212 protein-coding genes, 2 tRNA genes and 5 pseudogenes (2 of these 219 only partly in view) are annotated in these 230,686 nt (G+C 64.5%); 97 read left to right on the top strand and 122 right to left on the bottom strand.

Annotated features, from left to right (window positions below):
* The 5 genes in view from R2770_01385 to R2770_01365 are tightly spaced (at most 57 nt apart) and all read left to right on the top strand, a layout consistent with a single transcriptional unit that may run on beyond the window.
* Nucleotides 1–51, top strand: partial view of a response regulator transcription factor gene (locus tag R2770_01385; GenBank protein ID MEZ5279098.1) — the final stretch only. It extends 654 nt beyond the left edge of the window; only the last 51 of its 705 coding nucleotides appear in the window; its start codon lies beyond the left edge, outside the window; it ends in the stop codon at nt 49–51.
* 5 nt (nt 52–56) lie between these two features.
* On the top strand, nt 57–1,478 hold the full coding sequence (locus R2770_01380; protein ID MEZ5279097.1) for a HAMP domain-containing sensor histidine kinase: 1,422 nt from the start codon (nt 57–59) through the stop codon (nt 1,476–1,478).
* Nucleotides 1,479–1,535: 57 nt separating this feature from the next.
* Nucleotides 1,536–2,561 (top strand): YHYH protein, encoded by a 1,026-nt coding sequence (locus R2770_01375; GenBank protein ID MEZ5279096.1) that lies wholly within the window; start codon nt 1,536–1,538, stop codon nt 2,559–2,561.
* A 1-nt stretch (nt 2,562) separates the two neighbouring features.
* The gene (locus R2770_01370) at nt 2,563–3,846 is read left to right on the top strand and encodes a HupE/UreJ family protein (GenBank protein ID MEZ5279095.1); all 1,284 of its coding nucleotides are present in this window, start codon (nt 2,563–2,565) and stop codon (nt 3,844–3,846) included.
* Nucleotides 3,836–4,477, top strand: a complete 642-nt coding sequence (locus R2770_01365; GenBank protein MEZ5279094.1) for a TOPRIM nucleotidyl transferase/hydrolase domain-containing protein — start codon at nt 3,836–3,838, stop codon at nt 4,475–4,477. The genes R2770_01370 and R2770_01365 overlap by 11 nt, the downstream gene beginning before the upstream one ends.
* An 84-nt stretch (nt 4,478–4,561) precedes the next feature.
* On the opposite strand, the gene R2770_01360 is transcribed toward R2770_01365, so the two are convergent.
* Nucleotides 4,562–5,257: an alpha/beta hydrolase gene (locus tag R2770_01360; GenBank protein MEZ5279093.1), complete on the bottom strand. Its 696-nt coding sequence runs from the start codon at nt 5,255–5,257 to the stop codon at nt 4,562–4,564.
* A gap of 115 nt (nt 5,258–5,372) precedes the next feature.
* On the opposite strand from R2770_01360, the gene R2770_01355 reads away from it, so the two are divergent.
* The 3 genes from R2770_01355 to R2770_01345 are packed head-to-tail and all read left to right on the top strand — an operon-like array spanning nt 5,373 to nt 7,046.
* The gene (locus R2770_01355) at nt 5,373–6,158 is read left to right on the top strand and encodes an SDR family oxidoreductase (protein MEZ5279092.1); all 786 of its coding nucleotides are present in this window, start codon (nt 5,373–5,375) and stop codon (nt 6,156–6,158) included.
* A 4-nt stretch (nt 6,159–6,162) separates the two neighbouring features.
* Entirely contained in the window at nt 6,163–6,642 is a 480-nt protein-coding gene (locus tag R2770_01350; protein MEZ5279091.1) for an SAM-dependent methyltransferase, read from the top strand.
* Nucleotides 6,639–7,046, top strand: a complete 408-nt coding sequence (locus R2770_01345; GenBank protein ID MEZ5279090.1) for a DUF3052 domain-containing protein — start codon at nt 6,639–6,641, stop codon at nt 7,044–7,046. The genes R2770_01350 and R2770_01345 overlap by 4 nt, the downstream gene beginning before the upstream one ends.
* Nucleotides 7,047–7,078: 32 nt before the next feature.
* Here R2770_01345 and R2770_01340 read toward each other — a convergent pair whose 3' ends face one another.
* From R2770_01340 to R2770_01320, 5 genes are all read right to left on the bottom strand, one after another.
* Entirely contained in the window at nt 7,079–7,795 is a 717-nt protein-coding gene (locus R2770_01340) for a hypothetical protein (protein ID MEZ5279089.1), read from the bottom strand.
* 48 nt (nt 7,796–7,843) lie between these two features.
* A complete protein-coding gene (locus R2770_01335) occupies nt 7,844–8,158 on the bottom strand; it encodes a hypothetical protein (GenBank protein MEZ5279088.1) in 315 nt (104 codons plus the stop codon).
* Nucleotides 8,155–8,703: a hypothetical protein gene (locus tag R2770_01330; GenBank protein MEZ5279087.1), complete on the bottom strand. Its 549-nt coding sequence runs from the start codon at nt 8,701–8,703 to the stop codon at nt 8,155–8,157. The genes R2770_01335 and R2770_01330 overlap by 4 nt, the downstream gene beginning before the upstream one ends.
* A 1-nt stretch (nt 8,704) precedes the next feature.
* Nucleotides 8,705–10,042: a DUF222 domain-containing protein gene (locus R2770_01325; GenBank protein ID MEZ5279086.1), complete on the bottom strand. Its 1,338-nt coding sequence runs from the start codon at nt 10,040–10,042 to the stop codon at nt 8,705–8,707.
* A gap of 202 nt (nt 10,043–10,244) precedes the next feature.
* Nucleotides 10,245–11,135, bottom strand: coding sequence for an alpha/beta fold hydrolase (locus R2770_01320; protein ID MEZ5279085.1), 891 nt, complete (start codon nt 11,133–11,135; stop codon nt 10,245–10,247).
* Between the two features lie 108 nt (nt 11,136–11,243).
* Between R2770_01320 and R2770_01315 the strand changes: the two genes are divergently transcribed.
* The 12 genes from R2770_01315 (at nt 11,244) to R2770_01260 (ending at nt 23,519) form a co-directional block, all read left to right on the top strand.
* A complete protein-coding gene (locus R2770_01315) occupies nt 11,244–12,140 on the top strand; it encodes a sigma-70 family RNA polymerase sigma factor (protein MEZ5279084.1) in 897 nt (298 codons plus the stop codon).
* A gap of 191 nt (nt 12,141–12,331) precedes the next feature.
* The gene (locus R2770_01310) at nt 12,332–13,228 is read left to right on the top strand and encodes a universal stress protein (GenBank protein ID MEZ5279083.1); all 897 of its coding nucleotides are present in this window, start codon (nt 12,332–12,334) and stop codon (nt 13,226–13,228) included.
* On the top strand, nt 13,228–13,806 hold the full coding sequence (locus R2770_01305) for a cytochrome c oxidase subunit 3 (protein ID MEZ5279082.1): 579 nt from the start codon (nt 13,228–13,230) through the stop codon (nt 13,804–13,806). Before R2770_01310 ends, R2770_01305 begins: the two co-directional genes overlap by 1 nt.
* The gene (locus tag R2770_01300; GenBank protein ID MEZ5279081.1) at nt 13,803–14,585 is read left to right on the top strand and encodes a c-type cytochrome; all 783 of its coding nucleotides are present in this window, start codon (nt 13,803–13,805) and stop codon (nt 14,583–14,585) included. The genes R2770_01305 and R2770_01300 overlap by 4 nt, the downstream gene beginning before the upstream one ends.
* Nucleotides 14,586–14,911: 326 nt before the next feature.
* Entirely contained in the window at nt 14,912–15,448 is a 537-nt protein-coding gene (locus R2770_01295) for a ubiquinol-cytochrome c reductase iron-sulfur subunit (protein ID MEZ5279080.1), read from the top strand.
* The gene (locus tag R2770_01290) at nt 15,445–16,767 is read left to right on the top strand and encodes a ubiquinol-cytochrome c reductase cytochrome b subunit (GenBank protein MEZ5279079.1); all 1,323 of its coding nucleotides are present in this window, start codon (nt 15,445–15,447) and stop codon (nt 16,765–16,767) included. The genes R2770_01295 and R2770_01290 overlap by 4 nt, the downstream gene beginning before the upstream one ends.
* Nucleotides 16,764–17,435: a cytochrome c oxidase subunit II gene (coxB, locus tag R2770_01285; protein MEZ5279078.1), complete on the top strand. Its 672-nt coding sequence runs from the start codon at nt 16,764–16,766 to the stop codon at nt 17,433–17,435. The genes R2770_01290 and coxB overlap by 4 nt, the downstream gene beginning before the upstream one ends.
* On the top strand, nt 17,432–19,309 hold the full coding sequence (gene ctaD, locus R2770_01280) for a cytochrome c oxidase subunit I (GenBank protein MEZ5279077.1): 1,878 nt from the start codon (nt 17,432–17,434) through the stop codon (nt 19,307–19,309). The genes coxB and ctaD overlap by 4 nt, the downstream gene beginning before the upstream one ends.
* On the top strand, nt 19,306–20,109 hold the full coding sequence (locus R2770_01275; protein ID MEZ5279076.1) for a cytochrome c oxidase assembly protein: 804 nt from the start codon (nt 19,306–19,308) through the stop codon (nt 20,107–20,109). Before ctaD ends, R2770_01275 begins: the two co-directional genes overlap by 4 nt.
* The gene (locus R2770_01270) at nt 20,106–20,945 is read left to right on the top strand and encodes a universal stress protein (protein MEZ5279075.1); all 840 of its coding nucleotides are present in this window, start codon (nt 20,106–20,108) and stop codon (nt 20,943–20,945) included. Before R2770_01275 ends, R2770_01270 begins: the two co-directional genes overlap by 4 nt.
* 166 nt (nt 20,946–21,111) lie before the next feature.
* Complete coding sequence (locus R2770_01265; GenBank protein ID MEZ5279074.1) at nt 21,112–21,258, top strand: hypothetical protein; 147 nt, start codon at nt 21,112–21,114, stop codon at nt 21,256–21,258.
* A complete protein-coding gene (locus R2770_01260) occupies nt 21,255–23,519 on the top strand; it encodes a glycoside hydrolase family 15 protein (protein MEZ5279073.1) in 2,265 nt (754 codons plus the stop codon). The genes R2770_01265 and R2770_01260 overlap by 4 nt, the downstream gene beginning before the upstream one ends.
* Before the next feature lie 12 nt (nt 23,520–23,531).
* Here the strand turns inward: R2770_01260 and zwf are convergent, their stop codons facing one another.
* Nucleotides 23,532–24,938, bottom strand: coding sequence for a glucose-6-phosphate dehydrogenase (gene zwf, locus R2770_01255; GenBank protein ID MEZ5279072.1), 1,407 nt, complete (start codon nt 24,936–24,938; stop codon nt 23,532–23,534).
* A gap of 277 nt (nt 24,939–25,215) precedes the next feature.
* Here zwf and R2770_01250 point away from each other — a divergent pair, with 277 nt between their 5' ends.
* The 3 genes from R2770_01250 to R2770_01240 are packed head-to-tail and all read left to right on the top strand — an operon-like array spanning nt 25,216 to nt 27,484.
* A complete protein-coding gene (locus R2770_01250; protein ID MEZ5279071.1) occupies nt 25,216–25,887 on the top strand; it encodes a response regulator transcription factor in 672 nt (223 codons plus the stop codon).
* A 5-nt stretch (nt 25,888–25,892) separates the two neighbouring features.
* Complete coding sequence (locus tag R2770_01245; protein ID MEZ5279070.1) at nt 25,893–26,279, top strand: response regulator transcription factor; 387 nt, start codon at nt 25,893–25,895, stop codon at nt 26,277–26,279.
* 8 nt (nt 26,280–26,287) lie between these two features.
* Nucleotides 26,288–27,484 (top strand): sensor histidine kinase, encoded by a 1,197-nt coding sequence (locus R2770_01240; GenBank protein MEZ5279069.1) that lies wholly within the window; start codon nt 26,288–26,290, stop codon nt 27,482–27,484.
* A gap of 91 nt (nt 27,485–27,575) precedes the next feature.
* On the opposite strand, the gene R2770_01235 is transcribed toward R2770_01240, so the two are convergent.
* A complete protein-coding gene (locus R2770_01235) occupies nt 27,576–29,690 on the bottom strand; it encodes a hypothetical protein (GenBank protein ID MEZ5279068.1) in 2,115 nt (704 codons plus the stop codon).
* Between the two features lie 157 nt (nt 29,691–29,847).
* Nucleotides 29,848–30,960 carry a heparan-alpha-glucosaminide N-acetyltransferase domain-containing protein gene (locus tag R2770_01230; protein MEZ5279067.1) on the bottom strand — a complete coding sequence of 371 codons (1,113 nt, stop codon included), beginning with the start codon at nt 30,958–30,960 and terminating at the stop codon, nt 29,848–29,850.
* 64 nt (nt 30,961–31,024) lie between these two features.
* On the opposite strand from R2770_01230, the gene R2770_01225 reads away from it, so the two are divergent.
* Nucleotides 31,025–31,612 carry a TetR family transcriptional regulator gene (locus R2770_01225; protein MEZ5279066.1) on the top strand — a complete coding sequence of 196 codons (588 nt, stop codon included), beginning with the start codon at nt 31,025–31,027 and terminating at the stop codon, nt 31,610–31,612.
* Between the two features lie 30 nt (nt 31,613–31,642).
* The gene (locus R2770_01220) at nt 31,643–32,437 is read left to right on the top strand and encodes a DUF1330 domain-containing protein (protein ID MEZ5279065.1); all 795 of its coding nucleotides are present in this window, start codon (nt 31,643–31,645) and stop codon (nt 32,435–32,437) included.
* Between the two features lie 23 nt (nt 32,438–32,460).
* On the opposite strand, the gene R2770_01215 is transcribed toward R2770_01220, so the two are convergent.
* The 5 genes and pseudogenes from R2770_01215 to R2770_01195 form a co-directional block, all read right to left on the bottom strand.
* Nucleotides 32,461–33,468 (bottom strand): NADP-dependent oxidoreductase, encoded by a 1,008-nt coding sequence (locus R2770_01215; protein ID MEZ5279064.1) that lies wholly within the window; start codon nt 33,466–33,468, stop codon nt 32,461–32,463.
* 49 nt (nt 33,469–33,517) lie between these two features.
* Nucleotides 33,518–33,922 carry a nitroreductase/quinone reductase family protein gene (locus R2770_01210; GenBank protein MEZ5279063.1) on the bottom strand — a complete coding sequence of 135 codons (405 nt, stop codon included), beginning with the start codon at nt 33,920–33,922 and terminating at the stop codon, nt 33,518–33,520.
* Nucleotides 33,923–34,021: 99 nt separating this feature from the next.
* Complete coding sequence (locus tag R2770_01205; protein ID MEZ5279062.1) at nt 34,022–34,375, bottom strand: DUF1801 domain-containing protein; 354 nt, start codon at nt 34,373–34,375, stop codon at nt 34,022–34,024.
* 17 nt (nt 34,376–34,392) lie between these two features.
* Nucleotides 34,393–34,929: pseudogene (locus R2770_01200) on the bottom strand (TetR/AcrR family transcriptional regulator).
* A 93-nt stretch (nt 34,930–35,022) separates the two neighbouring features.
* Nucleotides 35,023–35,484 (bottom strand): VOC family protein, encoded by a 462-nt coding sequence (locus R2770_01195; GenBank protein MEZ5279061.1) that lies wholly within the window; start codon nt 35,482–35,484, stop codon nt 35,023–35,025.
* A 106-nt stretch (nt 35,485–35,590) separates the two neighbouring features.
* On the opposite strand from R2770_01195, the gene R2770_01190 reads away from it, so the two are divergent.
* The 3 genes from R2770_01190 (at nt 35,591) to R2770_01180 (ending at nt 38,510) form a co-directional block, all read left to right on the top strand.
* The gene (locus tag R2770_01190) at nt 35,591–36,559 is read left to right on the top strand and encodes a serine hydrolase domain-containing protein (protein MEZ5279060.1); all 969 of its coding nucleotides are present in this window, start codon (nt 35,591–35,593) and stop codon (nt 36,557–36,559) included.
* 112 nt (nt 36,560–36,671) lie between these two features.
* Entirely contained in the window at nt 36,672–37,541 is an 870-nt protein-coding gene (locus R2770_01185; protein MEZ5279059.1) for an alpha/beta hydrolase, read from the top strand.
* Nucleotides 37,542–37,613: 72 nt separating this feature from the next.
* A complete protein-coding gene (locus R2770_01180; GenBank protein MEZ5279058.1) occupies nt 37,614–38,510 on the top strand; it encodes an alpha/beta hydrolase in 897 nt (298 codons plus the stop codon).
* A 68-nt stretch (nt 38,511–38,578) separates the two neighbouring features.
* On the opposite strand, the gene R2770_01175 is transcribed toward R2770_01180, so the two are convergent.
* The 4 genes from R2770_01175 to R2770_01160 all read right to left on the bottom strand — a co-directional run bounded on the left by R2770_01175 (nt 38,579) and on the right by R2770_01160 (nt 41,818).
* On the bottom strand, nt 38,579–39,217 hold the full coding sequence (locus R2770_01175; protein MEZ5279057.1) for a hypothetical protein: 639 nt from the start codon (nt 39,215–39,217) through the stop codon (nt 38,579–38,581).
* A 234-nt stretch (nt 39,218–39,451) separates the two neighbouring features.
* Nucleotides 39,452–40,459, bottom strand: coding sequence for an AraC family transcriptional regulator ligand-binding domain-containing protein (locus R2770_01170; GenBank protein ID MEZ5279056.1), 1,008 nt, complete (start codon nt 40,457–40,459; stop codon nt 39,452–39,454).
* Nucleotides 40,441–40,908 (bottom strand): hypothetical protein, encoded by a 468-nt coding sequence (locus tag R2770_01165; protein MEZ5279055.1) that lies wholly within the window; start codon nt 40,906–40,908, stop codon nt 40,441–40,443. The genes R2770_01170 and R2770_01165 overlap by 19 nt, the downstream gene beginning before the upstream one ends.
* Nucleotides 40,909–41,137: 229 nt before the next feature.
* Entirely contained in the window at nt 41,138–41,818 is a 681-nt protein-coding gene (locus tag R2770_01160; GenBank protein ID MEZ5279054.1) for a class I SAM-dependent methyltransferase, read from the bottom strand.
* A gap of 144 nt (nt 41,819–41,962) precedes the next feature.
* On the opposite strand from R2770_01160, the gene R2770_01155 reads away from it, so the two are divergent.
* Nucleotides 41,963–42,322: a VOC family protein gene (locus R2770_01155; protein MEZ5279053.1), complete on the top strand. Its 360-nt coding sequence runs from the start codon at nt 41,963–41,965 to the stop codon at nt 42,320–42,322.
* A gap of 81 nt (nt 42,323–42,403) precedes the next feature.
* Here the strand turns inward: R2770_01155 and R2770_01150 are convergent, their stop codons facing one another.
* The gene (locus R2770_01150; protein ID MEZ5279052.1) at nt 42,404–45,517 is read right to left on the bottom strand and encodes an AAA family ATPase; all 3,114 of its coding nucleotides are present in this window, start codon (nt 45,515–45,517) and stop codon (nt 42,404–42,406) included.
* 323 nt (nt 45,518–45,840) lie between these two features.
* Nucleotides 45,841–49,053 carry a BTAD domain-containing putative transcriptional regulator gene (locus R2770_01145; protein ID MEZ5279051.1) on the bottom strand — a complete coding sequence of 1,071 codons (3,213 nt, stop codon included), beginning with the start codon at nt 49,051–49,053 and terminating at the stop codon, nt 45,841–45,843.
* Between the two features lie 359 nt (nt 49,054–49,412).
* Here R2770_01145 and R2770_01140 point away from each other — a divergent pair, with 359 nt between their 5' ends.
* Nucleotides 49,413–49,928 (top strand): GNAT family N-acetyltransferase, encoded by a 516-nt coding sequence (locus tag R2770_01140; protein ID MEZ5279050.1) that lies wholly within the window; start codon nt 49,413–49,415, stop codon nt 49,926–49,928.
* Nucleotides 49,929–49,969: 41 nt separating this feature from the next.
* Here R2770_01140 and R2770_01135 read toward each other — a convergent pair whose 3' ends face one another.
* From R2770_01135 to R2770_01115, 5 genes are all read right to left on the bottom strand, one after another.
* The gene (locus tag R2770_01135; protein ID MEZ5279049.1) at nt 49,970–50,332 is read right to left on the bottom strand and encodes an SRPBCC domain-containing protein; all 363 of its coding nucleotides are present in this window, start codon (nt 50,330–50,332) and stop codon (nt 49,970–49,972) included.
* A 199-nt stretch (nt 50,333–50,531) separates the two neighbouring features.
* On the bottom strand, nt 50,532–50,948 hold the full coding sequence (locus tag R2770_01130; protein MEZ5279048.1) for an SRPBCC domain-containing protein: 417 nt from the start codon (nt 50,946–50,948) through the stop codon (nt 50,532–50,534).
* 61 nt (nt 50,949–51,009) lie between these two features.
* Nucleotides 51,010–51,396, bottom strand: coding sequence for a metalloregulator ArsR/SmtB family transcription factor (locus R2770_01125; protein MEZ5279047.1), 387 nt, complete (start codon nt 51,394–51,396; stop codon nt 51,010–51,012).
* A 32-nt stretch (nt 51,397–51,428) separates the two neighbouring features.
* Entirely contained in the window at nt 51,429–52,283 is an 855-nt protein-coding gene (locus tag R2770_01120; protein MEZ5279046.1) for an SDR family oxidoreductase, read from the bottom strand.
* Entirely contained in the window at nt 52,280–54,154 is a 1,875-nt protein-coding gene (locus R2770_01115; protein MEZ5279045.1) for an NAD(P)/FAD-dependent oxidoreductase, read from the bottom strand. The genes R2770_01120 and R2770_01115 overlap by 4 nt, the downstream gene beginning before the upstream one ends.
* A 26-nt stretch (nt 54,155–54,180) precedes the next feature.
* Between R2770_01115 and R2770_01110 the strand changes: the two genes are divergently transcribed.
* Nucleotides 54,181–54,588, top strand: a complete 408-nt coding sequence (locus R2770_01110; protein MEZ5279044.1) for a nuclear transport factor 2 family protein — start codon at nt 54,181–54,183, stop codon at nt 54,586–54,588.
* On the opposite strand, the gene R2770_01105 is transcribed toward R2770_01110, so the two are convergent.
* A complete protein-coding gene (locus R2770_01105) occupies nt 54,563–55,066 on the bottom strand; it encodes a nuclear transport factor 2 family protein (GenBank protein ID MEZ5279043.1) in 504 nt (167 codons plus the stop codon). The two genes, R2770_01110 and R2770_01105, sit on opposite strands and share 26 nt — an antisense overlap.
* On the bottom strand, nt 55,063–56,271 hold the full coding sequence (locus tag R2770_01100) for a CaiB/BaiF CoA-transferase family protein (protein ID MEZ5279042.1): 1,209 nt from the start codon (nt 56,269–56,271) through the stop codon (nt 55,063–55,065). Before R2770_01100 ends, R2770_01105 begins: the two co-directional genes overlap by 4 nt.
* Before the next feature lie 158 nt (nt 56,272–56,429).
* On the opposite strand from R2770_01100, the gene R2770_01095 reads away from it, so the two are divergent.
* The 8 genes from R2770_01095 (at nt 56,430) to R2770_01060 (ending at nt 62,495) form a co-directional block, all read left to right on the top strand.
* Nucleotides 56,430–58,250, top strand: coding sequence for an NAD(P)/FAD-dependent oxidoreductase (locus tag R2770_01095; protein MEZ5279041.1), 1,821 nt, complete (start codon nt 56,430–56,432; stop codon nt 58,248–58,250).
* Nucleotides 58,251–58,316: 66 nt separating this feature from the next.
* The gene (locus R2770_01090; protein MEZ5279040.1) at nt 58,317–58,484 is read left to right on the top strand and encodes a hypothetical protein; all 168 of its coding nucleotides are present in this window, start codon (nt 58,317–58,319) and stop codon (nt 58,482–58,484) included.
* Nucleotides 58,481–59,443 (top strand): 2-dehydropantoate 2-reductase, encoded by a 963-nt coding sequence (locus R2770_01085; GenBank protein ID MEZ5279039.1) that lies wholly within the window; start codon nt 58,481–58,483, stop codon nt 59,441–59,443. Before R2770_01090 ends, R2770_01085 begins: the two co-directional genes overlap by 4 nt.
* 41 nt (nt 59,444–59,484) lie before the next feature.
* On the top strand, nt 59,485–60,534 hold the full coding sequence (locus R2770_01080; GenBank protein MEZ5279038.1) for a hypothetical protein: 1,050 nt from the start codon (nt 59,485–59,487) through the stop codon (nt 60,532–60,534).
* Between the two features lie 38 nt (nt 60,535–60,572).
* Nucleotides 60,573–60,854, top strand: coding sequence for a hypothetical protein (locus tag R2770_01075; GenBank protein MEZ5279037.1), 282 nt, complete (start codon nt 60,573–60,575; stop codon nt 60,852–60,854).
* Between the two features lie 33 nt (nt 60,855–60,887).
* Nucleotides 60,888–61,136, top strand: a complete 249-nt coding sequence (locus R2770_01070) for a hypothetical protein (GenBank protein MEZ5279036.1) — start codon at nt 60,888–60,890, stop codon at nt 61,134–61,136.
* Nucleotides 61,137–61,144: 8 nt separating this feature from the next.
* Nucleotides 61,145–61,585: a hypothetical protein gene (locus tag R2770_01065; protein ID MEZ5279035.1), complete on the top strand. Its 441-nt coding sequence runs from the start codon at nt 61,145–61,147 to the stop codon at nt 61,583–61,585.
* Nucleotides 61,578–62,495 (top strand): hypothetical protein, encoded by a 918-nt coding sequence (locus tag R2770_01060; GenBank protein ID MEZ5279034.1) that lies wholly within the window; start codon nt 61,578–61,580, stop codon nt 62,493–62,495. The genes R2770_01065 and R2770_01060 overlap by 8 nt, the downstream gene beginning before the upstream one ends.
* Nucleotides 62,496–62,670: 175 nt before the next feature.
* Here R2770_01060 and R2770_01055 read toward each other — a convergent pair whose 3' ends face one another.
* Nucleotides 62,671–63,441, bottom strand: a complete 771-nt coding sequence (locus R2770_01055; protein ID MEZ5279033.1) for a hypothetical protein — start codon at nt 63,439–63,441, stop codon at nt 62,671–62,673.
* A 78-nt stretch (nt 63,442–63,519) separates the two neighbouring features.
* A complete protein-coding gene (locus R2770_01050; GenBank protein MEZ5279032.1) occupies nt 63,520–64,185 on the bottom strand; it encodes a helix-turn-helix domain-containing protein in 666 nt (221 codons plus the stop codon).
* Nucleotides 64,186–64,271: 86 nt separating this feature from the next.
* Between R2770_01050 and R2770_01045 the strand changes: the two genes are divergently transcribed.
* Complete coding sequence (locus tag R2770_01045; GenBank protein MEZ5279031.1) at nt 64,272–65,102, top strand: methyltransferase domain-containing protein; 831 nt, start codon at nt 64,272–64,274, stop codon at nt 65,100–65,102.
* Nucleotides 65,103–65,142: 40 nt separating this feature from the next.
* On the top strand, nt 65,143–65,511 hold the full coding sequence (locus R2770_01040) for a glyoxalase superfamily protein (GenBank protein ID MEZ5279030.1): 369 nt from the start codon (nt 65,143–65,145) through the stop codon (nt 65,509–65,511).
* Between the two features lie 40 nt (nt 65,512–65,551).
* Here R2770_01040 and R2770_01035 read toward each other — a convergent pair whose 3' ends face one another.
* Nucleotides 65,552–66,388, bottom strand: coding sequence for a hypothetical protein (locus R2770_01035; GenBank protein MEZ5279029.1), 837 nt, complete (start codon nt 66,386–66,388; stop codon nt 65,552–65,554).
* A 212-nt stretch (nt 66,389–66,600) separates the two neighbouring features.
* On the opposite strand from R2770_01035, the gene R2770_01030 reads away from it, so the two are divergent.
* The 4 genes from R2770_01030 to R2770_01015 are packed head-to-tail and all read left to right on the top strand — an operon-like array spanning nt 66,601 to nt 69,777.
* On the top strand, nt 66,601–67,551 hold the full coding sequence (locus tag R2770_01030) for an ATP-binding cassette domain-containing protein (GenBank protein ID MEZ5279028.1): 951 nt from the start codon (nt 66,601–66,603) through the stop codon (nt 67,549–67,551).
* Nucleotides 67,548–68,351, top strand: a complete 804-nt coding sequence (locus R2770_01025; protein ID MEZ5279027.1) for an ABC transporter permease — start codon at nt 67,548–67,550, stop codon at nt 68,349–68,351. Before R2770_01030 ends, R2770_01025 begins: the two co-directional genes overlap by 4 nt.
* Nucleotides 68,348–68,917, top strand: a complete 570-nt coding sequence (locus R2770_01020; GenBank protein MEZ5279026.1) for a TetR/AcrR family transcriptional regulator — start codon at nt 68,348–68,350, stop codon at nt 68,915–68,917. Before R2770_01025 ends, R2770_01020 begins: the two co-directional genes overlap by 4 nt.
* Entirely contained in the window at nt 68,914–69,777 is an 864-nt protein-coding gene (locus R2770_01015) for an SDR family oxidoreductase (GenBank protein MEZ5279025.1), read from the top strand. The genes R2770_01020 and R2770_01015 overlap by 4 nt, the downstream gene beginning before the upstream one ends.
* Before the next feature lie 225 nt (nt 69,778–70,002).
* Here the strand turns inward: R2770_01015 and R2770_01010 are convergent, their stop codons facing one another.
* Together R2770_01010 and R2770_01005 are read right to left on the bottom strand one after the other, a co-directional pair.
* Nucleotides 70,003–70,542: a hypothetical protein gene (locus R2770_01010; protein ID MEZ5279024.1), complete on the bottom strand. Its 540-nt coding sequence runs from the start codon at nt 70,540–70,542 to the stop codon at nt 70,003–70,005.
* A gap of 664 nt (nt 70,543–71,206) precedes the next feature.
* On the bottom strand, nt 71,207–72,157 hold the full coding sequence (locus R2770_01005) for an NAD(P)/FAD-dependent oxidoreductase (protein MEZ5279023.1): 951 nt from the start codon (nt 72,155–72,157) through the stop codon (nt 71,207–71,209).
* A gap of 87 nt (nt 72,158–72,244) precedes the next feature.
* Here R2770_01005 and R2770_01000 point away from each other — a divergent pair, with 87 nt between their 5' ends.
* On the top strand, nt 72,245–72,829 hold the full coding sequence (locus R2770_01000) for a helix-turn-helix transcriptional regulator (GenBank protein MEZ5279022.1): 585 nt from the start codon (nt 72,245–72,247) through the stop codon (nt 72,827–72,829).
* Between the two features lie 51 nt (nt 72,830–72,880).
* On the opposite strand, the gene R2770_00995 is transcribed toward R2770_01000, so the two are convergent.
* Nucleotides 72,881–74,140 carry a hypothetical protein gene (locus R2770_00995; protein MEZ5279021.1) on the bottom strand — a complete coding sequence of 420 codons (1,260 nt, stop codon included), beginning with the start codon at nt 74,138–74,140 and terminating at the stop codon, nt 72,881–72,883.
* A complete protein-coding gene (locus tag R2770_00990; GenBank protein ID MEZ5279020.1) occupies nt 74,137–74,625 on the bottom strand; it encodes a sigma-70 family RNA polymerase sigma factor in 489 nt (162 codons plus the stop codon). The genes R2770_00995 and R2770_00990 overlap by 4 nt, the downstream gene beginning before the upstream one ends.
* Before the next feature lie 329 nt (nt 74,626–74,954).
* On the opposite strand from R2770_00990, the gene R2770_00985 reads away from it, so the two are divergent.
* Both R2770_00985 and R2770_00980 read left to right on the top strand, forming a co-directional pair.
* Entirely contained in the window at nt 74,955–75,209 is a 255-nt protein-coding gene (locus tag R2770_00985; protein ID MEZ5279019.1) for a hypothetical protein, read from the top strand.
* Nucleotides 75,206–75,523: a type II toxin-antitoxin system PemK/MazF family toxin gene (locus R2770_00980; GenBank protein ID MEZ5279018.1), complete on the top strand. Its 318-nt coding sequence runs from the start codon at nt 75,206–75,208 to the stop codon at nt 75,521–75,523. The genes R2770_00985 and R2770_00980 overlap by 4 nt, the downstream gene beginning before the upstream one ends.
* Nucleotides 75,524–75,756: 233 nt before the next feature.
* On the opposite strand, the gene R2770_00975 is transcribed toward R2770_00980, so the two are convergent.
* Together R2770_00975 and R2770_00970 are read right to left on the bottom strand one after the other, a co-directional pair.
* Nucleotides 75,757–76,632 carry an LLM class flavin-dependent oxidoreductase gene (locus tag R2770_00975; GenBank protein MEZ5279017.1) on the bottom strand — a complete coding sequence of 292 codons (876 nt, stop codon included), beginning with the start codon at nt 76,630–76,632 and terminating at the stop codon, nt 75,757–75,759.
* 518 nt (nt 76,633–77,150) lie between these two features.
* Nucleotides 77,151–78,092 carry a GNAT family N-acetyltransferase gene (locus R2770_00970; protein ID MEZ5279016.1) on the bottom strand — a complete coding sequence of 314 codons (942 nt, stop codon included), beginning with the start codon at nt 78,090–78,092 and terminating at the stop codon, nt 77,151–77,153.
* Between the two features lie 387 nt (nt 78,093–78,479).
* On the opposite strand from R2770_00970, the gene R2770_00965 reads away from it, so the two are divergent.
* A complete protein-coding gene (locus tag R2770_00965) occupies nt 78,480–78,848 on the top strand; it encodes a hypothetical protein (protein MEZ5279015.1) in 369 nt (122 codons plus the stop codon).
* A 120-nt stretch (nt 78,849–78,968) separates the two neighbouring features.
* On the opposite strand, the gene R2770_00960 is transcribed toward R2770_00965, so the two are convergent.
* The 3 genes from R2770_00960 to R2770_00950 form a co-directional block, all read right to left on the bottom strand.
* Nucleotides 78,969–79,244 (bottom strand): hypothetical protein, encoded by a 276-nt coding sequence (locus tag R2770_00960; protein ID MEZ5279014.1) that lies wholly within the window; start codon nt 79,242–79,244, stop codon nt 78,969–78,971.
* Nucleotides 79,245–79,937: 693 nt separating this feature from the next.
* Entirely contained in the window at nt 79,938–80,342 is a 405-nt protein-coding gene (locus R2770_00955; protein MEZ5279013.1) for a hypothetical protein, read from the bottom strand.
* A gap of 74 nt (nt 80,343–80,416) precedes the next feature.
* Nucleotides 80,417–80,815, bottom strand: a complete 399-nt coding sequence (locus R2770_00950) for a hypothetical protein (protein MEZ5279012.1) — start codon at nt 80,813–80,815, stop codon at nt 80,417–80,419.
* Between the two features lie 1,287 nt (nt 80,816–82,102).
* Between R2770_00950 and R2770_00945 the strand changes: the two genes are divergently transcribed.
* The 5 genes from R2770_00945 (at nt 82,103) to R2770_00925 (ending at nt 85,456) form a co-directional block, all read left to right on the top strand.
* Nucleotides 82,103–82,279, top strand: a complete 177-nt coding sequence (locus R2770_00945) for a hypothetical protein (protein MEZ5279011.1) — start codon at nt 82,103–82,105, stop codon at nt 82,277–82,279.
* Between the two features lie 4 nt (nt 82,280–82,283).
* Nucleotides 82,284–83,171 (top strand): hypothetical protein, encoded by an 888-nt coding sequence (locus R2770_00940; GenBank protein ID MEZ5279010.1) that lies wholly within the window; start codon nt 82,284–82,286, stop codon nt 83,169–83,171.
* Nucleotides 83,172–83,371: 200 nt separating this feature from the next.
* Complete coding sequence (locus R2770_00935; GenBank protein ID MEZ5279009.1) at nt 83,372–83,692, top strand: hypothetical protein; 321 nt, start codon at nt 83,372–83,374, stop codon at nt 83,690–83,692.
* 8 nt (nt 83,693–83,700) lie between these two features.
* Nucleotides 83,701–84,432 (top strand): integrase core domain-containing protein, encoded by a 732-nt coding sequence (locus tag R2770_00930; protein ID MEZ5279008.1) that lies wholly within the window; start codon nt 83,701–83,703, stop codon nt 84,430–84,432.
* 454 nt (nt 84,433–84,886) lie between these two features.
* Entirely contained in the window at nt 84,887–85,456 is a 570-nt protein-coding gene (locus tag R2770_00925; protein MEZ5279007.1) for a hypothetical protein, read from the top strand.
* A 1,322-nt stretch (nt 85,457–86,778) separates the two neighbouring features.
* On the opposite strand, the gene R2770_00920 is transcribed toward R2770_00925, so the two are convergent.
* The 3 genes from R2770_00920 to R2770_00910 are packed head-to-tail and all read right to left on the bottom strand — an operon-like array spanning nt 86,779 to nt 88,603.
* Entirely contained in the window at nt 86,779–87,438 is a 660-nt protein-coding gene (locus R2770_00920; GenBank protein MEZ5279006.1) for a hypothetical protein, read from the bottom strand.
* The gene (locus tag R2770_00915) at nt 87,435–88,265 is read right to left on the bottom strand and encodes an ABC transporter ATP-binding protein (GenBank protein ID MEZ5279005.1); all 831 of its coding nucleotides are present in this window, start codon (nt 88,263–88,265) and stop codon (nt 87,435–87,437) included. Before R2770_00915 ends, R2770_00920 begins: the two co-directional genes overlap by 4 nt.
* Nucleotides 88,262–88,603, bottom strand: coding sequence for a PadR family transcriptional regulator (locus R2770_00910; protein ID MEZ5279004.1), 342 nt, complete (start codon nt 88,601–88,603; stop codon nt 88,262–88,264). The genes R2770_00915 and R2770_00910 overlap by 4 nt, the downstream gene beginning before the upstream one ends.
* A gap of 133 nt (nt 88,604–88,736) precedes the next feature.
* On the opposite strand from R2770_00910, the gene R2770_00905 reads away from it, so the two are divergent.
* The gene (locus R2770_00905; GenBank protein ID MEZ5279003.1) at nt 88,737–89,792 is read left to right on the top strand and encodes an integrase core domain-containing protein; all 1,056 of its coding nucleotides are present in this window, start codon (nt 88,737–88,739) and stop codon (nt 89,790–89,792) included.
* Nucleotides 89,793–90,041: 249 nt separating this feature from the next.
* Here R2770_00905 and R2770_00900 read toward each other — a convergent pair whose 3' ends face one another.
* Together R2770_00900 and R2770_00895 are read right to left on the bottom strand one after the other, a co-directional pair.
* Nucleotides 90,042–90,536 carry a hypothetical protein gene (locus R2770_00900; GenBank protein ID MEZ5279002.1) on the bottom strand — a complete coding sequence of 165 codons (495 nt, stop codon included), beginning with the start codon at nt 90,534–90,536 and terminating at the stop codon, nt 90,042–90,044.
* Between the two features lie 25 nt (nt 90,537–90,561).
* Nucleotides 90,562–91,266, bottom strand: coding sequence for a hypothetical protein (locus R2770_00895; GenBank protein ID MEZ5279001.1), 705 nt, complete (start codon nt 91,264–91,266; stop codon nt 90,562–90,564).
* A gap of 130 nt (nt 91,267–91,396) precedes the next feature.
* Here R2770_00895 and R2770_00890 point away from each other — a divergent pair, with 130 nt between their 5' ends.
* The 3 genes from R2770_00890 (at nt 91,397) to R2770_00880 (ending at nt 94,980) form a co-directional block, all read left to right on the top strand.
* Nucleotides 91,397–92,701, top strand: a complete 1,305-nt coding sequence (locus R2770_00890) for an IS256 family transposase (GenBank protein MEZ5279000.1) — start codon at nt 91,397–91,399, stop codon at nt 92,699–92,701.
* A gap of 392 nt (nt 92,702–93,093) precedes the next feature.
* Nucleotides 93,094–94,173 (top strand): integrase core domain-containing protein, encoded by a 1,080-nt coding sequence (locus tag R2770_00885; GenBank protein ID MEZ5278999.1) that lies wholly within the window; start codon nt 93,094–93,096, stop codon nt 94,171–94,173.
* Nucleotides 94,174–94,323: 150 nt separating this feature from the next.
* On the top strand, nt 94,324–94,980 hold the full coding sequence (locus R2770_00880) for a zinc ribbon domain-containing protein (GenBank protein ID MEZ5278998.1): 657 nt from the start codon (nt 94,324–94,326) through the stop codon (nt 94,978–94,980).
* A 253-nt stretch (nt 94,981–95,233) separates the two neighbouring features.
* Here the strand turns inward: R2770_00880 and R2770_00875 are convergent, their stop codons facing one another.
* Nucleotides 95,234–95,608, bottom strand: a complete 375-nt coding sequence (locus R2770_00875; GenBank protein ID MEZ5278997.1) for a type II toxin-antitoxin system RelE/ParE family toxin — start codon at nt 95,606–95,608, stop codon at nt 95,234–95,236.
* 295 nt (nt 95,609–95,903) lie between these two features.
* Here R2770_00875 and R2770_00870 point away from each other — a divergent pair, with 295 nt between their 5' ends.
* Complete coding sequence (locus R2770_00870; protein MEZ5278996.1) at nt 95,904–96,446, top strand: integrase core domain-containing protein; 543 nt, start codon at nt 95,904–95,906, stop codon at nt 96,444–96,446.
* A gap of 784 nt (nt 96,447–97,230) precedes the next feature.
* Here R2770_00870 and R2770_00865 read toward each other — a convergent pair.
* Together R2770_00865 and R2770_00860 are read right to left on the bottom strand one after the other, a co-directional pair.
* On the bottom strand, nt 97,231–97,575 hold the full coding sequence (locus R2770_00865; protein ID MEZ5278995.1) for a hypothetical protein: 345 nt from the start codon (nt 97,573–97,575) through the stop codon (nt 97,231–97,233).
* A 154-nt stretch (nt 97,576–97,729) separates the two neighbouring features.
* Complete coding sequence (locus R2770_00860) at nt 97,730–99,502, bottom strand: hypothetical protein (protein MEZ5278994.1); 1,773 nt, start codon at nt 99,500–99,502, stop codon at nt 97,730–97,732.
* Between the two features lie 168 nt (nt 99,503–99,670).
* Between R2770_00860 and R2770_00855 the strand changes: the two genes are divergently transcribed.
* Nucleotides 99,671–99,958, top strand: a complete 288-nt coding sequence (locus R2770_00855) for a transposase (protein ID MEZ5278993.1) — start codon at nt 99,671–99,673, stop codon at nt 99,956–99,958.
* 17 nt (nt 99,959–99,975) lie between these two features.
* On the opposite strand, the pseudogene R2770_00850 reads toward R2770_00855, so the two are convergent.
* A pseudogene (locus R2770_00850) lies at nt 99,976–101,013 on the bottom strand (transposase).
* A 362-nt stretch (nt 101,014–101,375) separates the two neighbouring features.
* On the opposite strand from R2770_00850, the pseudogene R2770_00845 reads away from it, so the two are divergent.
* Nucleotides 101,376–102,025 (top strand): annotated as a pseudogene (locus R2770_00845) (IS6 family transposase).
* Between the two features lie 303 nt (nt 102,026–102,328).
* Here R2770_00845 and R2770_00840 read toward each other — a convergent pair.
* Entirely contained in the window at nt 102,329–102,607 is a 279-nt protein-coding gene (locus R2770_00840) for a hypothetical protein (protein ID MEZ5278992.1), read from the bottom strand.
* A 312-nt stretch (nt 102,608–102,919) separates the two neighbouring features.
* Here R2770_00840 and R2770_00835 point away from each other — a divergent pair, with 312 nt between their 5' ends.
* The 7 genes from R2770_00835 (at nt 102,920) to mobF (ending at nt 110,279) form a co-directional block, all read left to right on the top strand.
* Entirely contained in the window at nt 102,920–103,384 is a 465-nt protein-coding gene (locus tag R2770_00835) for a hypothetical protein (protein ID MEZ5278991.1), read from the top strand.
* Nucleotides 103,384–104,280 carry a zincin-like metallopeptidase domain-containing protein gene (locus R2770_00830; protein MEZ5278990.1) on the top strand — a complete coding sequence of 299 codons (897 nt, stop codon included), beginning with the start codon at nt 103,384–103,386 and terminating at the stop codon, nt 104,278–104,280. Before R2770_00835 ends, R2770_00830 begins: the two co-directional genes overlap by 1 nt.
* Nucleotides 104,277–104,486, top strand: coding sequence for a helix-turn-helix domain-containing protein (locus R2770_00825; protein MEZ5278989.1), 210 nt, complete (start codon nt 104,277–104,279; stop codon nt 104,484–104,486). Before R2770_00830 ends, R2770_00825 begins: the two co-directional genes overlap by 4 nt.
* A 309-nt stretch (nt 104,487–104,795) precedes the next feature.
* Complete coding sequence (locus tag R2770_00820) at nt 104,796–105,137, top strand: single-stranded DNA-binding protein (protein MEZ5278988.1); 342 nt, start codon at nt 104,796–104,798, stop codon at nt 105,135–105,137.
* A 105-nt stretch (nt 105,138–105,242) separates the two neighbouring features.
* Entirely contained in the window at nt 105,243–105,536 is a 294-nt protein-coding gene (locus tag R2770_00815) for a hypothetical protein (protein MEZ5278987.1), read from the top strand.
* Nucleotides 105,537–105,722: 186 nt separating this feature from the next.
* On the top strand, nt 105,723–105,962 hold the full coding sequence (locus R2770_00810; GenBank protein MEZ5278986.1) for a helix-turn-helix domain-containing protein: 240 nt from the start codon (nt 105,723–105,725) through the stop codon (nt 105,960–105,962).
* Nucleotides 105,963–106,304: 342 nt separating this feature from the next.
* Nucleotides 106,305–110,279 carry a MobF family relaxase gene (gene mobF / locus R2770_00805; protein ID MEZ5278985.1) on the top strand — a complete coding sequence of 1,325 codons (3,975 nt, stop codon included), beginning with the start codon at nt 106,305–106,307 and terminating at the stop codon, nt 110,277–110,279.
* 109 nt (nt 110,280–110,388) lie between these two features.
* Here the strand turns inward: mobF and R2770_00800 are convergent, their stop codons facing one another.
* From R2770_00800 to R2770_00790, 3 genes are all read right to left on the bottom strand, one after another.
* Nucleotides 110,389–111,633: a hypothetical protein gene (locus tag R2770_00800; protein ID MEZ5278984.1), complete on the bottom strand. Its 1,245-nt coding sequence runs from the start codon at nt 111,631–111,633 to the stop codon at nt 110,389–110,391.
* 325 nt (nt 111,634–111,958) lie between these two features.
* A complete protein-coding gene (locus R2770_00795) occupies nt 111,959–113,938 on the bottom strand; it encodes a type IV secretory system conjugative DNA transfer family protein (GenBank protein ID MEZ5278983.1) in 1,980 nt (659 codons plus the stop codon).
* Nucleotides 113,935–114,537: a hypothetical protein gene (locus R2770_00790; protein ID MEZ5278982.1), complete on the bottom strand. Its 603-nt coding sequence runs from the start codon at nt 114,535–114,537 to the stop codon at nt 113,935–113,937. The genes R2770_00795 and R2770_00790 overlap by 4 nt, the downstream gene beginning before the upstream one ends.
* A 362-nt stretch (nt 114,538–114,899) precedes the next feature.
* On the opposite strand from R2770_00790, the gene R2770_00785 reads away from it, so the two are divergent.
* Nucleotides 114,900–116,009, top strand: coding sequence for a hypothetical protein (locus tag R2770_00785; GenBank protein ID MEZ5278981.1), 1,110 nt, complete (start codon nt 114,900–114,902; stop codon nt 116,007–116,009).
* A 501-nt stretch (nt 116,010–116,510) separates the two neighbouring features.
* Nucleotides 116,511–116,624, top strand: a complete 114-nt coding sequence (locus R2770_00780) for a DUF2510 domain-containing protein (protein ID MEZ5278980.1) — start codon at nt 116,511–116,513, stop codon at nt 116,622–116,624.
* A gap of 67 nt (nt 116,625–116,691) precedes the next feature.
* Here R2770_00780 and R2770_00775 read toward each other — a convergent pair whose 3' ends face one another.
* The 5 genes and pseudogenes from R2770_00775 to R2770_00755 all read right to left on the bottom strand — a co-directional run bounded on the left by R2770_00775 (nt 116,692) and on the right by R2770_00755 (nt 121,693).
* Nucleotides 116,692–118,008 carry a DUF87 domain-containing protein gene (locus R2770_00775; protein ID MEZ5278979.1) on the bottom strand — a complete coding sequence of 439 codons (1,317 nt, stop codon included), beginning with the start codon at nt 118,006–118,008 and terminating at the stop codon, nt 116,692–116,694.
* Nucleotides 118,005–119,446 (bottom strand): annotated as a pseudogene (locus R2770_00770) (SCO6880 family protein). The gene R2770_00775 and the pseudogene R2770_00770 overlap by 4 nt, the downstream one beginning before the upstream one ends.
* A gap of 62 nt (nt 119,447–119,508) precedes the next feature.
* Nucleotides 119,509–120,816, bottom strand: a complete 1,308-nt coding sequence (locus R2770_00765; protein ID MEZ5278978.1) for a hypothetical protein — start codon at nt 120,814–120,816, stop codon at nt 119,509–119,511.
* Nucleotides 120,813–121,505, bottom strand: coding sequence for a hypothetical protein (locus R2770_00760; protein ID MEZ5278977.1), 693 nt, complete (start codon nt 121,503–121,505; stop codon nt 120,813–120,815). The genes R2770_00765 and R2770_00760 overlap by 4 nt, the downstream gene beginning before the upstream one ends.
* 2 nt (nt 121,506–121,507) lie before the next feature.
* Nucleotides 121,508–121,693: a hypothetical protein gene (locus tag R2770_00755; GenBank protein ID MEZ5278976.1), complete on the bottom strand. Its 186-nt coding sequence runs from the start codon at nt 121,691–121,693 to the stop codon at nt 121,508–121,510.
* A 226-nt stretch (nt 121,694–121,919) separates the two neighbouring features.
* On the opposite strand from R2770_00755, the gene R2770_00750 reads away from it, so the two are divergent.
* Entirely contained in the window at nt 121,920–122,297 is a 378-nt protein-coding gene (locus R2770_00750; protein MEZ5278975.1) for a hypothetical protein, read from the top strand.
* A complete protein-coding gene (gene ssb, locus R2770_00745) occupies nt 122,294–122,623 on the top strand; it encodes a single-stranded DNA-binding protein (GenBank protein MEZ5278974.1) in 330 nt (109 codons plus the stop codon). Before R2770_00750 ends, ssb begins: the two co-directional genes overlap by 4 nt.
* Before the next feature lie 168 nt (nt 122,624–122,791).
* On the opposite strand, the gene R2770_00740 is transcribed toward ssb, so the two are convergent.
* The 20 genes from R2770_00740 to R2770_00645 all read right to left on the bottom strand — a co-directional run bounded on the left by R2770_00740 (nt 122,792) and on the right by R2770_00645 (nt 153,122).
* The gene (locus R2770_00740) at nt 122,792–123,076 is read right to left on the bottom strand and encodes a hypothetical protein (GenBank protein ID MEZ5278973.1); all 285 of its coding nucleotides are present in this window, start codon (nt 123,074–123,076) and stop codon (nt 122,792–122,794) included.
* 969 nt (nt 123,077–124,045) lie between these two features.
* Complete coding sequence (locus tag R2770_00735) at nt 124,046–125,263, bottom strand: hypothetical protein (GenBank protein ID MEZ5278972.1); 1,218 nt, start codon at nt 125,261–125,263, stop codon at nt 124,046–124,048.
* The gene (locus tag R2770_00730; protein MEZ5278971.1) at nt 125,260–127,875 is read right to left on the bottom strand and encodes an AAA family ATPase; all 2,616 of its coding nucleotides are present in this window, start codon (nt 127,873–127,875) and stop codon (nt 125,260–125,262) included. Before R2770_00730 ends, R2770_00735 begins: the two co-directional genes overlap by 4 nt.
* Nucleotides 127,876–128,458: 583 nt before the next feature.
* A complete protein-coding gene (locus R2770_00725) occupies nt 128,459–128,983 on the bottom strand; it encodes a hypothetical protein (GenBank protein ID MEZ5278970.1) in 525 nt (174 codons plus the stop codon).
* A 236-nt stretch (nt 128,984–129,219) separates the two neighbouring features.
* Entirely contained in the window at nt 129,220–132,195 is a 2,976-nt protein-coding gene (locus R2770_00720) for an N-6 DNA methylase (GenBank protein MEZ5278969.1), read from the bottom strand.
* 249 nt (nt 132,196–132,444) lie between these two features.
* Nucleotides 132,445–135,270 carry a helicase-related protein gene (locus R2770_00715; protein MEZ5278968.1) on the bottom strand — a complete coding sequence of 942 codons (2,826 nt, stop codon included), beginning with the start codon at nt 135,268–135,270 and terminating at the stop codon, nt 132,445–132,447.
* Entirely contained in the window at nt 135,267–140,390 is a 5,124-nt protein-coding gene (locus tag R2770_00710; GenBank protein ID MEZ5278967.1) for a DEAD/DEAH box helicase, read from the bottom strand. Before R2770_00710 ends, R2770_00715 begins: the two co-directional genes overlap by 4 nt.
* Before the next feature lie 68 nt (nt 140,391–140,458).
* On the bottom strand, nt 140,459–142,666 hold the full coding sequence (locus tag R2770_00705) for a 3'-5' exonuclease (protein MEZ5278966.1): 2,208 nt from the start codon (nt 142,664–142,666) through the stop codon (nt 140,459–140,461).
* A 133-nt stretch (nt 142,667–142,799) separates the two neighbouring features.
* Nucleotides 142,800–145,838 (bottom strand): LysM peptidoglycan-binding domain-containing protein, encoded by a 3,039-nt coding sequence (locus tag R2770_00700; GenBank protein ID MEZ5278965.1) that lies wholly within the window; start codon nt 145,836–145,838, stop codon nt 142,800–142,802.
* On the bottom strand, nt 145,835–146,248 hold the full coding sequence (locus tag R2770_00695) for a pilus assembly protein TadG-related protein (protein ID MEZ5278964.1): 414 nt from the start codon (nt 146,246–146,248) through the stop codon (nt 145,835–145,837). Before R2770_00695 ends, R2770_00700 begins: the two co-directional genes overlap by 4 nt.
* Nucleotides 146,245–146,664, bottom strand: a complete 420-nt coding sequence (locus tag R2770_00690; protein ID MEZ5278963.1) for a TadE/TadG family type IV pilus assembly protein — start codon at nt 146,662–146,664, stop codon at nt 146,245–146,247. The genes R2770_00695 and R2770_00690 overlap by 4 nt, the downstream gene beginning before the upstream one ends.
* The gene (locus R2770_00685) at nt 146,661–147,068 is read right to left on the bottom strand and encodes a TadE/TadG family type IV pilus assembly protein (GenBank protein ID MEZ5278962.1); all 408 of its coding nucleotides are present in this window, start codon (nt 147,066–147,068) and stop codon (nt 146,661–146,663) included. The genes R2770_00690 and R2770_00685 overlap by 4 nt, the downstream gene beginning before the upstream one ends.
* A gap of 1 nt (nt 147,069) precedes the next feature.
* Nucleotides 147,070–147,294: a hypothetical protein gene (locus tag R2770_00680; GenBank protein ID MEZ5278961.1), complete on the bottom strand. Its 225-nt coding sequence runs from the start codon at nt 147,292–147,294 to the stop codon at nt 147,070–147,072.
* Between the two features lie 72 nt (nt 147,295–147,366).
* Nucleotides 147,367–148,332: a type II secretion system F family protein gene (locus R2770_00675; GenBank protein ID MEZ5278960.1), complete on the bottom strand. Its 966-nt coding sequence runs from the start codon at nt 148,330–148,332 to the stop codon at nt 147,367–147,369.
* On the bottom strand, nt 148,329–149,186 hold the full coding sequence (locus tag R2770_00670) for a hypothetical protein (protein ID MEZ5278959.1): 858 nt from the start codon (nt 149,184–149,186) through the stop codon (nt 148,329–148,331). The genes R2770_00675 and R2770_00670 overlap by 4 nt, the downstream gene beginning before the upstream one ends.
* On the bottom strand, nt 149,183–150,496 hold the full coding sequence (locus R2770_00665; GenBank protein MEZ5278958.1) for an ATPase, T2SS/T4P/T4SS family: 1,314 nt from the start codon (nt 150,494–150,496) through the stop codon (nt 149,183–149,185). Before R2770_00665 ends, R2770_00670 begins: the two co-directional genes overlap by 4 nt.
* A complete protein-coding gene (locus R2770_00660; GenBank protein MEZ5278957.1) occupies nt 150,493–151,275 on the bottom strand; it encodes a hypothetical protein in 783 nt (260 codons plus the stop codon). Before R2770_00660 ends, R2770_00665 begins: the two co-directional genes overlap by 4 nt.
* Before the next feature lies 1 nt (nt 151,276).
* On the bottom strand, nt 151,277–151,975 hold the full coding sequence (locus R2770_00655) for an SAF domain-containing protein (protein ID MEZ5278956.1): 699 nt from the start codon (nt 151,973–151,975) through the stop codon (nt 151,277–151,279).
* Nucleotides 151,972–152,865, bottom strand: coding sequence for a hypothetical protein (locus R2770_00650; GenBank protein ID MEZ5278955.1), 894 nt, complete (start codon nt 152,863–152,865; stop codon nt 151,972–151,974). The genes R2770_00655 and R2770_00650 overlap by 4 nt, the downstream gene beginning before the upstream one ends.
* Entirely contained in the window at nt 152,781–153,122 is a 342-nt protein-coding gene (locus R2770_00645; protein MEZ5278954.1) for a hypothetical protein, read from the bottom strand. Before R2770_00645 ends, R2770_00650 begins: the two co-directional genes overlap by 85 nt.
* An 88-nt stretch (nt 153,123–153,210) precedes the next feature.
* On the opposite strand from R2770_00645, the gene R2770_00640 reads away from it, so the two are divergent.
* The 3 genes from R2770_00640 to R2770_00630 all read left to right on the top strand — a co-directional run bounded on the left by R2770_00640 (nt 153,211) and on the right by R2770_00630 (nt 156,695).
* The gene (locus R2770_00640; protein MEZ5278953.1) at nt 153,211–153,465 is read left to right on the top strand and encodes a hypothetical protein; all 255 of its coding nucleotides are present in this window, start codon (nt 153,211–153,213) and stop codon (nt 153,463–153,465) included.
* Nucleotides 153,466–153,723: 258 nt separating this feature from the next.
* Nucleotides 153,724–154,893 carry a peptidoglycan DD-metalloendopeptidase family protein gene (locus R2770_00635; protein MEZ5278952.1) on the top strand — a complete coding sequence of 390 codons (1,170 nt, stop codon included), beginning with the start codon at nt 153,724–153,726 and terminating at the stop codon, nt 154,891–154,893.
* Nucleotides 154,894–155,066: 173 nt separating this feature from the next.
* Entirely contained in the window at nt 155,067–156,695 is a 1,629-nt protein-coding gene (locus R2770_00630) for a recombinase family protein (protein MEZ5278951.1), read from the top strand.
* On the opposite strand, the gene R2770_00625 is transcribed toward R2770_00630, so the two are convergent.
* The 5 genes from R2770_00625 to R2770_00605 form a co-directional block, all read right to left on the bottom strand.
* Nucleotides 156,696–156,782, bottom strand: a tRNA-Leu gene (locus R2770_00625).
* 108 nt (nt 156,783–156,890) lie between these two features.
* Nucleotides 156,891–157,787 (bottom strand): hypothetical protein, encoded by an 897-nt coding sequence (locus tag R2770_00620; protein ID MEZ5278950.1) that lies wholly within the window; start codon nt 157,785–157,787, stop codon nt 156,891–156,893.
* Nucleotides 157,788–157,797: 10 nt separating this feature from the next.
* Nucleotides 157,798–159,531 (bottom strand): PEP-utilizing enzyme, encoded by a 1,734-nt coding sequence (locus R2770_00615; GenBank protein MEZ5278949.1) that lies wholly within the window; start codon nt 159,529–159,531, stop codon nt 157,798–157,800.
* A 42-nt stretch (nt 159,532–159,573) separates the two neighbouring features.
* On the bottom strand, nt 159,574–160,764 hold the full coding sequence (locus R2770_00610; protein ID MEZ5278948.1) for an O-succinylhomoserine sulfhydrylase: 1,191 nt from the start codon (nt 160,762–160,764) through the stop codon (nt 159,574–159,576).
* Nucleotides 160,749–161,153 carry a rhodanese-like domain-containing protein gene (locus tag R2770_00605; protein MEZ5278947.1) on the bottom strand — a complete coding sequence of 135 codons (405 nt, stop codon included), beginning with the start codon at nt 161,151–161,153 and terminating at the stop codon, nt 160,749–160,751. The genes R2770_00610 and R2770_00605 overlap by 16 nt, the downstream gene beginning before the upstream one ends.
* A 113-nt stretch (nt 161,154–161,266) precedes the next feature.
* Here R2770_00605 and R2770_00600 point away from each other — a divergent pair, with 113 nt between their 5' ends.
* The 3 genes from R2770_00600 to R2770_00590 are packed head-to-tail and all read left to right on the top strand — an operon-like array spanning nt 161,267 to nt 166,058.
* Complete coding sequence (locus R2770_00600) at nt 161,267–164,008, top strand: PQQ-dependent sugar dehydrogenase (protein MEZ5278946.1); 2,742 nt, start codon at nt 161,267–161,269, stop codon at nt 164,006–164,008.
* 29 nt (nt 164,009–164,037) lie between these two features.
* A complete protein-coding gene (locus R2770_00595; GenBank protein ID MEZ5278945.1) occupies nt 164,038–165,705 on the top strand; it encodes a carboxylesterase family protein in 1,668 nt (555 codons plus the stop codon).
* Nucleotides 165,705–166,058, top strand: coding sequence for a VOC family protein (locus tag R2770_00590; protein MEZ5278944.1), 354 nt, complete (start codon nt 165,705–165,707; stop codon nt 166,056–166,058). Before R2770_00595 ends, R2770_00590 begins: the two co-directional genes overlap by 1 nt.
* Before the next feature lie 85 nt (nt 166,059–166,143).
* Here R2770_00590 and R2770_00585 read toward each other — a convergent pair whose 3' ends face one another.
* The 4 genes from R2770_00585 to R2770_00570 form a co-directional block, all read right to left on the bottom strand.
* Complete coding sequence (locus tag R2770_00585; protein MEZ5278943.1) at nt 166,144–167,220, bottom strand: acyl-CoA dehydrogenase family protein; 1,077 nt, start codon at nt 167,218–167,220, stop codon at nt 166,144–166,146.
* Nucleotides 167,221–167,307: 87 nt separating this feature from the next.
* Nucleotides 167,308–169,206: a biotin carboxylase N-terminal domain-containing protein gene (locus R2770_00580; GenBank protein MEZ5278942.1), complete on the bottom strand. Its 1,899-nt coding sequence runs from the start codon at nt 169,204–169,206 to the stop codon at nt 167,308–167,310.
* A gap of 6 nt (nt 169,207–169,212) precedes the next feature.
* A complete protein-coding gene (locus R2770_00575; protein MEZ5278941.1) occupies nt 169,213–170,832 on the bottom strand; it encodes a carboxyl transferase domain-containing protein in 1,620 nt (539 codons plus the stop codon).
* The gene (locus R2770_00570) at nt 170,829–171,434 is read right to left on the bottom strand and encodes a TetR/AcrR family transcriptional regulator (protein ID MEZ5278940.1); all 606 of its coding nucleotides are present in this window, start codon (nt 171,432–171,434) and stop codon (nt 170,829–170,831) included. Before R2770_00570 ends, R2770_00575 begins: the two co-directional genes overlap by 4 nt.
* A gap of 168 nt (nt 171,435–171,602) precedes the next feature.
* Between R2770_00570 and R2770_00565 the strand changes: the two genes are divergently transcribed.
* The 5 genes from R2770_00565 (at nt 171,603) to R2770_00545 (ending at nt 175,635) form a co-directional block, all read left to right on the top strand.
* Nucleotides 171,603–172,526, top strand: coding sequence for a DMT family transporter (locus tag R2770_00565; protein ID MEZ5278939.1), 924 nt, complete (start codon nt 171,603–171,605; stop codon nt 172,524–172,526).
* Between the two features lie 42 nt (nt 172,527–172,568).
* Nucleotides 172,569–172,760, top strand: a complete 192-nt coding sequence (locus R2770_00560) for a ferredoxin (GenBank protein ID MEZ5278938.1) — start codon at nt 172,569–172,571, stop codon at nt 172,758–172,760.
* 9 nt (nt 172,761–172,769) lie between these two features.
* On the top strand, nt 172,770–173,975 hold the full coding sequence (locus R2770_00555; GenBank protein ID MEZ5278937.1) for an FAD-dependent oxidoreductase: 1,206 nt from the start codon (nt 172,770–172,772) through the stop codon (nt 173,973–173,975).
* A 15-nt stretch (nt 173,976–173,990) separates the two neighbouring features.
* On the top strand, nt 173,991–174,080 hold the full coding sequence (locus R2770_00550; GenBank protein ID MEZ5278936.1) for a twin-arginine translocation signal domain-containing protein: 90 nt from the start codon (nt 173,991–173,993) through the stop codon (nt 174,078–174,080).
* Between the two features lie 202 nt (nt 174,081–174,282).
* Nucleotides 174,283–175,635: a matrixin family metalloprotease gene (locus R2770_00545; protein ID MEZ5278935.1), complete on the top strand. Its 1,353-nt coding sequence runs from the start codon at nt 174,283–174,285 to the stop codon at nt 175,633–175,635.
* A 3-nt stretch (nt 175,636–175,638) separates the two neighbouring features.
* Here R2770_00545 and R2770_00540 read toward each other — a convergent pair whose 3' ends face one another.
* Complete coding sequence (locus R2770_00540) at nt 175,639–177,054, bottom strand: ABC transporter substrate-binding protein (GenBank protein MEZ5278934.1); 1,416 nt, start codon at nt 177,052–177,054, stop codon at nt 175,639–175,641.
* A gap of 87 nt (nt 177,055–177,141) precedes the next feature.
* Between R2770_00540 and R2770_00535 the strand changes: the two genes are divergently transcribed.
* Entirely contained in the window at nt 177,142–178,413 is a 1,272-nt protein-coding gene (locus tag R2770_00535) for an aminotransferase class III-fold pyridoxal phosphate-dependent enzyme (GenBank protein MEZ5278933.1), read from the top strand.
* An 18-nt stretch (nt 178,414–178,431) separates the two neighbouring features.
* Here R2770_00535 and ppc read toward each other — a convergent pair whose 3' ends face one another.
* The 14 genes from ppc to tpiA all read right to left on the bottom strand — a co-directional run bounded on the left by ppc (nt 178,432) and on the right by tpiA (nt 195,664).
* Nucleotides 178,432–181,080, bottom strand: coding sequence for a phosphoenolpyruvate carboxylase (ppc, locus tag R2770_00530; GenBank protein MEZ5278932.1), 2,649 nt, complete (start codon nt 181,078–181,080; stop codon nt 178,432–178,434).
* Between the two features lie 72 nt (nt 181,081–181,152).
* Nucleotides 181,153–181,383 carry a preprotein translocase subunit SecG gene (secG, locus tag R2770_00525; GenBank protein ID MEZ5278931.1) on the bottom strand — a complete coding sequence of 77 codons (231 nt, stop codon included), beginning with the start codon at nt 181,381–181,383 and terminating at the stop codon, nt 181,153–181,155.
* Between the two features lie 66 nt (nt 181,384–181,449).
* On the bottom strand, nt 181,450–181,998 hold the full coding sequence (locus R2770_00520) for a hypothetical protein (protein ID MEZ5278930.1): 549 nt from the start codon (nt 181,996–181,998) through the stop codon (nt 181,450–181,452).
* Nucleotides 181,998–183,038 carry an ATP-binding cassette domain-containing protein gene (locus R2770_00515; GenBank protein MEZ5278929.1) on the bottom strand — a complete coding sequence of 347 codons (1,041 nt, stop codon included), beginning with the start codon at nt 183,036–183,038 and terminating at the stop codon, nt 181,998–182,000. Before R2770_00515 ends, R2770_00520 begins: the two co-directional genes overlap by 1 nt.
* A complete protein-coding gene (locus tag R2770_00510; GenBank protein MEZ5278928.1) occupies nt 183,035–184,102 on the bottom strand; it encodes an ABC transporter ATP-binding protein in 1,068 nt (355 codons plus the stop codon). Before R2770_00510 ends, R2770_00515 begins: the two co-directional genes overlap by 4 nt.
* Nucleotides 184,099–185,103, bottom strand: a complete 1,005-nt coding sequence (locus R2770_00505) for an ABC transporter permease (GenBank protein ID MEZ5278927.1) — start codon at nt 185,101–185,103, stop codon at nt 184,099–184,101. Before R2770_00505 ends, R2770_00510 begins: the two co-directional genes overlap by 4 nt.
* Complete coding sequence (locus R2770_00500; protein MEZ5278926.1) at nt 185,100–186,590, bottom strand: ABC transporter permease; 1,491 nt, start codon at nt 186,588–186,590, stop codon at nt 185,100–185,102. The genes R2770_00505 and R2770_00500 overlap by 4 nt, the downstream gene beginning before the upstream one ends.
* A gap of 71 nt (nt 186,591–186,661) precedes the next feature.
* Complete coding sequence (locus R2770_00495) at nt 186,662–188,500, bottom strand: ABC transporter family substrate-binding protein (GenBank protein MEZ5278925.1); 1,839 nt, start codon at nt 188,498–188,500, stop codon at nt 186,662–186,664.
* 102 nt (nt 188,501–188,602) lie between these two features.
* The gene (locus R2770_00490) at nt 188,603–189,589 is read right to left on the bottom strand and encodes an ABC transporter permease (GenBank protein ID MEZ5278924.1); all 987 of its coding nucleotides are present in this window, start codon (nt 189,587–189,589) and stop codon (nt 188,603–188,605) included.
* Nucleotides 189,582–190,601 carry an ABC transporter permease gene (locus R2770_00485; GenBank protein MEZ5278923.1) on the bottom strand — a complete coding sequence of 340 codons (1,020 nt, stop codon included), beginning with the start codon at nt 190,599–190,601 and terminating at the stop codon, nt 189,582–189,584. The genes R2770_00490 and R2770_00485 overlap by 8 nt, the downstream gene beginning before the upstream one ends.
* A 97-nt stretch (nt 190,602–190,698) precedes the next feature.
* Nucleotides 190,699–192,576: a peptide ABC transporter substrate-binding protein gene (locus tag R2770_00480; protein ID MEZ5278922.1), complete on the bottom strand. Its 1,878-nt coding sequence runs from the start codon at nt 192,574–192,576 to the stop codon at nt 190,699–190,701.
* 106 nt (nt 192,577–192,682) lie between these two features.
* Nucleotides 192,683–193,708, bottom strand: coding sequence for a dipeptide ABC transporter ATP-binding protein (locus R2770_00475; GenBank protein ID MEZ5278921.1), 1,026 nt, complete (start codon nt 193,706–193,708; stop codon nt 192,683–192,685).
* A gap of 4 nt (nt 193,709–193,712) precedes the next feature.
* Entirely contained in the window at nt 193,713–194,750 is a 1,038-nt protein-coding gene (locus R2770_00470) for an ABC transporter ATP-binding protein (protein MEZ5278920.1), read from the bottom strand.
* A gap of 140 nt (nt 194,751–194,890) precedes the next feature.
* A complete protein-coding gene (tpiA, locus tag R2770_00465) occupies nt 194,891–195,664 on the bottom strand; it encodes a triose-phosphate isomerase (protein ID MEZ5278919.1) in 774 nt (257 codons plus the stop codon).
* 49 nt (nt 195,665–195,713) lie between these two features.
* On the opposite strand from tpiA, the gene R2770_00460 reads away from it, so the two are divergent.
* Complete coding sequence (locus tag R2770_00460) at nt 195,714–196,454, top strand: GNAT family N-acetyltransferase (GenBank protein MEZ5278918.1); 741 nt, start codon at nt 195,714–195,716, stop codon at nt 196,452–196,454.
* A 27-nt stretch (nt 196,455–196,481) separates the two neighbouring features.
* On the opposite strand, the gene R2770_00455 is transcribed toward R2770_00460, so the two are convergent.
* The 4 genes from R2770_00455 to R2770_00440 are packed head-to-tail and all read right to left on the bottom strand — an operon-like array spanning nt 196,482 to nt 200,285.
* Nucleotides 196,482–197,612 carry a phosphoglycerate kinase gene (locus R2770_00455; GenBank protein MEZ5278917.1) on the bottom strand — a complete coding sequence of 377 codons (1,131 nt, stop codon included), beginning with the start codon at nt 197,610–197,612 and terminating at the stop codon, nt 196,482–196,484.
* 12 nt (nt 197,613–197,624) lie between these two features.
* Nucleotides 197,625–198,626 (bottom strand): type I glyceraldehyde-3-phosphate dehydrogenase, encoded by a 1,002-nt coding sequence (gene gap / locus R2770_00450; GenBank protein ID MEZ5278916.1) that lies wholly within the window; start codon nt 198,624–198,626, stop codon nt 197,625–197,627.
* 1 nt (nt 198,627) lies between these two features.
* Entirely contained in the window at nt 198,628–199,551 is a 924-nt protein-coding gene (rapZ, locus tag R2770_00445) for an RNase adapter RapZ (protein ID MEZ5278915.1), read from the bottom strand.
* Nucleotides 199,548–200,285 carry a class I SAM-dependent methyltransferase gene (locus R2770_00440; GenBank protein MEZ5278914.1) on the bottom strand — a complete coding sequence of 246 codons (738 nt, stop codon included), beginning with the start codon at nt 200,283–200,285 and terminating at the stop codon, nt 199,548–199,550. Before R2770_00440 ends, rapZ begins: the two co-directional genes overlap by 4 nt.
* A 113-nt stretch (nt 200,286–200,398) precedes the next feature.
* On the opposite strand from R2770_00440, the gene R2770_00435 reads away from it, so the two are divergent.
* The gene (locus R2770_00435; protein ID MEZ5278913.1) at nt 200,399–202,036 is read left to right on the top strand and encodes a S1C family serine protease; all 1,638 of its coding nucleotides are present in this window, start codon (nt 200,399–200,401) and stop codon (nt 202,034–202,036) included.
* 27 nt (nt 202,037–202,063) lie between these two features.
* Here the strand turns inward: R2770_00435 and uvrC are convergent, their stop codons facing one another.
* Nucleotides 202,064–203,923, bottom strand: coding sequence for an excinuclease ABC subunit UvrC (gene uvrC / locus R2770_00430; GenBank protein MEZ5278912.1), 1,860 nt, complete (start codon nt 203,921–203,923; stop codon nt 202,064–202,066).
* A gap of 50 nt (nt 203,924–203,973) precedes the next feature.
* Here uvrC and R2770_00425 point away from each other — a divergent pair, with 50 nt between their 5' ends.
* A complete protein-coding gene (locus tag R2770_00425) occupies nt 203,974–204,663 on the top strand; it encodes a DNA alkylation repair protein (GenBank protein ID MEZ5278911.1) in 690 nt (229 codons plus the stop codon).
* A 25-nt stretch (nt 204,664–204,688) separates the two neighbouring features.
* Here the strand turns inward: R2770_00425 and R2770_00420 are convergent, their stop codons facing one another.
* The 6 genes from R2770_00420 to uvrB form a co-directional block, all read right to left on the bottom strand.
* The gene (locus tag R2770_00420; GenBank protein MEZ5278910.1) at nt 204,689–205,177 is read right to left on the bottom strand and encodes a prepilin-type N-terminal cleavage/methylation domain-containing protein; all 489 of its coding nucleotides are present in this window, start codon (nt 205,175–205,177) and stop codon (nt 204,689–204,691) included.
* A gap of 67 nt (nt 205,178–205,244) precedes the next feature.
* Nucleotides 205,245–208,094: an excinuclease ABC subunit UvrA gene (gene uvrA, locus R2770_00415; protein MEZ5278909.1), complete on the bottom strand. Its 2,850-nt coding sequence runs from the start codon at nt 208,092–208,094 to the stop codon at nt 205,245–205,247.
* Between the two features lie 62 nt (nt 208,095–208,156).
* On the bottom strand, nt 208,157–208,681 hold the full coding sequence (locus R2770_00410) for an RDD family protein (protein MEZ5278908.1): 525 nt from the start codon (nt 208,679–208,681) through the stop codon (nt 208,157–208,159).
* A gap of 12 nt (nt 208,682–208,693) precedes the next feature.
* A complete protein-coding gene (locus tag R2770_00405) occupies nt 208,694–209,155 on the bottom strand; it encodes an RDD family protein (protein ID MEZ5278907.1) in 462 nt (153 codons plus the stop codon).
* Nucleotides 209,152–209,640 (bottom strand): RDD family protein, encoded by a 489-nt coding sequence (locus R2770_00400; GenBank protein MEZ5278906.1) that lies wholly within the window; start codon nt 209,638–209,640, stop codon nt 209,152–209,154. The genes R2770_00405 and R2770_00400 overlap by 4 nt, the downstream gene beginning before the upstream one ends.
* A gap of 67 nt (nt 209,641–209,707) precedes the next feature.
* On the bottom strand, nt 209,708–211,798 hold the full coding sequence (gene uvrB, locus R2770_00395; protein ID MEZ5278905.1) for an excinuclease ABC subunit UvrB: 2,091 nt from the start codon (nt 211,796–211,798) through the stop codon (nt 209,708–209,710).
* A 280-nt stretch (nt 211,799–212,078) separates the two neighbouring features.
* On the opposite strand from uvrB, the gene R2770_00390 reads away from it, so the two are divergent.
* On the top strand, nt 212,079–212,600 hold the full coding sequence (locus tag R2770_00390; protein ID MEZ5278904.1) for a hypothetical protein: 522 nt from the start codon (nt 212,079–212,081) through the stop codon (nt 212,598–212,600).
* A gap of 21 nt (nt 212,601–212,621) precedes the next feature.
* Here the strand turns inward: R2770_00390 and coaE are convergent, their stop codons facing one another.
* The 3 genes and pseudogenes from coaE to R2770_00375 form a co-directional block, all read right to left on the bottom strand.
* Nucleotides 212,622–215,018: a dephospho-CoA kinase gene (gene coaE / locus R2770_00385; protein MEZ5278903.1), complete on the bottom strand. Its 2,397-nt coding sequence runs from the start codon at nt 215,016–215,018 to the stop codon at nt 212,622–212,624.
* A 6-nt stretch (nt 215,019–215,024) separates the two neighbouring features.
* A pseudogene (locus R2770_00380) lies at nt 215,025–215,498 on the bottom strand (S1 RNA-binding domain-containing protein).
* Nucleotides 215,499–215,549: 51 nt separating this feature from the next.
* Nucleotides 215,550–216,434 carry a S1 RNA-binding domain-containing protein gene (locus R2770_00375; GenBank protein MEZ5278902.1) on the bottom strand — a complete coding sequence of 295 codons (885 nt, stop codon included), beginning with the start codon at nt 216,432–216,434 and terminating at the stop codon, nt 215,550–215,552.
* A 114-nt stretch (nt 216,435–216,548) separates the two neighbouring features.
* Between R2770_00375 and R2770_00370 the strand changes: the two genes are divergently transcribed.
* A complete protein-coding gene (locus R2770_00370; protein MEZ5278901.1) occupies nt 216,549–218,264 on the top strand; it encodes a DUF3048 domain-containing protein in 1,716 nt (571 codons plus the stop codon).
* The gene (locus R2770_00365; protein MEZ5278900.1) at nt 218,261–219,022 is read left to right on the top strand and encodes a methyltransferase domain-containing protein; all 762 of its coding nucleotides are present in this window, start codon (nt 218,261–218,263) and stop codon (nt 219,020–219,022) included. Before R2770_00370 ends, R2770_00365 begins: the two co-directional genes overlap by 4 nt.
* A gap of 5 nt (nt 219,023–219,027) precedes the next feature.
* Here R2770_00365 and polA read toward each other — a convergent pair whose 3' ends face one another.
* From polA to R2770_00335, 6 genes are all read right to left on the bottom strand, one after another.
* A complete protein-coding gene (polA, locus tag R2770_00360; protein MEZ5278899.1) occupies nt 219,028–221,697 on the bottom strand; it encodes a DNA polymerase I in 2,670 nt (889 codons plus the stop codon).
* 67 nt (nt 221,698–221,764) lie between these two features.
* A complete protein-coding gene (locus R2770_00355) occupies nt 221,765–222,700 on the bottom strand; it encodes a hypothetical protein (protein MEZ5278898.1) in 936 nt (311 codons plus the stop codon).
* A 4-nt stretch (nt 222,701–222,704) separates the two neighbouring features.
* Complete coding sequence (locus R2770_00350; protein MEZ5278897.1) at nt 222,705–223,499, bottom strand: thioesterase family protein; 795 nt, start codon at nt 223,497–223,499, stop codon at nt 222,705–222,707.
* Between the two features lies 1 nt (nt 223,500).
* Nucleotides 223,501–224,079: a response regulator gene (locus R2770_00345; protein ID MEZ5278896.1), complete on the bottom strand. Its 579-nt coding sequence runs from the start codon at nt 224,077–224,079 to the stop codon at nt 223,501–223,503.
* Between the two features lie 66 nt (nt 224,080–224,145).
* Nucleotides 224,146–224,376: a hypothetical protein gene (locus tag R2770_00340; GenBank protein MEZ5278895.1), complete on the bottom strand. Its 231-nt coding sequence runs from the start codon at nt 224,374–224,376 to the stop codon at nt 224,146–224,148.
* Between the two features lie 50 nt (nt 224,377–224,426).
* Nucleotides 224,427–225,149: a sulfite exporter TauE/SafE family protein gene (locus R2770_00335; GenBank protein MEZ5278894.1), complete on the bottom strand. Its 723-nt coding sequence runs from the start codon at nt 225,147–225,149 to the stop codon at nt 224,427–224,429.
* 181 nt (nt 225,150–225,330) lie between these two features.
* Between R2770_00335 and R2770_00330 the strand changes: the two genes are divergently transcribed.
* Together R2770_00330 and R2770_00325 are read left to right on the top strand one after the other, a co-directional pair.
* Nucleotides 225,331–226,308 carry a CoA transferase gene (locus R2770_00330; protein ID MEZ5278893.1) on the top strand — a complete coding sequence of 326 codons (978 nt, stop codon included), beginning with the start codon at nt 225,331–225,333 and terminating at the stop codon, nt 226,306–226,308.
* A complete protein-coding gene (locus R2770_00325; GenBank protein ID MEZ5278892.1) occupies nt 226,290–226,559 on the top strand; it encodes a CoA transferase in 270 nt (89 codons plus the stop codon). The genes R2770_00330 and R2770_00325 overlap by 19 nt, the downstream gene beginning before the upstream one ends.
* 34 nt (nt 226,560–226,593) lie before the next feature.
* Here the strand turns inward: R2770_00325 and R2770_00320 are convergent.
* Nucleotides 226,594–226,676, bottom strand: a tRNA-Leu gene (locus R2770_00320).
* Between the two features lie 138 nt (nt 226,677–226,814).
* Between R2770_00320 and fabD the strand changes: the two genes are divergently transcribed.
* The 5 genes from fabD to R2770_00295 form a co-directional block, all read left to right on the top strand.
* Nucleotides 226,815–227,984, top strand: coding sequence for an ACP S-malonyltransferase (gene fabD, locus R2770_00315; GenBank protein ID MEZ5278891.1), 1,170 nt, complete (start codon nt 226,815–226,817; stop codon nt 227,982–227,984).
* A 35-nt stretch (nt 227,985–228,019) separates the two neighbouring features.
* Nucleotides 228,020–228,952: a beta-ketoacyl-ACP synthase III gene (locus R2770_00310; GenBank protein MEZ5278890.1), complete on the top strand. Its 933-nt coding sequence runs from the start codon at nt 228,020–228,022 to the stop codon at nt 228,950–228,952.
* Nucleotides 228,949–229,677: a 3-oxoacyl-ACP reductase FabG gene (gene fabG, locus R2770_00305; GenBank protein ID MEZ5278889.1), complete on the top strand. Its 729-nt coding sequence runs from the start codon at nt 228,949–228,951 to the stop codon at nt 229,675–229,677. Before R2770_00310 ends, fabG begins: the two co-directional genes overlap by 4 nt.
* A 133-nt stretch (nt 229,678–229,810) precedes the next feature.
* Nucleotides 229,811–230,044 (top strand): acyl carrier protein, encoded by a 234-nt coding sequence (acpP, locus tag R2770_00300; GenBank protein MEZ5278888.1) that lies wholly within the window; start codon nt 229,811–229,813, stop codon nt 230,042–230,044.
* Nucleotides 230,044–230,686: the 5' portion of a beta-ketoacyl-[acyl-carrier-protein] synthase family protein gene (locus R2770_00295; protein ID MEZ5278887.1), read on the top strand. Its footprint extends 536 nt past the window's final position; only the first 643 of its 1,179 coding nucleotides appear in the window; it begins with the start codon at nt 230,044–230,046; its stop codon lies beyond the right edge, outside the window. The genes acpP and R2770_00295 overlap by 1 nt, the downstream gene beginning before the upstream one ends.

The raw sequence follows: 230,686 nt of genomic DNA, 5'->3' as shown, positions 1-230,686 counted from the left end.
CTCATCCACACCAGGCGAGGTGTTGGCTACGTGTTGCGAACCACATCGTGAGACCGGTGTCCACCCGCCGCAGCCTGCGCGCCACGATGCTGATTCCACTAATTGGCGCACTGGTGGCCGGGTCTGGCGGACTCGGACTGTTCGTTTACCGAGCGGTCGAGCGCGACCTGATCGCGTCAATCGACGACGAACTCAACCGGGTTCTGACCGGCTCGATTGGTCAGGCGGTAGGTCGCGGCGATCCTTTGCGGGGCGATCCAGGCGGCGGAGCCGACCGTCAGCCTGGCGATTTGTTGGACGGAACCGACGCACCGATCGAGTTCGTGGTGGGCCCCGGTGGCCAGATCGCAAATGGCGCCGAGGACGCAGCGACCTTCGACGACGCCCAGCTCGACGCGTTGGCCGCAGCGCGCGGCTTCGTGGAGGTCGACGGGGAGCCTCGATACCGCGCGCGGGTCGAGCGCTTGGCCGACGGCAGCAAGGCTGTGGCTGCGTTGTCGTTGGCGCCTGTGGACGAGTCGCTGTCGAGCCTGCTGCGCAACCTGATCCTCGGCGGCACCGCTCTGGTGATACTGCAGACGCTGGTTGTGCTCGTCGTGGCGGGGGCCGTGGCCAGACCGATAGGCCGGATCAGCGCAGTCGCCCACGACATTCGAGAGGGCGATCTGGGCGCGACGGTTCCCGAGCCGAGTGGGCCTCGCGAAACGGCGATGCTCACCGAAGATCTGGCGGCCATGTTGGACCGTCTCCGCTCGACCATCGACGAACGCGAGGGCGCTGCCGACGAAGCCGAGCGGGCCAGGGACGACATGGAACGCTTCATGGCCGACGCATCGCATGAGCTGCGTACACCGCTCACGGCCCTTCGCGGCTACAGCGACCTCTACACAGCAGGCATGCTCGAAGGCGACGGACTCGAGCGCGCCATGCGACGCATCGGAGCCGAAAGCCAACGGCTCGAGGCATTGGTGACCGATCTGCTTCAACTGGTGAGGCCCGAGGACGGTTCCCGGTTCGAACTGGTCGACGTCGGCGCAGTGGTTTCGGCGGTCGCCCACGACCTTCGAGCCGCGCACCCAGAGCGGACAATCGAGCTCGAACTCTCGGCCGCGGCACCCACGGTAAAAGCCGACCCAGCCCGCCTCCACCAGGCGGTGCTGAACCTCGGCGCCAACGCCTGTCATCACACGCCGCCCGAGACGAACCTGACGCTGCGGGTCGGATCTGACATGCAGTGGGCGCAGATCGAGGTCGTCGACCATGGTCCCGGAGTCGACCTGGCTACTGCCGAGCGTCTGTTCCGACCCTTCGTCCGCAACGACGCGTCGCGAAGCCGGCGCGACCACGGCGGTGCGGGCCTCGGTCTGGCGCTCGTCGATCGGATCGTCCGTCAGCACGGCGGATCGGTGGCCGTCACCGAAACTCGGGGCGGCGGTTCGACCTTCACGCTCCGGTTGCCCGTGGCATCGAACCTGTGAAGAACCTGTCAGCACGTTCACAGCTCGACCACAGGTCCAGGCTCCACAGTCATCGGCATGAACAGGAACCTCAGACTCAGAACTCTTGCCGGGCTGGTCGCCGCCGTAGCTGTGCTGGGCGCATGCAGCTCGTCTTCAGACAGCGACGGCGCCGAGTCGACACCACAATCGCCATCGACGGCGGTAGACCAGCCATCTGACTCGACGTCTGACGGCGACCGGACCGCCGTCGCTGGACTGACCTCCAACTACCTCGGCTCGTACAGCCTCGAGGACCCCGAGTTCGGCACCATTGTCACGGTCGTCGTCGACGGCGGAACAAGAACCATCGAGACGAACGCCCTGCCGGATCACGAGACCGGTGAGTTCCCGAATTCCGGAAACCCGAACACCATCACCGCACAGGACCTGACCTGGGAGTTCCCTGCAACTGCGGTGTACACCGGCCAGGCAACAGAGGTTCGTGTTCCCGGTGTCGCGGTGAACGGGGTGAAGTTCGAGCCGGGTACGGCCGAAACCGTCACCTGCTCGTCGGGTGAGGTTTACCGGATCGAGGCATTGCAGGACATCTACGACTTGGGCCTCGACTTCAACAACGCCCACGTCCAACCGACCGGCGAGTACCACTACCACGGAATCTCGTCGATGCTCGTCGATGCGTACGACACCGACCAGGACCTCGTGCACGTCGGCTTCGCCGCCGACGGCCACCTCATGTACTACTCGAAGTCCGGGGCTTACGAGTCTGGTTACGCTCTGAGTTCGACCGCTCGTAGCGGCACTGGTTGCCAGGCATCGGGTCCGGCTGGGGGCACCACGATCGAGCTCGAAGGCAGCACGCCAGACGGTACCTACACCACCGACTGGCAGTGGTCTGACCAGACGGGCGATCTCGACGAGTGCAATGGCATCACCATCGATGGCCAGTACGTGTACATCGTCACCAACGACTACCCGTACATAAGCCGGTGCACGATGGGTGAGGCCAGCGGAGACGGCGTCGGCGGTCCGCCAGGGCCGGGCGCTGGTGGATCACCGAGTGGCCAGGGCGCCGGCGGGTCTGCCTCGACCGGCGACGCGTGACATGAATCCGATCCGAGCGGTCGTCTGTGGCCTGATCATCCTTGTCCTTGTCGGCCTGGCGGTATCGCCGGTCTCAGCACACGAGCCAGGTACCTCGGCGCTGTCGGTTGTCATCGACGGTGCCGAGGTCGAGGTCAGCATCGACGTCCCGCTCGACCTGCTAGGCCTTGCCGTCGGAACCGAACTGACCTCCGACGCTTTCGAGTTGTCGCTGAAGCGCTCGGCCATCGTCGACTACCTCGATGAGCACCTGACACTGGCCGGCGGCGGAACGGTTGCCGAGCCGGTATTCGGGCCGCTGACGGTGGTTTCGGTCGACGGCATCGAATGGGCCAGGCTGGTTCTGACCCACGACATCGAAGCCGACGATGCGCCACTCGTGATGACCTACGACGCCATCTTCGAAGTCGATCCAGATCACAGGGTCATGGTCACCGAGAGGCTGGCCGGCTCATCCGAGGCCGTTCTGGCGGTGATCGACCGTGACCAGCCTTCGGTGACGATCTCGTCCACCGGCGAAACCGGTCATGCCTCGTCAACTTGGACGGTGATGGTCGCAGAGGGCTATGACCACGTCCTCGCCGGCGCCGACCACATTCTGTTCCTGCTCGTACTGCTGGTGCCTGCACCCCTCGCCGTCAGCAGGCGGCGCTGGGTCGAGGGCCCCAGCTTCCGCCGGGCGATCGTCCGAGTGGTTCGGGTATCGGGGGCGTTCACCGTCGGCCACTCGCTGACGCTCGCGCTGTCTGCCTTCGGCGTGGTCGACTTTGCGTCACGGCCCGTTGAGGTACTGGTAGCGGGCTCGGTGGCCATCGCCGCCATTCACGCGTGGCGTCCGCTGACCTCTCACGGCGAGGTCGTGATCGCGGGAAGTTTTGGGCTGATTCACGGACTGGCGTTCGCCGGGATCCTCGACGATTTGGGTATCGCCAGGGTGCAGTCTGCGACTGCTCTGCTGGGCTTCAATGTCGGTGTCGAGCTGGCGCAACTGGTGGTCATCGCCGGCACGTTCCCGTCGCTGTGGGTCTTGTCCAGAACCGGCGCCTACACGAGGTTCCGCAAGGCTGCGGCGACGTTGGCGTTGGTCGCGTCGACCGCGTGGGCGGTCGAAAGGGTCGGCGGTGGTGGCAATCCGCTGTCTGCGGTCGAGGCGACGGTGGTAGACCATCAACTCCTCACTGTGCTCGCGCTAGCCATCGCCGCGCTTGCCGCCCTTGTGCACACTGCCCTGAATCGCGACGACACCGGGGTTGCGGTTGTGGAAGCCTCTCCTGGTGGACATTGAGGACAAGATTCGGCTCGATCGCCAGGCTCTCGAGGGGTTCCACAGCGGTCCCGATTCCCAGCTGGCAGCCACGGCCGAGGCCATGTCTGCGGTCGGATCGGCAAGATGCGTCGTCGTGGTCGAAGGGGTGAGCGACCAGATCGCCGTCGAGACACTGGCCGCACGACGTGGTCGCGATCTGTCCGCCGCGGGCGCCGTCGTGGTGCCGGTCGGTGGAGCACATGCGATGGAGCGCTACCTGCGCCGATTCGGACCTCAGGGAGCGCGACTGACCGTTGTCGTCATGTGCGATGAGGCCGAGGAGGCGATGGTCAACCGGGCACTCCGTCGTGCCGGAATCGTTTCCCGTGACAGCCTCTTCGTCTGTGTGAAAGACCTAGAGGATGAACTCATCCGGTCCGTCGATCCTGCCGCAGTCGAGGCACTTCTCGAATCGCAAGGCGACCTTCAGGCTTTTCGGACGCTGCAACGCCAGGGACAATGGCGGGAGCGGCCATTCGAGGCGCAGATGCATCGCTGGTTGAGGGCTGGTGCCCGAAGAAACCTCAGATATGCACGCTTGCTTGTGGAGGTGATCGATTCGGACCGGGTTCCACATCCTCTCGAGGCTGTCGTGGCCGCCGCGGGCTGACCGAAGCTGCCTACTATCGCTCTTATCGGACCTATCGGTGCCAGGCACCCACGCGCGGTGAACGCCCGACCACCCACAGGCGGGCTAGGCCAAGCGCGAGAGGCGTTTTGCGATGTTGGCGAGGATGGTCGCCAGGTCGACCGGGCGGGTGAACATCGGCCAGTGTCCTGAATCGATGTCGACGAACGACACGTCGGCAGCACGAGCCAGCTCGGGGATGTCACCCCCGTCGATCCAGGCCTTGGCGTCTTCTGGGGTGTACTCGGGACAGACCATGACCGTCGGCACATCGAAGCGGGCATCATCGCCCAACTCGACAACCGCTTGAGCGACGCCGACCGGAACGGGCACTGCCAAAGCCTCGATCGCAGCCCTTGCCGCCACATCGAGGTCCGCACTGTCTGGTCCCTCGAACGGCTCCCACCCGGGGAATGGCATGACCCCGTCGACGATCTCGAAGAAGTCGGCATAGCGACTGCGGCCAGACGTTGGGAACCCGCCGATCATGACGGTCCCTGCGATCGAGGACGGTCGCCGGTCTGCCACGAGCCATGCCAAAGCGCTGGCGGCTGAGTGGCCGACGACCAGCGGGCGATCCGAGCTATCGACGATGGCCAGAGCAGCCCGCAATTGATCCTCGAGGGTTGCCTCGATCGCGCCGTCGTCCACGCCGGGCAGATCGACCACGCGGCCCCGATGGCCGAGCGCCTCCAACTCTGCCGCGACATCGGCCCACACCGACGACGGCAGCCACAACCCAGCCATGAGCACGATGTCCATCTTCGAACCATAGATCGGGAGTCGCTGCCGTCCCATCGCACACCAGCCAAGACTCGGTCGCCCGGGCTCTTACCCGGCTAGGTTCGTTGTGTCGGCGGTCATGAAAGGGGGCGACATGCTTGTCGCAGATCGGGTTTGTGTGGTCACGGGCGGCGCCAGCGGCATAGGCAAGGCGCTATGCGAGCGGTTCGCCGCCGACGGCGCCCGCGCCGTTGTCGTGATCGACCGGTCGGCCGAACAGGCCGCCGACGTTGCCAACGCAATCGGTGGGTTTGCTGAAGCTGTGGACGTGGGCGACGGAGAAGCCCTGACCGCCGCGCTGCACGGCATCGAGGACCGCCATGGCCCGATCGACCTCTTGTGCAACAACGCGGGAATCGCATCGGGCGCCGACCCACTGAGCACTCCCATCGACGAGTGGCAGCGACAGTGGGACGTCAATGTGATGAGCCATGTTCACGCGATACGTGCCGTGCTGCCCTCGATGCTGGCCAGGGGTGAGGGCCACATCCTGCACACTGCATCGATGGCCGGCATCCTCACCAGCCATGGCAACGCTCCCTACGCAACCTCGAAACACGCCGTGGTCGGGCTGGCCGAGTGGATGTCCATCACCTACCACGACCGCGGCATCCGGTCGTACCTGCTCGCTCCCCTGGGTGTTCGCACGCCAATGCTCGGCGACGCGGCCGACACCGAATGGGGACGTTCGGCGGCCGGTCCCATCCGCGAACCCGAAGAGGTAGCCCAGCAGGTGACCGAGGCGCTCGAGGCCGAAAGGTTCTTGATCCTGACCGACCCGATCGCGCAGGAGTGGATGCAGTTCAAGACCAACGAGCCCGAGAAGTGGTTGCGCGGAATGCGCCGGCTTCAATCGCGAATAGATGCAGCCCAGGGGTGATGCCGTGACCCTCGATCCAATAGAGCTGATCCCGATCGGCGTGGTGGTGGGTGGCCGGACAGCCCCCATCGACGACGACTGGGGCGACGAGCAGGCCGAGATCGTCCTCGACCAGCGCTTTCCTGCTGATGCCACCGCCGGTCTGGACTCATTCAGCCACATCGACGTGATCTTCCAGTTCAACGCCGTCGACCCGTCGGCCGTGCACGTGGGCGCCAGGCACCCTCGCAACCGCTCCGATTGGCCCGCGGTCGGAATCTTCGCCCAGCGGGCGAAGGCTCGCCCGAATCGCATCGGCCTGACCACTTGCGAACTGCTCGAGGTCGACGGTCGGCGGCTTGTCGTACGAGGTCTCGACGCCATCGACGGCTCGCCGGTGCTGGACATCAAACCGACCATGAACGAGTTCCTCCCTCGGTCGGCTGTACGCCAACCCGACTGGAGCCGCGAACTCATGCGCGGCTACTGGCAGACCAGTCCATGACCGCCGGCTACTCGGGCACACCATTGGCTAAGAAGCTCGGCATCAAGAGCGGCTTTCGAGTGGCCACCGTGAACGAACCCTCCGAGTTGCGCGATCTGCTGGTCGACCTCCCAGAGGACGTGAGCCTCGACACCGATCTCGCCGACTTGCCCGACGCGGTCTTGGCCTTCTTCACCGGCGGCACCGAGCTGGAGGATCAGATAGCCGAGCTGGGCAAAGCGGTCTTCCCCGACCGGTTTGCCTGGATCGCGTGGCCCAAGAAGACGAGCGGCGTCGAAACCGACCTGACCGGTGACGTCGTCAGATCTGTTGTTCTGAGCACCCACCTCGTCGATGTCAAGGTTTGCGCCATCTCCGAGATCTGGTCTGGGCTCAAGGTTGTATGGCGCAAGGAGCACCGCTGAACCGGAGGCCGGCATGACATGCCGACCGACCGCTACAACGTCTCGGGCGGAGCCGGCGGTTGTGGCAGTTCCTGAACCGCGCCAATCGCTTCGGCCGCGTGCGCCCCGGTAGGTCTGGTCACCTCGAGCTCGTACCTGTTGGCGTCGCCGGTGCACTTGAAGCCGATCCGCCGCAGGTAGGACGCATGGTCGTCGTTCGACGCCTCGGCCCACACGACGGTGGGTGCAATCCCGTCGAGCAGCGCCGAGTCGGGCGAGAAGACGTATTGCCCAATCCGGAAGTCTCGGTACTGGGGGATCACGAAGTCGAGGTCGACTCGAAATGTGCCGTCGGCCTCGACCGAACCGATCAACAGGCCAGCGGGCACCATGTCTCGCAGCACGAAGGCGGTGATCAACCCGGCCCGCGGTTCGTAGGTGAACTCGGGCTGATAGCGCCCCTGAATCTCGTTGCGGTAGAAGCTCAGGAACTCGGCCAGGTACAGCGAATCGGGCCGGACGTGGAGGATCCGGAACACCTCCTCCTTGCGGCTGATCAGCTTTCGCAAGTACCAGATGTGGATGGCGCTAGCTGCGAGGTTCACCGCAGCGATCGGATATGCCCCGATGATCAGCGCGTACACGAGAAAGGTCAATCCTCCGGCCAGGCCGATCAGGCGAAGGCGCAGGATCGAACGCTGGGTGATCGAGATGATGATCAGGGCCGACGCCGCATACCCGACCAACTCGACGATGAGGTCCGAGGTCATGTTGCGTTCTCCTAGCCACGTGAATTCAGCCGAGTTTGGTGGGCCGCCTCACCGAAGGTCTCGATGAGTCGCGGCGGGCGTTGGCGTTTCGGGATCGAGTGGCTGGGCGACGACGCCACCGAACCGGGCCTCGCAGATGACGACAGGCATCGAACCGACCAGCGCCACGAGCCTGATGTCGCTGGTGATCCAGTCGTCGTCGCCCAGGTATCGCCACGCGAGGCCTCCCCATGCAGACGCATTGGCCAGCTCGACTCGACGCCCATTGCCGTCGCTCGCTAGCGCACAACAGTCGTCACACAGCCTGTTCGGGTATCGGTCGACCAGCTCCAAGCCGACGCCACAAACAGGGCACGCGGTCATCGCAGCAGGCCGATCGCAAGGACTATGAGAGCAGCCGCCATCGCAGTGGTGAGCGCAACAACCCCCAGCCTCGCGCGCTGACTTTTACTTATCCCCTGGCCGGGAGCTACAGCCCATAGGAAGACCGAGGCAAAGCAGACGAATGCCAGCCCGATCGGAAGGCCCACCGGAAAGCCCCGTCGCCAGTCGACTGGCCCTGCATCGACAGAGCGCACCGAGCCGGTCCAGGCGGCGACTTCGACGGTGCCGGTAGCTCCGACCGGGTCGGCGTCGGGCCTGTCGCCTATTTCGACGCGGTGCTCGTCGCCGTCCGAATCGACGAGAACAACGAAGAAACCCACGTCGACCCGACCCGGCGACCGGTACTCGACAGCGGCGCCGTTCGAGTAGCCCGCCCCGATGACCGTCGCGGAAAGCGAGCTTGTGGGCGACACGAACGATGCCAAACCCAACAACAGCACCCCAAGGAGGATTCCGGCCAGGACGTACGCGCCAGCAACAAGACCGCTGATTTGGCCGGGGGTCAGGCGCGAGGCGGGTTTCACCTCAAGCAAGCTTCTGGTCGCCCGGCCAACTCACGGCTGCCGACACTAGCTCACGCTCGAGCGGCTGACGGCGGGGCGAGTCGGCGCGGTGCCTTGCCCGGTGGCACGGCGCACACCGGGGCTCCAGCTCGTCGGTGATCGTTCGGCCCGTCTGCTCATAGGGCGGCTCGTGGTGCAGTACCAGCAGATCGGTGCTGTGGCATTCGACGCACTGGTGACCGTGCGCTTCCATGACCACGCGCCTCTGGCGGGTAGTGGGCAGTCGCCTCGCACTGGACGCATTGACGGGGCGACGATCGGCATCGTGAATTAGCAGACGAACAAATGCCTGGTCGAGCTGACGAAAGATGGCGCTATCGGTGGTTGGTGTGCCGTCGTCAAAGGTCGCTCCGTCGCCGCGAACGTGAAACACGACCTCGGTGGAAACCTGAACCCCAGCGCCGAGCAGCAGGACGACCAGCGCGTCGGCGCGCTGCTGGGCCAGGCTGGGGAAGGTCCACTCGTCGTGTCCGGACGGATGCCACCTGAGCCCGATTTTGTGGAGCGTGTCGTCCAACGAATCCGTAGGCCCCGACATCGACCCGGATGCTTTCGGTGGCGGCGCGCTCACACTCTGTCGACCAGTCGCGCCCGCGGGCGCATTTTGACCGCTCTCGGTCACCTCGTCGACCACTTTCTGTTCACAAACCGCTCCCGCGGGCGCGCCGTCCGGAACGGTCGGCGCGTCGACCGGACCTTCCGGGGGTAGCGCAGCGATGCGACGCACCAGCTCATCGATTGCCGCCACAATCGGCTTGCCTACCGATGGCGGCACGACGACACGAACGACAGTCATGCCATCGCCGTCGGTCCAGGTAGTGACCGACCTCGCCTCGTGCAGCCGGGCATCGCGCTCGTCGTCGGTCTCGCCTCCATCGGCCAGCGCCCGCGCGATGGCCACGCTGAGGCGATCCGCTGTGCGCTCGCGAGCCAGCCCGAGCAATTGCGCCTCGCTGTCGACGTCAGCCCAGCGAGTGAGGATTCGTGCCTTGGCATAAGAGATCTCGCCGGCTGCGAGCGCGGCGTCGATAAGAGGCAGGTGACGCAATGCGTGACCCACACGAATCCACTCGCGGGCCGTGGCCGATCGGATCTGGAGCCGGTCTGCTATCCACTGGGATGCACTCTTGACACCCTGCCGCAACCACTCGAGCTCGTCATCGAACCGGGCTGCCAGGTGCAACAGCCGGTACTGGTTGGCCTGGATCTCCCAACCGAGCGCCAACAACTGCTCGCTCGTCGACAGCGGCTCGACATGGCGGGGCGTAGAGCACGGCGGAGTGGACAAAAACGGAGACATGACGGTTCCTCGGAGACGCGCGAGCACTGGAGGACCGCCACAAACCGGGTGGGCAATCGAACACCCGCCACCCGCAGCACGCCACGACCGGCAAACCGACCCTACTCACCCCCTGGGACAGCATCCCGAGCGACGCGACGGCGGGGTTCCGCCGGTGCCCGCTGACTAGCACCGTGGCGATGAGCGCCTTCTCCATGGCCAACTACGCCCGAGGCTCGGCCACCTGACCAAAACGTGAGCGGATGGCCCGAGCCACCACGGTTGGTGCGTCACACATCGGGAAGTGGTTTCCCTTCGGAATCTCGATCTGTTCGAGGTCGTCGAGTGCCTCGGCCCACCTCGCTTGGAAGCCGAGGTAGTCGTTGCGCTCACCGAACACCGACACAGCCGGCAGCGATCTGAAGGCCTCTCTGGCAGTGTCGACCCGCTCGAAGTCGAACCGCATGACCGACCGCATGTAGTGGTGAAAGCTGCGGCGTCCTCGACGGTCGACACCGCGCACGAACGTCTTTCGCATCGAACGATCCCAGTGCCGGCCGACCCCGAATGTGGTCGACGTCAGCCGCGGGAGCCAGCCGGTGAGTACGTCGAACTCTCGCATGACTCCAGACCCCATGAGGGCGAGCATCGTTCGAAAGCCGACACCGCTCGGCCGCCACCCGAAGGTGTTCACCGCCGCAATTCCCCGAACCCGGTCGGTCCATACTGCTGAGGCATGGAGGGCTGCAACGCCTCCCAGGTCGTGCAAAACCAACACCATGTCGCTCAGATCGAGGTGACCAACGAGAGCGTCGATAGCCCGCGACGACATCGGGAGATCCACACGGCCCGGGCCACACGACAGGCCGGTACCCGGGGCATCGAGCGCTACGCAGCGGAAGTCGCCGGCCAGGTCGGCAATCACATCTCGCCACACGAAGCTCCACATCCCGGTGTGCACGAACAGCAGCGTCGGGCCGTCGCCGACATCGGTATAAGCGATCGTGTCGTCGCCGACTTTCAAAGCGCTAACCGGGTACGGCCAGGCCTCGTCGGACAGCCAATCGGGCCGGGCGGCGAAGCTTGGCGGTGTGGTGGCGGGTGATGTTGTCATGTCACATCTCCAGTAGTTGGATGAACGACTACATGGACGATCCGCACGCCTTCGGTGTGACATCGCAATCGATGTCACACTTCGACCGACTCGATCGTCCTGGATGACATGAATGAAGCTCCGACACCAGCGGCTCGTATCGACGAGATCTGGCATCAGCACCGCCGGCGAGTGCTCGACGTTGCCTACCGCATGCTCGGCAGCGTTCACGACGCCGAGGACGTGCTGCAAGAGGCCTACAGCCGGCTTCTGGTTGCGGACGTCGAATCACTCGACGACGCCCGGGGTTGGCTCGTTGCGGTCACTTCACGGCTGTGCATCGATCGCCTCCGGGCGCACGAGCGGGTGAAGCAGGCGTACGTCGGACCGTGGCTACCCGAGCCGATCGTCGACTTGCCCAGTGGCGAGACCGACCTGGCAGACCGGGTCACCCTCGACGACACCGTGCGTATGGCGCTGATGGTCGTTCTCGAACAGCTGAGCCCGGCCGAGCGCGCCGCATTCGTGATGCACGACGTCTTCAGCGTCGACTTCGTCGCCATTGCCGAGTTGGTCGGCCGCTCGCCTCAAGCGTGCCGTCAGCTGGCGAGCCGGGCCCGACGGCGCATCGCCTCTCATGAAGCGGCCGCACGGTTCCAGGTCGACCGCTCAGAACACGAGCTCGTGGTGGCCCGGTTCATCGACGCTTGCGAACGAGGCGACCTCGACAGCCTGTTGGCCGTGCTGGACCCGGGGGTGATCGGCGACTTCGACTCTGGCGGGGCCCTGCCCACGGCCCCGTTGCTCGCCCTCGACGGGGCGACGGCCGTCGCACACCAGCTCTTGGCGACCGTCTTGAACCGCGGGCTGACCTTCGAGCCGGCAGGGGTCAATGGGGAACCGGGCATGCTCATCACCACGGGCACCGACCTGGTCGCCGTGCTGTCGCTCGGGGTGCGGGCCAGACGCATCGACGTGATCCACGCCATCGGCAACCCGGCCAAGCTGCGCCACATCACCCGCTGACCGACGACCAGAAGCAGTCGGAGATCGACACTCAGTTGTCTCACCGGCGCCAGAGCCCGCGTTGCCTGGCACCACCTCCAATGACACATACGTGCCATTCGACGAACCGCTAGAGGTCACGACACGCCCGCCCTCCACGACGCACGCTCATGGCGAGAGGCCAATGAGCGCCGAAACGAAGGAGGATCACGATGAGCACACTTTCGAACCTTGTGGTCGGGGTAGACGGGTCGCCAGAGTCGCGGCGAGCGCTCCAATGGACGGTCGCTCATGCCCAAGCGGATTCGCTCACGCTTGTACATGGATTCTCTCCCGGGATCGAACTGCTGGCCGCGGCCGCGCAGATCGGACTCGATTCGTCAAGGGCGGCCGCCGGCAAGCTGCTGGATGGCGAGTGGTCAGAACCGGCAAGACATGCCGGGATGGAAGTCAGCACCGAGCTGATCGATGACGACGCGGCCCGCGCTCTCAGCCTGATCGCCGACAAGGTGCGGGCTGACGGTATCGTCGTGGGCCAGCGAGGCCACACCCGTTGGAGCCAGCGTCAGGTTGGCGACGTTGCCGCCAAGCTACTGCACCGCTCCGATGTGCCCGTGATCGTCGTTGGCGAGGACGCCCCAATCGCCGAACAGGCGGGGCCGGTCGTCGTGGCTGTCAACCGTCCCACCACCCCGATGAACCCCGAGCTCAAATGGGCGATCCGTTTCGCCCGCGAGCGGTCGACGCCCTTGGTGCTCGCGGCCGCTCTGGAGCCCATCTCGTTCATCGATTCCGAGTTCGAGTGGACGATGGACGACGTCCGCGGGGCGCTGCGAACCCAGATGGACGCTCTGGTCCAGTCGATCAGATCAGCGGCACCCGACCTGGACGTCAAGTCGAAGGTCAGGGACGGGGTTGCGGCCGACACCATCGCTGCCATCACCAAAGGAGTCGACGCTTCGCTGGTCGTCATCGGCTCACACCACCCTGGCCCAGTCGCCGGCTTCTTCGGTGCCTCGGTCGCCCGGCACCTGCCTACCCTGGTGACCTGCCCCACGGTCGCTGTGCCGTGGATCGAGGACGGTGTGAACACGGCCGAGGCCGCCTGATGGTCTCGACCGCCAGAGCAACCGTCGCGGGTTCACCGCGCAAAAGCGTCTCACCGCTCGGCACGACCTTGTTCTTGGCGTCCGACGCGATGATCTTCGCCGCCTTCTTCGGGGCCTACTACCTGCTGAGAGCATCGAATCAGCCATGGCCGCCTGCCAGCGTTCACCTCGATCTGGCGAGGGCGAGCCTGGCAACGACAGCACTGCTCGCCTCGTCGGCGGCTCTGGTGGCCTCCGAACGTGCGGCCGAACGCGACAACCGTCCGGCCGCATTGCGGTGGAACATGGCTGCCGTAGCGCTCGGAGGTGCATTTCTCGTCAACCAATTGCTCGAATACTCGACCCTCTCGTTTCGGATCGCCACACACGTCTACGGCTCGGCCTATTGGGGGCTGACCGGACTGCACACGCTCCACGTCGCCGCCGGCCTCGTCGCCCTTTTGGTGTTGGGCATGCGGTCTAGCCACTTTGCCGAAACCGGCCGACGGGATCCGTGGGCGTGGGGCATCTCCACCTATTGGCACCTGGTCGACGCGGTCTGGTTAGTCGTGTTCACCACCATCTGGATCCTCCGATGACCAGCCGTCACACGGTGCGGGCGGTGGCGCTCGTCGCCGTGGTCGCGACGGCCGTCTTGTACTCGATGCGGCCGGCCGCCGCCGAGGCCGATGCTGATCCCGGCTCGAACAGGCCAACCGTCGACGCAGTTCAGCTCTACGAAACCCGTTGCTCGAGTTGCCATGGCATGAACGGGGAGGGAGTCGCCGACAGAGGCCCATCGATCGTCAACGAGGGCGAGGCGGCTGTCGACTTCGTATTGCGTACCGGCCGGATGCCCCTCGCCTCGCCAGAAAACGAGGCGACACGTGGACCGGTCCGGTTCACCGACAACGAGATCGTCGCGATCGTGTCGCTGATCGGGTCCTGGGGTAGCGGCCCAACCATCCCGATCATCGACACCGCTAGCGCGGATCTCGTCGATGGCGGAGATCTGTATCGATTGAACTGCGCGGCGTGCCATGTCGCGTCGGGCGCAGGAGCGGTGATCGGGGGCGCGAGGCGGGCACCGTCGCTGATGCAAGCAACACCCGAACAGGTCGCCGAGGCCATTCTGGTCGGGCCTGGAGCAATGCCTGTGTTCGGGGAACTCTCGAACGAAGACCTCAACGATCTCGCCGCCTACGTAGAGGAACTCCAGCGCCAGGGAACAACCGACATCGACGCTGTCGGCGGTGTCGGTCCGGTCGCCGAAGGGCTGGCCGGATGGCTGCTCGCACTGGTGCCGTTGGTCGGTATCACCTTCTGGATCTCCCACCGTCCCAGCCCGAAGCCGGTCGATGAGGGCGGGCCATCGTGACCGGCGGCCACGACCGCACGTGCGTCCACGAACGCCTGACGGTGGCAGCGCTGGTCGTCTCGCTAATTTCGGCATTGGCGGCGATCGCCGCTGTACTGGCCGACGCAAGCGCACGAACGTTTGGCATCGCGGTCGCCGCCGCCCTTGGCGCGATTGGTGCTGCGTTGGTCTGGTGGTCAAAGTCGCTCCGGTCTCGATGAAGACGTGGTGCAAGAACGACCCACTGTCGCTGACCGCCGACGACATCGACGATCTGTCTGCGGAGATCGACGCGACCCGGCCACGATCGGCCGCCGGCCACTGCTGGGCATGCTTCGGGTGGTGCTGTGGGCGCCTTGGCGATAGCGGTGCTGCCACCTGTTGGGGCCCTCGGACGGCGTGCGACCGGAAACCGCAAGCACACGTCATGGGCGAAAGGCCGGCGGCTCGTCACATCCGAGGGGGTTGCCATCAAGGCCGACGCCGACCGCTTTGACCAACTCGCGACCGTGTTTCCCGAAGGCCACCCTGCCGCCGACGACTCGCAGGTCGTGCTGCTGCGGGTACCCAGCGATTCGATTAGCCGCCAGACGATCGAGGCCGGGTCGGTAGACGGTTGGATCGCGTATTCGAAGATATGCACCCATCTCGGATGCTCGGTCGGGCTGTTCGGTATCGATACCAGAGAGCCCCAGACGGTGCGCCAGCTGGTGTGTCCATGTCACCAGTCGGTGTTCGACCCGCTCGACGGAGCCCGGCCGGTTGGCGGCCCGGCACCCAGACCCCTACCCCAGCTGCCACTCGAGATCGACGATCAGGGCTACCTGGTCGCTGCCGGGGATTTCGATCGCCCGGTAGGCCCAGCGACTTGGAACGAAGCATGAAGGCACCTTCGCCGCGCGTTGGAATCGAGGCGGTGGCGGGACGCCTCGGCGCCGGCAGAGCGCTGTCCAGCGTCACGCACAAGGTGTTTCCAACGCACAGGTCGTTCCTGTGGGGTGAGCTTGCCCTTTATAGCTTTGTGGTGCTGCTCGTCACCGGCGTGTACCTGACCTTCTTCTTTGAGGCTTCACAGGAAGTCACGACCTACACCGGCTCCTACGAACCGCTGAACGGTCGCGAGGTGTCTCTGGCCTACGACTCTGTCATGCGAACCCAGTTCGACACTCGCGCCGGCGCCCTGATCCGCCAGACGCACCACTGGGCGGCAATAACGTTCGTCGCAGCGATAGTGCTCCACCTGGCCCGCATCTATTTCACCGGGGCCTTCCGCAAGCCGCGCGAGATCAACTGGCTCGTAGGTTCGGGCCTCCTGGTCTTGGCGTTGGGCGCTGGGTTCACCGGCTACTCGTTGCCCGATGATCTCCTCTCGGGCACGGGGCTTCGGATCGCCAACGGCATCATCCTGTCGATCCCGGTTATCGGCGAATGGCTGGCCGACATGATCTTCGGCGGCGAGTGGCCGGGAGCGGGAATAATCGGACGCCTCTACCCGGTGCACATCATGTTGATTCCGGCTCTGATCATCGGCCTGCTGAGTGTGCACCTCGCCATCGTGTGGCGCCAGAAACACACCCAGTTCCCCGGCGAGGGACGAACCGAACACAATGTCGTCGGTCAGCGGGTTTGGCCCGGGTTCGCCATGAAGTCGATCGGACTGTTGTTCCTGACCGCCGCGGTCATCACCGCCATGGGTGCGGTGTTCACCGTCAACGCAGTATGGCTCTACGGGCCATACGAGCCTGCGGCGGCCACGTCGTTCGCTCAGCCCGACTGGTACATCGGATTTCTCGAGGGCACGGTCCGGCTATTCCCGAACTGGGAACCCCACATCGGCGGCCACATGCTGCCGAACCCGTTCTACGCCGCCGTCCTTCTACCGGGCATCATCTTCACCACCCTGTTCATGGTGCCCTTCATCGAACGCCGCGTCACGGGTGACAGGGCCGAGCACCACCTGCTGGACCGCCCCCGAGATGCTCCGGTACGTACCAGCCTTGGTGTCGCCGCCCTGAGTCTCATGGCGCTGTTGTTCGTCGGCGGCGCCCAAGACATCGTCGCCGAGACCTCTGGGATACCGGTCGGAAGGGTCACGACCATCCTCCAGATCTCGCTTCTGGTAGTGCCAGCGATCTCGGGTTGGACCACCTGGCGAATCTGCAAAGCGTTGACGGGCGTGCCCGAATCGAGTCCTCAGCGATGAAGAACATGCCGACACCGATCACCGAGCAGGCCAAGGCGATGGCGGGGCTTTGGACGACGTTTGCGTCGATAGCCATAGGCGTGTTCGCCCTCGTGATTGCGCTGCTGGTTTTCACAGTGATCCGGTTCCGCCGCCGAGAGGAAGGGCTCCCAGACCAGACCTCATACCGCGTCAGGCTCGAATTGACGTACACGATGGTGCCACTCTTCTTGGTCACCGGCCTGTTTGTCGCGACCGTACGAACCGTCGAAGCGGTCGACGCCTCGATCGCCTCACCAGACCTGGTCGTCGACGTCGTCGGTTTCCAATGGCAGTGGCGATTCACCTACCCGGACTCGGGGGTGGTCGTGCAGGGCGAACCTGGCATGGCGCCAGAACTCGTGTTGCCGGAGGGAGCGTCGGTGAGGTTCAACCTCGAATCGAACGACGTGATCCATTCGTTCTGGATCCCGGGATTCCTTTTCAAGAGAGACGTCATTCCGGGCTCGCCCACGAGCTTCGATGTGAATGTCAGCGGAGCCCCGGGCCTGTACCCGGGTGGAGCGTGCGCCGAGTTCTGCGGGCTCTACCACGACCAGATGACGTTCTCAGTGACGATTCTCGACCGTCCCGGTTTCGATCGTTGGCTCGAGTCCTCAGCTCAAGACCAGGGGGCCGTGCGACCATGACCACCATCATCGAGGGCACTCGGCCCGGCGAGACCAGGCTCGTAGAGATCGACGGCATCCTCGGCGGAAGGGGTGCCGCTGGCTCGGGGCTTCCCAATACGTTCCTCGGGTGGATCACCACGACAGACCACAAGGCGATCGGCGTCGCCTACGCAGTCACGTCGTTCGTCTTCATGGGCATCGGCGGGCTGCTCGCTGGGCTCATGCGCGCCGAGTTGGCCCGGCCAGGCATGCAGGTGGTCAACGAGGCGACCTACAACTCGTTGTTCACCATCCACGGCAGCGTGATGATGTATCTGTTCGCCATCCCGTTCGGTTTCGCGCTGGCGAACTACCTGGTTCCGTTGATGATCGGGGCCAACGACATGGCCTTCCCGCGCCTCAACGCACTCTCGTACTGGCTGTTCGTGCTGGGAGGCTTGGTGATGCTGTCGGGGTTCGTCACCACCGGCGGCGCCGCTGCATTCGGCTGGTTCGCCTACGCGCCGCTGTCGGGCGCCGGCCTGTCGCCGAACCTCGGGGCCGATCTCTGGATTGTGGCGGTCATCCTCACCGGAACCTCGGGAACCCTGTCGGCAGTCAACGTGATCACGACCGTGATGAGGATGCGGGCTCCGGGTATGACCATGTTTCGAACGCCGATCATGGTGTGGAACCTTCTGCTCACCAGCGTGATGGTGTTGATCTCGTTCCCCGTGCTGACCGGCGCACTGCTGATGCTGATCGCAGACCGACGCTTCGGGGCGCACTTCTATGATCCCTTTGCTGGAGGGTCGCCGATCCTGTGGCAGCACCTGTTCTGGTTCTTCGGCCACCCCGAGGTCTACATCGCAGCGCTTCCGTTCTTCGGTGTGGTCACCGAGGTGATCGCCGTGTTCAGCCGCCGTCCCGTGTTCGGGTACAAGGGTCTGATCCTGGCGACCCTCAGCATCGCCGCCCTGTCGACCACCGTTTGGGCCCACCACATGTTCGTGACCAACCAGGTCGCGCTGCCGTTCTTCTCGGCGACGTCGCTTCTCATCGGCGTCCCCACAGGGGTCAAGGTCTTCAACTGGATCGGCACCCTCTGGGGTGGGTCGCTCAGCTTCGAGCCGCCGATGTTGTTTGCACTCGGCTTCGTAGCCGTATTCGTCGGGGGAGGTGTAACCGGCGTTCTGCTCGCTTCCCCAGCACTCGACTTCCAGCTGTCGGACTCGTACTTCGTGGTCGCCCACTTCCACTACGTACTCGGTGGGACCGCGATCTTCTCGATGCTTGCCGCCGTCTACTACTGGTGGCCCAAGGTGACGGGGCGTTTCCTCTCCCAGCGGCTGGGGAGGATCCAGTTCTGGCTCCTTCTCATCGGCTTCAACATGACGTTCTTCGTGATGCACTTGCTCGGGCTGGCCGGCATGCCGAGGCGTATCGCCGACTACTCCCCGTTCACCAACTTCGAGCTCTGGAACTCGATCGCCACCGCCGGTTACCTGCTTATCGCAGTGTCGTTCATCCCCTTCTTCGCAGCGGTCGTGTCATCGCTTCGAGGACCGCGCACCTCCGGCGCTGACCCATGGCATGCGAACACCCTCGAGTGGGCCACGACGTCGCCACCCCCAGCTCACAACTTCGACTGGCTGCCTCCGATCAGGTCGGAACGACCACTATTCGACCTTCGTTGGTCCGCACACGGCGAAGTCGGCCGGACAGTGATGGTCGACACCGAACTGGCTCACACCGCTCGTGAACCGATCGATACGAGCATCAGGCCACTCGGTTTCGCCGTGGCCATCACCGGGATCCTGCTCGGTGTAGCGGTGGGCCTGTGGGTAACCGCCGTGAGCGTAGGACTGCTCGCTGTGGAAGTGGCTCGACTCGCTACCGAGGTCAGACGATGATGCTGGCCCACGATTCGACGGCGTCACACTCCATCACGCTGGCGATGACCTTCGGGGCGCTGGCGGCCTTCGTCGCAGCCTGGGCCTCACGCCCTACTCGGTCCTTTGCGCCGGTGGCGTGGTTCTCGGGCGCCACGATCGCGCTTGGCCTCTCGTCGCTTCCATCGTTCGAAGCAGCAGCTGCCAAGTCCTTCGCCGCACACATGGTCCAGCACCTCGTGCTGTGGGTGATCGTTCCGCTGGCTGTTGTGAAGGCCCATCCGGTGCTGGTGCTTCGCCGCGCTGGCCTGCGTCCACCCCTGCAGAGTGGCCGGATCACCCACGGCCACCCGTTGACGATGTACGCATCGATCTGGTTCCTCGTCGTTGGCACGATGTACGGAACCCACCTGACCAGGTTCTACGACCTGGCGCTACATCACCAGTGGGTCCACGATGTCGAACACCTCGTGTACCTGGGCACGGCCCTGCTCTTGTGGTCCGCCCTGCTCAGCGGACCGCGTTCGCTTGCCCCGGCGCGGTTCGGACTCGCCGGGGCCGTGACGGTTCCCTTGGTGTTCCTGGGGATCATTCTCACCACCGCCGACATCCCTGTGTCATCGGTCTACCTGGACCGACTCGGCCTCACCCACGCCATCGCCGATCAGCGGGTCGGAGCATCCCTCATGTGGATCGGGCTGATGGCGGCGATGGTCCCAGTGGTCATCGCCTCGGTGTGGCGCTGGGCAGGACACGAACAGCAGATCGCCAAGGCGCGCGAGCGCCGCGAATCGCTCCACTCTCAGGAGGCAACAACATGAAGAACATCATCGTAGGAACAGACGAATCGACAGAGTCAGCCAACGCCGTTCGCTTCGCCCACCGCCTGGCGAAGTCGGTGTCGGCGCGACTGGTCATGGTCGAGAGCTCGAAACCGACCAGCACCGAGCACTCGCCTGCCGAGCTCGGCGACTACGAATCCTCCGTGAAGGAGCGGCTGGCCGGGTGGCTGGCCGGAAAAGACGCTGGAGGCGCCGAGATCGTCATCGTCGACGTGCCCGCCCGGCCTGCCCTGCTCGGGGCGGCCAACCGGACCGAGGCCGACGCTGTGGTGATCGGCAGTCGCCAGACCGAGGGCTTCACCAAGATGGGCATTGGTTCGTTGGCTCACCAGCTGGCACACGAGCTCGAGTGCCCGCTGATAGTCGTACCCCCGACCGAACTCGCCCCGACGGGCAACGTCGTGGTCGGTATTGACGGTTCCGATGCAAGCAGGGTCGCCTTGCAGCAGGCCGCAGACATGGCCGACGCCCTTGGCGGCACGGCGTACGCCGTCTACGCGATCAAGGACATCTACACCACGTTCAACTCGGCCGGGTACTACGGCAAGGAGGAGCAGCAAGCCCGATCCGAAGCAGATGAACATGCTGACCGGGTGCAGTTCATCGAGCGGCTCGGAGGCCGCACCGAGCACATCTTGGCCGATGTAGCAGACGAGCACGGCGCCGAGGTCATCGTGGTATCGGCACGCGACCGCTGGTCAATCGGTGGATTGTTCTTGGGCGAGGTGCCAGATCACCTGCTCCACGAACCACCCAGGCCGGTGATGGTCATCCCCCATACCGTCACCGAAGCCGCTCTCGCCTCGGAGCCATGAGGTCGTGCAAGCTGACTTCGCCACTCACCGAAGCACTCGATACCGCACGCCAGTTGCGCATTCTCGCAGCGCACTGGTTTGGGTTTGCCCCAGTGGCGGGCAGGCATCTGGGACTCGATCCGGCGAGTGTGGGTGCGGACCCACCAGAGCGGGCCACCTTGTGAAGATGGTGCACAACCGCATCGAGGCCGACGCCGAGACCGCCCCACTGGCCGACCCCGAGTCCTACCGGTACGACCTCGACCTGGCCGAAATCCTGTCCGCCATGTGCGAGGAGTTCGGCGGCCACATAGAGCAAGGATCGCCACGATGACCGATTCGAGTTCATGGGAGCCGGTTGACGAAGCCCCTGGCGCACCAGGTATCGGGCCCACGTGGTGCTCCTCCGACAAGGATTTCGTCACCACAGCTCTGGAGGGCCAGAGCCGCATCTGGCTTACCCTGGGCCATGGAATAGGCAACGAGATCTACTGGCCCTCCACCGGGCAGCCCCAGCTGCGAGATCTGGGCTTCATCGTCGAGACTCAGGGCGATTGGATAGAGGTAAAGCGACACAGCACCTACACGTTGTCTTCACCGTCTCCCTCCGTTCTGGCGCCGACGGTGGTGCATCAAGGCAGCGGCTGGGCACTGCGACTCGAGTGGATCGTCGACCCTGACCGGGACGCAATCATCGTCGACTACGAGCTCTCGGGCGACGCCGATGCCTGCTACGCCCTGATCGCTCCACACCTGGGCGGTGGAGGATTCCAGAACACCGCATGGGTGGACGACGACCTGCATGCAATCGCAGTCGGCGCCGAGGCCGCACTCGCCGTTTCTTGCGAGGGTGGGTTCACACGAGCCTCAGCCGGATTCGTGGGCTCGTCGGACGGATGGCAGGACTTTGCCGCCAACGGCCGAATGAGCTGGACCTATCAGCGCGCAGCAGACGGAAACGTTGCCCTCACAGCCCAGCTGCCCAGGCGGGGTGCGCTGGCGATCGCATTCGCGACCACCAGCGAGGGTGCGACCGTCCTGAGCCGATCGGCGGTCGCTGCTGGGGTGGACAAAGCCCGCTCGCGCTTCGTCGGCGGTTGGAAGCGCTACGCAGACTCACTCGATCTCACCGGAATCGATGAACGTTGGGCCGGCATGGTCGCCCATTCGGCCGCGGTTCTCGCCTGCCACGAAGACCGCACATTCCCCGGGGCGATGGTCGCCAGCTTGTCGATCCCATGGGGGAACAGCCGCAGTGACCTCGGCGGATATCACCTGGTGTGGGCACGCGATTCCGTCGAATCGGCCCTCGCCCGCCTCGCCGTGGGCGACTCGCAAGCAGCTGATCGGACCCTGCGCTGGCTGTGCGCCACCCAACACGCCGATGGCCACTGGGGCCAGAACAGCTATCCCGACGGAAGGCCATTCTGGACAGGCGTCCAACTCGACGAGGCTGCCCTTCCAATCATCTTGGCCGCTGCCCTGCGAGCCCCGACCAACGACGTTGAAGTGGTGCGGATGGTTCGACGGGCAGCACAGTTCCTGGTTACCAACGGTCCGTCCAGCCCTCAGGATCGGTGGGAGGAAAACCAGGGCACGAACGCCTTCACCATCGCCTCGGTGATAGCGGCACTCGTCGCAGCTGAGCGCTGGTTGCCAGCGCAAGACGCTGCGTATTGTCGTCTCGTCGCCGACTACTGGAATGTACGGATCGAGGACTGGCTTTACGCAGCTCGTGGCCAGCTCGGCGACCATCCGATCGGTGGCCACTATGTGAGGCTGGGCCGACTCGGAGCGGTCGCCGACGCTCGCGGCCGGATTGACGTTCGCAACAGGCCGGACACCCAGATCGATGCGGAGGATCTGATCGCTTGCGACTTCCTCGCCCTGGTTCGTTTCGGCCTCCGCTCGGCCGACGACCCGAAGATCGTCGACACTGTTGGTCTGATCGACCGTGTTCTCGCCACAGAGTTGCCCACGGGAATTGCCTACCGGCGCTACAACAACGACGGGTACGGAGAACACGCTGATGGCAGCCCCTTCGACGGGACCGGAATCGGACGGCCGTGGCCGCTGCTGGCGGGCGAGCGGGGCCACTACGCGCACCAGGCGGGTGACGACCCGGCCAAGTACCTCGACTCGATGGTCGCGATGACGGGCACCGGGCAACTACTGCCCGAACAGGTCTGGGACGCAGATGCCATCCCAGAGCGTGGCCTCGAACCAGGCCACCCCTCGGGGTCGGCCATGCCGCTGGCGTGGGCTCACGCGGAGCTGATCAAGCTGGCGACCTTCGCAAGGAGGGGACGCCCGATCGAGATGCTCGACGAGGTTGTCGATCGCTATGCGTCACACCCCGCAGCAGCCACCTGGGTCTGGCGTATCGACGCACCGTTTGCCAAGGTGCCCTCCGGCGTCGATGTTCTGATCGACCACCCGATGCCATTCTCGATTCGCCGGGGCGACGACGCCGTTGAAAGCGCCCTCGAAGCGATGGGCCGCCAAGGCCTGCGGGTAACAGCCATCAGTCTGCCACTGGAGGCCGACATGCTGGTCGACGGGGCTGTCATCGCCCACATCTCAATTGAGGGCTAGCGCCCGACGGGCTCAGCCGATCGGCCTCCAACGGTGCCCGTCGAGCAAGATCGAGTCAGCACTCGTGGGGCCGTCGCTGCCGCTCGGGTACGACTCGGCCCTTCCCGACCGCCACGCTTCCAGCACCGGGTCCAGCAGCCGCCAGGCCGCTGCGACCTCGTCGCAACGCAGGAATGGGGTGTGGTCACCTTCCAAAATATCCAGGAGCAGTTGTTCATACGCGCTAACCGTCTCCTCACCAGAGCCATAGTCGGCGTGAAGGCGGCTCGGTTCGGCCACCATCTCGAGGCCGGGTGCCTTGGTCTGCACCGTCAGGTCAATGCCTTCAGGATCGTTCAATCTCAACACCAACCAATTCGGCTCTGCCGTAGCGAGTGAAGTCTCGGCGAACAGCTGCGTCGGAGGCTCCCTGAATCGGTAGGCGATCTCGGACAGCTTTGACCCGAGCCGCTTTCCCGACCTCAGGTAGAACGGAACACCCTGCCAGCGCCAGTTGTCGACCTGCAGGCGAACAGCCGCAAAGGTCTCGGTGGTCGAGTTGGGTTCGATTCCGGGCTCTTCAAGGTAACTCGGGACGTCCACTCCGTCGATGACACCCGCCGAGTACTGTCCACGGGCGGCCCAGCCCGCCACCTGGGCATCAGGTCTCACCGAGCGCAGAACCTCGACCTTGTGGTCCCGCAAGATCTCGGCGTCCCACGCTGCTGGGGCATCCATGGCCGCTAGGCAAAAAAGCTGCATGAGGTGGTTCTGGATCATGTCGCGCATGGCGCCGATGCCGTCGTAGTAGCGATATCGGTCCTCGACGCCGAGCGTCTCGGCGACGGTGATCTGAACCTGATCGACGTGGGTGGCACACAACAGCGGTTCGATGACCCGGTTGGCAAACCGCAAAACGCTCAGGTTCTGGACCGTCTCCTTTCCGAGGAAGTGGTCGATCCGGAAGATCTGTTCCTCTGCCCAGAACTCGTGGAGTTCGGCTTCGAGCAGGGCCGCGCTCTCGCCGCTTGTGCCGAAGGGCTTCTCGACCACGAGGCGATGCTCTCCCGTTCTCGTGATTCCTGAGTCGGCGATGCCGCGCGCTGCCTTGGGAAATAGCCCAGGCGGCAGAGCCAGGTAGTAGACGTTCGAATCCGCCAACGAGGGTTCGAGCCCAGCCACGGCTTCGGGCGACAGATCCCCCTGGTAATAGGTGAACCGCTCCAGGAATCTCCGCTGCTCGGTAGGACCCAGGCCGAGACCGGCAACCGACTCGGCTACCGAGCCAACGAACCGATCGGAGCTCCATTTCTCCAAACCTGTCGCCGCGATCATCAGGTCGTCGAGGCGCTCCAAACCGTCGAGTCTGGCGAGAGCCGGGTAGAGCAGGCGGTGGGCGAGATCGCCCGTGGCTCCGAACACCACCATGGAGGTATTCACTTTGGCTCTCCTGTCTGTATGTAGTTGACACCCGAGGGTGTGTGCCGGCCCGAACCCACGTCGCTCGTTTGGCGCATCGAAGTCATTCTCGGCCCAGCGAAACGCCCGGTGACTGACGAGCAGGCACCCATTCGATGACGCGATCAGGTCATACCGACCCTGGTTGGTGTGGTGGCAAGAGTCCGCCGGCACCTTCACAGAAAGGCTCAATGACACAGATGGGTCTTGGAGGCTCGGACGAATCAGCCGATCATTGGACCAGGAAGGTAGGAGCGAGATGACCGCAGCGCCGTCAACCCAGTCCAAGCCGATCCGGGTAGTGATCGTCGACGATCACGACGTAGTGGCCCTCGGACTGCGGGCCCTTCTCGAGGACGAGGACGATATCGAGGTGCTGGATTGTGTCCACAGCGTCGCCGAGGCTGCCACTGCAGCCCGGAACCTGAACCCTGACGTGATACTCATGGACTATCGCCTGCCGGACGGCACAGGTGCCGATGCGACGAGGCAGGTCCGAGCAGCGCCTGCCCCTCCCACCGTGGTCATGGTCACCTCGGCCGCAGACCGTCGCGTGCTGAACGAGGCGCTCGAGGCAGGCTGCGCTGGCTTCGTCTCGAAGAACGCCGACAGGCAAGACCTCGTGTCGGCGGTCAGAGCTGCAGCCCACAACGACTCCTACTTCACGCGCGACATGTTGAACCATCTGGTGCACCTGAGGCGCTTCGACCAGATCGACAACCAAGAGTTGTCGTCACGAGAGTGCGATGTTCTCCAGCTGACCGCGAATGGACTCAACCCCGACGAGATCGCTAGCCGGCTCTACCCAAGCCCCCACACGGTCAAGAATCACCTGCGACATGCCATGTCAAAGCTGGACGCCCACACCAAACTCGACGCTGTGGTCAAGGCGATCCGGGCACGCTTGATATCGATCGACGAGGCGGGGTGACGGCGGTGCAGAGAGCGGTCCCTGCAGCCCACAGGGTGGTTCTGGCCGATGACGACGAGTTCGTCCGCCGGGCGCTATTAGACCTGCTGCTCGACAACCCGAACATCGAAGTCGTCGGCGACGCCGAAGACGGAGAAGCCGCTGCCTCGCTGTGCGCCGAACTTGACCCAGACGTGGCTGTTGTTGACGTCATGATGCCGGGCGGAGGGGTCGCCGCCGTAAGGGCAATCCTCGCAGTCTCGCCCACCACGAAGGTCATCGCGTTCACCGCCCACGCCGACCGACGCACGCGCGAACGACTGTTGGCCAGCGGCGCATCCGATGTCGTAGCCAAGGGCGGTGGACAAGACATCGCAGAGGTGATAGCGCGGGTAGCAACTAGCGGAATTTGAGCGGTGGTATGACCAGTCACCAAATTCGTTCCGAACTGCCAGCCCGGGCGGCCAAGTCTGTCGATGTAGATGTAGTGCGGCAGTTCGCGATTACAGCAACTGCATTGCTCGGCCGGCAGTCCCGGCACGTCCATCCCCGCCAGGTCCTCAACACCTTGTGCGAGCGCTACGTGCAGAGCACCGGCGCGCTCGGAGCGGTTCTGATGCTGGTCGCTCCCACCGACAACGTGCTCGAACACGTTGCCGGAGCGGGCCCGATGAACGACGCTCCCTCCATCGCAGACCTCGACATCAACTCATCAAACGACTGGTTCACGCAAACGTTCAGGTCCGGCCAGGCTCTGTTCGTCGACGACACGGCGGGTTGGGAACCCAAGTCGGCCGTCACGGAGAGGGCCCTGGAACGTGGGGTCACAGCCTGCTGGACGACACCGCTGGTCACCGTCGAAGGCGACATCATAGGCACATTCTCCGTGGGCTGGCCCGATGCTGTCGAGCCGGGAGACGACCAGCTATGGCTCTTCCAAGAATTCGCTCTTCTCGCCCAAGCCGTGGTGGACCGTCAGCAGTCGCACTGGCAGCGCATGGCGCTCATCGCCCACGAGCGCGAACGCATAGCTGGTGAACTGCATGACGACTCGGTTCAGGCGATGACTGCCGTTTCACTGCGATTGCAAAGGCTTCAAGCCAGGCTCGCAGAACACGAGCTGAGGCAATCCGTGGTCGAACTTCGCCACCAGGTCGACGAAGCGATCGAGCGGCTGCGCCACATGCTGTTCTCGCTGAGCTCCCCAACTCTCGAACAGGACGGCTTGGTGATCACCCTCGAGATCTACCTGGAGACCTACGTCGAGAAGGCTGGGCTTGCGTGGGAGTTACACGGAGACGAAGCCCTGAGGTTGCCCCACGATGTAGAGGCGCTGGCCTTTCGGCTCGCCCGAGGCGCGCTCATCAACGCCATCAAGCACGCTCGAGCGACCAAGGTGAGCGTGTCGGTCGACAGATCCGATGATGGCGGACTCGCTGTGGTCATCGCCGACGACGGTATTGGGTTCGAGACGGGCGAAATCACTGCCAAGGACAAGCCAGGCCATGTCGGGCTGACCTACGCCCAGTCACTCGCCCGAGCGGTCGGCGGCTCTTACGCCATCGATTCCATGCCGGGCAAAGGCACCACTGTGTCGTTCAGCATCCCAGGCTTCTGACCGGCCCGCGGATCGCCCCTGCCCGCGACCGACCAACACCCGCTGACCGACGACCAGAGCTCGTGTCGACTGCCACGAGACACCATCGAGCTCACCGCCGGGTCGTGGCGACAGCAACGATCTGGGAGTTCAGTTGCTGGTTGCCGAGGCTGCCGAGGAACGGGCCACCGAATGCGAAGACTCCGCCATCGCCTGCCACCAGCAGGTAGCCACGCTCGTACGGGACCATGGCGTTGATCGGCGACCGCGGAGAAACCCCGATGCCCGGTAGCGAACCGAGGAACGGCGCGTTGCCGAACGCGAAGACACCGCCGTCGCAGGCGACCAGCCAGTAGCCGTCGGGCCCCGAAGCGACGAGGCCGACGATCGGGCAATCCAGCCGGACCCTGGGCAGAACTTCGGGGATGCTGCCGAGGAACCGGTCGGCGCCAAAGCTGAAGACGCCGCCGTCGGTGCCGAGCATTCGGTACCCGGTTGCGGTTGGGTTCACATCGCCCGCGATCACAGGGCCGGCAAGCTCGAGATCCGAGACGTCGCCGAGGTGCGGTACGTCGCCGACCGCAACCACCCGTCCGGTGTCTGTGAAGATCCAATAGCCGCGCTGATAGGGGTCGATCCGGATGTCGACAGGAGTGTCGCCCACAGACACGTCCCGGTTGCGAGGCTTCATCGTCGGCACATCGCCGAAGGGATACACCGACCAGTCCGAGCCGACGACCAGGTACCCACCACCGGAGCGAGTGACTGCGATTGCCGTCGCCTGCGCGCCGTGTGGAACATCTGCCGAACCGCGGTCGGTCGCTGCGCCGAACGTGTACACGGTTCCGTCCGCTCCCAATAGGTAGTACCCGGGCTCGGCCCCCTCAGGAGGGCGCGGCCCACCGGGGCCTATCTCGATGAAAGCGTGACGGCCGGTGGTCTGGAAGTTGACCTGATCGCGGTCGAGGCCGAGCAGCAGACCCCTGTCGATGACCTCGATGTCGAACACGCCCGAGAACGCATTCGTCGTCGGGTTCCAGTCCAGAGGCACGCCCGTCTGGGGATGCAGCGCGGCCAATTGATAGCGCGCGCTGTGGCCGTCTCGGTCCTGGTTGCGGAATGCGTCGCACGGCTCGGGCTTGTTGTCGAACGTGTAGGTCGCGGCATCGTCGCTGTGGATTGGGCCCAAGGCTTTGACGTAGCAGAAGTGTCCGCCGACGTAGACGGCGGCGTCTGACACTCCGACCGAAAAAACCGAATCGAACAGCGCCGTGACCCAGAGGTTCTGCTCGAGGCCTGCACCGTCTGCGGTCGGAAAGGCGACGGCCTTGTCGCACTTGTAGCGGCCCTTCTCGACCACCACAAAGAATGAGCCGTCGGGCGAGTACTCGGCGTCGCGTATCGCCACCGCGTCGTCGGGCTCGCATTGACGACGGGCATTTCGGTACCAGTCCGTACGCCAGTCGGTGACCTCATCGGTCCGGAGATCGATCTGGGCTACGCCAACCCTCTGCTTGCCGTCGATGTGCGAATTCGAACTCGCGACCAGCAAGAGGTTGCCGTCGGGGTGAAGGTCGAGCGCCCGGACCGAGCTGCCCCCATCAACGCCTAGGTCTCCGGACAGATCGTTTCGGAACGCATCTACCTCGCCGGTCGTCAGGTCCAAGGCTGCGAGATGCCTCCTCGCCTCACCGTCGATGCTCGCAAACCCGCCCCCGACGTAAACACGCTCGCCGTCGTCGACGATGGCGTTGACCTTCGCATCCACATCGGCTTCGAATCGCCGGTCGACCTCGCCCCACCTATCGAGCTTCGCGACCCTGTTGCGGCTGATGCCATCGATCTTGGTGAACCTGCCGGCCACGAGCAGGCCGCTGCCATCGTCGGCCACGTCGAGAGCGAGCACCTCTCGATTCACGATCGGATCAAACCAGTCGACGAACTCACCGGTGTCGATGTCGTAGGCCATGATGTTCGACCGCCGGACGATCGTCCCGTCCGGCAGCTTCACGTTCTGGAACTGACCCGCCACGACGACCATGTCGCGAAAGACCACGCTGGCGTTTACGACCCCGTCCTGTATCTGCGGGAGGCCCTGCCTGGGAGCCTCGGGCACAACCCCGCCATGGCGAATCTGATCGTCGGCGCCCGACACACCGATCAGGGATGCGAGCACGGCGACGAAGACGACGAGCGGTAGTGCGATGCGTAACGAATGTGGGGCCATCGGAGCCGGCCGACTCATCAACTCCTATCGGCTCGACCCGGCGCTCCATCAAGGGCGATTCCCGCATGTGGCCGACGTCGGCGTGAGCACGACCTCAGCCGGAGTGAATCGGGTCAGGTCGAAAGGTCAGGCAGCCCGGGCGGGTGGAGACGGATACTCATCCGGCGATTCGTCGCATCACGGCCTCGAGCGGTCCGCGCGCAAACCGACGTCGCCACGCCCACGCCGCGACGACAGCGGCCCCGCTGAAAGCGAGACCGGTGAGCACCGCCCAGCCGAGTGTCTGGTCTTCCAGTCGACCCATCGCTTCCAGAGTTCCCATTCCGATCAGGACGTGGGCGACATAGATGGTGAGCGCCAGCTGACCGGTCGACACGAGCGGCTCGGTGAGTCGATCAGAGACATGGTCGCCTATCCAGATCGACCCGACGATGACCAGCACTGCGGTTCCCGCTCCGGCCGCGAGGTAAAGCGGAAGCGGCGGGATCGGCTCGACCGAGAACAGCCACCGCCAGCTCTGGTCGTCCAATTCGCTCAGGTCGGAGCCTTTCGGCCCGAGCACGATCCATGCAGCTGCCTCTGTCGCGACCACGATGATGGCGGCACGGATGACGAGCAGGCGCCGCCAAGCCGAGTCGCGCAAGTCGGTCCGGCCGAGCCACATGCCGAACAAGTAGAACGCGACCCATGGAAGCACGGGGTGGAAGCCGTCTAGGAACAGGTTGCGGATGAATCCCTCGACTGTGTCGATGCCTCGGTACGAGTAGTCGTCGAGATCCCAGTTGGCGAAGGGATCAAAGGCGATGACGAAAACGAAGGAAGCCACGATCACTGCAACAGCAAGCGCGAGCAGTCGCTCGCTGGAAGCGAACAAGACGACGGCGCCGATTGCGAGGTAAATGCCGTAGTAGTGGAGGATGTCGGCAGGCCAGATCGGATAGAACGCCCAGCCGATGACGAACAGGAACAGGGCACGTTTGGCGAGGGTCCATTGGGCAGCCCTCCTCGCTGCCGGCGAACCCGAGTCGCGTTGACGTCTAGACCCGAGGCTGGCGCCGATGCCGGCAAGAACCACAAAGGTCGCGGCCGCACGACCATCGAACACGGCGGCGAACGACCGCAGCCATTGAGGGCCGTCGGTCTCGGCGCTCATGGTGACCTTGAAGTTGACGATGACCATTCCGACGATGGCAAACGCGCGGGCGATGTCGAGCCCGATGATCCGTTTGCCAGCGGTCGGGCGGCGAGGTGTCGGGGTGACGGCGGCCATCACTCGACTCTACCGTAGAGTCCATCAAATTGATGGCTACTATCAGTTTGATAGGATGGTCAGCATGAAGAAGGCGATGGGGCTCCGACAGCGCCAACGGCTAACCGCCATGCGCCTCGTCCAAGGCACCGCGATCGACCTGTTCGAACGCAACGGGTACGACGACACCACCATCGACGCCATCTCTGCGGCGAGCGGTGTATCGACCGCCACGATCTACCGCCACTTCGGCAACAAGGAGACCATCGTCTTGTGGGACGAGTTCGATGGCACCATCGACGCCGAGCTAGCGCATCGCCTCGTCGAACAGCCACCCCTCGAGGCGTTTCGCGACGCAGCGGTGGCCGCCTACGGTCAGCGCGACGACACCGACCTGCTCTTGCGACGCCTCAAACTGGTCTACGGCCACCCGTCCATCCTCGGTGTCGCAGCCCAGAACGAAGCGACCAACCGCTCCGAACTCGCGACCGCCCTCGCCCTGATCGACGGCCGCGACGCACCCGGCATCGCCGACGACGTCACCGCCGCGATTGCGCTCGCCACTCTCGATGTCGCGTTCACCCGCTGGCAAGACGCCCATGGTGATCAGCCCATCGCCAAGGTGATCAACGAGAGCTTCGCTGCCGCCTCTAAACCGCCGGCTCATCAGTAGCTGCCCTAGCGGATCGCTTAGTCTGCCGACATGCATGTAGATCGCACCGAAGACCAGTGGAGGCTGCTCAGCGAAGCAGATCCAGACGTTCCGATCGTGATGCTGAACCTGATCCGCTATCGCGACACCGCAGTCGAAGGCTTGGGCTGCGACGGCATGACCGGCGAAGAGGCCTACGCCGAATACGGACGGCGGCTGAGGGCCCTGGCCGCTGACTTCCCAGGCAACCCGTTCTGGGTTGGTGATGCCGGTCGCACCTACATCGGACCCGATGAGGAGAAATGGGACATGGTGCTCCTGGTCGGCTACGAGTCGGTCACGATCTTCCGCGAAATGCTCGACTCCGACCTCTACCAGCAGGCGGCCAAGGCCCGAACGGCAGCTGTGGCCGACTCGCGGCTCGTGTTGATGGGCCAAACGGTCAATGTCGGCGATGGCATGAGGCGGTGGGCCGGCTCCCAAGCCGGGACCGCCGAGGATCCGATCGTGATGCTGAACCTGATCCGATACCGCGACACCGCCATCGAAGGCTTGGGCTGCGACGGTATGACCGGCGAAGAGGCCTACGCCGAATACGGACGACGGATGACGACCATGAACAGCGACGACTTCCCCGGCAACATCATCTGGGACGGTGAGGGCAAGGCCACCATCATCGGGCCCGCCGACGAGAGCTGGGATCGCATACTGCTCGTCGCCTATCCCTCGATCGACGACTTCCGCCGTATGGCCAATTCCGAGATCTACGAAACCGCAGCCTCGGCGCGCACTGCAGCCGTGCTCGATTCACGCCTGATCCTCACCCACCAGAGGTTCCCGCGCTAGGCGGGTCGCCCGCTAGGCACCTGTCAGAGTTCGACGACCATCTTGCCGGTGTTGGCTCCGGCGAGCATCCCGATGAACGCCTCGCCGGCGCCGTCGATGCCCACCACGATCGTCTCTTTCGACTTGATGGTGCCGTCGGCGAGCCATCCTCCGACTTCGCTTATGAAGTCTTCGCGCATGTTTGCGTGGTCACTCACGATGAAGCCGCGCAGATTCAGGCGTTTGCCGATGGCCAAGCTGAGGTTGTTCGGACCTGGTGCGGGCTGGGTGTTGTTGTACATCGAGATAGCGCCACACAGGGCCACCCGGCCGTGGGGTTTGAGGGCATGGATCGCAGCCTGCAGGTGATCGCCGCCAACATTGTCGAAATAGACGTCGATGCCGTTGGGGGCAGCTGCGGTCAGCTGGTTCAGAACCGGGCCTGACTTGTAGTTGAAAGCGGTGTCGAAGCCGAGTTCGTCTGTGAGCCAAGCAACCTTGTCGTCGGAACCGGCCGACCCGACCACCAGCGACGCACCCTTGAGCTTCGCCAACTGACCGACCAGGGAACCCACTGCGCCAGCAGCACCAGAAACGAACACAGCGTCGCCCTCCTCGAAGGCGGCAACGTCGAACAGACCGGCGTACGCGGTCATGCCGGGCATACCAAGCACTCCGAGGTTGGCAGAGAGCGAAACGCCTTCGACGATGGCTGCCGGCTGAGTGTGGGCGGCGGGCACAACCGCGATTTCACGCCAACCGAGGCCGTGAACTACGTGGTCTCCGACGGCCACATCCGAAGAATTCGACTCGATCACCTCGCCGACCGCACCACCTTCGAGGGGCTGGCCGATCTGGAACGGCGGCACGTATGACTTCACATCGTTCATCCGGCCCCTCATGTAGGGGTCCACCGACATGAACAGATTTCTGACGACGACCTCCCCATCTCCGGCGGCCCGAACGGGCACCTCGACCACCTCGAAGTTCGAAGGGACTGGCATGCCTTCGGGGCGCGACGCGAGGTTGACTTGGCGTGAGGTGTGGGTCATACCCAAACCCTAGGGGCATAGCGACGCTGGCGGCGGTGTCCGTTGCAGGTCACCTCGCTCTGGGTCGGCACCACACCAAGACCGCTCGCTCGACCCGGTGCCCGTCGTCGGGCCCGAGCACTCGGGCAGCCCGCGGAAACTTGGCAAGGTAGGCATCCAACAGAGGCTCAGCGACCTCTGGATCGACGCTGCCCACGACGGCGCGACCGACCATCTCCAACCATCGGCGTTTGATCAGGACCTCGATGTCGCGGTCTTCGCTGAAGTTTCTCCACCATGACTTCGAGTCGGGACGTCCGACCAAGATGATCACGTCTTCGCCACGTGCCGCGTACTGGGTAGGCAGGGTGATGGTCTTCCCGGAACGGCGCCCTGCGTAGCGGATCACATCGGTCGACCCCGACATCAACCTGTGCAACGGCGAATCGAGTAGGCGAACCACGATCGTGTTCATGACTCCCATGCCTCAAGCATCCACCCGGGCCGGCGGTGGGAACAGAGCCGTTGGGCTCGGGTCCTCAATCCGCCGTCAGAGGCAAGGCCACCGTGCTGGTCAGCGGTTGATTTCGGCGAAGCGCTCAGCGATCAGCCTGGCGACCAGCGCCTCGGGCGGCGGCGCGTCGACGGGAAACCTGAGTGCACCCTTCGACGCCTCGAGCCCTTGCAACTCTGCCGCGTCGAGCTTGGAGAGGACGTCGCCGCTGTGGGGCAGATAGCTGAGGTGGTTTTTCGCCGCTGAGAATCCGGCGATCAGCTTGCCATCGACCCGGAAGGCCGGCACAGCGTACGAAAGCCCTTGTTCGGCTTCGGGTATCAGTCCCAGAATCGTCTCGCGGAGCGAGTTCAGAGTGCTTCGTTTCGGTTCGTCGAGCGTGGCGAGGTACTGGTCGATCTCTTCTGCAGACAAGTCAGCGTCCTTTCGGATCAGGTCGGTTGAGTTGATGGGTGTCCGAGGACACATTCGAGGTAGCGACGCAGATGGTCGATCGCTTCGAGCACCAGCGCCGGATCATTGGCGGCTTTGGACAAAACGAAAGCGCCCTGGAGCACCGCCTGGGTGTGACGAGCCAAGCTGGCCGCGCTGACCTCGACCTCGCCATCGCTGGCCGCCAGCGCGGCTGCCAGGTCGGCTTCGAGGGTCGCTGCGTGCCCGAAGATGCTCGCTGCGCACGCATCGCGAACCGCCGGACTGCTTTCGAATGCCTCCTGGGTCATGGTCCCCACCAGACAGGTGAACTCCGCAGGATGCCCGGCGACCAGCGAAGCCCTGAAGTCGAGGTATCCGAATACCCGATCGGCCGGATTCTGGGGCTCGTGGTAGGGCGCGGCCGCGAACAGGGCACCGGTGGTCTCGGACCAGTAGTCAGCAGCAGCGACAGCGAGGTCTTCCTTCGTGGCGAAATGGTGGAAGAAGGCTCCCTTTGTCACCCCCGCCGCCTCGCACAGATCATCGACGGTGGTCGCGTGTAACCCTGGGCTCTGATCAACCGCAGCGCTGCATCGAGCAACGCCACTCGAGCGCCACCCCGCGGCGGCGCCGAACCCGCCGACGGTTCAGGCATCGGCGCCGTCTGCGGCAGCACGCAGCGCAGCCACGTCGAGCTTTTGCATCTGGAGCATGGCCCTGGTGGCTCGCCCCGCCCGCTGAGGGTCGGGATCGCCGAGAATCTCGCCGAGTTGGGTCGGCACGATCTGCCACGACAACCCAAAGCGATCTTTGAGCCACCCACACATGCTCTCTTCCCCACCATCGGTCAAGGCAGCCCAGTAGTGATCGACCTCGGCCTGGGTCTCACATGGCACCACCAGCGAAACCGCTTCGTTGAACTGGAACTGCGGCCCACCGTTGAGGGCCTGGAACGGTCGACCCATCATGGTGAAACCAACCATGATCGGCGAGCCATCTGGCCCGGGGCTGACATAGTCGACCTTCGACTCGGGGAACAACGAAACGTAGAACTCGGCGGCCTCCAGGCCGTTCCCGTCGAACCACAAGCATGGACTGATCGTTGACATATCGAGAACATACCAACCGGTTGGTATGGGCACAAGCTCGCACAGAGCCGCGGCGACACTTCCGTGTGGTGACAGGATCTTGCGATGAGCATTGTCTTCGCCGAGCTTGAACAGCGCGCCGGGAGCACGACTTCTCTGGCGCGGTGCGCGCCGAGCGGCGGGGGAACTACTCATCGAGTTCGCCTGTGGTCACAGCGACCGAGCGAACGAACGCGTCAACAATCTGCAGACCCACTTTGCTGTCGCCAGCGGCACCAAGGCGCTCACGGCTCTCACCGTCATGTCGCTGGTCGAATCCGGAGCCCTCTCACTGGCCACGACGCTGCGGTCGGTGGTCCACGACGACCTGCCGCTTGTCGACGAGGCCGTCACCATCGACCACCTTCTGAGCCACCGCTCGGGGGTGGGCGACTATCTGGACGAGTCTGCAGGCGGCGACATCGACGACCACATACTGGGTTCGCTGTCGGCCCACACCCTCGAGAGGGCTAGCGACTACCTGCCGCTGCTGAACGCGCACGAGCAACAGTCGGCACCTGGAGAGCGCTTTGCCTACAACAACAGTGCGTTCGTGATGCTGTCGCTCGTGATCGAGAAGTTGACCGGTTCCTATCATCGAGCGGTTCGCGACCATGTGTTCACCCCTGCTGCCATGTCCTGCGCACAGTTCGCACGCACCGACGACCTGCCTGCCAACACCGCCCTCGGATACCTGGCCAACGGGCGCAGCAATGTGTTTCACCTGCCGGTTGTCGGGATGGGCGACGGCGGCGCCTTCTTCACGCTCGACGACACCTCTGCGTTCTGGGAGGCGCTCTTTGGCGGCCGCATCGTTTCTCCACAGAGCGTGGAGATGATGACGGCCGAAGTCAGCGTCTGCGACGACACACGGTCGTACGGACGTGGTTTCTGGCTCAGCCCCGGCGCCGACCACGTCTGGATCGAGGGCATGGACGCTGGCGTTTCGTTCCAGTCGGGCGTGTTCAGAGGCGCTGGCGTGAGGTACTCGGTGCTGTCGAACACATCATCGGGAGCTTGGCCGCTGGTAAAGGCGATCGAAGAGATCGTGGCCTGACCAAGCAGTCGACGGCCACAGGTCAGGCGTCTCGAACCCGAACACTTCGGCCGCGGCACCCGCTCCGATAGGGTTCCCGCCAGCCGACGTCACATAGGAGCAGTCTGGATCGATGGAAGGCCCCACTTCCCATTCATTTTTCTCCCAGCGACTGCGGCTGCACTATGTCGACTGGGGCAACGAGGACGCTCCGGCGATGCTCATGGTGCACGGTGGGCGCGACCACTGTCGCAACTGGGACTGGGTTGCGCAGGCCTTCCGCGATGACTACCACATCATCGCCCCAGACCTGCGGGGCCACGGCGACAGCCAGTGGGCGGTCGGCTCCAGCTATCAGCACGTCGACTACGTCTACGACATCGCCCAGCTGATTCACCAGAAGAAGATGAACCCGGTCACCATCATCGCCCACTCGATGGGCGGCGGAGTGTCGCTGACCTATGCCGGCCTGTACCCCGAGACAGTGGCGAAGCTGGTGGTGATCGAGGGCATGGGCCCGCCGCCCGAGATGCTCACCGAGTGGACCGGTGTCCCCATCCACGAGCGACTCGACACCTGGGTGCAGAACCTGCGCAAGTCTTCGGGCCGCCTGCCTCGCCGCTACGCAAGCCTCGAGGAAGCCCTCGAACGGATGCAGACCGAGAACCCTCACCTGACCGAAGAGCAAGCGCGCCATCTGACCATTCATGGCAGCAATCAGAACGAGGACGGCACGTTCAGCTGGAAGTTCGACAACTATGTCCGGAACTTCTCACCGGTCAGGCTGCCGTTCGAGGACCAATACGCACTCTGGAGCCGCATCTCGTGCCCGACGCTGCTGGTCCGCGGTTGCGAGTCGTGGGCATCGGATCCAGCGACCGACGGCCGGATCGATCACTTTCAGGACGCGCAGGTGCTGAACATCGAAGGCGCCGGACACTGGGCGCACCATGACCAGCTGGACGAGTTCTTGACCCAGACCCGCCGTTTCCTGGCCGATTGACAGCGCCCATACCGTTTGAACGAGCTGCACTGGCGCGATCGCTGAGGCGGCGCTAGCAACAGGGGGGTCGTCATGGCCAGCGAAGAGTTGGAGTTCGTCAACGACCTGCTGGGGTCGTTTTCACTCGATGGATTGACGGTCGCCGAACAGCGCCAAGTGATGGAACAGAGCGCATCGGCCCCGTTGACCGGCACGACCATCGCGCCCGTCGATGCGGACGGCGTTCCCGCCGAGTGGGTGGTCGCCCCCGGAGCCGACAGTGAAGACGTCTTGGTGAGCCTGCACGGCGGCGCCTACTCGATCGGGTCACTCGCAACCAATCGATGGTTCTCGTCGCTGCTGTCTGACGCGACCCGACGCCGCGTCCTGTCGATCGACTACCGGCTCGCCCCCGAGCACCCGTTCCCAGCGGCGGTCGATGACACGGTCGCCACCTATCGATGGTTGCTCGACTCCGGTGTTCTCGCCAAACGGATCGCGGTCGCCGGCAACTCTGCGGGCGGTGGGCTCGCCCTGGCCACGCTCGTCGCGCTCCGAGACCAGGACGTCGCCCTCCCGGTGGCGGCGATAGCGCTGTCGGCATGGACCGATCTCACGGCATCTGGGTCGTCCGTGACGACTTGCGCTGCGACAGACCTGATGCTGACCGCTGACGGACTTCGATACTCGGCCGATCTATACGCGGGCCCGTCCCGGTTCGATCACCCCTACGCTTCTCCCCTGTTCGCCGACCTGCACGGCCTGCCTCCGATTCTGCTTCAAGCCAGTCGAGCGGAGATCTTGCGCGACGACACGACCCGATTTGCCGAACGCGCCCGCGCCCAGGGTGTCGACGTAACCGAACACCTATACGACGAGATGCCGCATGTGTGGCACATGTTCGCCGGTGTTCTTCCCGAGGCCGACAGCGCCCTCAGGTCGATGGGCCGATGGCTCGCGACCGTTGCTGCCCAGCCTCCGGCGCCGTAACCAGCCGCAGCACAAGGTCCGGGTCACGTGAGCACCTCCAAGCGGTTGCTCATCGGGCTAGAGCCGCCTCAGGGTCGCGCCGGAAGGTGTGGGTCTTCGGTGCGGGTCCGTTTCAGTTCCCAGAACCCGTCGTGGGTCGCGAGCTTGACCATTGCGTCCCACAACTCGACCCCGTCGGCACCCTCAGGCATGCGGCTCATGATCGGACCGAACACGCCCTTGGGCCCCGCGGGTGTTTCGAAGGCGATGATCGGGGTACCCACGTCGTTGCCTACGAGTTCGAGCCCCACCTGCATACGCTCGCGGATCACCGCATCCCACGAGTCGTCTTCGAACGCCTCGGCATACGAAGACGGCAGACCAGCCGCCTCGAGGAATGGTCCCGCACCGCCGGCGAGCACCTGGGAAATATCGACTGCGCCGTCAACGCGATCGTGGTGGAGCACTGCACCGTACTGCCAGTACAAGCGCCGCGACGCATCGTTGCCTTCGCCCTCGTTCACGGCCTGCATGACCCTAAGCAGACGATGGGTGAACTGGTTGGCGGCGTAGAACTCGCTGCCCTCGTCGGGCTCGTTCTTGAAGAGCAAGCTGATCGGTTCCCAGGTGATGGTCAGGTCCCGAGCTGGAGAAACGACATCAACCGCCCAGCGCGCAGTCATCCAGCACCAGGGACATGCAGGATCGACCCAGAAGGAGACGTTCATCGCTCGACCTCCGATGTGGCTGCGACGACCAACTGGGAGAAGCGCCCAGAGCTGTGCTGTTGATGTATTACCGGTTGGCCGTGCGAGACGTGCCGCCGAATCACGGGGACCTGGTCAGTTGTCATGCCATCGAGTTTGCGGTCCACGAAACACGGGCCCACTCGCCGGCTGTGACAACTCGCTAGCCGGATGCGACATTCTCGCTTTGCCGAAGTCGCGGAACCAGCCGGGGAGCTATCCCGCCCCCCGAACCTGCGTGCGCCACGACTCGGGCGTTGTACCTGTCCATCGGTGAAAGGCCCGAAACAGCGAGTTCGGGTCGTCGAAGCCGAGAAGGAAGCTGATTTCGGTCGGGTTCAACTCGGTCGATTCGAGGTAATAGCGGGCCAATCGTTCCCGCGTGTGGTTGAGCACCTCGAGCCAGGTGGTGCCCTCCGCCGCCAGGCGACGCTGCAGTGTCCGACCCCCGATGCCAATCTCTCGCGCAACGTCGGCCATTCCGCTTCGGCCGCTGGGAAGAAGCTCGAAGAGCGCCTGTTCGACCTCCTCGGTCGACGAACGACGCTGCCCCGCCTCGGCCATTCGCCTCCGCAGACCGGGCTCGAATGCCTCCCACATCTCCTCGTTGTGGGTGAGGAACGGTCGCCGTGCGTCGGCCGCATCGAAGACCACCTCGTGCACATCTCCACTCGACAGGCGACACCCGAAGAAGTCGCTGGAGTCGCCCAGGGCGTCCGCCGACCCGGCGACCGTGACCCTCTTCGGCACGATCCGATGGCGGGTGGCGCGACGAGCCAATGCGACGAGGAACGCCAACTGGGAAAGACCCAGCCCCCGCGCCACATCGGGCCGGTGTTTGCATCGGCACCAGGCACGCGTCTCGTTGTCCGCTACCTCGACGTCGAGACTGAATGGCCCGACGAGGCGCATGTGCTCTCCGAGACGGCTCAAGGCCGAGTTCAGGTCGGCGGAGCAGATCGCCGCAAAATAGGCCGGATCGAAGAGTTCGGCCGACAAGATCGTGCCTCCCCTCACAGCGACCAGAGGATCGCCGGCCTCGGCCTCGACAGCGTCGAACAGCGCGTAGAACTCGTCGACCGAGATCCAGGAACCATCGCCGGCGAACAGGTTCGACGGCTGGCCGGCACGACGTAAGACCGCCAGTTCGTCCAACCCCAGGTCTCTGAGAACGACACGCCAGGGCTGGCCCACCCAGACCGACTTCAGCTGCTCGCTCCGCAACCGGATACCTCTCGCTCTGGGTTGACGACGCCAGCTTCATATGCCCGAACGAACTCGGCCGAGACGAAGTCGAGCTTCAGAGTCCCGGTCGAACGATCGATGACGACTTCGATGTCAGTGCCAACTGTGAGAAGAAGGTAGCGACCTGTTGCGACGGCGCTCAGGAGCAGGGCCGCAACGAGAACCGCAATCACAGGGGTCGGCGCCTCCACGCTGCCGATTGCCAACGCATTGGCCAGCGCAAGAATGGCCAATGCGCAACAGCTGAGGCGTTTGCGCTGCCGGACGCTCAGGTGGCGATCGACCGAAGATTCGGTCATTGGAAGCCGGACCGAGATCTGCGGGCTAGCCCAGAGAAGTGCCACGAGGGTCACCAATCCCAGTGGTCCGCCGAACAGCAGGAGAAACCACCAGCGCCGCAGTGGCCACGTGTAGACATCGACCTCCAAGAAGCTGTCCGATACCGCACCGGTCGCGACACACACTCTTGGCAACTCGCCCGCCACCGCATCCGCTATTGCGATGCCCCCGACACCAGCCATACCGCCACCCTCCGTTAGCGCTGCGCACTGGGACCTCCAGCTAGCCTTCGACGCATGACCCCGATCCCAGTCATCAACCGGGCCACTCGCCGACTTTAGTGGCGACCCCGCCGATGTGAGCTTCTTGCTGGGAGCGTCATCCACCCTGAGGTGATCGACCGGGTCGCCCGAGTGTCAGGAACGCGAAGCCCAGAATCCCTCGGCGACGCAGGTAGCTGAGACGGCGGGCGTCGGCATCCTCTGCCGCCCGGTCGGCGGCGGCCTGCGTTGTGGGCGCCATGACTTGCTGCTCCCAATCCATCAGATAGCCGAACTCGAAGTGGTCCCAGTCATCGAGCGACGCGACCTTGAGTCCCAGCGGGCGCCAGCCAACCGAGGTCGCAGCATCCACCAGACCGATGAGGTTCGGCAATTCGCCCATGGCCTCGACAAGGTCCGAGGGTGGCGGCTGCTCCCAGAACAGCGTTCCGAGCAGGAGCCGACCACCGGGAAGTACGAGTTTGTGCAGCTCTACGAGCGCTCGATCCAAGTCGCCGAAGACATGCTCGGCTCCGATGTTGAGAACCAGGTCGACAGGGTCCTGACCGTCGAGTGAGGAGCTGAAGGACACTCTGGACGAGAGGTCGCGGTCGTCAGCGTTGCGTTTGGCCCGGTCGATGAGAACGTCGTCACGATCGACACCGTGGCCCGTGGCGTTAGGGCAGGTGGCCAGCAGCCTGAGAAGCAGCTCGGCCCACCCGCACCCGACATCGAGAACGCGTCTGGGGTCGGTAGCTGCCAACTCGCCGACCAGACGATCGGCGGAGTCCTCGGTCATCGGGCTGTTGAAGTTGAGCGACTCGTAGTAGCCAACCCGCCGTTTCGGTCATCAGACAGCGAAGCTAGTGGACGGCTCCTCGGAGCCGTGCGGTCAAGAGCGTGACGGGGGTTCGTGGTTCCTGCCCGGTCTACAGTTCAGGTCGTGAGTGTCCAATGGGAGCAAGTGATAGTCGCCTCTCGTGACCCGGTTTCGCTTGGTCGCTGGTGGCGCGAGGTTCTTGGGTGGGTGATCGTCGACGACGGTCCGGTCGTGTCCGAGATCCAGCCAGAGCCCGGTCGGTTACCCGGGATTCTGTTCGTTCCGAACGACCAACCCAAGGTGGGCCAGAACCGTCTTCACATCGACCTCCGTCCAGACGATCAGGAGGCCGAAGTCGAGCGGCTGATCGGGCTCGGTGCTTCGCGGCTCGATGTCGGCCAGGGAGATGTCCCGTGGGTGGTGCTGGCCGATCCTGAGGGAAACGAGTTCTGCGTGCTGGCTTCCAGACCAACAACCCCATAGTCGGTCCACCGTCGCCGGGAGGCGACGACTTCGACACAGCGATCGAGGCGACGAACGGCTGTCCGTCGGCATCGAAGTTCTCTAGGCGTTGGGCAACAGGGCTTGGGCTTCGAGTAGCAACGGGGATTCGGGCTCGCCAGCGAGCAGGTCGAGGATGAAGTCGAGGTGCTCACGCGCGCGTTTCTGGTTGTGTTCATGGAGCTCGAGCTTCGCAAGTTCCAGCCTGATCATCGGACGGACACTTGCGAACGAACACTCGTTCGCGGAGTCGAGTGCCTCGAGTCGAGCCCGTGCCTTCTTGGCCGTGCCTATACCAAACCTTCGCACGAAGCCGGGGTTTCGAAGAGCGTCCCCCAGCGAGCCTTGAACCTCGCCGGTTGCTACCCGCGCCAGCGAGGTGGCTATGAACAGGTCGATCTGGGCTGCTCCCCAGGCGAGGCCGGACTGTTCACACCCCTCCTTCTGCTCGTCGAGAGAGCGGAAGCCACGGCTGAGGTGACCCTCGACGATGTCGAGCTCAGCTGACATGTACCGGTAATACCGATCGACCCAGCCCATCCCGAGCTCGTCGACTCTTGCGCTGCCAACTTCGAGCCGGCGTCTCGCTTCGTCGGGGTCATCGAGGAACAGAGCAATGCCCGCCGCCCACAGCTTGGTCACCTCGCTGTATACCGGGTCTACATCGGTGGCTATGCATGCATCGCAAGACGCGACAGCGGCCTCGAATCCACCCAAACACATGTGAACCACGAGTTCGACCCCATAGCCCAGCGCCGTCGCTCGGAGGTTGCCTGTGGCGCGGCCGATGGCAAACAGGTGCTCGACCGTTTCCCGAGCGAAGGTGAGATCGCCGGCCAATGCAGAAGCTGTGGCGGCTCCACCGAGTGTCTTCATCTCTACGTAGAGTCGTGTTGCCGGATCGTCGATCTGCGGCAGCAGCTCCTGAACGACAGGCCATGCGTCGATCGCTTCGCGGACTCGCCCACTGGTCCAGTCGATCCAGACCATCCAGCTTCGCGCCATCCCCTCAGCAACCGGATCACCCACCTTCTGGGCCCGCTCGATGGCGCCCAGCAGCATCTGCCCGGCGGCGCGATTGTCGGCGCGATGCAACCAGGTCAGCATTCCCGCCCAAGCATTCCAGCGGGCGGCAAGGGTGTCGTCGCCAACCGCATCGCCCAACTCGCGGTGTCGCTCATAAAGGGCGTCGAAACGGTGAAGGTCGCAGCTGTAGTAGAAGACGACGGCCCAATCGGTCAACACCTCGAGTAGCAGTCGATCTCGATCGTCTGCCGAGATCACAACGCCGACAGCCTCTTCGGCGGTCAGAAGGGCATAGGCGGCGGCGTATTTGCGATCTGCTTCCTCGACGGCGAAGCGGTCGACGGCCTTCTTTGCCGCACTTCGTAGGTACCGGACTGCCTCGACGACATGACCGCTTCGTTCGTAGTGGTACGCCAGAGTGTCCACGAACTCGTCGATCCGATCGCTCAGGTGCAGCTCGATGCCCTGGGCGACACGCTCGTGAAGGCGTTGACGATCGCGAATCAGAAGACCTTCGTAGGCCACCTCTTGCGTCAGCGCATGCTTGAAGATGTACTCGAGTTCGGGGTCGAGGTTGTTCTCGCGGATGAAGTCGGCGGCCGACAGACGCGCAATTCCAGACTCGAGATCTGCGGGCGTGTCTGTGACCGACGCCATGATGCGATACAGGAACTCCCTCCCGACGACCGATGCCTCTCGCAGCACCCGTCTGGCATCGGGGCTCAAACCATCGATACGTGCCGCCAGCAGACCTCTGATCGTCGGCGGCACCGTGTCGTCGGCTAGGGCTCCCGCAAGGCTCCAGCCCGCGTCAGTGCGAACGAGAACCTCCTTGTCGATGAGACTGTTGACGATCTCCTCGACGAAGAACGGATTGCCATCGGTTCTGTCTGCGAGCCAAGCGACCAACCCGTCCGGCGGCACTGCGCTGTCGAGCAGGGACTCGACCAAAGCGCCTGTTTCGCGGCGCGACAGCACACCCAACTGAAGGGCCCTCTCGCCCTCGACCCCGAGGGTGAAGCCGGGCCGAAAGTTGCAGACCGTCAACAGAGGCGCCGACAGCGAGGTCACGAGCCTGCGGATCAGAGACGCCGTCGATGGGTCGACCCAATGCAGATCCTGAAAGATGAGAACTGTCGGCCCTTGCCTTGCTACCTCGTCCAGCAATCTCCCGAGCACGTCCAAGAGCCTCGTCCGAAAGGCCTCGAGGTCGATCGTCCGATTTACTTCGAGGCCATACAGGTGACCGATGACCGCGGCCGCCTCGGTGTCATCGGGCAGTACCGCTGCAACCATGTCGTCGAGCTTGGCTTTGACCTCGGCGGCCCGATCGTTCTCGTCGATGCGAGCTACCCGGTTGAGCAGGTCGATGAGCGCGGCATAGGGCGTGTCCGCCGTGTAAGGGTAGGCACGACCTTCGAGCCATCGCACGTCGCCTTCGGCGTTGGCCCTGAACTCCTCGAGCAGGCGGGTCTTGCCGGCGCCGGCCTCGGCGCAAATGGTCACCACACTCGATCGGCCGTCGCGCAAGGCATCGGCGGCGCCCAGAAGAACACCCAGTTCCTCCTTGCGCCCCACGAAGGCAGACGCCAGTCGAGATGGCTGTGCTGCTGCAGTTCGCTCGACCCGGTGCACCTGGACTGCGTCTCGTCTTCCCTTCAGCTCGATCGACCCGAGGTCTGTCAGCTCGAACCGCGGACCGATCAGACGGGCGGTGTCTGGTCCGATCAGGATCTCGCCACTCTGGGCCTTCCCCTGAAGCCTGGCGGCGACGTTGACCATGTCACCAAGCGGCCCGCTGAGCCGATCACTCTCCATATCGCTGGTGACGATCACACCCGTGTTGATGCCGCTGTGCATCTCGAAGCTCGTACCCGCTGCTGCTTCGAAACGAGGGCGCAGTTCGTCGACAGCTTCGTGTAGCTCTATGGCGGCTCGAACCGCGCGCTCAGCATCGTCCTCGTGAGCTACCGGATCCCCGAACACCGCCAGGACCGCGTCGCCCATCAGCTTGTCGACCCGACCGCCGTAGCGGTTGATGATGTCACTCGCCTTCGAGTAGATGGCCCCCATCAGCTCACGAACGAGTTCGGGATCCAGTGTCTCGGCCAGCGTCGTGTAACCCGACGCGTCAGAGAACAGCACTGTCACCAGACGTCGCTCTTCTCGCGACTGGTCGGCTGTTGCAAGATGACTCTCGCCCGGCTCCGCCAGCTCTGTGCCGCAAGAAGGACAGAATCGACTCCCCAGAGGCGCTTGAGCCTCACAGGCTCCACAACCGAGTGTCAACACGTCACTGAGCTCCTTCGTGGCTTCGCCGAACGAATCACTTGACCTTGGTTGACCGCTCGCAATGCCCCCCAAAGGCCTTTGTTGGCGAAGGCTCGCAGCAGGCCGCGTCAGTCACGCGTCACCTGAGCATCGCGTCCGGGTTGGAATCGGCGGTTGCAGGTGCACGACACCAGCAGCGTGGGTCAGGCCTCGAGTGCCCTGTCGACTTGAGCTACCAAATCGCCAACCGTCAACGTCTCGGCCCCCACAGCGATACGTGCGAGGTCGGTTTGGTTCGGCATCCCGGCGACTTGCGAGCGGACATAGCCGGTTCGATTGCGCTCGCGTGCCGCGGCAGCCGCCAGGCTGGCCGCGATCTGGGTCCGGCCAACACCTGTAGCCGCAAGGGCCAGAACTTCCAAGGAGTCGATCATGACCAGAGCGAACCCGTGGCCGATAGCTGCCTCGAGCGCTTGTCGACCGACCGCGAGCGCTTTGGCATGGCGGTCGTAGCTCAGTTCGAGTAAAGCCTCGGACCAGTGGGTCAAACAGCTCAACAAGGGCACTTCGTTCATGGCCGCTACGGCTGATGAAGCGGTGTCTATGGCCGACCGGGCTGCGTCGAGCCGACCGGCCGCCACCAGCGCCGACACGACCGTGCCGACCTGGTTGATGTGGCTGATGGGTACTACATACGCCATCTCCCAGAAGGCTTCGGCTGCGTCGGCAGAGCCTGCGACGTCGCCGCGGATGCTGGCGGCGTAGTGGCGGACGAGAGGTTCGAGGAAGCCCAGGATCTGAAGGGTTCCGCGTTCAGACCATCGGACTGCGAGGTCGACCAGTTCCGTCCGGCCAAGACTTGCTCCCGCTTGAGCTATCGCGGCTGCTGCCGTGGCCGTGAATGCCGGATCCGCAGGCATCTCGGTCCCGACGGCAGACAGCGCCGTTCCCCACCGTCCTCTCGCAAGCTCGACGTGAATGGCTCCGGCGAACCCGTTGCCGACCGAATCGACGGTGAACTCGGTACGGTGCCGTTCGATCATCGCCTTGACGGCAGCGAGGTAGGTGTCGGCACGATCCAGCTGACCCGACATGGCGAGCATGTACACGGCAAAGCCCGCGTAAACCGACACCTCTGGATCGTCGCCACGCTCGATCACCTGATCGACATAAGAGCAGATCGGCTCCATGTTGCCGCGATAGGCCGGGACCATTGCAGTGCCGCGGTTCAGCCAACCTCTGGCCCGCGACGAATCCTCAGGAACGCAAGCCGCCACGATCGGAAGCACATCGGTGACATCGATCTGGGCGCCGGTCGCCGCAGCGAGGAGGCTTGCCGTAGCCTCGGCCCAGGCGGGACGAAGGTCCGCGTCGAACTCGGTGGTGACCAACCAGTTCCAGGTGTCGGCCAACTCGCGATGGTGTCCCAGGGTGCTGCGGAAGCTCGCCAAACCTGCGCAGATTGCGAAAGCCGATCTTGGATCGTTCTCTCGCGCCCACGCCATCGCGGTGACCACGTGTTGCATCTCGGCCAACACCGGCTCGCGTCGAATGCCGCGACGTCCTGCACCCACGTCGGTCGCCCATTGAGTGAAGTACTCCATGTGGCGGGTGCGAGCCTGCCTGCGCTGGGCTGGGTCGCACCTACGGTCTACATACTCTCTGACCAGCTCGAGGAGGCGGTACCGACCCGAACCCGGGTCGAACTGGACGAGGTTGCGGTCAACCAGGGCAACCAGCAGGTCTCGTCCCCGAGTCGACCGGTCGCCTATCACTGCCGTTGCCGCATCCAGGACAAACGGGGCGTTGAACACCGCCAGACATTCGAGCGCACTCGCTTGGTCGTCCGAAAGCAACGAGATGCTCCACTCGATGCTTCGCTCTATCGTGCGATGCCGAGGAGTCGTGTCGGTGTTGTCCACCGTCAGCAGAGATACCGGTCCGTAAAGACCCTCGAGAACCTTCGCCAGGGGAAGGTGCCTGGCGTGTGCGGCGGCGAACTCGATGGCCAGCGGAATGCCGTCGAGGCGACGACATATCGCAACCACTGCCGCCACCGAACCAGGATCAAACTCGACCGACCCACCGGCGTCCTCGACGCGGTTCAGGAACAGTGCTGTCGCGGGGTGTTTCTCGAGTTCGGCTGCGTCTTCGACCGTGGCCGGAGGAAGACCCAGGGGCCGGACCAGGTACTCGCGTTCTGCGGTAAGGCCGAGGCGCACGCGGCTCGTGGCCAAGACACAAAGGACGCCACAATCGACCAGCGTCGAAACGACCGAACTCGCACCGTTCGCAACATGCTCGGCGTTGTCGAGCACGACCAGCATCTGGTCACGGGTCGAAGCCTCGAGCGACAAGGCTGTCATGGGGTCTCGGCCGGGAGGTGCCGCCGGGGCTAGAACCGCCAGCACCGCCTCCGCGACCAGGTCGTCGGACCCGACCACAGCGAGATCGACCCAGACGACTTCGGTGCCACTCGCAGCGACCTCCATGGCCACGTGCTGGGCGATTCGGGTCTTACCCACTCCCCCTGGTCCTGTCAGCGTCACGAGCGATCGTTCGAACACCAGACCGCGAACCTGCGCCACTTCGCTTTGCCGACCGACAAGTGGAGTTGGTGGCCGTGGCAGCTGCGCTGGCCGGTTCAGCCCAGCGGGTCGAGCCACCGCAGCGACCCTCGGCCGAAGCGCCTCGACCGCATCAGAGTCACCTGCGAGGATCGACTGCACGAGCCGGGTCAAGGAGGCCGATGGGGCCACCCCCACCTCTTGATCGAGCAACTGACGATAAGACTCGTACTCGCGAGTGGCTTCCGCCGTACGGCCAAGCGCCGTGAGCGCCCTGATGCGTGTGGCTCGTGGTGCATCGCTGAACGGGTCGCGATGGATCAAGTGCGCGAGGCGCTCGAGTGCAACCATGCCGCGACCTTCTTCGAGATGGATGTCGGCCACCTCCAGTTCGGCCCGGCTGCGCATCTCAGACAGTTGAACAACCTCTGCCAGGGCCCACGGCTCCGAAGCGAACTCCGCATATGCGTCGCCACGCCAGAGCTCGAGGGCAGCTTCGAGGGTCGCCAAACGGTCCCCCGGGTTGCCCTCGGTCTCGACCGCGTGTCGGAACCTGCCGACATCGGTTTGCGCCCCGACCAGCCGGTAGCCGATTGCCGCCGTAGCCACGACGTCCGAACCGATCAGGCGCCGCAGCCGAGCGATGCTCGTGCGAACTGCGGCCGGGGAGACCGACAGGACATCTGCGAGAAACGGCAACGACACGACCGCGCCACCGTAGGAGACGAGAACCGCCGCCAGACGGCGCAACGTAGCGCTGGGCAACACAACCTCAGCGCCCGAAGAATCGAAGGCGATCAGGGGCCCGAGGACGCCAAGCCTGAGCCCTTCTGTCGCCGATCCCGCCACCCTCCAAAGCTAGTTCAACATCATTTCGGGGCGCATGTGCAGTGCGAGCGCAGCGCCCGCGTGCTGGCCCCGGATCGGCTCAGTCGCCGTCGGTGCGGCCGCCGCCGCTTCTGGGGTCAGATCCCGCTCCTGGACGACCCCTATCCGACCCCAGATCGGGCCTTTCGCCGATCGTCATCGAAGCTGGCGAAAGCGCACGGCACTGACTCGGCGTCCGCTTACGATCCCTCGCCTTCTCCAGTGGACGCGGCCTCGAGACGACCGAAACGAGCCGTGAGAAAACGTCCCCGCGGGGACGTTTTCAACCCCCTGGAGTCGTTCGACTACTAGCACCGTGCCTGGCTGATACGTTCCGGTTCATGTCCCGGTCCGTTCTTCGGCTACGCCCTCTTCGCAGCGACGACGAAGCGGAGTTCTTGGCTGGGCACCGGACGATGCTGGCGACCGATGGGTGGTCCTTCGCACTCGGACTCGACGAGTCGGTGTCTTGGAACGACTACATTGCGCGGCTCAGCGACATCCGTCGAGGCATCAACCTGCCTGCGGGTATCGTTCCCGCGGCGTTCCTGGTGGCCGAGGTCGACGGGCGCATCGTCGGACGTACGTCCATTCGGTTCGAGCTCAACGATTGGCTCGCTCGTCAGGGCGGCCACATCGGATACGGGGTTCTACCCGATCATCGACGCCTCGGCCACGCAACCGAGATCCTCCGGCAGTCGCTGGTGATCGCCCGCAGCGAAGGAGTCGAAAGGTCACTGCTTTGCTGCGACGACACCAACACCGCTTCGGCAACGGTGATAGAGCGGTGCGGCGGCCAGCTCGAAAGCGTCGTCGATGGCGACGGCGGCCCAGTCCGGCGGTACTGGCTGCGCTGAAGCCGCTCGACGTGCAAGGGTCGCCGGTGGTGGCGTTCGCGTCAGGCGTCGCGATCGATCACGCTTTCGAGCCTGCGGTAGCTGGCTTCCATGCCGTCGACCATTCCGGTCCCCAGCACCGCATCGCGCATCTCGACGTTCGGGTACGTGATGACGACGCTGAGGAGCGTGCCCCCATCTAGTGGGGTGAGGGTCATCTCGTTTGTCGTTCCCGGACCGTCCATCCCGATCATCTGCTCGGTTGTGACGGCCCGGTGTGGCGGGTCGGATTCGAGCAGATCGCCGGTGAAGCCGAAACGTCCCGGCGATCCGTCCTCGGGTTCCCATTCGTACCGGAAGGTCTCGCCGACCTCGGTGGCGGCCTGGCACACCGGCATCGTCCAGCCGTCGGGTCCAGCATCCACCGCTGCAGCAGTTCGGGCTTGTGATGTGCCCGCCACACCTCGTCCACCGAACCGCGGACGATCCGCGAGACCCGGATCTGAAGCTCGGAGAGAATCTGAACTTCGGTGCCACGCCCGGCGGCGAACGACTCGAGGTCGGCCAGCACATCGTCTATCTGGCCCATTGCCGACTTCATGCCTTCTTCCATGCCCATCTCGATCAGCCTCTCGAGTTCGTCGACCGAACCAAATGCGTCGTGATGACAAGACGCGACCCCGCGTCGGTGTCCTCGAACGAGAACGTCATCCGCATCGACGGCATCTCGGTGTTCTCGTGCCCGTCGGGCTCGGCGAACCCATCACGCACCTCGAAGAACCTACCTTCGTCGACGGCAAGGAACTCCCAGAACCCGGCCGATCGCTCACCGTCGGGTCCGGTCATGTAGTACTCGGATCGTCCGCCAGGAAACGCGTCGTGACGGGTGAACGTCGCAGGCCACTCGACCGGACCCCAGAATCGCTCGATCTGGCGGGGGTCGGTGTATGCCTCCCACAGGCGCTGACGAGTGGCGGCGAAGTCGGCGACGATGGTCAGGGTGACGGCGTCGAGATCCTTCTCGACCGAAGTGATCGGCATGGGTGTTGTCCTTGTGTCGGGGTTCGGGTTTCGTTGAGTGGACGGCGGTGTGGCGACGGCGTCACTCGTCCTCGGCGAGCAGGGCGTCGAGCCGATCAATCCGCGACCGCCAGATCTGCTCGTACCGGTCCAGCAACGCCTGAGCACGGCGGATGGTGTCGGGGTTGGCGCGAACGATCCTTTGGCGGCCAACCGAACGTTTCGTGACGAGATCCGCTTCTTCCAGCACCGCGACGTGCTTCTGCACGGCGGCGAAGGACATGTCGTACGCGGCCGCGAGCTCAGAGACCGACGCCTCACCAGCCAGCGTTCGTCGCACGATGTCGCGTCGGGTCGCATCGGCCAGCGCTCGGAAGATCCGGTCGACCCGGTCATCGCTCAGTTCATCGGCTCCACATACAACCATATGGTTGTACATTACGCACAGACCGCTGTTTGTCAACGGCAAGGGTTGAACAACAGCGCGCCAGCGCCTGTAGCTCAGCGACCCTCGGGGCGATACATCTTGATGGGGCGGGCAGCCGTCATGTTCGAGTGCTGCTTGTTCCAGGGCTTGCCGGCGAACGCTCCCCCGTCGACCACCTGCGCGTGACCGGTGATGTAGCTCGACTCGTCGCTGGCGAGGAAGACCGCTGCGTTGGCGATGTCGACCGGATCACCGATGCGACCCAACACCTGGGTCTTGCCGAATCTCGCCTTCATCTGGGCGAGCTGCTCGTCTGTCGCCTTGGCGAAGCCGGCGGCCAGCGGTGTGGCGATGATGCCCGGGCAGATGCAGTTGCAGCGCACGCCATATTCGCCCAGTTCCAGTGCCATGGACTTGGTCATGTGGATCACCGCCGCCTTGGCCACGCTGTACAGGTGGGGCGACCAACCCGCTTGCAGCCCGGCGACCGACGCAGTGTTGATGATCGAACCAGATCCCTGTTCGCGCATGATCGGCGTTGCGTGCTTGATCCCGAGGAACACCCCCTTCACCAGCACATCGAACGTGATGTCGAAATCGTCGACGGTGAGCGTCTCGACCGGGCCGATCGCCCCGCCGAATCCGGCGTTGTTGAACATGATGTCGAGGCGTCCCCACTTCGCCAGAGCGGCTCCGACCATGGCCTCGACATCATCTTCCCGGGACACGTCGGCCTGGAAGAACTCGGCGGCATCGCCCAACTCTTCGGCCAGCGGAACGGCCTTCTTGTCGGTCATGTCGGCGATCAGGACCTTCGCGCCTTCCTCGACGAAGCGCCGTGCGCTGGCCGCCCCGATACCGCTGCCGGCCCCGGTGATGATGGCGACCTGGCCTTCGAGGCGACCCGACCTCGCGTTCTGTGAAGTCACGGCATGCTCGCTTTCGATTCGTCGCTGCTGGTGGTGGTGAAGCGCAGTTGACAGCCGGGCAGCGAGCCGTCGTCTCTCCAGTCCTGGAGGATCTGGAAGAAGCGAACCGGCCCCGCTCCGTAGTTGGCAGCGAAGAAGCCGTTGCCGTTGCCCGCCTTGCCTTCGTTGTTGTAGTAGCCGGGCGTGCACTCGGCTCGGAACCGTTCGCCCATCCGAGCCTTGTCGATCATCTCGTCGACCCACTCCTGCTCGGCTTCGGGGGTGACCTCGACGACCGTCGCGCCGCGGTCGCGTGTGGTGGCCAGGATGTGACTGATGTGGACGGCCTGTTCATTGAGCGTCTGAGGAACGTTGACCGTCACCGCCCCCTGGGTGAATCCCATGTGGAACGAGTTGGGGAAGCCGGCGGTCTGCATCCCGTGCAGCGTGCGCAGCCCATCGGCCCACTTGTCGCTGAGGGCGAGGCCGTCCCGGCCTATCACGTCGTAGCCGGCCCGCCGGGTGTAGGACGTCCCCACCTCGAAACCGGTGGCGAAGATGATGCAGTCCAGCTCGTAGTGCTGCCCATTGGCGACCAGTCCGGTCTCGGTGAATCGTTCGATCCCCTTGCCTTCAGTGTCGACCAGGTGCACGTTGGGCCGGTTGAACGTTGGCAGGTACTCGTCGTGGAAACACGGCCGCTTGCAGAACTGTCGGTACCAGGGCTTGAGCCGCTCTGCGGTCTCTGGATCGTCGACGAGCTCGTCGGCTCGCCGGCGGATGGCCTCCATCTTCTTGTAGTCGGCCATCTCCATCAGACGGCCCTTTTCCTTGCCGGTGAGCCGTCGCCCCAGCTTCTCCGATGCCGTCTTGGCCGCTATGCCCGTGAGGTTGCGGAAGATGTCGGTCCATCCGTCATTGACCAGATCTACATCGGTCTTCGCCCCGATCACCATGCGGTTGAAGTTCTCCATCCGGCGGTACTGCCAGCCGGGCTCGAGAGAGTCGGCGAAGTCGGCTGGTGTCTCACGGTTGTTCCGCACGTCGATCGACGACGGTGTGCGTTGGAACACAAAGAGCTCGAGGGCCGACGCGCCGAGATGGGGCACACACTGCACGGCGGTGGCACCGGTTCCGATGATGCCGACCCGCTTGTCGGCCAGGCCGGTGAGTCCACCCGAATTGTCGCCACCGGTGTATGCGTAGTCCCAGCGACTGGTATGGAAGGTGTGGCACTGATAGTCGTCGATGCCCTCTATCCCGGGCAGTTTGGGGCGACTCAGCGGCCCGGCCGCGGTGATCACCACCCGAGCAGTGAGCTCGTCGCCTCGATTGGTACCGATGTGCCAGACCCCGGCTTCGTCGTCCCATCGCATCGCCGTGACCTCGGTGGACATCAGCGCGTTGTCGTAGAGCCCGTAGTGGCGGGCGATGTTGCGCGAGTGCTCCATGATCTCGGGCGCGTACGAGTACTTGTGCTTGGGGATGTAGTCGAGCTCCTCGAGCATCGGCAGGTAGCAGTAAGACTCGACGTCGCACATCGCACCCGGATAGCGGTTCCAATACCAGGTGCCGCCGAAGTCACCTCCCTTTTCGATGACCCGCAGGTCGTCGAAGCCGGCCTCGCGCAGCCGACCGCCCATCAACAACCCACCAAACCCGCCACCGATGATGACGATGTCGGTGTGATCGCGCTTGGGCTCGCGCTCGGAGGGTTCGACGTACGGGTCATCGACGTAGCTGCTGAAGTCGCCGGTGACCTCCACGTATTGGCTGTTGCCGTCGGGTCGCAGCCGCTTGTCGCGCTCGGCCAGGTAGCGGGCTTTCAGCGCCTCAGGATCGAAGTCGATCTCGCCGAGAGTCTGTTCCAGGACCTCTTCGAAGGTCGTCACGATGCTGCCTTTCGGTACTGTTGGACATGGCCATCCCCAACAACGATCCGATCTCGGTCGCCGACCGGCTCGAGCTGCACGAACTCCCTGGCCGCTACGGAGATGCGATCGACGACCGCGACTGGGACAGGCTCGACCGCATCTTCACCGACGACGCCGTGTTCGACCTGACCGATCTGGGTGTCCCTTTGCTGGAAGGGCTGCCTGCGATCAAGAGGTTCATGGACGAGGACGCCAGGCACCCCAAGACCCACACGATGACCAACATCTACGTCGATGAGACCACCGATGGCGTGAAGCTGAACTTCCGGATCATCGCCCTGCAACCGAAGGGGCTGGCGGGCACAGCGTCCTACTACGACGAAGTCGTCAAGACCGACGAAGGTTGGCGCGTCGCTCATCGGGTGGTCACGCTCCGTCGCCGTCCGAGATGAGCTTTCTGCCCCGGCGGACGGCCTCGCGCATGAGCGCTCGGTTGCCCTCCTCGCGGAGCAGCCGCAGCCGCACCACGACGAGTTTCCAGCCGTCGTCGGTGCGGACTGCGTCGTCGAAGTAGGTGCCGTACATCGTGTAGCGGTCACCGCCCTGCCCGGTGTGCAACCAGTGCTCTGCTCGCATGTGTGCGGTGATGGTGGCCCGGTCACCTTCGATGGTGAAGCGGTGCGACCCCATGAAATGTTGCGAGCGTTCGAGCCCGGCGAACAAGACCTTGGCGTTGGCCACCACTCGGTCGGCGGGGGCAGCACGCGGTGGCGGGTCGGGCTGGTAGTCGCTCATGTCCATCGTGACCTCGTCGGCGAACACGCCGCGCCACAGCTCCCAGTCCTCGTGATCGAGCCCGAACGCGTACCGATGGAGCAGGTCCCTCAGGTCCGACTCGTCCACCAGGCGCCGCACCAGTTCGTCGCTCACGCCCCGGACCTCTCGACCCACTCGTCGGCGCTCAAGGCAGCGATGCCCTCGGCGCTCACACCGAGCCACTCGTCGAGCACCTCGACATTGTGCTCGCCGCGAAAGGCGGCGACCCCGACGTCGGAAAGGTCGGTGGCCGACATTCGGTAGGGGTTGCGAATGACCGGTCGAGTGCCACCGGCCCGATCGTCGATGTCGACGACGGTCTGACGATGCACCAGCGTCGGCGACTCCAGAACCTGGCCGCACTCGCGTACGTCGGCCCAGGCCAGGTTGGCGCGGTCCAACGCTGCGATCACCGTCGCCCGGTCGGGCAGGCTGCACAGGTACTCGCTTATAATCGCCCGCCGGGATGCGATCTTGACCGACACGTCGGCGTCGGCCGGGGTCGGGTCGGACAGTCCGGCCGTGGCCGACAGCTGATGCCAGATCCAGCGCAGGCCGCCGGTGAGCATCTTCGGCCCGTCACCGGTGGGCCAGACCTCACCGTTGAGCGACTCGCTGCGCCGATGGCCATCGAGGGCGTTGATGATGATGTCGGCAGAGAAGGTCATGGCATCGATCATCGCCATGTCGATGTACTGACCGATGCCGGTGGCGTCTCGGGTTCGAAGGGCGGCCAGCACGGCAATGACACCGTGCATGCCCGACAGCACGTCTGCGGCACTGAGCTCTATGTCCAGCGGCATCTCGTCATCCTCGGCAGCCGGCAGGATCCCCGACTCGGCGTGGATGATCGACGCATAGGCGGCACGCTGCGACTCGGGACCGTCCTGGCCGAAGCCGCTGATCGACAGCATGATCAGTGAAGGTTTGTTGGCAGACAGGGTCTCCCAGTCGAGACCGAACCTGGTCATCACCCCGGGCCGGAAGTTCTCTATGACGATGTCGGCCTGCTCGGCCAGCCGAGCGACCAGCTCGGGGCCGCCGGGCGCGTTCAGGTCTATGCAGACGTTGCGCTTCCCACAGTTCTGCTGGGTGAAGTAGGTCGACAGTCCTGCGATCTTGCGACCCCACAGACGGGTGACGTCGCCATCGGGCGGCTCTACCTTCACCACGTCGGCGCCGAGATCGCTGAGGGTGCGTCCGGCGATGGGCCCGGCGAACACCCGCGTCAAGTCCAACACCCGCACTCCATCGAGCGGCTTGGGAAGTGCAGCAGGAGCAGCGTCGAACGTCCTCGAGACATCCGCCTCGTTCTGCATGTGTGGCCCCCTTCGAGCGGTCGAGACCGCCGAAGCCGATCCCCATCCCCGAGATTTTGCCGAACCTACAAGTGTCCTGAAGACTGAGCAAATGGCCAGGGCTGCGTCTGCACTGCCCAGACACGCCCGCACCGAACCGAGTACCGAGGTCATCCGACATGGCAACTGACGGCGAATCGAACATGGCGACTGACGCCGCTTCGAACACAGCCAAGGAAGACAAGTTCACACTGAACTTCGACGCCTCCGACCGCAGCGACCGGCCACCTCAGGAGTACTACGACCGCATCAAGGAGAAGTTCGCTCGAGAGCGCGACCTCCGGCTCGGCTATCGGCCGCCTGGCACCGAGATGTACAGAGATCTCGACGGCGCCATGGCCGACCTCGCCCGCGATCCCTACGCCGACGACTGGGTCGAACGAGAGCCGATCGTCGACGGCGAAGACGACATCGTCGACGTCTTGTTCATCGGTGGCGGGTTCTCGGCGCTGCTCACCTCGGCCAGGCTCCGAGAACGAGGCGTTCAGAGCATCCGCATCGTCGAACGCGGGGCCGACGTGGGCGGCACCTGGTACTGGAACCGCTATCCCGGCGTGGCGTGCGATGTGGTCTCATACGACTACCTGCCGCTCCTCGACGAGATGGACTACGTCCCTTCACGTCACTACGCCGAGGGGCCCGAGATATTTGCCCATTGTCAGGCGATCGCCCGCAAGTACGACCTCTACGATCTCGCGGTCTTCCAGACCACCGTCACGTCCACGGTCTGGGACGAAGCGGCAGCGTGCTGGAACATCACGACCGACCGCGGCGACTCGATGCGGGCCAAGTTCGTGGTGTGCGCCAACGGCACCCTGGCCAAGCCGCGCCTGGCACGGATCGACGGCATGGAGAAGTTCGGTGGCCGCGCGTTCCACACGTCGCGCTGGGACTACGACTTCACAGGGCCCGACCTCGAGAAGCTCGGCGATCTGCGGGTGGGCATAATCGGCACGGGCGCCAGCGCCGTTCAGATCATCCCGCATCTGGGCGAGCACGCGAAGAGCCTTCACGTGTTTCAGCGCACCCCGTCGTCGATCGACATCCGCGACGACTGGGAGACCAGCGAGGAGTGGGCGGCAAAGCTGCAACCCGGATGGCAGGCGGCTCGCCGGGCGAAGATCGTTTCGAAGTTCAGAGAACAGGCCGAACGTCGCAGCACCCTGAAGCCTGGCGTCACTCGTGAGGAGAAGATCCGCCGCCAGGAGAACAACAACATCGATGCCATGATGCGCATCCATCGGCGCATCGACGAGGTTGTCGAAGATCCCGAGACCGCTGAGGCTTTGAAGCCCTGGTACATGCTCATGTGCAAACGGCCGTGCTTCCACAACGACTATCTCCCGACGTTCAACCGGCCGAACGTCCACCTGGTCGACACCAAGGGCAAGGGCATCACCGAGATCGGGGAACGAGGCCCGATCTTCGAAGGCACCGAGTACGAGGTCGACCTGCTCATCTACGCGACCGGCTTCGAGGTCCAAAAGACCGGCATCTACAACCGGATCGTCGGCGAGGGTGGGGTCGACCTCGACGAGAAGTACGGCGAAGGCATTCGCACGCTTCTGGGCATCCACACCGCCGGGTTCCCGAACCTCTTCATCATGGGCGGCTACCAGGCGTCGTTCCAGTTCAACTTGACCGACCTGCTGCAGGTGCAGGGCGACCATATCGCCAACGCCATCCAGTACGCCCGGGCCAACGGGTACGACACCATCGACGTGACGCCCGACGCCGAGGAGTGGTGGGTCCAAGAGGTCATCAAACACCGAGGCAAGACCAACCGCAATGCCGAGTGCACGCCTGGCTACTACAACTTCGAAGGCCAGGAGAATCGTCGGCAGGACGGCAACTACAACGGTGGGTTCCCCGCCTACATCGATCACATCGCAACGATCGAGGCCAACATGGACGACCACTTCGTCTTCACCACCGACTGAGGGCTACTCGTCAAGCCCGGCACGGTTCGCCTGACGATCGCCGAGCCCAATTCAAAGGAAACGATCTTGCAACACACGACGATCAAGGCGCGGGGCCTCGAGTTCGACGCGTTGACCGATGGCAAAGACGCGAAGAGGTTCGGAAACGAGAGGGCCGAGTTTGCACGCATGCTGAAGGCTCCCGACTTGTCGGCAGAAGCGTCCGCGCTGTACCTGAGGACCCACGCATCATGAAGATCTGTGTGGTCGGTGTCGGAGCGGTCGGGGGCCTGATCGGCTCGCGACTGTCCCAGGCCGGTCAGCGGGTGTCGGCGATTGCCCGAGGCGACACCCTCGCCGCCCTGCATGCCAACGGGTTGGGCCTCGAGGTCGACGGCGAACTGCACCACTACCCGGTCGAGGCCGCGGCCGACGCCGCATCGCTCGGCCAGCAGGATCTGATCGTCGTGGCCGTCAAAGAGCCGGCCTTGCGTTCGGCCGCCGAAGCAATCCAGCCGCTGATGGGCCCGCAAACCCGGGTGCTGTTGGCGATGAACGGCGTTCCGTGGTGGTTCTTCGACGGCAGAGCAGGGCCGCTGGAGGGGGCGACGCTGGCATCGGTCGATCCCGACGGTCGGCTTCGCGACCTCATCCCAACCGGGCAGGTCATCGGCTGTGTAGCCCACCTTTCGGCCACCAACCCCGCGCCGGGCGTCAGCCACCACCGCTTCGGCAACACCTTGATCGTCGGTCAGCCAGACGGTGGCATTTCGCCACAGACCCAGGCCGCCGCCGATGCACTGAACCAGGCCGGTTTCGACGCCCCGATCGACGCGTCGATACAGCAGCAGATCTGGTTCAAGCTGTGGGGAAACATGACCATGAACCCGGTGTCTGCCCTGACCAGAGCCACTACCGATCGCATCATCGGCGACCCCCTGGTCAACGACTTCTGCATGCGGGCGATGAGCGAAGCCGCTGCGGTAGGTGAAGCAATCGGACTTCCGATCGCTCAGTCGCCAGACGAGCGCAACGCCGTCACACTCGAACTGGGGGCCATGAAGACGTCGATGCTCCAAGACGTCGAGGCCTCCAAGAGCCTCGAGGTCGAGGCCTTGATCGGCGTGGTCCACGAAATCGCCCAGCGGGTCGGAGTCGAAACCCCGACCATCGCCGCCATCTACGGCATGGCCCGCCTCCTGGCAAACCGTTGACGTCTACCTTCGACGCTGGCTGAGTCGGTAGAACAGAAGCGATGACGACCGGGGCCTTTCAGACCAATCGAGTCTCCTTTGACGATCCGTTCGCGCTGCAGGAGCACTTCCACTCCCAAGGCTGGACCGACGGTCTGCCGATCGTGCCGCCCACCCCAGACGCCGTAGCTGCATGCCTCGAATGGGCCCTGCTCCCAGCCGACCACCTCATCGGGGTCGAGCCGGTCCGCGAGCGGGCGATCACCGCCGAGAAGGTGGCCATAAATGCCGTGATGGCCGGATGTCTGCCGTCGCACTTCCCCGTCGTCGTCACGGCCGTCACCGCGATGCTGCACGACGAATTCCTGCTGCACGGCGCCACCGCCAGTACCGGTGGCTGCGCGATCCTCGCCGTGGTCAACGGTCCGATCCGCCTCGAAGCTGGGATGAGCGCCGGGTTCAACGCTGTCGGGCCCAGCGACCGGGCCAGCACCTGCATAGGCCGCGCCATCCGGCTCGTGCTCGGCAACCTGCTCGACGTCCGGCCCGGCGAGATCGACCGGGCCACCCTGGGGCATCCCGGCAAGATCAGCTTCTGCATCGCCGAAGACGAGGAACACACCACGTGGGCGTCGCTGGCAGCCGAACGCATCGGCGACCCCGACGCCTCGGCCGTCACCGTGATGGCCGCCATGGGACTGCGCCAGATCATGAACGAGTGGACCACCGAGCCCGCCGAGATCCTCGACACGTTCGTCGCCGAGATCAAGGCCAACATGGCTACCTACTCGATCTGGGGCGGCAACTACGCCCTGGTCATCGCGCCCCAGCTCCGGGCCCACTTCGAGGACGCGGGCTGGTCAAAGGCCGACATCCGCCACTACGTACACGAACACGCCTGGATTCACCGACGCGAATGGGCAGACGTCGGCAAGGCCAGCGCCGTCGGCGCCAAGGGCGACCGCGTCTATCGAGCACTCACCGAACCCGACGACCTGCTCGTCATTGCCGCCGGCGGTCCCGCAGGCGGATTCGGCGCCGTAATCCCGCCATGGCTCGGCACCAAGTCGCGCGCCGTCACCATGCCCGTAGGCGCATGCATCGACTGCTGACCCGTCCCAGGAACAGAGAGAAGAGAGACCAAGACCCCGTGACCATCGAAGTCCTCATCCCCACCTACGACGAACGCCCCGTGGTCTTCCAGCCCGCACCGCGGGTCGCCAGCCTCGAGGGCTCGACGGTCGGCATCATCTCCAACGGCAAGCAGGGCACTGCCGCGTTCTTCGACGCCATGGAGGCCGAGCTGCGCGACCGGCACCGCGTCGCCGACGTAGTGCGACTCACCAAGCCGAACTACAGCGCCCCCGCCCCGGCTGGCTTGATGAGCCAGGCCAGACACTGGCACGCACTCATCGCCGGCGTCGGCGATTGAGGCAGCTGCTCGTCGTGCAGTCTGCACGACGCCGTGTCCGGTGAACGCGCCGACATCCCCTCGGTCAGCGTCATGACCGAGAAGTTCGTCACCGCCGCCCAACTCATGGCTACGACCCTGGGCGCGCCCGACCATCCATTTGTCGTCATTCCCCACCCCATCAGCAGCGCCGACCCCGAGGCATTGGCAGCCGCCGCCCGCACCGCCACAGCCGCCTGCGTCGAGCTACTCACCGGGCAGTCGCCTCGCCGGCCCGGCGACCCTCGGTCTCCGACACCATGATCGCTCGGATGCAGCGCACCGGGGTGCAGACATTTCGGGGCATCGTCGCGGCAACAGACTGCGACCCCCAGGGGCAGATGACCATGGTTGGTTGGGCCCGAGCGGTCAGCGATGCGCTTACAGGAGCTCTGGCTGTGCTTGGAGTCGACCAAGCTGTCGGCGCCACCGGGCCATCGTTGCTGGAGTCCGAGCAACGTATTCACGTCATCGCCCCCGTCTCGGTCGGCGAGTCGATAGAGATCGTGAGCGGCCTTGTCGCCGCCGAGCCCCGCGAGCTCACTTTCGCCCATCTCGTGTCATCGGTCTCGGCCTTCCGGTCGTCGGCCGTTGCCCGTGCTTGGACGACCGTCGCACCGGTCGGCGGGGCGGAAATCGATCAGCTGAGCCCCGACCTGATCGCAAGGTGTGAGCGTCAAGTCCTCACCGAGAGCGAGGTGTTCGGTGAGTGACCGGGTGCTCTGGAGAGGGGTCGTGCGCCACTGGCAGCGAGGACAGGCTGGCCACATCAACATCCAGCACTACGCCCAGATCGCCGACGACTGCAGTCGCGCACTGGGCCACGAACTCGGATTCGACGCCCAGCAAGCGCGGAGCGCAAGCACGGTCGTGAGGTGTGCGAGCGAGCAGTTCCGCTTCTTGGTCGAGCTCGTGCCCGGCACCGCGGTCTTCGCAACGGGAGGCGTCGAAGAGATCGCAGACGGCTGGATCGTCCACCACGGAACGGTGCGGCGAGTACTAGACGACCGAACCGTTTGCTTGTTTCGTCGCCGTATCCGCCCGTTTCGAGCCGACGGAGGTGGGTTCGCCGACTGGGCTGCGCCAGCTCTCGAGCAAGCCGCATGCCTCGAGGTCGAGCCACCCGATGGGCCTGGCCCGATCGTCGGACCAACATCGGCGGTGGGTGGGACCGAGACCTACCGAGGCACCGTTGAACCCCACGAGTGCAACGAGTTCGACCTTCTGCTCGCTCGAGGACTCTGGGACAAACTGACCCGCGCCCTCTGGGCCACCCAAGCGGCCATCGGAGCCGATCGCACAACCTTCCGAACGCTCGGGCTCGCAGGAGGCGCCGCCGTCTTCGACCTGACCCATCACAGCCAGATCTCGCTTGGCACCCCCCTCGTCATCCGGACCTCGGTCATGGAGGTGCGGGACAAGTCCCTGCGAATGGAACACCGCGTGCTGAACGCTCAGTCAGAGGCAGTGCTCGTTCGGGCCCGGTACGTCTTGGCGTTCGTCGATCGGTCGTCCGGCGAGCGAGCGGCAATTCCAACCGAGATCCGGCGGCGAGCCGAGGCGCTGCGAGCTGACCATCTTCGGCTCACAACGGAGAACGGTCGGCAACACCACCTCGGGTGACCAGACCCGCCCGCGGGCGCGTTTCGTAGCTTTGAGTGGTCGCACCTTCACCTGCCGTCGTGGAGACACCGGGCTGATGCAGCCCACGCCAACTATGCCCGCCGGCGATTCTGGGGGCGGATCCGGTTCGTGATCGACCGCGATCCGACCCCAGATCGAGTCGGGCGGCGCCAAGTCACAGGTCCGCGAGCAGCTCGCAGAGTTGGTCGAAAGACATGCCGAAGCGAGCATCGCATCGTGGGGCAAGCCGCTCGATCATGTCGTCGAGCTTGCCCACGAGCAGAAGCGCATCACCCGAGCTGCTATCGACGTGGGTGTCGAAATGCGCCTGAACCCGCGCGTTGCCTACCGCGGGAATCGTCTCGTACGGTCCCGCCGGGTATGCATCGTGAAGTATGCCCGTCGTCGGGTTGAACATCTCGCCCTCCCGTCGCCCTAGGGCACTGAACTGTTCATACAGCACAGCTGATACCTCAGTTGCCACGATCGGCACGATGTCGTCGTCGAGCCATGGGTAGCAGCCGAATCGCTCGAAGCTGTGCCCCACGATCGGGCTCTGCGTTCTCGTCGCCCACCACTGGCATCCCATCGAGCGGCCAATCGCGATGCGAAGCAGCAGCATCTGCTCGTAGAGTCCTCGTCCCCTGAGGCTCGAGTGGATGGCAGACAGGCTGAAGTAGAGGGTCCGGCCGTGCTCCAGCTCGAAGGGGTCGGCCGTGGCCAGCGCCCGTACCCTGCCGTCAGCGAACTGGTAGGCGCCAAAGTTTGGCCCCAGGCAGTGGTGGATCAGGTCCTCGTCCCCAACGTACGGATCGAGCCCCGGGAACGCGTCGCGCACGAGCTCCCTGAGGTCCGGCATCAACGAAGCGATCCGCTCCTCAGGCATCGCGGACGCCGGGGAGCGCCACACCTCGATCTGTGCCCCTCCAACCATCAGCTGCATCATGGTGCTCCTCAACAGTGCGACGACTGCGATGAAGCTAACGCACACGCAGAGCGACCTCGCCCGAGGGCACTGAACCGCTCAGGCGAGAACCGGCGTGCGGGTGTTCCAGGTCGGGAAGGCTCGGACGAGTGAGCGGTTGCCGCTGACGGTGATCTCGCCGCTGCGGACGGCACGGGACCACGACAGGACACCTCGGTGCCAGTCGACAAATGCTGCCGAGCGGGCGACTACTCGAAGCTCGGGCTCGCCCCCGGGGTCGGTAGCGCAGACCTCGGCACCGCCGTCTTGAACCAGAAGCCAGAAGTACCGGTTGCCCTCTCGCTCGTCGGGGAACTCGAAGTGCACGACCACCCGACCTGCAGGCAAGGCGCCGTGGTTGAGCTGCACCCGACACCAAGCCCACAGCGCAAACCCGGGATCGGTGTGTTCGGGCATCACTTCAACCCATCTCTCCGCCCAACGGCCCAAGCTGTCGACCACGCCGACCAGATCGGCGCCTGCGTCGGTCAAGGCGTAGGTCGAGCCCTGGCCGTTGGGCTTGGGTGACGAGGTGATCACCCCAGCCCGCTCGAGCTCTCGCAGACGTTTCGTCAGCATCGATCGTGACATCGTCGGCACCCCCTGGGCGATCGCCGAGAAGGTGGTCGCCCCGAACATCAAGTTGCGCACGATGAGCAGGCTCCACCGTTCGGCCAAGATCTCGGTGGCCCGGGCGATAGGACAGTACTGCCGGTAGCTCGCCATGCCGTCCAGCCTGACCTACCAAGGTCCAACAGTCGAGTTCTATTTTCGCGCTAGATCGACAGCGGACCGGGGCGCAAGGTGGGGCCATGAACGAGCCGAGTGCAGCGACCCATGGACAGGTGATCAAATCCGCGGCCGAGGTCTATGAGGAATTCTTCGTGCCCGCCCTCTTCGAACAGTGGCCCGCACGCGTGCTCGACACGGCGCGCGTCACCGCTGGTGATGACGTCCTCGATGTCGGCTGCGGCACCGGCATCTTGGCCCGCGCCGCTGCCCGACGCCTCAACGGCTCTGGGTCGGTCACCGGCATCGACATCAACGACGGGATGCTCAGCATTGCCCGCAAGGCCCCCGAACCCGTGACCTGGCGACACGGCCCAGCCGAGCACCTGCCGCTTCCTGATCACTGCTTCGATCGGGTGGTCAGCCAATTCGCGCTGATGTTCTTCGCCGACCAGGAGGCTGGCGTGCGCGAGATGGCCCGAGTCGCCAGACCCGGCGGCACTATTACGATCGCCACCTGGGCCGGCGTCGACCAAAGCCCCGGCTACGCCGCCATGGTCGAGCTCCTCCAACGCCTATTCGGCGACGAAGCCGCCAACGCACTCAAGGCGCCATTCACCCTCGGAACCAAGGACAAGCTCCACAGCGTGATCGACAGGATCCTGCCGGAGGCCGAAGTCACCCTCCACCAGGGCATGGCCCAGTTCGGCTCGCTCGAAGCCTGGATTCACACCGACGTGCGAGGCTGGACCCTCGCCGACATGATCACCGACGATCAGTACGCACAACTCCTCGCCGCAGCGCAGGAAGAGCTTGCTGGCTTCGTCGACAACAAGGGACGCGTGCGCTTTCCGGCCCCCGCCCTCATCGCCACCGCACCCGCGCCCGCATCAGACCACGGATCCAGCGGCTAGCGAACGAACGGTCGCACGAGGAGAAAACTACGATCGGCAGATGGCAAGGCTTCGGGAAGTCCATCCAGTGATCGAGGTCGGCGACATGGCCCGATCTCTTGCCTGGTATCGGTACGAGTTGGGTTTCGAGGTCGTCTTTGCCGACGCAGATTCACCCCCGAGCTACGCCGGACTCGAGCGCGACGGCGTCCAGGTGCACCTGCAGGCGCATCATGAAGAGGGCTGGTCAGAGTCTCGACGCGTTCAGTATCGATTCCTCGTCGACGACCCCGACGAGCTGCTGAACCACTTCCGCCAACACGGCGACGCGTTCGCCACCAGGTCCGTCGCCGACACCGCCTGGGGCACCCGAGAGTTCGGTATCTACGACCCAGACGGCAACGCCCTGTTCTTCTACCGGGACCGTTGACGGGACCGCATGTCCGAACCAACATCGGTGATATCGCCGGTCACGGGCCGTCGGCGCGACGCTCGATCGTGACGTTGCAGGTCAAACTTGCTGGGTAGTTCTGTCCCGAGATCTCGGGGCCGAAAGCGTCGTAGGCGAACGAGCCGGGCTCGGGCTCGAGCCTCGCTTGCCCAGACCCGACGATCGAGAACAACGGGCAGAAGATGTCGTAGACGTAGAGCGCGTCGTCGTCGCGTCGGAGCAGGAGATGGGCGACCGTGCCCGTCGTATCCACCTCGCGCACGCCGCCGGTAGCACTCCACTGGTAGTTCGCGGGCGGCACACCCGTGCTGCCATTCGCGCCGCCGCCCATAGAGTCTGCAGTCGCCTCGAAGGTCATCGTTTCGGCGTAATCAACGGGAATACCGAACGACGCAAGAGCCTCCTGCCAGGCCATGTTGTCGGTCTGGAACAGCACCGGGTAGTTGACGTCGGCACCCAAGCTCGTCTCCGAGAGATCGATGTCGGCCGGTCGGCTCACGCTGATCCATTGGGCGTCGAAATGCCCAGCACCAAACGAGATGCCGTCGACACGCAGATCCTCACACTGCTTGGCGACGTGAGTGAGAACATTGCCGCTCGTGAACTCGTCGGGCACCACCGCTCGCGCTGCCGCCCTATCGACCGCCGTAATGAGCGCGAACTGTTCGCACCCGACCAGATCGACCACGATCCGTTCGACGCCCGCCGCGACTGGCTCGACCTTCGTATCTTCGACCGTTGGGTCCGGGTCCATTGCGGTGTCAGCCGGGCTCGCGCCCCCGTTCTCCCCGGAGCCGCAGGCAGCCGCGACCACCATGCCGACCGCAAGAGCCCCACTGGCTACCAAGCGTCTCATCTGTATCTCGCGCCTCCGATCGCTCACTGACAACGCTGCGGTACCCAAGCTCGTTCGGCTAGTGCTGAATGTCACCAGCGCCTTGTGGAGCTCAGAAATGCGGCGCAGGTCTGACGCACACATCCCCGACACAGCGGCGGAGCCGACCCTCGTCGAGAAGTGACGATCAATCGCCATCGAACCAAGGCAGTTCGTCTGCTATACTGGACACTATGTCCAATGCAGTGATCGAGGCCGAAGGGTTGACGAAGCGGTTCGGGGAGGTTGACGCTGTCGTCGGGGTCTCGTTCCAGGTTGGCGCCGGCAAGGTGTTGGGCCTGCTCGGACCAAACGGGGCGGGCAAGACAACTCTCGTCAAGATGGTGACGACGTTGCTGTCGATCGACAGCGGCACGGCACGTGTGGGCGGGTTCGACGTCTCGAAACAGGCGGGGGCAGTCCGCCAGCTGATCGGGTTGGCCGGTCAGGCTGCAGCGGTCGACGAGAAGCTCACTGCCCGAGAGAACCTGGAGCTGTTCGGCCGGCTCTACAAGCTTCCGCGCAGTCGACGTCGAGCCCGCACCGACGAATTGATCGACCGGTTCGACCTGGGATCGTTCGCCGATCGGCCGGCATCGACCTACTCGGGTGGGCAACGACGCCGGCTCGACATCGTGGTGGCCCTGATCGCCGATCCTGCGGCACTGTTCCTCGACGAACCCACAACCGGTCTGGACCCTCGCAGTCGAGCCGAGGTCTGGGAGTCGGTGCGGGACCTGACGGCCGCGGGAACCGCGATCGTGTTGACCACCCAGTATCTGGAGGAGGCCGATCAACTCGCCGACGACATCCTGGTGATCGACCACGGCCGACCGGTGGCGGCGGGCACCCCAGATCAGCTCAAGTCGCAGATCGGTGCCGATGTCCTGGAGGTGCGTGTCACCGACCTCGGACAACTCGCAAACCTCGTATCGGGCATCGAAGGTGTTGCCGTCGACCAGGACCACCGCACTGTCGATATCCCGATCACCGGTGGCACGGCGCAATCGCTCGACCTGCTGCGCTCGCTTCAGGCAACCGGAGCGGGCATCGAGGATTTCCAGCTTCGTCGACCGACGCTGGACGAAGTCTTTCTCACCCTGACCGGCTCCCCGACCGCACAAGACATGGAGGCGGCGCGATGACCGACACCCGAACCCTCTCGACCCCGCCGGTTGGCGGTTTGCGCGCCGCGGTCGACGACATCGTCACCATGTTGTGGCGTGACCTCATCCGCACAGCTCGCCAGCCCGAGATGCTCGTGTTCGCGGTCGTGATGGGCGTGTTCTTTCTGGTGCTGTTCAACTATGTGTTCGGCGGCGCGATCGGCGCAGGCGCCCAGGTCGACTATCTCCAATTCCTGGTTCCCGGCGTGTTCGTCATCACCGCATTGCAGGGAGCGCAACAGACCAGCATGGGCTTCGCCGCCGACCTGGCCGAAGGGGTCACCGACCGATTCCGGTCACTTCCGATGAGCCAGTTCGCAGTCATCGCCGGACGGACGCTCGCCGACGCTGCCCGCAACGTGATCGGCCTGATCATGGTCGCATCGCTCGCTCTCGTCATGGGCTACCGGTTCGACTCGCTGTGGGGAGCCGTCGCCGCAATCGCTGTCACCACCGCGATCGGTTTCGCATTCTCCTGGCTCGGCGCCGCCATCGCAGCAAAGGTCCGACAACCAGACATGGTCGGCATGCTCTCCATGTTCTGGCTCTTCCCCCTGATGTTGGCCAGCACCGCGTTCACCCCGGCCGACACCATGCCCGGCTGGCTGCGCCCCTTCGCCGCCAATCAGCCGATCTCCGTCGGTGCCGAAGCGGTCCGTGGCCTGTGCGAGGGCACAGCCAACAGCACCGACCTGCTCTTGATCGGCGCCTGGACGATCGGCCTGCTCGCCATCTTCGCCCCTCTGTCAACACGGCTGTACACACGGGACGCGTCATGACGTCGGCTCGCGAGCGCATCATCGACGCCACCCTGACTCTTGTCTCCGAGCTAGGGCTCGCCGGCGTCACCATGGTCGCCGTCGCCAAAACGGCCGGCGTGGCCCGAGCCACCTTGTACAACCACTACCCCGATGTCCCCAGCATCCTGGCCGACGCCGCCACCGCTCACAACCAGCACGCCATCGATGGCCTGACCCAAGCCCTCGCCGTCGTTTCCACCCCAACCAAGGCCATCGAGCAACTCGTCCGCCACATCGCCGCCATCTCCAGCCACGGACACACCCTCGCGACCCACCACGGCTTCCCGCCCGAACTTCGAGACCAGCTCTCGGCGTTCGAAACCGAACTCGAGCGACGACTCCGCTCGATCCTCACCGATGGCATCGCCAGCGGAGACTTCCGCCACGACCTCGACCCCGACGCCACCGCCCTCCTGCTGCGCCATGCGCTCACCGGCGTCTCCGAACTCGTCGCCGCAACCCCCGAACGAGCCGCCCACATCGTCGATGACGCCACCGCCACCCTTCTCGCCGCCATCACCGCAAGACCGGAGAACCCGCAATGACCTGGAACATCAACGACAAACACGTCCTCGTCACGGGCGGCACGTCGGGTATCGGGCGCGCCACCGCCGCCCAACTCGCTAGCCGCGGCGCCCGAGTCACCATCACCTCTCGAACGCTCGCCACCGCCCAGAACACCGCCGACGAACTCACCGCAGCCACCGGCACTCAGGTCGAGCCGGCGGAACTCGACCTGGCATCCCTCGACGCCGTGCGCACATTCGCAGCCACCTACGCCGACCGCCACGACCGGCTGGACATCCTCATCAACAATGCGGGAACCATGGCCGGCAAGCGGCGCACCACTGAAGACGGCCTCGAATGGACACTCGCCGTGAACCATCTTGGCCCCTTCCTTCTCACCAACCTGCTCACCCCGCTCCTCGTCCACAGTGCACCGGCCCGCGTGATCAACGTCAGCAGCGAGAACCACCGGGGCGTCAAGCGAGGCCTCGACTTCGACGACCTCCAGATGACCAACGGCTATTCGCCGTCGAAGGCCTACGCCGCCTCCAAGCTGGCCAACATCTTGTTCACCGTCGAGCTCGACCGCCGCCTCAGACCCGACGGCGTCACCGCCCGTGCCCTTCACCCCGGCGTCGTCGCCACCAACTTCGGCAAAGACCCCGGCAGTTCCCGTTGGATGGGTCTGGCGATGACGCTGCTCAAGCCTGTGTTGGCCACGCCCGAGAAGGGTGCTGCCACCAGTGTTCTGCTCGCCACTGCCCAACCCGACGAACTCGAAACCTGCCTCTATTGGGCGTCCGGCAAGCCGAAACAACCCAGCGACGCCGCTCTCGACCAAGCAGCCGCACGAAGGCTCTGGGACGTCTCCGCAGAGCTCGTCGCTTCGACCGATTGACACGGCACCGGGGGTTACGCCTCTGGATCTCAACCCAACACCGACTCCGAGCGCACATACCGAGGCCGGCCTTCCATCACGTTCTCGGACCGGCGGCGCCATGATCCGCCTCAGACCTTCCTCTTCCGCCGAGATGACATCCGTCTGCCCACCCTCGGCTTCGAAAAGGGCAGCCTCATCACGAAACGGCGAGTCTGGGCAAGATTCCGCAGATCAGGCGACGCGTCAGCATTTGTCGAGTCTCACGGCTAGTGACACGATCCGCTCTAGGTCATCGACCCGGTAGGCCAGTGATATATCGTCCGCGTTGAGATCGAAACTACACACCACACCCCAATCGAAGCTTGAGTCACCGTTTGCCAATCCTGCCTCAACGGCCGCGTAGACCCTTTCGAAAAGCGCATCCGTAGCGACTACCTCCGCCGCCGTCAGCAGGTTCCACACGTCGGGCTTCACCCCGGCATCTATCAGAGCATCCACTCGTGACTCCCGGCCATCTAGACCATCGGCACCCAAGAGGCCAGCCATCGCTCGCGTGCCGATGCCCCCATCGAGGTCGCCCGGCTCGAGCGCTTCCAGGACCGCGCCGAGCGCCGACTCGCTATCCGCAGTTACAGCGAAATCCAGGAGAGATGTCGGACTAGAAAGAGCCATCGGGTCGGCACCAGCCTCGAGCAGCAAGTCGACTATCTCCCAAGCCCCTGCCGCAGCTGCAGCCAGTAGTGGCGAATCGCCGTCCACGGGGGTCGACACGTCAGCCCCCATGCCAATCAGCTCCAGCGCAATGCGAGGGCAGTTAATCCAAGCCGCAACCTGGAAACCACCAATGCCTTCCCACATCCAGTCTCGGGCTTCGGGGGGCAGCGCTGGAATCCGTTCACCGGCATTCGCAGCGGCGATAGCCGGTCCAAAAGGCCCACCGAGCAGCGCCTCTCGACTTGCTTCCCGGGCCAACATCGTTTCCAGAATGGGTCCCGCCTGGCAGGAACCGAGTGACCCAGGCCCGCCAGTCGCGCCGGAAGTCGCGACCGTGGGAGACGATGTCGCCGTGACGGGACTCCCCACTTCCGCGACCTCACCGGTGAATGAGTTCTGAGTCGACGGCGTCGTATGCGCCACAGGCGGCGCTGACGAGGGAGCCGACTCAGACTCGTGCTTCGGGTCCGGCGCTGCCGAAGCGCAAGCTGAGGCCGCGCACAACAGAACACTGAGCAGACCGCACAACAGCCGACTCTTCATACACAACCTCCACCCCGCTGCGTAGACCTTCGCTACGGCCTGATCCACTGAAACCTAGGCGAGACCCGACAGCAATCAACTGTCACGGTGATGTCCGGCGCGCAGAAGCCTGCGATGACCGGCAGGTGGAGTGCGCTGTTCCTGGGCTCCCAGGATGCCTCCGCATCTTGCTCGGTATCGATAGTCGCGGTCAGGGCTCCTGACCAGCGCCGGACGTGCTGGCGACTGCGAGGCGGGTGTCTTCCATGGTCAGGTCAGCGTTCACGGCGCCGCCGGTCGCTGAGCCGGCGCCGATCGACATCGCCACGTTGGCGTAGACGTCGACGACGTTGCCCACGGCATACAGGCCCGGCACGTTCGTCTGCCCCGCTTCGTCGACCTGCACCCACCCGTCCACGACGGACGCGCCCAGGCCGCGGAGAACCTCGTCGCGTGGGCGGGACCGGGGTGCGATGAAGACCCGCTCGACCGGCACGCGGTCGCCGTCTTCGGTGACGACCGCCTCCACGCCTCCGGCCGACGACGCGGCCAGCGCAACGACAGGTCGTCTGTCGATCCGAATGCCTCGTCCAGCAAAGGCGGCGATGTCGTCGCCATCGGGTTCGTAGACGCCTTGTGAGAAGTAGATGACGTCGGACGACCACTGGCGCAGCAGCTTCGCCTGGAACACACTCATCGGCTGGGTCGCCACGACCGCAATCGTCCGATCTCGCGACTCGAAGCCGTCGCAGTACGGACAGGTCACCACGCCCGTCCCCCACAGGTCGCTCATGCCCGAGATGTCGGGCAACTCATCGACAAGGCCCGTAGCAACCACCAGCCGGCGTCCCACGTACCGAGCGCCGCCGTCGAGATCGATCACAAATCGGCTCTCCTCGGCTTTGGCGCCCGACACCACCCCCTCGACACAGACGCCCCCATACCGTTCGATCTCGGCCCGCCCATCGGACAGCAAATCCAGGGGTGACGTGTGATCCCGGCCGAGCAGCCCGTGCATGAACGGGGCCACCCCGTGGCGCGGACGGCGACCATCCACAACGAGGACACGACGACGCGCCCTACCGAGCTGCAAGGCCGTGCTCAGGCCGGCCGCGCCTCCGCCCACCACCACGACATCGAAGAGTTCCGCTGGCTGATCCATGGAACGAAGTCTGCGGACGTTCTCGCCGCACTGGCAACCGTTCGTGCCAGAATGGCATGAGGGTTGCGCCGGTCGAAAGAGAGTCGAATGGACGAAGAGATCAACGCAGCCCTCGCCGGAATCGGGTCAAGGCTCCGGTCGATCCGCACCGGCCAGGGAATGACACTCCGTGAGCTCGCCGAAGCGACAGACATCTCCGAAAGCACGCTGTCGCGGCTCGAAGCGGGCCACCGGCGCCCGAACCTAGACCTCATCCTGCCCCTCGCCCGAGCGCTGCACGTCAGTCTCGACGAGATCGTCGACACCCCCGTGACCGGCGACCCCCGGGTCGACCTGCGCCCCTACCAGGCATGGGGGCGGACCGTCATCCCGCTGTCCCAGCACGCAGGCGGTGTCACCGCAATCAAACAGATCATCCCCGCACGCGCCGAGCCTGAGGCGCCGACCCTCCAACGACACGACGGCTACGAGTGGGTCTATGTCCTCAGCGGCCGACTCCGCCTCATCGTCGCCGACCACGACATCACCCTCGAAACCGGCCAAGCCGCCGAGTTCGACACCCGCCACCCCCACTGGACCGGCAGCGCCGATGGCGAACCCGTCGAATACATCTGCCTGCTCAACGAACACGGCGAACGCCTGCACCTCGGCCGCGGACGGCCGCCAACCTGAGTGGAAGCGGTGGCCGATCGTGGCGTGTCCCCGAGGTGGCCGGGTGGGGTATCAGGGCTCGGGTGGTGTCCAGACTGCTCCAGCTGGAGCTGTCGGGTCGTCGGGGACGCCTCCCCAGACGACGAGTTGCTCGCCAGTCCACACGACGTTGGGGGCCTCCACGCCTGCGAGGGGCCCATCGGCCATTACACGCCAGGTGCCCGAAGGTAGGTGGATGAGGGTCGGCGGTTGGCCGGCGGCGAAGACGGCCAGCCACTCGCCCGCAGCAGCTACGGAGGCGGTGTCGAACCGCTCGATAGGAATCTCCTCCGCATAGCGCTGCCATCCCTGCGCCGTGAGTACCTCGACCGCGGCCGGCGAGTCGCCGGCCTGGGTCTGAACGATCATTGCGAGGCCTAGATCGGTGGCGACTGGAGCGGTGTGTGCCTCGGCACCCTTGACCGCTGGGATCGAACGCCAGGCTTCGGTAGCGGGGTCGAAGCCGACGCATCCGGCGGTGCGACCGCAGATCGCGATCTCGGTGCCGGTCCACAACGCAGTCGACTCCAGGCGAGAAAGACCAGCGATGATCGAGGCCTGGTCGTCGGTACCCTCCCACGTCGGCCCGTAGACCCAGGTGTCGTCCTCGGGTTGGTAGCGGGCAATCGCGAGATCGGGCTGGCCGACCGGGTTCAGATCTGCCGGGCCGAGCCCCCAGATCCCGTTGTCGGTCGCGACGGTTGCGGCCAGAGACATGCCCTCGACTGGCGGCAGGTCGAACCACTCCCCCACGATTGGGTCGAACCGGGTACCGCCGCCCTTGGCGAGCACGTAGAGCTCTCCATCGAAGAACGCCGATGTCAGCCCGGGGTGACCCCAACCAGGTACGGCCATTGGCTCCCAGTTGTCGGTCGCTGGGTCGTAGAGCGCCCCATCGGTGTAGGCGAAGCCCCGGCTCAAGCTGGAGCCGGCCCAGAAGACCGCCCTCGTGCCAGTCCAGGCCGCCGCTGCGTAGGGACGCGGTTCGATCGGGGCCTCCGCCATCGGCGCCCAAGATCCGAAGCCGTCCGGCACAGGCCAACCCACAACATTCACCTGCGTTGCCGGCTCTCGGGACCAGAAGAGATCGGCCCCGAACGCGATGACCCCGCCGGCGGCCACGACAGCGGCGACGAGCACCGCTCGACGTGACACCCAGCGGCTATCGGGCGGCTCGGACCGCCCAACCACCGGCTCGCCGCCTCCGGCGACGAGTCGTGACGACTCGTCGCTCAGCATCGCGTCCGCCAGCGCGGGGAGATCGGCCCGCAGGCGCTCCTCGAGACCGCTCATTCCAGCTCCTTTCTCAACACCTTCAACGCGCGGCGGGCCAGCGAACGCACCGTCGAGGGCCGAACGCCGAGCACCTCGGCGATCTCGTCGTCAGGGATGTCGACGAAGTACCGAAGCACGACCACGATCCGTTGCCGCTCGCTCAACCGCTCTAGGGCATCTCGCAGCTCGATCAGCCGGTAGGGCAGCTCGACGTCGCCTGAGCGCGTGCGCGCCGCAAGTGCCCTGCCCTCCGCATCCCGGCGTCGCAGCACCTGAGCACAGCCGTTCACGACGGTCGTCCGCAGGTACGCGCCCGGACGCTCCAACGACGACCACCGCCGGCTGACGACCACGAACGCGTCCTGAACGACCTCCTCGGCGATGGCCGCCGAGCCGACCAACAACGTCGCCATCCGCAGCATGGCAGGTCGCTCCGCCGCAAACAGCGAAGCGATTCCCTCAGCCTCGTCGAGCTGACCAGAAGGTGCAGGCGTCCAGTCCATCCACTCTCAACGATGCACGAAACCACCGCTATGTTGCGCAGCACCCAACAGTTCTCGTGATGGCGGCGGCGTCGGCCACGCAACGGACCGGCGAGAGGGTAAGGGTGAGCCTGCCGCGATTGCGTCGCGGCAGGTGGGAGGAGGATTTCGAACTCTGTTGGTCTCCGGTGATGACCGTGTCGCTGAATTTCTTGCCCTGCACCATCAGGTCAGGGTGACCCAGCGCCGTGTCTCCGGTCCCGAGTCCCTGCCAGCGATCGGTCCGGCTCGAGACCAGCTCCTCGCTGGAGCGCATACCGTCCCGCATCCCAACACGGTATGCTGCTCACGTGGCCACCGAACAGATCGCTGTACGACTACCCGAGACGCTCCTCTCGGACCTCGACGCGCTCGTCAAGAGCGGAGCCTACGAAAGCCGAGCCGCCGCTGTCCGAGCCGGCATCGAAGCCATCACGAAACTCGAACTCCAACGTCAGACCGACCGAGCCGTCGTCGACGGCTACACACGGCAACCACCAACCGAGACCGAAGAGAACGCCGCGCTCGCATCTTTGCGCGAAGCAATCCTCGACGAGCCCTGGTGACGACTCTTGATCGAGGGCAGATCTGGTGGGGCGAGATCGAGAGCGTCGGTCGCCGCCCGTTCCTCATCATGACCCGCTCCGCCGCCATCCCGGTCCTGAACAGCGTCCTCGCCGCACCCGTCACCCGCACGATCAGGGGAATCCCGACCGAGCTACGACTTGGAACCGACGATGGCATGCCAACCGACTGCGTTGCGAGCTTCGACAACCTCAGAGTCGTCCCCAAGGCCTACCTTGTCGACCAGATCTGCACACTACGACCGGCCAGACTGGTCGAGGCATGCGCCGCCATTCAGGCCGCCATCGACTGCTAGACGAGGCCTAGAGCTCCATCCGCTCTGGAACGGTCCAAGAACCTCGAAGTCATCGTCCTCCGCCACCAACTCCATGTGCTGCGCCGCCATGGCGGTCGGCCTGGACTCAACGACGACGACCGCAGCCTCCTCGGAGCGATCTCAGCCGCGCTCCCCCACCGCGCCCGGCAGGGCTGGATCGCCACACCATCGCCTCATCGACCGTATGGCAAGTCCCGAACGAACCCACGAGATCAGCGCAACTGAGCGAGCGCCTGCTCGTGGACCCCCAAGTCGCGAGGTTCACCGTCGGCCCACGGCGACCCGAGCACAGCCAGTTCGTCGAACCCCAGTGCAACGGCGCGCTCGACAGCGTCGAGGTAGTCGCCGACGCTCGCCGTCGGCTGCACCCGCCCGAAGCCGAGCAACAGCGACCGACGAATGCTCGCCGGGTCGCGGCCCTGTCGGTCACACGCCTCGACGAAGGCCTCGACCTGCCGGCGGACGAGCTGCCAGAAGTCGCCTCCTTCGATGTCGGCGGTCCCGGGCCCGCCGTAGGTGTTCCAGGTGTCGGCATGGGCCGCTGCCAGCGCGAGCGATCGTGGACCGTGACCGGCGATGACCAGCTCAGGCCTCCCGACCCCTTCGGGTCGCTCCGTCGTCTCGAGTCCACCGAACGCCATCACGTCACCCTGCCAATCGGTCGCACCGTCGAGTACCGACAGGTATCCCCGAACCACATCGGCGAACCGGGTCGAGAGCTCACCGACGGATTCACGGACGCCGCGATCTGCCTTGACACAGAACGGCGCCCCCATGCCGACACCAAGGACGAGACGACCGGCGCTGACGTCTTGCACCGACATCGCGACCCGGGCCAACGACACCGGTGAACGGAAGGCCGCCGAGGCGACCAAAGTTCCCAGCATGATCCGATCAGTGACAGCCGCAGCGGCCGCGAGCGTGGTGAACGCCTCACCCAGCCACAACCCGGGGTAGATCGGATGGGTGAGATGATCCGCCGTGTACACGACGTCATACCCCACCTCCTCGGCCCACTGGTACCCACGCGCCTGCGCACTCCAGGGCCCCACGGGCGGCACGAGCAGGCCCAGACGGCTGAGACTCATGGATTGCATGTTGCCATGCCTCCAGAGCCCACGACGACGAGCAAGCCCGCCGCTTCTACAGCCGGCGCGGTTTCGATCAGGAGGCCCGCCCCCGCGACTACTTCGGACCCGTTGACGACAAGGTCACCTTCCGCAACGGTGCCCCCTTCATCGGTTCGGTCGCTCAGTCGAGCCAGGCCAGCCGGGGGGCCAGGACGGCCTGGAGTGCGGTCCGCAGGTTGGCGCGTTGCGCGTCGGGCAGGGGGGCCAGGAAGCCGTCCTCGATCGTGCGGACCGATCGTATGGCCTTCGTGCGCAATGCCGATCCCGCTCGGGTCAGCGTCAGGACGTTCCGGCGCCGATCCTCGGGATCCCTTCTCCGGACCAGGAGCCCGCGGTCCTCGAGGCCGTCGACCAGCCCGACGACGATAGCCGGGTCGAGGCCGAGGCGGGCGGCCAGCTCCTGCCGGGACAGCCCCTCGGTGGCGGTGACGAAGCCCCCGGTGGATCGAAGTCCTGGTTGTGGAAAACCCGGTCGGTCATCGTCGCTCTCGACTGCCGAGCGCCTCGGGGGGCGTCTCTTCGCCTGGTCCGGCGCCTGTCGGACCGACGAAGATGTCATTCTGGCGATGGGGTTCGAAGCCAGCGCTGCGGTAGAGGTGTCCGGAGGCGGGGTTGCTGGGCTCAAAGCAGATCTTGATGCGCGTCGCTCCGGCGCGTGCCAGGCGGTCGATGCCAGAGGTAAGGATGTGGCGTGCAATCCCGCGCTGTTGGTGCTTGTCCTCGGTTCGCATGGGTTCGATGGCGCCGACCGCGGATACGGGGTCATACCAGCACAGGCCATAGCCGGCGACGTTTCCGTGTTCGTCGTAGACGGCTAGGTCGAGATCCGAACGGTACAGCGACGTTTGCTTGAGGCGTGGCTCCGGGTCGAGGTGGTTCCGACGCTCATGAATCATGTGGTGAGGGCGGTCGGCGGCGGTGCTCCGGTCAAGCAAACGATATCCCTCATGGAGGGCGCTGATCGGTGGCCGGGATTCGGCAGGCAGCCAGGACTCGACCAACCCGTCCTCCTCAATCGCGAAACCACGCTCGGTGAGCACCGATCGCAGAACATCGTCAGCGCGGTCGACTTCCAAGCAGACCGTTTCGAGGCCCAATCTGTTGGCATGCTCGAGGCCACGCTGCATTACCTGTGCGGTCCACTCCGGAGTGGCGTCGTGGAGCACGATCGGGTCCAACTGCGTCGCGTCACCGAAGTCGGTGGCGATGACACCCGCTACCGGTTGGCCTTGGTCGTCGAACCAGAACAGCTGATCGTAGTCATCGCTCGCGCGGGGGTTCTGGGCCCACCACCACTGCACCTCGGCTGCCTCGTACAGGCCTGCTGTCGGGTGAGCGGTCCGAACACGGTGGAGCAGCGTCGTTACCGTCTCCAGATACTCGAGCCCACTTCGGAACGATTCGATCGGGTCGGTCATCAGCGCAGACTACGAACAGACCAGTCGATGCGCTCGGGATTTCCCCGACCAGCCTGGCATTAGACGACGCCGGTCCCCATGCCCGCGATGGTCACCAGCCTCTGAGCTCGCGGGAGCCGAGAATACGTTGTAGCAAGTGGGAGGCGGTTTTCGGTGCCTGCCCTTCGGCGAGTGAAACGGCAAATGAGCGAGCTGGTGCCGTGGCTTGTCCGGCTGGCGTTCGACCGTGTTGGCCTTCGGCTGGTCTGGTGAGGATCGAGTCGCCAGGATCCTCGCTGTCCGCCATCAGATCCGCGTGCTGCAACGCCAATTCAACCGCACCCGTTTCACACCGGCCGCTCCAGCCGGGAGTTCGACCGCGGGCGGCTCGACAAGGTGCTGTTGACCGTGAAACTCGAAACAGTGCTCGGCTGGCACCGGCGACTGGTCGCACGACGGTGGACCTACCAACAGCAGACAGAGCGAACCGGTCGACCGGCCACGCTCGCCGAATTCAAACTGCTGGTGATCAGGTTGGACGCCGAGAACCCGACATGGGGCTACCGGCGGATACACCGCGAACTCGTCGGCCTCGGCCACAAGATCGCCCAGACGACCGTGTGGCAGATCCTCAAAGACAACAACATCGACCCCGCACCGAAACGTTCCCAGGTGACCTGGACCAAGTTCCTACGCTCCCAAGCAGCCGTCGCATGTGACTTCTTCACCGTCGACACCGCCCGCCTTCGCCGCTACTACGTCCTCTTCTTCATCTAAGTCGAGACGCGCCAGGTGGTCTTCGCCGGTCTCACCACGAACCCGGCCGGCGCCTGGACCACCCAAGCCGCCCGCAACTTGTTCCCCAAACACACCGACCAGCTCACCGGTGCCCGCGCGCTAGTCCACGACCGAGCCAGCCAGTTCATCGCCGCCTTCGACGAGATCCTCCGAACCGAAGGCCTCAAGATCCTCAAGACTCCGGCCCGGACCCCAGTAGCGAACGCGTTCGCTGAACGCTGTATCGGCTCGATCCGACGAGAACTCCTCGATCGCACCATCGCCTGGAACCGCCGCCCGCTCGAACCCCTCGTCATCGACTACATCGGGCACGACAACGAGCACCGGCCTCACCGCTCCCTCGAACAGCGGCCGCCCGAAGCCGCGCTCGACCACCCGCTATCGATGCCAGCCAGCGTCGCCGTGCTCAGAACGACCCGCTGCGACGGACTCATCAACGAATACGAAAGCGCTGCCTGGCCAGCCACGACAGAGTTTCCGAGCCCCACAAGGTCAAACTCCCGTTGGCAAATCCATTTGCAAACGACACCCCTGGGAGCCTCTGCACCGGCTCTGACCTGGGATTTCGATGGTGTCGGAGGGGGGAATACAACCCTTAACCCACGCCATCGCAGCGGCTGGATCGGATTGGCGTTGGCGGCCTAGGAGGCCTGACGTTTCCCGTGGTCACACACCACTTTCGGCCCACCTGGGGCGCTGGCATCAGAGCTCAATTCTCGCCTACTCGGTCGCTTTCGGGTGTCCGACGTGAGCGTCTGTAAGCCATACCGTCCGCGATCGGTCGTCGATGCAATACCAGAGCCGCCCGCCCGCAGTGACCTCATATTGCCACTGTTCCATGTCGACGCCATTCACGCTTCGCCGACCAAGGGAGCCCTTCAGCGGATGCTGACGCGAGTCACGCTGACGCGGATCGGAAGTAATGCGCTCCCACGCCGTTCTAGCGTTGGCTGCCGCAGCCGAGCAGATCTGATCCCATCCCTTCACGGCGTCGCTGTTGGCGTATCGGAAGTCCCAACCAGCCCTAGCAGGCGGTGGCGCAATTCGCTCCTTGCGCTTTGGCACTGGTCAGGCACCAGCCACGGTCACCGCACCGCCGTCTGCAGCGACTGGCTCGCGAAGGCGACGAGCGAGCGCCGGATCGGCGTGCACCTCGGCAGTGGCCTTCCACTCCCGAAGAAGCTGGGCGACCGGTGCGAAGTTGTCGACATCGGCCGCACCTACCAGGGTTCTGGTCAACTCCTCAACAAACAGCGCACGATCAGTAGCGGGCAGAAACATCGACCACCCAAACGCCTCTTCCACAGCGCTATCGAGCGCCGCAGCGTTGTGCACCGCAAGGTTCCGCAACAAACGCGCTAGAGCTTCAAAGGCTTCGGACCGGTCGTCATCACGATCAGCCTGAGTCAATCGCAGCGCGGGCGCGTTGCGGCGCCGCAGCACCACATCATGCTCGGCCAGCTCAGCGACCACGTCGTTGGGCTGACGCAAGAACTCTGAGAACGGACGCTCCACAACTCGCATAGGGGCAGAATATCTGAACTAATTCAGAAGTCAATCTCGCGGTGTTCGCGTGAGGTTGCCGAAATCGCGTCGAGCAGCTCAGAGCATTGGCCTGCGACTTGTTCACCGTCGACACTGCGTTCCTGCGCCGCTAATACGTCCTGTTCTTCATCAAAGTGCGCACCCGAGAGGTGATCTTCGCCGGCGTCACCGCCTACCCAACCGGAGAACGGACCACACAAGCCGCGAGAAACCTGCTCATCGGCCACAGCGAACGTCTCGAAGACGCCCGAGCGCTCGTTCGTGACCGTGGCAGCCAGTTCGTCGACGCGTTTGACGAGGTGTTCCGCACCGAAGGACTCAAGATCCTCAAGATCCTCAAGACACCTGTGCGGGTCCCGGTAGCCAACACATTCGCGGAGCGCTGGATCGGATCGATCCACCCCGAGCTTCTCGCACCATCATCCGGCACCAGCGTCCGCTCGGACGACAGGTCCACGACGACACAGACCACCAAGACAAGCACGGCCTCACCAGTCGCTTGGACAACAACCACCGTTACCGGTCGCCGAGCCACCCGAAATGTCGCCTGCGACCGTCATCGTGCGGCGAACCACTCGATGCGACGGACTCATCCACGAATACAGAATCGCAGCCTGACCCGCCACGACCAAAAATTCGAGCGGCACACTGACGGACACCACTTGCTCGAGACCTGACTGACCAGCTTCGGGACAATCGACACTGTTGGCATCGAGGAGACCGGAGCATCGGGCGCAGGTATCGCCCGACACCTCACAACCGCAGGCCACCAACTCGTCGAAGTCGACCGCCCCGACCGCAAGGCCCGCTACTTCAAAGGAAAGACCGACCTCAACGGTCCCAGCACACCCTCGACAGGTGGGGGCTCCGGCCCTTACTGTCATGTCGGTAGTTGTCGATCGAATTGACTGGCGCGACTGTAGTCGCGCCAAGATCAAGGTGGGGTGGTGTGATGGGTCGCTCGGTTCTGCACTTGAACCGGCTCGGCGTATGTGTCGTAGTGGTGCTCTTCGTATTCGGAGGCTGGGCGACAGCGGACCCGGCTGAGGCCGAGGCATACCATACAAACAACTCGGATCGAACGCTTTTCGGGGGCCAGTCGATCTGGGTCGGCACCTGCGAGCTGCGAATGCAGACCGACGGGAATCTGGTCCTGTATCGCCATCTATCCGGCGGCGGAGTGACGGTTGAGTTTGCAACATACACATTCGGCAGCAACTTCAGGGCGAAGCTCCAGGTCGACGGCAACCTTGTCGTTTATAACCTGAGCTGGGTACCCCAGTGGCAGGCCGGCACTGGAGGCAACCCAGGATCCACATGGGTATTGACCAAGAACTGCAAGCCTCAAGGTGTACAACTCCATCTCGGCGGTCTTGTACACGGCTTCTGGTGGCACCTCGGGCTCTGGACTGAACGCCCCGAGCCCGAACCCCCACGGCTGGGCTGACGGTAGCGCCCACTACTGGGTGAGTGCGGAGGCCTTCCCCGCGGACGAGACCGAGTGGATCTGGCGATTTCGAGGCCCCGGCGGTGAGTACGCAGTTGAACCCACAGATCTAGGGTTCCACGAGTACTCATCGCAGCAGAGTTGGGTTGACGTGTGGTGGTGGGTGCAGAGTCAATCGGCACCAGGCCAGACCTGGTGCTCTCACGCTCACACGGGCGTCTGTGATCGCTTCTATCTGACGATGAGCGAAACCGCGGAAAACCTGCCGTCGCACATGCAGAACAACCTCGTCTGCCACGAACTCGGCCACACGATCGGCTTCGACGACGGCGGAACCACACAGACGAGTTGCATGACTGGCGGTCACACGGCGAAATACAACTCGACCGAGACCAACGTGATCAATGCGAGGTGGTAGCACGATGGGTCCGTCCGTAAAATGGCTGGCTGGCTTGCTTCTTGCCGTCGCGCTCGCTTCGGCGTGTTCGGGCGATGGTGCCCCGGAGAACAGCGCCGAAACAGCGCCTTCGCAAACAGAACAACCGCCCCAACCCTCCCCCGCCAACGAAAGCCTGTACGAAGGCCGCTTCTTCGATACCGACGTTGGCATCGGCGAATCGAGCCTGGCTTTTTGGCGCCTGCCCGTCGCAGATGTTGCGGAGCTGATCGACGAGTCAGACCTAGTCTTCGTCGGCACGCTTATAGGCTCGTCCGCCGACGTAGCAGAAGTGCGTCTCGTGACAGATCCGACCATCGACGATCACAGCACCGTTGTATACGACGGACTCGAATTCCGGGTTGATCGCTTGCTCTCGGGAACGACTGCGGGAGACAGAGTGACGGTCGGTCACCCGGCCCTGATTCGTTACGAGGACGGACTTGCACGGATTGCCGTCGAACCAATTGATCTGCTGCGGCCCGAACTCGAAGCCAAGGAGGCGCGCCACCAGTGGCTAGTGTTCGGCCGGTTCGATGATCACGCTGCTGGACTCCTCACGATCAGCGACGGACGGCTGGTCAAGTTGGGACCAGGCGGCATTATCGCCGCAGGTGCGCGCGGCGCGTTCGAGCATCGGCTGCCCGGCACCGCGTTCGAGACCAGCGTTGATGACATCGACGCGCTAATCAATCACGGAGTGCCCCTTCCAGTGCCGCAAACGCCTGACATGAGCCGCGAGGAACTGCTCGAGGCCGGAGTGCCGGAAGGCGGCGTGCGCCACGACGAGAACCTCCACGGACCTGACTCACCCTGTTATCAGCTTGACGACCCCGAAAGGCTGGCAGAGCTGACCGAGCAGGACGCTTGCTGAGATTCGTGTAGGGGCCGATTACTCGCGCGTGTCGCCAAGGTCGTTCTGAGCCTGCTGCGTTCGCCGGGTACCGGTTCCCCTCCTTTGTGGGTGCCCGAAATAGGGCCATAGTGTCTGACCAGGTCGTTTGCCCTCCTGTGGGTGCCCGAAATAGGGTCATGGTGTCTGACCAGGGGCGATGCCCTCCATCCTGGCATCCCGTGTTTCGTATTCTGTACCGATTCTTGGCCCTGCTCGCACGGCTCGCGGTGCGGTCTGGGCGCTCCAAGGACATCGAGATCATCGTCCTACGCCACCAGCTCACCGTGCCGCGCCGCCAGTTCGACCGGCCCGCAATCAACGACGACGACCGAACACTGCTCGGCGCTATCGCAGCTGCACTCCCCCGACGACTTCGCGAAGGCTGGATCGTCACGCCAGAGACGCTGCTGCGATGCACCGCAAACGCATCGCCCGACACTGGACCCAGCCTCAGAAACGTCCCGGCCGACCCTCCACCGACAGCCAAGTCGTCGCGCTGATCGTGGAGATGGCCACCGACAACCCAACCTGGGGCTACCGACGTATCACCGGTGAACTCCGACGGGCTGGCCACAAGGTAGGCGCTTCGACGGTGTGGCGGATCCTCAAACAACACAACATCGACCCATCCCCCAACCGTGCCGACGTGACCTGGACCCAGTTCCTGCGCTCCCAAGCCGCCGTGGCCTGCGACTTCGCGACCATCGACACCGCGTTCTTGCGCCGCTACTACCTACTGTTCGTCATCGACGTGACCAGCCGCGAAGTGTTCTTCGCCGGAATCACCGCCAAGCCGACAGGGCCGTGGACCACCCAAGCCGCCCGAAACCTGTTCCTGACCCACTCCGACCGGCTCGAACCGGCCCGGGCTCTGGTGCGTGACCGCGGGAGCCAATTCGTCGACGCGTTCGACGAGATCTTCCGCACCCAAGGTATGAAGGTACTCAAGACCCCGGTCCGAACGCCGGTAGCAAACACTTTTGCTGAACGCTGGATCGGAACCCTGCGCCGCGAACTGCTCGACCGCACCATCATCTGGAACCAGCGACAGCTCCACCGCCTCGTCGTCGAATTCATCGACCACTACAACCAGCACAGACCCCACCGCTCCCTCGACCAGCAACCTCCCCGACCCACCGATACCCCAAATGACTCGCCCGACAGGCCCAAACCGGTCCTCCAGATCGTCCGAAACACACGATGCGACGGCCTCATCAACGAATACAGAACAGCCGCCTGACCAGGAACGACAGGATCTCGGGCACCCACACGCCTGACCAGCCCCGGCCGAGTATTCGGCACCCACAACTCACTTTGCCGTTAGCAAATCCGTTAGCAACCGACACACTTGCGATCGAAAACGAAGGAACCCCAGGCCTGTGACCTGGGGTTTTAGGTGCTTCGTATTGGTGTCGGAGGGGGGACTTGAACTCACCTCCCCGAAGTGGCGTCTGGCGGCAATAGGTAGCAGGGAGCGGCAAACAACGGCAACTGGCGACCGGCCCGAACGCTACCCGCCGCAAGATTCCGCTCCTTGCCGCAGGCTGCCATTAGCAAACCATTTGCATAGCGACACCCCTGGCGGGTGACCGCGTTCACGGTCGGTCCCCGATGCCGGCAGGCGTTCGGCTCGCCGAGCTGACCCAGGCGTGACTGTCAGGGCAAATCCACCCGATCACGTCGAGAAGTTCCTCATGATCGCGTATGAGGTTCCGTTGGTGGATCGGCTCATGGTGGGCGATCCGATTACGCAGGAAGTGAAGTCGCTGAATCCGGTCGTCGACATCGGCGCGCACAATCCTCGCATCGCCGGCATCAGGATGGTGAGAAAAGGCAGCCGCCAGCGCCGGAACCCACAACGACGTCAAGTAGTGCGTGGTGCACAGGAACCGCCAGAACCCGAAACTCAACTCCGCTATCACCTGACCGTGCGCCTCCGGCCGACCGCGACGAGTGGACCGACGACGGGCCGCATCAATATCGTCCCAGGCGCGCCGTCCAGGCCTCCCCGTGAACAAAGGCCGTTGCCGATACCAGACCTGGGACCATCCCCGCGACTGGCCGTATGTGATCAGGGCGACATCGATCGCATTGCGGAAGATCACCTCGAGACGACCGAGATCCTCGTACAGAGCAGCGCCAACCTGGGCGTTCCAGTCGTACAACTCGACAGCCGCGCGAACATCGCCAGCCGTCACGGCCAGATACGACGAGAGCCTGTCAGAGGTGAGACGATCAACGATCGTCTGATGATTGAACGTTGACATCTTCACCGCCGACCCTACAATGGACGGCGAAGACCCCGGAACCGTCCCTGCCCTGCAAACGGCCGGGGTTACGCATTTTTCGAGACACACCGTGTGGTGCCCGGAAACCCGCGCGTGGGTGCTGACCAGGCCTGATGCCGCCATCCTGAATCCTCGTGTCTCGTCTCCTCTACCGGTTCCTTGCCCAGTTCGCGCGTATCGCTGTGCGTTCTGGGCGCTGGAAAGACCTCCAGATCATCGTCCTTCGCCACGAGAATGCCGTGCTGCGCCGCCAGGTAGGCCGACCATCGCTCACCGACGACGACCGGACCCTGCTCGGCGCGATCGCCGCGGCCCTGCCCAAGGCGCTACGCCACGGCTGGATCGTCACACCCGAAACGCTGCTGCGATGGCACCGCAAACGAATCGCGAAACACTGGACCCAGCCACCTGTGCCGCTCGAATATTGGCGCGTGTGCGCTGACCAGCGCCTTTGCCCGCCATCCTGGCCTCTTGTGTCTCGTCTCCTGTACCGCTTCCTCGCTCAGTTCGCTGGTCTCGCCGTGCGTTCCGGACGCTGGAAAGACCTCCAGATCATCGTCCTGCGCCACGAGAACGCCGTACTACGCCGCCAGGTCGGCCGACCCGCGCTCAACGACGACGACCGGACCTTGCTCGGCGCTGTCGCCGCAGCTCTGCCCAAGGCGCTGCGGCAAGGTTGGATCGCCACACCCGAGACGCTGCTGCGTTGGCACCGCAAACGGATCGCGAACCACTGGACCCAGCCACCAACCCGTCGTGCCGGTCGGCCCCTGAACCTGCCGGAAATGCATCGCACCAGGTGGGAGACGGTTTCGGGCTCTACCCTCCAGCGAGTGAAACCGCAGATGAGAGAGCTGTTGTGTGGTCAATTCGCCTCGCAGAAAGATGGTTCGGATCGATCCGCCGCGAACTCCTCGACCGCACGATCGTTTGGAACCAACAGCAGCTCGAACGCCTCGTTCGCGACTACGTTTAGCACTTCAACCAGCATCGACCCCACCAGCCGCTCGACCAACGACCACCGACACCCGTCGACGAACCGCCAGAGGTGTCCCCATCCACCGTCACCGTGCTTCGAACCAGCCGATGCGACGGACTCATACACGAGTACCGAAATGCCGCCTGATGGGGGCCACCCGGTTTCCGGGCGGCACAGGCTCTCCGTAGGTTCAGGACGCTCCCAAGATCTCGACCAGCCGATGTGGCGGCCCCCCATCCACAAGCTCTGCAACAGTCCCTCGGTTGGATGAACCATCGACGTCGCCCGTACAACCAGGGTCGCGCCGGCGGTGCAGTCGTCAGCGTGGCGCGGAGCGTCGGTCGAAAGCCCAGCTGACAATTCCGCTTAGGACGACGACGGTGGCGGCGTGGGTGAGGCCGTCGGCGAGGGAGCCGATGTCGGGGCCGTCGATGGCCCAGGTTCCGAGTTCACGTGATGACCAGAACGGCAGCGCTCGGGACCAGGTGTCGAACGGATTGGCGACGGCCTGGAGGCCGGCGAAGAAGAACAGCACGAGTGTGCCTTCCATTTCCCTTCCGATGACGGTGCCCACGGTGGTGCCGACTCCAACTGCGACTGCGCCGGTGACCAGGAAGTCCACTGCCACGGCACTGAGGCTGCGCACGTCACGGTCGACACCGACCAAGGCGACATAGGCGACGGTCAAGGCCGCGACGATCGCCAGCAGGCCGAGCAACCTTCCAGCCAACAGGTGGCCGCGTCGCCAGCCGGCGAGCGTCAGGCGGGGTTCGAGATTCCGGGCCGAGACGGTGGCGAAGAACGCGACGGTGCTGACCGCCCAGCTGATTCCGAACACGAGCGCCCGGACCGACTGGCCGACCGAGGAGCGGGTGACGAAGTAGAAGGCGACTGGCATGACCACCAGCACCGCGAGCGCAAGGCGGCGGCGCAACAGCGCCCGCATCGTCGTGTTGGCCCGAAGGACGATCGTGTTCATCGCAGGGTCAGCCCTTCGATCTCGACAACCTTGGACGCCTTGGCCAACGCGTCGGTCGAGTGCGACGACACAACCGCAGAGCGACCGCCTTCCTGCCAGGCCCACAACAGCGCCCAGAAGCGCTGCTGACTGTCGGCGTCCATGCCCTGGTACGGCTCGTCGAGCAGGAGGATCTCGGGTTGTGCAAGCAGTGCGGTGATCACGGCCAGCTTCTGGGCCGTACCTCCCGAGAGCTCCCCCGCCAGCGGCCCCGAAGCGGAGTCCCAGCCGAGTTCACGGGCTAGCCGATTCCCTTCGCGGCGCGCCTCGGATCCGCTCATTCCGGTCGGCGCGGCGAAGAGTTCGAAGTGCTCCCCAGCGGTCAGGTACAGGTCAAGCCCACCTGCTTGGGGGACGTAGCCAACCGCACCAGAGACCGAGATCGTGCCGGTGTCCGGGCGCTCAAGGCTCGCCAGCATGCGCAGCAGCGTCGACTTCCCTGCCCCGTTCGGGCCCGTCAACACCACAACCTCGCCCTTGGCCACGCTCAACGAGACCTCGTGCAACGCGACAGCTCCGCGGTAGGACTTCGACACCGCGTCGACCTGCACGACCACCGGACCCTGAACGGTCTTCTTGGACCGCTGGCCCACGTCAGCAGTGCTCGCGAGCGCTTTCGCCAGCTCCGCCGCATACACGTCAGGGGGTCCGAAGTGCTCAAAGGCCGACACGCCAGCATCGGTGAGAAACCCTTCGGTCTCCACCCGAGCCGATGCCCGCTCCACCGGGGCCACGCCGGCCGCCTCGAGCGCGTGATCGAAGGCATTCAACCAGGACTCGTCCCTCACCGCGCCACCTCCGCCCCCAACACGCTGGCGACCCGGCCCGCGAACTCACCCCACGCCTGCGCTTGGTGTTCCAGCTCAGCCCGGCCCGAAGCGGTCAGGGTGTAGTACTTGCGGCCCGGCCCCCCATCGCCGGCCTTCCACTGCGGCGCCAGCCACCCCCGCTTCTCCAGACGAGCCAACGATGGATACAGCGACCCGCCCTTCACCCGACCCAACCCGGCGTTCTCCAGCCGGGCGGCCAACTCATAGCCATAGGTCTCTCCCTCGCCGACCAGGGCCAACAGGCACGGGTCCAGCACTCCACGAAACCACCCCGACGGTACATCGACATCTTGCATAGATAGACACCCTACCTAGTGGAGCCATCGATTGCCGAGGATGGTTCTCAACGAATGGTTGACAACAGCGTGTGGTGCCCGGAAACCCGCGCGTGGGTGCTGACCAGGCCTGATGCCGCCATCCTGAATCCTCGTGTCTCGTCTCCTCTACCGGTTCCTTGCCCAGTTCGCGCGTATCGCTGTGCGTTCTGGGCGCTGGAAAGACCTACAGATCATCGTGCTGCGCCACGAGAATGCCGTGCTGCGCCGCCAGGTCGGCCGACCCTCGCTCACCGACGACGATCGGACCCTGCTCGGCGCGATCGCCGCCGCGCTGCCAAAGGCGCTGCGTCAGGGATGGATCGTGTCGCCTGAGACTCTGCTGCGATGGCACCGCAAACGAATCGCGAAACACTGGACACAGCCACCGGCTCGCCGGCCTGGGAGACCTCCGATCAGCGCCGAGCTACGTCAGCTGATCGTGCGACTCGCCCAAGAGAACCCGACATGGGGACATCGCCGCATCCAGGGCGAACTCGCCCGACTCGGCCACAAGATCGGCAAAGGCACCGTATGGCAGATCCTCACCGACCACGGCATCGACCCGTCCCCAAACCGCTCGGATGTGACCTGGACCGAGTTCTTGCACTCCCAAGCAGCGGTCGCTTGCGACTTCTTCACCGTCGACACCGCTTTCTTGCGCCGCTACTACATTCTGTTCTTCGTCAAGGTTCGGTCCCGCGAGGTGATCTTCGCAGGCATCACGGCCAACCCGACCGGAGAGTGGACCACACAGGCCGCGAGAAACCTGTTCATGAGCCACGCCGAACGCCTCGAAGGAGCACGAGCACTCGTTCGTGACCGTGGCAGCCAGTTCGTTGACGCTTTTGACGAGGCATTCAGAACCGAAGGGTTCAAAATCCTCAAGACACCCGTTCGGGTTCCAGTCGCGAACACGTTCGCTGAACGCTGGATCGGGTCGATCCGCCGCGAACTCCTCGACCGCACCATCGTGTGGAACCGCCAGCAGCTCGAACGCCTCGTCCGCGCCTACATCGCTCACTTCAACCAGCACCGACCCCACCAGTCTCTCAACCAGCGGCCACCGACACCCGTCAACGAACCGCCCGAAGCTCCGCCGACGCCCGTCACCGTGCTCCGAACCAGTCGATGCGACGGCCTCATACACGAATACCGAAACGCCGCCTGACCAGCCACAACCGAGTTTCCGGGCACCACACGCCCAGAAACGCCCAACCGGCCGAATCCACGGACAACCAAGCCGCACCGAGACCCCCACCAACCCGACCGACGCGTTCTCGGCAGGCACACGTGCTACGAACCACTAGATGCGACGGACTCATACACGAATACGAAAACGCCGCCTGACCAGCCGCGACCGAATATTCGAGCGGCTCACGCGCCAGTCGATCCGTCAACGCAACAGCGCCTTCACGACTCACGAGCACTCGTCGAGTACGGCAAGGAACTCGTCTAACGGCTCCCCACTTGCGGAGGCCAAACTTCTTATCTGGGAGCTTGCGGACAAACCTTCGGCCGACCCCTCTCCGAGCGAGACGGGTCGGCACAAATCGTACCCCGCAGACATCAACCACTCAATCGTCGGAGCAGCTGCGCCCGACGTCAGCTCGCCGCCTTCAAGCGCGAGTAGGTAGAGATTGATGTCGTAGTCTCGCGCATCTGCGCCGCTGGAAGCGAGAATCTCCGCTGCTTCAGGCTTCCTTTGCGCGACCGCCAGGATCAGCGCCAAGTCTAGTTGAGTCCGACCCACCTGGCTTGCCCGCACGCGCAGCGCATCCATATCCCCAACGTCAATTGCGTCCTCGAGGGCGGTATCGGGATCAACGAAACTCGGCAGGTTGGGACCAGATGAGCGGTCGACAAATAGAAAGACAGTCCACAATGCCAACGCGGCCAGAGCAATCAAGAACAAGCTGCGCCTCAACGATCGACTATCCCTAGGGAAGCGCACAGCCACCAACTCCGAATCCTCGTCGACATGATGCCTCGGTCTCAAGCAGCTCTTGAGCGCGAGCAAAGAGTTCATCGTTTGAATACGACCCCCTACCCGAGAACTCCTCGGCTATCTGAGCAGCAACGTCGTTGTTCAAATCATCGATGTATGAGTCGAGCGGGTCAACCACAATAGCTTCGTGCGAATCAAGGATCGCGCGACCATCGTCCCCGAGCTCGAGGAGAGCGCGCGCCGAGCCGTAGAGGTGCCTGAGCGCATTTCTGCGACCATGGCCTCCGAGGGCGTAATCGGTTCGTCCAAACGCGTCAGCCGAGATCTTTTCTGCAGCTCGACAATCGTTTAGACGCGTTGCACAGGCGAGAATCTCGGCTTGCGTTCTGTCGCTGTTATAGAAGAGGAACCGATCCCCGCGGTCAGATATCGCTTCTCCCTCTATGAGGTTCTCGAAGTCTTCCCAAGAGTATGTCGCGGATGCATTCCACCAGTATCTCGATGTCTTGCCGTTCGGCTTCACAAACGTCACCGACACCGTGGCAGATTTTGACCCTGACCAGCTGCTTCCAGCGAATACATCTGTCGAGCGCGTGACGGTGTACTCCCACCCCATCTGCTGTAGTTGGTTCAAGTAGCGCCACGAATTCACGACCAGCTGTGCGACGGGGTCGTCTGGGTCCAGCGCATAGGACATGTCGGGCGTATCATATATGTGGCCTGTCGGGTCGCTATACCGCAACGGAGGGTCTGTCCGATCGTGTGTGTAAATGGTGTGGCCTGAATGGTCCGCGGCTGTTGGTCGTGGGTCGGGAAGGATCACGCTTGTGACCACACGAAAGAACACGTCAACGTCGAGGGAGTTGGTGCCTGTGGCGCCGCCGGGGGAGCTCGTCGTTGGTGACGATCTGAACCTGTTGGCGGAGCAGCTGGTGGATCAGGCTCGTGCTGATGGGATCGCTCTCACTGGCGAGGGCGGTTTGTTGCCCCAGCTGATCGCTCGGGTGCTCGAGACCGGCCTGGGGGTCGAGATGACCGACCATCTGGGTTATGAGCGTCACTCGCCCGACGGGCACAACACTGGGAACTCGCGTAACGGGTCGTTTCCCAAGACTGTGACGACCGAGGTCGGCGAGGTTGAGCTGCGGGTTCCTCGGGACCGTAACGGAACGTTCGACCCGGTCCTCGTGCCTCATGGTCAGCGGCGGATTGATGGTCTGGCCGGCCAGGTCATCTCGCTGTATGGGCAAGGGCTCACAACTGGTGAGATCCGTGACCACCTCGAAGAAACCTATGGCACTTCGATCTCCAAGGACACGATCAGACGGATCACCGACACGATCGTCGCGGAGATGGAGGCCTGGCAGTCGAGGCCGCTTGATCCGATCTACGCGGTCGTGCTGATCGACGCGATCGTGGTCAAGGTCCGCGACACGCAGGTCGCGAACCGGCCGGTGTATGTGGCGATCGGCGTGAACCTCGACGGGGAACGAGACGTGCTCGGCTTGTGGATGGGCCCCACCGGTGGTGAAGGAGCCAAGCAGTGGATGACCATGCTCACCGAGCTCCGCAACCGTGGCATCACCGACGTTTTGGTGACCTGTTGTGACGGGTTGAAGGGTCTGCCCGAGGCGATCCGGACGATCTGGAAAGACACCACCGTCCAGACGTGTGTCGTTCATATGGTGCGCAACAGTCTGCGCTACGCGTCGAAGAAGCACTGGGGTCAGATCACGAAGCAGATGCGAGCGATCTACACCGCACCGACCGTTCCGGCCGCCGAGGCAGCGTTCGCCGAGTTCGCTGATGGCTGGAGAGACATCTACCCGGCGATGATCGGTTCATGGGAGAACGTGTGGAACGAGTTCGTCCCGTTCCTCGAGTTCCCACCCGAGCTCCGCAAGATCATCTACACGACCAATTCCATAGAGTCGCTGAACGCCAGATTCCGACGAGCCGTCCGCCACAGAGGACACTTCCCAACCGAGCAGGCCGCGCTGAAGGTCCTCTACCTCACGGCGACAAAACGGCGCAAGAACCGCCAAGACCTCATCGGCAAGACCAACGGCTGGAAAGCCGTCCTCAACACCCTCACCGTTCACTACGGTGAACGCATCACCAACCACATCTAATCAATGACAGCCACGACCGTTTACACACGAAATCTGACAGTCCCGAACGTGTCGCCCGACCGTCTAGCCCGACCAGCAAGTTTCCGCAAACCACACAAGCGTCACACATGAACAAGCGTTCAGCGCCGGGTGGACCAGATCACAGGGTTTCTGCTCGCCGCAAACCGATCGCAGCAGGCGAGAGGCGATGTTGGACTCTGCCCGGCGACCCATGAAGCCGCGGTTGTGGAGTTCCCCGCTGTGTGAGACACCGCTACCTGAGAGAAGATCTCGGGGGAGGAGTCCACGAGCCTGGTGAATCGCCATACCTATAACGAAGAGTTCGAGCGTGAAGCTGCCGGAAATGCGTCGTAGCAGGTGGGAGGCTGTTTTCGGACTCTACCCTGCGGCGGGTGAAGCCGAAGATGAGGGAGCTGTTGTCGTGGCTGGTTCGCCTGGCTTTCGAACGTCTGGCGCTCATGTTGGTCTCTGGTGACGACCGCATCGCTGAGATCCTCGCCCTGCGCCATCAACTCCGTGTGACGCAGCGCCAGATCGACAAGCCCAAGTTCACGCCAGCCGATCGTGCCGTCCTGGGTGTGCTCTCGCAGGTCTTCGACCGTAAACGACTCCCACGGGTGATGTTGATCGTCAAGCCTGAAACTGTGATCGGCTGGCACCGCCGCCTCGTGACCCGCCGATGGATCTACCCCCATACCAAGCCTCGCGCCGGACGGCCAGCCACACCTGCTCAGCTTCGCGAACTCGTTCTGCGTCTCGATTCGGAGAACCCCGCGTGGGGATACCGTCGAATCCACGGTGAACTCCGCCGCCTCGGCCACCGCATCGCGGCCTCGACGGTCTGGAAGATCCTGCGCAACGCAGGCCGTGAACCGACACCGAATCGGACTGGTCCGTCGTGGTCGCAGTTCATCGCGTCGCAGGCCAAGGTGATGGTCGCGACAGACTTCTTCACCGTCGACACCGTCCTGTTGCGCCGCTACTACGTCCTGTTCTTCCTCGAGTTGGACACCCGCAGAGTGCACATCGCCGGCATCACCACCAACCCCGACGGACCCTGGACCGCCCAAGCCGCCCGAAACCTGCTCATGGACTGGACCCACAAGACCCGCTTCGTGACCCGCGACCGCGGCAGCCAATACACCCGCACGTTCGACAACGTATTCGCCGCGGTCGGCGCCGACGTCGTCCCCACACCACCAGGCGCACCGCGGGCCAACGCCTTCGCCGAACGATGGGCCCGTAGCGTGCGCCACGAACTCCTCGACCGCACCCTGATCTGGAACCGCCGCCAACTCCAACGGCTCCTCGACGAATACGTCGCCCACTACAACGCGAACAGGCCACATCAAGGCATCAACCAACGCGCCCCCAACGACACCAAACCCGCGGAACCAGTCGAAATCGGCCAACCGGTCACCCGCACCCACGTCTGCGGCGGACTCATCAACCAATACCACCACGCCGCCTAACCGCCCACCTCCCCGCCGACAACCCATCCCAGAATCCACCTGTCCCTCAGCGCGTCCACGAAGACCCGACCAACCGAGTCCACAACCAAGAAACCGCTACCAAGACTCCCCCAAGGCCGCCGACCAATTCTCGGCAGCTTCAACCAACCGTTGATCAGCCTCGAACTGTTCAACGCCGCCCAAGCCGTGTTCACCGGAGCACAACGCTCCAAAGTCCGCCGTGAGCGGACCCAGCACACCTACCTGCTCAGCGGACACGTCTACTGCGCCGAATGCGGACGACGCATGCAAGGCTCCTGGAATCACGACCGCCCCTACTACCGCTGCAAGTTCCCCAAGGAATACGCCGTAGGCAAGGGCGAACACCCCAACACCATCTACGTACGCGAAGACGCGATCACCCCCGCCATCGACAACTGGCTCGCCCAGCTCTTCGACGACGAACACATCGACGCCACCTGCGCCGCCCTCGAGACCGCAGCCGGCCCCGACCTCGCCGAACAGAACCGCATCGCCGTAGCCCGAGCCAAGCTCACCGAGTGCGACAACAAGCTCGCCAAGTACCGCCAAGCCCTCGAAGCAGGCACCGACCCAACCATCGTGGGCGAATGGATAGAAGAAGTCAGACTCGCCCGCAGAGCCGCAGAGCTCGCACTCCAACCCAACCCAGGCAACAACCGCCTCACAGCGACCGAAATCAAAACAATCGTCCGACAACTCAAGGGAATCGTGGCGATTCGCCACTGCAGACCCCGAAGACCGCAAAGCCGTCTACCGAGAACTGAACCTGCCGTGCCACCGAGTTGACCCACGATCGAGCGCAGCATCTCCAGCGAGAGGCCAATCTCGCCGTGCTCGATCTGAGAGATCGCTGACTGGGACTTGCCAATCATTTCGGCCAACTCAGCCTGGGTAACCCCGAGCGACTTGCGCAACTCGGCCAGCCGGTACGACGCGAGCTCTTCGAGAGCGCGGACCTTGCCCTCATCGATACGCGCAGCACGAACCGGGTCGCGACGGGCGCGATCTCGTAGCTGGCTGAATCTCTTGGTCGTTGGCATCAGATCAGTCCTTCCCTGCGTAGTTCTTCGAGGTGAGTGTCGTAGAGGTCGTCGGCGATCGGTGTGTAGTGGTCGTACCAGCGGTTCCAGTTGGGAGTTCCCGGGTCATCGGGGCTCTTGTCGCCTCCGATCAACAGGATCGCCATGCGGCGCGGGTCGAAGGCGAACATCACCCGGATCGCTCCCTCGCAGCGCAGTTCCTTCATGTTCGAGTGCTTCGACTGGTGCACGTTGTCGACCGTCGGACGACCCAATCCAGGACCCGTCGACTCGAGCACCTCGACCCGCGAGATGACTGCATCCTGCTGCACTTCGCTCAACGACTCATACCACTCCTCAAACTCGTGCGTGTACTCCACTTCCCATATCGACATCAGCTCACCTAATATTAGTTGAACTCATATCGACCAGCAATGGCGATGGCGTCTCGAACGGCTCGAAACAGCCAAACACGCAGGTCAGACTACACGGACGAGTTTTCGGGCGGCACAGCGCCTCGACGACGAGAACCCCACATGGGGATACCGGCGAATCCACGGCGAGATCGTCCGCCTCGGTCACCGAATCGCAGCCTCTACGGTGTGGTCGATCCTTCGCAAAGCAGGCCGCGAACCGACACCGAATCGGACTGGTCCCTCGTGGTCGCAGTTCATCGCGTCGCAGGCCAAGGTGCTGGTCGCTACCGACTTCTTCACCGTCGACACCGTCATGTTGCGCCGCTACTTCGTGATCTTCTTCCTCGAAATCGACAGCCGACGGGTTCACATCGCCGGAATCACCACCAACCCCGACGGGCCATGGACAGCCCAAGCGGCCCGGAACCTGCTTATGGACTGGATCCACAAGACCCGGTTCGTCATACGCGACCGCGGCAGCCAGTACACCCGCACCTTCGACAACGTCTTCGCAGCCATCGGCGCCGAAGTCATCCCCACACCACCAGGCGCACCAAGAGCCAACGCCTTCGCCGAACGATGGGTCCGCACCATGCGCCACGAACTCCTCGACCGCACGCTGATCTGGAACCGCCGCCAGCTCCGACGTCTCCTCGACGAATACGTCGCCCACTACAACGCGAGCAGGCCCCATCAAGGCATCGACCAACGCGCCCCCAACGACACCGAACCCGTGGTGCCAGTCGAGATCGGCCGAGCAGTCACCCGCACCCCCGTCTGCGGCGGACTCATCAACCAATACCACCACGCCGCCTGACTCGCGTCGCCCCGCCGACCCTCCACCCTGACTCTCAGACGATGATAACGGCGCGCCCACAAACGCCCGAACGGACCAGACCGGAGCTAGAAGGCCGCTACTGAGACCCCCACCAACCAGGCCGACGAATTCTCGGCAGGCACAGGCCGCGAGGAACCTGTTCATCGGCCACGCCGAACGCCTCGAAGGAGCACGAGCACTCGTTCGTGACCGTGGCAGCCAGTTCGTTGACGCGTTTGACGAGGTATTCAGAACCGAAGGGTTCAAGATCCTCAAGACACCGGCGCGGGTTCCTGTCGCGAACACGTTCGCTGAACGGTGGATCGGCTCGATCCGCCGCGAACTCCTCGACCGCACGATCGTGTGGAACCAGAAGCAGCTCGAACGACTCGTTCGCGACTACATCGACCACTTCAACCAGCATCGACCTCACCAGTCGCTCAACCAGCAGCCGCCGACGCCGAAACACGACCCGCCCAAAGTGCCACCGGCGACCGTCACCGTACTTCGAACCAGTCGATGCGACGGCCTCATCCACGAATACCGAAATGCCGCCTGACCAGGGGCGACCGAGTTTCTGGACGCCACGCCCGAGACCACCGACGAATTCTCGGCAGCTTCACCCGCTGCGACGGACTCATCAACGAATACAGAACAGCCGCCTGACCTGCCACGACAGGGTTTCGGGCACCCACACCCTCGCCGCTTGACAAGAGAGCGTCAGGCAGCTCCACCCCACAGGCTGCTTTCAATGGATTTGAGGACGCGCGCCAAGAAGCGCCAGTCAATCGCCGTACAGAGTCTCTGCGACGTCGTCAGGCACTGGGCTTATCGCTACAACGAACTCAGTCATCCCGGGGCACAGATCAGACGGGTTCTGTGAAGGGTCGGCAATCCCTTCCAGGCCCTCTAGGTCTACCACGATTCCTCGGTAGAACAGCTCGGTCACTGGCTGCGAAAACCCCAGACGGGACACGACGTTGCCATCCACGTACCGCTCGCCATGAGCGACTACGACGCCAAAGGTCTTGCCATCGGGATCTGTATAGGTGATGCAGCCGGGTTCAAGGAAACTGAATGATCCTTCAACCGGCCCTGAGGTGTTGTTGACGTATTCGCTATCACGCACCATCAACAGCTCGAGTCCGACCTCGGGCTGGGTTGAGGTCGTTACGGGCTGGGATGTCTCTACCGTAGTCGAGGTGGACGTCGTCGATGCGCTGTTGGATACACCAGGTGCCGAGCAACCTCCTGCCGTCAGTGCCAGGAGACCTACGAGTAGGCTATTGGTCCGTATAGACGCGGGCATTTGAGACGTCCACATTCTGGTAGGCGCTATCGTTGTAAACCTCGAACCGAAGTGCCGTGTGCGCAAGCGTGTACGTCACATAGAACTGTCTGGAGGTCCAGGAGTTCGGTGGCAATAGCAGGTTCTCGACAGCTACCTGGTTCGCCGCTCCACCGATGCCCCACAGGGCGAGCCGCACGGGACACCATGCTCCGCTGTTGCAGTACAGGTCAGCATTCAATCGGTACGTGGCTTTCTGGTTCGTCAGCATGTTGCGTTGGTTGTAGACAGAACAGCCAGCCGAGACTGGAGCACAGTTGAACTCAAGCCGGTTGCTCCCCCCAGGGCCACCGCCGTACACCGCCCAGTTCATTCCCAAGGGACTTCTGTTCCAGTGATTCACCGAGCCGTTCGTGTAGCCGGTGTTGTACAGCAACTGAATATCAGTCGCCGCACCTGTCAACACGGTACTGTTCAGCACAGAGCTGTAGTTGATGCCCGTGTACACCGCGTTGGTAAACGAACACTCCGAGGACGAGGGGGGCCAAGCGTTGGGGTTTCCAGCTCCAGCACATTCCCCGCCGATGTGAGAGGCTGCGTGGTTGATGCCGTAAGCGGCGTTACCCCAGTAGACCGGTCCGCCACTATCACCACCCCAGACCAAGTAGTCCTCGTAGGAAGGATGTTCAATGATCATGAAGTGGTTGGCGTGATCTGGGCTCGGTGCGTAGTTCTTTGTGAGTAGCGTTCCACAGTCATTCCCCGTGGTCTTCCCGTAGGTGCACAGAGCCTGACCGACCACCTGACTTGGCCGCGCTACCGTCGATGTAATGTCCCGCGTGTACGAGCCGTTGTACATCTGGTTCCGCGGAGTCATGGTGCCCTGGGTGCTGCTGAACTGGAGGTCGGCGCTCCCGTAGTTCTGCTCGGCACGAGTGAAGCTCGATTTACCGCTCACGGTGGGGTTATTCGAGCAGTGAGCGGCAGAGAGGTACCCGTACTCGTAGATCCGCTTGGCAACGAACCCGGTCGTGCAAGCAGGAATCGACGCGAGACCAGCAGTGATGTCCACAGCTGGCGTAGCCGCAAGTTGCACCACCTCGACATCAGCGACCATGTCTTGCTGTCCAGCTGCACGCTCCCGGGCAAGCGCTCCATTGATCGACGCGCGTTCGGCGACGGAGCCAACGTGGACCGAGATGCTGCGAGTACGAACGTCGAAGTCAGATGCCGCCCTCGGAGCGACCGAGGCTAGAACCTCACGAACCCGAGCCAGGCGATCGAGCTCAGCGGCGAGCGAGGTAGGAACTGGCCTGAACTCGACGTCGAGTTCTCCTCGAAGCATCTCGTGCACTGCCTGCCGGGCTGCATCAGCCTTTCCTACATACTGCACCACGAGCCACGGCGTACCGTTCCGCATCTCCAGCCAGAGACCGCCGTGGCGGCCAGTGTCCTGCTCAAGTAGCGCATTGACAGGCCCTGCGCGCACCCCAGCTTGGCCGTACGCGATCGCCTCATCAATGCTCCAACCCATGGCGGCCGCAAGCACACGCGCGTCCTCCTGCGCGGCAGAGGTTGCATCAAGCCATGGAACGTCTGGGTCTCCGTCCACTGGGGGTGGTGCGTCGGTCGGTAGCAGGACCTCTGCGCCGCCGTAGTCATAAGTGTCGCTTTCGACAACGGGCTCAGTCGCCCCGACGTCTCCCGATGGGGCGACGATCGCCACCACCATCGAGACAACCAACAAGGGTGCGAACCACCTGGACATACCTTGACTCCACCTACGGTTAGCGAGATCTCCCGATTCATCGCGGACGGTACCCGGCTCCGGCTTGATCGTCAACGCGGAACTCGGCACAAGGTCTGGGGACTGCCGCGGAAAGGGGTGTCAACTTCGATGACTTGCCGACAGGTAGGTCTGAAAGGATGACGCATCATGCCCAGGCCGTATCCACAGGAGTTCCGTGACGATGTCGTGCGGGTTGCTCGCCAGCGTCCCAAAGGGACGACGCTCGAGGAGATCGCCGGTGACTTCGGGATCCACCCGATGACGTTGTCGGACTGGCTTCGCAAGGCTGCCGAAGCCGAGAACGAACCGGACACGACCGCACCGAGCGAGGACCTGCGCGAAGCTCGCCGGCGGATCAAGCTCCTGGAGCAGGAGAACGAGGTTCTGCGACGCGCTGCCGCGTATTTGTCGCAGGCGAACCTGGATCCAAAATGACGCTTCTATGCATCGTGTCAAGTCATGATGGCTTCGAGCTGGCGGTAGGTGGATCGTGCGACGTAGCGCTTGAGGCACCGACGGATCTCTCGGTTGCTCAGCCCTTCGGCGCGTCGCCTCGCAACGTAGGCCTTGGTGGTCTCGTCGCAGCTCATCCGGGTTCGCACGATGATGTCGAGCGCTCGGTTGAGTTGGCGGTCGCCTGATTCGTGAGAGCCGGTGCCGAGAGGTGTTCCCTGATGAGGCTGGGAGAGGGGCAACTCCGGCCAACGAAGCGAACGCTGCGTCAGAGCGGACCCGTCCTTTGTGGGAGTAGGCGCAGATCAGGATGGCGGCGGTGACGGGCCCGATCCCGCGCTGGTCCTGCAATCCGGGCGCGACTTGGTCGGCAAGTTCTTCGAGTTGGCGGTGGTTGCGAGCAAGAAGGTCGGTCTGGTCGATCACGGGTCTTGGCAAGCCGGCGGGCTTCTTGGCGAGCGATACCTGCCGCCGAGTCGAGTTCGGACCGGCCAGATCTCGCGCACCTGAGCGTTGGTGAGCGGCCTGCGTGCGTCAAAAGCGAGATCGGTAGCGCGGACCAGAGCGATCAGCGCATTGCGGTTGGCGGTGCGTTGCTGGTCGATGAGTGACCGGGCGGCAAGCAGAGTCCGCAGAGCGCCTCGTCGACCGGTGCTGCGTGGCTGAGCGAGAGCGTCGACGTTCTTGCCCAACACGCTGCGGGCCGCTGCCTCAGCGTCGATGGAGTCCGACTTTCCGCCATGGGCTTGGATAGCCCTGGTTGCAGGACGAACCTCTGCAACCACAAGACCGGCCTCGATGAGCAGGGCAGTGATCGACGCTCCGTAGGAAGACGTTCCCTCGACTGCCGCCAAGGTTGCCCCCTCAGTCCGCCGGTCTATCCATCTGAGCGCTCGGACGAGGCCAGCTCGAGTCGCCGGGAACACACCAGCGTCGACGACGGCTCCGGTCCGGCATTCGATGATGCTGTAGGTGTGTGAGCGAGCGTGTGTGTCGACTCCGACAACGTGGTCGAATCGGTCTGCAACGATGGCCATCTGAGCTCCTGAACTTTGTTGATGTGGGATGTTGGCCAAGCCGTGTGGTTGCTCAGAGATCAAATCTGTAATGAGTCACGCTCATCCGGAACCCGGACGAGCGGACAGGCTTCTAATCAGGACATCTGCGCACAAGAGGCTTGGTCTCGACCAGAACGTGGACACGTCATTTTGAAGACACCTTCGTAGTTGAAGGGTCGGATATACCCGGGTGGCCGGAACGCAGCCTCTCAGTCAGCCACGGGCCAACCGGAACCCATTACAGATGTTCCCGGTCGTGACCGACCTCGCCACCGACGGAATCCCCGTCACGGGGCACCGTTGCGTTGACGGACAGGGCGGTGTGCGGCGAGCATGTCGGGGTGAATCGCCGACGTCGTTTTGAGTCCGCTGCCTTCGCCGGATACCGGTTCCCGTCCGAGGTGAGCTTGTTGGCGGTGCGCTGGTATCTGCGCTACGGGCTGTCGTACCGGGACGTCGAGGAACTTCTCGCGGAACGTGGTGTCGAGGTCGATCACGACACCGTCTACCGCTTGGTGCAACGATTCTCACCCCTGCTCATCGACGCCGCCCGCCTTGTCGTCACGCGGTTGGTGAGCGCTGGTTCGTTGACGAGACCTACGTCAAGGTCGCCGGTGTGTGGCGCTACGTCTACAGGGCGGTCGATCAGCATGGGCAGGTCATCGACGTGTACGTCTCGAAACGACGCAACATCGCCGCGGCCCGGAACTTCTTCGAATCGGCACTCGATGCCCATGGACGGCCTGGCGAGGTCACCACAGATCTCGCGGCGCCCTTGCTTCGTGTCATCGACGAGTTGATCCCCGAAGCGATGCACGACACCGAGTAGTACGGGAACAACCGGATCGAATCAGATCACGGTCGCCTCAAGGCGAGACTCCGGCCGATGCGCGGATTGCGAACAGATCGAACGGCGTCGGTCGTGATACGTGGTCACGCCTTCGTCCAGAACCTCCGGCGCGGCCACAACGAACTCGCCCATGTGATCTGATCGATCACCGACACCGAACCGCCCATCCGCGCCAGCCGATCAACCAACGCAACAGTGCCTGTACCTGCCGGAAATGCGTCGTAGCAGGTAGGGGTCTGTTTTCGGACCGCACTTTGGTGCCCCGTCGCCGGGGCGATATCAGTCTCACCGGTATGGGTCACACTGATATCAGCCTCGGGGGTTGGGCCTTTTGGAGCTTCCCGAACGGTCATGGCAGACACACGATTCCTCGTGGTCATCAGAATCGCGCGACCTGCCATTCGATCCACCGCTTCTGATTCGTCCAGCGTCGGGGATGCAGTCTCAGCGGATGCGGGCCAGGGCAAGGACGCAGTCGAGGGCTTCGGTGCGGAACCGTTCGAGCAGGTCGCCGTGTAGCTGATCGTGGCGTGCAGCGACGTCGACCTCGTTGGCCAGCTCTACAGCCAGGGCGATCGGATCGGTAGCGCCCGCTGTCGTCTGCGACCCCCACGAGTGTCGACGAGTCTCTCGATGCCCACTTGCCCCACCTCCTGCCGGCCCGCTCTGCGAGTCTTGGTCTTGTCCACCGTCCAGGGCGTCGATACGACTCGGTGTCGCCACACCCGATGTCGGCGGCTCGGAGGAGTCGGTGGTCTCCCCCGAACCGTTCGCAATCTAGGTCGACCCGACAGATCACCGCGAAAGCCTGACACGAAACGACGGCTCACCTGTGCGCGAGTCGTTCATCTGTGAGTGCCACCGCACGAGCAGAAGCTGCCCCCGTCTGGGTCGCTTCGAATGTGAGCCTGCCACGGGCTTGCTCGCTGCGGAGGTCGTTCCGCTTCGCTGCGCTCAGGGGCTCCACCTTCTTCGCTCTCTTCGTCCCCGTGGCCTGGGACGGCTCACGAACCGAGCCCACGAAGGGAGCACCACATGCCAACCACCGATCTCACCAGACCAGCCGAACCACCACCTGGGTGGATCGACCATCTCGCGGTCCGGATCGTTGAAGATCCATTGCGGGTCCGCCATGGCCATCCGATCTCATCGGAGTATGTCGAGACGTTCTGGCTGAGCCACCTCGGCCCATCAGCGATCTGCCTGCTGCGACTCTTCGACCGCACCACCCGCCACCAGCCCGACCACCAGGCCACGATCCCGATCCCCGAGCTGGGCACGATTCTCGGAACTCCGGGCGGCAGCGGCCGCAACTCGACGATCTGGCGGCGACTCGACCGGCTGGTGCGCTTCGGTGCCGCACGCTGGGACACCGTCGACCAAACCCGGTTGTCGGTCTGGTCACACCTCGACACGGTCCCCCGCCGCCTGCAGCAGCGTTGGCCCGACTGGCTCGTCGAAGCTCACGTCCAGGCCATCAGCGACCGGCAGGCCGGGTGATGACTGTGCGATACGACCAGCTCTGCGAACAAGTCACAGCCCGAATCGTCCAGCAGATCGAGACCGGCACCGCCGGCACTTGGCGGGCGCCGTGGCATCACAACGGAACCGCCGACCTGTTCTGCCCGACCAACGCCACGACCCTCAGGCCATACGCCGGGGCGAACGTTCTGATCCTCGCCTTCGAGGCTCTCGATGCCGACTACAGCGACAACCGGTGGTCGACCTACCGCCAGTGGCAATCGATGGGCGCTCAGGTCCGGCGAGGTGAACACGGCACCCGCTGCGTCAAGTGGATCGCCAAGACCCCCAGCGCCGACCAGCCACCAGACGGTGAGAACACCGCCCGGGTGTTGATCCCGCGGGTGTTCACGGTCTTCAACGCCGACCAGGTCGACCTCCCGGACGAGCCGACCGACACGACGGAGCCGGCGCTGGTTCGGACAGAGAGCGCAGAGGCGTTCATCACAGCGACCGGAGCCCAGATCGACTACGGGTTCAACACAGCCAAGTACCGGCCCCTCGTGGACCGGATCCAAGTACCCGCCATCGGCCAGTACAGGCAGGCTGAGGATCACTACGCAACGATCCTGCATGAGCTCGTCCACTGGACAGGTCACCAATCGCGACTGAGTCGCACATTCGGTGAACGCTTCGGAGATGACGCCTACGCCGTCGAAGAACTCGTCGCCGAACTGGGCGCGGCCTTCGCGACGGCACGCCTCGGCATCACCAACAGCCCACGATCAGATCACGCCGCCTACCTCGCCCACTGGCTACGGATCCTCGACCAGAACCCCAAGGTCCTGTTCCAGACCGCCAGCAGTGCACAGACCGCCGTCGACCACCTCGCCACCTACAGCCGACCAACCACCCAGTCGGAGGTGGCAGCATGAACGGCCGGTTCGACTTCACCGAGCTCGAAGCCCACCTCGACCAGGCCCCGACCAGGGTGCTCGCAGAACGGCTCGGAGTGTCCGCACGCACAGTGTGGCGCTGGCGGGCCACAGGACTCAACCCGATCCAAGCCGACCACGCCGCCATCAAGTTGGGACTGCACCCCGGCAGCGTGTGGGCCAGCTGGTGGAACAGCGCCGCCTGACATCGCGAACCATCCGACAAGACCACGGTCACGCACCCGTATCCCCCGCCTGCCGGTACTCGACGGGCCCCGGGCTGTGTTACGAACCGCACCCTGCCACGAGGCCGCTGCGGCGCAACCACCGCTGCGGTATTCCCGCTCCAGCATTCTCACCGCCCCTACGGGGACGCTCCGCTCGGTTCCGAGGTCCGCAGGAATCTCCTCGCTCACCCTCCGGGTGTAGTTGCACCTCCACTTGCCCCTCGTGGCCAGTCACGGCTCGAACAGCCCGGAACCCCTCCGGGACACCAACAACAGGAGAACCCAGCCGTGAACAACCTCACCCTTGTCGGACGCCTCGCCACCGACATCACGCTCGACACCCCCAAAGACAAGCCCATCGCCACCTTCCGACTCGCAGTCGACCGACAGACAGGCAACGGCACGGACTTCATCCCGATCAAGGCCTTCGGAACCGCCGCCGAAACACACGCCCGCTACCTCACCAAGGGCCGCCAGGTCGCCATCACCGGCCGCCTCGCCCACTCCCAGTGGACCGACAGCAACGGCAACCGCCGGGAGAGGCTCGAGGTCATTGCAGCCAGGATCGACTACCTCGGCAAGGCCCCGGTCAGCACAACGGACGAGGAGGCCGACGACACCGAAGAGTAGACGCCAGATCTGGGAGCGGGCCCGCTTGGGGAAGCCGGGCCCGCTCCCGACCCCTGTCGCGGGGCGAGCGGCTCACAGCCCGATCGGAGCTACCGACGGAAACATATGAAGGTCCCCATCGAGCACGCCGCCGTCGAGGCAAGCACAACGATCGAAGCGCTCGTTCGCGCCATAGACGAAGGCACGATCGAAGGCTGGCGGTTCGCCGGGGGGCTCTACGTGGACACCGACGCCACACTGAACCTTGACCTACCGGTCGCGAGCTGGTGGCGAATCAAGGACTACGCCAAACATTGGAACACCAGCTATGACATGGCCCGCCGGCGGCTTCTCACCACGCCCCATGTGAACGTGCTCGACACCTACTACTACCCGGCACCAGTCCAGCCCGGACGCTGACAACTCGGGCGTCCACTTCGGACTCCGACGTGAAGTAACACAGACGGACCAACTGCCAGACGCCTCCTCGGCCCAAGACGCCCATGGCTCCACCTGCTCCAAGAATCTCTCCCTGACTTGTCGCGTTTCGGCGCCTCGAAGGTCCCTGGGGTGTGCATCAGAACCCTTCCGCACCTGGAGTCACCGATGCACATCCCTCCGCCCTACCGCGCCACGACCTCGAGCGACGACCGGGCCCGCTGGCCATTCGCACCGCTCATGGCCGCGACCGGTAACCCAACCATCACCGCCCTTGCTCGCCGGCTCGGAGTCAGCCCACGCACCGTCAGCCGCTGGCGCCGAGCAGGACTCAGCGACCACCAGGCTGACAACGCAGCCGTCACGCTCGGCTACCACCCGCTCAACATCTGGCCCGACTGGCAGTAGCGAAACCGCCACATCACCCCGCCACGACAGAGGCCGAGCCCCAAAGGCTCGGCCTCGTCGCGCCAGCACCAATCCACACGACTCGCCCCAACCCCCACACCGTCCAACCCCAGACGCTCGACGACTCCAGACGCTTCCCGCCAACCCCACACGTCTCCACGGACAACCCACCCGCGTCCGAGCAGCCTCGCGCTCGCATCCCGAATCTGTCGACGGCCCTCAACTACTGCCCGAACCGAATCCGCCGAGACACATCTGGAGGTCTACCGACCTCCGGTGGACCAGTAGGTGCGCATCAGCCCAAGAAATCCAGCGGTCCGCTGTCGCGTTCGAGGCGTTTCCATGTCCCTGGGGAGGGCATGGAGAGACTACGCCGATGGACGCCACCATGCTGGTGAGCGTCACAGCACTCGGAGTCCGTTCGGACCGCACCGCTGGAGCGGCCCGCGACATCGTCAACTACCTCCAGGGAGCCAACACCGGCGACCGCGCCGGCCGGGCAGCCTGGGTCAATCGACCCCAGCCGCTGTCCAGAGCCAGGCTGGGCCGGGGAGCTACTACTCGGACGCCCCCGAGCATCCCGGCCGCTGGCGCGGTGCGGGCGCCAGCGGCCTCGGAGACACCGTCGAGCCAACTCACCTGACCCGGGTCCTACTCGGCCAGGACCCGAGCACTGGTGCACAGCTCGTCACCGCCGTCGGTTCCGCCGGTCGGGCGAAGAACCACGCCAAGGGCCTGCCCCCGGGCAAGCCAGACGAACTGTTCTCGCTACCCCAGGCGGCCGAGGCGAGCGGTGTCCACCGCAGCTACCTGTGGCGGCTGGCCACGAAACACACCGCTGACCAGGCCGAATTCACCTCACCTACTGCTCCTACTGGTTCACCTATTACTCCCCCTGAGCCATCTACTGGTCGCCGTTCGGGCACCTACTTGTCGGCCACGAAGGTGGACGGGCAGTGGATGGTCACCCGTTCCGAGGTCGAGCGGTTCATCGCTGCCCGGGAGATCCCCCAGGTCGTGATGGCCTATGACGTGACGTTCTCGGCGCCGAAGTCGCTGTCGATCCTGTGGGCCACCGGCAGCCCCGAAGTCAGGGAACTGGTCGAGGAAGCCTTCGAAGCGGGCGTTGCCCGAGGAATGGAGTACCTGGAAGCAAACGCCGTGTGGGTCCGGCGAGGCCGAGGCTCCGAACCCGTGTCTGACATGATCGCCGCGTCGTACCGGCACTCGACCAACCGGGAACTCGAACCTCAGCTCCACGAGCACGTCGTGATCGCCAACATGGGCACAGGGTCCAACGGCCGGACCCAGGCACTCGACGCCCGCGGTTTGTTCGCCCACGCAACCACCGCCGGCTATCTCGCCGAGACCGAGATGCAGCACGCCTGCAACCGGCGAGGCATCGCCTGGACCCCCACCCACCGTGGGACCGCCAACGTCGAGGGCGTACCAGGCGAGGCGATCGACGCCATGTCGACGCGACGTCGCCAGATCCTCAACCTCACCGACGAACTCGGCGCCGACTCGACCAAAGCCCGCAAGCAGGCAGCGCTCATGACACGGGCAGGCAAGACCACCGGCGCCGACCCGACCGCACTACGCCGAGGGTGGGCAGAGAAACTCGCAGCCAACGGCTTCGGGCCCGAACAACTCCTCGACGCAACCACCGCACCACCCACACGACTCTGGACAAGTGCCGACACCGAACGGCTCTACCGCCACCTCGCGGGACCAGACGGAGTTACCGAACAGAAGACGATCTTCGATCGCCGCGACGTCATACAGACCATCGTCGACCACACCGCAGGACGACTGTCAGCCGACGAGGTCGAACACCACGCTGACGCGTGGCTGCACTCGATCGAAGCGATCCCGCTCGAGCCAGGCGACCGCAAACCCGTAGGCGTCGGAGGCCAGCAGTACACGACACCCACCATGATCCGCCTGGAAGAATCGATCGCCGCCAGCTACGTCGGCGGCCACGACACCAACAGCGCCGTCGTCCCAGCCGACATCATCAACGCCGAGATCACCCGCTGGGAAACCGCCAGCGGTCACCGCCTCGGCAACGACCAACGCGCGATGGTCCACTCGATCTGCGGCAGCGGCGACCGCCACCAGGCCGTCGTCGGACCCGCAGGGTCAGGCAAGACCTCAGCACTCGAAGTCGCCGCCCGAGCCTGGGAAGCCGCCGGCTACCAGGTCGTCGGAGCAGCCGTGAACGGAACAGCCGCCGAAGTCCTCCAACGCTCCACCGGCATCCCGTCACGAACCGTCGCCGGGCTCGTCACCCGACTCGACACCGCCCCAGGCCCGATCCTCGACCGCCGCACGATCGTGATCGTCGACGAAGCATCAACCCTCGGCAACCGCCACCACGCCCGCCTCGCCCACCACGTCGACACAGCCGGCGCAGCGATGCGAACCATCGGCGACCCCCACCAACACAGCTCCGTCGACGCCGGCGGAATGTGGGCCGAACTCGTCGCCCGCCACCATGACCGCACCCCAACCCTCACCCAAAACCGACGCCAAGCCACACCCCAGATGGCCGACGTTCGCCTCGCCAACGCCGACTACCGCAACGGCCGCATCGCTGACGCCATAGCCCGACTCGACGCCAACCAACGAATCGTGACCGCACCCAGCGCCGCCGAACTCCTCGACGCCCTCGCCGCCGACTGGTACCTCGACCGCCAGATCCACACCGACCGGCCCAGCCGCATGATCGCCGAACACCACACCGAACGCCGCGCCCTCAACACCCGAGCCCAAGCACTCCTCAAAGCAGACGGCACCATCAGCCAGAACGGGACCACGATCGGCGAAGCCACCTTCCACGTCGGCGACCAGGTCATCGCCCGCGCCGCGAACCGAGGACTCCACCCCACCGACGACCCTAAGAACTACATCCGCAACGGCACCACCGGAACCATCACCGCCATCGACAAGACCACCCTCACCGTCGACTTCGACCACCGAGGACCCATCGACGTTCCCCACGACTGGCTCACCACCGAGATCCGCCCCGGCGTCACCGGCGGACTCTCCCCCGCCTACGCCCTCACCAGCCACGCCGCCCAAGGCGACACCTACGCAGCCGGTCGCATGCTCGCCACAGACACCAGCCAACCCGAAGCCGTATACGTCGGCCTCACCCGAGGCACCCACGACACGCGCCTCTACACCGTCGCCACCGAACCCAACGGAATCGACACCGACCCACAACTCCCCCGCCTCCAGACCAAACCCGACGACCCCATCGAGGCCCTCACCCAGCAGCTCGACAAGAACCGACTTACCGACGTCGCCACCACCCGAGCACCCGACATCGCCTCCGTCGTCAGCGCAACCCACCTACCCCTCGCCGACCTCGAACGAACCACCGATCCCATTCATCAACAGGCCGCCACGATCGCACGAGCACGCATCACCCACGACGCCATCACCAACCCGCCCGCCGCCATCGAGTCAGCACTCGGACCGCGAAACCAGCACCCCAACCCGACCGAATGGGACGACGCCGTCTCCCGCCACGCCCTCTACACAGCCCGCTGGAACCCGCCGACCGGGGCCGAACTGACACCGGCCCAACCGCCACGCGAAGCCCCTGCCGCCCAGCGCACCGAACACATGCAACTCGGCGAGTCGCTCGCGACCGCTCAAGCGACCCTGTTCAGCGATACCCCGATGGCCGAACTCGCCGCCCACCGGAACGAGCTCATCGCCCAGGCTCTGGCCGTTCCGGACTACCAGCCACGGCTCCTGCAACACGACCACGACCGAGCACGACACGATGTGCAGCACGCTGCCGAAGCACTCGCCGCCGCACGATCGCAAGCACAGACCGCTACGACGCCACGGCAAGAACGACGAGACCCAGACCGGGCAGAACTCGCACGCCGCCAACTCAACGACGCCGAACGCCAACTCGCCACCGCGAACCAGCGCCTGGCCACCGTCGAGAACCTTCTCGCCAGCGCTGCCGAGCAGCCCGGAGCGCTCGACGCCGCGAGGCACGAAGTGAACGTCATCGACCACGCCCTCGAACCCCGAATCCGAACAGCCGTCGACAACCCCGCGCCCTACCTCACCGAAACCCTCGGCGAACGCCCACCCGACGGAACCGACTGGGACCGACAAGCAACCGCAATCGAGACCTACCGTCACGCCGTCCTCGGCAAGACACCCGCCGACGGTTCGATCACGCCCGACAACCCCGCGATCGGTCATGCGCCCGCGGTCTCCCACCTCTTCGATGCTTGGCTTCAGGCATCGGTGACATTCGAGCCGCAGCCCTTCGGCATCGAACGATGAGCCGGCGTGCAAGCGAGCGACGCTTTCGCCGGTCGCACCCGTGGCCGATTCGTAGGCGTGACGAAAGGTAGGTCGTCGATGCTCCGTGCCGTAACGCGCTGGTCGGTGGTCAAGCGTGGATGACTGCGCAGACGAGTGCCAGCTTGATCTCTCGATCGGGATCGCCGTCCTTGTGCAGAACGAAAACGCGCGAGTCGCCAATTGAGTCCGCTTCACGGACGTACCGTGGGTGGGAGCACAGAATCTCAACAGCTTGCTCGACCACAGCGGTGGCATTCTTGTTCCGGATGAAGAGGATCATCGCCGCGTGAGTATCCCGCCAGACGACGTATCGGTCGAGCAACTGCGGCAGGTCGTGTTGCTTGAACGCCTTTGGCCCAGACCACCATTTGCACTCGGCCAGAAAAACGGGCTTGCCGCCATCCCAGGGTAGGTAGATGTCCGACTTGCCGCGCTTGCTGAACGACTCTCCCGTGGCGGGCCCGTAGACGTTTCCAAGCATCGCCAGTATTTGATCGCGAAGGCGCTCCTCATCCATCGCTGCATAGGTGACGGCCAGTCGTTCGAACATCGTCGTGATGTTGCTGATGTCGCCGATCACATCAGCGAAATCGCTGTCGCTAATCGCTGGCTCGGGCTCGAAGGGCTGCTCAGGCTTCTTCCAAGATGGCGACACACGCTTACGCTCGACGGGCGAGACCTGGTATGTGGTTGCGGCTGAACCATTGCGGGCTATCGGGACTCCGAGCATTGCCTCGGTCTCACGATCTGCCAGCACCTTCTTGCGGCGGGCTTCCGCTGTCTTTTTGACCGTTGCTCGAAGTGTCGCGTTAAAGCCGCGGATGTCGTTCCGCGCGTACTCGAGATAGCGATCAACGTCACGCAGCTCGCCATGGAGACTCTCGACTACCTTCTCACGATCTCGCATGAGCACATCGGCAGGAACGTCGCGATAGACGGACACGTCCTTTGGACCGATGACTGCACGAGGAGGGTTTAGCGAGAATGTGCTCGCCTGCAAACGAAGTGCCTCGATGGGACCCTCGTAAGGAGCGCGTAGTGCTAGACGCGTGCCATCGACGAGTGCAGCTCGCGAACGATCAAAGACCGCGCGCCCGAAGTCGCGTGACACGTCAACAGTCTGATCGTCGACCGCCCCGGTCGTCTCCTCGATTCGAAGCCGCGGTTCCACGAGTAGATACCGAGCGACGATTTCGTCGGTGATCTGGCCGGGTGGGCGCGCGATGGCCTCATCCGCATGAGTTCGTCTCGCGGCATCGGTAGCGTCTTCAAGGCGACTTGCGAGCCACCCCCTGAGATCGCGAGCCGCGAACAGCAACTCCTCCCTCGCCACGTCAACAGCCCCTTCGTTCGCCGGCCACTGCTCGACAGCATACGAAGCCCCTGGGACATTGTTTCGACTCCGTCGTGGACGGGCTTCTGGCTTCGAGACGCCGATCAGACCTCGCGTAGGCGCCTTCTAAAGACAAACTCGGATGTCCTCAGTGTTCCACGCCGACGGTGAGTACCGGAAGGTGGCCGCTCCGTTGACGCCAAGCCGCGTCAGGCGCTGCCGCTCGCCTGCGCGGTCGAGTCGATCCCTCATCGGCGCTTGGTCGCGCTTCTTTCGGTGCGAGCCATCGCTGCGGCGTCCGTACGAACTTGCCGGGCAACGGCTCTCATGGGACGCTGCCGCTAGGCCCCGACCTCAAGTGTCGGAGCACTTCGATGGGCGGTGTCGCGTCGTAGCCGAGGGCATCCCTCAGCGCCTCGTCGATAGCGACCCTCGGCTTGGGTTCCCTACCCGCGGCGAGACGAGCAAGACGGGGTTCGTCGCCGACCCATCGGCCCTCGATGTGGGCCGGCGCGAGAGTTGCGTGGAAGAGGATCGCGTTGCCGGGGTCGGCCTGGCGGAGCACCTCGGGCGGCAGCAGCGGTCGGTGGGTTGTCGAGTCGCCCACGCCCCTTCGGTAGCCCCCCATGTGGGCATCGGCGTTGGCGGTGCGTTGGGAGACTTCCTCCTCCCCGCCGAGGTAGGTGACGTATCCGAGGGTCGCGACATCGGACGCACCGGCGAAGAAGATCTTCGTCGCGTGGTTAGTGAGCATCGGGTCGGCCTGGTCCTGGTAGGTGGCGTCGATCTGGGCCTTCGATTGCCAGACGGTGACGAGCTGAACCCCGATACCCGAACAGGTCGAAGCGACCTCGGGCAGCCAGCGAAGCGGAGTGTTGCCCGCCTCGTCGACCACACAGAGCAGTCCGGGTAGCCGCTTGCCGTAGCGGTTGGCAACGTCGTAGGCCTGGTCTCGAAGCAGCGCGCCTAGCAACCCACCGAACACGACCGAATACCGGGCGGCGTCCTTGAGGGGGGTGCATACATACAGCGTGTTGGCCCCCTCGAGGACCTGTCGCAGATCAGCAGGATCCCCGGCAGCCGATGACGATGCGTACGAGATGTTCGGGTCCTCCCACGGCTGCACCAGTGTCTGAGAAGTCGAGTAGATGTCGGAGCGTGTCCGGTGATCGAGCCGGAAGAACCCTTCGAACTGGGAGAGCGTGTGAGCAGCCTGAATCGCGACCCGCTCCTCTCCGGTCGCCTCGTAGTGCTTGAGGATCGAGCGGATCTCGCTGGCATGAGTCGGGTCCACTTGGGGAGCGCCATTGCCGCCCGGCTGCCGCTGCGGCTGGGGATTGCCGTCCTGGGACGACAGCCACCGCACGACGTCGGCCATGGTGCGCTCGGGGTCCTGCGCCGCAGCGAAGAGCATCGGCCACAGCAGGGCCTGTCCCTTCGATGTCCAGTAGCTCGCGTTCGTGACCCCGTCCTTGGGTGCGGCATCGAGCAGAGCGGTCGATATCTCGATCGCCCCGGACACGGTCCTCGCCGCGTGCAGGGGTGACCATCCGACCCGCTTCACCCCGTCGGGCAGGCGGGGACTGGTGCGCATCGGATCGAACACGTACACCTGGCCGAGCTGAATGCGGCGGGCGACGGTCTCGTCGAACAGATCGTTCTTGACCGACGACAACACCGCCGGACCGTTCCAGTCGAGAATCCCGGCGACCACAGCGCTCGTCTTGCCAGACTGCGACGGACCGATCATCGCCACCGCAGTACGACGACCGCCACGCATCCGCCGACGGCGACGCTTCGTCGGCTCTCCAGCCTCGGTGGCGAGCAGCGTGGTGCGGTCCAGCCGTCCGAATACGAACCGCCCCGGCGCAGGACCCGAGACGATCAGCGGCCGGAGATCTCGCCGCTCTGCAAGTCGGGCACCGACCCGAACCCCCAAGCGAGTCCGCTGGCGGGTCCCGATCGACGATGACGAGACCTTCAGCCAGAGCCACACGACCGCGCCCAACTCGACGAGCGCGGTGACAGTGGTCGCCAGCCAGTAGAGGAACGGTCCCGGCAGCGACTCGGCCACCGCCGTGTCGCTCCAGGCTAGCCGTGGCTGTGAAGCGTTGTCGGGAAGTCGCAGTGCCGCGCTGAGGGCGTCACCTAGACCGATGTCGAGGAAGTGCCCAGAGCTCACGAACACAGCGACCTGAGCGCCACTCCACACCGCCGCACACACCACTCCGACAACGATCACCAGCGCCGCGATCGCCTCATCGCCGACAAGTGGCGCCGTTGTTCGACCTTGCTGATTGGTCATGACGCCAGCAGATCAACGAGACGCCGCTCGGCTCGCAGCCGACGCTGGGCGACCGAGCGAGGCGAGATTCCAAGGTCAGGAGCAAGCTCGGCGGAGGTGTAGCCCTCAACGTCGATCAACCACAGCAGTCGCACCTCGGCGCTCGACACCGCACCCACATCCCGGGCCCGCACCAGCGCGTCAAGCAACACGGCGCTCGGCGACACGGACTCGCTTTCACCGATGCTCAGCAGCCGGGAATCGTCGAGAACCTCGGTGGACGTCTGCCAGGCTTCGATCGACTGCGTTTCGAACTTCAACGTGCGATGCGCCCGACGCAGCATCGACAAGACGGGCCAGGGCTTTCGCGTCCCGGCAGCGTGGTCGATCGCTGCGATACCCGCGGCCACCACCAATTGGTCGATCTCGCCATCGTCGAGCATCTGCGGTCTAACCAACCGAGCCCACGACTTCAACCATCGCAGCTCGCCCGCAAGCCCCGGGACCAGCACCTGAAGCACAGTCCTCGACGCAAGCGCATCGCCCCGAGCAGCGAGTTCGAGGAGCGCCCACACAATCTCGGTCGACTCCTCACGAGGGACATCATCGATCCGTCTCACCAGCCCATCGATAGAACCGGCGATACGTAGGCAAGCGTGCTCAGCCTGCCAGCAGCGCACTCGGCGCCGGTTCGATGGACGCTCAACAAGCTGCTCCCACTCAGAGTCCAGCTTCCTCAGCAGATAGGCACGTTCGGTCATGCCCGAACCGTGAGAAACCCACCTCCCAGCCCACCTACTGCTCGACCTACCGATCCACCTACAGGTTCGGAAATCGGGAGAAAGACCTGGTCAACGACCTACTGCTCCGTCTACTGGAACCCTGAGGACGGGGATCGCTCGACCGCATCCTGTGGCTCGATGACGTCGAAGCCACGCGGACAGATGCTTGCCTTCATTCGGCCATGGCCGACCGGTCAGCCATGGTTCTGCACTCCGGCCACATCGTCTGGCTATCCGTGCTGTTTCTAGGCACTCTGGCGGCTCGGCTGGGTGTGATTGCGCCAAGGTGGCTCGTTGGCGTACTCACCGCATGGACTGAATCAATCGAGGCTCTGAACGGGCATCGCGATGTAGAGGGCCCCGACTGGATTCAGGAAGCGCGTACCGTTCGGGACAACCGTGACGCCAACCCGATCGACCGTCTTCGCGAAGGATGGCGATTGCTCGTGCGAGCCGCAGCAGGTGACGCGGTCCAAGTCGCCGCACTAGCAGCGTCTGCCATCCTGATTTTGTCCGTCCCTGCTCTCATGCTGACGATGATCCGCCAGTCGTGGCCGAACTACCAGAACTACGGCCTATCCGACTGGGCCTACGAGGCGATCGGTCTCTCGCTCCTGGCCGTGGTGAGCCTCGGCCTTATCTCTGCAGCAGCCTCCGAACTCGCGACCAGTCGAGTCATTAGATTCGCGAGCTGGTGGAGGCGCTACCCATCATTCGTTGGCTTGGCGAGCTTGCCTGGACTGTTCCTTGGTGTCGTCGTCTTTGAAGGCAGGGCATCTCAGTATCCCATCGCACTTTGGTATCTGCCGCTCGCCTGTCTGGCATCGAACGTCGCATACCAACGGCTCGGTGGCGGTCGCAACGTTGCTGAGGCGCTCGCAGTTTCGCTCCTGACCTTTGCGGCGGCTCTCGCGTTCATAGTCGGCGGAAACGGGGTCGATCCGACAAGCCGCTGGATCAATAGCAGCGACCTCGGTTCGGTACCCGCTGTGTCTACAGTCGTGCTCCTCTGCATGGCGTTGAGCGGGGCTTGGGCGATCTCCAAACTCCTCACAGTCGCCGGGCGACGGTTGAGTCGAATCCATACCCGCAGGGTCATGACCATCTGTAAGCACGAGGTCGTTCGTGATTGGCGACGAGAACAACCGGGATCGCAGTCGTGGACAGTTGAACGCTGCCTCGTCAGTAGACGTCTGCAGCGACGCCCGCCACCCTGGAAGTATCGCTCCGAGCCGCTAGTACAGGTCGATGAGGCAACCTTGAATTCTTGCATCGAGGCCCGCTGTGGAGACTCACCATGGCGTCACTGATCGCACAAACCCCTGCCGCGTCCCAGCGCAGCACTGGTCTACCTTCCATAGCACCCTGACAGAGTCACGCTGGCTCTGCCTGGCTCCGCGGGTCGGCATCCGATTCCTCCTCTCACCACATGGTCGCGCAACCGAACTGGCGCTCCGGTTGCGACTGCGAACCGATGCCCGGTGTCACAGTCGCTTGCGACGATCTGGTCACGACGAGAGGAGTGGCCTGTGTTTGCGAGGTTTCGGCGAGCGGATTCGCCTCGCCATGCGACGGCCGGTGACGCTGTCAGATACCTGGCTTCGGTATGTGATGGAGCGATCCGGCGGGATGGCCATGGGTTCAGCTATGACCACGCTGTCTACGGGCACTGGCTCGCCGGCGTGCCCGACGATCGGTGGACGCACGCCGACTACGTCGGTGCGCTTCAGCTGGTGCGGATCTATCGGGGGCAGCTCGCCCGGGCGGGGTTCGTCCCGAACGACATTTTGCGGAGGCGTCGTCCTCGGCGGATGGGTCGCCGTGCGATCGACCGGTTGCAGGCCGGTTGGGCACCCGATCCGGCGGCTCTGCACGTGTGGCGGTGGTGGAACGGGTTGCGCTGGACCGAGCACGTCGCCGACTGACACTCTGGCCACTCGGCGAGTGGTGCCACGGGCCGCCACCACCTACCCCGGCCACGCAGCGATCGCCTTACACCGCGAGGCGGGTGTCGGTGTCGCAGATTGACCATTCTGCTGATCCGATCCGATGCTGAACGACGGCCGTTCGGTTACCTACCCGCCATAGCGCTCGTCCCCGAACGAGCTGAGGTAGGAGTTGGGCTTCGTAGCTGGTGAGGCCGAGCATCTCGGTGGCTTCGGGGATCTGGTCGCTGGATTGGCGGAACAGGATCTGGGTCTGTGTGTCGGCGAGGATGCCCATCGACACCTTCGCAGTCGAGGTACCGTCGTCAGCTTGGGCACGCAAGTCGGCGATTCGGTGAGCGACGCTGATGTTCGCGACCCCGTACGACCTGGCCAGCTTCTGGCACGCCTGGAAGTACTTGGCGACCCGCTCGGAACCGAGCAGCGCCCAGATCTCCTCGAGGACCTGGACTCGTCGGGGCACATGTTCGGACTCGGGCGCTGCGAGCAGCGACTGCAGCCACCCCGTCGCTGCGATCATCACCGCCGTGAGCGCCGCCGAGTCTTGGTGGACGGCCGACAGGTCGACGACAACGCCTCGCCCCGTCCAGTCGAGTCGTTCGGTCGAGTGTCCATCGAACATGCCTCGAAGCTGCCCGTCGAGAAGCTTGCCGAGCGCGTGTCGGACGTCCTGGACGTCACGAGCAAGCTCCCGCGCAGTGTCGTCCTGGGCTCGTCGGACCATCTCGTCGGTCGGGCTGACGAGTAGGTCGACGACGTCGGCGAGGGTTGGCTGCCCGGCTGAGCGCCCAAGGGTCAGTGCATCGACTGCCCAGCCAAGCGCCGCATCCTCCAACGGTCTCAGCTCCCGGTGCAGAACAGACGCCGCCAAGGCCCCGACCATCTGCGAACGTCGGGTGCGCAGCTCGTCTGGGTCGGTGACCATCGGTCCGGCGTCGAGCGGGTTGAGGCGGCTGGCCCCTCCTGGGTAAAGGCGGATGCGGGACAGCCCGAGCGCGTCGGCGAGCGGTCCGTACTCGCCCTTGGGGTCGAGGATGGCGCACCAACGTGACCGCCCTCCCGGCGAGCCGAGGAGGCCGATCGAGCGGTATAGCAGGGTCTTGACCGCCGACGACTTGCCGGAGCCGACCGTGCCTAGCACGAGGATGTTGGGTGACGTGATGAGGCCGTCGGTGTAGGCCTGGAATGGGTCGTAGCACCAGGCGCTGCCTCCGGCTGACATGTCCTCGCCGATGTAGATGCCTCGTGGGCCGAGCCCGGCGCTGGCGTGGAACGGGTACAGGGCACACACGTGGGCGTTGGTCGCTCGGTGTCTTGGCACTCGCAGCCCGGGCCGTCGCCACCGATGCAGGAGTCCGGTCACAGCCACTCCTTCGGGGCGATGCCCCGCGCCACTGGCAGGGTGGCCAACACGGCGACGTCATGTCGGCCGTGCAGCGGCTTGGTTTCCATGCCAAGCGATGCGGTGATCTGTGTCATCTCGGCGGTCGCGTCGTCGAGCTCGTCGAGTGTGCTGGAGGTGACGACGAGGACTCCGGCGTAGGCGAACTCGCCGTAGCCGGCGACGAGTTCTTCCTCTCGTTCCTCAACCGCTTGGCGAGCCCGGCGATGGTGGGCGCCGACCCGGAACCCCTTCTCGGCTCGGTGAGCGGCGTCCGATTCGATCTTGGCCGAGTCACGGACTATCGACCGCTGGCTTCGGGATCTGGGCACGGGTTCGAGCACGACCGCCATCGTGCGGACGCATCCGGCGTACAGCATCAGGTCCGACAACCAGGCGGCACCAACGTCGATCCGAGGCCACTCCGTAACTCGAAGGGCCCGGTGCCAGGCTCCGTCGGTGTGCCACGCCGACCAGCTGTTCTCCGTCACCGAAGGCAGGGCGTTCTCCGGGCTGGTCGAACCGGCGACCTCGCCAAGACTCCGCGCCCGGGCATCCAATGCACGACGTTGTGTCGGATCGAGCCGCAATCGCATCGCCCTCGACCACTCCCCGGCGACAGAACCCCGGACACGAACAGCCCGCATCCTTCGAGCCGCTGGCCGAACAGCCGCACCTCGGAAAGCAATGTCTCGACGGCGGTCTGGAGTCGGCTGCTGCCATCGCGCTTGTTGGCAACCTTGCCGACTGCGAGCGTCACCGTGACCAGCACCTCGTGACGAGTCGCTGTGGAACCCGCCTCTCGCAACAGGCGCTCGTAGGCGGAGCGAACGTCGTCCAAGGGATCGGTGGCCATCTGTTCGGAGAGCCACACCCGATGCTCGTCCAACCCGGCTGGCGCTGCCCACTGGGCCCACCGGATACTGACCACGGGGTTGCGTTCGGAGACGAACGCCCCAAGCGCCCGGCCCCACGAGTCGACGAGCCAGTCCTGCTCGATCGGCTCGACGAGGCTGAACTGGCGACCCGTCACCCGCACGGTTGCTGCGACCGTTTCGCCCTGGGTGTCGTGAGACACGACGGCTCTCGTCCCCGGAGGTCCCAGTCCGAGCTGGGCCACGTCGACGATCAGGGCTTCAAGACCGTCGAACGGTTCGGGCACGGCCGACTCGGGCTCACCTCCAAGGAGTGGCACCGGTTCGAACCACGGCTCAACGAGGCGGGCCTTCGATCGGGCCCACCGCGTTGCGAGCGGTAGCTGCCCGATGAGGGGATCGCCACCGATGCGGGCGGCTCCAAGACCTGCGATCGCCGCGAGCACCACGACGCCAACCACGGGTGAGATGACAGCCATGACCAGCACGCCCGTCACGACCCCGATGGCGACCACGATGAGCTGGGCGAGACCGAGCCCAAACATCCATCCGGTCCGATCGATAGGCGACAGCCGAAAGCGCCTGGCCTCTTGAACAGCACGTGCGCTCACCGCGACCGCCTCTCACCCTCGATCGGGCCACCATGCCCAGACCCGTCCGATCCGTCTTCGACGGGGACGACAACCGTCGAAGGCTGTCGCCTCGGGGCTGACGCAATGGCCGAACCTGCGGCGCCACCACCGCTACCCCCGCTGGGAGCAGAGCCCCCGGACTGACTCGAGCCCGACGACGGGACATGAACAGGCGGGCTTCCCCCGCCAGCCCCGACACCCGGCACGGGACCAGACCCGCCGCCACCCCCAGCGCCGCCCGAACCACCGGAAGCACCACCGCCTCCGCCACCGCCGGAGGATGCGCCAGCACCAGCTCCTCCGGCCAACGTCGACACACCGACCGTGGCAGCGACCGCCATTGAGGCACCCGCAACAGCCGCGCGAATCGGGGCTCTTTCCACCCCAGCTGCGGCACCCGCTGCCTCGACGAGTGGGAACGCCTTCCAGATCAGCCACGGCATGAAGGCCGCCATCAACATCACGGCGACACCAGCAAGCATCCCCGACAGGTCGACGTCCTCTCCGGCGCCGACGCCGTTGCTCGACTCGATCGCTACCGCCCCCACACCAAACGCAACCGCGATCCCAAACTTCGACACGATCAGAGCGACAGCCATCTCGATCGTTCGCCTTGCGATCTGGCGGGTACCTGGATGAGCACGGGTGGCGAACCCGAGCGGTGCCAGCACGATGACGATGTAGATCAGCGCCGTTCGCACCAAGAGCTGCAGCCATACCAACAGCGCCCCAATCACGAACAGCAGCCCGAAGATGAGCCCGAGCAGCCCGGCTCCGGTGAGGAGCTCGACCGTGGCGAGGGTGGCAGAGACCTCACCCATCGCTTCTCCGACGTCGCCGGTAACCGCGAGCGAGGCCGCATCGACGACCCGGATCAGAATCCACGCGACGGTCACGGACATGGCCATCAGCAGCATCGAGGCCGGTACATCGACGAGCGCCGTGCGAATGACGGCTCCTGGTTCGCCCGCTGCGAGCGCTCGGATGACAGCGGCGAGGAAGAACGCCAGTACCAAAGCGACAGACATGCCGAGCACGATCTGTCGGATCGGCGTGATGGCGGCGAAGAACCCTCCGTCGAGATCGATGCTGGTCGTAGCCGTCATCGCTGCGATGACCGAGTTGGTCACCGATGTGACGGCGTCCGCGATGAGACCGAAGGCGAACTCAACGACAACACTGAGGATCGCTTCGCCCGCCGCCTCGGCGGCCCCTCCAACGAGGCCGCCGAGGCCATCGATCGCATCGTCGATCGGATTGAGATCGATGGCGAGCAGAGTCACGGCTTGATTCCGTCGTCGGAGAACCGAGCGGCCTGTTCGATGAACAGGTCCGTCGGAGTCGCGAACACCGACTCGGGCCTGGTCGGAACCGGACCTTCGACCGTGGCCAGGTCGTCCATGCGCCACTCACCATCCTCGAGCACCACCCGATAGGTGGCGGTCTCCCACCGCTCGATAGCGACGATGTCGCCATAGGTGGCCACGGCCGCGTACCAGACCTCAACTTCCCACCCATCACCGACCTGGGTCGACGTGACACCGAGCGGTGCGATCTCCACGGTGATCCCCTCCGGGAACTCGTCTTGGAGTTGACTCATCGTGATCAGCACGCTCGCGGCAAGGCGATCCGCAGACGCTGCCGAGGCGACGGAACGCTGAATGGCCGCTGCCTCCTCGGGAGTCACGGCCACCACTTCCTCGGTGAGTTCGAGGAACCGGACTGCGGCCTGCTCCGGAGTCTCCACAAGGTGGGTCAGGGTTGCAGTAGGCGCCTCGGTCGAGGTTGTCGTTGGCTCATCGATGAATACAGGTTCATCGGTGAGCTGAGTTTCGGAGTCGATTGCCTGGGCTTCGATGATCGCCGCCGCGGGTGCGGGTTCCGAACTGCTCGGGGTCCGCCACAGGAGGGCGGCCACTGCGGTGACGAGGATGGTTGCTGCTGCAGCTATGGCTGCTCGACGTGCGGACATGATCACAGCCCCGACAGTTCGTTGACGATCGTCGGGGCGAGCCCGACGACGACCGCCCCGGCGGCGCCGCCGAGAGCGAACGCCCGTCCACGGCCGCCTTGAATCGTGTTGCCGGTCATCTGTGACAGTCCCCAGACCGCCCCGCCGACCAGCAGCGACGCCAGAGACCCTGCGAGTCCCAACCACATCAGCCAGTCCAGGACATCCTGCGCCAGGTCGGCGCCGGGAATCCGTTGTCCGGTGTTGCTCCCACTTGAGCCACCACCGAGGTGCCCCATCCATTCTTCAGTGCCATCTGCAGACCTCCTTCTCGTTGCAGACAGCACCCCCAGGGACACGCGAACGAGCAAAACGCGACAAGAAATCTGAGAAATCTCGTCGCGATCGGTCTTGCGGAGGGTCCCTGGGGTTGGCATGGAGAACGACACCACCCCCGATGCCGAGGTCATCGACCTGGTCCGCCTGGCCGAGCCAGCACGTCAGCTCGTCGCTATCTACGACAGCATCGGGCAAGGGACACGACCAGCGCCGGGACGCCTCGACCAGGTCCTCCGGCGACTCTCCGCCATGCCGCGACCACCCGGTCAGCTCGGCGCCGACATCGAACTCCTCGCCAGCGGCGGCGATGGAGACCGTGCCCGGGTTGTCGACGCCATCGAGCGACTCCGCCGCATCAGCCAGCTCCGCCCACGTCCGGCCGTGAAGGCTCGGCGGGCCCGCCTACCGACCGGACCGAGCACGAGTGATCAGCTCCAGCTGCCCGGCATCACCACCGAAAGGACCATCCCATGAACCACATCACCATCGCCGGACGACTCGAAGAAGACCCAGTCCGAAAGGAAGTCAACGACAGCGTCGTCTGCAGCTTCAGACTTGCCTCAGGCCGCACCGGCTCCAAAGGTGGTCGCCTCTGGATCGACATCGACACATGGGGCCGCCTCGCCGGCACCTGCTACCAGCACCTGACGAAAGGTCGCCATGTACTCGTCGCGGGCCGTTTGGTTCAGAAGCAGTGGACCGACACGGCCACCGGTGAGAAGCGAACCCGCTACCTCGTCACGGCAACCGAGGTCGACTTCCTATGCCGCGCCAGCCAGGACCAAGATCGAATGCCCTAAAAGCTCCGACTCGGTCTCCTCCGACGACAATTCATCGGACCAATCGCCCTCCACGACTAACCACCCCACGCGCTCGCTCCCCCTGGACGGCGCAAGATGGACCGCAGAGCCGCTGTGGTGATCGGTGGCACTGGCATTGTGACTCGAGTGGTGATACTCGCCTGCCGTCTAGACCCAGGCCCGCACGACGAGCAGCGGTAGCCACACCCCGTCGCCATCGAGCATCGACGTAAGCACGGTCCACGACGCGGGAGTCTTGTCGGGCAGGCCGAGCACGGCCGTGCCGTCATCGCAGAAATAGTTAACCCGGTCGTTACCGGCCATTCCCGTGGCGCCACCCGAGAAGATGCATGTCGCACCTGTTTCGAGTTCAAGGCCCCAGGGGTCCAGGTCGCCGTATGACAGCTCTGGCTCGGCCCACTCACTTCTCGAGACCGACGATCTGTCAATCACCTCGAGCAATACGCCCGAGTCCGAGAGACTTGGGCACCAGACGTGGTGGGAATACATGGAGTCGAAGCACGGATCAAACAGACTGTACGGACTGTCCACGTACATGTCCGCCGAGCAACGAAGAGCATCGGTCCGGAGCGAGACGATGCTTCCCCAGCAGACCTCGACAGCTCCCCTGGGTTCTCCGCTTGGGGTCATCAGCTCACCGCCAGCAAGGACCAACTCCGTCGGGGCCGTCGGTGGCGCGCTGCCTTTGCCGCCACGACGGCTGCCGTGGCGCTCACAAGTCCGAGCGCTACCGTTAGTACCGTTACTAGGGCTGGGCCACGGCGGCTTCCTCGCGGATCCTCGATTGTCGCGCTTCGATCGTATGCACCGCTTGCGGTCTGATTTGCGGAACGCGCGACGCCGACGACCAGGAGGCAACCCAGTGCCCATCCGACCAGCCGAGACAGTCTCATCACGCTCGAACCTACTCCGCACCTGGGACATTCGAGTGTTGCCCCTATGTCAACTCGGCAGGGTCTGGTTCGATGGAAGGCACCCGGGGAGACTGGACAGGGACCCTCACTCGGCAAGCAGCCAACAGGCGAAGCCGCGAGAGACCGGCTGAGCAACTTCACGATCGACTCGCGACATAGCTCGGTCAAGGGATCCAAGCGGCTGGTATGACCCTCCGCCATGGTCGCCCGACGGAGCCACGTATCTGAAGGCGTGACCAAGTGCATCGAGCGAAACACACCGTCGCGTTCGGCGATGGCGGTAGCCGTGGATGAAAATGCCTTGTCCGGTCTCGTCTGCGCCTAGGTAGGTAAAGTCCCACGCGGTCAACGTTCCGCCACGCGCGGCCCACAACTTGAGCACCCGCTCCAGCGGACCCCACTCGCCAGGCCGATCCTCAGCTCGCTGCTCGCACACATCGTCTTCCCTTCATGTCGCTCGTTCGATCGGGGGAAGACGTTGGGGAACCTACCCAGGGGCTGGGACAGTCGAACTCAAGCGAGACGAACGAGCCCGCTCATCGATCCAGTTGCCTAGCTCGCCAATCGCCTCGGCAACGGAAGCCGGCGGCCCGGTCAGGTCGACTGCGACAGTGTGAAGGATCTTGCCGGCATGACGAACGGTGACCTGACGCTCGGGCCGGCCACCGTCCGCCATGCAGTAGATCAGTACTCCCTCTGGGAGATCGAGCGCAGTCGTGTAGGCCAGTAGCTGGTAGTAGTCGCTCGTCCGCGCCCGGGCGTCTGAAGTGAGCTTGTACTTGATGTCGGCGACGAACACCTCGGCGCCGCGACGCCGGAAGACGAGATCCGGTCGAATCGGAACCTGCCGGCGCTCACCGAGGTGGGTTGAGAACTGACCCGACACTTCAAGGCGACCCCGCAACTCACGCCGCAGGCGCTGGGTCACGAAGTCCTCGAAGAGCTGGTTCATGTCGACGAGGAACGACGAGGCCGAGCGGTCACCCCGCTGATCAACCAACGTCAGGTTCGCAAGAAGGACACGGGCCAGTCGCAACGCCGGTTCGTAGTGACTGTTCAAACGGGTGATCGATATCTGGTCGGCATCCTCGGCACGAACCGCGCTGTCGGCGACATCCTCCAGCGCAACCACCTGCTGCAGCAATCGTCGCCGATCCTCGGGCATGACCCCTGGTACCCGAAGAGCAACGCGGGCAGCGGCCTTCAGATAGCGGTTCTCAGCGATATCGGATGTGTACTCGTCGAACCTGCAGGCCACCGGAATCCGGACGCCGGCCTGGCGGAACTGCCCTGCCATGTCGATCCGCCCTCGCAGCGCAACGAGACGATCCTCCTCGGAGCGGTATGAGCGAAGCACTCCCCGAGCGAGAGTCGTCTCTAGTGTGCGGGCAAAGAACGCGACGACCGATGGCAGCAGATCTGCGCTGGTTTCGTAGTCGAAGGCCTCCTGGCGCCAAGCACTTGCGGGAAGCCCGACCTCTAGCAGCAGGAACAGATTCTCGGGTCGGATCTTCGGCCGGATGAGAATGCGAAGGTCGTCCACTACGACTGTGCCCACGAAGTTCTGGGCTGTGATCGAGTACTTCTCACCGTCGAGCCCAACGACTACCGCCCCCTGCGCTGCCAAGTCGAGCTTCCTGGCCTCGTCACGCGAGAGCGCGACCGAGACCGATTCGTACTCGACGAGTTCGATCGTGCGACTCACTCGACTATCGACGATTCGGCGGCGGTCGTCCCGCCAACCCCACCCGTCGGCTGCTCACCCACGGCGCGTTCGGCGGCAGCCTCCATCTCTTCGAGTTCCTGCACACCCGACAGATCGCGATATCGCTGGTGAGCGGCATCGAACCTGAAGAACTCGATCTGCTGGCGGTCACCGAAGAACTGGTCCTCGATGAACGGTTCGATGTTGTACTGCCAAATCCTCCGCATGGAGTCGAGAGTCAGACCGGTCTTCATGAAGTGGCTCGGACCGATCTGAAGGTGTGGCCCTCCGAGCGCGATCTCGAGTTCGTCGTTCACTTGTGCGACCAGTTGCCAGACCCACTCCGGCTCACTCTTGTCCACAATCCACCGCTCGAGCAGCCCCTTCATCGGACCCTGATTCGGGAAGAAGGGGATGAAATGGAACCGACGCCGCAGCGCAGCATCAACAAGTGCTATCGAACGGTCGGCGGTGTTCATGGTCCCGATGAACCAGAGGTCCTTTGGAAGCTCAAAGGCATCCTCGGGGCGATAGAGCGTCCGGACACTCTCGCCTCGGTACTCCAGCAGGAACAACAGCTCACCGAACACCTTGGGCAGGTTGGCCCGGTTGATCTCGTCGATGATCATCAGGTGCCGCCGACCCGGTGCGTCGGCTGCCTTCTCCGCCATCAAGGCCAGCGGGCCTGGTGTGAGTCGATAGGTCATCTCGCCTGTCGAGTCGGCTTCGGGGCGGTAGCCCTCGAAGAAGTCCTCGTACGAACTCGATGGATGGAATTGGACGAGTGCTCTTCGGCTGGGGTCGGGCGCCAACACCTCGGCAAGCTTGCGGGCAAGATAGGTCTTCCCCGTACCGGGTGGGCCGTAGAAGATGATCTGCCCCTTGTCCTCGAGCAGCGCCACGATGTCAGCCAAGAAGCTGCGATCAACCAACAACTCGTCAGCAAGCTCGGCGAGAAGATCAACATCGCCCTCGACGTCAGCGTCGTCCTCATGTTCGAGGTACCAGTAGAGGAACTCCGACATTCCGAGTGGGTCACCCGGGAAGAACCCCTCCATGCGACTGTAGAGAGCAGCATTGGACGCAACTTGGAGCTGCCCGCGAGTCCCTTCGGGCTCTTCCAGCCCAAGCCGCTGGAGCATGCGCCGCTTCCCTTTCGGCCCGCTGTAGGGGTACACCGGCAGGGACCGATCGGGCTGGGTGATTGCGAGCAGCTTCATGGTGACCGACTCGCCAAGCCCGCTGATGCGTAGCTCTTCGTCAGTCAACATGCGGTCGATCCGCTCGGCGTCTTCGTCGTCTCCCCAGCACAGGTACAACAGTGCGTCGATCATGCGGTCGTACTCAGCGGCCGACGCGTCCCTAAATGACCGGTTGAGGGCGGGCATCTGGCCCGGGTTTCCGTACCGGCCGGTGTTCCAGATCCGCCGTAGCTCGGCGATGTCGGCCAGGGGAAGTGCGTCCGGAGCAAGCAACTCGGCAAATCGACGCCGATCAGCATGGTCTTCCTCATGGGCCGGCGTCGGGTAGTTCATCTCCGAGAGGAACTGCGCAACCAAGGGCTCCAGAGGGTCGTCGTCGACATGCTTGGTCGCGGCCTCGCCGAGGGCACGTGCGAGCAGGTCGTCGAACAGCGGTTGGAGCTGGGCCGACACCTCCGTCACTGCCGCCCGAAGATCCAGGTCCGCAAGCTCATCGCGGTCGTACCACCGCCCGTAGACGATCTCACCACTCCGACCGAAGAAGCCGACGTCTCTGCCGATCCGCGACTGTGAGCCACCCAGTACCTCGCAGCCTTCGAACCTGGCGGCGGCAATGATTGGTGTGATCTCGTCGTACCAGCCCTGGCGTTTGAACATGGGACGAAGAGCAACAGCGGCACCTCGCTCGTTTACCCACACCCTCATCCCGAGCCCTGGAGCGTCCTTGGTCCACCAGTCGACCCACATGTCGGCACGTGGGTGATCCTTGACCCAGTCAACGCCTGGCTTTCCGATGCTCAGCTCCCGGCCGACTGCGGCCGCCACATCATCGATCAACTCGTTTCCAAGCTCCGCCGCGATGCGGACCAGCACGCGGGCGTTCTTCGTCTGTTGCTCAGACGAAGAGCCGTCGCGATCGAGGTTAAATGCAGCCCGATCGCAGAGGACCTCGTCAAGGAAGACAGGCTTCACCTCCTGCCACCACGCCGCAGTTGACTCGAACTCGTCGTTGCCAGCATCGAGTTCGCGAACAGTCTCCAGGAACTTCGAGTAGCGCACAGCCGGGTCGGTTGGAAGCTTGTCGCCCGTCGAGTACTCGACGTAGGCCGCTGCACTGGCCCATATAACCGGCCATCGGTCGTGGTCCGCGAGTCCCCAGAAGTACGACAGAAGGAACGGGACGTGCCCGGGTGCGGGATGCGCGCCGACCCGGATGCTCTCGACGTAGTCAACAAGTGCCGAGATCTTCGCCGTTGCTTCTTCGTCGGACCCGGGAATCGTGAGGCATTCCACGAGTAGTGAAGCAAGGTCGGCCGGGTCCTCGGTGCGTTTGACCAGCTGGTTCAGCATCATCTGGCCGCTGAACCCGTTGAACGCCAGCGTTCCCGGTTTGACGGCCCAGGCCTGCATCGACTCCTGAAAGGCTGAAAGATCCCCCGTCCGACGAAGGCCGTCAAGGAGACCCAATGCCTCGGACGCGCTTGCATCGAATCCCTCTGCCCTTGCCAGTGCCGCGCGGTAGCGCTCACCGTCCGCCTCGAAGCGAACTCGATGAGCCTCGTACCAGCGACGGCGAAAAGACTGTTCCGCCATGTCGGCCTGCCCTCGCTCGTACTCACCGAGCGTCAGCCCAGAGTCGTGCTTCCACTCGATGTTCCCGTTGGCACTCCGACCAAGGAAGGTGGCTGCAGCCGCCGATGACGAAGTGAACTCATGGTCCCGCTGGAGCACGAGGCGCTCACCATCGACCTGGATCGCGCCAGACTCGAGTAGCTCAGCACGGCGCGCTTTGCCTGCGTCAGATATGAACGAAGGGGTTTCCGCGACCCTTCCGACCGCGCCTGCATGCACCAGAAAGCCGCTGGGGGTGCGGACACCTGTTCCGCTGCATTCACCTCGCCACAGATGGAAGATCGGCTCGTCATCGCCGTCGCTACTCATGAACACTCCGTCGGCTGCGTCGTGAATGGTTCAACACGTGCTCGCCCCACCATCAATCGCTGGGCAAATAGAGGTCCGCCCAGTCAGGCCGCGTGCTCGGGTCATGGCAAAGCGACGGGTCGGCAGGAGGCGGGTCGAGCAGCGTCTCGTACGGCTGACCACTAGTTATTGCCTCGGCCATACGGTCGTAGACCTCGAGAATCAGACGCTTCGTCCGGTACTCGCTGTATTCGCCCTCATCCTTACGACGCACAATCGGGAACGTGTCCATGATGTAGTCGACGTCGTGTCGCGCCATCCCGTAGATGTGGAAAAAAGCTGCATCGAGCTCGGCGCGAAGCAGCTCGCGCCGGGTCTCGTTCCACAGCGAGGGGGGGTCCGGCGCTCCGAGGGATCGGCGTAGCAGCGAGGTGTCCCAGGAAGTGGCTGCGAGTTCAGCTATCGCCGCCGTGAGGATTTGGCCCAAATCAGCGACCTGATCCGGACCCGGTACCGGGAGCTGCTTAAGGGTGAAGGCACGCAGGTGAATGCCGGCCACCTTCTGGCGGGCTACGTAGTCGAAGGCGAACGAACCCATGGCAGCCAGCGCTATAGGCCAGTCACCAAGTCGCGACCAAACGAGCTGAATCGTGTCGCCAACTCCGGCGAAGGGGAGCAAGACCGGTATCGAGGTTCGCTCGTTTGTAGGACTGGTGAGGTCGCGAACGCCAGCTAGCCAATCGGTGCTCTCGCCCTCGGCAACAGCCAAGGCTGCCCGTTCCGGGACCCACGAACGAGGCATTGCCAGGCGATCGGCTCGCTCCTTCTCCTTCATCATGAGGGGGAGGGCTGGCCTTGACGCACCGCGGCCGTCTTGCTCAACACCACGTCCGCTGCACGGTGGTCGAAGAAGTCAACCATCTTGGCTTCGTAGAGCGGGAGGTAGCGGTCGTCGCCTTTGGTGAAGATGTTGCCGCGGAGGGTCCAGCCGTCGGCTTCGAGCTGCTCGCGGGTGCGGAACAGGTGCGAGTCGCTGGTCATGTTGAACAGCCCCTGCCTAAACGTGACACCCCAGGGGTTCTTCTCGGGTGGGCCTTCCTCTACCAGCACGGGGACGCGGCGGTAGATGCCCTTGGTGATCTCGGCGTCGCGGCGGGTTCGGAAGATGGGGCAGGTGCGGGTGTTGGGGTTGAGGAGCGCAAAGTCCTCGGGTGTGAGGGTGAAGCGACGCTCTGGGTCGTTGAGGTCGGCGGTGTCGAGCGCGAAGAAGACGAACTCGGCTTCGTCGACCGGCCGCTCGTCGCCTGCGAGCGTCAGCAGGCAGAACTTGTAGCTGCGGTGAACCCCCGGGAAGATCGCATTGCGATTCTCGAAGTCGAAAAGGCTGGCGAGGTTCCGGCGTTCGACGATGTCTTGGAAGAAGAACTTGGTGGTGTCGTCGGTGGCTATACCCGAGGGCACGATGACGCCGACGCGTCCGGCGGGGCCTGTGGCGTCACGCATCGTCTCGGCGAACACCGAGTAGGTGTTGATCTTTCCCCGTCCACACAGCGGGAAACGTCCGGACTTCCCCAAGAAGTGGCGAAGGCCGTCAACGTGTCGCAGTTCCGTCGCGTACGCGTGGAAGAGACCCGGATCCTCAACTTCCAGCTTCGCTACCAGCCGCTTTCGGGTAGCCCCGGCAGCTTCGGCTATCTCGGGTTGGCGTCCGGCGAAGAACTCTTTTTCGCTGAGTTGAACCATGTCCCACGGCGGATTTCCGAGAACCACGCTGAAGCCGCCGCTCCAGCCCGTGCGCGAGTTGGTCGCGTCGTCGAGATCGTCGGGAACAGAGATGACGTCGGGAAAGGCCAGATGGGGGTGAAGGAAACCGAACTCGTCGGCGAGTGACCGAACCCGTTCGACTACGTCGGCGGAAACCGGCCTGGTGTGATCGAGGATGTCCCTAACCGTCGCCGAGGTGATCGGCGGCTCACCTGAAGACTTCGGGGCGACAAACGCAGCGCACCAAGCGTCTGCAGAGAGTCTCGCCCGCGCGGCCTCGGGTGATTGCTCAAGCTCGGCGAAGAGTTCTGACTTTCGGGTGACCTGAGGTGCAGTGGAATCAGGAAGCGCATCGATGGCCGCAATTGCCGCAGCAACAGGATCGGCAGCGGAAGCAACCGAATCGTCGATCAAACTCAGAGTCGCCTGGCCCGCCCGTTCCTTCTTGTTCTTCTTCTTCAGAGCATTGACGATGGTCTTGTCGTCACCTGCGAGGGCCTGGAAGGCCTCATCGGGTATGCCGTCGGCGAGAAGCCGTGGCGTTGTGCCGAGCAGTCCGTTGCCGCACACGATCCGGTGGTCGAGGAAGCTGAGGGGCTTTCCGGGTTCGGTCGCTTCGAGCCACAGGCTGACCTTGCACAGCTCGACGGCCATCGGGTTGATATCGATACCGTGCAAGCACCGGCCGACGACGTCGCGCAATGCAGTTCGGACCTGGTCAGGTGCGGGTTCGATGCCGCCTGCTCGAACGCTGGCGAGGCGCTGGGCAATTCGGTTTGCTGCCGCGATTAGGAAGTGCCCCGATCCACACGCGGGGTCGAGCACCGAAAGGCCAAGGATGGCCGCCTCGGGGTCGGCGCTACTGGCTGCTTCATCGAGTACTGGGTCCAGAGCCGAATCAAGTAGCTCATTGATGAGGCTGGTGGGCGTGTAATAACTCCCGGTGGTCTTGCGTTCGTTGCCCGCAGCCGACCCTAGGGCGAAGGTGCGGGCCGCAACGTCGACCTGGGCGTGCAGCTCAAGCAGGCTCTCGTATATCGACCCAAGTTCCTCGGCGCCGAGGTTGCGGTAGTCCACGGTGCGGTCGGTCTTGGCTTCGGCGTCGCGGGTGAGGGTGAGACGCCTCACCGCCTCGAGGAGATGGGCGTTGTCGAGGCGGGCCTCCGAGAGTGCCGCCGTGCTGGCGGGAGACCAGAGGAAGCTTCCCAACGCCGAGAGTCCGAGTGCCGGTTCACCGTCGCGCCACAGTGCGCTGATCGTGACTTGAAGGCCGGCCCATAGGTCGTCGTGAGTCGATCCGCGACGAACCCGCGCTAGGCGTGCAATCCGTTGGACCGAGTAGTGCTCTCGGTATCGAGCTCGGGTTTGTTCGTCGGTTCCCGGGGCGAGAAGAAGGTCGCGCGACTCGGCCACGAGAAGAAACAACAGCCTGTAGACCACTCGGAGGAGCTGACGCTGATATTCGGCCGTGGTGAGCGAGCCGTCCGTTAGACGCTGCCGCAGGTCACCGTTGGCAGGGTGGGTTAGAAACCCTTCGCCCAGGCTTTGGATGGCGGCCTCGACTCCGTCGCGGAGGCGGTCGAGTGCGCGGGTGCCTGACGTTGCAGCATGATGGCTCCATCGCTCGAGCAGGCATGTCGCGGGCGGGTCGCCTTCGAACCGTGTGCGGTGGCACGAGAGCCAGAGGCACGCGAAGTCGCTGTAGAGCTCGCCCTCGAAGATCGCCTGTAGGTCGAACTCCACGTACGCCTGTCGAGTTAGCGAGGCATTGTCGCGCAACAACCTGAGTGTGTGCCCGTTGCTTACGACAGCCCAGAGGTGAGCGTCGCTGCGATTCAGGAATTCCTGAACCAGGCCGTGAGGCGAGCTCTTTGCGGCGCCCGGGACGCGGGGCGATCGGCGGTCGATGGGCACTCTTGCCCCGAGGAGATGTACGGCAACCGATGCACCCCACTCGTGGGAGATCGCGTATTCCTTGCCATCGATGCTGGTTGCCCGGGCCTGAGCAAGGCCTGCGAATCCGAGCTCGTCGAGCAGCGGTCGCAACCATCTTTCGCGTGAGCGTGGTTGCCGTCAGCTCCGATTCGGGCAGCTGGTTGAGCTGAGCTTTGAAGATGGTCCAGATGGTTGTGAGGCGATTCCAGCTTCGGGTGATGTGGTCGTTCAGCCGTTCGCCCGGTACTAGCCCGTAGGTCTCGGGGGTGGTGCCTTCGAGCTGTTGCGATCCGCTGGCGACTTCGCCGAGTAGGTCTGATGGCAATAGGCCGCCGACGGATGTGATTGCGGTGAAGTTGCTCACAGGGCCAACCTCGGCAGATAGACGTAGATGCCGAGCACGTCGGCGGGCAGCTGAGGCTCGGCTCGGTAGCGAGCTAGCGTGCCGCCGCGGCGGCCTGCGGCTTCTCGCACCCTTGCGTGTGCCTGGACCAGTTCGTCGGCCCGTCTTCGTGCGGCGTCGTCTAGCTCGGGTCGCCAAGTTGGTTCGGCAGCGATCACTTCGGCGATGCGCTCTCGTTGGAGCGCCTCGTTGACGTTGGCGTCGGGTCGAATATCGAGGAGGGTCTCGGCTAGGTCCGCACTGACCCATCTGGGCGACGTGGCGCTGCCGGTGAAGCCCAACAGCACTGCGTCTTCTGCCAACATCGCCGATTGGCCTTGCCGGCTCTCGGCGACCAGGTTCATCCGGAACCGGCAGAGGAAGAGGGTGGTCATCTCATCGACGAGCGAGGTCTCGATGACGCCTGCTCGGGCCGCCCGACCCTTCAGTTGAGGATCGAGTGCTTCGTCGAGCACGTGGCCTGCGAGCCCTGACACGAGCGGGTGCGTTCGCGATAGGTAGGAAACACCATCGGGCACGGGCAAGTCGAACGCGGCACGGACGCGGGCGCTGTCTCCGGTTAGGCCGAGCGCATCGCGAAAGGCCCTGGGCGTCTCACCCAGTTCGAGAGTCGTTGGCGTTTTGGCCGTCGCAATACCCCCGTAGGCCGCCGTAGCGGTCCGAACGAACTGCTCCACTTCAGTTCCCGAACCGACAGCTTTCTGAACCGCTGCTAGCTCCTCGGCCACCTCGGCAGGGTCGATGGTGTGTTGGGCAAAGACCGAGCGCGACTGACGCTCGCGTTCCTCGGCCGCGTCCCACTCGAGGTGCAGCTGGTCAGTGGTCGGTCGGATGATCTCGTCGAAGCCGGGAAGCCGCTCTTCGATGGCGGTGTCGACCCGTTCGAAGAGTGTCTCGGCCAGCGCCTCGATCACATCGCCGGTGTTGCCAGGGCCCGGAATCGACACGCCGAGTGCGTTGCGAATCTTGACGTGCTTGCGCAAGAGCACCTCAAGCACCGTCTCGTCGATCTGGTTGTCGGCCCCGTAGTAGGTGAGCACACGCACCTCGGGCGATGGCTGACCGAAGCGATCAACGCGTCCTTCCCTTTGCTCGAGCCGGGTTGGGTTCCACGGAAGGTCGTAGTGCACCACGGCAGAGAAATGATCCTGCAGGTTGATGCCTTCACTAAGGCAATCGGTGGCGACCAGAACACGGCGGTCGTGCCCTCCGAGCGCCTCAACCCGAGCCTCACGGTCAGCCGATGGGATGCGCCCAGTGACCGCTTCAACCTCGACGCCGAGCTTCTTCGGCAGCCGGTCGCGAAGTTGAGCAGCGACATATTCCGCAGTTTCGATGAACCGACAAAACACGATGGGGTTGAATCCGTCATCGAGCAGGCCTTTGACGATCTTGACCGCATCGAGAAGCTTCCGGTCGCCGTCGCCGGCCAATGCGTCGGCCGACAGAGCGAGGCTCCGTAGCCGCCGGGTCACCTGGTTGTCAGAAGAATCCTCGCTGTCGCTCCCGGGAACTACATCGACACCCTCCTCAGCCTCATCGAGGTCGAGGACCGTCTGGCGGCCAATCTCGTCGGCCTCCTTCTCGGTGGACGATGCAGCTACCGAAGCCCGCGTACGCATCGTCGCCGCTGCCGCCGCTGGACTCGACGCGAGCGCTCGAAGCAGCCCCAACGCCGACCACCAGCGCACTCGCTGCCGATGACCCTCTGCCGTGCGGACGGTCTCGCGAGCGAAGTCGAGCACCTCTCCAAAGAGGTCTCGATAGGCGCCCGAGAGCGCGTAGGTGGCTTCGCTCTCCTTGCGGTCGGGGAACTTCGTGTCGACCTCGAGGTATCGGCGAATGTCGCCGCGGCGGCGCTGCACCAGGTGTCGGGCAAGCTCCTCGCGTTGCTGCCGGTTCTGGTCGCCGGCTAGCGAGTCAGGCAGGTTCTCGAACTTCGGATCAAGAAGCGAGAGGAGGCTTCGGAACGACCCCTCCTTGCCAGAGTGCGGGGTAGCGGTCACGAGAATCATGTGCCGGTCGGGGTCGGCCGCCAGATCGTGGATGAGCTGAAAGCGTTGGTGCCTGGCTCCCGACCCCTCTGCAGCATCGGCGCAGGTGTGGGCCTCGTCGACGATGACCAACTCGGGGCAGGCTCGAATGAAGTCGTCGCGGCGACGGTCTGACTTGATGAAGTCGATCGACACGACGGTGTGGTCGTAAACGTCGAAGATCGACTGGTCGTGCCCGAGGCCGCGTTCAAGGCGGGCCGCGGTTGAGCTGAGGACCAGCTCGGCATCGATGTGGAACTTCTCGGCCAATTCGGTCTGCCACTGTTCGGCCAGATGCGGAGGGCAGAGCACGCAGAGCTTCCGAGCATCGCCTTGCTCGAGCAGCTCCTTGGCCACCAGCGTCGATTCGATCGTCTTACCGATCCCGACGTCGTCGGCAATCAACAATCGGACCGGGTCGAGCTTGAGCGCCATCAACAGCGGAACGATCTGGTAGGGGCGGGGCGTGACCGCAATCTTGGCTACCGACCGGAACGGCCCGGCGCTTGAGCGAAAGCCGAGCCGAAGCGCATCGCGCAGCATTCGCGCCGAGCGATAGTCGCCTAGTTGGTCGGGCGTCGGAAGATCGAAACTCGCGGGTTCAACCGTCTCGAGTGCGGTGAGAATCCCGGTGATCTCGTGGTCGGTGCCGCCGAGGGGCCGCACGATGACCAGCTCGTCGGTTGACTCGGGTAGCACGACCCATTCGCGGTTTCGCGCCTTCACCAGCGCACCAGTCGCAAAGGTCACTGTTGGTTCCCTCCTCCAAATACACGAGCGAATGAGTCGACCCGTTGAGGCCAGTCAGCCTGATGGCCGAATCGGATGACTGTCAGACCCAGCGCTCTCAGGCGTTCGTCGACCGCTGCGTCGGCCTCGTCCGGAACGTGGTGGGGCCCGTCGATGAAGACGGCGGCCCGCTGATCCACGTACAGAAAGTCGACGGTTGCACTCGCCTGGTCGACCTCGGCTTGATGCTTGTCGGGCAACTTGAACCCGCCAGCGCGCAAGAAGTCGAGGAACTCTTGGTCGAGCGCCGATTCAACATGCCCGTCTTCCTTGGGTTTGGCCGCCGCGGTGCCTACCAGTTGAGCTGAACGAAGGCGACGCAGAAGCGGCAAGGCCGCGTGGCGGTCGAGAAGTTGATGCTCGGTCTGGTTCCTGTAGGACAGAAGGCAGTCGTAGCAGGCTGCTTCACAGTCCTCGCCGCTGAGGGTCTTGAGCTCGGTCTCAGTGACTGGGTCGATATGACAGCGCAGCATCGCTTCGGCCGCCACGCGATGCCACAACGCCGGTTCCTCGATGAGGCGGCGAAGCGCTCCGGCGCCGCCTTCGGCCGACTCGTAGAAGAGCAAGAGGTTGCGGCTATCGACACCCGGCAGTGGCTCGGCGGCCACCTCGTCGTCCTCGAGCTGGAACACGACCTGGAATGCCACCTTGAGGGCGGCTTGCAGCGAAGCCATTTGCTCTGTCGAGAGGTCGACTATGGGCTGGATCAGCAGGACGTTCCTGGAATCCTCAACATACGGAATGACCCTCTTGGTCTGATTCGACATCGGGTCATCGTTGTCCTCAGCTTCGGCGTCATTTGCGTTGCTCCAGTAGCCGCGCTGGATGTCGAGCACGAACCCGAGCTGTTCTTTGGTCCGGCGTCGTCGCCAGCCCAGGTTGACTCGCCAGATGGTGGCGGTGTCCCCATATGCGAGATGCAGGAGAGCGTTGCCGTCGGAGTCGGAAACTGTGGCCTCACTGACCGACAGCTCGCCGTCTCGCTCGGCGAAGTGAACACCCGAGATAATCTCGTACCCCTTGCGCTGGCGCTCTTCCTCGTCAGACGTGATGCGATCGCGCCGCACGGTGGAAACGTTCTGCAGGCGGAACAGGTTCTGGAGTGGCGGTGGAAGCTCGACCCCGCATCTCACGCACATGTCCGGATGAACGGAGCCTGTCAACGGGTGCAGATAGCCGCAGGAGTCGCATTGCTTCGCCTGCTGGGTGGCGATTCCACCATCGTCGATAGCGAGGTCCTCGACCGGCAGGATCACCCGGTTGATCCGATAGCGGGCTCCTTCGTGATACACGAGGCTCTGCGGACCGAACTCGCTGATCGCAAGGAACCGAGGGCGCTGTAGGAATTCGGGGTCGCTGCCTCGGCTACGACGTCCGGGTATGAACGCCGACAACGGAAGCCTTGGGAACGAGTAGCCAGGGAGAAAGCCCTCTGCCGCGAAGTAGCGGTAGGTGTAGAAGTCGGACTGATTTCGGTTGTCGCTCTCGGCCCGCAGCAGGTCCAGCTGATTCTCGGCCTCGCGACGAAGCCGGTCGGCCATCCGCTTGTCGGATGCTGAGGTGCTTGCGGACTGCTTGATCTTTGACTGTTCTCGCGCCTGCTGAAGAGCCGCCTTGTAGAGCGCCCGCCAGCGGTCGAGAGCCGTCTGGAACTGCTTGGCTACCTCGTCGAGCGTCTCATCGAGCCAGCCTTCGTGCCACCACCGAGCCTCGGCCAGCCGGTCTCCCATGTCGGCGATGACAGCTTCAGCGCGTGCCTTGGCCCGGCTTCGAGTCGCATCGTCACCGAGGTAACCCAGAACGTTCGGGAAGAGAGGCGGTACGTCCACGTCCTGGCCGAGGTCGAGGACATCGGTCATCGACTTGCCGAGGTCGAGGCCGCTCTCGGCCAACCAGACGGCGTGGATGTGCGCTCGGAGTAGGTCTTCGTTGGCAAGGTCCAGTCGGGGCGCCTCGACCTGTCCGGAAACCATCTGTTCCGGGTGTTTGAAGTAGTGCTGATCGTGAGAGTTGCCCGCGGCGCAGTACGTAAACACAAGAGCGGGCTGGCCGCTGCGTCCCGCTCGACCAGAGCGCTGGGCGTAGTTCGCTGGCGTCGGTGGCACGTTGCGCATGTTGACGACGTTGAGCTGGGAGATGTCGACCCCGAGCTCCATGGTCGGTGAGCAGTACAGCACCGGGAGCTCCGCAGACCGGAACCTCTCCTCGCGGTCGAGCCGTTCCTCGTAGGGCACTTGCGCAGTGTGTTCGCGAGCCTCAACCTTCTGAAGAGTGTCGCCAACGCTGGTGTAGAGGTCGACGAAGAACTCGTTGACCCTTCGATCTGGGCTGGCATTAGGCATGCGGATGTGGTCTTGGTATGGCGTCGTACCGTCGCCTGCAACCCATCGCATCGCAGCCGCGGGGAGCTGGTACTCGCCTTCGGGCCCCGGTTCGCCAAGCGCTGCCAAGAGGCCGTAGTGCCGAAGAGCTTCGAAGAGCTGGACGATGATCTCGTCTGTGTCTTGAAGGGTCAGCCTGCCGAACGACCCCAGCGCACTCGCTCGACGCAGGAACTGGCCGTAGCCGCTGCGTGACGAGACGTAGTAGGTGTCCTGCGCCTTCTTGCCGCCACTGCTGCGTGGGGTAACCACAGGCGCCGGGCGAAGCATTTCCTCGGCGACTGCCCAGGGCCCGGCGAGGCGTTGATTCGACCTGCTCTTGATTCGCTCTTGCTCCTCAGCCTCCATGGCTTCGACCTTGACCGCAAGCTCACGCCTGATCGTGTCGAGGAGAACTCGAAGCACGAACTCACGGGTCTCTCGAGTCGCCTCGGCGAGCGCGGGATGGGCTTGCCGCCACTCGTCCTCATCTGCTGCCAGTTCGGTGAGCGACTCGTACTCGATCTCCAGCAGGCCTGTCTGTTCGAGGTTCGGCTGGGTGAGCCTCCACCCGCGTTCGAGGTCTCGGTATACCCGATAGGCGAGAACGCCCTGCAGCGCGCGATCGGTGTCGGTTCTCGCAAAGCCCTTCAGCTCGGGCTCGCTCGCATAGTCCTCGAACGGCAACGCGAGAGCGTCAAAGACCTTCTGGGCCAGCTCATCGTGTCGCAGCCCTTCGGGGCCCGCGGCGAGGGCCGCGTTGTACAGCGCCGCCCTGAGCAAGGTCACCTGGACGAAGTCGTTGAAATGGCCCGCTTGAAGCGAAGCATCCTGGCGGTTGTCGGTGAAGGAGAGAAGCTTCTTCGCCTTGGCCGGTAGATCTGCAGAGCGGCGAAGGTGCTGGACAGCTGCCAGGGACATGATGGTGGTTGCGGTCGAGCGGCCGTCGGAGCCGAGGGTGCTCAGCCGACCGAAGTCGCGGCCAAGTCGGCCGGCATACGACACTCCGCACGAAAGGCAGAAGCGGAACGGTGTAGGAACCCACCAGGCAACCGTTCCCCCGTCGCCGACCTCGCCTGCGGGGGTGATCTCGATCTGCTTTGGAACGTCATCACGCCGGTTCGACCTGAGCTTGCCCTGGTCGTCGAACCACTCGGCAGGAAGCCGATCGTTCGCGTCATCTTGCGAGTCGGGCCAAGGCTGACTGCTGCTGATGTAGACAAAGCCAGCCCGCCCAGCATCGTCGTCGACCGCGTCTCCGATGTCGCGAGGGCTGAGCACCGACCCTGCTGGTCCTGGCGTGGAGCGCACGACGTAGTACTCCTGCCCGCATTCACGGCAGAACGCGAGGGGCAGAAGGACTTTCGACCGCAAAGACCCCGGCACGAATCGCTGACGGGTGAGCGAGAGGTAGCGCTCGGCCGGAGTCTCGGGCGACGCGTGGACCGTGTCGCCACGGCTCAAGAACTGATGCAGCCGGAAAGCGAACGATGGAAAGCCGCGCTCGTCGGGAGTGTCGTATCCGGCGAGCAGCTGTTCCCTAATCGCCTGCGCACACCGACCCGGGTCTTGGCCTGTCAACTGGCTGAGGTCTTTCGCAGCGCCACCCTCACCTTCAATCGAACGTGGCACCGCACGAACTAGGCGGTCATCTTCCTCCACCAGACCGAATGTCGACTCGATCCAGCTCGAGAGGGGATCTGCAACGAGGGATGCGTGATCGGTGGGAGGCGGACCTCCAGCCGCGACTCTTTCGCTGAGGGCAGCGGCAAACGCTGGATCGTCAGGCGATTGTTCGTTGGTGGCACGAATCAGCGTCTCGCCAATGACTCGCCCCGGCGACACGGTCGAGCCAAAGATGGTCGATGCGACATCGGCGACCTTCGCCTGTCGCTCGTCGTAGCCGCCTTCGCTGGACATCGTCGCCGAGGTGCCCACGCAGAGGAGGTCCGGCGAACCCGCCGCCTCGCGAAGCCGCCTCACCAGCAGCGAGACGTCAGCACCTTGACGCCCCCGATAGGTGTGGAGTTCGTCGAGTACTAAGAACCGCAGATCGCCGAGGCTGCGAACGAGGCGACGATCGGTGTAGCGCGTCAGGATCAGCTCGAGCATCACGTAGTTCGTGAGGATGATGTCCGGCGGCTGACGCAGCAGCTCATCGCGGGCGTCGCGGTCATCCTGGCCGGTATAGCGAGCGAATGTGACCGGCCGCTTGCGTCCCCATGGGCCGTGGTCGAGAAACTTGCTCAGCTCTTCAAGCTGACTGTTGGCGAGCGCGTTCATGGGGTAGACGACAATCGCCTTGACACCGTTGCCCGACCCGGTTCTGAGGACGTGGTCGACGATCGGGACTATGTAGCTGAGACTCTTACCTGACCCGGTGCCCGTTGTGAGGACGTAGTTCTCACCGGCGGCGGCAGCGTGGATCGCATCGGTCTGGTGCTGATGGAGCGTCATCGGGCGGCCGAGTAGGTCCTGTCCGTCTTTGTCGACCCTGAAGATCTGCGAGCACTGTGGATGGAGTATTCCTTCGCCTACGAGTTCGTCGATCGTCCCGCCAGGTTGAAACGAGGGGTTTAGGCCGATCATCGGAGGGGGCCAGAGCCTGCCCGCGTCGAATGCCTCGCTCACATGGTCGAGGATGCGTTGGTCCTTGATCGAGAGGAAGCTGGTCGCGTACTGGCGATAGCTACCGATCAGGTCCTCTCTGAGCTTGAACACGTCCAACGCCAATTACCTCCGGTCGCTCAACGCGCGGCCAATGTTCTGTAGCGACAAGACGTGACAGCTCATGCCTCGACTCGCTCGAACACGTCCAGGTGTGACGCCAGCGCCGAACTGGGCTTGCCGTTGTACAGCGCAACCAACAGGTCCCTCGCCCGGGTCATCGCCACGAAGAGCTGCGACAAGGCGAGCTCCTCAGCTTCGGTCGCCTCTTCGACTGGTTGGCCTGGATCTGCCTCGCGAGGGAATGTTCCGTCGGATAGGCCCGGCAGGAATACGGCCTTGAACTCGAGACCCTTGGCCCGGTGGTACGTACCAACCTTGACAAGGTCGCTTGGTTGGCCGTCGTATTTCGCCAGATCCTGCGCCGGGATACGTTCGGACGACAATCGAGCGACTACTTGGCTGACCATCCTGTTGGTGGGAACAAGGATGCCGATGTCGCCGGTTGCGAATGTGTCGTGGTCGACCAGTTTCCCAACCGACTCCGCTAGGTAGCTGAGCTGGTCATCGAACGAGGCCGCTTCTATCAAGAGGGGTGCCGATGCCGAGCGGAGCGCATCTACCGGCGCCTCGCCCCGGCGGAAGGTCTCGCCCAAGTCGTCGACCTCAGCTTCTCCAGCCACGGCCATCGCTGCGCTCAGTATCTGCCGGGTGTTGCGATAGTTCGTGCGCAGGACCGACGAGCGGCCGCGTACCTCAAGCCCCGCTTGTCTCAGCGTAAATCCGCCTGTGTAGATCCGTTGGGCGCCATCGCCGAGGAGTAGGAGCCCGTTGGCGCGGTCCACAAGGTCCGGAGCATTTGCGAGCGCCCGGATCAGTTGGAGGCCGGCGAGCGACAGGTCCTGCGCCTCGTCAACTACGACTCCCGAGTAGCGGGCCTGCGGAAGATTGCGGGCGTGGTCTCTGGCGCGAAGCACGACGTCGGGGAAATCAACCGTCCCGCGCCTGGCCATATCGGCATCCCACTCCTCCATGACCTGCCAGACATGGCTCCGCTGTTGCGACCCCATCGGGGCCTTGCGGCCTGTCCGGCGGATCTCGAGATACTCATCAAGCGAACTGATCGCACGGCCCTTGATGACGGCAGTGATCTCGTCTCGAACGTATTGCTTCGTGAAGCCCGCCTCCCCAAGCGGGGTCCCCGGGTATACATGGCGCCGATATGCGGCCTCAAAAGCTGCGTCGATTTCCTTCGGGGCCGTTACAAGTCGATCATCGGCAGCCGTACAGATCTGACTTGCCAAGCGATCGATATGAACGAACTCGACCTCGCCGGCTCGAGTGCCGGGCAGCCGGAGATAGAGCGCTTCGAACACCGGCGGCAGCGACTTGATGAACGTTGTGAAGAGGAGGGGCTTCTGCTCGCCGGCTTCTCGGTTGCGCTCGGCCAGCCACGCTGCGCGATGTAGTCCAACCACCGTCTTGCCTGTCCCGGCGGATCCTCTGACCTGCGCTGGGCCTTCGAAGTTCCTGGTGACAATCGTCCGCTGATCGGGGTGCAGGAAGATCATCCAGTCCTCGATCGGCTTGGACATCACCTCACGAAGGAACTCCGGCTCGGTCCGAGTAAACCACGCCCCCGCCCTCGGGTCGGTCAGCTGCAGCTCGAGCTCGCGATCCTCATCTGTCACCTCGGGCTTGTCGGCCGGTGTGGGTTCAGGAAGGGCCTCCCGCTCGGCGCGGGCCGCTTCTTCACCAGACGCATTGCCAAACGCGACAAGGTTGAAGGCCATCTCGAAGTGAGCGGCATCCATCGACCCTTCGAGGTCGAGGAGTTCGCTATCGGTGTTCACGCCGCGCATCACAGCGACCGTTGGCTCCGGGAAACCGAGCTCGGCAAGCTCCGCGTCGGTCCATGCCATGAAAAGCTTTCCAATGCTCTGGCGCTCGAGGTGATACGGCCGCTCGTCAGAGGCATCGGAAGTCTGCTCGAAAACAGTGACTACCCGGTCATTCGGGTCGAAGTCGATCCGCATCCGCTTAGCGCGATCTAGCACCGCGTGCGTGCCGTAGAGGAGCACAACAATCGTGTTGTTGAAGAGCTGCCAGATCAGTCGCCTGTCCGAGCGCCGCCCGCCAACGTCGGAGCTATAGACCTTCTTGCCGTTCCGCGCCGTGCCAACATCATGGGTCTGCAACTTCGGGTTCTGGAACGGCTGGGACCGCAGCTCGGCGAGAGTCTCCATCAGGTTGCCCAGGTACGAGTCGTCACGGCGCATCGACATGACACAGTCCCAGAATGATTGGGCCTCGATTACGTCGTGGTTCATGTCGTCGGCCCGCCCTGGTGTGCTCCCACCATGGTTCCCGAAACTAGCGCACCGGACGAAGTCAGAACCTTGACTCTCCGGGCTCTGGTGGGACCCGCGCGAGTCGAACACAATCCGGGCGTACCCGCGCCGACTATCCCGCCTGCTTCCTCAGGTCGGCTGTGGAGCGCAGGATGGCTTCAGTTTCCTCATCTGGCGTGTCCCAGACGCTGTGCTGGGTGAGATGCGCGCAGAGTTCTCCGTAGAGGCGGTCGACTTCGTCGAAGTCGTGGCGAGCAGCGGCGGCACGCATCAAGATGCGGAACAGGGCTTCGTTTCCGGGAACAAGAATCAGACCTCGCCGAGCTACTTCCTCGGCGCGGCTAGGTTCACCCGCCTCCAATTCGTACTCGCCAACGCGGAATGCGGCGTCGACGAGTAGCGACTCGATCCGTCGGTAGGTGGTCGGATCGTCGACAAGCCAGTCGAACGAGCCCGATGGGGCGTCGATGCCTGGTGCCCCATCGACGAGCTGAAGGGCTGGTCCGATGAGCTGGGCGGCCTGGTCCGCTGGTCTCGCCTTCGCCGCTTCGATGAGAGCCAACGCTCGAGTCCAGTCGCATCCGATGTCGTCGCTGAGTTCGTAGTTGCCACCGTTGGCGGCTGATGTGAGCCGGTGCTCTCCCGCCTCGTCGGTGCCGAGCGCTCGACGGATCTGGCTGAGGGCGTTGTCGGCAGTGCTCCGGTGCGTGGCCGTCGGCCAGAAGGCTTCGCGAAGGCGCTGCGATGAGACCTCTCGGCGGTAGGCGAGGTAGCAGAGCACTGAGAGGTTCTTGGTGGGCATGTCCTTGTCGAGACCTCGAACGCGAGGTTGCCGTCTGAGGATCTCGACCTCGATTGGCTTGGGTGCCATGACTCGTTCGAGGATCTCTTCGACAGTCTCCTGCGGCTCGTTGTCGCCGGACACGACGTCGGCCTGTTCGGGCTCTGCCACTCGAACCGGCGCGCTCTCGGCGTTGTCGAGAAGTTCGCTGACGCGCGCGGCCTCGGTCGGCGGTGAGTTCAGTGGTTCCAGCGGGAGTCCGTAGGGCTCGATCACGCAGTCGCCATCGGTGAAGTGGATTCGCTCTGCGACAGGTAGCTCGGCGTAGGCGACGACTGCGAGCGGCGCGTTGACGAGCGCTGCGGCATAGGCGAGTTGTCGTGCCAGGTCGTCGTGGCCTGGTCCGATGAGGACGATTCTCGGGTAGAAGAGCTCGCCAGGGCTCACGCGTTGACGGTACGGGGTGTCGGTGAGTCGCTCGTTGAGCTTGCCCATCTCGGCGACGCACGCCTTTGCCCATGCCTCGGGATCGGTGGGAACGGTGACGTTCGCCAAGCCGCCGACGTCGTCTGCCAGTCCGATGGCGACCAGTTCGCAGTCTGTGCTCCAGGGCGTTGACGTGGCTGCGACGGCGAGAGCGCGTTGCCATCCCGCTGCCCGCTTGGGATCGCCCCCGACTGCGAGTGCTCCCACCTGTTCGAAGTCGATGAGGAGGTCACCGGCTGGGGTTCGTCCGACCGGAAGTAGCGCAGGACAGTAGGCGTGGGTTCCTTCGGTTTCGGCGACGATGTCGTCGAGCTCGAGCGCTGGGTCGATGCGCCAGGTTGTGGCGCTGTCGGGGCCTTGGATGAATCCTTCGGGTGGCGCGCATGGTTCGTCGAGGAGGAGTTCGACGCCGAACTTGCCGACTTGCATTGCGACAACGGCCGGGAGTGCTGTCTGTCCCGACTTCGCGAGTCGAGAGCTGAGGAGCTTGTTGGTTGCCTCTATCCAGCGTGCGGAGTCAGTGTCGGCGATCGGCCGCACAGCGGATTCGTACTCGACGGCTGCCGACGGTGGTTCTTCGATCTGCGTTCCGGGTTCCCGCCGGGCGGCCTGATGCACCCGCAGGCGGCGAAGAGTGAGTGCCAGCGCGCCAGCGCTGATGCCGAGTGCACCGACGCCGAACACTGAGATCGGCGCTGACTCGGTCGAGGAGCCTTCGGCCGCCTCTAGTGTTTCCGTCGACTCAGCGGCGGGCTTTGCTGCTGCCGAGGTCGAGGGAACGGTGGTGGTAGGAGCCGGTTCGTCGGCCACGGTCACAGGTGTCGTCGACTCGGCGACGATGACCGGTGTTGTGGTTTCGGGCTCGGTAGCCGGTGGCAGGATCTGCTCGGGCTCGTCGACGACGTCGGGCTCGCTCACTTCGTCCTTGGGCTGGGCGGGAGCGAGCGGGTCAGTGGGGACGGTTGGTAGTTCGAAGACCTGGCCTGGGTAGATGAGGTTGGGGTCGTCGGGTGGGAGAAGTCGGTCTGTGTTGAGTTCGACGACGTCGGCCCAGTAGGGGGCTATCTCGGTGTCGCTGGGATCGCGTCCCCATGCGTCGGTCATGGCTTCTTCAGCGATGCTCCAGAAGTGGTCGCCGGCTTCGACCTCGACTTCGTGGTTCGCGGCCACGTCAGCCTCGTCGGCGAGAGGTAAGACGGCGTCGTCGGGGAGCTGGAGGTCCCAGCCGGTGTGCACGGTTTCGGTGGCACGGGTGATGGTGGTGCCATCGGGCATTGCGCGACCGAGGTTGGCGTCGCGGATCTCGGTCCACCGGAGTCCGTCTCCGAGGGTCGATTCGGCAATATCCCAGAAGGTGTCTCTGCTTTGGGTCGTGTAGGTCTTGGCTGCAGTCAGTGTCGCGGTGGTGCGGCCGGTCTCCGTCGCTGTGCTCTGCGGCGGGGTGGTCTCAAGGATCCAGCCTGACTCGACCGGACTGTCTGCCAGCCGCTGGAGGGGTGCTACGGCGGCGGCTCCTTGGGCGTTGGAAATCATCGAACTCGTGATCAGTGCTGCGGACGCGATCAGGCGGGCGGCGACCGCTTGGAGTCCGGGCAGGACGGGGGCTCGCCGGGCAGTGCGTCCCCGGACGGCCGCGATCGCCTCGACGATGACCGCGTACGCGAGTTGAGCCCAGCAGGCCCAGGCGATGATTAGCAGCGTTCCTGACAGGAGTGCTTCGGAGCGGGTGGTGTCGGATGCGAGTGGGTCGTTCAGCGTGTCGATGATCCGAACACCCGGCAGCCCGCCGAATCGCCACAGGAGAAGCGGGACTCCGACAGTCAATGCGACGATGACGATGAGGGAGGCGAGTCCTCGGATGAGGTCTGCGAGTCGGCGTGTCATGGTGCTCCTTCGACGCCGAGGACGGCGGTTGCGGATTCGGTTGCGCTGACGGTCCAAGGTCCTGGCAGAAAGCGGGTGTGAACCTGGAGTTGAACGGTGACGGTGACTGTGTCTTCGGTGACGGTGATGGTTCCGGTTTGTCCGACGGCGGCGAGGAACTCGGCGGCGGCTTGGGTGGCGGCCTCGGGGTCGAGGTAGGCGATGCCGGTGGTTCGGTAGGCGGCGGTGTCGACGTGTTGGGCACCGGCGCGGGCGGCGTTGTCGGCGATGTTGCGGGCTTCGGAGAGCGCGCCGAGCTTGCGTCCGCCGTCGACGGCGAGTCCGGCGACCATCAGGAATGCGATGCCGAGAACGGCGATGAAGATGCTGATGGCGCCTCGTTCGTTCCTGTCTCGTGCGTGCGTGTTCACATGTCGCTCCGGTAGGTGTCGATCACTTCTGTGGCCGTGCCCGAGAAGGTTCGACTGGCGGGTACCGCGAGTCCGGCGAGGTCGGAGAACGAGGCGGTGCAGGTGATGGTGACGCTCACCCAGCCTCCGGGCTGGAACCGGTCGAGCCCGACCTGGACGTCGAATCCGTTGGCGCAGCTCAGCCCCGACGTGGTCAGGTTGGCGGCGGCGACCTGTTGGGCTTGGATGCTGGCCTGGTCTGGTGTTCCGGCCAAGCTGGCGGCCCGTGCGGCTTCTTGGGCGGCTCCGCGCACGTCGTTCTCGGCTTGGGCAACCCGTCCGGCGAACACGACGAGCAGCATGAACGCGGTGAGGAACGCTGTCATGACGACGGCGAACTCGGTGGAGACGGCTCCGTTCTCGTCGCGACGGGTCATCGTTCGTTCTCCGCGATGAACCGTTCGACGGGGCCTTGGGCTTGAGCGGTGACCGACCAGGCGCCCGGGAAGATGCTGAATCCGAGGTCTCCGTGGATGGTGACCGTGACCGTCTCCGCGCCGCGGTTGACGTCGACGGTCACGTTGTGGAGGTTGCCTGCTTGGCCGAGGATCGCTTGGGCTCCGGCCTGGCCGTCGGCTGCGGTGGCGGCCTGGGCCGACGCCGAGTCGAGCGCTTCCTCGGCTGCGATCTCGGCGGCCTGTTTGGCGTGCCACCACAGACCGACTTGCATCGGTAGGAGGACGAGCAGGATCAGCACGGGCATGAGGACGGCCAGTTCGGTGGATGTGGCTCCTTGCTCGTTTCGTTCCGCTCGCCGGTTGTGCGTGCGGTTGGTTTGCATCTCAGCCCGGTGCCTGGACGGTGTCGGGAATGTTGTTGGCGTTGCTGCGGGCCTTGGCGACGAAGATCCCGCCGAGGACGACGGCGATGGCCACCATGGCGGCGATGACTACGGCCATCTCGGTGGAGATGGCGCCCTCTTCGTCGCGGGTGTCGACGCCGGCGAGGTTCAGGTTGTACTCGACACCGAGGTGCATGAAGTCGATGTAGTTGCGTAGCGCTTGCATGGTTGTCTGGTTCCTTTGTGAGGGTTCCGATCTAGATCGGTCTGGTTGGCTGGATTCGGATTCGCTCGCCGGTCACCCTCCTGCTGGTGCTGTGAGGGTGGTCGGGGCGAATTGGCTGGAGCCGCCGTCGGTGATGGCGTCGACGGCGCCAAAGGCGATGAACAGCACGAGACCGAGGATCATGACGACGACTGGGACGATCATCTTCTCGGTGCGGGCTTCGGCGTTGGCTTCGAGATCGGCAGCCTGTGCGGTGCGGATGGCATCGGCTTTGGCGATGAGGGACTGCTTGATGCGTGCACCGTGGTCGCCTGCGAGCGACACGGTGGCGGCGAGCTCGCTGAGTTCGCTGACGCCGAGTTCTTCGCCAAGCTGGACGAAGGCTTCCCATGGGCTGCGGCGGGTGAGGCGGGCCCGGCGGAGTGCTCGGCGGATCTCGGCGAATGCCCATCCGTCTCCGGCTTCGGCTGCGCCTTCGAGAGCCGATTCGATTCCAGCGCCACCGGCAAGAAGGATGGTGACCAGGTCAAGGTAGGCACTGAATGCGTGCTTGAAGGCCTGGCGGCGGGCGGCGACTCGGTCTGCGAGAGGCAGGTCGGGGTAGAAGAAGCCGCAGAGTGCCAAGGCGAACGCGATGACTCCGGTTGCGAGTGCCGATGGGGCGATGCCGTTGGTGGCCAGTGCTGCCGAGGCGACGATGGGGAGAGCGAAGCCGGCCGAGGCGGCGAGGAGTTTCTCGTAGGCGTGGCGTTCGATGGTCTTGTCGAGCACCCGGAGCGCTTCGATGGTCTTGGGTCGCTCCGCCATGCCGAGCATGCGCATCACGCCCAGGCCTGCGGCACCGAGCGAGGATTGGATGCCGGTCAGGTCGGGTTCGTCGAGTTCGCCCGATCGGAGTGCGGCGACCGATACTCCGGGCCGGTCGAGGGTCGTGGCGATCTGGTCGAGTGGGACGGGTCGTAGCTGGAGACCGTTGATGACGAGGAGTAGGCCGATTCCTATCCCAGCTCCGAGCATGGCGAGCACGAGCACGGTCATCGGGTGGCTCCGGTTCGTGTGGTGCGGGCCGAGAAGCGCTCGGGCATCTGGATCTGGCCGTAGGTCGCCAGAAGCCAGCCGCCGAGTGCGAACACTCCGGCTACGACGATCAGCCAGAGTTGCCCGGCGAGCGAGTCGTATGCCTCGAGCAGCTGGCGGGAGAACACGAACAGGAAGGCGATGGTGATGATCGTGGTGGCGACGACGATGCGGGCCGAGGTCCGGATTCGGGCTCGGCCCACCTCGACCCGGAGCCGCATCCGCACGTCAGCTCTAATCGTCTCGGCAAGGCGGCCGAGGAGCGGTCCGAGTTCTCTCGCTTCCATGCGGGCGGCATTGATGAGGGCGACGACGACAAGATCGGCCGATGGGTGGTCGAGATCGGAGCCGAGCTTGGCGAGGGCGTCGACCAGAGGCATGCGGTCGACGCGTGCAGCGAAGCGGCGCAGGTCGGCGGCGATCGCTTCAGGTGCGACCGCGGCCGAGGCGATAAGCGCCTGTTCGAGTCCGGCCGATCCGGCCATGTTGTCGCGGATCATCTCGGCCCATGCGGCGACGCCTTCGGTTCGCGCAACAGCGAGGTCTCGGTCGGTTCGTGCCGCGAGCGGGCGTGGCAACCAAAGGACGACACCGACTGTGAGCACGGCGACCACCGGCCAGCCGGTGAGTGCGTAGACCGCGACGCCAGCGAGTGCTGATCCGGCGATCCATGCTGCTGCGGTCTCGACCTTGGTGGCGGTCGGGAACAGGGTGCGCAGATCGGGCAGGATCTGCTGGCCTCGGATGCCGGCGACGAGCAGGAGGATGCCGAGCCCGATGCCGGTTCCGAAGAGGGCTGCGATCAGGAGACTCATCGGTCCCACCCGGCCAGGTCCGGAGCGAGCCAGCGGGTTTCGAATCCGGCGCGTTCGAGTCTGGCCAGGCTTGTGTCCCTCAATCCGAATCGGGGCATCGCCCGGCCCGTGCTATCGGGTGCGTAGACCTCGTTGGAGGTGACGAGTGGTCCGTCGGCGCCGGTGATCTCGCGGACGCTGGTTACTACTCGCTCGTTGGTGTCGAGACGGCCAAGGTGGACGACGAAGTGGACGGCGTTGGCGATCATCAGGTTGGTGACCTCGACGTCGAAGCGCTCGGGGGTCATCGCCATGTACATCTGCAGGCGTGTGAACACGCCGAGGCTGGAGTCGGCATGGATGGTGCACATCGACCCGTCGTTGCCCTGCGACATGGCGAGCATCATGGGGAGAGCCTCAGCGCCCCTAACTTCGCCGACGATCACGCGGTCGGGCTGCATTCGTAGTCCCGATCGGACGAGGCGGTGCATCGGGAACTCGCCGACGCCTTCCAGGTTCGCCTCGCGTGCTTCGAGGTCGACCCGGTTCGGGTGCAGGTCGGCGAAGTGCTCCAGACCGATCTCGAGGGAGTCCTCGACGGTGATTATCCGCTCGGTCGAGGGGACCTCGTTTATCAGGCAGCGCATGAGAGTGGTCTTGCCGGCTCCAGTGCCTCCGGCGACGATCACGTTGAAGCGGGCCAGCACCATGGCTCGCAGCAGGTGGAACAGTGATTCGGAGATGGTCCCGAGGCCGATCAGCTGCTTGAGGCGGCTGATGTCGAAGTTGTGCCGGCGAATCGATACCGACGGTCGTCCCGACACCCACGCGATGGCGTGGAGTCGGTCGCCTGACGGGAGGCGCATGTCGAGCTCGGGGCTGGCGGGATCCCAGCGTTGCTCGGAGCGTCCCCGGCGTGCTTGGGTCTGAATCAGCTCGACCAGCTCGGTGTCGGTGTCGGCCACCGGGTTGCCAGCGACTACCGCTCCGTCCTGACCGGTGAGCCAGACCTCGTCGCATCCGTTCGCGTGGATGTCGGTCCATTGAGGGTCGTCGATGTAGGCCTGCAGCCGTCCCAGCCCGAACAGCCTGTTCAGGACGGCGGTGGTCAGGTGCCGGGTTTCGTCGTCGGTCACCGGCGCGGACCCGTTTCCGAGGCGTTCTGCGTCGAGTGCCGAGAGTTGACGGCTCACGAGCTGGCGGGCGAACTGGCGTCGGTCTTCGTGTCCGAGCGCTGGGCGCCCTGCCGCTTCGTCCTGAGCGTCGCGCTCGTCGAGCGCCTCGCCGACCGCAGCGTGGAGCCGGTTGACCAGGAGGGAATCGAAGCTCATCCGACCGTCTCCATCGCAGGAGTGGGCACCTGGTTAGTTGTCGGCGCAGCTTCTGCTGGCTGCGCTTCGATCGTGGTGTGGGCTGCGAGGTCTTGTGCGAATGCGGCAATCTCGCGCACGAGCGGACGACGGGCGAGCCTGCCCTTGACCCCACCGGCGACAAGCGCTTCGGCCGTCGCTGCGTCGTTGGGAAGCACCCGGGCAACGCTGTGCCCGGTCACCCGCTCGACCTCTTCGGCCGGGTGTGGTGTCGATCCGATGAGCAGCCATGCGACCGACCGGCCGTTCGAGGCGAGGTTGTCGAGCAGTGCGGCGCCTGGGTGGATCTGTTCGGCGACCGGTCTCGCCGCAAGGAGGACGAGGTCGGCCTGTTCGACGAGGGTGTCCGATGTCGGCGTCAGTCGGCCGCAGTCGGCGATCGTGGTGACGTCTGGGAGCTCCGCCAGCCAGCGGCCAAGCCGGGCTCCGCTGGTGTCGAGGATCGAGCTGGTGCGGTCGGCGCGTTCGGGTGACGCGACGACAGGTAGCCCGCCGGGGAGTTCTTGTGCGTGGTTCCACAGGTCGGTGCGGGTCAGTCCGTGGCGGCCCGCAGCGGCCAGGGTGACGAGTCCTGGTTGACGGCCAAGCTGATACCAGATGGCGAGGGCTCCGCCTGCTCGATCGGCTTCGAGGAGGAGCTTGTGTCGGTCGTCGTCGGTTGGGAGTGCTGCTGCTAGTCCGAGCGCCGTGGTCGTAACCCCGGGCGATCCCTTGGCTGATGCGAGGCAGATCAGGCTCATGTCAGCCCTCCTCTGCGACCTGGATGAGTCGGACCCGGTTCGCCGACGCTGCGGCTGCGACCTTGGCTGCGTCCTCCTCGCTGACCTGGATGGCGACGAACAGGTATCCCTGGACTCCAACCTGGGAGACCTCGACGACGGTCGCATCGTTGACCAGTACTGCGCCCTCGATGGTGTCGGCGTCGAAGGTTCTCGGGTCGCCTGCGGTGGGTGTCAGCACGACGGCGACGGCATCTCCAGCGGACAGGGCGAGGGACGGGAACTGTCCGGGCTCGAGAGCGAGTCCGACAACTCCCTCACCTGAGCTGATGAGCGAGCCGTCGCTGAACTGCTCAGCTGTGATGAGAGCGCCAGCGGGAAGGTCGGTGCGGGCGACCCGGCCGACGACGAGCGCTGCCTGGTCGGACCTCAGAACCGCGACCTGGTCTTCGCTTCCGATCCCTACTACCTGGAGGTCTTCGAGAATGATGACGTGTCCGCGCTCGACTGGGTTGCGCAGCGCGAGCACTGGTGTCTGTTCGGTGGCGCTCGCCTGCCACCAGAGCACGCCGAGGGCGCAGACGATCACTACGAGCGCTCCGGCGATGGCCTCGGGCACGCGTCGTCGCGTCTTGCGCGTTGCCGTGGGCGCGAGGTCGAACTTGGAGTCGTCGTGCTTGTGGCCGTTGACCTTCGGCCGTTCGCGTAGTTGTGTCGTCATTTCCGCCCGCTGTTCCTCTCGCTATGTGTCGTTCGTTTCGAGGGCTTGGATCTCGCCCACCCGCACAGTCGCGGAGCCGAGGTGCGCGTGATGGTTCCGAGCAGCACTGGGGTCGGGCTCAGGCTCGTCCACCCCCACACCTCGAACTCGACCGTGACCGCCGCCGTGAGTCCGGCGCTGCCTGCCGTCGAGTGTCGGTACGTGTGGGAGCACTCAGGGTCAGCTGACTCTTCGCTCCACTGCGAGCCCGCCCCCGTGCACGTGACGGTGGTGCCATCGCCCGGGGACCAGATCGTCGCCGTGGGCACGGCCTTGGCCTCAGCCCACATACGGCGGCTCGGCGTCTCCGCACGGCCGATGTAGCTGCCCGCCCAATACGACTCGTCAACCCAAAGCCACGTCGGCATCTGGACAACCATCGGGATCGTCTGCCCGTCGGGGCTGGACGACCACGTTGGCAGCGCAGGGTCGATGACCCGCTTCGCCTGCTCGAGCAGATCCTCTTCCGAGAAACCACCACCCTCTGGCGCTACGAACATCCGGTTTACCTCTACGACGTCACCGTCGCAGATGAGCTGGAACCAGGCGCCTGTGTCGGAATAGATCTGGACGCCGTGTTCGTCGTAGACGCCGACCCACAAGTCGTCGTCAAGGGCCCGTTCCCAAACGCAGTCGCCATCGTCGACGGTGATTGACTCGTAGCCTTCGACGGTCGCGGACGCAGTCACCTCCACGACGTTCTCAACGACTCCGACCTCGCCCTCATCAGCGGCAAGGGCTGGCGAGGTTGCAAGCGTCGCTGCGACTAGTGCGGAAAGTCCTGCGGTGACAATGCGCATCCCGCGACTCCTTCCCACTGCTGCAGCCGAACGACACGCGAGACCTTCCACGCCTCCCCCACCAGGTCCAGCTCGATGAGGTAGTTGTGGGTAACGACGTCGTCGTTGATCACATCACCGGTAGCCACTTCGTAGATCACGCCGTCGTCGATCGAGCACACACCCGCAGATGCGGTCGCTTCCGAGACTTGCACCGAGCCCACGCGAATGGCGGCAAGCTGCTGCTCCCCAGCCCGGATCGCCCGGCCATCGTCCAAACGCCTCTGCGTCTCTGAAACGGTCGAAGTCAACGCATCGCCGATTGCCACCTCGGCAAGGGCAGCGTCGCCCGGGTTCGGAACCGGCCCGGCGTTCGCTGCCTCGCGGGCGGCGAAGAATGCCCGGATTCGGTTCGCGATGACCGATTCGATCGTTTCGGCTGCGGTCGTCGTAGTCGGTTCAGCCGGTGCAGTCGTCTCGACCTCGGTTGTCGTCGAGCTTGCCGCAGTGGTGGTGGTTGTCGATTCGACCCCCGTCGACGTCGACGAGGTGACGATCGTGGGGGTCGATCCCGAAGACGAATCGCCCGAGCACCCGACAATCAGCGACGTCGTCGCTGCAAGGGCGAGCAGCGACAAGAACCACCGTTGCCCGCCGAGAATGCCCGACTGACCACGCTCCACACCGTGAGTAGTCATATCGCCACTCTATGTGATGACTGTTGGTGGTCGTCAAGGGTGAATCTGTTCTGACTCATACCCACCCCAGGGACATCGCCGTCGTCGAAACGCGACAAGAAATCTTGAGAAACCCGATTTCGACGCGAATTTGAGGTTTCTTGTCGCGCTCAGAGCGTTCGCATGTCCCTGGGTGTGGCATGGAACTGAAACGGAAGCAGCGGTGAAGGCCATCGGGGGCCTGGTTGCCGCAATGACCCTCACACTCGTGGTGGGGTTCTTCGGCCTCGTCGGGCTGGTCACGCTTGCGGCGGGTTCACAGTCCGCTGCGGCTGCGACATCAGATCCTTCTGACGAGGCGTTCGCCGACATCCCCATGGACCTGCTGCAGCTCTTCGTCGTCGAAGCGACCCGGTGCCCCGGCCTCCCGTGGACCGTCATGGCCGGCATCAGCAAGGTCGAGTCCAACCACGGCAGATACGGCGGCGCCAACATCGGACCAGACGGCATCATCTGGCCGCCGATCATCGGCATCGCCCTCGACGGGTCGAACGGAACGGCACGCGTTCGCGACACCGACGGCGGCTGGTGGGACGGAGACGCGACCTGGGACCGGGCCGTAGGACCGTTCCAGTTCATCCCGTCCAGTTGGCGGATCTTCGGAAGCGACGCCGACGGTGATGGAGTCGCCAATCCGCACGATGTCGATGACGCTGTACCCGCGATGCGGCGTCATCTCTGCCCCGAAGGTCGAGTCGTCGACGTCGAAGCGGCGATCTTCGCCTACAACCGATCTTGGGAGTACGTCGAGGCTGTTCTCCAGTGGGCCCAGTCGTACACGGGTGCGCTGACCACGTTCGGCCAACCGGTCGCCGGGTACGCATTCCCGGCACCAGCCGACTACGCCACCACCGCGATCGCGACACGCCCACATCACGACTATCCGGCAATCGACATCGCGATGCCGGTTGCAACACCCGTGTACGCCATCACCAACGGCACAGTGACGACAGCCATCGCCAACGCAGGCATCTACACCGGCGGTGGCAGCGGCCGCTGCGGCAACACCGTCACCATCACCGGGACTGACGGCGCCACATACACCTACTGCCACCTATCCCAGGTCGCAGTCACGGTCGGCGACACCGTTGTTGCAGGCCAACCGATCGGCCTCAGCGGAGGCCAACCCGGAACGCCCGGAGCCGGCAACACCACCGGACCGCACCTCCACCTCGGCATCCGAGTCAACGGCATCTCCGTATGCCCCCAACCGCTCCTGCTCGCAGTCCTCCGCGGCACACCAATCCCCAGATCTACAGCTCCCACGACCGGCTGCGTTAGCGGCAGACCGTCCATCGACTGGAGCGCATGGCTAGGTTCGTCGTCCGAGGCTTCCGTCCCCGACTTCGCGAGTTTCCGGTGAGCGATCGCAGCCCCGAATCGGGATCCCGTCACCTTCACGATCTCGACTCACTGCCGCCGTGCCGCCCCCAGATGACGCCGGGGCTGGCAAGAGCACTCCTGCGGGTCGTCCGATCTGCCGCAGAGCGGTCGACAGAGGACGAGCGTCACAGCCCTCGCCTAGCATCCTGAAACATGGGGAAGTTCGCCTTCTACGGTCGTGTCAGCACCGAGGATCAGCAGGACCCGAAGTCTTCGCGGGATTGGCAGCTTTCGCGGTCGTTGCAGCTCATCGAACCGGCTGGCGGAGCGGTGGTCCAGGAGTATTTCGACATCGGCCAGTCCCGGTCACTTCCCTGGAAGCGCCGCCCTGAAGCCGCTCGCCTGCTGAGTGCACTTGCTGACCCCCAACGCGGCTTCGATGCTGTGGTCATCGGCGAACCCCAGAGGGCTTTCTACGGCAACCAGTTCGGGCTCACCTTTCCGGTCTTCGTCCACTACGGCGTCACACTCTGGGTCCCCGAAGTCGGCGGGGCGATCGACCCGGGAAGCGATGCCCACGACCTCGTCATGTCGCTCTATGGCGGAATGAGCAAGGGTGAACGCAACCGGATCAAGACAAGAGTGCGCGCAGCTATGTCATCCCAGGCAGCTGTCGAGGGCCGCTTCCTCGGCGGACGACCACCCTACGGCTACCAACTCGCAGACGCCGGACCACACCCCAACCCTGGCAAGGCCGCGACCGGTCAGCGGCTCCGTGCCCTGGAGCCCGACCCTGAAACGGCACCCAACGTCGAACGGATCTTCAACGAGTTCGTTGCCGGATCTGGTCTGTACGCGATCGCCGAAGGACTGACACAAGACGGGATCCTGTCGCCCTCGGGCTACGACGCAGCCCGAAACCGGCACCGCCGCAGCTCGAAAGGCGTGTGGAGCAAGATCGCCGTGCGCGCGATTCTGCAGAACCCTCGCTACACCGGCTATCAGGTCTGGAACAAGCAACAGCGACACGAGGAACTTCTCGATGTCGAAGATGTCGCCCTCGGCCACCGATCGAAGATGCGCTGGAACAACCGCGCCGACTGGATCTGGTCAGACGAGCCCACCCACCAACCGTTGATCGGCCTCGAACTGTTCAACGCCGCCCAAGCCGTGTTCACCGGAGCACAACGCGCCAAGGTTCGCCGTGAGCGGACCCAGCACACCTACCTGCTCAGCGGACACGTCTACTGCGCCGAATGCGGACGACGCATGCAAGGATCTTGGAACCATGACCGCCCGTACTACCGCTGCAAGTTCCCCAAGGAATACGCCGTAGGCAAGGGCGAACACCCCAACACCATCTACGTACGCGAAGCCGCAATCACCCCCGCCATCGACAACTGGCTCGCCCAGCTCTTCGACGACGATCACATCGACGCCACCTGCGCCGCCCTCGAGACCGCAGCCGGCCCCGACCTCGCCGAACAGAACCGCATCGCCGCAGCCCGAGCCAAGCTCACCGAATGCGACAACAAGCTCGCCAAATACCGCCAAGCCCTCGAAGCAGGCACCGACCCAACCATCGTCGGCGAATGGATCGAAGAAGTCAGACTCGCCCGTCGAGCAGCCGAACTCGCTCTCCAACCCAACCCAGGCAACGACCGCCTCACAGCGACCGAAATCAAGAGAATCGTCCGACAACTCAAGGGAATCGTGGCGATTCTCGCCACCGCAGACCCCGAAGACCGCAAAGCCGTCTACCGAGAACTGAACCTTGCCGTCACGTACCACCAGGACGGGCGCTTGCAGGTCACAGCAGGACCCGACGCGTGTACTACCTAGTGGTGTCGGAGGGGGGACTTGAACCCCCACACCCTAACGGGCACCAGATCCTTAGTCTGGCGCGTCTGCCAATTCCGCCACTCCGACGTGCTTCAGCCAACGGCTGAGGCGATCGATAACTGTAGCGCGCGAGCAGCCCGATCGCGCAACGTTTCGCGACTTCGGCGGTGCCACGCGTTGGCGGCTCGGCGACTGTCAGCTGGGCCGGTTCCGGCCCCTCACCGCAGGCATCCACCGTGGTCCTGCTGTCGCATTGATGCGGGCAAGAAACGCATCGTGATGCGGCTCGATCAGCTCGCAGAACGCCTTCGTCGCAGTCTCGCCGACCTCCCGCCACGCCGGGGCCGTCAGTGCATCGGTACGGCGTTCGAGGTCGAGCCGAAAACGGCGACCGGCATCGTTCAGAGCACCACCCGACGCCAACCCCTTGTTCTCCAGCCTGGCCCAGCCCGAAGCGATCGCCTCATCGTCGCCGCCTCGGCTGCGGGCGATCCACTCCTCGCTGCCGTACTCGTCGATGTCGACCATGGCCGAATGCAGCAGCCCAACCTCGACATCGTCGAGATCCTCACTGGCACATAGCGCCCAGTGGTTGTCACCTCTCAGCTCGCGCAGGCAGTTGGCAGCCAACCAGGCAGACAACACTGTGCCCGACTCTGGCCGGGCGACGGCTCGATGGGCGCTGAACATCGGCCTGGCACCGTGGTGCACCGAGTCGACGCCCCGCCAAAGATCCTGGTCCAGCGGTGCCAATGCGGAACCAAGCCCTGGCGCGATCGACTCGAGACCGGGCTCTATCGACGCGTCGCGCGCAGCCAAGATCGCCTCGGTCGACGCCACACCCCGGTACAGGCTCATCACAAACGAGATCACCGCCGGGCTGATCGAGAAGGTCGCCGACGCGGCGGCTGCTGCGGACACGTCATCACCCAGCGGCGCCAGGCGCCAAGCGACGATCCACCCGGCGCCTCCCTGCACTCCCAACGATTCGTACCTGGCGATGGCGTCGGCGTCCCACATCAGCCAGCCGACCAAGTCGTGTCCGGCCACCCCAGCCCTGGCGGTCAGCTGCAGCCAGTCGTAGTCGTTCATCTCCGGCACCTCACCCGGCCTCGATGACGGTCACCGTGCCCGAGTCGCCATCGACCTCGATGATTGCTCCGTTCGGTATCCGATCTGTGGCCCCGGTAACCGAGACCACACAGGGAATGCCCAGCTCGCGGCTGACGATGATGGCGTGGCTCAACGGTGCTCCCACGTTCACGACCACCGCCGCAGCTGGCACGAACAGGGGCGTCCACGCCGGGTCGGTCATCGGAGCGACAAGGATGTCACCAGGCCCGAGGTCACCGGGGTCGGACGGGTGCTGCACCACAACCGCTCGACCGCGGGCCTTGCCGGGGCAACCCGGCAAACCGCTCAGCATCGTTCCTGCATCGGCCACCTCGATGGCCTCTCCCCCACGCACCGGCCACTCGCTTGGCGGCACAGGGCCGCTGTTGAAGATGAAAGGTGGCTCGCGAGACGCCAGATAGTCGAGGTGAGCCTGGCGCTCGGCGGCAAGCTCGGCGACCTCGTCGAGGTCGCCAGATATCAGCTGTTGGACCTCATCGGCGAACAGCAGACAGATGTCGCGGGGCTTGTGAAGCTGACCTCGTGCCACCGCCCGTCGCCCGATTTCCCACAGCGCCATGCGGACCTCGCCGATCACCCGGATGATGTTGGTCTTGGACCGCTCGCGCCCGGGCAAGAAGACCTGCGCCGACTCCAACGCCGCTAGGAACTGGGCCTGAGCGTCAGCATCGGCAGCGAGTGCTTCTGCTATCTCGGCGCCCAGCTGACGCCTCTCGGCCTCGCGTCTGGCGTTCTCTGCCGCCGGGGCAGCATCGTCTGGAGCACCGCGCATGGCATCTATCAGCGCCAGAACCAGATCTGGATCGGTCTCCCAGGTAGGCGAATGGATGTCCCACTCGTTGGGACCACGGCTGCCGTATTCGGCGAGGAAGTCGTCGAGCCGGGACGCAAACGCAACCGGAGCACTGCGATAGTCCGAGCGCAGGCGTTCGTTCAACCCCTTGCGGCCGGCCTCGAACAGCTCAACCAGCTCGGGATGCGAGTTGACGGTTCTAGACATCTCCCACATGGCGAACGAAGGGGCCGCCGAATCGACATCGCCCATTCCGGCCATCAGGCGCATTGCCACCTCGGGCCGCCCCACAGCAGCACACACCGCGCCGATGACCCCGGGAGCGATGCTGGCCGCACCCGACTGGTTGATGTGCTGATCGAACAACCGGCGGCAAAGCGGTTTCAGCGAAGCCGCCCTGTCGAACAGCTGTTGTTCGGTCATCGTCGACAGATCGGGCCGACTGTCCCTGACACGGTGCGCCTCGGCCCGATCGGCCTCGAGTTCGGCCTGGCTCTTGTCGCCCATCACCCAGCCCAACCAACCGGTCATGACCTCGGTGGTGTGAGGGTTGTAGTGCCATTCCTGAGGTTCGTAAGGCGGCACATCGGGGTGGCCGGCGAAATACGCGTCGTCGAGCATCTCGGCCGAGAAGCCAGGCGTGCGCTCGGCCCAAACCCTCAACAAGGTCGCACCCAAATACGCGTAGCCCCCGAACACACCCATCACCTCGGGGCGAACGGGGTCAGACTCGTGGGGCTCGATGCCGAGGCGGTTTGTCATGCAGTCGCGCCAGCCGAGGATGGTGCCTCCCTCGAACACCATGTCCCAGCCAAGCGGACTGGGCGGCTCGGGCAACACCTCACCCACATTGGCACGAGTCCACAGCGGGTACTTCGGATCCCAGCGGTTGTCCTCGATCCAGCGCATGAGTCCCCCTCGCCTCGCTGATTCGACGACAACCTAACCGAGTCAGGCCTTGAGCGCCCTCTCGATGTCGTCGATCAAGTCGGCCGGATCCTCTAGCCCCACGGACAGGCGCACCATTCCCTCGGTGATGCCAATCTGCGCCCGCAGCGCCGGATCGACACGCCGGTGAGTGGTGGTGGCCGGGTGGGTCACCAGACTCTTCGAATCGCCCAGGTTGTTGCTGATGTCGACGATCTCCAGAGCATCGAGGAACCTGAACGCGGCCGGCTTACCCCCGTCGACGGTGAGGGTCAGCACCGTGCCACCCGCCTTCATTTGGCGCATGGCCAGCTGGTGCTGTGGGTGCGACACAAGACCCGGATAGCTCACCGACACCAGACGCTCGTGGCCCTCGAGGGCCTGGGCAATCGCCAGCGCCGAAGCCGAGGAGTGCTCGACCCTCAGGCGCATGGTCTCGAGACCCTTCACGAAAACCCATGCGTTGAACGGGCTGAGGCTGGGACCGGTGTGCCGGGTGAACGCCATCACCTGACCGTTGATGAATTCTTCTGAGCCCAGAACCGCGCCGCCAAGCGTGCGTCCCTGACCGTCGATGTGTTTGGTGGCCGAATAGACGATGACGTCGGCGCCCAACTCGAGCGGCTTTTGCAGAACCGGGGAGGCGAAGATGTTGTCGACGACCACGGTTGCACCAGCGGCGTGCGCCAACTCCGAGACCGCCGCGATGTCGATGACCTCGAGGCCCGGATTGGAAGGCGTTTCCAGGAACACGGCATCTGCGCCGGGTTCGAGCGCGGCGCGCCACTGGTCGAGGTCGGTGCCGTCGACCAGAACGGTCTCGACGCCGAACCTCGGCAAGATCTCGGTGAGGATGACCGTGCACGAACCGAACAAGGCCCTCGACGCCACGACCCTGTCTCCGGCCGACAGCTGACACGCCAATGCCGCCCACACCGCGGCCATGCCACTTGCGGTGGCGATGCAAGCCTCGGCGCCCTCCAGCAGGCGCAACCGCTCTTCGAACATGGCCACGGTCGGGTTGCCGTAGCGGCCGTAGACGAAGCGGTCGATATCACCGGCAAAGGCAGCCTCGGCCTCGGCCGCCGACGAATAGACGAAACCAGACGTGGCATAGATGGCCTCGGCCGTCTCGTCGAAGCCCGAACGCGACAAACCGCCCCTGACCGCAAGCGTGTCGGGCCGCCAATTCATGCCGTTTACTGCTGCTTCCACGGAAGCTTGTCTTTCCAGCCACCGTGGCGGTGACCGTTGCCGTCGAGATCGCCCTCGAACCCGGCGGCGACGTTGATGGCCTGGGTGAAGCCCGCTGCGGTCAGCGCGTTGGCAGCCGCGTTGGACCTGGCGCCCGAGCGACACATCAACAACACGGGCGCCTCCTTGTCGAGCCCATGGGAGGCCTCGGCAATGAAGTTCGGGTTGTGCGAACCCGACGGATAATCAATCCACTCGACCAATCTGGCCTGCTTGTGAATCGGAGACAGATCGGGAGTGCCGACGAAGCCCCACTCGGCCTTGGTGCGCACGTCGATGAGGGTTGCGGTCGGGTCCTCGCTGAGGATGCTCCAGGCGGTGTCGAGGTCGATCTGTCGAATTTCGCTCATGGAGCGAAAGGCTACCTGGCCCCGCCCCCGCACCTCGGCCCAATACCGGCCCTGCCGCGACCCACCCTCGAATGTTCGGCACAAACGCGCGAGACTCTGCGCCGGAGAGCGGCATGACAACAACCAAGAACACAAGGCCTCGCACGGGGCTTCCTATCAGCATCGCCTTGTGGGGCACGCTCGGCGTCCTCATCGTGGCGTGGCTGGCATGGTCGCCAAGAGCCGGGGCCGCGGACCCGCCGCCAGACTTCATCGATGTGACGGTGGCCGACCAGATCTACGCCCCGGTGCAGATCGAGATGGCCCCCGATGGGCGCCTGGTGGTGCTGACCGACTCGGGCCAGGCATGGATCATCGTCGACGATGTTCGCCTGCCGACACCGCTGTTCGACATCCGCAACAAGGTCGACGACGTCGCCGATCGAGGCCTGCTCAGCATGGCCTTCGACAACGACTTCGCAAACAACGGCTACATCTACGTGGTCTACACGTTCGACACCAACGGCACCGACGACGGGGTGGGTCGAACCCGGGTGTCTCGGTTCACGGTCAACGGCAACACCGCCGGTAATGAGGTCGTGGTGTTCGACCAGCTTCCCGACGCCGACGTGGCGCTGCACTATGGCGGTGCCATCGAGATGGGCGCCGACGGCAAGCTCTACATTTCCGTCGGCGACCACCTGCTGGGCGCCAATGGCCAGGATCGAACCAACATCAAAGGAACGGTCCTGCGCATCAACACAGACGGCACCATCCCAACCGACAACCCGTTCTATGGCCAGCTGACCGGCGTCAACCGAGCCATCTACGCGTACGGGTTGCGCAACCCGTGGCAGATGCACGAGGACGACCGAAACGGTCGCATCTACGTCAGCGATGTCGGCTCCGACGACTGGGAAGAACTGAACGTGCTGTCCGCGGGCGCCAACTTCGGCTGGTTCCTGGCCGAGGGCCCCGCCGACCCCGGCAACCCGGCACACGTCGGCTTCACCGACCCGCTGTGGGCCTATCCCCACTTCGGCATCGACCCCGCAGCCACCTTCGAGGGATGCGCGATCGTCGGGGGCGCCATCTACGCCCCGGCCAATGCGACCTTCCCAGCCGAGTTCTTCGGCAAGTATCTGACCGCCGACTACTGCACGGGCCAGATGGTGGCGATCGACCCAGCGACCGGGCAGGCCACGCCGTTCATGGGCGGCTTCGACGAGATCGTCGACTTCGCCGTGCACCCGACCACTGGCGACGTGTACTACCTCGATCGCAGCTTCAGGGGCGACAACCAGTTCCCGAAGGGCGGCGTGGGCAAGATCAGCTACACGGGCCAGGTCGATCAGATCACCTTCATCACCCAACCAAGCGATGTGTCGATCGCCGCAGGCAGCGACGCAACGTTCTTCGTGTCGGTGTCGGCCCCAGGCAACGTGACCTACCAGTGGACCCGCAACGGGGTCGCCGTGGCCGGCGCCAACTCGCCTCAGCTGGTCGTCCCAGCAGTAGGGCCGGCCGACGACGGAGCACGGTTTGCAGTGAGGGTCACCAGCGGAGCGCTGACGGCCACCAGCGAAACGGCCACCCTCACAATCTCGGCCAACACGGCGCCGGTGCCCAGCATCCAGCTGACCGGTGGTGTGGCCGGTGGCTACCGGGCAGGGACGCCGATCACCTTCACCGGTTCGGCCACCGACGCCGAAGACGGCGCAGTGCCATCGGCAAACCTGACCTGGGAGGCCAGGCTCAACCACGACATCCACGACCACGGACTGGTCGACGGAATTGTCGGCTCCAGCGGGTCGGTCACCGTTCCGCCCGAGATCGAAACCAGCACCAACGTGTGGGTGACCATCTACCTGACGGCCACCGACAGCGAAGGCACATCAGCCACCACGTCGGTACGGGTAGACCCCAGAGTCGTGACCATCACCCTCGACACCCAACCCGGGGGCCTGAGCCTGATGTTCGAAGGCGCCATGGTCGCCACACCGTTCACCTTCGACAGCGTTACCGGCGTGACTCGTGAGTTCGCCGCACCTGCCACTCAGGTAACCGGTGGTGTCAGCTATCAGTTCTCGTCATGGAGCGATGGCCTGGGCCGCAACCAGCCCAGGACCACACCAGCGACCGACGCCACCTTCGTGGCCACGTTCGACCAGGTGGCAGCACCCGACGGTTGTGTCATCACCGCCGGACCTGCAGGCGGTGTAACGCTCAGCTGGGCCGCGGTGGGAGGCGAGACGACCTACAACATTCGCAACACCAACGGCTGGGTCGCGACGGTCGACGGGTTCTTGTCGTACACCGATGTCGACGGAACGATCGACCTCGACTATCTCGTGAGGGCCAGGCCCGGCGGCGTCACGATCGACGTTCCCTGCGTTGCCGACGACGAACCGCCTCCCCCACCCCCGGTCGATGGGTGCACCATCACCGCGATACCCGGCGGAGTCAGGCTCGACTGGCAGGCCGTCGCCGGCGTCGACACGTTCCACATCCGCAACACCAACGGCTGGGTCGCAGACGCCGTCGGCACCACCACCTTCACCGTCGCCGGGGGTGCCGTTGACGCCGGCTACTTCGTACGACACCGCTTGGGCCCCGACGTGGTCGACCGGCCCTGCACCGATGAGCCGCCACCACCCGCACAGGGTTGCGTGGCAACCGTCGTGGCCGGAGGCGTTCGGCTCGACTGGCAACCGGTCGATGGAATCGACCTCTTCCACGTTCGCAACAACGGCGGGTGGGTAGCAGACGTGATCGGTGCCACCACCTTCACCAGCCCGGGCGCAGCGGTGGGCGACAACTTCTACGTGCGACATCGCGAAGGTGCCGAGATCATCGACCGTCCTTGCGCCCAATAGGCTCTGACCAACACGCCTTGGGGGTAGTGATGGCCAAAGCAGAGGACCCGATCGTTTCGGCCGCAGCAGGTGCGCTGCAGGGCACCTGGAAGAACAAGGGCGAGATAGCAGTATTTCGCGGCGTACCGTTCGCGGCCCCTCCCGTAGGGGACCTTCGGTGGCGCCCACCCGCACCCGTCGAGAGCTGGTCGGGCGAGCGAAAGGCCCAAAAGGACGGACCAACCGCCATCCAGCGAAATACCGCGTTCGAGCTGTTCATGAACGCTCTGGTCGAGGGCCAGGGCTGGAACCGGCTCAGGGCCGCAGCCGTGAAGACCCTGCTTTCGAAGGCTCCACGCCCAAAGCAGAGCGAAGACTGTCTCTACCTCACGGTCAGAACCCCTTCGCTCGACGCGGCAGCGAAGTTGCCGGTGATGGTGTGGATTCACGGCGGCGACCATCAAGACGGCAGCGGCACCGACGTCTACTACGCGTCGAATGCGCTCGCCGAGTTGGGAGTCGTGACCGTCTCCATCAACTACCGGCTAGGGCTGATGGGCTACTTCGCACATCCCGAGATGGCCGAAGAGTCAGAACACGGCTTCGCAGGCAACTATGGGACCCTCGACCAGATCGCCGCGCTCGAGTGGGTACGCGACAACATCTCAGGCTTTGGCGGCGACCCGGACAATGTCACCATCTTCGGCGAGTCGGCCGGAGGCGAGTCGGTCATGCACATGATGACCTCGCCGCTAGCTCGGGGCCTGTTCCACCGCGCAATTGCGCAGAGCCCGGCCAACAGCGGCCAGATGATCCACCTGCAATCGGCATTCCTCGACTACCCGTCGGCAGAAGAGAACAGCCTCGCCTTTGCCCGTGCCCTGGGCGTCACCGGAGCAGACCAGCTACACAGGCTGAGGCAGATGACGGCCGACGAGCTGTACTCGCTGGTGCGCGTGGCGCCCACCCTGGCCGATCACTTCCCGACCATCGACGGCCATGTGCTTCCCGAATCGCCGCTGGCGGCGTTCGCTGCCCGGCGTCAGGCCGACGTGCCCTTCGTCATCGGCACCAACGCCGACGAGGGAACCCTGCTGCAGCCAGCGCTGGGCGCGCCCATGGTCGAGTACAGACATCGGCCGCTCCCCGAAGGCCAGCTCCAGCCCGAGATCGCGGACGCGTTCGGCGACGACATGGCCGCCCTACTGGACCTCTACCCCGGTCTCGAGTCGGCCGACGAGAAAGCCGGGATCGAGTTCATGGGCGACCACATGTTCGGCGCTCGTGCCTACTGGTACGCCAAGCATCACGCAGAAGCCGGGCACCTGACCAGGCTCTACCACTTCTCGCGCGTGCCACCGAGCGACGACCAGACCGCTGGAGCGTTTCACGCGGCCGAGTTGCCGTTCGTTCACGGAAGCAAGGTCCCCGTGTTCCCGCTCACCGACGAGGACGAAGTCCTCGCCGCCGACATGCGCCAGTACTGGACCAACTTCGCTCGCACTGCGGACCCAAACAACACCAGCGGCCAAGAGGCCGAACTGGTCGGCTGGCCGCAGTTCGATCCAGCAGATCCGAAATGGTTGCGCCTCGATCACACGATCGTGGCCGAATCGGTGGATCGGGTCGACCGATACGAGATCTTCAACCGCCGCACCGCACGCCTTGTCGCCGCCATGGCTGCTATAGGCGAGCCAACCGCGGCGACCGGCGGCTGATGGCCGCACGGTTCGATCTGGTCACTCTCGACAGCCCGCGACCCGACAACACTGCTCGGTTCTGGTCCGCGGCCCTCGAACTGCACGAGACCGAACGAGAAGACGGAGACCGCTGGATCGTGCTGTCCGACACGAGCGGTCAACGCAGGCTGGGAATCCAGCGCGGCGCATGCGTTGCCGGTTCGGTGCATCTGGATCTGGCCTGCGAGCCAGACCAGTTCGACGCCGAATTGCAGCGACTGGTCGACCTGGGAGCAACCATGTCAGCGCCGGCGAGGCGAGAACCCTACGGCTCTATCGCCAACCTCGCCGACCCAGACGGAAACCCCTTCGACCTCTGCGCCTACGAATAGGAAGCTGTGCCCTCTGGCGCAACTACGAGTAGCTGCGCTGTGTCAATGCGCGCTACGCATACGAGCGCTGTGCCCTCTGGCGCAACTACGAGTAGCTGCGCTTGGCAACCTCTTCGAGCATGACCTCGGTGGCGCCGCCGCCGATCGCATTGATGCGGGCGTCGCGGTACATGCGCTCGATCGTCGACTCGCGCATATAGCCCATGCCGCCGTGGAACTGCTGGCAGTCGTACATCACCCGGTTGATGACCTCGGCGCCGTATGCCTTCACACCCGACATCGCCTTGATGGCCTTCTCGTCGGGGATACCGTCGGGGCTGTTCTCACACAACCAGGCCGCGTGATACACCGAGGCCCGCACGGCATCGACCTTGGCCTGATTCATCGCCATCCTCTGGCGGATGGCACCCAGGTCGGACAGGCGACCTCCGAATGCCTTGCGCTCGTGTACGTACTCGTTGGTCAAGTCGATGGCGGCCTGGGCTGCGCCCACACCCTCGGCGATGATCACCATGCGCTCGTTCTGGAAGTTGCGCATGGTCTCGTAGAAGCCCCGGTGCACGGTTCCGAGAACCTGGCTGTCCGGCACCCACACGTTGTCCAACACCAGCTCGGCGGTGTCGCTGCACAGCCACCCGTGCTTGTCGAGCTTCTTGGCCACCGAGAAACCCTCGGTGCCCGCCGGCACCAGGAACATGGTGATGCCATAACGGCTCTCGGGGTTGGTCTTGGCGGCGATGATGGTCATGTCGCCGTACACACCGTTGGTGATGAAGGTCTTGCTGCCGTTGATGCGCCAGCCCTCACCGTCTTTCACGGCGCTGGTGCGAATGCCCGCCACATCTGACCCGGCGTCGGGCTCGGTGACACCGATCGACAGGATCGCTTCGCCGGCCAACATCTTGGGTACCCACTCGGCCAACTGGTCGTCGCTGCCCGAGTTGATCAGATGGGGACCGGCCATGTCGGTGTGCACCAACACGGTCACGTCGAACCCCGCATAGGTCGAGACTCCCAGGGCCTCTGCGAACGTACAGGAGGCCAGCGGGCCCATACCCAGGCCGCCCAGTTCCTCGGGCACCCGCAGGCCCGAACATTCCGAGACCACCCATCTTCTGGAGCACCTCTCGGGGCACCTTGCCCGCCTCTTCCCAGGCGTCACCGTGAGGCGTGACCTCCTTCGAGACGAACTCGGCAGTCTGCTCGTAGATCGCCTCGAGCTCGTCGGTCATGTATGCGTTGCGAAGGGTCACTGCTCTGTATCTCCTGAATCGTTCTGGTTGTCGCCGGCGAAGGTCACCAGCACGTCTCCGGTCGCCACCTGATCTCCAGGGGCCACGTTCACCTGTTCGACCACACCCGCCCCATGCGCAGTCAGCGAGTGCAGCATCTTCATCGCCTCGATGACCACCACCGGGTCGCCGGCATCGACCTGATCGCCGGCGGCGACCTTGACCTCGGCCACCACTGCGGGGAACGGGGCCACGATGTCGCCTTCGGCCGCACGGTCGGTGGCGTCCGCGTTCCAGCGCTCGGCCCTGGTCGGCACCTCGAAGGTGAACGTCTCTCCGTCGATGGTGACGTAGACCCTGCGCTCGACGCGATCGACAACCGCACCATTCGTGGGTGCCTTGCTGTCGACGCTGGCGAACTCCCAGGCTTCGCCGTTGCGACGAAGCTCGATCGTCTGGGTGCTGGGCTGGGGGGTGAAACGCCGATCGGCGACCGCCCACGGCGAGTTCGACCGGGCGACTGGCCGAGCGCTTCGCCACGCACGGGCGGCGGTGGAGGCCGCCGGTGCGGCATCGGGCGCGGCGGGCAGGTCGGCCTCGTCGAGCCAGCGGGTCGTGACGCGTCCATCGACCACAGCGGGCTGGCGGGCCAACCACCACAGGAACCCGGTGTTGGTGACCGGCCCTCCGACCCTCAGCGAATCGAGAGCCTGCTGCACCCGCTGCAGCGCGTCGGCACGATCGGCGCCATGAACGATCAGCTTGCCCACCATCGAGTCATAGTGCGGGCTGATCTCGCTGCCGGCCTCTATGCCTGCGTCCCAGCGAACCCCAGGCGGAACCTCGAGCAGGCCCACGGTGCCGGTCTGCGGAACGAAGCCGTTCCAGGCGTCCTCGGCGTTGACTCGCACCTCGATGGCATGGCCGCAGAACTCGACCGACGAGATGACATCGGTGACGAGGGCGCCATCGGCAACCGCGATCTGGGCTGCGATCAGGTCGATACCGGTGACCTCCTCGGTAACCGTGTGCTCGACCTGGATGCGGGTGTTCATCTCGAGGAAGAAGAACTGGGTGGGGTCGTCGGCGTCGACGATGAACTCGACCGTGCCCACCGAGTCATAGCCGATGGCCGACGCCAGCCTGCGGGCGGCCGACCTCAGACCCTGGTCGGTCTCGGCCGGAAGGTTCGGAGCCGGAGCTTCCTCCCACACCTTCTGATAACGACGCTGCACCGAGCACTCGCGGGTGCCCACATCGATGACGTTGCCGTGCTTGTCGCCGACGACCTGAACCTCGACGTGGCGCGGTCGCTCGACGAAGCGTTCGACGATGACGTCACCATCGCCGAAGGCGCGCTGTGCTTCGGTGCGGGCCGCATCGAGCGCTTCGGAGAACTCGTCTGGCGAATGGGCGATGCGGATGCCCTTGCCACCACCACCGGCCGACGCCTTCACCAGGATCGGGTAGCCGATCCGATCGGCCGCAGCTGCCAGGTCGGCGGGATCCTGCGACTCGTTGTAGCCCGGGATGGTCGGAACCTCGGCGGCCGCGGCCAGCGAGCGGGCTTCGATCTTGGAGCCCATGGCGGCGATCGCCTCGGGCCTTGGCCCCACCCACACCATGCCTGCCTCGACAGCAGCCGCAGCGAAGGCGGTGTTCTCGGCCAAGAACCCGTAACCGGGGTGAACGTGGGTGGCACCTGCGCTGACGCCGGCCTGAACTATGCGTTCGATCGACAGGTACGACTCGGCCAGCGATGCCGGTCCGATGTGCACGGCTTGATCGGCGTCGGAAACGAACGGCGCCTTGGCGTCGGGGTCGGCGAAGACGGCGACTGTCTGGGCGCCGAGCGTTTGGGCGGTGCGGATGACGCGGCGAGCTATCTCACCTCTGTTTGCAACCAGCAGCTTCATGTCACATCACATCCGGTAGACGATCTTGTCGCCGACCTCGGGGCCGGGCTGTCGGGCGGCCAGCGCCAGGCACAAGCCCAGCGCGCCGCGCGTGTCGGTGGGAGCGATGAGACCGTCGTCCCACAGGCGCGACGTCGCGTAGTAAGGGTCTGACTGCTCCTCGTACTGCGCCCTGATCTCGGCACGAATCTGGGCCAGCTGTTCTTCGGTGGTCTCGGCGCCCTTCATGCCCCCGACGCGGATGTCGGTGAGCACCGTCTCGGCGGTGTCGGCGGCCATGGTCGCGATGCGGCTGTTGGGCCAGGCGAACAGGAACCTGGGAGCAAACCCCCGCCCGCACATTCCGTAGTTACCGGCGCCATAGGACCCGCCGATGAGCACCGTGAACTTGGGAACCCTGGCGTTGGCGACGGCCGAGACCATCTTCGCCCCGTTCTTGGCAATACCGGCGATCTCGCTGTCGCGCCCAACCATGTATCCAGATGTGTTCTGCAGGAACAGGAGGGGCACCGCACGCTGTTCGCACAGCTCGATGAAGTGGGCGGCCTTGAGAGCCGACTCGTTGAAGATGATGCCGTTGTTGGCGATGACCCCGACCAGGTGACCCCACACCCGGGCGTACCCACACACGATCGAGTCACCCCAGTCGGGCTTGAACTCGCTGAACTTCGAACCGTCGACCAGCCTCGCAATGATCTCGCGGCTGTCGAACGGGATGCGCGTGTCGGCGTTGATGATGCCGTGGATCTCGGCCGCGTCGTAGGCGGGGGGTTCGGGCTCGGCGATATCGAGCCAGCCGGCGGGTTGGTCGATGCGACGCTGGTTGGTGTTGGCGCACAGGTCGCGCAACAGCGCGCAGGGCCGCGCTCGGTCGACACCATGTAGTCGGAGACACCCGACTGGCGTGTGAAGCGCCGCGCCGCCCAGGTCGTCCTGGTCGATGATCTCGCCGAGAGCGGCCTTCACGATGGGCGGACCGCCCAGGAAGATGCGCCCGATGCCATCGACCATGATGACCTCGTCGGACAGCGCAGGCACATAGGCGCCCCCGGCCGTGCAACCACCCAGAACTACAGACATCTGAGGCAGACCAGCTGCCGACATGCGGGCCTGGCGATAGAACGTGCCGCCGAAGTGGTCCTTGTCTGGGAACACCTCGTCTTGCATCGGCAGGAAGGCGCCGCCGCTGTCGACCAGATAGATGCACCCGAGCCCGTTCTCGAGGGCGATGTCCTGGGCACGCACCTGCTTCTTGATGCCCGCAGGGAACAGCGACCCGCCCTTCACGGTCGCATCGTTGGCGATGAACATCCAGGGCACGCCGTGGACCACGCCCACGCCTGTGACGATTCCGCCGCTGGGGAACTCGTCGTTGACCTGACCCCACCCGGCCAGCGTCGACAGTTCGAGAAACGGCGTATCGGCGTCGATGACCGCATCGATGCGCTCACGAGGCAGAAGCTTGCCGCGCTGGTAGTGGCGTTCGATACTGCGATCGCGCCCCTTGCCACCATCGATCGCGAACTGCATCGCCTCGTCCAGCCTCGACCGGAGCTGCTGGTACGCCGCGACGTTGGTGGCGTATAGCTCTGACGCGGTGTCGACCCTCGTCTGCAACTTCCTCACTTGTCTCCCCCTCTGCGGGACGTGACGTCTGACCCTGCGGCGACCCCGCTCCAGAACTGCCTGCTGACCACGCCAGCGAAACGTCCGACGTCGCCACGAGCCGGATCGAACCACTCGATAGCCGAGTTCATGGCTCCCATCAGGCTCAGCCGGGCCAGCCCCAGATCGACCTCGGGATCGATCTGCCCGGCATCGACGAGCTCGACCAACAGCTCGGCCCACATGCGTTCGTATGCGTCGCGCAGGGGCACGATCTCGACCTTGACCGACTGGGGTGCGTAGTGAAACGTCGACACGTGGGTGGTCGTGTAGGGGCCATGCTCGAACAGGGCCTGCAGGTGGGCCTGGATGTGTTGGGCGACACGACGGTCGGCGGGCTCACCGGCCACGCGGGCAGCCGTGGCGGCGAAGGCGTCGAGCATGACGGCCATTCCCTGCTGCATCACATCGACCAGGAGCTCTTCTTTGGACCCGAAGTGGTAGTAGATCGAGCCGGCCTTGATTCCTGCGGCCGCGGCTATGTCGCGAAGTGTGGTCTGCGCGTAACCCTTCGTGATGAACAGACGAGCAGCCTCGTCTGTGATGGTTTGGCGCCCCGACACGTGGCCCAACCTACCTAACAAACGTTAGGTAAGCAACTACAGACGTCTACTTCGCCCCCACCACGAATCTGGGGTCGGATATGAACCGCAGGTGACCCGAATCCGACCCCAGATTCGGAAGGCGGTCCGGAAGCGACCCCAGAAAGGCGGGCGCGATAGCTTGCGTCGGTGACCACTAGCCCCTCGACCCAGCCCACCGAACAGCAGGCCAAATCGACCATCGGTCTGGTTGGCGCTGCGGTGGCGGTTACGACGTGGGGTGTGTCGGGTGTAATCGCCAAGAACATCGACATGGGCGGAGCAGCCATCGCTGCGTATCGCTTCTCGGTATACGCAGTGGTGATGAGCTTCGTCGGCTGGCGTGCCGGCGTGCGGCTGAACCGCCAGGTGCTCAGGGACACGCTGTGGGGCGGCATCGCATTGGGCCTCGACGTCGCCCTGTTCTTCACGGCGGTGAAGCTGACCACCATCGTCAACGCCACGATGATCGGGGCGCTTCAACCGATCGTCGTATCGATAGTTGCCCATCGGGTATTCGGCGAGCACATCGCCAAACGCGACATCGTGCTGGGGATGGTTGCCCTGGCCGGGGTGGCAGTGGTGGTGATGGGTTCGACCGGCGCGCCCGAGTGGAACCTGGCGGGCGACATGGCCGCGATCGGAGCGCTCGCCGCCTGGTCGGCTTACTTCGTCACCAACCGGATGGCCAAGGACAAGGTGAACCCGCGCCAGTTCACCATCGGCACCGCGTTCTATACCGGCCTCATCAACATCCCGATAGCGCTCGCCTTCGGCCAGAGCCTGGCAAACCCGTCGTCGCAGAGCTGGGTGTGGTTGCTGGTATTGACGTTCGGCAGCGGCGTCATGGGGCACGAACTCATGAACTGGTCGCTGCGCAAGATCCCGCTGTGGCTGGGGTCGACCTTCACGCTGTTGGTGCCCGTCGTCGCGTCGGCGGCCGCTTGGATGTTCCTCGACGAACCGCTGAACGGCATACAGATGGCGGCGATGGCGGTGGTGTTGGGCGCTCTTGGGCTCATCTTCGCCGGACAGTCCGAGGTGCTGAACCGCCGCCGACCGCTGCGTCGGTGAGCCAACGACCTCGCGCCGACGTCGTCGCACTAAGGTGACGGCATGAAGATCATCGTCGATTTCGATGTTTGCGAAAGCAACGCCATCTGCATGCAGGTTGCACCCGACATTTTCGAGGTGCGAGACGACGACTACCTGTACGTGCTGAACGAAAACCCACCCGAGGAAGACCGCGAGCGGGTGATGGAAGCGGTCAACCGCTGCCCGCGTGCCGCTATCTCGGTCGAGGACTGACTCCTCGACGTGCAACGATCCAGCATCACCATCGTCGGGGCCTCGCTGGCGGGTCTGCGCGCCATCGAAGCGTTGCGTCGTGGCGGATTCGAAGGCGACATCACCCTGATCGGCGACGAGCCGCACACGCCCTACGACCGGCCACCCCTGTCGAAGAAGGTGCTGTCTGGTGAGTGGCCCCTCAGCAAGCCGGTGTTGGCGACCGCAGAGCGCCTGGCCGAACTCGATGTCGACGCCCACATCGGCGTTCGTGCAACCGGCTTTCACCTGGCCAACCGCCGGCTGTCGACCACCAAGGGCGAAATCGATGTCGATGGCCTGCTGATCGCCACGGGCGCAAGGTGCCGCACCATCCCCGGCACCGAAGACCTCGAGGGCGTGCACGTGTTGCGCACCCTCGACGACTGCTCGAAGCTGCGGGCTGCGATCGAGAGCACCACCGGACGGGTCGTGGTGGTCGGCGCCGGCTTCATCGGGGCCGAGGTCGCTGCCACGTGCAGGGGCCTCGAGCGCGACGTCACACTCGTCGAAGCCCTGCCCACCCCGCTCGGTCGAATTCTCGGCGACACGATGGGCGAGGTGATGGCGCAGATCCACACCGAACACGGTGTCGACCTGCGCACCGGCGTTGGCGTGGACGAGATCTCGTCATCTGCGGGAAGGGCCACCGGGGTGGTTCTGTCCGACGGTTCCTCGGTCGATGCCGACATCATCGTCGTGGGCATCGGCGTCACCCCCAACACCGAATGGCTCGAAGGCTCGGGGCTGACGATCGACAACGGCATCGTCTGCGACGAAACCACGCTGGCCGCTCCCGGAGTAACCGCAGCAGGTGACGTGGCCCGCTGGCCCAACCCCCGCTTTGGCGGCGAGATGATGCGCGTCGAACACTGGGACAACGCGGTGTCGATGGGCATGCACGCAGCCCAGCGCCTTCTGGTCGACGACGCCGAAGCCACCGCCTACGACCCGGTGCCGTGGTTCTGGTCTGATCAATACGACCGCAAGATCCAGCTGGCGGGCCGGGTGAGGCCAGACGATCACATCGAGATCGTCGAGGGCACCCTCGAGGAGCGACGCTTCGTGGCCCTGTACGGGCGTGGTGAGAATCTGGCGGGGGTGTTCGGCATGAACCGTCCTCGCCACGTGATGCAATACAAGATGTTGATGGATCAGGGTGCGTCGTTCGCTGACGCCCTTGCCGCCGAGATCTGAGCCACAATTGGCCAGATGCCTGCAGCCCTGAATCGTCGGCGTTTCCTGCAACTCACGTCGGCAGCCGCCGGCACGGCGCTGCTGGACCTGAGCATCGTTCTCTGACGAGCCCAGCTGGCGCGGTCGAAGGTGAGATCTCGGCCAACTCGTTCGTTCGCAGCCCCGAGGGCGCTGCCTTCGTCGATCTGGTCTATACGCCCAATCAATCCGGCTACTGGATCGTCTCGTCCGACGGCAAGGTCTTCGCCATCGACGCTGCCCACCACGGCCACCTTCCGGCGATGATGCGGGCGAAACCGTGGTGGCGATGGCGTCGACACCAGACGGCGGCGGCTACTGGCTGTTCTCGTCGGCCGGACGGGTGTTCGTGTTCGGCAACGCAACCCACTTCGGCGACATGACGGGCATCGCCCTGGCCGTTTCCGTGATAGATGGTGTGGCCCTGGACGACGGCTCCGGCTACTACCTGCTGGGCGTCGACGGTGGAATATTCGCATTCGGCGAGGCCACCTTTCACGGGTCTATCCCGGGAGTGCTGCCTGGGGTGACCCTCGACCAGCCGATCGCGGGCCTGGTGCCCCACGATCGCACCGGCTACTGGCTGGTCGCCGGCGATGGCGGCTTGTTCGCGTTCGGCACCGCCCCCTTTGCCGGATCGGTGCCCCAGGTGTTGCCGAACACCCAGCTCGCCGAGCCGGTGATAGGAGCGCTGTCGTCTGGAAACGCCTACCTGATGGTGGCCTCCGACGGCGGCATCTTCAACTTCGGCAACAGCGTGTTCCACGGATCGCTGCCCGGCGTCGCCGATGTCGACTCGATACCCGACGTGACAGCGGTGGACGTCGTCGACGACCGTTCGGGTTACACAATGCTGGACAAGACGGGGGTCGGCTGGGGCTTCGGCAGCGCCGAGCCCGACCCCGCCGGATTCTCCAGCGGCGTTCAGGCCCGCAGCACCCACGCGTTCATCAGCAGCTGGGACGACGGTGAACCGTTCCGATGGTCCTCCGATGAGGCGATCCATTTCGTCATCAACAACGATCTGGGCCCCACGGGGGCGGTCGGGGTGATCCTCGACGCCGTGGCCGAGGTGTCGGAACTGACGGGTCTCGAGTTCGTGTACGACGGCGAGACCGACGAATACATCGGACACGTCGTCGTGGCCGGCATGCCCCGCATAGCCAACCGTTCGGAGTACCAGCCCGAGCGCTACGGCGACCGGTGGGCTCCGGTGTGGATCGGCGCCAGGCCCTACCAAAGCGGGCTGCTGCCCTTGGCAGTTGCCGTGTCGGTCGCCCATTGGCACGTAAGGGTCAACGGCGACCCCACCTACGTCACCGGCCACGTCGGCTATCACTGGGGTTCGGGTTCGCAGCTTTCGTTCGACGACCTCGGCGCGGTGATTCGTCACGAGATGGGCCACATCGTCGGGCTAGACCACTGCAACGAGGTACGGCAGCTGATGTACCCATCGCTGGGGTTCAACAACGGCTTCGGAATCGGCGACCACATTGGGCTTCACGCCATCGGGAAAGCGGCGAAACACCCGCCGGCGCCGCACCCCTCACAGGGCATACCGCTGCAATTCCTGGCGACGCCGATGGAGGGAACACCCGGCTCGCGCCCGAATGGCCCTTGCTTCGGCGACGCCGTCACCTGATGCCTACTGGTCGTCGGGCCTGATGTACCAGGTGTGTGCGTTCCAGATCGGGCCCAGGGCCCAGCCATTGGCTTCGGGGCCGACGATCTGGTCGGAACTGGCAACAGCGATGATGGGGTTCCACCACCGCTTGACCACGCTTCGTTCGTCCAGCAGCTCGTCGAGTGTCGGCCCGCCACCGTCGGCCAGACGGGCTGCCACTTCGTCGACCCACCCGTAGCGGCACGTCCAACAACCCCGCCCGGGTCCTTCGTAGTTGAGCCCCACCCAAACGTCGGCGCCCTCGTCGAGCCAGGTTTCGACCAGGCCCGAATCGCCCTCGCGGACCTCGGGTGGCGTCCCTCCCCCGCTGCGAGCGGCAAGCACGATGGCCCTGTTGGCCACCGCCAGCATGGGCACGTCGTCGGCTGCGGTGATGGTGACCTGGTTCAACGGGCCAATCGGGGCGGCGGGGTCGCCCGGCAGCGGCACGACCTCACCCTTCAGCAACGACTCGGCGAAGAATCCGGCGTCGAGGAGGGACGCCAGAGCGGCTCGATCGCCGTCGTCGACCCGGGCCGGATCCAATGTCATACCGGTCCACCAGCCGGTGCCGACGGCTGTGTCGATCTGCACTGGTCGAACCGCGGCCACCGCTTCGAGCTCGGCCAGGCGACCCACCGACGGCCAAGGCGACACGACGTCCAGCTCGCCGGTCGCGAAGAGCCTCATGGCGATGTCATGGTCTGGCACCACCACGATCTCGAGACGGTCGAGATATGGGCCAGGTCCCCACCACGACCGATTCGGCACCAGCACAGTGCGCAGCCCGGGCTCGAATGTCTCGACCACGAACGGTCCGCCGAACACTCCGGGTGCGGGAGGTTCGATTACTGCTGTCCCGGACCACAACACACGCCAATTGACGAGCGGCTGGTTGAACCGAACGGTGATACGACCCTGCGCATCCTGGTCGATCGACTCGACGAAGGTGCCGTCGGCGCTTCGCTCGAGGTCAGCGACGGTGATGGGGCTTCCGTCAGACCACATCGCCCCCGATCGCAGTTCGAAACTGGCCGATCGCAGATCTGGGCCATCTACATCAGAGCCGGGCCGCACCAAGCCTGCCGTCCATCCGCCGTCGGCGTCGGCTTCGAACAGCTGAGGTTGGGTCACCGAACGCACGATGGCCCCAGCGAGAGTCGGCGCCTGAGGGTCGGGCTCGGCCCACAGCCCCACCCTGACGGCACCACCCGTAGGTGGGCCCTGTGTGGTGGGAGTCGACAGGGACGATGTGGGCCGGGGTGCGGTCGAGGTCGGTGCGACGTCGGGGAACGAGATGTCGGCGGGGTCGACGCTGTCGCTGCCGGTGCACGCGCCGAGCACCAGCACGAGGATCAAGGCGACCAACCAAGGGCGCCGACAGCCGCCGAGATTCACTGCTGGAGAAAGCTAGCCGCCGCCCGAGCGCTGCGGCGGCCGGCCTTGACCCCGACCGACCACGGCACCACACTCGACCCGACGTAGGTGCCCGAGCGACCGGAGCCGGTGATGGTGTATCGAGATCCGAACCCCGTCGACGGGCCGGCCGGACGCGACCTCTGGAATCGCGCCGACCGAGTGTTGCCGGGCGGCGGCATCTATCGCTCGCGTAGCGCCGACATGGCCGGACGTGGGGTGCTGCCGGGCTTCATCGCTGCGGCCCAGGGATGCCACGTGGTCGACGCCGACGGGCGACGATATGTCGACTTCCTGGCCGCGAATGGCCCGAACATACTGGGGTATCGCCATCCCGAGGTCGAAGCAGCCGCCGACGAGATGCGCTCGCGGCTGACGACGGCCAGCCTGTTCCCGCCGGTGCTGGTCGAGGTTGTCGAGCGACTACTCGGATCGTGGCCCCAGATGAACTGGGGCGTCGTGTCCAAGAACGGCTCGGAGGTGGTCAGCCTGGGAGCCAGGGTGGCTCGTCAGCACACCGGCCGCACCCAACTGATCGGTTTCGCCCGCGCCTACCACGGCAACGACCCAGAACTGGCCGTCGGCACCCCCGAGGGCCCGTTGACCGCCATAACAGGCGACGTTCACCGCCTGCCATGGAACGGGGCCCAAGAACTGGTCGACCACGTCGCCGCCCACCCTGACGCCTTTGCGGCCATCGTCGTGAATCCCCTCGACCAAACGCCGGCGGCACCAACCGTCGACGCCAGCGAGGACTTCGTCGCCGCAATGGCCGAGGTTCGCAACCGCTGGGGAGTTCTGGTCGTGTTCGACGACGTGAGACACGGGTTCAGGCTGCACCCGCAAGGGTCGCACCGGCTGCTGGGGATCGAACCAGACCTGATCGCTCTCGGAAAGGCGCTGGGCAACGGGCACTCGATCTCGGCGCTGTTGGGCAGACAGGAGCTGCGGGCAGCGGCCAGGCGCATCATGTTCACATCGACCTACATGTTCGAGGCCGCCCCGATGGCCGCTGCCATAGCGACGTTGGACGTTTACGAGCGCGACGACGCCTTCTCGCACATCACAGACATGGGCACCAGGCTGTGCGCCGGACTGTCCGAAGCCGCAACGGCCGCCGGTCAACGAATAGTCCTGTCGGGGCCAGTGACCATGCCCACGCTGCTGTTCGACGACGACGCCGACAAGTCGAAGGTGCGCGCCTTTTCGCGCGCGGCCGCCGGGGCCGGCGCCATATTCCACCCATTCCTCAACTGGTTCCTGTCGGCGGCTCACACCGCAGCCGACATCGACCACGCAATAGAGGCCGCAGCCGTGGGGTTCGAGGCAGTGCCCGAGTGATGGGCCCCGTGCCGGCGCCTAGCCAGTGTTGCGCAGCCCGGCCGCCACACCGTTGACGCTGAGCAGCAGAGCACGCTCGATGCGCCGAGCCGCATCGGCTTGCAGGTCGTGTGAGTTGCGCCGCCGATCGAGCAGGTGCAGCTGCATCAGGTTCAGCGGTGCCAGATAGTTGTCGCGCACGTCGAGGGTGCGCCGCAGCACGGGAAGGTCGTCTAGCAGCGGTGCCTGCTTGACGGCGACCACGTTGCTGGTCGTGCGGTCGAACTCGGCGGCGACGACGTCGAACAAAGAACGCAGCGACGGTTCGACCAGGCGCTCGACGTATCGCCTGGCGATCGATAGGTCGGTCTTGGCCAGCGTCATCTCGACGTTGGAAAGGAAGGTGGTGAAGAACGGCCATCCCTCGTACATGGCCTGTAGCTCGCCGAGGTGACCGGCATCGATGGCGGCTCCGAGGCCCGAGCCCACACCGAACCAACCGGGAATGATCTGACGGGACTGGGTCCAGCCGAACACCCACGGAATGGCCCGCAGATCACCCAACCCTGACCCGCCCCTGCGTCGCGACGGACGCGATCCGATGTTCAGTGCGGCCAGTTCCTCTACGGGCGTCGACCCCAGGAAATATTCGACCAACCCATCTGATGACACGAACTCGCGATAGGACGAATAGGCCGTCTGCGAGACCAGCTCCATCACCGGGTCCCAGCGTTCGTGCAGATCGGCACCGACGCGCGACTCGCGATGGGCCAGCGAGGCCTCGACCACCGCCGACACCGACAGGTCGAGGTTTCGTCGGGCCAACTGAGGTTGGCCGTACTTGTCGGCGATGACCTCACCTTGTTCGGTGGACTTGACCGAACCATCCAGCACACCCGCGGGCTGCGAGAGAATCGAAGCCGCTGTAGGTCCACCGCCGCGTCCGATGGTGCCACCGCGGCCGTGAAACACGGTCAGCGACACGCCGAAGCGCCTGCAGGTGTCACTGAGGGTTCTGAGGGCCTTGTGGATCTCCCATTGAGAGGTGGCGATGCCACCATCCTTGTTCGAGTCGCTGTAGCCGACCATGACCTCTTGGTGGTCGCCGCGAAGTCGCACGAGTTCGCGATAGGGCTGGCACGACAGCAGCTCTGACATGGTGCCGCCGATGCCCCGCAGGTCGTCGATGGTCTCGAACAGCGGCACAAAACCCAGTCTCGCGACGCCGCGCGGCACGTCGACCAGGCCGGCCTCGCGCGCCAGCACCGCCGGGGCCAAGACGTCGGCCGTCGTGCGGGTCATGGAGATGATGTAGCTCTGGGCGGCCTCGTCGCCGAGATTGTCCTTCAGCCGGCGAAGGGTGTGGAACAGCGCCAAAGTCTCGCCGACCTGGCCGGCAGGGCCCGGAGGCGAAAGCGGCCTGCGCCCGGCCAGCTCGTGGGCCAACAGCTCAGCTCGTGACGCTGCGTCGGTTGGATAGTCGATGCCGACGTCGTCGAGCAACTCGGCGATGGCCTCGTGGTGCTTTTCTGCATGTTGGCGGATGTCCAGCGAGACCAGATGGAATCCGATCGTGGCCACCAAACGCATCAGCCGGGCCACACGACCGTTGGCAATGCGCTCGCCACGATTGGACATCAACGACCTGTGGATCACGGCCAGGTCGTCGGCCAGCTCGTGGGCGGTGGAATAGGCGGCGCCATGTGAAGGATTCGAGGAAGCGAGCTCTATGCGCCGGTGCATGTAGGTGACGAGCATGCGGTAGGGCTCGCCCAGGGTCACCTGGCTGAACCCGGCCCTCACCGCGGGCATCATCGATTCGTACTCGCCGAGTCGTCGGCTCACCTCATCAGACACCGGCCGTATCAGCTGAGCGGTCGAGAGCTCTGACGCCAGCGATTCGAGTTCGGCGACCAGCACCCGCATGGCCCGCGAACGCTGCATCTCGACGACCGACTCGGTTATCTCAGGCGTCACGAAGGGGTTGCCGTCGCGGTCACCACCAACCCAGCTTCCGAAACGCACAACCGAGGTGTCGGGCGCCAGATCGATGCCGTGGGCCGACACCGCGGCGGCCACGTCGTCGAGGAAGTCGGGCAGCGCGTCGACTATCAACTGCTCGACGTAGTACAACACCGACCTCGCTTCGTCGACCGGTGTTGGTTTGGCGGTGCGGATCTCGTCTGTTTGCCATAACGACTCGATCAGCTCTGCGATCCGACGATCGATGCGGGCTTGTTCGAGCCCGTCTGCCAGCATCCGTTGCTCGAGCAAGCCCCGAATCTCGAAACGCTTGTCCAGGACCGAGCGACGGCTGGCCTCGGTCGGGTGGGCGGTGAACACCGGCTTGACTGTGGTCCTGGCCAGCAGATCGGCCAGGTCTGATTTCGAGACGCCAGACTCGACGATGCGGTCTAGGACCTCGGCGAAGCGGCCGCGGTCGCCGGTGCGCTCGCGCAGCCCGGGCACACGGTGTACCTGCTCGGCGACATTGGCCAGGTGGAAGTACATCGTGAACGCCCGCACCAGCAGTATCGCCTCGACATCGGAAACCTCGCCCAGGCGCCACTCCAGATCGGCCTCTGTCACAGACGAGGACTGGTCGCGCACCTGGCGTGCGACGAGGCGAATCTGCTCGACGAAGGTCAGAAAACCCTGACCCTCTTGTCGCACGAGGGTTTCGCCCAGGAGGCGGCCAGGCGGCCGATGTCGTCGCGAAGAGCGCGGTCGGCGGCATCGTTCATGGCGATGCCGGCAGCATCAGGCGAGCAGGAGGCCGAGGCTGACGGTGGTGAACGCGAAGGTGGTGGCGGCGAGGATGGTGATGCGGTCGAGGTTCTTCTCGGCCACGGTAGAGCCGGCCGCAGTGGAGCCAACCGAACCACCGAACATGTCGGACACGCCACCGCCCTTGCCAGAATGCAGCAGCACGAGACCGACCATGGTGATGGCCGACAAGAAGTGCAGAATCCCGATGATCCACGTGAGCATGGGGTGAAACCGTAACAGCCCGGCGACCGTTTCGGGCGCGATCGGCACAATCTCGCTTCGACTGTGTCACGAAGCCGAATCGGGCCGCCATAGACGTCGGCGATACATCCAAGTAGGTGTCCGCCCCTGGGGCGGCCTCTGGTGTTCTCCCAGGCCGAGCACCTCGGCCCACTCGCCCATCACCGACACCACGACGTCGAACTCGAGCGCGCTTTCCATGCGATCGACCAGCGTGTAGCTGCGCCAGCCCGACTTGGCCACGAGCCCTCCGCCCGTGACATCGCGTCGGGTCCGCAGCACGCCGGCCCTGACCCTCGACAACCGATCGATCGAGGCATACGGCAGGTGGTGCGTGCGCAGAACGGCTCGCCGATAAACGCCGTCGTGGCCGAAGTGACAGGCGATGGGCATGTCGAGCAACACGATGGCCCCGAAGCCGATCGCGACCACCAGCCCGCCCAGAGTCCACAAATCGAGGCCGTGCGCAACTGTCAGCAGCACGGCAGCAGTGAGCGCGGCGACAGCTCCGATCGACGACAAGACGATGCCCGTCCAGGATGAGTGAAGGACCACAGTGCGGCTTCGACCAGACCCGGGCTCGGCCAGGCCGGGCATCAGAGCCCGTCGCGGGCGAACGATCCGATCGAGACGGAGACTTCCTCGCCGGGTGCCAAGGGATGGTGACACGCCGAGAACTGGCCGGGCTGACGTTCCAGCAGAGGAGGCTCCTCGACGGCGCATATGTCGGAGGCGCGATAACAGCGAGTGCGGAAACGACAACCGCTGGGAGGATCGACGGGCGAGGGAATGTCGCCCTCGAGAACAATGCGGTTGCGCTGGCGCTCGAGGGCGGGCGACGGGATCGGCACCGCAGACATCAGCGCCTTGGTGTAGGGGTGAGACGGGGCGTCGTAGAGCGTCTGTTTGGAGGCCAGCTCGACGATCTTGCCCAGGTACATCACTGCGACCCGGTCGGAGACGTGACGCACCACCGACAGATCGTGGGCGATGAACAAGAAGGCGATGTTGCGCTCGTCCTGAAGACGCTCGAGCAGGTTGATGACCCCGGCCTGGACGCTGACGTCGAGGGCAGACACCGGCTCGTCCAGGACTATGAAACCGGGGTCGAGGGCCAACGCTCGTGCGATGCCGATGCGCTGTCGCTGGCCGCCTGAGAACTCGTGAGGGTAACGGTTGCCGTGCTCGGGCCGCAGGCCGACATCCTCGAGCAGTGTGGCGACCCTGTCGAGGCGCTCCTTGGTGGAGACCTTCTCGTGGATCACCAGCGGTTCGGCGACGATGTCGTTGACCGGCATCTTCGGGTTGAGCGAGGCGTATGGGTCCTGGAACACCATCTGGACTTCGCGGCGGATCTCGCGAAGCTCGCGCTTGCCCAGACCCACAAGCTCGCGGCCCTTGTACTTGACCGAGCCCGACGTCGGCTCGTGGAGTTGCAAGATCGCACGGCCCGCGGTGCTCTTCCCCGAACCCGATTCACCGACGAGCCCCAGCGTCTCGCCGGGGTGTACGTCGAAGGTGATGCCGGACACCGCATGCACCTTGCCGACCTGCCGGCGGACCAGGCCACCCGACATCACCGGGAACTCTTTGACGAGATCGGTGACCTCGACGATTGGCGGCACGTCGGCATTCATCGGTCGTCACCACCCTGCGCGGCCTGGGCGGTCTCGGCGGCCTGCATCTGGGCCAGGTCGGTCCAGCGGTGGCACGCAGACAGATGGCCGGGCTGATCGGTCTCTTCGAGTTCGGGTTCGGTGACGCTGCAGCGATCGATGGCAAAGCTGCACCGAGGCGTGAACGGGCAACCGTCTGGTGGGTTGACCAAGCTGGGCGGGGTTCCCGGGATGGGTGTGAGCACCTCTTGGCCGCCCTGAAGGGTCGGGATCGCACCCAGAAGGCCCTTGGTATAGGGCATACGAGGGGCTTCGTAGATCTGCTCGACGTCACCGCGTTCGACGAAACGGCCGCCGTACATGACTGCGACCCGGTCGGCCATTCCGGCGACGACCCCCAGGTCGTGGGTGATCAAGATGATGGCTGCGCCCAGCTCCTCTTTGACCGACATGAGAGTCTCGAGAACCTGGGCTTGCACCGTCACGTCGAGGGCTGTGGTGGGCTCGTCGGCGATGATGATGTCGGGGTTGTTCATCATCGCCATCGCGATCATGACCCGCTGGCGCATACCGCCGGAGAACTCGTGTGGATAGGCGTCGGCGCGCTGTCTCGGCTGGGGAATACCAACCGTCGCCAAGGCCTCGATCGCAAGGGCCTTGGCTGCCTTGGGAGAGATGTGGTTGTGGGCCCTCACGATCTCGGCGAGCTGGTAGCCGATCGTGTACACCGGGTTCAGCGACGTCATCGGATCTTGGAAGATCATCGAAATGTCGTTGCCGCGAAACTTGCGCACCTCACGGTCGGGGCGGCCCAGGAGCTGATTGCCGCGGAACACGGCGCTGCCGCTGATACGAGCGGTGCGAGGCAACAGTCCCATGAGGGCCATCTGCGAGACCGACTTACCAGAGCCCGATTCGCCGACGATGCCGAAGACCTCGTTGCGGCGCAGCTCGTAGGAAACGCCGCGAACGGCGAGCACGAGGCCATCTTCGGAAGGGAACGAAACGTGAAGGTTCTCGACCGACAGCAACAGCTCGTCGGCCCGCCCGTTGTCGGCCGAGGAAGCGCCTTGAGTTGTGGTCACTGGCGAACCCGATTCTGGCGGGCGTCGAAGGCATCGCGCAGGCCGTCACCGATGAAGTTGATGCACAAGGCGATGGTCACGATGAACATGCCGGGCCACCAGAAGAGCCAGGGCCTGGTGTTGAAAGCCGATTGGTACTGAGACACCTGCTTTCCTAGCGACCAGTCCGAACCGCTGACGCCCAAGCCCAGGTACGAAAGCGCCGTCTCGACCAGGATGGCTGCCGAGATCAGCAGGGTGGCGAACACGATCACCGAACCGATGACGTTGGGCAGGATGTGTTTCCACATGATGCGCGAGTTGGTGGCGCCCAGGGCCCGGGCAGCCTCGACGAACTCTTTCTCGCGCAGCGACATGAACTCGGCACGTATGACGCGCGACGTAGATAGCCAGGACGCCAACGCGATGATGAGCGCCAACACGAAGATGCTCTTGCTGTCGAAGGTGCGGCCGAGCACAGCAGCCACCAGCAGCAGCGGGATGGTGAACAACACGTCGACGAAGCGCATCAGCACGTTGTCGACCCAACCGCGATAGAAGCCGGCCAAGCCACCGACGACGGTACCGATGACGGTTGCGATGACACCGGCCACCGTGGCGATGATGATGCTCTGCTGGGCGCCGCGGAGGGTGACGGCAAAGTAGTCGCGGCCGATGTTGTCCTGGCCGAAGGGATGCTCGCCGAGCATCACCCCATCACCATCGAGCCAGGGGATGGCATCGAGCGTGGGACGGCCGCCGTTCTCGACGATGCCTGCAAAGTTGTAGTCGTGCTTCCACAGTCGCAGGCCCACGAACGCCAACATCACGATGAAGATCAGCACCGCCAGACTGATCATGGCCAGGCGGTGATGGAAGAACCGCGAGATGACCATCTGGCGCTGGGTGCGCGCCTCGACCGTGAACTCACGATCGACTGGGCCCGACGACTCGGAGCCACCGGCCGGCCCCTCGGAGGCAACTCGATTGTTGACCCTGTAGGCACCCATATCGCCTGTCATCGACGGATCCTCGGGTCTAGGTAGGCGTACATGATGTCGGCCACGGCGTTCAGCAGCACGATCGAAAGAGACACCACGACCAGGAAGGCCATGATGGGATATGGGTCGATGTTGTTGAGCCCGGTGATGAACAACGAGCCCATCCCCCGCCAGTTGAACACCCGCTCGGTGATGACGGCACCCTCGATGGCGGTGGCGAAGCTGATGGTGATGACCGTCATCACAGGGATCAAGGCGGTGCGGAACGCGTGCCGCATCACCACCTGGGTGGCCGGCAGGCCCTTGGCCTTGGCCGTGCGCACATAGTCGGAGTTGAGCGTCTCGAGCATGGAGGCCCGGGTGAAGCGCATGTAGGACGCGAACCCGATCAGGGCCAGTGCGAGCGAGGGCAGGATCTGGTGCCCCGCGTAGTCGACCATCGTCTCCCAGAAGGTGCCGCTGAAGTTGGGCGTCTTGGGATCGATAGTGGCGATGGTTCGCCCAGGGCTCCAGGCCGAGATGAACCTGTCGACCACGACCACACTTCCGAGCAGGAAGGTGGCGATCATGCCAGCCTGAGCAGCGGGGCGACGGTCGATCTCGCCGCCTATTGCAACACCCACCGCAGCACCCGAGGTCAACGAGAACACGAATAGAAGGAACAACCGGGTCCAGCTGGCATCTTCGATCCACGAGTCGAGGACCAGCGAGCCGAGGAATCCAACCAGAGCCGCAGCGACGCCGGCCACTGCCACACGGCGATTGCTCAATGGGGCGACGCTCATGGCCGCAAGGACGCCGCATGCCAGCGCGAGCACGGCGATTAGCAGCGGCGACAGGCCCGGGTTGGTGAGCCAGTCGGTGGCGTCGATGACGACCAGGATCGCACCCACAACGGCTGCGGTGATGGCACCACCCGCGGCTCTTCGGGCGAGCGAACCGCCGACCAGGCCGGCGGCCATCAACGCACTCAGGAGACACAAGATGGCGATACCGGTAGCCGATAGGCCGGGCTGTTCGAGGTAGTCGTTGAACTTGATGGCGCCGAACTCTTTCAGCAGAACGGCCAGCCAGAACACGGGGAGTGAGAAGAACAAGAAGGCGGCGAACGTCGACGTGTAGTCGAGGAGGCTGTACTGGCGCACCGCGGTGATGATGCCGACCAGCAGCCCGATGACGATCGACAAGATGGTGGCGATGATGATCAGGCGGAAGGTCGTACCGGCTGCCTGTTTGAGCAGCACCGAGACATCCTGACCGTCACGGTTGAGTCCGAAATCGCCACGGAAGAGGCCTCCGAGCCAGTCGACGTACCGCTCGAAGAACGGCCTGTCGAGCTCGAGGAGACGGCGAACCGTGGCCATCGTCTGCTCGCGGTTGGGGTCGGTCGACTGGCGGTATTGCGCCAACGGGTCGCCCGAGATCGTCACCAGCCAGAAGGTCAGCAATGACGAAGCGAGCAGGATGGGAATTGATACGAGAAGGCGGCGAATGATGAAGAAGAACATTGGGATCAGACGAGGTGCGCCGGGCCGCGGAGTGCGGCCCGGCGCACGACGTCAAGTGTCTAGCACTATGGCTACATCACTGACCAGGAGCTGGCGTTCCAGGTCAGACCGTTCTGCGACGGGTTGAAGACAACACCCGAGATGTTGTCGACGTAGGCGACGACGCCCGGGAAGCTGAACACCGGGATGGTGACCAGGTCTTCCCAGAGGATGGCGTCGACCTGGTTGGCCAGGTCGGCCTGAGTGGCGGCGTCGAGTTCGGTGTTGATGGCGTCGAGCAGTGCGTCGACGTCAGGGTTGCCGTAGCCGGTGAAGTTGAGGCCACCGTTGGTGCGGTAGGTCTCGGACGAGCCGGTCTTCAGCGGGCTGCCGGCCCATGCGAACATGGCGACATCCCAGTCGCTGGCAGCGAGCTCGACATCGAAGAAGGTCTCCGAGCCGGAGTCGATGACGTTGAAGCCGATCTGGTTGCAGCTCTGGATGGTTAGAGCAACCTGGTCGGTACGACGGGCGTTGCCGCCGTTGTCGAACCAGCCGAGACGGATGTCGACGGGCTGAGCCACGCCCGAAGCGTCAAGCAGGGCCTGAGCAGCTTCGAGGTCGACGTTGTCGAAGGCGCCACCCGAAGCATCGACGTAGGCATCCTCGAACTGCTGGTTGAAGCGGTTGTTGAGGATGGTTGCGCCGGGATCGAGCGGAACGATCAGGTTCGACACCATCTGCTGACGGGGCAGGCACAGAGCGAAGGCCTCGCGGACCTCACGGATGGCCAGGTTCGGGTTGTTGAAGTTGAAGTCGAAGTGCTCCCAGACGAACTGCGAGCCCGACTCGACAACCGCGTTGTCGATGCCCTGGAGCTGAGCCAGAAGGTCAGGCGTGGGCTGGGGATCCATGGCGTGGATCTCGCCGTTGGCGAGAGCCTGGGCCTGAGCCTCTTCAGCGATGTAGCGGATCACGACCGGGCCGTTGGCCGGGGTGCCCCAGTAGTTGGGGTTCGGGACGAGCGTGATGCTCGAGCCGGCTTCCCAGCTGTCGAGCATGAGCTTGTCACCAGACGGGATCAGCTCGGCGGGGAGCAGCTCGCCCGGGTTCATCGACCAGCCGTTGTTGAAGAACTCGGCCATGGCCTCGATGCCAGCGCGGTCGTTGTTGTCGAAGGCGGCAACAACGTCGTCGACACCAGCCTGGGCAGCGATGACGTGAGCGGGCATCAGACCGGTGAAGGTCGCACGCCAGTCGGCGAAGACGTCGCTGTAGGTCATGGTGATGGTCTTGCCATCGTCGGAGCAATCGACCGACTCGATGACGTCGAAGCCGGTGTTGCCGGTGACCTGGAACAGCTGGATCTCTGCGCCGGACTCTTCGTCGACGGCGGGTTCGCCATTTTCGTCGAGCTCGAGCTGGGTGCCGTCGTAGGCCTTCCACGCGAAGTAGAAGTCGTCACAGTCGATGGGGTTGCCATCGGACCAAGCAGCGTCGGCGTTGACGACGTACTCGATCACCTGCGGGTCGGTGCTGAGGACGTTGACGGCGTCCATCAGCTCCTCGTCCATGACGAGGCCGCCACCGGGACCGGCGAAGTAGAACGGATCGGGAAGGATCTCGTTGAGCACGATGCCGTTCTTGACAGAGTTCGACGACGCAAGGCCGTTGTTGTAGTTGGAGAACTCCTGGGCGTTGCCGTAGGCGACGGTCTCGGCCATCGGCTCACCACCGTCTTCGGTGGTGTCGGTGGTGTCGTCAGGAGCCGCCGTCGTGTCGGTGGTCTCGTCGCCACCATCATCGGTGGCCTCGGTAGTGGTTGTTGCGCCCTCGTCGTCACCACTGTCTTCGTCGCTGTCGCCGCAAGCCGCGGCGATCATCGAGAAGGCAAATAGCAGCGCAAGGAGCTTCAAGAGCCCTTTGCTCATGGTTGGTCCCTCCATGTTGATGGTGCGCCAGAAAGTCGTATCTCCTGGCGCGGGTGCCGCCATGTTACCGCCGAGTAGTGCTCCAGCGGCGCAATCTCGAACTCAACCCTTCGAACGCAACTTCGGGTCGAGGGCGTCACGAAGGCCGTCGCCGATGAAGTTGACGCTCATCATCGTCAACGACAGCATCAGACCCGGCCAGATGACCCTTGAGGCGTTGATCGCCAGATAGTCCTTGCCCTCGAACAGCAGCCGGCCCCACGTGGGGAACTTCTCGGGGAATCCCAGGCCCAGGAACGACAGCGCCGACTCTGTCAGGATCGCATTGGCCACGCCCAGCGAGGCGGCGACGATCACCGGGCTCAACACGTTGGGCACGATGTGGCGGGTGATCAACCGCCGCTGACGGGTGCCTATCGAGCGCGCCGCTTGGACGAACTCTTCCTCCTTGATGGCCAGCACATCGCCTCGCACCACGCGGGCCGTCTGCATCCAGCTGGTCAACCCGATGACCGTGACCATCAAAATGAACACGCCCATGTTGTCGCCGAAGCGTTCGGTCAACGGCTCGCGGAAGAAGACCACCACGACCAGCAGCAGCGGCAGCAACGGGAGAGCCAGGAACAGGTCGGTGAAGCGCATCAGCGGGCCATCGAGCCAGCGGAAGAACCCGGCGAGAACACCCACCGCGGTGCCGACCAGCAGCCCGACGAGCATCGCCGAGAAGCCGACCGCCAGCGATATCCGCCCGCCCAGCAGCACACGCGCCATGACGTCGCGACCGACGTTGTCTGTGCCCATCGGATGCGCCCATGAAGCGCCCTGGTTTCGACTGGGCACATCGACGGCGAAGGGGTCGACGCCATAGAGCCAAGGCCCCAGGACGGCACCGACGACGATGATCGTCAGCACCGCCAAACCGATTACCGCACCCTTGTGCCGGCGGAACTGTCGCCAGACGTCTCCCCACAACGATCGGTGCTCGCCCAGTGATGCCCGCTCGACGGCGACGTCGACAACCGGACCACCGCCTTCGGTTTCGCCGACGGCGTCCTCGACATGTGAGGGACGTTCGTTCAGGTCAGTCATAACGAATCCTCGGATCCAGGAAGCCGATCAGAACGTCGTTGATGATGTTGAACACGACGATCAGCACAGCGAACATGAAGGTCAGCGTCTGAACCATCGGGACGTCGTTTTGGCCGATGGAGGTGATCAGCAGGGCGCCGAGACCATTGATGCGGAAGATCTGCTCGGTGATGATCGCGCCCGAGAAGATGCCGGGGATCGACAGCGTTATCAGGGTCACGACCGGGATGAGGCTGTTTCGCATCACATGGGTCAAGACCACGCTGCGCTCGCCCACACCCTTCGCCCTGGCGGTGCGTACGAAGTCTGCTTGCAGGTTGTCGAGCACGGCGGCTCGGGTATAGCGGCTGAGGGCCGCCGTATTGAACAGTGTCAACACCAGCACCGGCATGAAGAGCTGTTTGATCTGGATCCAGATACTGGTCCAACTGGTGAGCGAGACGTCGTGGGTCGAGTCGTAGAACGAAGGGAACCAGTTGAGCTTGACGCTGAACACCACGATGGCCAGTAGGCCGGTGAAGAAGGTGGGCACCGAGAACCCGATCATGGTGACCAGCGTGCCCAGGTTGTCGAACCACGAATATTGGCGATACGCCGAGTAGATGCCGATCGGAATCGCCAGCAGGGTTCCCATGAAGAAGGCGACGCCCATTACCCACAGGGTCTGGGGCAGGCGTTGCCAGATGATGTCCATGGCCGGCGATCTCGACGACCAGGAAACTATTCGTGCGCGGTTCTCACAATCACCGATGCAGGTTCCGGTGACGTCGGAAGCCAACTCGAGGGTCTCGTTGACCATCATGAGCTTGTTCCAGGCCCACCACTTCTGTGGGACCGGTTCGTCCAGACCCAAGTTCTCGCGAATCTGCTCGCGGATTTCGGCCGGAACCGTGAGAGGAAGGTTGCTCGTGGGGTCGCCTGGTGCCAAGTCCAGGATCAAGAAGATGATCATGCTGATGGCGATCAGCGTCGGAATGGCGAAGAGCACCCTGCGAAGGATGTAGCGGCTCATCAGATCCCCCAAGAGCTGCGCAGACGGACAGGTCGGCCGGGAAGCCGGGCCCGACGATGGTGTCGGGCCCGGCTTTCACGGCATCAGGAAGGGTCGATCAACCGGCGCGAGTCCAGTCTTCGACGTTCCAGTACTCGCTGTCCCAACCGTTGGGATCGCCATAGCCCTCGATGGTGTTCGAGATGCCAGACACGTTGCCACGGTGGATCAGGGGGATGATCGCGGTGTTCACCAGGATGTCGTTGGCCTGGATGACGAGGTCATCGAGGCCCGGGTCGTCGAGACCCGTCACGGCGATCTGGGCAATCAGGGCGTCATACTCATCGCTGGCGAGCCTCGGGATGTTGTCACCCGACCAGTTGTTGGACTCCTCAGGGATCTGCTCGGTGATCCAGCTCTTGAGGTAGCCACCGGCGTCGGGGCCGGTCGAACCGTTGGTGAACATCTCGATATCGGTGAAGAAGCTCCAGATGTTGACCGGGCTGGCGCCGGTGCCGTCGAAGAACAGGCCTGCGTCCTCGTTCTTCATGTTGGCCTTGACACCGATCTCGGCCCAGTAGGTCTCGATCAGGGCCTGGTTCGACTGGCGCACCGCGTTGGTCGAGGTGACGAAGTCGAACTCGAGGTTGTCGCCGCCACCGGGCATGTTGCGGATGCCGTCGCCGTCTGAGTCCTCGTAGCCAGCCTCATCGAGAAGGCGGTTGGCCTCGTCGATGTCCTGGGTGAGGCACCAGTCGTTGTTGGTGCTGTTCTGCGAGCCGACCGGCCACATGTTGCAGGTGGGCGCACCCGTGGGTCCGTAGCCGACCTCGACCAACTCGTCCCTGTTGATGGCGAGCGAAAGCGCGCGGTGCAGGGTCGGGTTGTCGAAGAAGAACGGGTTCGGGTTGGCCCCGCCGTCGTAATTCGACGGCGATGCATCATTGCGGTTGTTGGTCTGGTTCAGGTTGATGTGCTCGACGTTGGCCGTGAACGAGGTGACGATTCGGCCGTTGCCCGCGCCCTCCATGGGAAGAAGGATCTCGGGTGCAACCTGGTGGTTCCAGGCATAGTCGGCCTCGCCGATTTCGAGCACCGAGCGAGCCGAGGCCTCGGCGTCGCCGCCGCCCTGGATCACAACGCTGCCGAAGAACGGCTTACCTTCGCTGGCTCCGCGATAGTTCGGGTTGTAGTCGTAGACGACCACGTCCTCGGGGCGGAGTTCGGTGACCATGTATGGACCGGTGCCGATTGGCTTCAGGTTCTGGTCGGAGCAACCGAGTGCTGCCTCACCGACGCACGCCTCGAACTGCGCCCTCTGGAGGACCGGCGAGGTGTAGCCGACGAAGGGCTCGTACGGATAGGGCTTGGGGCCGTCGAAGGTGATCAACACCGTCAGGTCGTCGATCGCCTCGACACTGGTCACGCTGACGAAACCGCCGGACGAGCAGCCCGTGAGTTCGTTGGTGCAGTACTCCCAGCTGAACTGAACGTCGTCAGCGGTCAGCGGGGTGCCGTCCGACCACAGGACGCCCTCCTTCAGGGTCCAGGTGATGGTGGTGAGGTCCTCGGAGACACCACCGTTGGCAACGGTCGGAACCTCTGCCGCCAGGGCCGGGACAACGGTGCCATCGGGTGCGAACTCGGCCAGGGGCTCGAGAACGAGCGAGCCTGCGAGCAGGTCCTTGGTGCCGGTCGACAGGTAGGCGTTGGCCTGCGAGGGGGCCTGCCACTGCAGGATGGTCAGCTGACCACCCTGGCCGGCCATCATCGAGCTGCCGCCGTCGTCGGTGGAACCGCCATCATCGGTGGAACCGCCATCATCGGTGGAACCGCCATCATCGGTGGAACCGCCGTCGTCGGTCGATCCGCCATCATCGGTGCCGCCAGACGCCTCGGTGGTCGACGCGCCAGAGCTGCCGTCGTCGCCGTCCGAGTCGCCGCAAGCGGCTGCGATGAGTGCGAACGCAAATAACAGCGCTAGCAATCGTTTCATTTGCATTGTGTTTCTCCCTCCACCCGCGCAATGCACGGGCTTGATCGGATTGTTGCCGAGACCGGCCACCAGTTGAGGTTTCGGCTCGACGAGAACTTGGCTGCCGTCACCAGCCCTCCTCGTGGGCAAAGTGACACGACACCCAGTGACCAGGCTTCACCTCGCGCCACTCGGGCACTTCCGTGCGGCAGCGATCCTGTGCAGCCTGGCAGCGGGTGTGGAAGGTGCAACCCGAGGGCGGGTTGGCCGGGCTTGGAATATCGCCCTTCAAGACGATGCGCTCGCGCCTGGCCTCCACCTCGGGATCGGGCACGGGTACGGCCGAGTGAAGCGCTCGGGTATACGGGTGCAGAGGCTGGCTGTACAAGACATCGCACTCGGCCAACTCGACGATGCGCCCCAAGTACATGACGGCGACGCGGTCGGCTATGTGGCGCACCATGCTCATGTCGTGCGAAATGAACAGGTAGCTCAGCGACAGCTCGTCTTGAAGGTGTTCCAGAAGGTTCGTCACCTGGGCCTGGATCGAGACGTCGAGGGCTGCGATGGGCTCGTCACAAACGATGAAGTCGGGGTTCAAAGCGATGGCCCTGGCGATGCCGATTCGCTGTCTCTGACCACCCGAGAACTCGTGTGGATAGCGGTTGGCGAATGAAGGGTGCAACCCGACCATCTCGAGCAGGTCGTCGACGCGCCGATGCCGTTCGGAGCGCGAGCCCCTGCCATGCTCGAGCAGAGGCTCCTCGATGATCGATGCAACTGTCATTCGGGGATTCAGCGATGCGTGAGGGTTCTGGAACACCATCTGCATGCGCGTGCGCATACGCCGCATCTCAGAGCGCGACAATTCGGTCAGGTCGACACCGTCGAAATGCACGGAGCCACCGGTGGGTCGGTCGAGGTCGATCAGGGCCCGGCCGGTGGTCGACTTACCAGACCCGCTCTCGCCGACGAGCCCGAGCGTCTCGCCGCGATAGATGTCGAAGGTGACACCATCAACGGCCCGCACAGCCCCGACCTGGCGGCGGAACATTCCCTTGGTAATCGGGAAGTGTTTCTCGAGGTTCTTCACCGACACCAGCACCTGCGAATCGGTGGCGGCCTTTGATGTTTGGCGAACTGCCGTGTTCACAGCGTCATCCATCGGAAACCCCCGCAATGCTGACCGGCCGTTCGAAGCTGGAGCTATCGCCAACCTGCTGGCCTAGATCGAGCCAGCACGCAACCCGATGAGTCCCGCCGATGCTTTGCAACTCGGGCATTTCCGTGTGACACCGATCGAAGGCGTGAGGACACCGCGGAGCGAACGAACAACTCGATGGCTTGGCGGTGAGGTTCGGTGGCTGGCCCTTGATGCTGACGAGCTCTTGGCCCTTTTGATCCAGGCGGGGCAAGGAGCTGAGCAATCCCTGTGTGTATGGATGGCTGGGGTTGGCGTACAGCTCTCGCACCGCGGCGTCCTCGACGATTCGTCCGCCGTACATGACCATGACCCGATCGACCAGACCAGCCACCACCGCCAGATCGTGGGTGATCCAGACCATCGCTGTGTTGAGGCGCTCCCTGAGGTCTCGAACGATCTCGATGATCTGGGCCTGAACCGTGACGTCGAGTGCCGTCGTGGGCTCGTCGGCGAACAGCAGCCGCGGTGAGCACGCCAGCGCGATGGCGATCATCACACGTTGACGCATGCCACCCGACAGCTCATGCGGAAACGACCTCAGGCGGCTGCGAGCATCTGGAATGCCGACCAGGGTCAACAACTCGGCCGCCCGCTCGAGAGCCTCGGCCTTGGTGGCACCCTTGTGCAGCCTCAACGGTTCGGCAATTTGACGGCCGATCGACAGCACCGGATTCAGCGACGTCATCGGGTCTTGGAACACGAAGCCGATCTCCGAGCCGCGCACCTCGCGAAGCTCGTCGAGGCCGATGTCGAGGAGGTCGCGCCCGTCGAAGGTCGCAGTGCCGGCGGCTATGCGGCCGGGCGGCATCGGGATCAGCCGCATCACCGACATCATGGTCACGCTCTTGCCAGAACCGCTCTCGCCGACCACTCCGACGAACTCGCCGGCCTTCAAGCTGAAGTCGACGCCGTTCACCGCGAACACTGTGCCGTCAGGCGTGTCGAACTCGACGGCGAGACCGCGAACGTCGAGAACCCGACCTTCGTCCATCACCCGCTGTATCCCCCGCCGCCCTGGTCGGTCGCCAATGCCATTCCTCGTCCCCCGGTGAGTTAGTGCCGCAGGATCCTATAACGCGGGCACGCCGGCGTGTCGACCAAACGTGTTAACGGTCTATTTCGACGAGCGACTCACGAGTCGAGGTCGTATTGGACGATGCGAGCGAAACTGTTGGCCTCTAGAGCTGCTCCGCCTACCAGAGCGCCGTCGATGTCTGGGCGCGACAGCAGTTCCTTTGCATTCGTCGGCTTGACCGAACCGCCGTACTGAACACGCACCGAATCGCCCGCTCCGGACTTGATGTCGTCGACGACCCGGCGCACGTGAGCACACATGTCCTGGGCATCGTCAGAGGTTGCGGTGGCACCGGTACCTATGGCCCAGATGGGCTCGTAGGCCACGACCAGACCGCCGAGTTGTTCGGCCGAGAGGCCTGCGAGGCTGGCACGCAACTGGGCCTCGACCACTGCCTCGTGCTGGTTGACATCGCGCTGTTCGATGGTCTCGCCGACGCAGACGATGGGCGTCATCTCGTTCTTCAGAACGGCCTTGGCCTTCTTGTTGACTATCTCGTCGGACTCCCCGAACAACTGGCGCCGCTCGCTGTGTCCGACGATGACATAAGCCACGTTGAGCTTCTGCAGCATCTCGGGCGAAACCTCGCCGGTAAAGGCGCCCTTGGGCTCGAAGTGCACGTTCTGGGCACCCAAGCCGATCTTCATTCGGTCGGCGTCGATGACGGTCTGAACAGATCGGATGTCGGTGAACGGCGGGTGCACCGTGACTTCGACGGCATCGAAGTCGTGCCCGTTCAACTCGTAGCTGAGCTTTTGGACCAACTGGATCGCCTCGAAATGATTGAGGTGCATCTTCCAGTTGCCACTTACCAACATTCGCCTTGTCACAAGGCGAATGTAGCGCCTACCGGGACACGCGGGCTTTATCGTCGCTCCGATGAAACGCCAACTGTTCCTGCAGGCCCTTGCCGAAAGCTGGCGGATCGACCCTGAGCTCTCCCAGAGCAAGGGTCGCACGATCGTCGCATGCGAGGACAGGCGCGACACCAACATCGCTTCCGGCTACGCCTTTGGTGAACACCTCGTGGTGCTGTGCGATCCGATCCACGCCGAAGCCCTCGAGCTGATACTGCCCGACACAGCGTGCACCGTCGAACAATGGCGCGCTGCGGCACAGCGGCGCGAGCTGGAACTAGTCGGCTCGGCCCGTTTGCTTCTGATCGACGACCAACGCCTCGATTGCGCACCGGACACTACGCCTGCGCTATCGAGCGGCTACGAGTTCGCGTCGCTCGACGCGGCAGCGCCCGAAAACCGGTCAGAGCTCGAGCGTCTGGTCGAGTCGTTGGGACCAGAAGCCGCCGACGACGCCGAGATCGAACTCGACGACCCCGACCACCACGCCGTAGTCGTACGATTCGGCGGTGAACCCATCGCCTACGCCGGGGCCAAACCGTGGGGCGACATGGTGGGCTGGGGAGACATAGGCATCGCAGTATGTGCCGAGCACCGCCGAGCCGGAGTGGGCGCCGCGGCTGTGCGGACCCTTGTGGGCGAACTCCGCGACTCCCGAATCGAACCGCTATACCGGCACAACGACGACAACACCGCCTCGGCAGCCCTTGCTGACAGCGTCGGATTCGCAGCGGTCAGCCATCTGAGCGCCTACCGGTTCTGATCGCGCCTCGATTCGGCCTCGTGCTGATCAGCCGAGGTTCGGGGCGTTTCGCAAAGCCTCGAGACCTGGAAGGTCGCCGTTCTCGAGCAACTCGAGGCTGGCTCCCCCGCCGGTCGACACATGGTCGATCTCGGACGCCAGTCCGAACTGGGCGATGGCAGCAGCGCTGTCGCCACCACCGACGACCGTGAACGCCCGGGTGTCGGCCATGGCCTGGGCCACGGCCCTGGTGCCGCCGGCGAAACGGTCGTCCTCGAACATGCCCATGGGCCCGTTCCAGAACACCATTCGCGCGTCCATCACGGCGTCGCCGAACTCGGCAGCTGAGCCCGGGCCGATGTCGTAGCCAGTCCAGCCGTCGGGCAGATTGCGGCCCAGTTGGCGCACATCGACACCGTCGGGGCCCAGAGCCGTGACATCGCTGGGAAGCAGGATCGGAGCATCGGAGTCGAGCAACCTGCGAGCCACCTCGACCTGGTCGTCTTCGCACAGCGAGTTGCCAACCGAGTTGCCCATCGCCTTGAAGAAGGTGAAGCACATGGCGCCGCCCACGATGAGCTGATCGACGATGCCGGCGAGGGCCTCGATGACGCCGATCTTGTCGCTGACCTTGGCCCCGCCCAAGACGGCCACGAACGGCCGCTTGGGGTTTGAGCGCATGCCGCCCAGAACTTCGACCTCTTTTTCGAGCAGCCGACCCGCCGCACTGGGCAGCGTCTTGGGTGGGCCCACGATGGAGGCGTGGGCCCGATGCGACGCCCCGAAGGCATCGTTGACATAGCCGTCGAAGCCCTTGACCAGCTCGGCTACGAAGGCGGGGTCGTTGCTGGTCTCGCCCGCGTTGAAACGCAGGTTCTCGAGCAGCTCGACCCCCGGCGCCAGCTCGGCCAGCCGCTCGCGCACCGGAGCGACCGAATACTTGGGGTCGGGTTCGCCCTTGGGCCGACCGAGGTGAGACGCGGTCACCACCGCGGCTCCGTGCTGCTGCAGCCACTCGATGGTGGGCAGGGCGGCGCGAATCCGCAGATCGTCGGAGATCTGACCGTCGCGCAGAGGCACGTTGAAGTCGGTGCGCACGAGGATGCGCTTGCCGGTGAGGTCGCCGCCCAGCGCCTCGAGAAGATCCTCGAGGCGCGGCACGTCAAATGTGTTCGACATGTCTGGACCCGGTCAGGAACAGGCGTGCATGACGAGGTCGACGAGGCGGTTGGAGTAGCCCCACTCGTTGTCGTACCAGCCACAGACCTTGACGAGGTTGCCCATGGCCATGGTCATGCCGGCATCGATGGTGCAGCTCCACGGAGTGCCCACGATGTCGGAGCTGACCAGCGGAGCCTCGCTGTACTCGAGCACCGAAGCCAAAGGACCCGAGGCCGACGCGGCGGCGTAGGCGGCGTTGATCTCTTCGACGGTGACGTCCTTGCTGAGGATGGCAGTGAAGTCGGTGATCGACCCGTCGGGAATGGGCACGCGCAGCGACGTGCCGTCGAGCTTGCCCTGCATCGCCTGCAGAACCAGGCCCGTGGCCCGGGCCGCACCTGTCGAGGTCGGAACGATGTTGACGGCCGCAGCGCGAGCACGGCGAAGGTCCTTGTGCGGACCGTCGACGATCGACTGGTCGCCGGTGTAAGCGTGCACCGTCGTCATGAGGCCCTTCTCGACGCCGAACGCATCGTCGAGCACCTTGACCATCGGAACGAAGCAGTTGGTGGTGCAGCTGGCGTTGGAGATGACCTTGTGCTGCGAGGCATCGAAGTCCTCGTGATTGACACCGAACACGATGGTGGCGTCGGCGCCGCCCGAGGGTGCGGACACGATCACCAGGGGTGCGCCGGCATCGAGATGCATCGCAGCCTTGTCACGGTCGGTGAAGATGCCGGTCGATTCGATGACCACATCTACGCCCAGATCGCCCCACGGAAGCTCCTTGGGGTCGCGCACGGACAGGACCTTCAGAACATCGCCGTCGACCGAGATGCCATCGTCGGTGGCGATGATGTCGGATGCCAGGTTGGGCATCACCGAGTCGTACTTGAGCAGGTGAGCCATGGTGGCCTTGTCGCCCAGGTCGTTGACGGCGACGAAGTCGATGTCGGCGCCCTGGTCCTTGGCGGCCCTGAAGAAGTTGCGGCCGATACGGCCAAAGCCGTTGATGCCAACACGTACGGTCATTTCAATCTCCAGTTTTCTTGGTTGTAGATGGAGAACCCGAGCCACCACGATGAACATCGCGGTGTTGCACACTCAGACGGTAGCCCCTGGAACGCAGCCTGCGGGCCACCTCTTCGGCCAGCGCGACGCTGCGATGACGGCCGCCCGTACACCCCATCGCGATCGTGAGGTAGCTCTTGCCTTCGCGAGCGTACGACGGCAACAAGAGGTCGAGAAGCTCGTCGAGGCGGGCCAGGAAATCGACGGTGGTCGGCTGATCGAGGACGTAGCGGGCAACCGGTTCGTCCAGCCCGGTCAAAGGCCGCAGCTCCTCGATCCAGTGAGGGTTGGGCAGGAACCGGCAGTCGAACACCAGGTCGACATCGCGGGGCAGACCGTGCTTGTAGCCGAACGACGAGATCGTCGTCTTCATCAGCGGATCGGCGCCCGATTCGCCGAACAGCTCGACCACGCGTCGGCGCAGATCGTGGACGTTGGTGTCTGTGGTGTTGATGACGAGATCGGCCCGAGCCTTGACCTCCTCGAGCATCGAGATCTCACGGTCGATCGCCTCGACCAAGCCTTCGCCGTCGCGTCCCTGGGGATGCCGCCGACGGGTGTCTTCATAGCGCCGCACCAACACGTCGGGGCTGGCCTCGAGGTACAGCACCCGAACACGGGCGCCCATGTCGGTGAGTTCGGCGAGCGAGTCGAGAACCTCGTTGGCGTCGTGGGTGGTACCAACCACCATCGCAGTGCGCCTGGCCGAGCCACCAGGGCCCGCCAACTCGGCGACCTTGGGAATCAACGCCGGTGGAAGGTTGTCGATGACGAACCATCCGAGATCTTCGAGGGTGTTGGCGGCCTGCGAGCGACCGGCCCCGCTGAGTCCGGTGACTATCAGGAAGTCTGACGAAACGTCGGCGAGAGCGTCGGACGAACTCACGGCACCCACTTGAAGGCGTCGAACACCAACAGCCTGGGGATTGTGGCGGCAGCCTCGTAGGCCGATGCGCGCTCGAGGAAGCCAGGAGGTGGTGCCGGCTCGATCATGCCGGCGACGAGCAGCTGGTTCTCGGCCATCGCATTGACGTATCGGCTCAGCGGGCGGTGGATGAAGGGGATGAACACCCCCTGCTGCACCTCCTCGATCGTTTCGTCTTCGATCAGATAGTCGCCCACCCGCCAATACTGCTCGGGCGGGTCGATCATCTGATCGTCGATCCAGCCGCTGTTGGGCGTCTGAAGCAATGGGTGGTTGAGCATGAAGACGAAGCGACCACCGGGCTCTAGCACCCTGGCCACCTCGGCGATGGCGGCGTCGACATCGCTGATGTGCTCGAACACCAGGCAGGCCAGTACTGCGTCGAAGCTGGCGTCGGCAAACGGCAGCTGTGCCGCACCGTTGCGGACCACCACCGGCCCGCCACCGCGCTGGGCTGCGACCCTTATCTGCTCCCACGTGATGTCAGTAGCCACCACCTGGCTGCCCTGGGCCGCCGCGACGCGCGCCAACTGGCCCTCGCCGGCGCCGACGTCCAGAACCCGCTGAGCCCCTTTCAGCAGCTCGGCGGCAATGGGCACGATCTGCTCGGTGTACTCAGGATCGGCCCCATCGGTGAATCCGTCCTGCCACCAGGACGCATTCTTCTCCCACAAGTCGGGATCGTCGACGCTCATCTCCTCCAGGGTACGTCCCGGCATGGTGGCGCAACCAACGAACCACGATTCGCGGTCGACCCCGCCGAATTGAGTAGTTTGTTGGCCGCAGAGTGTGTGAGGAGGACCACCTGATGCGACGACTGACAATTTCCGTGGTGTTGGCCTTGGCAATGCTGGCCAGCGCTTGCGGCGGCGACAGCGATAGTGACGACAGCGGTGACTCGTCGGCCGGCCAGATCTCGACCACCACGGCGGCCGACTCTGGAACCGATGCCGGCGAGGACAACACCACCACAACCACCGAGGATTCGGGCGGGGGCGGTCTCGACGACATCGCCGACGTCCGCAACTCTGTGGTGCAGATCCAGGCCCAGGGCACGTTCGAGTTCTTCGAAGGAACCATGCGCAACGCCCAGAGCACGGGCAGTGGCTTCGTCATCAGCGAAGACGGCATCGTCGTCACCAACAACCACGTGGTAACCGGAGCCGCGACCTTGGCGGTGAAGTTCCCCGATGGCGACGACCCGATCAACGCCCAGATACTCGGAGTCAGCGAATGCTCTGATCTGGCCGTCATCCAGTTGGTCGGCGACGGCTACGCCCCGCTGACCTTCCGCGACGACGAGGTGCGAGCCGGCCTTCCCGTGTACTCGGCAGGCTTTCCGGCCTCCGACGACAACGACTTCGACAACCTCGACTTCACACTCACAGCAGGCATCGTCTCTTCGACCGAGGCCAAGGGCGAAACCAACTGGGCATCCGTCGACGGAGTGTTGCAGCACGACGCTCGTATTCTCGGCGGCAACTCGGGCGGACCGCTGGTGGACGAGCAGGGACGCGTCGTAGGCATCAACTACGCCGGCAGCGATCAGTTCGACACCAATTTCGCAATCGACGCAGACACCGCCCGTCCCATCATCGAACAGTTGGCCGCCGGCAACGACGTCGACTCGCTGGGTATCAACGGTGAGGCAGTGGTGTTCGACAGCGGATTCACAGGTATCTGGATCCGCAGCGTCAAGAGCGGCTCGCCAGCAGACCAGGCCGGTATCGAGCCGGGCGATCTGCTGCTGGAACTCGAGAACCTCATCATGGCCGCCGACGGCACCATGGCCGATTATTGCGACGTCCTGCGCACCCAGGGCGCCGATGCGACCATGGATGTCAGCGTCTACCGGCCCTCGCTCGACCTGGTACTCGAGGGCCAAATCAACGGCCTCCCGATCATCGTTCCGCTGATCACCGAAACGGTCATCGAAGAGACCGGCGGCCAGCCCACGAGCGGTGGCGATAACGGGGACGCTCTGGGCGTCAGCTACACCTACACGACGGCCACCGACGACAGCGGGCGGATCTCGGTGTCGGTGCCCGACACGTGGCAGGTCAACGGTGAGGAGAACCCGAACTTCGGGCCCAGCGTGTGGGCCTCACCCGATCTGCAGGGCTTCCTCGATTTCTGGGACGTTCCGGGCATCATCGTCGAGTCGGCCCCGAACAGGCCGGCATCGGACATACCGGTGCTGCTGCAGGAGCGTTCCGGCCTGAACGAGTTCTGTGAAGACCTCGGCCAGCAGGACTACGACGACGGCTTCTACGCCGGGGTGTTGCAGATCTACGGCAACTGCGGCGGCATCGGCACCTACTACGTGGTGCTGGCTGCGACTCCGCTCGACGGCGACTATCTGGTCCGTGTCGAGATCCAGGCCACCGAGCCTCGCGACCTGGAGGCGGGCGACGAAGCGCTGCGCACCTTCGTGGCCAACGCCTGACGCAGGATCACATCACGTATCGAGGAGTCAGCGCGGGGTGTGGATCTTGTCGTAGATCGCCTGCCCGACCTGGTCGGGTAACCAGCTGAGACCCTGCAGGGTCTCCAGCGACGCGGTCTTGACCTTCCCCACCCCGCCCAGCTCCTTGATCAGCCGCTTGCGGCGAACCTCTCCCAGACCCGGAATGTCGTCGAGTATCGACTTCGTCATGCGCTTCCCGCGCAGCTGACGGTGGTAGGTGATGGCGAAGCGGTGGCTCTCGTCACGCAACCGCTGCAACATGTACAGCGCCTCTGATTGGCGCGGGATGACGATCGGTTGGCTGCGGCCCGGAACAAAAACCTCTTCGAACTGCTTGGCCAGCGACGCGACCGGAATCTCGTCGCTGAGCCCCAGCTGATCCAGCACCTTCACCGCGGACGACAGCTGGCCCTTTCCACCATCGACCACCAGCAGCTGGGGTGGGTAGGCAAACTTCCCCTGCTCGTGAGCCGGCTTTTCGCGGTCGACCAGATAGTTGGTCAGCCGCCGTGTGAGGACCTCCTCCATTGCAGCGAAGTCGTCGTTGCCGCCGACGGTTTGGATCTTGAACCGGCGGTACTCGCGCTTGGCCGGCAGCCCGTCCTCGAACACCACCATCGACCCGACATAGTCGGTGCCTTGCAGGTGGCTCATGTCGTAGCACTCGATACGTAGAGGTGCGGCAGGCAGTGACAGGTAATCCTGAAGCTCGTTGAGCGCACGGGCCCTGGCGTTGTGATCGGACGAGCGGGTGAGCCGATGGCGCTTGAAGGTCTCCTTCGCGTTGTGGGTGACGGTGTCGTGCAACGCCCTCTTGTCGCCCCGCTGGGGGACACGCACCTCAACCCTTGACCCTCGACGAAACGCAAGCCACTCCTCGTAGACGTCGACCGATTCGGGGAGGTCGGGAACGAACACGGCCTTTGGCATGCCAAGCGGATTGTCTTCGTGGTACAGCCGCTCGAGGATCACCGCCACCATCTCGGGCCGATCGAGCTCCTCGACCTTGTCGACGACCATTCCCCGACGGCCGGCGACTCGACCCTTGCGCACGAAGAAGACCTGTACCGCAGCCTCCAGCTCGTCTTCGTCGATGCCTATGACATCGAAGTCCTCGCTCTTGGTGCCGGCGATCTGCTGTTTCTCGATGGCCTTACGGACCGAGTTGAGGCGGTCGCGATAGCGGGCCGCCAGCTCGAACTCGAGGGCGTCGGAAGCCGCCTGCATCGACGCCTCCAGCTCGGCCACCACCTCGTCGGTGTCGCCCTCGAGGAAGCGGATCAGATTGCGGACCATGGCGTCGTATTCGGCCTGCTCGACCTCGCCGACGCAGGGTCCCGCACACTTCTCGATGTGGAACAACAGGCAGGGCCGACCGGCCCGCTGGTGCCTCGCCAGCTTGTTGTCGCTGCAGGTGCGAATGGGAAAGGTCCGCAAGAGCAGGTCGAGCGTCTCGCGAATGGCGTAGGCGTGGCCGTACGGGCCGAAGTAGCGGTTGCCGCGCTTGCGTTTGCCGCGCATCACCATCGCCCGCGGCCAATCGTCCAGCAGGGTCACGGCCAGAAACGGATAACTCTTGTCGTCGCGCAACCGGACGTTGAACCGCGGCTGATGTTGCTGGATCAGCGAGTACTCGAGCATCAAGGCGTCTACCTCGGTCTCGACCTCTATCCACTCGACGCTGTGTGCGGTAGCCACCATCTGTGCGGTGCGGGTGGCCAGATTGCGGGGATCCTGGAAATAGCTGTTGAGCCTGTTGCGAAGGCTCTTGGCCTTGCCTACGTAGATGATGCGCCCGTCTGCGTCCTTGAACTGGTAGCTGCCTGGGGCATCGGGAATGGTGCCGGGTTCGGGTCTCAGGGCCACTACCCGAGCCTATGGGTTGGCGACCCTCTTCTATGGGAGGATCTTGGTCCGTGGACCACACGATCGAAGAGTTGAGACACTCGCTGTGCGAGGTCGCAGAACCGTCCATCGCACCCGACATGTCGCGCTACATGAGGGGCAGGTTCGAGTACCTGGGCGTCAAGGCACCAGCGCGGCGCGCGGCCGCCGGTGCGTGGATAAGTCAGGTCGGCAACGACCCCGACAAGGCGCGCCAAGCGGTGACCGAACTGTGGGCCCAGCCCGAGCGCGAGTTCCAGTACGTGGGTATCGACCTGGTGGCCCGCGTCGCCCGGCACCTGGATGCGCCAGACATCGACTGGTTGGCGGACCTCGTCGTGTCGAAGAGCTGGTGGGACACGGTCGATTCGCTGGCGGTGTCGATCGGTGCCGTGGCGCTTGAACACCCTCTGGCTTGGGAGGTCATCGAAGCGTGGTCGTTCGACACCGGGCTGATCGACACCAACACCGAGCCGTCGTTGTGGCTGGCCAGGTGTTCGATACTGCAACAACTCAAGTACCGCGACCGCACCGACGAAGACGTCCTGTTCGAGCGGTGCTCCAGGCGGGCCGCCGACACAGACTTCTTCATCCGAAAGGCCATCGGGTGGGCTCTGCGGCAATACGCCCGCACAGCACCCCAGTCGGTTTGGCTATACGTCGACCAGAACCGCGATGTGTTGTCGGCGCTGTCGGTTCGAGAGGCGACCAAACACCTCTGAGGCCGAGTCGGCCCAGCAGCGCTGATCAGCTTGCTCCTGGCCAACCATTCCAGTCGACGTTGGAGGTGTCGTCGGCCTGACACGACCCGTCCGCGGTCGAGACCCTGATGCCATAGGTGGTCTGGGCGACGCCGATGTCGTCGGAGATGTAGTAACAATCGCCGGCGTCCGACATGGCGGCCAGGCGGGCTCCGACGATCGGTCCACCCGGTGTTGGTGCGAAGGCGACCACTGATATCTCGGTCGGGTTCGTCGAGGGCGAGGTGCCAGCGACCCAATCGAGCGAAGGTTCGGCCTCGGCCAATACCGCCGGGCTGAGCGTCGTGTACGTGGCATCTTCGGTCGAAAGCACCCGAGCAGACGTCAGCCCGTTGCGCAGGTTCAACATGACCGCCCGGTCTTGGGCTCTGGCCGTGGCCGAGTTGTAAACCCCATAGGCCAGGGCCACCAGGACGGCGATCACACCTATGACCACCATCGTCTCGACCAAGCTGAAACCGCGCTCACCCCGCATCCACTTCACGCCTCGTCCATCGGCAACAGGCGAGACAGATTTGAGAACTAGGTCGACTTGGCCGAGGTCAGCCCTGCCGACCTCTTTCTAGCAGCGGGGCCAAGAACCGCCCTGTGTGGCTCTCGGCGATGGCGGCGACCTGCTCGGGGGTTCCCTCGGCCACGATGCTGCCACCGCCGCTGCCGCCTTCGGGCCCCAGGTCGATCAGCCAGTCTGCGGTCTTGATGACGTCGAGGTTGTGCTCGATGACGATGACCGAGTTGCCCTGGTCGACCAGGCGCGTCAGCACGGTTAGAAGTTTGGCGATGTCCTCGAAGTGAAGCCCGGTGGTGGGCTCGTCGAGGATGTATACGGTGTGCCCGGTTGAACGCTTCGACAGCTCGCTGGCCAGCTTGACGCGCTGGGCTTCGCCACCAGACAGGGTCGGTGCCGGCTGCCCCAGCCGCACATAACCCAAGCCGACATCGACGATCGTCTGCATGTGACGGGCGATCACAGGCTGGGCGGCGAAGAACTCGAGCGCCTCTTCACACGACAGGTTCAGCACCTCGGAGATCGTCTTGCCCTTGTAGCGGATCTCGAGGGTCTCGCGGTTGTAGCGAGCCCCCTTGCACACCTCGCACGGCACATAGACGTCTGGAAGGAAGTGCATCTCGATCTTGATGGTGCCGTCGCCCGCACACGCCTCGCAGCGCCCGCCCTTGACGTTGAACGAGAAGCGACCCGGCAGATAGCCGCGAACCCTGGCTTCCTGGGTCTTCGCGAACAGCTTGCGGATGTGGTCGAACACGCCCGTGTAGGTGGCCGGATTTGACCGCGGCGTGCGACCGATTGGCGATTGGTCGATGTCGATGATCTTGTCGACGTAGGCCAGGCCGTCGACGGTCTTGTGAAGACCGGGCACTTCCTTGCTGCGATAGATCTTCTGCATCAGCGACTTGTGCAGGATCTCGTTGACCAAGGTGCTCTTGCCAGAGCCCGACACGCCGGTGACAGCGACGAACAGACCCAGCGGGAACTCGACGTCGATGTTTCGAAGGTTGTTCTCGCGAGCGCCGCGCACCGTCAGGCGCTCGAGCGAAGGCGATCGTCTGTGCTGGGGAACCGGGATGCTGCGCTTTCCCGACAGGTACTGGCCCGTTATCGATCCGCGGCGCTTGAGCAGGCCCTTGACCGGACCCGAATAGACGATGTTGCCGCCGTGCTCGCCTGCACCCGGGCCGATGTCGACCACCCAGTCGGACTCGAGGATCGTGTCCTCGTCGTGTTCGACGACAAGAACCGTGTTGCCCAGGTCGCGCAGATGGATGAGCGTGTCGATGAGGCGCCGGTTGTCGCGCTGGTGCAAGCCGATGCTGGGCTCGTCGAGTACGTACAGCACCCCCTCCAGACCCGAGCCGATCTGGGATGCGAGGCGGATCCGCTGGGCCTCGCCACCGGCGAGCGTTGCCGCCGAGCGGTTCAGCGTCAGATAGTCGAGGCCCACATCGAGCAAGAAGTTGAGCCTGGCGCCGATCTCTTTCAAGATCGGGCCGGCGATGATCGCCTGCCGTTCGTCGAGGTCGAGGGCGGCGACGGCCTTGGCCGACTCGCCGATGGACATCGATGCGAGATCATCGATGTTGCGGCCGTTCACCTTGACCGCCAGCGAGACCTCGTTCAGCCGTGCACCACCACAGGTCGGGCACGGCACCTCGCGCATGTAGCCCTCGATGCGGTCGCGGCTCCAGTCGCTCTCGGTGTCGGAGTGGCGTCGCTGGAGGAACGGGATGACGCCCTCGTAGGCGGTGCTGTAACTGCGCTGACGGCCGTAGCGGTTCTTGTAGCGCACGGTGAGCTTCTTGTTGCCAGGGGCGCCGTGCAACAGCATCTTTTGTTGCTTGCCCGTCAGCGACGCCCACGGCGCGTACGGGTCGATGTCGAACTCCTCGCACACCGCTGCGAGAAGACGGTCGAAGTACTTGCTGGAGGCTCCGGCCCATGGAGCGATCGCTCCCTCGCCCACCCCGATGTCTGGATTGGGCACGACCAGTTCTGGGTCGACCTCGAACCTGGTACCCAGGCCGTCGCAGGCACCACACGCGCCGTAGGGCGAGTTGAACGAGAAGTTTCGAGGCGCCAGTTCGTCGAACGATCGCCCGGTAGATGGCGAGTAGAGGTGCTGGCTGAACTCGAGGATCTCGGGCTCGCCCTCGCGTGGAACAACCTCGATCCACGCATGCCCTTCGGCCAGGCCCAGGGCGGCCTCGAGCGACTCGGTCAGCCTCTGCTCGACGCCTTCGCGCAACACCAGCCGGTCGACGATGACCTCGATGGAGTGATTGAAGTATCGGTCGAGGCGAATCTCCTCGGACCCCAGCTCGACCACCTCACCATCGATGCGCGCCCTGGCGTAGCCCTGCGACGCCAGGTCGTGAAGCAGGGTGTGGTATTCGCCCTTGCGGTGGCGCACGACAGGGGCCAGCACCTGGAAACGGGTGCCTTCGCCCAGCGCCAGGATGCGGTCGACGATCTGTTGGGTCGTCTGACGCTCGACGATCTCGCCCGTATCGGGGTCGTGCTGCACCCCGATGCGGGCGAACAACAGTCGCAGGTAATCCCAGATCTCGGTGATGGTTCCGACGGTCGAGCGAGGATTGCGGCTGGCGGTCTTTTGATCGATCGAGATCGCCGGTGACAGACCCTCGAGAAAGTCGACGTCCGGCTTGTCCATCTGGCCCAGGAACTGGCGGGCATAGGCCGACAACGATTCGACATATCGGCGCTGACCCTCGGCATAGATCGTGTCGAAGGCCAGCGAACTCTTGCCGCTGCCGGACAGACCGGTGAAGGTGATGAGCCGGTCACGAGGCAGCTCGAGATCGACGTCTTTGAGGTTGTGTTCGCGCGCCCCGCGAATTACGAGCTTGTCACCCACGGCGGGTCACTCTATCTGGTCCCAGGGACAGCGCCCGAGGTCGGTTGGCGGGCCGGGGCCGCCTAGGCCCGGATGACGATGGTGCCTGCGGCCTTGTCGTACCAGGTCTGGTTCCGGGCATCCCAAAGTGGCCACAGATATAGCAACAGGCTCAGGAGGAAGCCGACAAATGCGCCACCCGCTCCGGCAGCGCTGACGAGGTTGAAACCCATACCAAATGCGAACTCGGCCCCGTAGCGACCCCACGCCTTGCCCCACCCCAGTCCACCCTGGGGCGAGTTGGCATCGACCACCCGAATACCAGTGGCCATCTTGCCCACGGTCTGGCCGTTGTTGTTGACGAGCATGCCGGTCTCGTACAACGCCGCTCCGACGATCACGACGAAGATGCCGAATATCACCGCCCCGGCCTCTCCGCCGATGGCGGCGAGGCCGAAGATGACGGCCACCCCAACCGCGGCTATCAGCAGCGCGTCGAGAATGAACGCTCCGGCACGGCGCCACCAGCCCGCCAGGTTGAACACTGCAGGCTGATGCGAGAAGACCGGTCCGCCGAAGGACGGTGGTGGTGGAGGAAGGTCGGCCACGCTTCTGCTCTGTCAGGTCTTGACGACGACGGTCGAACAGATCTTGTCGTGGAAGGTCTGGTTCTTGTCATCCCACAGCGGCCACAGGAACCCGAGATAGCAGGGCAAAGCCGACAAGATCGTTGCGAAATATCGCCCGGTTGCCAACCCGTAGCCGATGGGAGCGTTGCTGCCGTCGCGGACGATTCGGATACCCAACACCATCTTGCCCACGGTCTGGCCAGAGCGGCCCACCAGCAAGATGCTGTACAACGCCCCACCCACGATCGATACCAGATAGGCGAACGCCAAGAAGCCAGCGCTGTCCGACGCGGTACCGACGGCGACGAGGATTTGGGTCGGCACGCCTACGATGAGTCCGTCCAAGAGCACCGCACCGACGCGACGCCACCAGCCCGAGAGCTCGAAGTAGCCGGCCTGCTCGCCAAAGACCTGACCGCCAAAAGACGGCGGGGGTGGTGGAAGATCCGTCATTGTTGCTCCTCTCGAGGTTCGACCACGACGATGGTACGCGCCGCCTTGTCATGCAATGTCTGATTGCGCTCGTCACGCAAGGGCCACAGATAGTCGGCCAACACCCACGCGATGGCGAAGAACCCCAGCAGCAGGGTCATGATCTGGAACACCAGGTACTTGACCACCCAACGAACCGCGGCGGTGGAATAGGAGATAGCACCACCGTCTTCGCCGACCACACGAAGGCTCCACATCCTCTTGCCCACCGTCTGGCCGCTGTTGCCCTCCTGCAGGATGAAGTACAACGCGGAGACGATGACTCCCCCAGCGATGACCGCCCCGGTGCCGACGGAGCGAGCGGGCACTCCGACGATGAAGCTGACGACACCGAAGATGACCAGATCTGCAACGAAGGCGCCGGCGCGAAGAGGCCACTCGGCAAGCGTCGCCGGGCCCGGTGAGGATTGGCCCCAGTTCGGCGGCGGGGGTGGGAGATCGCTCACGTTCGGGATCCTCGAGGCTGCTGGGCAAAGGGCGGCCGGTCGACCGAAGGTGAGGGTAGTCGACGGGTCAGCCGGCGTCGCGCAGCTCGCGTTTGAGGTCCTTGATCTCGTCGCGAAGACGAGCCGCATACTCGAACCGAAGGTCGGCGGCGGCCTCGGCCATCTCGGCCTCGAGGGTCTGGATCAGTCTTGCCAGCTCGTCTGTGGGCAACTCGGCGAGGTCCCGTTTGGCCCGATCGGCCCGCTTGGTTGCGAGTGCCTCGGGCACCGGAGCGCCCTGATCGGGCCCGCGCAGTACCGCCAGAATGTCGCTGACCGCCTTGCGGACCGTCTGTGGCTCGATACCGTGCTCGGCGTTGTATGCCTGCTGCAGGCCACGTCGCCGATTGGTCTCGGAGATGGCCCGCTGCATCGAGTCGGTGACCCGGTCCGCGTACATGACGACCTGCCCATCGACGTTTCGTGCCGCTCTGCCGATCATCTGGATGAGCGAGGTCTCGGACCTGAGGAAACCCTCCTTGTCAGCATCGAGGATGGCCACCAGCGATACTTCGGGCAGGTCGAGGCCCTCTCGCAGCAGGTTGATGCCGACCAAAACGTCGAATTCGCCCAGCCGCAGGTCGCGGAGAATCTCGATGCGCTCGATGGTGTCGATCTCACTGTGTAGGTACCTGACCCTGACGCCCAACTCGAGCAGGTAGTCGGTGAGGTCCTCGGCCATCTTCTTGGTGAGCGTGGTCACCAGGATGCGCCCGCCGGCGGCAACCCGCTGGTTGATCTGCTCGATCAGATCGTCGATCTGACCCTTGGTCGGCTTGACGATGACCTCGGGGTCGACCAAGCCGGTGGGTCGCACGATTTGTTCGACCACACGCTCGCTCATCTGGAGTTCGTAGTCGCCCGGCGTCGCAGACAAGAAGATGCACTGGTTGAGCCGGGTGAGCACCTCCTCGAAACGAAGCGGGCGATTGTCACGGGCCGAGGGCAGACGAAAGCCGTGGTCTACCAGGGTGTCTTTGCGCGAGCGGTCGCCCGCGAACTGACCGTGCAACTGGGGCACGGCCACGTGGCTTTCGTCGATGACGAGCAGGAAATCGTCGGGAAAGAAGTCGAGCAGGGTGAAGGGTGGCTCGTCGTAGGACCGGCCGTCGAGGTGCATGGAGTAGTTCTCGATGCCGTTGCAGTACCCGACCTCTTGCATCATCTCGAGGTCGTACTCGGTGCGCATCCGCAGGCGCTGCGCCTCGAGGAGCCTGCCCTCGGCCTCGAAATACTGGAGCCGATCACGAAGCTCGACCTCGATACCCGCAACGGCAGCTGCAAGGCGATCCTCTGAGGTCGTGTAGTGGGTGGCCGGAAAAACAGTGAGCTCGGTCAGTTCGCCCAAGCGCTCGCCAGTGAGGGTGTCTACCTTGGTGATGCGTTCGATGTCGTCGCCGAACAGCTCGATGCGCACCGCGAACTCTTCGTAGGCCGGGTGAAGCTCGATCGTGTCACCGCGAACCCTGAACTTGCCGCGCACCAGGTTCATGTCGTTGCGCTCGTACTGCATGTCGACCAGTTGACGAAGGATCTCGCGCTGGTCCATCTGGGCGCCGAGACGTAGGTACAGCATGTTGCGCCGGTACTGGTCGGGCGACCCGAGACCATAGATAGCCGACACCGATGCCACGACGATGACGTCGCGGCGGGTCAACAGGGCCGCTGTTGCCGAGTGCCGGAGCCGGTCGATCTCGTCGTTGACCGACGAGTCCTTCTCTATGTAGGTGTCGCTCGAGGGCATGTAAGCCTCGGGCTGGTAGTAGTCGTAGTAGCTGACGAAGTACTCGACGCGGTTCTCGGGGAAGAACTCCTTGAACTCGTTGGCGAGCTGAGCGGCGAGCGACTTGTTGGGAGCCAGAACCAGCGTTGGTCGTTGTACCTGTTCGATAGTCCAAGCGATGGTGGCACTCTTGCCAGAGCCGGTGATGCCCAACAGGGTCTGGAAACGCTCGCCGGCCTCGACGCCCTCGGCCAGAGAAGCGATGGCGGTGGGTTGGTCACCGGCCGGAGCGAAATCGGACACGACCTTGAACGGCGGTGAATGACCGTCCTCGGTATGCAGCGGTGCTTCGCTGGGTTGAAAACCGGTTGGGCTGGGTGAAGCGACATCGACCACGCAGTCAGCATATGCAGGGGGTGGGACAGTGCTGGTTCTGCTAGTTCGCGACACCTGCAGTGTCGCTCATACGCACGGCTGGTTCTGCCAGCCCGCGACACCTGCAGTGTCGCTCATACGCACGGCTGGTTCTGCCAGCGCGCTAAGAACCCGGTCAGACCTATCGCGGAAGATATTTCTGTCGATTCTGGCTTCATGGGATGACCTGGGCCCCAGTTCTGGTTATCCTCCCGCCTGTCATCCACTGACCGACAGATCAGACCTCCAGGAAACGACTGAAATGGCCGACGACATCGATCCAGACGACATCGACGACGATCTCGATCTCGATGACGACGCCGACCTGGACGCCGAAGACGATCTCGACGACGACCTCGAGCTAGACGACGACCTCGGCGCCGAGACGAGCGACGACGACGAAGACGAGGACGAAGAGGACGAGGCGCCGCCCAAGAAGCGCAGCGCGTCCGACGACGACGACGATGACGAAGAGGATGAAGACGTCGAGGCCGACCTCGACGCCATCTTGAAAGAACGCCTCGCCGCCGACGACGAAGACGAAGACGAGGACGAAGACGAAGACGTGGTGGTCGTCACCACACGCTCCAAAGCCAAGAAGAAGAGCAGCGACGACGACGACGATGACGAACCCGAAGGCCGTGCCCCAGACGAGCACATCTGCAATCTGTGCTTCCTGTTGGTGCGCGAAAGCCAGCTGGGACCCAAAGGCAACCGCAGCTGTCCCAGCGGCGAACTCGAGTCAGACTGCCCGGCCATAGCCTTCTTCGACGCCAACCGCTAGCCCCAAGCTGGGGCGCCAGTCTCAGGCCAGGCGGCCTGCGGTGCGAGCGGCCTCGAGGGCCAGGTCGAGCTGTTGTTCGACAATGGCCAGCCCGCCGTGCCAGAACTGCGGGTCGGTCAGATCACAATCGACCTTGCGGCCCAACTCCTCGGGCGGCAACGAGCCACCGGCCGACAGCATCGACAGGTACGAGCTCACGAACTCGGGCCCCCGCTCGAGATAGCGGTTGTAGACCGACAGCGCCAACAGCTGCCCATATGCGTACGCGTAGACGTAGCCGGGAGTCGCGATGAAGTGGGGAACATAGCTCCACCAGTCGCGATAGCCGTCGGTGATGGTCACCGAGTCGCCCAGCATGTCGGCCTGGGTTTGTGCCCACAGCTCGCCGAAGCGCTCGACCGACAACTCGCCCGCCTGACGCCTGTCGGTGTGAACAGCGTGCTCGAAACGGTTCATCGCAGTCTGGCGGAACACCGTTGCGATCGACCCTTCGATGCTCTCGGCCAGCAGCGCCAGACGTTCGGCCGGATCGGTGGTGCGCTCGAGAACCCGATTGAACGTAACCGTCTCGCCGAACACCGAGGCGGTCTCGGCCAGCGTCAGTGGCGTCTGGAAGTGGAACAGGCCCTGACCGCGGCTGAGATAGGCGTGGCAGCCGTGGCCGAGTTCGTGGGCCAGGGTCATGACATCGCGCGACCGGCCCGTCCAGTTCAAGAACACGTAGGGATGGTGCGACGGCACCGTGTACGAGCAGAAGGCGCCGGGACGCTTGGATGGGCGAACCGGACCGTCGATCCACTTCTCGTCGATGAATCGCCTGGCTATAGAAGCGAGTTCGGGCGAGAACGACCCATAGGCATCCAGCACCAACTCGGTGGCCTCGGCCCAGCCGACCTCGGCCTCGGCATCGGCCACAGAGGCCATGCGGTCGTAGTCGTGCAGTTCGATGCCCAGCATCTCGGACTTGGCCCGATACCAGCGCTGCGGGATGTCATAGCGAGAGACGACCGCTTCGACGAGGGCCTCGACCGACTGGTCGGTGGCCTCGTTGGCCAGGTTGCGGCTGGAGACCCAGGACGGATACGAGCGCAGCCGGTCGTCGGTGGCCTTGTCGGCCAACAACGTGTTGAAGATGAAGGCGCGGGTCGACAGTGTGGGCCGAAGTCCGGCCGACACCGCATCGGCCACCGCCTTGCGAACCTGGGCGTCGGGTGACGTGAGCTGCGCCAAAGCCTGCATCAGCGCAACCGGCTGTTCCTCGCCCACGGAAACCGTGATCTCGGATGCGAGCTGGCTGAACAGCCGCGACCACGCCGAAGAACCGGTGACCGACTTTTCGGTCAGCAGGGCTTCTTCGGGCTCGGACAACAGATGCTGGCGGTAGCGCCTGAGCGAGCGCAGATAGTGCGCACAGAATTCGAGCCCGTCGCCGGCCAACAACCGCTCTACCATGTCGTCTTCGAGTGCCGCCCATTCGAGTTCTACGAACAACATCTGGGTGGCAAGTCGTGCGCTTCGCTCCTGCACCGACTGCATGAGGGCACCGTCTGTGGTGTCGACCGAGAACCGCAACTGCGCGTAGCTGCCCGCGCGGTACACCGCCTCTTCGATGGCCTCTACCTGGTGCATCAACCGGGCCAGTTCGGCCGAATCGATGGTGTTCAGCCGGCCCTTCCACGACTGGAGCTCGGCTACCCCCGCCTCGGCATCGGCCAACCACGCATCGACCGATTCGGCCGCGGACAATCCGTCGCGCACGACCAGATCGTCGATCTGCCATGCGACGTCGGATGCCGCCAGGTCTCGTTCATCCTTCAATCTCTGCATCCAATCCCAGGCAGCATCTATCTGAGAGTCCAGCGAAGCCAGATCACCGCCGTTGTCGACGACAAAATCGGCCATCTCCAGGCGAGCCTCGCGGCTGGCCTGGTTTGCGATGCGAGCGCGGGCGTCGGCCTCGTCGAACCCGCGATGCTGGACCAGGCGGCCGACCGCCACATCGACCGGGCAGTCGACCACCAACACACCGGCCATGTCGTACCGGGGCTTGCCACCCTTGTCGCGGCCTTCGGCCAGCAGCGGCACATCGAGAATCACTATGTCGCCGGCGCCGGCAGAGGTGATCTGGCGGTTCATTTCCTTGCCGACCAGCGGGTGAACGATCTCGTTCAGCGCCTTCAGCTGATCGGCATCGTTGAACACGATTGCGGCCACGGCAGCCCGATCGATGCGCCCGTCGTCGGCCAGGATCGTCTGCCCGAAATGGGCGACCATGGCCTCGTACGCGGCCTGACCGGGCTCTTGCAGCTGGCGGGTTATGGCGTCGGCGTCAACAACGACAGCGCCGCGCTCTGAGAGCGCGGCGCTGACCGTCGATTTGCCACTGCCGATACCGCCCGTGAGGCCGATGACCGGCATGGATTTTCAGTCCTCGGCGGGCTCGTCGTCGCCGAGCACGCCAGCCGGGTCGTCGCCCGCGCCGTACTCTGCAACCGCCTGCCGGTAGGCCTCTTCGCCGTACTGCTCGTAGTACTCGCGCCAGGCCTGGCGGGCTTCCTCGGTGTAGTCGACGACACCGTCGTCGTTGGTGGTGAGGGTGCCGTCGCCGATGTAGTTGCCGTCGGCGTCGTACATGTCTTCGCCGAAGGCTTCCTGGTACTCGGCAGCGACCACACCACCCTCGGCAGCCTGCTTGATCGACAGGCTGATGCGGCGACGCTGCAGGTCGAGATCGATGATCTTGACCCAGAGCTCTTCGCCGGGGGTGACGACCTGCTCGGGCAGGTCGACGTGATGTGCCGACATCTCCGAGATGTGGACCAGACCCTCGATGCCTTCGCCCACCTGGACGAACGAGCCGAAGGGCACCAGCTTGGTGACACGGCCATAGACGAGCTCGCCAACACGGTGACCCGAAGCGAACTCCTGCCACGGATCTTGCTGGGTGGCCTAGAGCGACAGGCTGATGCGCTCGCGGTCGCGGTCGACCTCGAGCACCTCGACCATGACCTCGTCGCCCACGGCAACGACCGAACCGGGGTGGTCGACGTGCTTCCAGGACAGCTCGGACACGTGGATGAGGCCGTCCATGCCGCCCAGGTCGACGAAGGCGCCGAAGCTGACGACCGACGACACGACGCCGGGGCGGCGCTCGCCGGGCTTGAGGTTGTCGAGGAACTCTTCGCGCTGTTCCTTCTGGGTTTCCTCGAGCCAGGCACGGCGCGACAGAACGACGTTGTTGCGGTTCTTGTCGAGCTCGATGATCTTGGCTTCGAGATCCATACCCACGTAGGGCTGCAGGTCGCGGACACGGCGCAGCTCGACAAGCGAGGCGGGAAGGAAGCCGCGCAGGCCGATGTCGACGATGAGACCGCCCTTGACGACCTCGATGACGGGGCCCTTGACGACGCCGTCGGCTTCCTTGATCTCCTCGATCTTGCCCCAGGCGCGCTCGTACTGGGCGCGCTTCTTGGACAGGACCAAGCGACCCTCGGAGTCTTCCTTTTGAAGGACGAGAGCCTCGATCTGATCACCGATGGCGACAACCTCGGAAGGGTTGACGTCGTTGCGGATGCTCAGCTCACGCGACGGGATGACGCCTTCGGACTTGAAACCGATGTCGAGCAGGACCTCGTCCCGGTCGACCTTTACGACGGTGCCGTTGACGATGTCACCGTCTTCGAACTCGACGATCGTGCCGTTGATGGCATCTTCGAATGACATACCGCCGAGGTCGTCCTCGACGATTGTGCGGGGGATGTAGTCGCCGGCCTCGGTAAATGTTCCGAACTCGTCGGACATGGGCTCAGCGGTGGGGTTGGTGGTATCGGACAACGTTTACTACTTGATTGGCGTGCAGGGACATGGCGGCGCGCGGAGCGCCGTGACAAGGCTACACCTGGACGCGACCGAATATGCGAGCGCCGGCGTGTTCTACCCTCGACACGCATGAGACAGATCCCGGTCCTACTCATCGCGTTCGCCGTTTCCCTTGTTTCGGTCGGGGTCGTCGGCGCCGACGAGCAGGCCGTCGACCTGAACGCCGACGTGCACGCGCTGGGTGTCGCGTTCCACGGCGACACGGCTGCGATCACGCCGGCAAGCCCGCTGCGCTCGATTGCAGCCACACCAGACGGCGGTGGCTATTGGCTGGCCGCTGCCGACGGCGGCGTCTTCGCATACGGAAACGCCGGGTTCCACGGGTCGCTGGGTGACATTGCACTCAACCAGCCCATCGTCGGCATGGCGGCCACGCCGACCGGTAACGGATACTGGATGGTCGCCTCCGACGGAGGCGTATTCGCGTTCGGCGACGCCGGCTTCTTCGGCTCGCTTGGCGATCTGGTACTGAACGAACCCATCGTCGGCATGGCCGCACACCCGTCGGGCAACGGCTACTGGCTGGTCGCCTCCGACGGAGGCGTTTTTGCGTTCGGCGCCTCGGCCTTCCTGGGTTCGATGGGTGCGATCACCTTGAAAGAACCGGTGGTGGGCATGGCCGCACACCCGTCGGGCAACGGCTACTGGCTGGTCGCCTCTGACGGGGGGATATTCGCGTTCGGTGCCCCATTCCTGGGCAGCACCGGCGCAATGACCCTCGATCAGCCCGTGGTGGACATGGCTGCCACGCCCTCTGGCAACGGCTATTGGATGGCGGCGGCCGACGGGGGCATCTTCTCGTTCGGTGACGCTGGTTTCCACGGCTCGGCGGCCACGAGGCAGCGCACGGAGCCCGTAGTCGGTATGGCCGCCGCCCCGGATGGTTCCGGCTATTGGATGGTGCGGGGGGCCGGGCCGGCATGGCCGCTGACCGGGCTGCCCACCGATTCGGTCGATCCTCGACCGGCTCTGGCGGTGAAGATCGACAACCATTCGGCGGCCAGAGGACAGTGGGGGGTGAACCAGGCCGACATCGTCTTCGAGGAGATGGTCGAAGGTGGAATCACCCGATTCGTCGCTGTGTTCCACAGCACAGACCCCGGGCTGGTGGGGCCCATCCGCTCGGCGCGCGAGACCGACCTCGGCCTGCTGCCGATGCTCGGCGACAGCTTGTTGGCGTTCAGCGGCGGCAACAGATACGTGCGCTCGATAGTTGCCGACGCCCCTCAGGTGCAGGGCATCTGGCCCGACAACGCCCACGGTTCTGCCTACTTCCGAACGTCGAGACGATCGGACCCTCACGACCTGCTGGCTCGCACCGCGAGCTTCTGGTCGTTCGCCGAACCGACTCGCACCGCACCAGGGCATGTGTTCGACTACCGGCCCGAGGTGCTGGCCACGGCACAGGGAACCGACACGACGCCGGTCACGCTCGAGTTCGGAGCCCAGACCGTGTCGTGGCATTGGGAGGCCGATCGGTACGTCCGCTCCCATTCGAACTCGGCACACCTCGACTCGGACCTGGTTCGGGTGTCGGCTCCTAACGTCGTGATACTCGAGACGCCCTACTCGATCAGCGGCGCCACCGGGTCGCCGGTGGCCGACGCTGTCGGATCGGGCCGCGGGTTGGCCATGGTCGACGGCTTCACCCTGAACATCACCTGGAGCCGCAGCTCGGTCGGTGAGACCTTCGACCTGCGCGACGACGACGGCTCGCCATTGTTGTTGGCGCCGGGGCGTACGTGGGTCGAGTTGGTGCCGACCGGACAGGCGCCTTTCGGGTGAGCGAACACCACTGGTTCGAGGGGCTGGCCGACCACCTGGGTTCTGCCTATCTGAGGTACTCGTTCACCAAGGGCACACAACGCGAAACGGCCTTCCTCGTCGACGTGTTGGGGCTCGAGGCGGGCATGCGGGTGCTCGATGTCGGCTGCGGGCCGGGGCGCCACGCCCATGCGCTGGCTCAGCTCGACATCGAGGTCGTGGGGGTCGACATCAGTCAGACCTTCGTCGACCTGGCCAGCGGTGCCGGAACGCGTGGCTGCAGTTTCGTCAGGGGCGATGCCCGGGCTCTTACGTTCGACGGCGAGTTCGATGCGGCCTACGCCATGTGCCAGGGCGCGTTCGGGTTGCAGGCCGGACCCGCAGCCCCGACAGACCGGGTCGGGTTGGGCGGCGACCGCGACGTCCTGTCAGGCATGACCCGAGCTGTGCGCCCCGGTGGCCGAGTCGGGGTGGCGGCGTTCTCGGCCTACTTCCAGGTGAGGCATCTGGAAGGCGGCACCGATGGCACCTTCGACGCCTATCGGGGTGTACATCACGAGGTGACGACGGTGCACGACCCCGACGGCACGGGTCGAGAGGTCGACCTGTGGACCACATGTTTCACGCCCAGAGAACTGGTGTTGTTGGCCGAATCGGTTGGCCTCGAACCGATCGACATATGGTCCGTTTGTTCTGGCGAGAGATACGAACGAACCGACCCGACCATCGACGAGCCCGAGTTCTTCCTGGTCGCCGGGCGACCACCTGCCAACTCGTAGGCAGTTCAGGACTTGGCGGCGGCCCACGTATCGCCCACCGAGACGTTGACCTCGAGCGGCACCCTCAGCTGGGCAGCGTCTCGCATCGTGTCGACGGTGAGCGCCATCGCTGCCTCGAGTTCGGCGGGCGGCACCTCCAGAATCACCTCGTCGTGGACCTGCAGCACCAGGCGTGACTCGAGGCCGGCCTCGGACAGAGCCTCGTCGAGGCGAACGAGCGCGACCTTGAAGATGTCGGCAGCCAGCCCCTGGATGGGGGCGTTCATGGCTTGACGCTCGGCGGCACTTCTGACCTGGCGGTTGGGCGAGTTGAGCTCGGGTATGAGGCGCCGGCGGCCGAACTCGGTCTCGGTGTAGCCACGGTCACGTGCGTCGGCGACGACCGTGTCCATGAACGACCGCACATTCGGGAAGGCCGCGAAATAGGCGTCGAGGATCTCGGAGGCCTCACTGCGCTCGATGCCCAAGCGCTGAGCCAGACCGAATGCCTCCATGCCGTATGCGAGCCCGTAGCTGACCATCTTGGCCTTCGACCTCTGCTCGATGGTGACCGACCCAGGGTCGACCGAGAACACCGAAGAAGCCGTGGCCGTGTGGATGTCTTGCCCAGACTCGAAGGCGCCGATGAGCCCGGGATCTTGTGCCAGGTGGGCGATCACTCGCAGCTCGATCTGGTTGTAGTCGGCAACCAGCATCTTCAGACCGGCCGAGGGAACGAACGCCCTGCGAAACTCGCGGCCCTGCTCGGTGCGAACCGGGATGTTGTGCAGGTTGGGATCTTCGGACGAAAGCCGCCCGGTGCGCGCCACCGTCTGGTTGAACGTGGCGTGGATGCGCGAGTCGGGGCCCACCACGTCGAGCAGCCCCTGGCCGTAGGTGCTGCGTAGCTTCTCGACCTCGCGATAGTCGAGGAGGTGGGCCACGATCGGGTGCTGGTCGCGGATCTTCTCGAGCGAGGCCGCATCGGTGGAAAAGCCGGTCTTGGTCTTCTTCTGCGGGGTCAGGCCGAGCTCGTCGAAGAGCACCTCGCGAAGCTGCTTGGTCGAGTTGACGTTGAACTCGTGCCCGGCATCCTCGACGATGGCCGCCTCTAGCCGATCACACTCGGCTACGAGGTGATCGCGCAGGCGCGTCAACTCGGCGACATCGACGCCGATTCCCAGCTCTTCCATTCGGGCAAGCACCCGAACCAGGGGCCGTTCCAGATCGTCGTACAGGTCGCGGGTGGCCCGCTGCTTCATGATGTCGTCGAGCACAGGCGCCAACCGATCGACCGCGAGGGCGCGCCTGGCCGCATCCAGTGCAGGGTCTGAGGCCTCGTCGCCGAACGACAGCTGCCCCGAAGGCGTCGACGCGTCGCCGGCCAACTCGAGATGTGCGTATCGCAACAACAGCTCTTCGAGGCCGTAGCGGCTGTCGGCCGGGTCGATCAGGTACGCCGCCAACTCGGTGTCGACGTCGAGCCGGGTCGTGTCGATGCCCCTGGCCATCAGGTTGCGCATCAACGGCTTGATGTGGTGAGCGTTGATTGGCACTCCCCCGTCGCCGAGCACAGATGCCAGCGCGGAAGAGACGGCCTGATCGTCGAGGAGTTCGACCGGCAGGAACACACACTGGGCCTGCTCGCTGTCTTGGACCAGGGCGACGCCGACCAGCCGGCGATCTTCCCAGCATGCGTCTATTGCCACCGGTCGACGGGCGGCCCTGATGCGCTCGAGCGCGCCGACGGCGTCGGCGACATCGGCCAGCACGTCGACCTCGGCCTCGAGCACTCCCCCGCCGGCCTCCGATGTGGGAAGACGCCCATCGAGAACCTCGTTGAGCCGCTCGTAGAGACTGCGGAATTCGAGAAACTCGAACAAGCGCTGGATCTCGTCTACGTCGACCTCGTCCCATCGCACGGTGGTGGGGTCGAGTTCGATCGGGGCGTCTCGCCGCAGCACCATGGCGTCGAAGTTCGACCGGGCCTTCTGCTCGTTCTCGATCAGGTTCTGGCGCAGCTTGGGTGTCTGATCGTCGGCGTGTTCGAAGATGCCGTCGAGGCCCCCGTACTGGTTGATGAGCTTGGCGGCGGTCTTTTCGCCAACGCCGGGCACGCCCGGCAGATTGTCGGAGTTGTCGCCCCTGAGAGCCGCGTACTGCGGGTACAAGGCCGGGCGCACACCAGTGCGCTCCTCGATTCCGGCTTCGTCGTACATCGCATAGTCCGAGACGCCGCGCCGGTTGTACAACACCTTGATGTGGGGGTCTTCGACCAGCTGATAGCTGTCGCGATCGCCGGTGACCAACACCGCGTCGTCGCCGTTGTCGCGCAAACGCGTGGCCAGCGTGGCCAAGACGTCGTCGGCCTCGAAGCCCGGCACCTCGACCACTGGAATCTGCATGGCATCGATGACCTCGCGCACCAGACCGAACTGGGGTCTGAGCAGCTCGTGAGTCTCGCTGCGGTTGGCCTTGTACGTCGGAATCATCTCGTGACGAAACGTCGGTTCGGGGCGATCGAATGCGACTATCACGCCATCTGGTTGGTGGTCGCGGATGACGTTGATGAGCATCGACGTGAAACCGAACACGGCGTTGGTTACCTGGCCAGAGGCGGTCATCAGGTCGGTGGGCAGCGCGTTGAACGCCCTGTGGGTCAGGGAGTGGCCGTCTAGGAGCAGGATCTTCGCCATCGGCATGCACCCTAGTTGCCTGCAGTGACAGCCGGTTGGGACGAGGTGCCGGTCGGCGGGCCTCTGTTCAGAAGTCTTCGTATTCGTCGCGTCGCACATCGACGCCCAGGAAGTCGGCCAGCTCTGGTGCCAGTCGGTCGAAGTCGTCGTATCGCGGGCCGTGCAGCAGCACATGCGAGCGCCCGTCGGCCAGGCGAGCGACAAGAGTCGTCGACCCGGCGCCTCTGGCCGGCGTCGCAACCTCGTGATCCAGCGCCACGATCGAGGCACGGCGCACCGCCGCCGACAACCTGGTGGCGCCGGCGCAGACCCAGTGTTCGTCCGCCCAGATCTCGCACGCCGAAATGGGTGTGCCGACAATGTCGAGACCGTGAGGCCGAACGATCTGGGCGTCACACACCGGCAGCTGGGACACCTCGACCGGTCGCCGCCAGGTGGCGGCCACTCGACGTTCAGTTAGCTCGGGAAGGGGGCTGGGGTTGGCCATCGATGTCGAGATGTCGACCTGGGTGCGAAGCCACAGCTCGGGGTGGGCCTGGTGCAGCGGGTTGGAGCCCATGTCGGTCTGCAGTTCGAGCGGAAACGACAAGGCTCGCACCGTCACGAAGCCCACCGCCCACGTTGTCTCGACCGTATTCGAGACGCTGGTATCGGTCCCCGGGCCGATCGCCGAGGTGATCCGCTCGGCGACGGCCACATGGTTGGCCCGAACATCGCTTTGCAGCCAGACGTCACACCAGAACGCTGCGCACAGGTCTTGCTCGGGGCCAGGGTCGAGGTACCAGCCGACCCGTCCCAACCCCAGCACGTCGACCCGGTTCAGCCGCAGCACGTCCTTGAAATCGAACCACCTGGTCGGCTCGCCGCGGTCGGCGGCCTCAGCCCGGCTGGTCAGCCATGGCATGCCACCCGACGCTGTGGCTTCGATGAACTGCACTCCATCGCTGTGCCAGGTCGGATCGGCCGCCTGCTGGTCGACGACGCCGAGCCTCTGGGGAAACACTGCGTCAGCGGACCACGAGGGTCTGGAGCGCCCGGCCCACGACACCCTCGACGTCGAACAACAGGGCGTCGGCGAGGCCGATGCCATCGGGGTGCCAATCGGAGATGGCTTGTGAGCCCAACCACTCGCCCACCGGCTGGCGATGCAACACCAGCGTGAGGTCGGGGTTGACGAACGAGAACTCGTCGGGCTCGCTGTTGCGCCCTATGGCGTTGCCGCTGTCAGCCAGCACACAGATTCGCTGGAACCCCGACGGTTCCTCGTCGCCCAGCAAAGCGATGGTGCGCATCCAGATGGTCGTAGGACCAGGCAAGTGGTCTTCGCCTGCTGGGTACTTGGTATCCATCGATTCGGAGGTGTTTATCGCCGGCAACCCGTGCAGGGTCATGCGGATCGGGAACGGCCCCTGGACAGCTCCCTCGAGGTGCCCGCCCGGATTGCGGGCTGGTGCGCTGGGGATGTCGCGATGCTCGAGCGACACCATGTGCAATGCGAGGGCCGTTGCGCAAACCCTCCCCTCGCTGTCGACCAATTGCGCCGAAGTCCGCGACACCTGCCTGCCGGCCGAGACCATCTGGGCCTGGACGCAGAATCCGGCTATCGGCACCGGACGCAGCAGTTCGACGGTGAGCCGCACGAGCTGCATGTGGGGCACGAGCTGTTCGACCGCTCTGGCGATGAGCCCCGACGGCGGCCCGGCGTGACAAGAATTGGCGTCCCACGGTCCCCGGCAATACTCGGTGGGCTTGAACCATTCGACCCCGTCGACGAGGGAGTGGTCGAAGAACGCCGGAGGCACGTCAGGCAGGAGACAGCTCGCCGCTGACCACCCGGTTGGCCACGTTGGCCATGGTCTGGCGTTCGCTCATGGCCGTGCGCTGGATGAACGTGAAGGCCTCGCTCTCGGACATCTTGTGGTTGTCCATCAAGAAGCCCTTGGCCCGATCGACCAGCTTTCGGGTCTCGAGCTGCTCTTCCAAACCCTTGACCTCGGCGTCGAGGCTCTGCATGTCGCGCAGGCGCCCGAGAGCCACCTCGATAGCCGGAACCAGTTCGGCCTTCTGGAAAGGCTTGACCAGATAGGCCAGCGCGCCGGCATCGCGGGCTCGCTCTATCAGGTGACGCTGGCTGAAGGCGGTGAGAATCAACACGGCCGTGTTCTTGTCTTCGGAGATTTCGCGTGCCGCCGAGATGCCGTCGAGACCTGGCATCTTGACGTCGAGGATCGCGAGGTCTGGTTGATGCTGGCGGACCAGCGCCGCCACCTCGTCGCCACGGCCCGTTTCGCCAACGACCTCGTAGCCCTCTTCTTGGAGCATTTCCTTGAGATCGAGGCGGATTATCGCTTCGTCTTCTGCGATGACGACACGGGTCGGCACGGGAACCTCCTGAGAGCCGGAGACAACGAGTTTACAGGTCGATCGACCTGCACGTAGCGAGGCCGGCTAGAGCTGGTCGAGCAGGGTGTCTTGCTCGGCTTCGAGCCTGACGATGTCGGCCCGAATCTCGGCGATGCGACGCTCGATGCGCTCGACGTGGGCGGGCCCGCGGCGATCGCCCGGCTCGGGCGACAAAACGAAATGGCCGTACTCGGCTTCGAGGGTTTGAAGGTCGGCCCGCAGCTTCTTCAGCCGTGTCGAGTTCTTCGACAGCTTGCGCTCGACCTTCGATCTCATCGCCGCAGAGTCTAGAACCAGTCGGGCGGCCCAGAAGCCATCCGTGACGGTCAGGTAAGGACCACCTTGGCGATGGCCGCGGCCGCAGCGACCGCGCAGACCAGCAGCACCAGCGTGCGAAGGCGCCGGTCCGAGTAAGGGATGACAAACCTCGATAGTCCGAGCCCGACGATCGAGGCCGGGGCCATGACCAGCCCTGTCACGAAGTCTTCGCTCTGGATCTGGCCTCCGAACGACAACGAGGTGAGCGCGATCGTGATGCTGACGGTGGCCATGATGCTCATCGTCGAGCGGATGCGGGGTCCGGTCTCGCGCTGAAACACCAGCGCCATCGGAGGCCCACCTATTGCGGCTGCCGTGCCGAACAAGCCCGAGGTGAACCCGGCGGTGGTCAACACCGGAAGAGTGCGTTTCACAGCAGGCGCCCAGGCGCTGAGAGCCACGGCAGCAATGACCCCGCTTGCGGCCGCCACCGCAATGGCGTCTTGGCTGAGCATCCGCACCGCGAAAACGCCGGCCACGGCCCCGGGTATTCGCGCCAGCGACAGCACGATGACCTCGCGCCACTGGAACTCGCCCCAGTTGCGGATCGCCATCAACACGACGAAGGGCAGGCTGGCCACCAACATCGACTGCGGCAGCAGGTCGGGCTCGATGAAGATGAAGAAGGGCAGCGACAGCACGGACATCCCGAAGCCGATCGAGCCTTGAAGGCAGGCGCCAGCGACGATCACGACCAACACTGCGACCAACTCCCAACCGGTTACGTACATCTGTCTCCTGGTGGTGTCGGGCCGTCGCAGGGATAGCACCACATCGAACCGACGTCCAAGACGAACACGATCAGCCCGATGGTGGCGGGTTGGTCTTGGCCATGAGTTTTGGAGAGAATCGGACGAGACCGAGGGGGCGCGGGTATCCACCGACGCCGGTCTACCGACTGGAGCGGGACCAATGCCGAACACAAACACGACCAACACAGGCCTCTTCAGCGGGATCAGGGTGATCGAGTTCGGGCAGTACGTCGCGGCGCCATACGCGGCCGAACAGTTCGCCCACGGCGGGGCCGAGGTCTTGTGCATCGAGCCGATCGCCGGCACCCCCACCCGCCTGAACAGCATGCCCGCCGGCGGCGACGGCAAGCAGTTCGTCGTCAAGGCGAGGGGCAAGCGCTCGGTTGCGCTGGCTCTGGGCACCGAAGAGGGCCGCGCCGCTGCCCGCAAGTTGTGCCTGGGCGCCGATGTGGTCATCTCGAACATGAGGCCGGGGTCGGCGGCCAAGATGGGTCTCGATTACGAGTCGTTGCGCGCCGAGAAGCCTTCGTTGATCTATGGCGAAGTCGACGGTTTCGGCGCCGGTGGGTCGTGGGCCGGCCGGGCTTGCGTAGACCTGGTAGCCCAGGGCTTCGGAGGCCTGATGACCTCGGTTGCCGCCACCCCAGACCTCGAGTTCGATCGCCAGCAGCTGTTCTGCGACTACACAGCCGGGACGCTGCTGGCCTTCGGCGTTGCATCAGCGCTGTTCCACCGCGAGCGAACCGGCCGGGGGCAACACGTCGCCACGTCGCTGGTTGCAGCGGCCTTGGTGCTGCAACATCGCACCGCGTCGATCTTCCTCGACCACGAACCAGACAAGATCGAGTTGGTCGACGACCGCCACAGCGGTGCCGACTTCGACGAGATCTTCCAGAGGCGCCAGCAGTCCGCCGGAAAGATGCCTTCGACCTACGGGGTCTTCAGAACCCTGGATGGCTGGATCGCCATGGGAGCCATACCAACACACTTCGGCAACGTCGGGACAGTACTGGGCATCGAGGGCACTCCCCCGCTGGGCGCTCTGCCCGCCGACCAGGTGAACGCAGCCATAGCGGCCCGGCCGACGGCCGAGTTGGTCGATGCCCTGGTCGAGCTCGGGTGCCCGTTGCACCCGTGAGGTTCCTGGAGGAGGTGCTGCTGGATCCAGACTCCGAAGCCGCCGGGCTCGTCGAACGCTACGAGCACCCGCGGTTGGGCACCATCGTGATGCCGGCCCCGCCCGTGCGATTCGGGTCCGAAGGGGCATTCGTGGCGTCGGCCGACACACCGCAGGTGGGTCAGCACACGGCTGACGAACTCATGGCCCTTGGCTACGAGAGCGACGTCATCGAACGGCTGGTGGCCGACGGGATAATCGCCGCACACTGAGACGATTATCGGCACGACCCGACGGGTCGCAGAGTGCCCCGGGTGGGATTTGAACCCACACGCCCTTGCGAGCAGCGGATTTTGAGTCCGCCGTGTCTGCCGTTCCACCACCGGGGCCGGAGGTGCGTCTGGGAAGGTTACCGCACGGTACTGATGCTGTGGTCAGCATTCTGTGCCAACATTTCGTCACCAAGCCGTAACCAATCAGTACCTCGGGGGGTCGAACCTCCACACGAGCCGACCAGGAGGGACCTGTTGCTCGCGTTCACGTTCCCGGGACAGGGATCACAAAAACCGGGGATGGGCTCTGACTGGGTCGATCATCCGTCATGGGAGCTCGTCGACGAAGCGTCGCAAGCCTGCGGTCGCGACGTCGCCCGCCTGCTGCTAGAAGCCGACGCCGACGAGCTCAAGGCCACCCGCAACTCGCAGCTGTCGACCTTCGTGCTGTCGATGGTCGTTCTCGACGCCGTCGAACGGATCGGCCTCGTTCCATCGATCGCCGCCGGTCACAGTCTGGGCGAGTATTCGGCCCTCACCGCCACGGGCGTCATCAGCTTCGAAGATGGGGTGCGCCTCGTCGCCGAACGCGGCGAAGCGATGCAAGACGCCGCCGAGATGACCACCGGAACCATGGCGGCCGTGCTGGGCCTCGACGACGACAAGGTCGTCGAAGCGTGTGGCTCGGTCTCCGAAGAGGTGTGGGTAGCCAACTACAACGCACCCGGGCAGGTCGTCATCGCCGGCTCACCGGCTGGGGTCGAGGCCGCGGGCGCTGCGGCCAAGGAGTTGGGGGCCAAGCGGGCCATGCCTCTGGCGGTTGGCGGCGCCTTCCACACCCCGTTCATGGCTTCGGCCGGCGATCGGTTGGCCAAGGCCCTGTCGACGGTGCGGTTCCGAGCTCCGGCAGTGCCCGTGGTGACCAACCTCGATGCGTCTGCTCACGAGGGCGCCGACGAATGGGCCGACCTGTTGCGCGCCCAGCTGACCAGCCCGGTTCGCTGGCGCCAGAGCCTGTATCGCCTCGAAGAGCTGGGCGTCACCTCATTCGTCGAACTCGGGCCCGGAGCCGCCCTGACGGGCATGGCCAAGCGCACGGTGGGCGGAACGACGGTGTCGGTGGCCAAGCCCTCAGACCTAGACAGCCTGATCTCTGACCTCGAGAGCACCGATCCGGCGACGGGCTCGTCGGTCGGCGAGAACCTGTTCGTCACCGAGCGCGTGGTGGTAACACCCAGCGCCGGCCTGTTCACCCCCCGGCAAGGCCTCGACGTGGGCGCCGACATCGCGGTGGGCGAGGTTCTTGGGCACGTGGGCGACGACCCCGTGGTGTCGCCCTTCGAGGGCACGGTCATGGGAGTGATGGCCTATGAAGGCGAACGGGTTACCGCTCGCCAACCGGTGGCTTGGCTCCGAACCAGATGAACCAGATCGGTTCGCTACTACCGAACGGCAACGCAATGACAGGACTGCGAATCACCGGATGGGGGTCGGCTCTACCCGACAGGATCCTCACCAACGACGACCTCGCCAAGGCGGTCGATACCAGCGACGAGTGGATCACCGAACGCACCGGCATCAAGGAACGCCGAATCGGGGGTACCACCGCTGGTCTGGCCGTCGACGCCGGCCGCGCCGCCATGGAGAGGGCGGGGGCCAAGCCAGACGAGATCGATCTGGTCATCTTGGCCACGACCACCCCAGATCGCCAGGTGCCTGCCAGCGCATCTCGTGTGCAGGCCGAGTTGGGGCTCAAGTGTGGCGCCTTCGACCTCAATGCCGCGTGCTCGGGTTTTGTCTACGGAATGGTCGCCGCTCAGGGGTTCATCAAGTCGGGTTTGGGCAAGATCCTGGTGATCGGCTCTGAGACTCTTTCGACGATCGTCGACTGGGAAGACCGCGGCACTTGCATCTTGTTCGCCGACGGCGCCGGCGCCGCGGTTCTCGAGCGCTGCGACGACGAAGGCGATCTGCTCGGCTTCTCGATGAGTTCTGACGGCACGCTCGAGCCCGCTCTGTACGCCGAGCGCGCCGGGACGCTCATCATGGACGGCCGAGCGGTGTTCAAGAACGCCGTCCTGGTAATGGAGGCGGCCGCTCGCGAAGCGCTCGACATGGCGGGCATGACCCCAGACGACGTCGACCACGTGATCCCCCATCAAGCCAACATCCGCATCATCGACGCATCGTGTCGACGTCTCGGCATCCCGTCTGACAAGGCGATCACCGTCCTTCACTACACCGGCAACACCTCGTCTGCGTCGATTCCGCTGGCCCTTGTCGATGCCCTGGAGGGCGGCCGAATCCACAAGGGTGATCGGGTGTTGTTCGTCGGTTTCGGGGCGGGCATGACCTCGGCTGCCGCCGTAGTGCGTTGGAGTGCAGACACATGACCGACACTTCCGAGCCGACCGGGCGGGTGGTCCTGGTGTCGGGCGGTTCGCGTGGCATCGGCCTGGCGATCGCCCAGGCTTTTGCCGACAACGGCGACCGCGTGGCGGTCACCTACCGGTCGGGCCCACCAGATGACGATCGCTTGCTGGCGATCCAGTGCGACCAGACCGACGGCGAGGCTGTCGATGCCGCCTTCGAGGCGATCGCCTCCCAATTGGGGCCGGTCGAGGTGCTGGTGGCCAATGCGGGTATCACAAACGATCAGTTGGTCCTGCGGATGAGCGACGAAGATTTCGCCTCGGTGGTCGACACGAACCTCACCGGCACGTACCGGATGGCCAAGCGGGCCGCCAGGGGCATGCTGCGGGCCCGCAAAGGCGCAATGATCTTCATCTCGTCGGTCGTGGGTCTGTCCGGCCAGGCAGGCCAGGTGAACTACGCCGCTTCGAAGGCCGGGTTGGTAGGTATGGCCCGATCGTTGGCCCGCGAACTGGGCAGCCGCAACGTGACGGTCAACGTGGTGGCGCCGGGTCCTGTTGCCACCGACATGCTCGAGGCATTGACCGACGACCAGCGGGCGGCCATCACCAGCAGTGTGCCCCTGGGGCGGGTGGCCGAGCCCGCCGAGGTGGCGGGCGCAGTCGTGTTCTTGGCATCGCCTGCGGCGTCGTACATCACAGGCGCCGTCATCCCAGTCGATGGTGGATTGGGCATGGGCCACTAGGGACCATGCCAGAGCGACACAGCATGGGCCACTAGGGACCATGCCAGACCAACACAGCCCGTCGCTGTACAACAAACCCGATAGATTCGACCAGCGTCTTTAGACGAAGACATCACACCCACAGGAGACAACCGTGAGCGACAACTTCGATCGATTCAAGAAGTGTGCCGTCGAAGTGCTCGGCGTCGAAGCCGATCAGGTGACGATGGAGGCGAGCTTCGCCGACGATCTCGACGCCGACAGCCTCGATCTCGTCGAGCTGGTCATGGCACTCGAGGAAGAGTTCGACATCAGTGTCGACGAGGAAGAGCTCGACGGCGTCGTGGGCGTCAAAGAGGCCATGGCCCTCGTCGAATCGAAGCTGTGATGTACGGGCGCCGCGTCGCCATCACCGGGCTCGGTGTGGTGTCGTCGGCAGGTATCGGTGTTGATGCCTTCTGGGAGGGCATCTGCGGTCCTGCTACCGATGGCGCCGAGCGCCGCATCGCCGACTTCGATCCGTCGCCCTATTACGACAGCCCCAAGGATGCCCGCAGGGCAGACCGCTCGACCCAGTTCGCAATTGCGGCTGCCACCGAGGCCATCGCCCAGGCGGGCGGAATCCATTCCGACCCGGCACGCAGTGGTGTCATATACGCGACCGGTGTCGGCGGCATGGGGACGTTCGAAGACCAGGTTCATGTTTGTGCCGAGAAGGGCGAGCGTCGCGTAAGCCCATTCTTGGTGCCGATGATGATGCCCAACGCGTCTGGCGCTGCGATCTCCATGAAGTGGGGTCTTCAGGGCCCCAATGAGACCATCACCACGGCGTGTGCCGCTGGCACTCACTCGATCGGGTATGCCGCCCGGCTGATCGCCATGGGCCGCTGTGACACGGTGGTGACCGGGGGCTGCGAAGCGGCCATGACGGTCACTGGTATCGCCGGTTTCCGCAACATGACCGCCTTGTCGAATTCGGGTGTCTCGCGCCCATTCGACAAGGACCGGGACGGCTTCGTCATGACCGAGG

This window comes from Acidimicrobiales bacterium (assembly GCA_041394185.1).
Lineage (GTDB): Bacteria > Actinomycetota > Acidimicrobiia > Acidimicrobiales > Poriferisodalaceae > JAAETH01.
The sequence above is the reverse complement of the archived record's forward strand: the minus strand, read 5'-3'. Positions and strand labels throughout refer to the sequence as shown.

Coding starts and splice junctions, on each gene's coding strand:
- ctaD (MEZ5279077.1), top strand. CDS start 17,432: ATGACCACCATCATCGAGGGCACTCGGCCCGGCGAGACCAGGCTCGTA.
- R2770_00990 (MEZ5279020.1), bottom strand. CDS start 74,625: ATGGACTGGACGCCTGCACCTTCTGGTCAGCTCGACGAGGCTGAGGGA.
- R2770_00630 (MEZ5278951.1), top strand. CDS start 155,067: ATGGGGAAGTTCGCCTTCTACGGTCGTGTCAGCACCGAGGATCAGCAG.
- R2770_00655 (MEZ5278956.1), bottom strand. CDS start 151,975: ATGACGACACAACTACGCGAACGGCCGAAGGTCAACGGCCACAAGCAC.
- R2770_01180 (MEZ5279058.1), top strand. CDS start 37,614: ATGGCCAGCGAAGAGTTGGAGTTCGTCAACGACCTGCTGGGGTCGTTT.
- R2770_01305 (MEZ5279082.1), top strand. CDS start 13,228: ATGGTCTCGACCGCCAGAGCAACCGTCGCGGGTTCACCGCGCAAAAGC.
- R2770_01175 (MEZ5279057.1), bottom strand. CDS start 39,217: ATGAACGTCTCCTTCTGGGTCGATCCTGCATGTCCCTGGTGCTGGATG.
- R2770_00895 (MEZ5279001.1), bottom strand. CDS start 91,266: ATGTCCTATGCGCTGGACCCAGACGACCCCGTCGCACAGCTGGTCGTG.
- R2770_01045 (MEZ5279031.1), top strand. CDS start 64,272: ATGAACGAGCCGAGTGCAGCGACCCATGGACAGGTGATCAAATCCGCG.
- R2770_00665 (MEZ5278958.1), bottom strand. CDS start 150,496: ATGAGCTTCGATTCCCTCCTGGTCAACCGGCTCCACGCTGCGGTCGGC.
- R2770_01065 (MEZ5279035.1), top strand. CDS start 61,145: ATGCAGCGCACCGGGGTGCAGACATTTCGGGGCATCGTCGCGGCAACA.
- R2770_00505 (MEZ5278927.1), bottom strand. CDS start 185,103: ATGACAGGCGATATGGGTGCCTACAGGGTCAACAATCGAGTTGCCTCC.
- R2770_00910 (MEZ5279004.1), bottom strand. CDS start 88,603: ATGCAAGATGTCGATGTACCGTCGGGGTGGTTTCGTGGAGTGCTGGAC.
- R2770_01360 (MEZ5279093.1), bottom strand. CDS start 5,257: ATGGACATCGTGCTCATGGCTGGGTTGTGGCTGCCGTCGTCGGTGTGG.
- R2770_01140 (MEZ5279050.1), top strand. CDS start 49,413: ATGTCCCGGTCCGTTCTTCGGCTACGCCCTCTTCGCAGCGACGACGAA.
- R2770_00515 (MEZ5278929.1), bottom strand. CDS start 183,038: ATGAATGCCGACGTGCCGCCAATCGTCGAGGTCACCGATCTCGTCAAA.
- R2770_00470 (MEZ5278920.1), bottom strand. CDS start 194,750: ATGGACGAAGGTCGGGTTCTCGACGTTCGCGGTCTCGCCGTCGAGTTC.
- R2770_01010 (MEZ5279024.1), bottom strand. CDS start 70,542: ATGGGGGCTGACGTGTCGACCCCCGTGGACGGCGATTCGCCACTACTG.
- R2770_01250 (MEZ5279071.1), top strand. CDS start 25,216: ATGACCGCAGCGCCGTCAACCCAGTCCAAGCCGATCCGGGTAGTGATC.
- R2770_00545 (MEZ5278935.1), top strand. CDS start 174,283: ATGGCGTCGACACCAGACGGCGGCGGCTACTGGCTGTTCTCGTCGGCC.
- R2770_00310 (MEZ5278890.1), top strand. CDS start 228,020: ATGACAGGACTGCGAATCACCGGATGGGGGTCGGCTCTACCCGACAGG.
- R2770_00685 (MEZ5278962.1), bottom strand. CDS start 147,068: ATGCAAACCAACCGCACGCACAACCGGCGAGCGGAACGAAACGAGCAA.
- secG (MEZ5278931.1), bottom strand. CDS start 181,383: ATGCTCACGTGGATCATCGGGATTCTGCACTTCTTGTCGGCCATCACC.
- R2770_00925 (MEZ5279007.1), top strand. CDS start 84,887: ATGATCGCGTATGAGGTTCCGTTGGTGGATCGGCTCATGGTGGGCGAT.
- coxB (MEZ5279078.1), top strand. CDS start 16,764: ATGAAGAACATGCCGACACCGATCACCGAGCAGGCCAAGGCGATGGCG.
- R2770_00485 (MEZ5278923.1), bottom strand. CDS start 190,601: ATGAGCCGCTACATCCTTCGCAGGGTGCTCTTCGCCATTCCGACGCTG.
- R2770_01055 (MEZ5279033.1), bottom strand. CDS start 63,441: ATGATGCAGCTGATGGTTGGAGGGGCACAGATCGAGGTGTGGCGCTCC.
- R2770_00605 (MEZ5278947.1), bottom strand. CDS start 161,153: ATGAGCGAAATTCGACAGATCGACCTCGACACCGCCTGGAGCATCCTC.
- R2770_01160 (MEZ5279054.1), bottom strand. CDS start 41,818: ATGACCGAGGACTCCGCCGATCGTCTGGTCGGCGAGTTGGCAGCTACC.
- R2770_01270 (MEZ5279075.1), top strand. CDS start 20,106: ATGAAGAACATCATCGTAGGAACAGACGAATCGACAGAGTCAGCCAAC.
- R2770_00520 (MEZ5278930.1), bottom strand. CDS start 181,998: ATGCCCGGCCTGGCCGAGCCCGGGTCTGGTCGAAGCCGCACTGTGGTC.
- R2770_01230 (MEZ5279067.1), bottom strand. CDS start 30,960: ATGGCCGCCGTCACCCCGACACCTCGCCGCCCGACCGCTGGCAAACGG.
- R2770_00835 (MEZ5278991.1), top strand. CDS start 102,920: ATGCCAACCACCGATCTCACCAGACCAGCCGAACCACCACCTGGGTGG.
- R2770_01260 (MEZ5279073.1), top strand. CDS start 21,255: ATGACCGATTCGAGTTCATGGGAGCCGGTTGACGAAGCCCCTGGCGCA.
- R2770_00640 (MEZ5278953.1), top strand. CDS start 153,211: ATGACCGATTCGATCGTTTCGGCTGCGGTCGTCGTAGTCGGTTCAGCC.
- R2770_01370 (MEZ5279095.1), top strand. CDS start 2,563: ATGAATCCGATCCGAGCGGTCGTCTGTGGCCTGATCATCCTTGTCCTT.
- ssb (MEZ5278974.1), top strand. CDS start 122,294: ATGAACCACATCACCATCGCCGGACGACTCGAAGAAGACCCAGTCCGA.
- R2770_01315 (MEZ5279084.1), top strand. CDS start 11,244: ATGAATGAAGCTCCGACACCAGCGGCTCGTATCGACGAGATCTGGCAT.
- R2770_00330 (MEZ5278893.1), top strand. CDS start 225,331: ATGCCGAACACAAACACGACCAACACAGGCCTCTTCAGCGGGATCAGG.
- R2770_00975 (MEZ5279017.1), bottom strand. CDS start 76,632: ATGAGTCTCAGCCGTCTGGGCCTGCTCGTGCCGCCCGTGGGGCCCTGG.
- R2770_01300 (MEZ5279081.1), top strand. CDS start 13,803: ATGACCAGCCGTCACACGGTGCGGGCGGTGGCGCTCGTCGCCGTGGTC.
- R2770_00340 (MEZ5278895.1), bottom strand. CDS start 224,376: ATGAGATCGAAGGTCGAGCGCAAGCTGTCGAAGAACTCGACACGGCTG.
- R2770_00440 (MEZ5278914.1), bottom strand. CDS start 200,285: ATGAGCGTCGACGATCCCGACTTGTGGGAGAAGAATGCGTCCTGGTGG.
- R2770_00875 (MEZ5278997.1), bottom strand. CDS start 95,608: ATGTCGATATGGGAAGTGGAGTACACGCACGAGTTTGAGGAGTGGTAT.
- R2770_01325 (MEZ5279086.1), bottom strand. CDS start 10,042: ATGTCTCCGTTTTTGTCCACTCCGCCGTGCTCTACGCCCCGCCATGTC.
- fabG (MEZ5278889.1), top strand. CDS start 228,949: ATGACCGACACTTCCGAGCCGACCGGGCGGGTGGTCCTGGTGTCGGGC.
- R2770_01225 (MEZ5279066.1), top strand. CDS start 31,025: ATGAAGAAGGCGATGGGGCTCCGACAGCGCCAACGGCTAACCGCCATG.
- R2770_01085 (MEZ5279039.1), top strand. CDS start 58,481: ATGAAGATCTGTGTGGTCGGTGTCGGAGCGGTCGGGGGCCTGATCGGC.
- R2770_01375 (MEZ5279096.1), top strand. CDS start 1,536: ATGAACAGGAACCTCAGACTCAGAACTCTTGCCGGGCTGGTCGCCGCC.
- R2770_01220 (MEZ5279065.1), top strand. CDS start 31,643: ATGCATGTAGATCGCACCGAAGACCAGTGGAGGCTGCTCAGCGAAGCA.
- R2770_01340 (MEZ5279089.1), bottom strand. CDS start 7,795: ATGACCTCGGACCTCATCGTCGAGTTGGTCGGGTATGCGGCGTCGGCC.
- R2770_00815 (MEZ5278987.1), top strand. CDS start 105,243: ATGAAGGTCCCCATCGAGCACGCCGCCGTCGAGGCAAGCACAACGATC.
- R2770_01210 (MEZ5279063.1), bottom strand. CDS start 33,922: ATGAACACGATCGTGGTTCGCCTACTCGATTCGCCGTTGCACAGGTTG.
- R2770_00810 (MEZ5278986.1), top strand. CDS start 105,723: ATGCACATCCCTCCGCCCTACCGCGCCACGACCTCGAGCGACGACCGG.
- R2770_01020 (MEZ5279026.1), top strand. CDS start 68,348: ATGACGTCGGCTCGCGAGCGCATCATCGACGCCACCCTGACTCTTGTC.
- R2770_01335 (MEZ5279088.1), bottom strand. CDS start 8,158: ATGACCGCGTGCCCTGTTTGTGGCGTCGGCTTGGAGCTGGTCGACCGA.
- R2770_01025 (MEZ5279027.1), top strand. CDS start 67,548: ATGACCGACACCCGAACCCTCTCGACCCCGCCGGTTGGCGGTTTGCGC.
- R2770_01030 (MEZ5279028.1), top strand. CDS start 66,601: ATGTCCAATGCAGTGATCGAGGCCGAAGGGTTGACGAAGCGGTTCGGG.
- R2770_00675 (MEZ5278960.1), bottom strand. CDS start 148,332: ATGACCGTGCTCGTGCTCGCCATGCTCGGAGCTGGGATAGGAATCGGC.
- R2770_00795 (MEZ5278983.1), bottom strand. CDS start 113,938: ATGACCAATCAGCAAGGTCGAACAACGGCGCCACTTGTCGGCGATGAG.
- R2770_00600 (MEZ5278946.1), top strand. CDS start 161,267: ATGACAACAACCAAGAACACAAGGCCTCGCACGGGGCTTCCTATCAGC.
- R2770_01185 (MEZ5279059.1), top strand. CDS start 36,672: ATGGAAGGCCCCACTTCCCATTCATTTTTCTCCCAGCGACTGCGGCTG.
- polA (MEZ5278899.1), bottom strand. CDS start 221,697: ATGGCGAAGATCCTGCTCCTAGACGGCCACTCCCTGACCCACAGGGCG.
- R2770_00780 (MEZ5278980.1), top strand. CDS start 116,511: ATGGGTCGCCGTGCGATCGACCGGTTGCAGGCCGGTTGGGCACCCGAT.
- R2770_00635 (MEZ5278952.1), top strand. CDS start 153,724: ATGACCCTCACACTCGTGGTGGGGTTCTTCGGCCTCGTCGGGCTGGTC.
- R2770_00370 (MEZ5278901.1), top strand. CDS start 216,549: ATGAGACAGATCCCGGTCCTACTCATCGCGTTCGCCGTTTCCCTTGTT.
- R2770_01015 (MEZ5279025.1), top strand. CDS start 68,914: ATGACCTGGAACATCAACGACAAACACGTCCTCGTCACGGGCGGCACG.
- R2770_00750 (MEZ5278975.1), top strand. CDS start 121,920: ATGGAGAACGACACCACCCCCGATGCCGAGGTCATCGACCTGGTCCGC.
- R2770_01310 (MEZ5279083.1), top strand. CDS start 12,332: ATGAGCACACTTTCGAACCTTGTGGTCGGGGTAGACGGGTCGCCAGAG.
- R2770_00550 (MEZ5278936.1), top strand. CDS start 173,991: ATGCCTGCAGCCCTGAATCGTCGGCGTTTCCTGCAACTCACGTCGGCA.
- R2770_00705 (MEZ5278966.1), bottom strand. CDS start 142,666: ATGAACCACGACGTAATCGAGGCCCAATCATTCTGGGACTGTGTCATG.
- R2770_01110 (MEZ5279044.1), top strand. CDS start 54,181: ATGGCCATCCCCAACAACGATCCGATCTCGGTCGCCGACCGGCTCGAG.
- R2770_00830 (MEZ5278990.1), top strand. CDS start 103,384: ATGACTGTGCGATACGACCAGCTCTGCGAACAAGTCACAGCCCGAATC.
- R2770_00680 (MEZ5278961.1), bottom strand. CDS start 147,294: ATGCAAGCGCTACGCAACTACATCGACTTCATGCACCTCGGTGTCGAG.
- R2770_00860 (MEZ5278994.1), bottom strand. CDS start 99,502: ATGTCCAGGTGGTTCGCACCCTTGTTGGTTGTCTCGATGGTGGTGGCG.
- R2770_01215 (MEZ5279064.1), bottom strand. CDS start 33,468: ATGACCCACACCTCACGCCAAGTCAACCTCGCGTCGCGCCCCGAAGGC.
- R2770_00420 (MEZ5278910.1), bottom strand. CDS start 205,177: ATGCGGGGTGAGCGCGGTTTCAGCTTGGTCGAGACGATGGTGGTCATA.
- R2770_00560 (MEZ5278938.1), top strand. CDS start 172,569: ATGAAGATCATCGTCGATTTCGATGTTTGCGAAAGCAACGCCATCTGC.
- R2770_01240 (MEZ5279069.1), top strand. CDS start 26,288: ATGACCAGTCACCAAATTCGTTCCGAACTGCCAGCCCGGGCGGCCAAG.
- R2770_01235 (MEZ5279068.1), bottom strand. CDS start 29,690: ATGGCCCCACATTCGTTACGCATCGCACTACCGCTCGTCGTCTTCGTC.
- R2770_00435 (MEZ5278913.1), top strand. CDS start 200,399: ATGCGACGACTGACAATTTCCGTGGTGTTGGCCTTGGCAATGCTGGCC.
- R2770_01035 (MEZ5279029.1), bottom strand. CDS start 66,388: ATGAGACGCTTGGTAGCCAGTGGGGCTCTTGCGGTCGGCATGGTGGTC.
- R2770_00785 (MEZ5278981.1), top strand. CDS start 114,900: ATGGTTCTGCACTCCGGCCACATCGTCTGGCTATCCGTGCTGTTTCTA.
- R2770_00940 (MEZ5279010.1), top strand. CDS start 82,284: ATGGGTCCGTCCGTAAAATGGCTGGCTGGCTTGCTTCTTGCCGTCGCG.
- R2770_00455 (MEZ5278917.1), bottom strand. CDS start 197,612: ATGTCGAACACATTTGACGTGCCGCGCCTCGAGGATCTTCTCGAGGCG.
- R2770_01345 (MEZ5279090.1), top strand. CDS start 6,639: ATGACCGCCGGCTACTCGGGCACACCATTGGCTAAGAAGCTCGGCATC.
- mobF (MEZ5278985.1), top strand. CDS start 106,305: ATGTCCCTGGGGAGGGCATGGAGAGACTACGCCGATGGACGCCACCAT.
- R2770_00730 (MEZ5278971.1), bottom strand. CDS start 127,875: ATGCAGGCCTGGGCCGTCAAACCGGGAACGCTGGCGTTCAACGGGTTC.
- R2770_00335 (MEZ5278894.1), bottom strand. CDS start 225,149: ATGTACGTAACCGGTTGGGAGTTGGTCGCAGTGTTGGTCGTGATCGTC.
- R2770_01355 (MEZ5279092.1), top strand. CDS start 5,373: ATGCTTGTCGCAGATCGGGTTTGTGTGGTCACGGGCGGCGCCAGCGGC.
- R2770_01040 (MEZ5279030.1), top strand. CDS start 65,143: ATGGCAAGGCTTCGGGAAGTCCATCCAGTGATCGAGGTCGGCGACATG.
- R2770_00945 (MEZ5279011.1), top strand. CDS start 82,103: ATGAGCGAAACCGCGGAAAACCTGCCGTCGCACATGCAGAACAACCTC.
- R2770_01100 (MEZ5279042.1), bottom strand. CDS start 56,271: ATGCAGAACGAGGCGGATGTCTCGAGGACGTTCGACGCTGCTCCTGCT.
- R2770_00495 (MEZ5278925.1), bottom strand. CDS start 188,500: ATGAGCAAAGGGCTCTTGAAGCTCCTTGCGCTGCTATTTGCCTTCTCG.
- R2770_00670 (MEZ5278959.1), bottom strand. CDS start 149,186: ATGAGTCTCCTGATCGCAGCCCTCTTCGGAACCGGCATCGGGCTCGGC.
- R2770_00615 (MEZ5278949.1), bottom strand. CDS start 159,531: ATGCGCTGGATCGAGGACAACCGCTGGGATCCGAAGTACCCGCTGTGG.
- R2770_00390 (MEZ5278904.1), top strand. CDS start 212,079: ATGGCCGACGACATCGATCCAGACGACATCGACGACGATCTCGATCTC.
- R2770_00995 (MEZ5279021.1), bottom strand. CDS start 74,140: ATGAGCGGTCTCGAGGAGCGCCTGCGGGCCGATCTCCCCGCGCTGGCG.
- R2770_00590 (MEZ5278944.1), top strand. CDS start 165,705: ATGGCCGCACGGTTCGATCTGGTCACTCTCGACAGCCCGCGACCCGAC.
- R2770_00660 (MEZ5278957.1), bottom strand. CDS start 151,275: ATGAGCCTGATCTGCCTCGCATCAGCCAAGGGATCGCCCGGGGTTACG.
- R2770_01265 (MEZ5279074.1), top strand. CDS start 21,112: ATGGTGCACAACCGCATCGAGGCCGACGCCGAGACCGCCCCACTGGCC.
- R2770_00500 (MEZ5278926.1), bottom strand. CDS start 186,590: ATGTTCTTCTTCATCATTCGCCGCCTTCTCGTATCAATTCCCATCCTG.
- R2770_01080 (MEZ5279038.1), top strand. CDS start 59,485: ATGACGACCGGGGCCTTTCAGACCAATCGAGTCTCCTTTGACGATCCG.
- R2770_00490 (MEZ5278924.1), bottom strand. CDS start 189,589: ATGACTGACCTGAACGAACGTCCCTCACATGTCGAGGACGCCGTCGGC.
- coaE (MEZ5278903.1), bottom strand. CDS start 215,018: ATGCCGGTCATCGGCCTCACGGGCGGTATCGGCAGTGGCAAATCGACG.
- R2770_00460 (MEZ5278918.1), top strand. CDS start 195,714: ATGAAACGCCAACTGTTCCTGCAGGCCCTTGCCGAAAGCTGGCGGATC.
- R2770_00690 (MEZ5278963.1), bottom strand. CDS start 146,664: ATGACCCGTCGCGACGAGAACGGAGCCGTCTCCACCGAGTTCGCCGTC.
- R2770_00595 (MEZ5278945.1), top strand. CDS start 164,038: ATGGCCAAAGCAGAGGACCCGATCGTTTCGGCCGCAGCAGGTGCGCTG.
- R2770_01005 (MEZ5279023.1), bottom strand. CDS start 72,157: ATGGATCAGCCAGCGGAACTCTTCGATGTCGTGGTGGTGGGCGGAGGC.
- R2770_01275 (MEZ5279076.1), top strand. CDS start 19,306: ATGATGCTGGCCCACGATTCGACGGCGTCACACTCCATCACGCTGGCG.
- R2770_00580 (MEZ5278942.1), bottom strand. CDS start 169,206: ATGAAGCTGCTGGTTGCAAACAGAGGTGAGATAGCTCGCCGCGTCATC.
- R2770_00700 (MEZ5278965.1), bottom strand. CDS start 145,838: ATGACACGCCGACTCGCAGACCTCATCCGAGGACTCGCCTCCCTCATC.
- R2770_00480 (MEZ5278922.1), bottom strand. CDS start 192,576: ATGAAACGATTGCTAGCGCTGTTATTTGCGTTCGCACTCATCGCAGCC.
- R2770_00930 (MEZ5279008.1), top strand. CDS start 83,701: ATGGCCACCGACAACCCAACCTGGGGCTACCGACGTATCACCGGTGAA.
- R2770_00970 (MEZ5279016.1), bottom strand. CDS start 78,092: ATGACCGACCCGATCGAATCGTTCCGAAGTGGGCTCGAGTATCTGGAG.
- R2770_00920 (MEZ5279006.1), bottom strand. CDS start 87,438: ATGAACACGATCGTCCTTCGGGCCAACACGACGATGCGGGCGCTGTTG.
- R2770_00405 (MEZ5278907.1), bottom strand. CDS start 209,155: ATGACGGATCTTCCACCACCCCCGCCGTCTTTTGGCGGTCAGGTCTTT.
- R2770_01320 (MEZ5279085.1), bottom strand. CDS start 11,135: ATGACAACATCACCCGCCACCACACCGCCAAGCTTCGCCGCCCGGCCC.
- R2770_00760 (MEZ5278977.1), bottom strand. CDS start 121,505: ATGTCCGCACGTCGAGCAGCCATAGCTGCAGCAGCAACCATCCTCGTC.
- R2770_01050 (MEZ5279032.1), bottom strand. CDS start 64,185: ATGGCGAGCTACCGGCAGTACTGTCCTATCGCCCGGGCCACCGAGATC.
- R2770_01000 (MEZ5279022.1), top strand. CDS start 72,245: ATGGACGAAGAGATCAACGCAGCCCTCGCCGGAATCGGGTCAAGGCTC.
- R2770_00855 (MEZ5278993.1), top strand. CDS start 99,671: ATGCCCAGGCCGTATCCACAGGAGTTCCGTGACGATGTCGTGCGGGTT.
- R2770_00620 (MEZ5278950.1), bottom strand. CDS start 157,787: ATGAACGACTACGACTGGCTGCAGCTGACCGCCAGGGCTGGGGTGGCC.
- R2770_01290 (MEZ5279079.1), top strand. CDS start 15,445: ATGAAGGCACCTTCGCCGCGCGTTGGAATCGAGGCGGTGGCGGGACGC.
- R2770_00825 (MEZ5278989.1), top strand. CDS start 104,277: ATGAACGGCCGGTTCGACTTCACCGAGCTCGAAGCCCACCTCGACCAG.
- gap (MEZ5278916.1), bottom strand. CDS start 198,626: ATGACCGTACGTGTTGGCATCAACGGCTTTGGCCGTATCGGCCGCAAC.
- R2770_00755 (MEZ5278976.1), bottom strand. CDS start 121,693: ATGTGGTTGGGACTCGCAGGGTCTCTGGCGTCGCTGCTGGTCGGCGGG.
- R2770_01195 (MEZ5279061.1), bottom strand. CDS start 35,484: ATGTCAACGATCAGTCCATGCTTGTGGTTCGACGGGAACGGCCTGGAG.
- R2770_01095 (MEZ5279041.1), top strand. CDS start 56,430: ATGGCAACTGACGGCGAATCGAACATGGCGACTGACGCCGCTTCGAAC.
- R2770_01130 (MEZ5279048.1), bottom strand. CDS start 50,948: ATGCCGATCACTTCGGTCGAGAAGGATCTCGACGCCGTCACCCTGACC.
- R2770_00725 (MEZ5278970.1), bottom strand. CDS start 128,983: ATGGGTTCGTTCGCCTTCGACTACGTAGCCCGCCAGAAGGTGGCCGGC.